Origin of the sequence: Achromobacter sp. ESBL13 (assembly GCF_036668755.1) — a bacterium.
Classification (GTDB): domain Bacteria; phylum Pseudomonadota; class Gammaproteobacteria; order Burkholderiales; family Burkholderiaceae_B; genus Achromobacter.
In genome coordinates this window covers 113898-344583 of sequence record NZ_JAZEVT010000004.1, presented here as the reverse complement: position 1 = coordinate 344583, position 230686 = coordinate 113898, and the positions used below count along the sequence as shown (strand labels likewise).

The 230686-nt window shown below is 66.0% G+C and carries 188 protein-coding genes and 1 pseudogene (2 of these 189 only partly in view); 97 read left to right on the top strand and 92 right to left on the bottom strand.

What is annotated here, in order from left to right:
* Positions 1–241, top strand: partial view of a M4 family metallopeptidase gene (locus V6F88_RS18330; RefSeq protein ID WP_332611252.1) — the 3' portion only. The gene continues 824 nt to the left of window position 1, outside the view; 241 of the gene's 1065 nt are visible here — the last part of the coding sequence; its start codon lies beyond the left edge, outside the window; it ends in the stop codon at positions 239–241.
* Positions 238–570, top strand: a complete 333-nt coding sequence (locus V6F88_RS18325; protein ID WP_332611250.1) for a protealysin inhibitor emfourin — start codon at positions 238–240, stop codon at positions 568–570. The genes V6F88_RS18330 and V6F88_RS18325 overlap by 4 nt, the downstream gene beginning before the upstream one ends.
* Positions 571–589: 19 nt before the next feature.
* Here V6F88_RS18325 and V6F88_RS18320 read toward each other — a convergent pair whose 3' ends face one another.
* A complete protein-coding gene (locus V6F88_RS18320) occupies positions 590–1822 on the bottom strand; it encodes an MFS transporter (protein WP_332611249.1) in 1233 nt (410 codons plus the stop codon).
* 108 nt (positions 1823–1930) lie between these two features.
* Between V6F88_RS18320 and V6F88_RS18315 the strand changes: the two genes are divergently transcribed.
* Positions 1931–2728 (top strand): AraC family transcriptional regulator, encoded by a 798-nt coding sequence (locus V6F88_RS18315; RefSeq protein WP_332611248.1) that lies wholly within the window; start codon positions 1931–1933, stop codon positions 2726–2728.
* Between the two features lie 12 nt (positions 2729–2740).
* Here V6F88_RS18315 and tam read toward each other — a convergent pair whose 3' ends face one another.
* Positions 2741–3520 (bottom strand): trans-aconitate 2-methyltransferase, encoded by a 780-nt coding sequence (tam, locus tag V6F88_RS18310; protein WP_332611246.1) that lies wholly within the window; start codon positions 3518–3520, stop codon positions 2741–2743.
* A 161-nt stretch (positions 3521–3681) separates the two neighbouring features.
* Positions 3682–4668 carry a TerC family protein gene (locus V6F88_RS18305; RefSeq protein ID WP_046806807.1) on the bottom strand — a complete coding sequence of 329 codons (987 nt, stop codon included), beginning with the start codon at positions 4666–4668 and terminating at the stop codon, positions 3682–3684.
* Positions 4669–4774: 106 nt separating this feature from the next.
* Here V6F88_RS18305 and V6F88_RS18300 point away from each other — a divergent pair, with 106 nt between their 5' ends.
* From V6F88_RS18300 to V6F88_RS18290, 3 genes are all read left to right on the top strand, one after another.
* Positions 4775–5668, top strand: a complete 894-nt coding sequence (locus tag V6F88_RS18300; protein ID WP_332611244.1) for a LysR substrate-binding domain-containing protein — start codon at positions 4775–4777, stop codon at positions 5666–5668.
* Positions 5669–5749: 81 nt separating this feature from the next.
* Positions 5750–6151, top strand: a complete 402-nt coding sequence (locus V6F88_RS18295) for a hypothetical protein (RefSeq protein ID WP_332611242.1) — start codon at positions 5750–5752, stop codon at positions 6149–6151.
* A gap of 51 nt (positions 6152–6202) precedes the next feature.
* Entirely contained in the window at positions 6203–6853 is a 651-nt protein-coding gene (locus V6F88_RS18290) for a hypothetical protein (protein WP_332611240.1), read from the top strand.
* Here V6F88_RS18290 and V6F88_RS18285 read toward each other — a convergent pair whose 3' ends face one another.
* A complete protein-coding gene (locus tag V6F88_RS18285) occupies positions 6854–7255 on the bottom strand; it encodes a hypothetical protein (RefSeq protein ID WP_332611442.1) in 402 nt (133 codons plus the stop codon).
* Positions 7256–7408: 153 nt separating this feature from the next.
* On the opposite strand from V6F88_RS18285, the gene V6F88_RS18280 reads away from it, so the two are divergent.
* The 3 genes from V6F88_RS18280 to V6F88_RS18270 all read left to right on the top strand — a co-directional run bounded on the left by V6F88_RS18280 (position 7409) and on the right by V6F88_RS18270 (position 10640).
* A complete protein-coding gene (locus V6F88_RS18280; RefSeq protein ID WP_332611238.1) occupies positions 7409–8716 on the top strand; it encodes an SH3 domain-containing protein in 1308 nt (435 codons plus the stop codon).
* A 227-nt stretch (positions 8717–8943) separates the two neighbouring features.
* Positions 8944–9477 carry a YdcF family protein gene (locus V6F88_RS18275; RefSeq protein WP_332611236.1) on the top strand — a complete coding sequence of 178 codons (534 nt, stop codon included), beginning with the start codon at positions 8944–8946 and terminating at the stop codon, positions 9475–9477.
* Between the two features lie 119 nt (positions 9478–9596).
* Positions 9597–10640, top strand: coding sequence for a histone deacetylase family protein (locus V6F88_RS18270; RefSeq protein ID WP_332611235.1), 1044 nt, complete (start codon positions 9597–9599; stop codon positions 10638–10640).
* A gap of 21 nt (positions 10641–10661) precedes the next feature.
* Here V6F88_RS18270 and V6F88_RS18265 read toward each other — a convergent pair whose 3' ends face one another.
* Positions 10662–11996 carry an MFS transporter gene (locus V6F88_RS18265; protein WP_332611234.1) on the bottom strand — a complete coding sequence of 445 codons (1335 nt, stop codon included), beginning with the start codon at positions 11994–11996 and terminating at the stop codon, positions 10662–10664.
* A gap of 221 nt (positions 11997–12217) precedes the next feature.
* On the opposite strand from V6F88_RS18265, the gene cyoA reads away from it, so the two are divergent.
* From cyoA to V6F88_RS18240, 5 genes are all read left to right on the top strand, one after another.
* Entirely contained in the window at positions 12218–13261 is a 1044-nt protein-coding gene (gene cyoA, locus V6F88_RS18260) for a ubiquinol oxidase subunit II (RefSeq protein ID WP_332611233.1), read from the top strand.
* Between the two features lie 77 nt (positions 13262–13338).
* Positions 13339–15342: a cytochrome o ubiquinol oxidase subunit I gene (gene cyoB / locus V6F88_RS18255; protein WP_332611232.1), complete on the top strand. Its 2004-nt coding sequence runs from the start codon at positions 13339–13341 to the stop codon at positions 15340–15342.
* On the top strand, positions 15335–15976 hold the full coding sequence (gene cyoC / locus V6F88_RS18250; protein WP_332611231.1) for a cytochrome o ubiquinol oxidase subunit III: 642 nt from the start codon (positions 15335–15337) through the stop codon (positions 15974–15976). Before cyoB ends, cyoC begins: the two co-directional genes overlap by 8 nt.
* Positions 15977–15987: 11 nt before the next feature.
* Entirely contained in the window at positions 15988–16416 is a 429-nt protein-coding gene (cyoD, locus tag V6F88_RS18245; RefSeq protein ID WP_332611441.1) for a cytochrome o ubiquinol oxidase subunit IV, read from the top strand.
* Positions 16416–17195 carry an SURF1 family protein gene (locus tag V6F88_RS18240; RefSeq protein WP_332611230.1) on the top strand — a complete coding sequence of 260 codons (780 nt, stop codon included), beginning with the start codon at positions 16416–16418 and terminating at the stop codon, positions 17193–17195. The genes cyoD and V6F88_RS18240 overlap by 1 nt, the downstream gene beginning before the upstream one ends.
* An 87-nt stretch (positions 17196–17282) precedes the next feature.
* Here the strand turns inward: V6F88_RS18240 and V6F88_RS18235 are convergent, their stop codons facing one another.
* The 3 genes from V6F88_RS18235 to V6F88_RS18225 all read right to left on the bottom strand — a co-directional run bounded on the left by V6F88_RS18235 (position 17283) and on the right by V6F88_RS18225 (position 20668).
* Positions 17283–18977, bottom strand: coding sequence for a nicotinate phosphoribosyltransferase (locus V6F88_RS18235; RefSeq protein ID WP_332611228.1), 1695 nt, complete (start codon positions 18975–18977; stop codon positions 17283–17285).
* Between the two features lie 13 nt (positions 18978–18990).
* Positions 18991–19899, bottom strand: coding sequence for a phosphoribosyltransferase family protein (locus V6F88_RS18230; protein WP_332611226.1), 909 nt, complete (start codon positions 19897–19899; stop codon positions 18991–18993).
* 115 nt (positions 19900–20014) lie between these two features.
* Positions 20015–20668 (bottom strand): NUDIX hydrolase, encoded by a 654-nt coding sequence (locus V6F88_RS18225; protein WP_332611225.1) that lies wholly within the window; start codon positions 20666–20668, stop codon positions 20015–20017.
* Positions 20669–20932: 264 nt separating this feature from the next.
* On the opposite strand from V6F88_RS18225, the gene V6F88_RS18220 reads away from it, so the two are divergent.
* Positions 20933–22039 carry a porin gene (locus V6F88_RS18220; protein ID WP_332611224.1) on the top strand — a complete coding sequence of 369 codons (1107 nt, stop codon included), beginning with the start codon at positions 20933–20935 and terminating at the stop codon, positions 22037–22039.
* Positions 22040–22168: 129 nt separating this feature from the next.
* Here V6F88_RS18220 and V6F88_RS18215 read toward each other — a convergent pair whose 3' ends face one another.
* Positions 22169–22867 carry an ankyrin repeat domain-containing protein gene (locus V6F88_RS18215; protein WP_442880337.1) on the bottom strand — a complete coding sequence of 233 codons (699 nt, stop codon included), beginning with the start codon at positions 22865–22867 and terminating at the stop codon, positions 22169–22171.
* Between the two features lie 151 nt (positions 22868–23018).
* Here V6F88_RS18215 and V6F88_RS18210 point away from each other — a divergent pair, with 151 nt between their 5' ends.
* Positions 23019–24341, top strand: a complete 1323-nt coding sequence (locus V6F88_RS18210) for a ParB/Srx family N-terminal domain-containing protein (protein WP_332611222.1) — start codon at positions 23019–23021, stop codon at positions 24339–24341.
* A 60-nt stretch (positions 24342–24401) separates the two neighbouring features.
* On the top strand, positions 24402–24842 hold the full coding sequence (gvpU, locus tag V6F88_RS18205; RefSeq protein ID WP_332611221.1) for a gas vesicle accessory protein GvpU: 441 nt from the start codon (positions 24402–24404) through the stop codon (positions 24840–24842).
* Between the two features lie 13 nt (positions 24843–24855).
* On the opposite strand, the gene V6F88_RS18200 is transcribed toward gvpU, so the two are convergent.
* Positions 24856–25665 carry a hypothetical protein gene (locus V6F88_RS18200; protein WP_332611220.1) on the bottom strand — a complete coding sequence of 270 codons (810 nt, stop codon included), beginning with the start codon at positions 25663–25665 and terminating at the stop codon, positions 24856–24858.
* Positions 25666–25918: 253 nt separating this feature from the next.
* Between V6F88_RS18200 and V6F88_RS18195 the strand changes: the two genes are divergently transcribed.
* Genes V6F88_RS18195 through V6F88_RS18175 form a run of 5 tightly spaced genes read left to right on the top strand, consistent with a single transcriptional unit; the run spans position 25919 to position 34695 of the window.
* Positions 25919–28753 carry an ATP-binding protein gene (locus V6F88_RS18195; protein WP_332611219.1) on the top strand — a complete coding sequence of 945 codons (2835 nt, stop codon included), beginning with the start codon at positions 25919–25921 and terminating at the stop codon, positions 28751–28753.
* Positions 28754–28755: 2 nt separating this feature from the next.
* Complete coding sequence (locus V6F88_RS18190; protein ID WP_332611218.1) at positions 28756–29973, top strand: EAL domain-containing response regulator; 1218 nt, start codon at positions 28756–28758, stop codon at positions 29971–29973.
* Positions 29974–29988: 15 nt separating this feature from the next.
* Positions 29989–33273: a hybrid sensor histidine kinase/response regulator gene (locus V6F88_RS18185; protein WP_332611216.1), complete on the top strand. Its 3285-nt coding sequence runs from the start codon at positions 29989–29991 to the stop codon at positions 33271–33273.
* Positions 33274–33328: 55 nt separating this feature from the next.
* Positions 33329–33979 carry a response regulator gene (locus tag V6F88_RS18180; RefSeq protein ID WP_332611214.1) on the top strand — a complete coding sequence of 217 codons (651 nt, stop codon included), beginning with the start codon at positions 33329–33331 and terminating at the stop codon, positions 33977–33979.
* A gap of 20 nt (positions 33980–33999) precedes the next feature.
* The gene (locus V6F88_RS18175) at positions 34000–34695 is read left to right on the top strand and encodes a pentapeptide repeat-containing protein (protein WP_332611212.1); all 696 of its coding nucleotides are present in this window, start codon (positions 34000–34002) and stop codon (positions 34693–34695) included.
* Between the two features lie 40 nt (positions 34696–34735).
* On the opposite strand, the gene V6F88_RS18170 is transcribed toward V6F88_RS18175, so the two are convergent.
* From V6F88_RS18170 to V6F88_RS18150, 5 genes are all read right to left on the bottom strand, one after another.
* Entirely contained in the window at positions 34736–35713 is a 978-nt protein-coding gene (locus V6F88_RS18170; RefSeq protein WP_332611210.1) for a MarR family winged helix-turn-helix transcriptional regulator, read from the bottom strand.
* Positions 35714–35785: 72 nt separating this feature from the next.
* Positions 35786–36595 (bottom strand): DUF1365 domain-containing protein, encoded by an 810-nt coding sequence (locus tag V6F88_RS18165; protein WP_332611209.1) that lies wholly within the window; start codon positions 36593–36595, stop codon positions 35786–35788.
* A complete protein-coding gene (locus V6F88_RS18160) occupies positions 36592–37866 on the bottom strand; it encodes an NAD(P)/FAD-dependent oxidoreductase (RefSeq protein WP_332611208.1) in 1275 nt (424 codons plus the stop codon). Before V6F88_RS18160 ends, V6F88_RS18165 begins: the two co-directional genes overlap by 4 nt.
* Positions 37867–38010: 144 nt before the next feature.
* Positions 38011–38652 carry a DNA-3-methyladenine glycosylase I gene (locus V6F88_RS18155; RefSeq protein WP_332611207.1) on the bottom strand — a complete coding sequence of 214 codons (642 nt, stop codon included), beginning with the start codon at positions 38650–38652 and terminating at the stop codon, positions 38011–38013.
* The gene (locus tag V6F88_RS18150; RefSeq protein WP_332611206.1) at positions 38649–39068 is read right to left on the bottom strand and encodes a lysozyme inhibitor LprI family protein; all 420 of its coding nucleotides are present in this window, start codon (positions 39066–39068) and stop codon (positions 38649–38651) included. Before V6F88_RS18150 ends, V6F88_RS18155 begins: the two co-directional genes overlap by 4 nt.
* A gap of 104 nt (positions 39069–39172) precedes the next feature.
* Here V6F88_RS18150 and V6F88_RS18145 point away from each other — a divergent pair, with 104 nt between their 5' ends.
* On the top strand, positions 39173–39988 hold the full coding sequence (locus V6F88_RS18145; protein ID WP_332611204.1) for a metallophosphoesterase: 816 nt from the start codon (positions 39173–39175) through the stop codon (positions 39986–39988).
* 130 nt (positions 39989–40118) lie between these two features.
* Here V6F88_RS18145 and V6F88_RS18140 read toward each other — a convergent pair whose 3' ends face one another.
* The gene (locus V6F88_RS18140) at positions 40119–40727 is read right to left on the bottom strand and encodes a hypothetical protein (RefSeq protein ID WP_332611202.1); all 609 of its coding nucleotides are present in this window, start codon (positions 40725–40727) and stop codon (positions 40119–40121) included.
* Positions 40728–40845: 118 nt separating this feature from the next.
* Positions 40846–41895 (bottom strand): NADP(H)-dependent aldo-keto reductase, encoded by a 1050-nt coding sequence (locus tag V6F88_RS18135; protein WP_332611201.1) that lies wholly within the window; start codon positions 41893–41895, stop codon positions 40846–40848.
* A 143-nt stretch (positions 41896–42038) separates the two neighbouring features.
* Between V6F88_RS18135 and V6F88_RS18130 the strand changes: the two genes are divergently transcribed.
* Positions 42039–42815: a bestrophin-like domain gene (locus tag V6F88_RS18130; RefSeq protein ID WP_332611200.1), complete on the top strand. Its 777-nt coding sequence runs from the start codon at positions 42039–42041 to the stop codon at positions 42813–42815.
* Between the two features lie 30 nt (positions 42816–42845).
* On the opposite strand, the gene V6F88_RS18125 is transcribed toward V6F88_RS18130, so the two are convergent.
* The 4 genes from V6F88_RS18125 to V6F88_RS18110 form a co-directional block, all read right to left on the bottom strand.
* On the bottom strand, positions 42846–45482 hold the full coding sequence (locus V6F88_RS18125) for an excinuclease ABC subunit UvrA (protein WP_332611198.1): 2637 nt from the start codon (positions 45480–45482) through the stop codon (positions 42846–42848).
* Between the two features lie 49 nt (positions 45483–45531).
* Complete coding sequence (locus V6F88_RS18120; RefSeq protein WP_332611197.1) at positions 45532–47097, bottom strand: hypothetical protein; 1566 nt, start codon at positions 47095–47097, stop codon at positions 45532–45534.
* 228 nt (positions 47098–47325) lie between these two features.
* Positions 47326–48231 (bottom strand): alpha/beta fold hydrolase, encoded by a 906-nt coding sequence (locus tag V6F88_RS18115; RefSeq protein ID WP_332611196.1) that lies wholly within the window; start codon positions 48229–48231, stop codon positions 47326–47328.
* Positions 48232–48435: 204 nt separating this feature from the next.
* On the bottom strand, positions 48436–50289 hold the full coding sequence (locus V6F88_RS18110; protein WP_332611195.1) for a methyl-accepting chemotaxis protein: 1854 nt from the start codon (positions 50287–50289) through the stop codon (positions 48436–48438).
* Between the two features lie 142 nt (positions 50290–50431).
* Between V6F88_RS18110 and V6F88_RS18105 the strand changes: the two genes are divergently transcribed.
* Positions 50432–52252 (top strand): ATP-binding response regulator, encoded by a 1821-nt coding sequence (locus V6F88_RS18105; protein WP_332611193.1) that lies wholly within the window; start codon positions 50432–50434, stop codon positions 52250–52252.
* Complete coding sequence (locus tag V6F88_RS18100; protein ID WP_332611191.1) at positions 52249–52887, top strand: response regulator transcription factor; 639 nt, start codon at positions 52249–52251, stop codon at positions 52885–52887. The genes V6F88_RS18105 and V6F88_RS18100 overlap by 4 nt, the downstream gene beginning before the upstream one ends.
* Here the strand turns inward: V6F88_RS18100 and V6F88_RS18095 are convergent.
* The 5 genes from V6F88_RS18095 to V6F88_RS18075 form a co-directional block, all read right to left on the bottom strand.
* A complete protein-coding gene (locus V6F88_RS18095) occupies positions 52826–55015 on the bottom strand; it encodes a peptidase domain-containing ABC transporter (protein ID WP_332611190.1) in 2190 nt (729 codons plus the stop codon). The two genes, V6F88_RS18100 and V6F88_RS18095, sit on opposite strands and share 62 nt — an antisense overlap.
* Positions 55012–56295 (bottom strand): HlyD family secretion protein, encoded by a 1284-nt coding sequence (locus tag V6F88_RS18090; RefSeq protein WP_332611189.1) that lies wholly within the window; start codon positions 56293–56295, stop codon positions 55012–55014. Before V6F88_RS18090 ends, V6F88_RS18095 begins: the two co-directional genes overlap by 4 nt.
* A 63-nt stretch (positions 56296–56358) precedes the next feature.
* The gene (locus tag V6F88_RS18085; protein WP_332611188.1) at positions 56359–56556 is read right to left on the bottom strand and encodes a hypothetical protein; all 198 of its coding nucleotides are present in this window, start codon (positions 56554–56556) and stop codon (positions 56359–56361) included.
* Between the two features lie 259 nt (positions 56557–56815).
* Complete coding sequence (locus V6F88_RS18080; protein ID WP_332611186.1) at positions 56816–57862, bottom strand: Dyp-type peroxidase; 1047 nt, start codon at positions 57860–57862, stop codon at positions 56816–56818.
* A gap of 131 nt (positions 57863–57993) precedes the next feature.
* Positions 57994–58752 carry a MipA/OmpV family protein gene (locus tag V6F88_RS18075; protein WP_442880335.1) on the bottom strand — a complete coding sequence of 253 codons (759 nt, stop codon included), beginning with the start codon at positions 58750–58752 and terminating at the stop codon, positions 57994–57996.
* A gap of 142 nt (positions 58753–58894) precedes the next feature.
* Between V6F88_RS18075 and V6F88_RS18070 the strand changes: the two genes are divergently transcribed.
* Together V6F88_RS18070 and V6F88_RS18065 are read left to right on the top strand one after the other, a co-directional pair.
* Positions 58895–59563, top strand: a complete 669-nt coding sequence (locus V6F88_RS18070; protein WP_332611183.1) for a response regulator transcription factor — start codon at positions 58895–58897, stop codon at positions 59561–59563.
* A complete protein-coding gene (locus V6F88_RS18065) occupies positions 59560–60918 on the top strand; it encodes an ATP-binding protein (protein ID WP_332611182.1) in 1359 nt (452 codons plus the stop codon). The genes V6F88_RS18070 and V6F88_RS18065 overlap by 4 nt, the downstream gene beginning before the upstream one ends.
* Before the next feature lie 51 nt (positions 60919–60969).
* Here V6F88_RS18065 and V6F88_RS18060 read toward each other — a convergent pair whose 3' ends face one another.
* Positions 60970–61836, bottom strand: a complete 867-nt coding sequence (locus V6F88_RS18060; RefSeq protein WP_332611181.1) for an alpha/beta hydrolase — start codon at positions 61834–61836, stop codon at positions 60970–60972.
* A 155-nt stretch (positions 61837–61991) separates the two neighbouring features.
* On the opposite strand from V6F88_RS18060, the gene V6F88_RS18055 reads away from it, so the two are divergent.
* The gene (locus V6F88_RS18055; RefSeq protein WP_332611180.1) at positions 61992–62657 is read left to right on the top strand and encodes a GntR family transcriptional regulator; all 666 of its coding nucleotides are present in this window, start codon (positions 61992–61994) and stop codon (positions 62655–62657) included.
* Positions 62658–62675: 18 nt separating this feature from the next.
* Entirely contained in the window at positions 62676–63038 is a 363-nt protein-coding gene (locus V6F88_RS18050) for a hypothetical protein (protein WP_332611178.1), read from the top strand.
* A gap of 12 nt (positions 63039–63050) precedes the next feature.
* Here V6F88_RS18050 and V6F88_RS18045 read toward each other — a convergent pair whose 3' ends face one another.
* The 3 genes from V6F88_RS18045 to V6F88_RS18035 form a co-directional block, all read right to left on the bottom strand.
* Positions 63051–63719: an RraA family protein gene (locus V6F88_RS18045; RefSeq protein ID WP_332611176.1), complete on the bottom strand. Its 669-nt coding sequence runs from the start codon at positions 63717–63719 to the stop codon at positions 63051–63053.
* Between the two features lie 31 nt (positions 63720–63750).
* The gene (locus tag V6F88_RS18040) at positions 63751–64716 is read right to left on the bottom strand and encodes a Bug family tripartite tricarboxylate transporter substrate binding protein (RefSeq protein WP_332611175.1); all 966 of its coding nucleotides are present in this window, start codon (positions 64714–64716) and stop codon (positions 63751–63753) included.
* A 61-nt stretch (positions 64717–64777) separates the two neighbouring features.
* Entirely contained in the window at positions 64778–65653 is an 876-nt protein-coding gene (locus V6F88_RS18035) for an NAD(P)-dependent oxidoreductase (RefSeq protein ID WP_332611174.1), read from the bottom strand.
* Between the two features lie 221 nt (positions 65654–65874).
* Between V6F88_RS18035 and V6F88_RS18030 the strand changes: the two genes are divergently transcribed.
* The 3 genes from V6F88_RS18030 to V6F88_RS18020 all read left to right on the top strand — a co-directional run bounded on the left by V6F88_RS18030 (position 65875) and on the right by V6F88_RS18020 (position 68613).
* Positions 65875–66384, top strand: coding sequence for a DUF1993 domain-containing protein (locus V6F88_RS18030; RefSeq protein ID WP_332611173.1), 510 nt, complete (start codon positions 65875–65877; stop codon positions 66382–66384).
* 130 nt (positions 66385–66514) lie between these two features.
* A complete protein-coding gene (locus tag V6F88_RS18025; protein WP_332611172.1) occupies positions 66515–68092 on the top strand; it encodes an FAD-dependent monooxygenase in 1578 nt (525 codons plus the stop codon).
* 74 nt (positions 68093–68166) lie between these two features.
* Positions 68167–68613 (top strand): SRPBCC family protein, encoded by a 447-nt coding sequence (locus V6F88_RS18020; RefSeq protein ID WP_332611171.1) that lies wholly within the window; start codon positions 68167–68169, stop codon positions 68611–68613.
* A 33-nt stretch (positions 68614–68646) separates the two neighbouring features.
* Here the strand turns inward: V6F88_RS18020 and V6F88_RS18015 are convergent, their stop codons facing one another.
* Positions 68647–69231, bottom strand: a complete 585-nt coding sequence (locus V6F88_RS18015) for a YceI family protein (protein ID WP_332611438.1) — start codon at positions 69229–69231, stop codon at positions 68647–68649.
* An 82-nt stretch (positions 69232–69313) separates the two neighbouring features.
* Positions 69314–70081 carry a class II aldolase/adducin family protein gene (locus tag V6F88_RS18010; protein WP_046807085.1) on the bottom strand — a complete coding sequence of 256 codons (768 nt, stop codon included), beginning with the start codon at positions 70079–70081 and terminating at the stop codon, positions 69314–69316.
* Positions 70082–70305: 224 nt separating this feature from the next.
* Between V6F88_RS18010 and V6F88_RS18005 the strand changes: the two genes are divergently transcribed.
* From V6F88_RS18005 to V6F88_RS17995, 3 genes are all read left to right on the top strand, one after another.
* The gene (locus tag V6F88_RS18005; protein ID WP_332611170.1) at positions 70306–72033 is read left to right on the top strand and encodes an alpha/beta hydrolase; all 1728 of its coding nucleotides are present in this window, start codon (positions 70306–70308) and stop codon (positions 72031–72033) included.
* A gap of 5 nt (positions 72034–72038) precedes the next feature.
* Positions 72039–72749, top strand: coding sequence for a hypothetical protein (locus V6F88_RS18000; protein WP_332611168.1), 711 nt, complete (start codon positions 72039–72041; stop codon positions 72747–72749).
* A gap of 218 nt (positions 72750–72967) precedes the next feature.
* Positions 72968–75112: a PIG-L family deacetylase gene (locus V6F88_RS17995; RefSeq protein WP_332611167.1), complete on the top strand. Its 2145-nt coding sequence runs from the start codon at positions 72968–72970 to the stop codon at positions 75110–75112.
* On the opposite strand, the gene V6F88_RS17990 is transcribed toward V6F88_RS17995, so the two are convergent.
* The 3 genes from V6F88_RS17990 to V6F88_RS17980 form a co-directional block, all read right to left on the bottom strand.
* Complete coding sequence (locus tag V6F88_RS17990) at positions 75102–76154, bottom strand: FUSC family protein (protein WP_332611166.1); 1053 nt, start codon at positions 76152–76154, stop codon at positions 75102–75104. The genes V6F88_RS17995 and V6F88_RS17990 overlap by 11 nt on opposite strands.
* A gap of 169 nt (positions 76155–76323) precedes the next feature.
* Positions 76324–76872, bottom strand: coding sequence for an anti-virulence regulator CigR family protein (locus V6F88_RS17985; protein WP_332611165.1), 549 nt, complete (start codon positions 76870–76872; stop codon positions 76324–76326).
* Between the two features lie 34 nt (positions 76873–76906).
* Positions 76907–77134 carry a hypothetical protein gene (locus V6F88_RS17980; RefSeq protein WP_332611164.1) on the bottom strand — a complete coding sequence of 76 codons (228 nt, stop codon included), beginning with the start codon at positions 77132–77134 and terminating at the stop codon, positions 76907–76909.
* Between the two features lie 73 nt (positions 77135–77207).
* Here V6F88_RS17980 and V6F88_RS17975 point away from each other — a divergent pair, with 73 nt between their 5' ends.
* Positions 77208–78869: an arylsulfatase gene (locus tag V6F88_RS17975; protein ID WP_332611162.1), complete on the top strand. Its 1662-nt coding sequence runs from the start codon at positions 77208–77210 to the stop codon at positions 78867–78869.
* Positions 78870–78879: 10 nt separating this feature from the next.
* On the opposite strand, the gene V6F88_RS17970 is transcribed toward V6F88_RS17975, so the two are convergent.
* Complete coding sequence (locus V6F88_RS17970; RefSeq protein ID WP_332611160.1) at positions 78880–79845, bottom strand: AraC family transcriptional regulator; 966 nt, start codon at positions 79843–79845, stop codon at positions 78880–78882.
* Between the two features lie 164 nt (positions 79846–80009).
* On the opposite strand from V6F88_RS17970, the gene V6F88_RS17965 reads away from it, so the two are divergent.
* Together V6F88_RS17965 and V6F88_RS17960 are read left to right on the top strand one after the other, a co-directional pair.
* Positions 80010–80744: an SDR family oxidoreductase gene (locus V6F88_RS17965; RefSeq protein ID WP_332611159.1), complete on the top strand. Its 735-nt coding sequence runs from the start codon at positions 80010–80012 to the stop codon at positions 80742–80744.
* A gap of 23 nt (positions 80745–80767) precedes the next feature.
* Positions 80768–81529, top strand: coding sequence for an SDR family NAD(P)-dependent oxidoreductase (locus V6F88_RS17960; RefSeq protein WP_332611157.1), 762 nt, complete (start codon positions 80768–80770; stop codon positions 81527–81529).
* Positions 81530–81569: 40 nt separating this feature from the next.
* On the opposite strand, the gene V6F88_RS17955 is transcribed toward V6F88_RS17960, so the two are convergent.
* Positions 81570–83372, bottom strand: a complete 1803-nt coding sequence (locus tag V6F88_RS17955; RefSeq protein ID WP_332611156.1) for a tetratricopeptide repeat protein — start codon at positions 83370–83372, stop codon at positions 81570–81572.
* Between the two features lie 331 nt (positions 83373–83703).
* Here V6F88_RS17955 and V6F88_RS17950 point away from each other — a divergent pair, with 331 nt between their 5' ends.
* The gene (locus V6F88_RS17950; RefSeq protein WP_332611155.1) at positions 83704–89115 is read left to right on the top strand and encodes an autotransporter domain-containing protein; all 5412 of its coding nucleotides are present in this window, start codon (positions 83704–83706) and stop codon (positions 89113–89115) included.
* Between the two features lie 13 nt (positions 89116–89128).
* Here V6F88_RS17950 and V6F88_RS17945 read toward each other — a convergent pair whose 3' ends face one another.
* On the bottom strand, positions 89129–89623 hold the full coding sequence (locus tag V6F88_RS17945) for a response regulator (RefSeq protein ID WP_332611153.1): 495 nt from the start codon (positions 89621–89623) through the stop codon (positions 89129–89131).
* Positions 89624–89977: 354 nt separating this feature from the next.
* Between V6F88_RS17945 and V6F88_RS17940 the strand changes: the two genes are divergently transcribed.
* Entirely contained in the window at positions 89978–91117 is a 1140-nt protein-coding gene (locus V6F88_RS17940) for a GGDEF domain-containing protein (protein ID WP_332611152.1), read from the top strand.
* 116 nt (positions 91118–91233) lie between these two features.
* Positions 91234–91800, top strand: a complete 567-nt coding sequence (locus V6F88_RS17935) for a sugar O-acetyltransferase (RefSeq protein ID WP_332611150.1) — start codon at positions 91234–91236, stop codon at positions 91798–91800.
* Between the two features lie 10 nt (positions 91801–91810).
* Here V6F88_RS17935 and V6F88_RS17930 read toward each other — a convergent pair whose 3' ends face one another.
* The 4 genes from V6F88_RS17930 to V6F88_RS17915 all read right to left on the bottom strand — a co-directional run bounded on the left by V6F88_RS17930 (position 91811) and on the right by V6F88_RS17915 (position 96527).
* The gene (locus V6F88_RS17930; protein ID WP_332611148.1) at positions 91811–93631 is read right to left on the bottom strand and encodes a glycoside hydrolase family 15 protein; all 1821 of its coding nucleotides are present in this window, start codon (positions 93629–93631) and stop codon (positions 91811–91813) included.
* 3 nt (positions 93632–93634) lie between these two features.
* The gene (locus tag V6F88_RS17925; protein ID WP_332611147.1) at positions 93635–94453 is read right to left on the bottom strand and encodes a glucose 1-dehydrogenase; all 819 of its coding nucleotides are present in this window, start codon (positions 94451–94453) and stop codon (positions 93635–93637) included.
* 165 nt (positions 94454–94618) lie between these two features.
* A complete protein-coding gene (locus tag V6F88_RS17920) occupies positions 94619–95341 on the bottom strand; it encodes a ferritin-like domain-containing protein (protein WP_332611145.1) in 723 nt (240 codons plus the stop codon).
* Between the two features lie 10 nt (positions 95342–95351).
* Positions 95352–96527: a hypothetical protein gene (locus tag V6F88_RS17915; protein ID WP_332611143.1), complete on the bottom strand. Its 1176-nt coding sequence runs from the start codon at positions 96525–96527 to the stop codon at positions 95352–95354.
* Between the two features lie 155 nt (positions 96528–96682).
* Between V6F88_RS17915 and V6F88_RS17910 the strand changes: the two genes are divergently transcribed.
* The 5 genes from V6F88_RS17910 to V6F88_RS17890 all read left to right on the top strand — a co-directional run bounded on the left by V6F88_RS17910 (position 96683) and on the right by V6F88_RS17890 (position 101246).
* Entirely contained in the window at positions 96683–97204 is a 522-nt protein-coding gene (locus V6F88_RS17910; protein WP_332611142.1) for a ferritin-like domain-containing protein, read from the top strand.
* A gap of 51 nt (positions 97205–97255) precedes the next feature.
* Positions 97256–98149, top strand: coding sequence for a ZIP family metal transporter (locus tag V6F88_RS17905; protein ID WP_442880334.1), 894 nt, complete (start codon positions 97256–97258; stop codon positions 98147–98149).
* A gap of 63 nt (positions 98150–98212) precedes the next feature.
* A complete protein-coding gene (locus V6F88_RS17900; RefSeq protein WP_332611141.1) occupies positions 98213–98866 on the top strand; it encodes a LysE family translocator in 654 nt (217 codons plus the stop codon).
* Positions 98867–99047: 181 nt separating this feature from the next.
* A complete protein-coding gene (locus V6F88_RS17895) occupies positions 99048–100031 on the top strand; it encodes a Bug family tripartite tricarboxylate transporter substrate binding protein (protein WP_332611139.1) in 984 nt (327 codons plus the stop codon).
* Between the two features lie 24 nt (positions 100032–100055).
* The gene (locus V6F88_RS17890; protein ID WP_332611138.1) at positions 100056–101246 is read left to right on the top strand and encodes a M24 family metallopeptidase; all 1191 of its coding nucleotides are present in this window, start codon (positions 100056–100058) and stop codon (positions 101244–101246) included.
* On the opposite strand, the gene V6F88_RS17885 is transcribed toward V6F88_RS17890, so the two are convergent.
* The gene (locus V6F88_RS17885; RefSeq protein WP_332611137.1) at positions 101239–102204 is read right to left on the bottom strand and encodes a LysR substrate-binding domain-containing protein; all 966 of its coding nucleotides are present in this window, start codon (positions 102202–102204) and stop codon (positions 101239–101241) included. The genes V6F88_RS17890 and V6F88_RS17885 overlap by 8 nt on opposite strands.
* Positions 102205–102298: 94 nt before the next feature.
* On the opposite strand from V6F88_RS17885, the gene V6F88_RS17880 reads away from it, so the two are divergent.
* From V6F88_RS17880 to V6F88_RS17865, 4 genes are all read left to right on the top strand, one after another.
* Positions 102299–102835: a GAF domain-containing protein gene (locus V6F88_RS17880; protein WP_332611136.1), complete on the top strand. Its 537-nt coding sequence runs from the start codon at positions 102299–102301 to the stop codon at positions 102833–102835.
* On the top strand, positions 102832–103800 hold the full coding sequence (locus tag V6F88_RS17875; RefSeq protein WP_332611135.1) for a Bug family tripartite tricarboxylate transporter substrate binding protein: 969 nt from the start codon (positions 102832–102834) through the stop codon (positions 103798–103800). Before V6F88_RS17880 ends, V6F88_RS17875 begins: the two co-directional genes overlap by 4 nt.
* Positions 103801–103946: 146 nt before the next feature.
* Positions 103947–104591, top strand: coding sequence for a hypothetical protein (locus V6F88_RS17870; protein WP_332611134.1), 645 nt, complete (start codon positions 103947–103949; stop codon positions 104589–104591).
* A gap of 128 nt (positions 104592–104719) precedes the next feature.
* Positions 104720–105928, top strand: coding sequence for a benzoate/H(+) symporter BenE family transporter (locus tag V6F88_RS17865; protein WP_332611133.1), 1209 nt, complete (start codon positions 104720–104722; stop codon positions 105926–105928).
* A gap of 62 nt (positions 105929–105990) precedes the next feature.
* Here V6F88_RS17865 and pdxR read toward each other — a convergent pair whose 3' ends face one another.
* From pdxR to V6F88_RS17825, 8 genes and pseudogenes are all read right to left on the bottom strand, one after another.
* Positions 105991–107553, bottom strand: coding sequence for a MocR-like pyridoxine biosynthesis transcription factor PdxR (pdxR, locus tag V6F88_RS17860; protein ID WP_332611132.1), 1563 nt, complete (start codon positions 107551–107553; stop codon positions 105991–105993).
* Positions 107554–107723: 170 nt separating this feature from the next.
* On the bottom strand, positions 107724–110171 hold the full coding sequence (locus tag V6F88_RS17855; protein ID WP_332611131.1) for a TonB-dependent siderophore receptor: 2448 nt from the start codon (positions 110169–110171) through the stop codon (positions 107724–107726).
* A gap of 445 nt (positions 110172–110616) precedes the next feature.
* A pseudogene (locus V6F88_RS27920) lies at positions 110617–111222 on the bottom strand (FecR domain-containing protein); the annotation flags it as partial.
* A gap of 6 nt (positions 111223–111228) precedes the next feature.
* Entirely contained in the window at positions 111229–111756 is a 528-nt protein-coding gene (locus V6F88_RS17845; protein WP_332611127.1) for a sigma-70 family RNA polymerase sigma factor, read from the bottom strand.
* Between the two features lie 208 nt (positions 111757–111964).
* On the bottom strand, positions 111965–113224 hold the full coding sequence (locus tag V6F88_RS17840; protein ID WP_332611125.1) for a putative Na+/H+ antiporter: 1260 nt from the start codon (positions 113222–113224) through the stop codon (positions 111965–111967).
* Positions 113225–113277: 53 nt separating this feature from the next.
* The gene (locus V6F88_RS17835) at positions 113278–113757 is read right to left on the bottom strand and encodes a hypothetical protein (RefSeq protein ID WP_332611123.1); all 480 of its coding nucleotides are present in this window, start codon (positions 113755–113757) and stop codon (positions 113278–113280) included.
* A gap of 69 nt (positions 113758–113826) precedes the next feature.
* A complete protein-coding gene (locus V6F88_RS17830) occupies positions 113827–115347 on the bottom strand; it encodes a tripartite tricarboxylate transporter permease (protein WP_332611121.1) in 1521 nt (506 codons plus the stop codon).
* Positions 115348–115350: 3 nt separating this feature from the next.
* On the bottom strand, positions 115351–115836 hold the full coding sequence (locus tag V6F88_RS17825; protein WP_332611119.1) for a tripartite tricarboxylate transporter TctB family protein: 486 nt from the start codon (positions 115834–115836) through the stop codon (positions 115351–115353).
* Positions 115837–116192: 356 nt separating this feature from the next.
* On the opposite strand from V6F88_RS17825, the gene V6F88_RS17820 reads away from it, so the two are divergent.
* Both V6F88_RS17820 and V6F88_RS17815 read left to right on the top strand, forming a co-directional pair.
* The gene (locus V6F88_RS17820; RefSeq protein ID WP_332611117.1) at positions 116193–117587 is read left to right on the top strand and encodes a sensor histidine kinase; all 1395 of its coding nucleotides are present in this window, start codon (positions 116193–116195) and stop codon (positions 117585–117587) included.
* The gene (locus V6F88_RS17815) at positions 117584–118885 is read left to right on the top strand and encodes a sigma-54-dependent transcriptional regulator (RefSeq protein ID WP_332611115.1); all 1302 of its coding nucleotides are present in this window, start codon (positions 117584–117586) and stop codon (positions 118883–118885) included. Before V6F88_RS17820 ends, V6F88_RS17815 begins: the two co-directional genes overlap by 4 nt.
* A 59-nt stretch (positions 118886–118944) precedes the next feature.
* On the opposite strand, the gene V6F88_RS17810 is transcribed toward V6F88_RS17815, so the two are convergent.
* The 3 genes from V6F88_RS17810 to V6F88_RS17800 all read right to left on the bottom strand — a co-directional run bounded on the left by V6F88_RS17810 (position 118945) and on the right by V6F88_RS17800 (position 122560).
* Positions 118945–121389, bottom strand: coding sequence for a mechanosensitive ion channel domain-containing protein (locus tag V6F88_RS17810; protein ID WP_332611435.1), 2445 nt, complete (start codon positions 121387–121389; stop codon positions 118945–118947).
* Between the two features lie 182 nt (positions 121390–121571).
* The gene (locus V6F88_RS17805; protein ID WP_332611114.1) at positions 121572–122009 is read right to left on the bottom strand and encodes a GNAT family N-acetyltransferase; all 438 of its coding nucleotides are present in this window, start codon (positions 122007–122009) and stop codon (positions 121572–121574) included.
* A gap of 101 nt (positions 122010–122110) precedes the next feature.
* Positions 122111–122560 carry a hypothetical protein gene (locus V6F88_RS17800; RefSeq protein ID WP_332611112.1) on the bottom strand — a complete coding sequence of 150 codons (450 nt, stop codon included), beginning with the start codon at positions 122558–122560 and terminating at the stop codon, positions 122111–122113.
* A gap of 366 nt (positions 122561–122926) precedes the next feature.
* Between V6F88_RS17800 and V6F88_RS17795 the strand changes: the two genes are divergently transcribed.
* From V6F88_RS17795 to V6F88_RS17775, 5 genes are all read left to right on the top strand, one after another.
* Positions 122927–123316 carry a helix-turn-helix transcriptional regulator gene (locus V6F88_RS17795; RefSeq protein WP_104142122.1) on the top strand — a complete coding sequence of 130 codons (390 nt, stop codon included), beginning with the start codon at positions 122927–122929 and terminating at the stop codon, positions 123314–123316.
* 266 nt (positions 123317–123582) lie between these two features.
* On the top strand, positions 123583–124269 hold the full coding sequence (locus V6F88_RS17790; RefSeq protein ID WP_332611110.1) for a hydrolase: 687 nt from the start codon (positions 123583–123585) through the stop codon (positions 124267–124269).
* Positions 124270–124293: 24 nt separating this feature from the next.
* Positions 124294–125157 carry an alpha/beta fold hydrolase gene (locus V6F88_RS17785; RefSeq protein ID WP_332611109.1) on the top strand — a complete coding sequence of 288 codons (864 nt, stop codon included), beginning with the start codon at positions 124294–124296 and terminating at the stop codon, positions 125155–125157.
* A 111-nt stretch (positions 125158–125268) separates the two neighbouring features.
* Complete coding sequence (locus V6F88_RS17780; protein WP_332611108.1) at positions 125269–126351, top strand: porin; 1083 nt, start codon at positions 125269–125271, stop codon at positions 126349–126351.
* Between the two features lie 154 nt (positions 126352–126505).
* Complete coding sequence (locus tag V6F88_RS17775; protein ID WP_332611106.1) at positions 126506–127150, top strand: response regulator transcription factor; 645 nt, start codon at positions 126506–126508, stop codon at positions 127148–127150.
* A 112-nt stretch (positions 127151–127262) separates the two neighbouring features.
* On the opposite strand, the gene V6F88_RS17770 is transcribed toward V6F88_RS17775, so the two are convergent.
* A complete protein-coding gene (locus V6F88_RS17770) occupies positions 127263–127958 on the bottom strand; it encodes a response regulator transcription factor (RefSeq protein WP_332611104.1) in 696 nt (231 codons plus the stop codon).
* Positions 127959–128117: 159 nt separating this feature from the next.
* Between V6F88_RS17770 and V6F88_RS17765 the strand changes: the two genes are divergently transcribed.
* From V6F88_RS17765 to V6F88_RS17755, 3 genes are all read left to right on the top strand, one after another.
* Entirely contained in the window at positions 128118–128501 is a 384-nt protein-coding gene (locus V6F88_RS17765; protein WP_104142114.1) for a response regulator transcription factor, read from the top strand.
* A gap of 1 nt (position 128502) precedes the next feature.
* On the top strand, positions 128503–132765 hold the full coding sequence (locus V6F88_RS17760; RefSeq protein ID WP_332611103.1) for an AAA family ATPase: 4263 nt from the start codon (positions 128503–128505) through the stop codon (positions 132763–132765).
* Between the two features lie 106 nt (positions 132766–132871).
* The gene (locus V6F88_RS17755; RefSeq protein WP_332611102.1) at positions 132872–133957 is read left to right on the top strand and encodes a calcium:proton antiporter; all 1086 of its coding nucleotides are present in this window, start codon (positions 132872–132874) and stop codon (positions 133955–133957) included.
* 26 nt (positions 133958–133983) lie between these two features.
* Here the strand turns inward: V6F88_RS17755 and V6F88_RS17750 are convergent, their stop codons facing one another.
* Complete coding sequence (locus V6F88_RS17750; RefSeq protein ID WP_332611101.1) at positions 133984–134250, bottom strand: hypothetical protein; 267 nt, start codon at positions 134248–134250, stop codon at positions 133984–133986.
* Positions 134251–134374: 124 nt separating this feature from the next.
* Between V6F88_RS17750 and V6F88_RS17745 the strand changes: the two genes are divergently transcribed.
* Positions 134375–134767 (top strand): phage holin family protein, encoded by a 393-nt coding sequence (locus V6F88_RS17745; protein ID WP_332611100.1) that lies wholly within the window; start codon positions 134375–134377, stop codon positions 134765–134767.
* A complete protein-coding gene (locus V6F88_RS17740; protein WP_332611099.1) occupies positions 134742–135233 on the top strand; it encodes a hypothetical protein in 492 nt (163 codons plus the stop codon). The genes V6F88_RS17745 and V6F88_RS17740 overlap by 26 nt, the downstream gene beginning before the upstream one ends.
* A 7-nt stretch (positions 135234–135240) precedes the next feature.
* Here the strand turns inward: V6F88_RS17740 and V6F88_RS17735 are convergent, their stop codons facing one another.
* On the bottom strand, positions 135241–136020 hold the full coding sequence (locus V6F88_RS17735; protein WP_332611098.1) for an AraC family transcriptional regulator: 780 nt from the start codon (positions 136018–136020) through the stop codon (positions 135241–135243).
* A gap of 98 nt (positions 136021–136118) precedes the next feature.
* On the opposite strand from V6F88_RS17735, the gene V6F88_RS17730 reads away from it, so the two are divergent.
* Together V6F88_RS17730 and V6F88_RS17725 are read left to right on the top strand one after the other, a co-directional pair.
* The gene (locus V6F88_RS17730; RefSeq protein ID WP_332611097.1) at positions 136119–137084 is read left to right on the top strand and encodes a DMT family transporter; all 966 of its coding nucleotides are present in this window, start codon (positions 136119–136121) and stop codon (positions 137082–137084) included.
* 68 nt (positions 137085–137152) lie between these two features.
* On the top strand, positions 137153–138580 hold the full coding sequence (locus V6F88_RS17725; RefSeq protein ID WP_332611096.1) for a hydroxysqualene dehydroxylase: 1428 nt from the start codon (positions 137153–137155) through the stop codon (positions 138578–138580).
* Between the two features lie 16 nt (positions 138581–138596).
* Here V6F88_RS17725 and V6F88_RS17720 read toward each other — a convergent pair whose 3' ends face one another.
* The gene (locus tag V6F88_RS17720) at positions 138597–139256 is read right to left on the bottom strand and encodes an acetoacetate decarboxylase family protein (protein ID WP_332611095.1); all 660 of its coding nucleotides are present in this window, start codon (positions 139254–139256) and stop codon (positions 138597–138599) included.
* Positions 139257–139481: 225 nt separating this feature from the next.
* Between V6F88_RS17720 and V6F88_RS17715 the strand changes: the two genes are divergently transcribed.
* The gene (locus V6F88_RS17715; protein ID WP_332611093.1) at positions 139482–139745 is read left to right on the top strand and encodes a hypothetical protein; all 264 of its coding nucleotides are present in this window, start codon (positions 139482–139484) and stop codon (positions 139743–139745) included.
* A gap of 74 nt (positions 139746–139819) precedes the next feature.
* Here V6F88_RS17715 and V6F88_RS17710 read toward each other — a convergent pair whose 3' ends face one another.
* A complete protein-coding gene (locus tag V6F88_RS17710) occupies positions 139820–139999 on the bottom strand; it encodes a hypothetical protein (protein ID WP_046803852.1) in 180 nt (59 codons plus the stop codon).
* A gap of 113 nt (positions 140000–140112) precedes the next feature.
* Positions 140113–141060, bottom strand: a complete 948-nt coding sequence (locus V6F88_RS17705; RefSeq protein WP_332611090.1) for a LysR family transcriptional regulator — start codon at positions 141058–141060, stop codon at positions 140113–140115.
* Positions 141061–141186: 126 nt separating this feature from the next.
* Between V6F88_RS17705 and V6F88_RS17700 the strand changes: the two genes are divergently transcribed.
* Entirely contained in the window at positions 141187–142176 is a 990-nt protein-coding gene (locus V6F88_RS17700) for a Bug family tripartite tricarboxylate transporter substrate binding protein (protein ID WP_332611088.1), read from the top strand.
* 68 nt (positions 142177–142244) lie between these two features.
* The gene (locus V6F88_RS17695) at positions 142245–143387 is read left to right on the top strand and encodes an amidase (protein ID WP_332611086.1); all 1143 of its coding nucleotides are present in this window, start codon (positions 142245–142247) and stop codon (positions 143385–143387) included.
* Positions 143388–143437: 50 nt separating this feature from the next.
* Here the strand turns inward: V6F88_RS17695 and V6F88_RS17690 are convergent, their stop codons facing one another.
* From V6F88_RS17690 to V6F88_RS17655, 8 genes are all read right to left on the bottom strand, one after another.
* Positions 143438–144844 carry an amidase gene (locus V6F88_RS17690; RefSeq protein ID WP_332611083.1) on the bottom strand — a complete coding sequence of 469 codons (1407 nt, stop codon included), beginning with the start codon at positions 144842–144844 and terminating at the stop codon, positions 143438–143440.
* Positions 144841–145839, bottom strand: a complete 999-nt coding sequence (locus tag V6F88_RS17685) for an ABC transporter ATP-binding protein (RefSeq protein WP_442880350.1) — start codon at positions 145837–145839, stop codon at positions 144841–144843. Before V6F88_RS17685 ends, V6F88_RS17690 begins: the two co-directional genes overlap by 4 nt.
* A gap of 11 nt (positions 145840–145850) precedes the next feature.
* Positions 145851–146924: an ABC transporter ATP-binding protein gene (locus V6F88_RS17680; RefSeq protein ID WP_332611079.1), complete on the bottom strand. Its 1074-nt coding sequence runs from the start codon at positions 146922–146924 to the stop codon at positions 145851–145853.
* 9 nt (positions 146925–146933) lie between these two features.
* Entirely contained in the window at positions 146934–147845 is a 912-nt protein-coding gene (locus V6F88_RS17675) for an ABC transporter permease (protein ID WP_332611077.1), read from the bottom strand.
* A gap of 19 nt (positions 147846–147864) precedes the next feature.
* Positions 147865–148800 carry an ABC transporter permease gene (locus V6F88_RS17670; RefSeq protein WP_332611075.1) on the bottom strand — a complete coding sequence of 312 codons (936 nt, stop codon included), beginning with the start codon at positions 148798–148800 and terminating at the stop codon, positions 147865–147867.
* A 35-nt stretch (positions 148801–148835) separates the two neighbouring features.
* Positions 148836–150419: an ABC transporter substrate-binding protein gene (locus tag V6F88_RS17665; RefSeq protein WP_332611073.1), complete on the bottom strand. Its 1584-nt coding sequence runs from the start codon at positions 150417–150419 to the stop codon at positions 148836–148838.
* A 57-nt stretch (positions 150420–150476) separates the two neighbouring features.
* Positions 150477–151916 carry a M81 family metallopeptidase gene (locus V6F88_RS17660; protein ID WP_332611072.1) on the bottom strand — a complete coding sequence of 480 codons (1440 nt, stop codon included), beginning with the start codon at positions 151914–151916 and terminating at the stop codon, positions 150477–150479.
* 379 nt (positions 151917–152295) lie between these two features.
* Complete coding sequence (locus V6F88_RS17655; protein ID WP_082134407.1) at positions 152296–152961, bottom strand: IclR family transcriptional regulator; 666 nt, start codon at positions 152959–152961, stop codon at positions 152296–152298.
* A gap of 233 nt (positions 152962–153194) precedes the next feature.
* Between V6F88_RS17655 and V6F88_RS17650 the strand changes: the two genes are divergently transcribed.
* The 4 genes from V6F88_RS17650 to V6F88_RS17635 all read left to right on the top strand — a co-directional run bounded on the left by V6F88_RS17650 (position 153195) and on the right by V6F88_RS17635 (position 156696).
* Positions 153195–154163 (top strand): Bug family tripartite tricarboxylate transporter substrate binding protein, encoded by a 969-nt coding sequence (locus tag V6F88_RS17650; RefSeq protein WP_332611070.1) that lies wholly within the window; start codon positions 153195–153197, stop codon positions 154161–154163.
* A 77-nt stretch (positions 154164–154240) separates the two neighbouring features.
* Positions 154241–154924: an RraA family protein gene (locus V6F88_RS17645; protein WP_332611069.1), complete on the top strand. Its 684-nt coding sequence runs from the start codon at positions 154241–154243 to the stop codon at positions 154922–154924.
* Entirely contained in the window at positions 154921–155868 is a 948-nt protein-coding gene (locus V6F88_RS17640; RefSeq protein ID WP_332611066.1) for an NAD(P)-dependent oxidoreductase, read from the top strand. Before V6F88_RS17645 ends, V6F88_RS17640 begins: the two co-directional genes overlap by 4 nt.
* A gap of 81 nt (positions 155869–155949) precedes the next feature.
* Positions 155950–156696 (top strand): hypothetical protein, encoded by a 747-nt coding sequence (locus tag V6F88_RS17635; protein WP_332611064.1) that lies wholly within the window; start codon positions 155950–155952, stop codon positions 156694–156696.
* Positions 156697–156760: 64 nt separating this feature from the next.
* Here V6F88_RS17635 and V6F88_RS17630 read toward each other — a convergent pair whose 3' ends face one another.
* On the bottom strand, positions 156761–157684 hold the full coding sequence (locus V6F88_RS17630; RefSeq protein ID WP_332611063.1) for a LysR family transcriptional regulator: 924 nt from the start codon (positions 157682–157684) through the stop codon (positions 156761–156763).
* 134 nt (positions 157685–157818) lie between these two features.
* Between V6F88_RS17630 and V6F88_RS17625 the strand changes: the two genes are divergently transcribed.
* From V6F88_RS17625 to V6F88_RS17615, 3 genes are read left to right on the top strand one after another with little or no spacing between them, the layout of a single operon-like run.
* Positions 157819–159237, top strand: coding sequence for a D-serine ammonia-lyase (locus tag V6F88_RS17625; RefSeq protein WP_332611062.1), 1419 nt, complete (start codon positions 157819–157821; stop codon positions 159235–159237).
* Positions 159238–159239: 2 nt separating this feature from the next.
* Complete coding sequence (locus tag V6F88_RS17620; protein ID WP_332611061.1) at positions 159240–160226, top strand: Bug family tripartite tricarboxylate transporter substrate binding protein; 987 nt, start codon at positions 159240–159242, stop codon at positions 160224–160226.
* Positions 160227–160237: 11 nt separating this feature from the next.
* A complete protein-coding gene (locus tag V6F88_RS17615) occupies positions 160238–161791 on the top strand; it encodes an amidase (protein ID WP_332611060.1) in 1554 nt (517 codons plus the stop codon).
* A 65-nt stretch (positions 161792–161856) separates the two neighbouring features.
* Here V6F88_RS17615 and V6F88_RS17610 read toward each other — a convergent pair whose 3' ends face one another.
* Positions 161857–164595: a hybrid sensor histidine kinase/response regulator gene (locus tag V6F88_RS17610; protein WP_332611059.1), complete on the bottom strand. Its 2739-nt coding sequence runs from the start codon at positions 164593–164595 to the stop codon at positions 161857–161859.
* Entirely contained in the window at positions 164588–165427 is an 840-nt protein-coding gene (locus V6F88_RS17605; protein WP_332611058.1) for a response regulator transcription factor, read from the bottom strand. The genes V6F88_RS17610 and V6F88_RS17605 overlap by 8 nt, the downstream gene beginning before the upstream one ends.
* 378 nt (positions 165428–165805) lie before the next feature.
* Between V6F88_RS17605 and V6F88_RS17600 the strand changes: the two genes are divergently transcribed.
* Genes V6F88_RS17600 through V6F88_RS17590 form a run of 3 tightly spaced genes read left to right on the top strand, consistent with a single transcriptional unit; the run spans position 165806 to position 183004 of the window.
* Positions 165806–167539, top strand: a complete 1734-nt coding sequence (locus tag V6F88_RS17600) for a ShlB/FhaC/HecB family hemolysin secretion/activation protein (protein ID WP_332611057.1) — start codon at positions 165806–165808, stop codon at positions 167537–167539.
* A 24-nt stretch (positions 167540–167563) separates the two neighbouring features.
* On the top strand, positions 167564–182236 hold the full coding sequence (locus V6F88_RS17595; protein ID WP_332611056.1) for a filamentous hemagglutinin N-terminal domain-containing protein: 14673 nt from the start codon (positions 167564–167566) through the stop codon (positions 182234–182236).
* A gap of 9 nt (positions 182237–182245) precedes the next feature.
* Positions 182246–183004, top strand: coding sequence for a SapC family protein (locus V6F88_RS17590; RefSeq protein ID WP_332611055.1), 759 nt, complete (start codon positions 182246–182248; stop codon positions 183002–183004).
* An 88-nt stretch (positions 183005–183092) separates the two neighbouring features.
* Here the strand turns inward: V6F88_RS17590 and V6F88_RS17585 are convergent, their stop codons facing one another.
* A complete protein-coding gene (locus tag V6F88_RS17585; protein WP_332611053.1) occupies positions 183093–183863 on the bottom strand; it encodes an aldolase in 771 nt (256 codons plus the stop codon).
* A gap of 198 nt (positions 183864–184061) precedes the next feature.
* Here V6F88_RS17585 and V6F88_RS17580 point away from each other — a divergent pair, with 198 nt between their 5' ends.
* The gene (locus V6F88_RS17580) at positions 184062–185078 is read left to right on the top strand and encodes a helix-turn-helix domain-containing protein (protein WP_332611051.1); all 1017 of its coding nucleotides are present in this window, start codon (positions 184062–184064) and stop codon (positions 185076–185078) included.
* Positions 185079–185093: 15 nt separating this feature from the next.
* Here the strand turns inward: V6F88_RS17580 and V6F88_RS17575 are convergent, their stop codons facing one another.
* From V6F88_RS17575 to V6F88_RS17555, 5 genes are all read right to left on the bottom strand, one after another.
* A complete protein-coding gene (locus V6F88_RS17575) occupies positions 185094–186407 on the bottom strand; it encodes an MFS transporter (RefSeq protein ID WP_332611049.1) in 1314 nt (437 codons plus the stop codon).
* The gene (locus V6F88_RS17570) at positions 186385–187053 is read right to left on the bottom strand and encodes a glutathione S-transferase family protein (protein ID WP_332611047.1); all 669 of its coding nucleotides are present in this window, start codon (positions 187051–187053) and stop codon (positions 186385–186387) included. Before V6F88_RS17570 ends, V6F88_RS17575 begins: the two co-directional genes overlap by 23 nt.
* Positions 187054–187248: 195 nt before the next feature.
* Entirely contained in the window at positions 187249–188163 is a 915-nt protein-coding gene (locus V6F88_RS17565) for an NADP-dependent oxidoreductase (protein ID WP_332611045.1), read from the bottom strand.
* A 14-nt stretch (positions 188164–188177) separates the two neighbouring features.
* On the bottom strand, positions 188178–188606 hold the full coding sequence (locus V6F88_RS17560; RefSeq protein ID WP_332611043.1) for a nuclear transport factor 2 family protein: 429 nt from the start codon (positions 188604–188606) through the stop codon (positions 188178–188180).
* A gap of 29 nt (positions 188607–188635) precedes the next feature.
* Complete coding sequence (locus V6F88_RS17555) at positions 188636–189064, bottom strand: DoxX family protein (RefSeq protein WP_442880333.1); 429 nt, start codon at positions 189062–189064, stop codon at positions 188636–188638.
* 93 nt (positions 189065–189157) lie between these two features.
* Between V6F88_RS17555 and V6F88_RS17550 the strand changes: the two genes are divergently transcribed.
* Together V6F88_RS17550 and V6F88_RS17545 are read left to right on the top strand one after the other, a co-directional pair.
* On the top strand, positions 189158–190078 hold the full coding sequence (locus V6F88_RS17550) for a LysR family transcriptional regulator (protein ID WP_332611040.1): 921 nt from the start codon (positions 189158–189160) through the stop codon (positions 190076–190078).
* A 141-nt stretch (positions 190079–190219) separates the two neighbouring features.
* The gene (locus V6F88_RS17545) at positions 190220–191293 is read left to right on the top strand and encodes an alpha/beta fold hydrolase (RefSeq protein WP_332611039.1); all 1074 of its coding nucleotides are present in this window, start codon (positions 190220–190222) and stop codon (positions 191291–191293) included.
* A 139-nt stretch (positions 191294–191432) separates the two neighbouring features.
* Here V6F88_RS17545 and V6F88_RS17540 read toward each other — a convergent pair whose 3' ends face one another.
* From V6F88_RS17540 to V6F88_RS17520, 5 genes are all read right to left on the bottom strand, one after another.
* Complete coding sequence (locus V6F88_RS17540; protein ID WP_332611036.1) at positions 191433–193400, bottom strand: alpha/beta fold hydrolase; 1968 nt, start codon at positions 193398–193400, stop codon at positions 191433–191435.
* Positions 193375–194331 (bottom strand): glycosyltransferase family 9 protein, encoded by a 957-nt coding sequence (locus V6F88_RS17535; protein ID WP_332611033.1) that lies wholly within the window; start codon positions 194329–194331, stop codon positions 193375–193377. The genes V6F88_RS17540 and V6F88_RS17535 overlap by 26 nt, the downstream gene beginning before the upstream one ends.
* Before the next feature lie 177 nt (positions 194332–194508).
* Positions 194509–195681: a serine hydrolase domain-containing protein gene (locus V6F88_RS17530; RefSeq protein WP_332611031.1), complete on the bottom strand. Its 1173-nt coding sequence runs from the start codon at positions 195679–195681 to the stop codon at positions 194509–194511.
* A 178-nt stretch (positions 195682–195859) separates the two neighbouring features.
* Positions 195860–197167, bottom strand: coding sequence for an ATP-binding protein (locus V6F88_RS17525; RefSeq protein ID WP_332611030.1), 1308 nt, complete (start codon positions 197165–197167; stop codon positions 195860–195862).
* Entirely contained in the window at positions 197160–197861 is a 702-nt protein-coding gene (locus V6F88_RS17520; RefSeq protein WP_332611029.1) for a response regulator, read from the bottom strand. The genes V6F88_RS17525 and V6F88_RS17520 overlap by 8 nt, the downstream gene beginning before the upstream one ends.
* Before the next feature lie 308 nt (positions 197862–198169).
* On the opposite strand from V6F88_RS17520, the gene V6F88_RS17515 reads away from it, so the two are divergent.
* A complete protein-coding gene (locus V6F88_RS17515) occupies positions 198170–198988 on the top strand; it encodes a class I SAM-dependent methyltransferase (RefSeq protein ID WP_332611027.1) in 819 nt (272 codons plus the stop codon).
* Positions 198989–199014: 26 nt separating this feature from the next.
* Here V6F88_RS17515 and V6F88_RS17510 read toward each other — a convergent pair whose 3' ends face one another.
* The 6 genes from V6F88_RS17510 to V6F88_RS17485 are packed head-to-tail and all read right to left on the bottom strand — an operon-like array spanning position 199015 to position 204695.
* On the bottom strand, positions 199015–199980 hold the full coding sequence (locus V6F88_RS17510) for a Bug family tripartite tricarboxylate transporter substrate binding protein (RefSeq protein WP_332611026.1): 966 nt from the start codon (positions 199978–199980) through the stop codon (positions 199015–199017).
* A 29-nt stretch (positions 199981–200009) separates the two neighbouring features.
* Positions 200010–200930: an alpha/beta hydrolase gene (locus tag V6F88_RS17505; RefSeq protein ID WP_332611025.1), complete on the bottom strand. Its 921-nt coding sequence runs from the start codon at positions 200928–200930 to the stop codon at positions 200010–200012.
* A gap of 14 nt (positions 200931–200944) precedes the next feature.
* Positions 200945–201397, bottom strand: coding sequence for a RidA family protein (locus V6F88_RS17500; protein ID WP_332611024.1), 453 nt, complete (start codon positions 201395–201397; stop codon positions 200945–200947).
* Complete coding sequence (locus V6F88_RS17495; protein ID WP_332611023.1) at positions 201390–202901, bottom strand: 2-hydroxymuconic semialdehyde dehydrogenase; 1512 nt, start codon at positions 202899–202901, stop codon at positions 201390–201392. The genes V6F88_RS17500 and V6F88_RS17495 overlap by 8 nt, the downstream gene beginning before the upstream one ends.
* A 23-nt stretch (positions 202902–202924) precedes the next feature.
* Positions 202925–203737 (bottom strand): tRNA U-34 5-methylaminomethyl-2-thiouridine biosynthesis protein, encoded by an 813-nt coding sequence (locus V6F88_RS17490; RefSeq protein WP_332611022.1) that lies wholly within the window; start codon positions 203735–203737, stop codon positions 202925–202927.
* 34 nt (positions 203738–203771) lie between these two features.
* Positions 203772–204695, bottom strand: coding sequence for a tRNA U-34 5-methylaminomethyl-2-thiouridine biosynthesis protein (locus V6F88_RS17485; RefSeq protein WP_332611021.1), 924 nt, complete (start codon positions 204693–204695; stop codon positions 203772–203774).
* A gap of 272 nt (positions 204696–204967) precedes the next feature.
* Here V6F88_RS17485 and V6F88_RS17480 point away from each other — a divergent pair, with 272 nt between their 5' ends.
* Positions 204968–205525 (top strand): MarR family winged helix-turn-helix transcriptional regulator, encoded by a 558-nt coding sequence (locus V6F88_RS17480; protein ID WP_332611020.1) that lies wholly within the window; start codon positions 204968–204970, stop codon positions 205523–205525.
* Positions 205526–205761: 236 nt separating this feature from the next.
* Positions 205762–206943, top strand: coding sequence for an MFS transporter (locus V6F88_RS17475; protein WP_332611019.1), 1182 nt, complete (start codon positions 205762–205764; stop codon positions 206941–206943).
* A gap of 49 nt (positions 206944–206992) precedes the next feature.
* Here V6F88_RS17475 and V6F88_RS17470 read toward each other — a convergent pair whose 3' ends face one another.
* Positions 206993–208018 carry a LysR family transcriptional regulator gene (locus tag V6F88_RS17470; RefSeq protein ID WP_332611018.1) on the bottom strand — a complete coding sequence of 342 codons (1026 nt, stop codon included), beginning with the start codon at positions 208016–208018 and terminating at the stop codon, positions 206993–206995.
* Positions 208019–208161: 143 nt separating this feature from the next.
* On the opposite strand from V6F88_RS17470, the gene V6F88_RS17465 reads away from it, so the two are divergent.
* The 9 genes from V6F88_RS17465 to V6F88_RS17425 all read left to right on the top strand — a co-directional run bounded on the left by V6F88_RS17465 (position 208162) and on the right by V6F88_RS17425 (position 217402).
* Entirely contained in the window at positions 208162–208563 is a 402-nt protein-coding gene (locus V6F88_RS17465) for a RidA family protein (RefSeq protein WP_332611017.1), read from the top strand.
* A gap of 140 nt (positions 208564–208703) precedes the next feature.
* Entirely contained in the window at positions 208704–209603 is a 900-nt protein-coding gene (locus V6F88_RS17460; protein ID WP_332611016.1) for a helix-turn-helix domain-containing protein, read from the top strand.
* 127 nt (positions 209604–209730) lie between these two features.
* Positions 209731–211416: a thiamine pyrophosphate-binding protein gene (locus tag V6F88_RS17455; protein WP_332611015.1), complete on the top strand. Its 1686-nt coding sequence runs from the start codon at positions 209731–209733 to the stop codon at positions 211414–211416.
* Between the two features lie 86 nt (positions 211417–211502).
* Positions 211503–212504: a Bug family tripartite tricarboxylate transporter substrate binding protein gene (locus tag V6F88_RS17450; RefSeq protein WP_332611014.1), complete on the top strand. Its 1002-nt coding sequence runs from the start codon at positions 211503–211505 to the stop codon at positions 212502–212504.
* A gap of 116 nt (positions 212505–212620) precedes the next feature.
* Positions 212621–212938 carry an NIPSNAP family protein gene (locus tag V6F88_RS17445; protein ID WP_332611013.1) on the top strand — a complete coding sequence of 106 codons (318 nt, stop codon included), beginning with the start codon at positions 212621–212623 and terminating at the stop codon, positions 212936–212938.
* Between the two features lie 167 nt (positions 212939–213105).
* Positions 213106–214002: a LysR substrate-binding domain-containing protein gene (locus tag V6F88_RS17440; RefSeq protein ID WP_332611012.1), complete on the top strand. Its 897-nt coding sequence runs from the start codon at positions 213106–213108 to the stop codon at positions 214000–214002.
* 141 nt (positions 214003–214143) lie between these two features.
* Positions 214144–215337 (top strand): CaiB/BaiF CoA transferase family protein, encoded by a 1194-nt coding sequence (locus tag V6F88_RS17435; protein WP_332611011.1) that lies wholly within the window; start codon positions 214144–214146, stop codon positions 215335–215337.
* Complete coding sequence (locus V6F88_RS17430; RefSeq protein ID WP_332611010.1) at positions 215334–216281, top strand: hydroxymethylglutaryl-CoA lyase; 948 nt, start codon at positions 215334–215336, stop codon at positions 216279–216281. The genes V6F88_RS17435 and V6F88_RS17430 overlap by 4 nt, the downstream gene beginning before the upstream one ends.
* 134 nt (positions 216282–216415) lie before the next feature.
* Positions 216416–217402 carry a Bug family tripartite tricarboxylate transporter substrate binding protein gene (locus V6F88_RS17425; protein ID WP_332611009.1) on the top strand — a complete coding sequence of 329 codons (987 nt, stop codon included), beginning with the start codon at positions 216416–216418 and terminating at the stop codon, positions 217400–217402.
* Positions 217403–217464: 62 nt separating this feature from the next.
* Here the strand turns inward: V6F88_RS17425 and V6F88_RS17420 are convergent, their stop codons facing one another.
* The gene (locus V6F88_RS17420; RefSeq protein WP_332611008.1) at positions 217465–219579 is read right to left on the bottom strand and encodes a sensor histidine kinase; all 2115 of its coding nucleotides are present in this window, start codon (positions 219577–219579) and stop codon (positions 217465–217467) included.
* A complete protein-coding gene (locus tag V6F88_RS17415; protein WP_332611432.1) occupies positions 219569–220231 on the bottom strand; it encodes a response regulator transcription factor in 663 nt (220 codons plus the stop codon). Before V6F88_RS17415 ends, V6F88_RS17420 begins: the two co-directional genes overlap by 11 nt.
* Positions 220232–220541: 310 nt before the next feature.
* Here V6F88_RS17415 and V6F88_RS17410 point away from each other — a divergent pair, with 310 nt between their 5' ends.
* The 3 genes from V6F88_RS17410 (at position 220542) to V6F88_RS17400 (ending at position 228570) form a co-directional block, all read left to right on the top strand.
* Positions 220542–227600, top strand: a complete 7059-nt coding sequence (locus tag V6F88_RS17410; protein ID WP_332611007.1) for an autotransporter outer membrane beta-barrel domain-containing protein — start codon at positions 220542–220544, stop codon at positions 227598–227600.
* A 79-nt stretch (positions 227601–227679) separates the two neighbouring features.
* Complete coding sequence (locus V6F88_RS17405) at positions 227680–228066, top strand: DUF6152 family protein (protein WP_332611006.1); 387 nt, start codon at positions 227680–227682, stop codon at positions 228064–228066.
* An 18-nt stretch (positions 228067–228084) separates the two neighbouring features.
* Complete coding sequence (locus tag V6F88_RS17400) at positions 228085–228570, top strand: DUF6644 family protein (protein ID WP_332611005.1); 486 nt, start codon at positions 228085–228087, stop codon at positions 228568–228570.
* Between the two features lie 87 nt (positions 228571–228657).
* Here V6F88_RS17400 and V6F88_RS17395 read toward each other — a convergent pair whose 3' ends face one another.
* Entirely contained in the window at positions 228658–229740 is a 1083-nt protein-coding gene (locus V6F88_RS17395; RefSeq protein WP_332611004.1) for a LacI family DNA-binding transcriptional regulator, read from the bottom strand.
* A gap of 226 nt (positions 229741–229966) precedes the next feature.
* On the opposite strand from V6F88_RS17395, the gene V6F88_RS17390 reads away from it, so the two are divergent.
* A protein-coding gene (locus tag V6F88_RS17390; protein ID WP_332611003.1) for a Gfo/Idh/MocA family protein crosses the window boundary here: on the top strand, positions 229967–230686 show its 5' portion. The gene runs 372 nt beyond the window's last position; only the first 720 of its 1092 coding nucleotides appear in the window; the start codon lies at positions 229967–229969; the stop codon falls past the right edge of the window.

Sequence of the window (230686 nt, the reverse complement as noted above, 5' to 3'; positions counted from 1 at the left end):
CCACATCAATTCCGGCATACCCAACCGCGCGTTCTTCCTGGCGGCCACCGCGCTGGATGGCCCCGCGTGGAAAGGCGCGGGCCGCGTCTGGTACGACACCTTGTGCGACAAGCGGCTGCGCCACGACGCCGACTTCAAAACCTTCGCCGCGTTGACCGTGACGGTGGCGGCCGAACGCTTTGACGCCGCCGTGCAACGCGCCGTGGCGCAGGCCTGGGCGACCGTAGGAGTGCTGACATGATCGAACTGCCTTCTTTGGATCTGGCGCTGCTGGTGCGGCTGACGCGCGAAGGCGGCGTGGCCTACCTGCCCGCGCTGACGCAGCCGCGCAGCATCAACCTGGCCACCTGCCCGGCCGGCGTGCGCCAGGAAGTCTGCGACGCGCTGGAACGCGCGGCCCCGCTGGCCGTGCCCGAATATGGGCAGGCGGGCGGCGACCAGCGCTACTTTCATATCGAAATCGTGATGGACCGCGACGAAGACACGGCGGTGACGTTCGATGTGCCGGAAGCCCAGGCGCCCGACACGCTGGTGCAATTGTGGAAGACGCACGCCCAGCCGCTTGACTGACGCGCCACGCCATCACCCATCACGGCGCCGGCTGCGACCGGGGCATGGCGGCGCGGTAGCCACCGATCTGAATGGCGCGGCCCGCATATGTGCCGATGATGGCCATGGCCACGCACAGCGCCGCGCAAACGCCCAGCGCCACGCCCCACCCGCCCAGGCGGTCATGCGTGGCGCCGACCAGCGCGGGGCCGGTTGCGGCGAACAGATAGCCCACGCATTGCGCCATGCCCGACAAGGCCGCCGCCTGCTGTGCATGGCTGGCGCGCAGGCCCACGAAGGCCAGGCCCAGGATGATGCCGCCGCCCGTGCCCAGGCCCAGCAATACGATCCATAACGTGGCCCAGCCCGGCGCGGCGATCAGTCCGGCAAACGCAACGAACGACGCGGCCGCCGAGCAGAACGCGGCCGCGCGCTGATCCTTCATGCGGCGCACGACGGGCGCCAGGAACAAGGCCGGGCCCGCCGACATCAGTTGCAGCAGCCCGTGCAGGGACCCTGCGCGCTCGGCGGAATAGCCGGCATCGCGCAAGATGGCGGGCAGCCAGCTTACGCCCACATAGAAGACGAAAGAATTGATGCCCAGATACAGCGTGACCTGCCACGCCAGCGGCGAATGCCACAGACGGCCACCGTGCGGGGCGTGCGCGGTGGTGGACGCGGGCGCGGTATGCCCGCCCAATTGCGGCAACCACAACAGCAAGCCCAACAGCGGCACCCCCAACAGGCACAGCGTTGAAAAGCGCCAGCTATCGGCCGACAGATTGGCCAGGGGAATCGCGGCGGCCGACGCCGCGCCGGCCGCGATGCTCATCGTCAACACATAGGCCGAGGTCAGGCCCGCCACGCGTTGCGGGAAGTCGCGCTTGACCAGGCTGGGCAGCAGTACATTGCCGATGGCGATGCCCGCGCCGATGACGGCCGTGCCCGCATACAGGCCCCAGGCCGCGCCATACGGACGCACCAGGATGCCGGCGCAAATCAGCAACAGCGCGCCGAACAGCGTGCGTTCCAGTCCAAAGCGGCGGGCCAGCGCCGCCGAGAACAGCGACACCACCGCGAAGGCAAGCAGCGGCAAGGTGATCAACATGCCGGCGGCTGTGGATGACAGGCCCAGCTGTTCGCGGATCATGCCGATCAGCGGCGGCACACCGGTAATAGGCGCGCGCAGCGCCATGGCAATGCAGAGGATGCCCAGGATGAGCCACGCCGCGCGACTGCCGGCGGGGGGGAATGCAGAGGGAATTTTCGTCATGCCGACAGCTTATCCACACGCAAGCCTGCCGAATTTCGAGACAATGACAAGCTATCCTTCATTTCTGCCAAACCGGTCCGGGCAGTCCGGCGCCTGGGGCGGCCTGCCATGCGACTGAACCTGCCCGCCCCCTTCGACGTCGATTCCCCCACCCAACGCGTGTTCGCCATGCCGGTGGACGCGGCGGACCAGGACAACGAATCCCCGACCCATCGCCACCCCATGGGCCAGTTGGTGCTGGCGCTGCGAGGCGGCGTCACCTGCTCGGTACCGCAGGGGCTGTGGATGGTGCCTCCACAGTGCGGCGTGTGGATCCCGGGCGGCATGTCGCACAGCAATCGCGTTACGGCCAACGGGCTTGTGTACTTTCTGTTTGTGCCGGCAGACGTGGCCGGCCTGCCGACAAACTGCTGCACCCTGACGATCACGCCGCTGGTGCGCGAGCTGATCGTGCACCTGTCGGCGCAGCCCGCCGCCGATCTGGACGCGCCCGTCAACCGCCAGCTGTCCGACGTGCTGATCGAGCAATTGCGGCGCATGCCGGCCGAGCATCTGCACCTGCCGCTATCCGACCACCCCCGCCTGCGCGACATCGCCAGCGCGCTGAACGCCGACCCGGCTGACCGCAGTACCGTCGCGCAGTGGGGCAAGCGCGTCGCCATGAGCGAACGCACGCTGGCGCGGCTGGTGCAGCAGGAAGTCGGCATGAGCTTTGGGCGCTGGCGTCGGCAGCTGCACATCATCCTGGCGCTGCAACGCCTGTCGGCGGGCGTGTCGGTGCAGCGCACCGCCGATGACCTGGGCTACGAATCCGTCAGCGCCTTCATCACAATGTTCAAGAAGACGCTGGGCAAGACGCCCGCGCGCTACTTCGCGGACAAGTCGGCGGGGCCGGCGGCGGCGTGACGATGCCGGCTCTTACCGCGGCTTGGGCCCAGCCACGATGAACAGGCGCGGAAACGGCAGCAGCACGGTGCCATCGGCCAGCGCGGGGTAAGCCTCGGCGATCAAGGCCTGATAGCGCGCCAGGAAGCTGGCTTGTTCCGCGGCGTCCAGCTTGTCCAGGTACGGACGCAGCGCGGTGCCCTTGAACCATTCCACCACCGCCGCCGCGCCCGCCAGCGGATGGTGATAAGTGGTACGCCACACGTCCAGCACGCCGCAATGCGGTTTCAGCAATTCGTAGTACCAGGCAGCGCTGTGGCGCGGCGGGTGCTTGACGTCGCCCGTCTTGCTCGCCCACGGCGCTTCGCCCGCCACCTGGCGCGCCAGGCGATGCGCGGGTTCTTCCATGTTGTCAGGCGTTTGCACGGCAAGCAGGCCGCCCGGCGCCAGCTTGCCCACCAGACGCGGATACAGCGTGGCGTGGTCGGGCACCCATTGCAGCGCGGCATTCGCCAGGATGACGTCGTACTGCTCGGGCGGATTCCAGGTGGCGATGTCGGCCAGCTCGAATTGCAGGGCGGGCAGGCGCTTGCGTGCGGCGTCCACCATGTCCTGCGAGCTGTCCATGCCGGTGACCACGGCGTCGGGGTAGCGCTGGGCCAGCACCTCGGTGGAATTGCCCGGGCCGCAACCCAGGTCCACCGCCCGCCCGACTGCCGGGTTCGGCAAGGCGGCGACCAGGTCGCGCACGGGGCGGGTGCGTTCGTTTTCAAACGCGGAGTATTGCTTGGCGGACCAACTGTTGTGGCTCATGGCGGCTCCTGATATCGGGCATCACTGCCCATACGGCTGGACTCTACGCCCTGCTTCGCCATATTACAAATAGGTGAATTTGCAGTTTTTCATATCGGCGATGTATCGCAATGGCGAAAAAAACCCGCCGGGATAAGCCGGCGGGCTGATGGAAAGCTAGATTACTGCGTCGACATGGTGTCCGAGCGGGTTTTCCACAAGGAGAACAGCACGCCACCCAGGATCAGGCTGAAGGTTACGCCCAGCGACACCGCCGCCGGCACCTTGCCGATGAAGCCGACCAGGAAGATCTTCGTGCCGATAAACACCAGGACCAGGGCCAACGCGTACTTCAGGTAATGGAAGCGATGAATCATGGCGGCCAGGGCAAAGTACAGCGCACGCAAACCCAGGATGGCGAAGATGTTGCTGGTGTAGACGATGAACGGGTCGGTCGTGATGGCGAAGATGGCAGGCACCGAATCCACCGCGAACACCAGGTCAACAAACTCAATCAGCACCAGGGCCAAGAGCAGCGGCGTGGCATAACGCACCTTCTTGGACGTGGCCGGATCCGTCTCGGTCACCATGAACGCATTGCCGCGCAGCCCTTCCGTGACACGCATGTGGCGCTTCAGGAACTTCAGGATCGGGTTGGTCGCGATGTCGGGCGTCTGGTCTGCAATCATCCACATCTTGATGCCGGTGAACACCAGGAACGCGCCGAACAGATACAGCAGCCAGCCAAAATTGCTGACCAGCGCAGCGCCTAGGCCGATCATGATGGCGCGCAACACAATCACGCCCAGGATGCCCCAGAACAACACGCGATGCTGGTACTGGCGCGGAATTGCAAAGAAGCTGAAGATCAACGCAATCACGAACACGTTATCCATGGACAACGATTTTTCGATCATGAAGCCCGTGTAATAGGCCATGCCGCTGGTCGCGCCCATTTGCCACCACACCCAGCCGCCGAACAGCAGCGCCGCGGTGATGTAGCCGGCCGACAACAGCAGACTTTCACGCACGCCGATCTCGCGGTCTTCCTTGTGCAGCACGCCCAGGTCAAAGGCCAGCAGGCTGACGACGATGCCGACGAACAGCAACCAGCTCCAGGTCGGCGTCCCTAAAAAATCGTTGGTGAAGAATGTGATCAAGGTGTCCATGATTGCCCCGCTGTGTTCGAAGGTGCCCATGATCCGGATATGAGGCCAACCGAGAAATCAGCCTGAAAGTGAGTTAAGGTTCGGAAAAACCGAAGAGTCCACGCTCATGCTGAATTACCGTCATCTGTATTACTTCTGGATGGTCGCCAAGGAAGGCGGCTTTTCGCGCGCCGCCGAACGGCTGGACATGGCCATACAGACCATCAGCGCCCAAGTGCGCGAACTGGAAAAGAACCTGGGCCACCAACTGCTCAAGCCGGCCGGCCGGGGCGTGGCGCTGACTGACGCGGGCAAGGCCGCTTTCGCGCGCGCCGAAGAGATCTTCCAGATCGGCCATACCTTGCCTCAGGAAGTGCGCGCGGCCGCCACCAAGCCGGTCATCCGGCTGTCGGTGGGCCTGTCGGACGGCATTTCCAAGCTGGCGGCGCACGCCCTGCTTGGCCCCGTGCTGGACACGCCCGACCTGCGGCTAACTTGCCACGAAGGTGAGGTTCAAGAGCTGCTGGGCGAACTGGCCCAGCACCATCTGGACCTGGTGCTGGCCGGCCAGGGCGCACCCGCCAACCCCAACCTGCGCCTGACCAGCGACCGGCTGGTGTCGTCACCCGTGGACTGGTACGGCCCGGCCCGCCTCGTGCGCAAGGCCGACACGCTGGACTTCCCACGCTGCCTTGCGCGGCTGCCCGTGCTGCTGCCCACCGGCCATTCCGTGCTGCGCCAGACGCTCGACCGCTGGTTCAGCGAACAAGGCGTCTTGCCCAACGTCGTTGGCGAATTCGAGGACAGCGCGCTGATGTCGGTATTTGCCGCGCGCGGCCTGGGCGTATTCCCGCTAAGCCGCCTGGGCGGCGATGACATCGGCCTGCTACGCGGCCTGCGCCCCCTGGCCCGCCGCGACGATGTCCACGAAGAAATCCACGCCATCCGCAACCGGCGTGGCCAGCATCATCCGCTGGTCCAGGCGGTGCTGGCGCACGCCAAGACTTCGGTTTTTTCGTAATGTCTGTCACACGCACTCTGGTTTTTTAGAAATAGAATTCGCTTTATCGTGGACCCTCTTTTGAATCGGAGTACCACTGCAATGAAGAAAATCATCTGGCTCACCTTCGCCGTGCTGGCCGCGCTTTGGACGGGGCTGGTGGCGCTGACCCTGCAATTGACCGACTGGGTGCTGGCCACCATCGCCACGGCCCAGGTGCCGGGCACGGCGCTGGACACGTCCCAATGGGTCGCGCCGGCGTGGGCGGCGGGCTGGCTGGACCCAGCCTGGTTGCAGACGCTGCAAGGCGGTCTGATATGGGCCGCGCAGGGCCTGAACCAGGTCCTGCCCGTGGCGGGCAGCCTGGGCACGCTGATCGCGGTGGTCGGCTGGATCTTCTGGGGCTTCATCATGGCCGGGCTGCTGGTGCTGGCGCTGATCCTGCACTGGCTCGCGGGCAAGCGCGAGCAGGCCAGCGCGGCCCAAAGCCGTCAAGTGGTGTAATAAGCGCGGCAACGCGCCGCCCGGCACGCTGCCTGCCACCAGGAGCGCGCCGTGCCCACCCTATCGGTCCCACCCGTGTCACCCTTGAACAAGCCAGGCCTGCCTGGCTTGTCCGCCTTGCTGGCCGTGATCTGCCTGTTGCCTGCCCTTGCACAGGCTGGCGCGGCCGCGCCGCCCAAGCCGAACCCGTTGGGCGTGGACGTATGCATCACCACGGGCACGTCGGGCCAATACAGCGTGCGGGTGCGCAATGTGGGCGATGCGCCGCTGGCGCGCGTGGACGTCACCGGCGTGCGCCTGGACGCGGCGGGCCACGCGACCGAGCCGCTGAATCTCAGCCTGGCCGACATCCCGCCCGGCAGATATAAAACCGCCATCCTGGCGCGGCACGACGAATCCGCCGCGCTGGACCGCATCGTCACCTACACGCTGGTCGACGGAAAACCCAAGCCGCAACACGAGCTGTTCGCGGGCAAAGTGGCCCATGTATCGCCGGGCTCGGCCATGCAATACACCTTGGCGCCGCTGGCCGTGCGCGGTTGGACGGTGGCGTATGGCTCGCCCGCTTCCACGCGGCTGGAAGCCGGCAGCGCCGTGATCATCGGCTATCCGGTCAGGCAAAGCGGCAAGCCGGCCACGCGCCCAGAAGCGGGCCGCTCGCCATCGTCTGTGGTGGCGCTGGCGCCCTGCAAGGCGTCGTGATCAGGTGCCGCTGAGCAGGTCGCGCTCGTTCAGCAGCGCGTAGACAATTTCGGGTTTGTTATCAAAGCCGCGCCGGATGGCGGCGGGCAGCGCGGTGCGCGTCTTGCGGCATAGCCCGGGCGCCTCTTCCAGCTGGATGGAGATGCCGCGTGACGTACGCACCTCGTTATCGCTGGGCGTGATGACGATCACGATGCCCAGCTGCGCCTGGATGCGTCCCTGCATGGCGCGCAGGTCTTCCAGGCTGGTGATGTTTTCCAGGCGCGCGACCAGGCGTTTTTCTTCTTCCTTGGTCAGTCGCAGGATGCGGATATCCGCCGCCGGGTCCGCCAACAGCGCGTCGCGGTCGCACATGCAGGCGCCCGGCGGACATTCTTGGCGGATGGGAAAGGCAACGTTCATGGCGGACAGGCACGCGTGGGCCGATAAAACCGGCAGCAACTCCAGACGGTCAATTCTACTCAAGATGGCCAGCCGGCTTGCGCCGCGCGCTGATCGTTTTCCCGCACGGCGCTGGGGTATATTCCCCCCCTTGTTCCAGTTGGGGAGAGGCGCGTGAAACGGATTTTGCTGGCGGCCTCACTGGCCGCGATGGCGGTGCAGCCGCAGATTCTTGCGCAGGCCGCCCCCGCGGCTTCTTCCCCGGCCGCCCAGCGGGACTTTCCCATTGTCATCAAGCCCGGCCTGCCGGCCGTGGTCACCGTCAGCAATGGCGACACACAGCAAGCCCGCGTGCGCGTGGGCGATGGCCCCCTCCAGCCGCTGGCCACCTTCGATGACGACACGGTGGATCAGGTGCAGGCCGTGGACATCGACCACGACGGCTACCGCGATCTGATCCTGGGGCAAAGCGGCGGCAGCACGCAGCTGTTTGCCCGCCTGTTCCTGTACCAGCCGGATAGCCGTGGCTACCAGGAAATTGCCCACCCCGACAGCGCCAGCCCCTGCAAAGGCTTCGTCAACCCGGTCATCGACGACAAGCAGGCCGTGATCCACGTGGCGTGCCGCTACGGCGCCGCCAGCAACGGCTTTGAAGACTACGTGCTGCGCGCCGACGGCACCGTGCGCGCCACCGCATGGGGCACCCAGGCACTGTTCGGCCTGGAAAGCGAGGCCGCCGAACTGACCTACCGTTTCCGCGACGACGGCGCCATCGACCGCATCGACATCGACGGCGAAGGATCGCCGTTGGAAGGCGGCACCGTGCCCGTCAGCCGCCTGGACCTGTACGACACCCCGGACGTCAACGCCACGCCCACGATGACCGCCGCCGAAGGCGAACACCTGGATGTCGTCGCCCTGCGCCCGCGCGACTGGCTGCAAGTGCGCTACGTCAGCAAGACAGCGGGCCAGGTACTGAAATGGGCGCGCTACGGCGATCTGCGCGTCGACAAGCATCGGCTGGCCCCCCCGGCGCCCACCGACAAGCTGACGCTTGAGCTTGCCGATACGCTGGCCGATTGGAATGGCGAAGACGGCGGGCAGTTCATACTCAGCGTGGCCAACCATGGCGACGCGCCTGTAGCCCTGAACGCGCCGCGCGTGTGGCTGCTGTTGACCAACGCGCAAGGCGACCGCATCGTCCACCCGCTGTACCCGCGCGAAGGCGACACCCTGCATCCCGCCAACCCGCTGGGCCTGGCTCGCGACCCCGTCGTGTGGGCCGCCGGTGAAGACGGCAAGCCGGCTTACCTGTTGAACGACAACGGCTACAGCAGCGTGCCCTTCCTGCCCGCGCTTGCACCCGGAAAATACCGCGCCGCCGCCGTCCTGACCGACCCGGGCAATCTTGGCGCGCCCATCGTGTCCAACGACGTCCGCTTTGATTACCCGCTGCCGCAACGGCCGCCCGCCCCGCAGTAGGGGCGCGCCCGTCATCCACCACAGCGTCCGAACCCGTGACCATTCCTCGCGTTGATCGCGCCCATGTGGCCGATAAGCCGGCCCCGGCTTCGGACCGGACTTCGGAGCCGGCAATGCGCCGCCGCGCCGGCCGCGTGGCCGCTCCTTTACTTACCGCCCCCGCCCCTTTACTTGCCGCCCCTTTACTTGCCGCCCCTTTACTTGCCGCCCCTTTACTTGCCGGCCTTTTGCTTGCCGCCGTTCTGCTGGCCGCCGCCGCCCTGGCCACAACCGGCCTGCTAACCCATGCCCGCCCCGCCGACGTGGCGATCGTGCTGGGCAACACCGTGCTGCCCGGCGGCCAGCCCTCGCCACGCCTTGCGGCGCGCCTGGATCGCGCCCATGACTGCTACGCGGCCAAGCAATGCCGCATCCTGTTCGTCAGCGGCGGCGTGGACCCGGCCGGCGCCGACGAGGCCACCGTGATGCGCGGCTACCTGTTGGCGCGCGGCGTGCCCAACGACCGCATCGTGACGGATAGCGCGGGCAACAATTCCTGGGCCACCGCGCGCCATGCCAGCGACTACATGCGCGAACACGGCTATACCCGCGCGCTGGTCGTGACCCAGTATTTCCACGTCCCCCGCACCATGCTGGCCTTGCGCCGCCATGGCGTGGCGGACGTCAGCGGCGGCTATCCGCGCTTCTTTGAATGGCGCGATATCTATTCCACTTTTCGAGAACTGCCGGCCATGGCGTGGTACGCGCTGCGACCGCTATAGTGACGACCGCCACCGCCGTATTCAAAGCTCATCGTTCATTGTTCACAGTTCATTGCCGCCGCATTGGCTGACGTGACTCGCGTCGGCGTTCATTGCGCGGCCATTCAAGGACCGACCCCGTGCTGATCTTTCACAACCCCGTCCATGACCAACACGCCGGCCGCCACGAAATGTTTCGCGGCAAGCTGGTGCCTTGCCACGAGACGCCGGCGCGGCTTGCCTTCGTGCTGGACGCGTTGCGCCAGCGCGGTATCGGCGAACTGCGCGTGCCGTCGGCGCCAGACATGGAACTGGTCAAGCGCGTGCACACGCCGCGCTACGTGGATTTTCTGGCCAGTGCCTGGCACGACTGGGTGGCGCTGGACGCGGCCAATGCAGACATCGACATCCTGCCGTCCGTGTGGCCGGTACGCGGCTTTCGCCACGACATCGAACCCACCAATTTCGCCGCCCGCGTGGGCCTGTTTTCGTTTGACAGCGGATGCCCGTTGACGGCGGGAACCTGGGTGGCGGCTACTGCCGGCGCGGCCTGCGCCATCGACGCCGCGCGCGCGGTCACCACCGCAGGCGGGCCACGCGCCGCCATGGCGTTGACGCGCCCGCCCGGCCACCATGCCGGCGCTGATTTTTTCGGCGGCTACTGCTTTCTGAACAACGCGGCGCTGGCGGCGCAAGCCTTGCGTGACGCCGGCGCCGCGCGCGTGGCGGTGCTGGATGTGGACTACCACCACGGCAACGGCACGCAAAGCATTTTCTACGAACGCGGCGACGTGTTGACGGTGTCGATCCATGGCGACCCGACCACCGAATACCCGTTCTTTCTTGGCTATGCCGACGAAGAGGGCGAAGGCGCGGGCTTTGGAGCCAACCTGAATTTGCCCCTGCCCGCCGGCACCGACTTCACCACGTGGACGCAAGCGCTGCAACAAGGGCTGGCCGCCGTGCAAGCGTTCAAGGCCGACGCGGTCGTGGTTGCGCTAGGCGTGGACACCTACGAAGGTGATCCGATCTCGAAGTTCAAGCTGAAAAGCGCGGACTATCTGGCGGTCGGCCAGGCGCTGGCCAGCCCGGGCCTGCCGACCGTGTTCACGATGGAAGGCGGCTATGCCGTGGCCGACGTGGGGACCAACGTGGCAAATGTGCTGGAAGGATACCGGGGCTGAAAAAACGGCCCCGTTGAAGGTTCAATCCCGCGTTTCCAGCACCTTGTTGATGCGCAATGCCAGCAAGGTGCATGCCGCGCCCGACAGCAGGTAGACGCTGACGGCCACCAACCCAAACCGGGCCGACAGCCCCAGCGCAACCACCGGCGCGAATGCCGCGCCGACCAGCCACGCCATGTCCGAGGTAAGCGCCGCGCCCGTGTAGCGGAAGCGGCGCGTGAAGTTTGCCGTGACGGTGCCGGATGCTTGTCCATACGACAAGCCCAGCAACGCGAACCCGATCAGGATGAAGGCGTCCTGCCCCACCGGCCCGCCGCCCAGCAGCCACGGCGCGAACAGCGCAAAGATGCCGATCGCCACCGCCAGCATGCCCAGCGTGGTGCGGCGGCCGATGCGGTCGGCAAGCCAACCGGAAGCCACCGTACCCAGGATGCCCAGCACCGCGCCGAAGATCTGCACGATCAGCACGTCGGTAATCTGTTGCGTGGCGCTGATCGCAATCCACGACAACGGGAACACGGTCACCAGGTGGAACAGCGCATAGCTGGCCAGCGCGGCAAACGCGCCGATGAACAGGTTGTAGCCCTGCGAGCGCAGCATCTCGGTGATGGCGATGGGTTCCAGCTCGCCTTCTTCAAGCAGCTGCGTGTATTCCTCGGTGACGACCAGGCGCAGCCGTGCGAACAGCGCCACCACGTTGATGGCGAACGCCACGAAGAACGGATAGCGCCAGCCCCATTCGATGAAGTCGGCCTGCGTCAGCGTAACGTGCAAGTACAGGAACAGCGCGCTGGCGACCAGGAAGCCGACCGGTGCGCCCAGCTGCCCCATCATCGAATACCAGCCACGCCGATTGGGCGGCGCGTTCAGCGCCAGCAGCGACGGCAGCCCATCCCACGAGCCACCGAACGCCAACCCTTGCAGGCAGCGAAATACGGCCAGCAGGGTGATGGCGTGCGCGCCGATGGTTTCGTAGCTGGGCAGGAACGCCATGCCCACCGTGGCCGTGCCCAACACAAACAGCGCAACCGTCAATTTTGTGGCGCGGCCCCAACGCCGCTGCACCGCCATCGAAAGCGCCGTGCCGATGGGCCGCATGATGAACGCAAACGAGAAGATCACGAAGGACCACAGCGTGCCTTCAAGCGGTGCTTCAAAGGGGAAGAAGACGCGGGGAAAGACCAGCACGCAGGCGATGCCGAACACAAAGAAATCGAAGTATTCGGATGCGCGCCCCACCACCACGCCGACGGCGATTTCGCCAGGAGCCACCTTGGCATGGCTGGCCCCGCCGGACGGTGCCCCTGGGCCGGGAACGGAGGGGGCATGACCGGGATACTGCGTGGAGGTCGACATGGATGTGCTCACTGTAGGAAGTTCGAAACCGCCTTGTCTACGATCTTGCAACATGCCAGTGCAACGCAACGTTGCTGCCCGCCAAACCGCGCCCGCATTGGGATAGCGCCCTGCCGCGCACGCTTTGCCGCGCACACTTTTGTTCTTTTTACCCTAGATTTTTCGCGGCTTCCAGCGTAGTGTTGCGTTTACCTCCCACGGTTACGTTTCGAGGTATGGCTATGTTGTCCATCACCAGGCTCCGCGGATTGATCCTGATTGCCGCCCTGCCATTGCTCGCCGGATGCAATGCGGTGCTGCTGTCGCCATCGGGCGATGTGGCGCTTCAACAGCGCAATCTGATCATCATTTCAACCGGCTTGATGCTGCTGATCATCGTGCCGGTGATCTTCCTGACCTTTCTGTTTGCGTGGCGTTATCGCGCCAGCAACAAAGAGGCTCACTACGATCCGGAATGGAACCACTCCACCATGCTGGAGCTTCTGATCTGGGCCGCGCCGCTGCTCATCATCATCGCGCTGGGCGCGTTGACCTGGGTCAGCACCCATCAGCTCGATCCCTACCGTCCGCTGGCGCGCCTGTCCGAGGGCCGCGAAGTGCCCGCCGACACCAAGCCCTTGGTGGTCGAGGTGGTGGCGCTGGATTGGAAGTGGCTGTTCCTGTATCCCGAACAAGGCATCGCCGCCGTCAACGAAATGGCGGCGCCCGTTGACCGCCCCATCCAGTTCAAGATCACCTCGTCGTCGGTGATGAATTCGTTCTTCGTGCCCGCGCTGGCGGGTCAGATCTACGCCATGCCCGGCATGCAGACGACCTTGCACGCGGTCATCAACCACCCCGGCGAATACGAAGGCCTGTCGGCCAACTACAGCGGCTCGGGCTTCTCGGGCATGCGCTTCAAGTTCCACGGGCTGGACCAGCAGGGCTTTGACAAGTGGGTAGCCGACACCCGCGCCTCTACCCAGCGGCTGACGCGCGATGCCTACCTGAAGCTTGAGCAGCCCAGCGAACGCAACCCGATCCAACACTACGCCTCGGTTGCCCCCGGCCTGTTCGACGCCATCGTCAACCGCTGCGTCGAAGGCAACCGCATGTGCATGAAGGACGCCATGGCCATCGATGCGCAAGGCGGCATGGGCATACCGGGCGCGCTCAACGTCACCACGCTGGACGCGCAAACGCGCGAACGGCTGGGCCTGACCGACACCAAGCCGCGCAAGTATGTCGGCGCGATGTGCACGTCGACCGAAGGCTTGGTGTTGTAGCGGCATGCGCGCCGTCAGCGCCGCGCATCGGATGACGCAGGGTTTCATGAAATCGTGGTTTTTACGCTGGAATCAAGATGCCTGATCAACCAGACCTCACCAAGCTGATCTTCGGTCGCCTGACCTGGGACGCCATCCCCTTTCACGAACCCATCCTGATCGCCACGTTCTTCATGGTGGCCATCGGCGGCATCGTGGTGCTGGGCTCCATCACCTACTACAAGAAGTGGGGCTATCTGTGGCATGAATGGTTCACCAGCATCGACCACAAGAAAATCGGGATCATGTATGTGATTCTGGGCATCGTCATGCTGCTGCGCGGCTTTGCCGACGCCATCATGATGCGCTTGCAGCAGGCCGTGGCGTTTGGCGATTCCACCGGTTATCTGCCGCCGCACCATTACGACCAGATCTTTACCGCGCACGGCGTGATCATGATTTTCTTCGTGGCCATGCCGCTGGTCACGGGCTTGATGAACTACATCGTGCCGCTACAGATCGGCGCGCGCGACGTGGCCTTTCCGTTCTTGAACAACTTCAGTTTCTGGATGACGACGGGCGGCGTGATCCTGGTAATGATGTCGCTGTTCGTGGGCGAATTCGCGCGCACGGGATGGCTGGCGTATCCGCCACTGTCCGGCATATTGCACAGCCCCGACGTGGGGGTTGATTACTACATATGGGCGTTGCAGATTGCCGGGGTGGGAACCCTGCTATCCGGCGTGAACCTGCTGGTCACCATCGTGAAAATGCGCGCGCCCGGCATGAAGATGATGCGCATGCCCATCTTCACGTGGACCGCGCTGTGCACCAACGTGCTGATCGTGGCGGCCTTCCCCGTGCTGACGGCGGTGCTGGCGCTGCTGTCCATGGACCGCTACGTAGGCACCAACTTCTTCACGGCGGATTTCGGCGGCAACGCCATGATGTACGTGAACCTGATCTGGATCTGGGGGCACCCCGAGGTCTACATCCTGATCCTGCCGGCCTTCGGCATCTTCTCGGAAGTGGTGGCCACCTTCTGCCGCAAGCGCCTGTTCGGCTACGCGTCCATGGTGTACGCCACCGTCGTAATCACGGTGCTGTCGTACCTGGTGTGGCTGCACCACTTCTTCACCATGGGGTCCGGGGCCAGCGTGAACTCGTTCTTCGGGATCACCACCATGATCATCTCGATCCCGACCGGGGCCAAGATCTTCAACTGGCTGTTCACCATGTATCGCGGCCGCATCCGCTTCGAAGTCCCGATGCTGTGGACGCTGGGCTTCATGGTCACGTTCGTGATCGGCGGCATGACGGGGGTGCTGCTGGCCGTGCCGCCCGCCGACTTCGCGTTGCACAACAGCCTGTTCCTGATCGCGCACTTTCATAACGTGATCATCGGCGGCGTGCTGTTCGGCTTGATGGCCGGCATCACCTACTGGTTTCCCAAGGCCTTCGGCTACAAGCTGGACCCGTTCTGGGGCAAGTGCTCGTTCTGGTTCTGGCTGGTGGGCTTCTACGTGGCGTTCATGCCGCTGTACGTGCTGGGCCTGATGGGCGTGACGCGCCGCGTGAACCACTTTGAAGACATGTCACTGCAAATCTGGTTCCAGATCGCGGCCTTTGGCGCGTTGCTGATCGCCTGCGGCATCGCCAGCTTCATCATCCAACTGGTCGTCAGCTATCGCCGCCGCGACCAGCTGCGCGACTTTACCGGCGATCCCTGGGACGGCCGCACGCTGGAATGGTCCACGTCGTCGCCGCCGCCCCAATACAACTTTGCCTTCACGCCGCGCGTGCATGACCTGGACGCCTGGTGGCAGATGAAACAGCACGGCTACGAACGGCCGCAGCAGGGCTTCATTCCCATCCACATGCCCAAGAACACCTGGGCCGGCATCGTGCTGGCGGGCATCAGCGTGGTGATGGGCTTTGCGCTGATCTGGCACATGTGGCCGCTGGCCGTGCTGTCTTTCGTGGCGCTGATCCTGGTGTCCATCATTCATACCTTCAACTACAAGCGCGACTACTACGTGCCGGCCGACGAGGTTGTGCGCGAAGAGGCCGCCCGCACGAGGTTGTTAGCGAATCATGTCTGATACCTTGGCCCCCACCCTGCAAGGCGGCGCCGCGCCGCCGCAAGAGCCCGTGTTCTACGTGCCGGGCGAACACCACCCCAAGAACGGCACGCTGCTTGGGTTCTGGGTCTACCTGATGAGCGATTGCCTCATCTTCGCCTGCCTGTTCGCCACCTACGGCGTATTAGGGCGCAGCTATGCGGCCGGGCCATCCGGCGCCGACCTGTTCGACCTGCCGCTGGTGGCGGTAAACACGTCGCTGCTGCTGTTCTCGTCCATCACCTACGGCTTCGCCATGCTGGAGATGCGGCGCAACCGCATCGGCGCCACGCAGCTGTGGCTGGCGGTGACGGGCCTGCTCGGGCTGGGCTTTCTGTCGCTGGAAATCTACGAATTCGCGCACCTGATCCACCAGGGCGCGGGGCCGCAGCGCAGCGCCTTCCTGTCGGCCTTCTTCACGCTGGTGGGCACGCACGGGCTGCACGTCACGTTCGGCATCGTGTGGCTGGTGACGATGATGATCCAGGTGCGGATGCATGGCCTGATCCCCGAGAACCGCCGCCGCCTGATGTGCCTGTCGATGTTCTGGCACTTCCTGGACCTGATCTGGGTGGGCGTGTTCACCTTCGTGTATCTGATGGGAGTGCTGCCATGACGACGTCGCACATGGACAACCTGGCTGACCGTGGGCCGCATGGCCATGGCCACGGGCATGATCATGGCCACGGCGGTGGCCATGATCACCACGACGACGATGACGGCGCCGGTCACGGCACGCTGAAAAGCTATGTCACCGGCTTCATCCTGGCGGCCGTCCTGACCGCCATTCCGTTCTGGCTGGTCATGAACCGCGTGTTCCCCAGTTCGCGCACGACGGCGCTGGTGATCCTGGCGTTTGCCGTGGTGCAGATCGTCGTCCACATCATCTACTTCCTGCACATGGACACCAAGTCCGAAAGCGGCTGGAACATGTTGGCGTTAATATTCACGCTGGTGCTGGTCGTAATCACGCTCAGCGGATCAATCTGGATCATGTATCACTTGAACTCCAATATGATGCCCATGTCCACACACGACATGCGGAATATGCCCTGATGGCAGCAGTAAAAGACTCCACTATCCGCGACACCCCCCGTAAACCGCGCAGCAAAACCACCCTGGTCATCCTGGGCGTGGTTGCTGCCGGCCTGTTCGCCGGCCTTTGCGCGCTGGGCACGTGGCAAGTGCACCGGCTGGCCTGGAAACAAGAGCTGATCTCGCAGGTGAAGCAGCGCGCGCACGCGCCCACCGCCCCCGCGCCGGGCAAGCAGGAATGGCGCGGCCTGACGTCCAGCAATGCCGAATACCGGCACGTCACCGCCACCGGCACGTATCAATACGACCGCCAGACGCTGGTGCAGGCCGCCACCGAACTGGGCAGCGGCTACTGGGTCATGACGCCGTTGCGGATGGCCGATGGCGGCACGGTGCTGGTCAATCGCGGTTTCGTGCTGCCGCAGTGGCGCAAGACCGAAGGCGCCAACCCGCCGCCGCCCGCCGAAGGCCGCGTGACGGGCCTGCTGCGCATGGGCGAGCCGGGCAGCGGCTTTTTGCGCAACAACGATCCGGCCGCCAACCTCTGGTATTCGCGTGACCTGCCCGCCATTGCCACCGCGCGCGGCCTGACGGACGTGGCGCCCTACTTCATCGATGCCGATGCCGCGTCCAGCCCGGGGCGCGATCCGGCCAAGGCGCCCGTCGGCGGGCTGACGGTGCTGGAATTTCCGAACAACCATCTGGTCTATGCCATTACCTGGTACGCGTTGGCGCTGATGATCATCGTGGGCGTGGTGATCTTCGTGCGGGAAGACAAGCGCGCGCGGGCCAAAGCCTGACGAACGGATCTTCAGGCAATCAAAAAAGCCGCACTACCCGAATCGGGCGTGCGGCTTTTTCATGGGGAACCTTGGCGGGTAGTCGGGTCAGCGCGAGGCCCACGCAATGCTGCCGGCTTCCGGGCATACCCACGACGTTTGCAGCCGCTGCCGGATCTGGGCCAGGTCCTGCTCCACCAGCAACTGGCCGTCGCGAAACACCGGCACCAGCGCGCCGCCCGCCGCTTGTTCAGGCGTCTGCCGGTCGTGCAGTTCATAGCCCGTGGCGGTCTCGTCCACGCGCAGCAGGCCCTTGGCGGAACGCTTCACGCCGGAGTCCGTGACCGGGTCCTTGACCAGTTCCTCGGGCTCGCCGTTGACCTCGGCGTAGGTGGCCTTCAGCGCCCAGCCGAAGGTGTCGCGCGTCAGGTACTGGTAGGTGTAGGACCCGATGCCCAGCACCACGTTGCCGGAGGCGTAGCCCTTCCTTTCCAGGCGCACAAGAATGTCGCGGCCGCGCGCCAGCGTGATCGAATCGCCGTAGATCAGGCCAACGTGCGGGTCCAGCAGCTTGTAGCCACGGTCCGTCACCACGCCACCGAAAATGTCCCACAGGCATTGCACCGCGCCCTTGACCTCGGCTTCGCGCAGTGGCTGAACGGCACGCGCGTCGTCATCCAGCAACCAGTACTTGCCGGTGGCGGCGTCGCGCACCGCCTCGAAGCCTGCGCGGCCCGCGCCGGCCAACGCCGTCGCATCCTCGACGGCCGGCACGTCGGTGCAGAAATAGCCCGTCAGGATCTTCACCGGGTCGCCGGAATCGGGGCGGAACACCACCTTGGCGTTGCCGTACGGGTCTGGCGTACGCGCCAAAATTTCCGGCTTGAGCGCGGCGGCGAAGTCGGTGACCACCTGCCAGAAGTCCCAGGTGTCCGACACCACCGACACGATGCCGCCGGGGTACACCTGGGTGACCAGGCGGCGAATGGTTTCGATCTCGCCTTCCTTGCTGCCCAGGCACATCACCGAGTGTTCCGTCGCCGGCACCGACCCGCCGACCAGTTCGCGATCGGAATCCGCGCCGTAGATGTCTTCCAGGTAGTCGATGGCGGGAATCGTGTCCGTGCCGGTGAACGACAGCAAGTGGCCCGCGCCGCTCTTGCGTGCGTCGTACAGGCCCGACATGCCGCGCATGGAAAAGTCGTGCCCCTGCCAGTTCACGAAGTCCATGGGGCTGCCCGTGGTGCGCGCGAAATAAGTCAGCAGCTTGCGGTATTCAAAGGCGATGGTGGCCACCGTGGACGGCTTCCACGATTCGCAGCTGAACAGGGTTTCGATGTAGGTGACCAGCCACGCAAAGTCCGGATGCGTGTTGATGAAGGTGACGGGCGGCACGCGGATGTCGACGCGGGCGCCTTCGGGCACCGAGCGGATTTCCAGCGGCAGGTAGCCCAGTTCATACAGCGCTTGCAGGTGGTCAACGGTGACCGCGCCCTTGCCCAACGCATTGTCCACGCGGCGCTGGTATTGGCGCACCGCGCTACCGGCCGGCTTGCCGAAGAATTCGCGGTTGAACAGGTCGATCAGGATTTCCTTGATGAAGCCTTGCAGGCCGAACCAGACGATCTTGTCGTCGAACAATTCGGGCAGCACCGGCGCCAGCCGCGCCGAGCGCGGCGTGAAGTTGGCCAGGATCTTGTTGGTGCCCCTGGGGTACTGGAACGGGTGGCCGGTCTTATAGAAGTCCGCTTGCAGGAAGGGGTTGATGCCGTTCTTGGCGATCACGGTGTCGGGGGCATTCATGGCAGTTTCCTTCTTAGTTCGCAAGGGCGGGGATGGCGGTCGCCAAGGGGCTGGGCGCCATTGACGATGATGCGGGCGTTGCGGTGTCAGGGCCTACGCAAACCGGGGCGCCCTGGCCGTCGGCCTGCGTCCAGTCGTAGGCGGTGAACACGCCGGCATAGCGTTCATTCAGGGCCGTCAGGCCATGGCTGAAGATGCCATGCGTGACGTACAGGTAAAGCGGCTGGCGGGTTTTGTCGGCAAGCGCCAGCGCCAGTTCCAGAAACGTGCGGCCGCCGTCGCAGATGTCGTCCACCACCAGGATGGGCTGATCCGGGATGTCGTCGGGCACGCGGGTTTCGGTGATGCGGCCCGTTTGCGGGTCGCGCACTTTCTCGGCGTAGCGCACGTCGGCCACGCCCAGCTTCTTGGCCAAGGCCTGCACCCGCTTGCGGGCGCCGGCGTCGGGCGCCATCAACGTCACACCATGGGCGAAGACCGGAGCCGCCAGCGCCCGGGCCACGAACGCGGCGGCGTCCACCACGCGCAGGCGCTGCAACAGCGCGGGGGTGACGTCGCTGTGCGGTTCGGTGATGGTGACGGTGGTGTATTGCTGGTCGTTGATCAGCTTGCAGAAGACGGCCGCGCCCAGGGCCTCGCCCGGGTTGCACACCCGGTCTTGCCGCGCGTAGGGCACGTACGGCATGTCCAGGTGCACGGGCACGGCGGGATTCAGGCGGCGCAATGCGTCGGTCAGCATCAGCAGCTGCATGACGTCATTGGCGGACTTGAGCAGCGCGTGGATGCGAAATTCGGTGGCGGCATCGGCCGCCAAGCGCAAGCCGGCCGGCACCGTGACCTGGCTTTCGCCGCCAGGAAACACGAACGCGGTCGGCGTTTCGGTTTGGCGTTGTCCTTCTACTACCGCAGTGATGGTGAACATGATCAGCCCTTAGTGGCATTTCAAAACTAAGTGGAGCCAGTATATGCCGACTTATTGTTAATGTGCAACTATCTTGCTGGAAATCGGCGTCGCGGGTGGGTGCGGCAGGGAAAAGTCATCCAACGCTGCGGTCGAACAAGGCGAAGTCCTTCAAGCGGTACAGCCGCGCGGGGCGCTGCGCCCCGGTGACGAAATCGCCCGTGGCTTCCAGCACGCCCCAGGCGTCCATCTTCCTGCGGAAGTTCGATTTTTCCAGCCGCGTCTGCAAGATGGCTTCGTAGGTGTGCTGGAGCTCGGTCAAGGTGAAGCGTTCCGGCAGCAGGAAGAAAGGCAAGGTCGAGTAGCTGGATTTTCCGCGCAGGCGGGCGACGGCGGCGGCCACGATGGCGGCGTGGTCGAACGCCAGCGTGGGCAAGGCATCCACGCTGACAAAGCGCAGGCCCTGCCCCGCCGCCGCTTCCAGTTCGGCCACCGGCACCAAGGCGACGTACGACACCGACAAGGACCACTGGCGGGGGTCGCGCCGGGTGCCCGAGAACACCTGTAGCTGTTCCAGGTAACGCGGTTCAAAGCCGGTTTTTTCGCGCAGGACCCGGCGGATGCTGGCTTCGGTGCTGTCGTCTTCGTCCACATGCACCACGCCGCCCGGCAGCGCCATAACGCCCTTGAAGGGCGCGCGGTCGCGCTGGTGCAGGGCAATTTCCAGGCCGCCGGCCCGCAAGGTAAGCAGGACGGCGTCAACGGTCACAAGGGGCTGTGGATAGTCCACGGGGGTTCCAGAAAAAGGTCAAGACTCGGGCTTCGGGGCAAGATGCCACTATGACGGCACGCGGTCAATCCGCATGCCCGAAAAGCGTCCATGCCGCACATTGACCCACGGGGCCCGATTAGACGAAATAGCCGGAACATCCCAGGCAATCAAAGGTAAATAGCGTAAATGTTCTACACTTGCGCCCGGGAACACCGCTGGGCTTGATGCCTGGCGTGGTGTTCCCTTTGTTTTTTCCCCCCAACAATCCCAGGAGATCCCCGGATGAAAAAGACGCTGCTCGCCGCTGCGATGCTGACCGCTTTCACAGGCATTGCACAGGCAGAACCGTCAGTCACCCTCTATGGTGTCATCGACACCGGCATCGGCTACAACAAGATCAAGGGCGACGGCTACAGCGGTAGCAAGCTTGGCATGATCAACGGCATCCAGGCCGGCTCCCGCTGGGGCCTGCGCGGATCCGAAGATCTGGGCGACGGCCTGCGCGCCGTCTTCAAGCTGGAAAGCGGCTTTGATTCCGCCAATGGCCAACGCGGCCAATCCGGCCGTTTGTTCGGCCGCCAAGCCACCATCGGCCTGGCCAACGACGCCTGGGGCCAACTGGACTTCGGCCGCCAAGCCACGATCGGCTCGAACTATCTGGCCGACATCGACCCCTTCTACACCAGCTACACCCAGTCGAACCTGGGCCTGGGTTTCAGCGCCGCCAACACCATGCGCTGGGACAACATGGTCATGTACCGCACCCCCTCGGTGAACGGTTTTGAATTCGGCATCGGCTATTCGTTCAACGCCGACGACACCACCGCCGACCAGACCGGTTTCCGCACCGCCGACAACACGCGCGGCATCACGGCCGGCCTGCGCTACGTGCAGGGCCCGCTGAACGTGGCGCTGACGTACGACCAGTTGAACGGCTCGAACCGCGGCAACATCGACAGCAACGCCACCCCGCGCCAGTACGCGCTGGGCGTGTCCTACGACCTGGAAGTGGTGAAGCTGGCCGCCGCCTATGGCCGCACCACCGACGGCTGGTTCGTCGGGCAGGACCTGCCGGCCGACACGCCGTTCAGCGACGAATTCGGCACCAACCGCTTCGTCAACGGCTTCAAGGCCAACGCCTACATGCTGGGCGCGACCGTGCCGGTGGGCGGCGCCAGCAGCGTGTTCGCCTCGTGGCAGCACGTGGCCCCGTCCAACGACAAGCTGACGGGCGGCGACGCCAACATGAACGTCTACAGCGTGGGCTACACCTACGATTTGTCCAAGCGCACCAACTTGTACGCCTACGGTTCGTACGGCACGGACTACGCGTTCATCGACGGCCTGAAGAGCACCGCCGCCGGCGTGGGCGTGCGCCATCAGTTCTAAGCTGCGCACGGCGCGATAGGCGATAGCGCGAAAGCGCGCCAGTTCGTCGGCACGATAAAAAGCGGGGCGCGTCCGATTGGACGCGTCCCGCTTTTGCTTGGGGCCCGGCGGGCGCTGCCTGCGTTTGGCCTATCGCGCCCCCGCGCGTTCCAGTTGCGCAACGATTTCCGCCTGCCCTTTCTGGCGCGCGTGCCGCAGCGGCGTCACGCCTTCACGATCCGCCAGGTTCACGTCGGCGCCCGCCCCAATCAGCAAGGCCACGATTGCCTGATGCCGGGGGCCGCCGTCGCCCAGAATGATGGCTTCCAGCAAGCCCGTCCATCCCAGCCGATTGACGTGATCGGGCTTGGCGCCCGCTAGCAGCAGCGTTCGGACGACTTCCACGTGCCCGCGCTCGCAGGCAGGAATCAGCGCGGTGCCGCCGTAACGGTTGGTGCTTTGCAGGTTCGCGCCGTGGCGCAGCGTCAGCTCGAGAATCTCGCGATAGCCTTGCGCGCCCGCCAGCAGGTAGGCGCTGTCCTGCATGCCGTTTTGCGCGTTCACGTCGGCACCGGCTTCGATCAGCACGCGCGCCGCCTCCACGTGGTTGCCCTGCGTGGCACGCAGCAATGCCGTGTTGCCTTGCGCATCGCGCCCGTCCGGCGGCACGCCTTGGTCCAGCAATTCGCGCACGCGCGCGGCCTGGCCCTGGCCGGCGGCCTCGCGCAATTGCGCCACAGGGTCCACAGCGGCGCGCGCCTCGCCCGCCGGCACGCCCATCGCCCCCGCCGCGCCCAATGCGCTCAGCGCCAAAACAAAACAGGCCCGCCAGTGTTTGATCGTTGCCATTGCCGGTATCCTCCCGTCTGAATCGAGGACCGATTATGGACAAGCCCCTGGCGAATGGGAAATCGATGGCGTGCCATGGACGGTGCAATACGGGGGAAACACGCCGCTGTCATGATTGGATACCTTTAGATCGCCGCAATACGGCCCGCCCATGACCCTCGACTTTGCTTCCCGCCTGACCCTGAAACCCCTCGCGCGCCTGCTGGCCGTGGCATTGCTGCCGCTGGCCCTGGCCGCCTGCAACGGCAGCGACGACAACGACGACGCGCCCGCCTCACCCATCGTCAGCGCGCCTCCCGCCGTCGATCCCACGCCGGACCCGACCCCGGCCCCCGACGTCCCCGCCCGCAACACCGCCTACCTGAATGCCAAGGCCGGCGACGTCATCCAGGTCACCATCGACGCCCTGCACCCCACGCAGGCCGCCATCGGCTACGACCAGATCTACTACAAGCTGGGGCGTTGGCAAGGCGACTTCAACCGCTTGTGGGCCGGCGATGCCGCCCGCCAGCTGGACTACCTGGATCGCACCGTCGGAAAGAAGTTTGACGACTACTGCGAGGACATGGGCGGTGTGGAACGCGCCGAGAAATTTGCCGACCTGGCCGTCGCCCGCGCCGCGCGGCTGGACCAACCCGCCACTTTCGCGTGCAAGGACGCGCCGGGCACACACGCGGAAAACCTGAAAACCGTGGTGGTGGGCTGGGACGGCAATCTGTACCTGACCGACGGCCATCACACGTTTTCGTCACTGCGCGAGATCTTCGATGGCGGCCCCAAGCTGCCGGTCTGGGTCAAGGTGGACGCCAACTACAGCAGCCTGCCGACGGCCGCCGCGTTCTGGCAACGCATGGTCGACGAACGCCGGGCCTGGCTGCGCGATGGCCAGAACCAAGCCATCACCGTCGACCAATTGCCCAGCCGCCTGGGTCTGGCCAGCGCCGACGAAGCCGGCGGCATGCAGGAAGACCGCTATCGCTCGCTGGTTTACTTCACCCGCGACATCGCCTACCAGAACGGCAACCTGCCCGAGTTCGCGGAATTTCTGTGGGGCGACTGGCTGCGCCGCCAGGTGGCGGCCGGGCAACTGCCGGCGCTGGACCAATACAAGACGGCCGCGCCCGCCACGCCCGCGCAAATTCTGGCGGCCAGCACGCTAAGTTCCACGCTGGTTCCCGGTGGCGCCAACGACAGCTATGCCGCTGCCGTGCGCGATGCCTCGCTGAAAATGGGCGCGCTGGCCGACACCGATATCGTGTTCGACGACCGGCAGGCGCAAACGCTGGGACGCATCCCCTTGGCGGCCAACGTGGCGGCAGGCGTATCCATCAAGAGCCAACGCGACACGCTGGAAGAATTGCCGCGCGTCGATGTCAAAGCCGACGGCTCGCCGCGCAACGCCGGGAAACTGTGGTTTGCGGTGAATTACCGCAACTGCGGCAAACCGGCGGCCGGCACGTGCTGGGGCTGGTAGGTTTTTTTTGCACGATTCGAGTATCTTGTGCGTCTTCTACGACCCTTCCGAGACTCCGTTATGTCCATCGAGCCCACCGTCAGCCCCAACACCGCTCCCCACGCCGACGCCTTCCTGCAATTTTTGGTCAACCTGGTCAACAACGGCGGCCAGCTTGAGAGCATTGGAGTAACGCTGCAAATGGGCGGCATGCTGGTATCGGGGTCTATCGTGTCGGGCGCGGAATATTTCGACCGGTTCGCCGCCAGCTTCACGGGTTCGCTCGACATGCTGGACGCCGACGCCCGTGACGCGGTGCACCGCTCGCTGGCTGAACTGGGGGATGTGTTTCGCGTGCCGCAGCCGGCCGACCCGCTGCCCAACTACATCCACTTGACCGACGCACTGTTCTTTACGGCCGATGGCACGCCCATTGCCGGGCAGCCCACGCTGTGGCGCGGCCGGACGAGTTCGGTGGATGGCTTCATCCTGGGCCGGCTGCAATCCGAAACGGGCAACTAAGCCAGCAACTAAGCTAGCTTTCCGCCACGCCTGCGAAGCGCGTGGTGGACGCATTGAACGAGCGCCACGCGTTGCTGTCGGCGTCTAGCCAGATGCCAAGGCATTCGGCGCTGAGCGGGGCGGATAAGGCCGCCCCGCGAAACAGAAGGTCGCTGTGCAGGCGCATCCACGCAAAATCGCGGATGTCTTCCACGCCCCCTGCCACGACTTGCAGGTTGGCGCACCAGGCGCGCTCCATCAAGGTGAAGAAGCGGCCCTGCAAGGTACGGTTTTCGGACAAGCCCAGCGGCACCTGCACATGCAGGCCGTCGGCGCGCAAAGCGCCATTGCCGGTGTCCTTGCCGCGCAAGACTGAGGGAAGCAGTCGCGCGCGCAGCCGCGCCTGGAATTCCGGATACCGCGACAGCACATCGGCGTGGTCCGACAGGCGGTCGGTCAAGGGCAGGGTGAAGGTGATGCGCTTTGCCGGCATCAACAGGGGCGCGGCATCGTCGTAGCGCGCGTACTTGTTGACCCAGATGGCGTTTTCCAGCACGCCGATGCCCAGCTCGGAGCACAAGCGTTCGGCCAGGTCGCCATGGCCACGCACATCCAGCGCATGTTCGAATGACAATTCGATCGGGGTTTTGAATTGCTTGAAGAACGCCACGCCGGCCATCAGGCTGGCGCCCAGGCCCACGGGGTTCAGGCTGCTCCATGGTGACGGCCGGCAGCGCCCCATCACCGCGTATTCGTGGACTTGCCCCTGTGCCGTGAACACGGGCTGGAAGCGCAGCACGACGGACTCTTCGGACAGAGCCCAGGAACGGGCGTCGTCTTTCATGGCAAGACCCGATCGATGGGGTGCGCGGGGGGGCAGAGCCGGGTCAATATCATGCTGTTCTCGATTAACGTCTAAGCGCCGTGTTGAGGCATGCCGTCGGTGTAAAAATGCGCCGGGGGCAGCTTCTTGGCGAAGTCGGAATCCCACAGATAGTGCCCAACGCTTCCCAGCAAAAGAACAAGAAATTTCTCAAACGCCGGGACTTCGCACTTTGAGATTCTTCTTATTCACTGGGTAAGCAGGTGTTTCTACCATGCGTCAAATGCTGGTAGAAGACCATGGCGCTCCCGCCCTAGAACCCCTTGCCGCGCCGCGCGCCGCCTCGCTGTTACTGCACTTTCTTGCAGTGGCGCTGCTCGTCTGTATCGCGGCGGGTGCCGCCCTGTACCTGTACTGGGCGTTCAGCAACGTAGTGTCCAACTACCGGCGCCACATGAACGCCGCCGCCTACGAAGCCCAGCATTTTTTCGACCAACGCGAATCCCTGCTGCGCTCGATATCCGCGTCGGCGGTGCGCAACACCAATCAGGAACCCATCAGCAAGACCCCGTCGCATTTCGGCAAGACGGGGCAGATCGAAGTGCTGCCGCTTCAGGAAGGCCCCGACGCCTACGATTGGGCGCTGGTGCTGACCCCGCGCGACCTGCGCCGCGTGGCGCAAGCCAACACGCGCATCGTGTACAGCGCGGTGCGCCACGCAAGCACGGTGCCCGTGGCCTCGCACGACCAGCCGGGCACACCCGCCATTCCCGCGTCCATCCAGCAGTGGCTGGCGCTGACGCTGGCCGATGTGCAGACCCGTGCGCCCACCAACGGCCTGCCGCCCATCGTCTGGCTGCATCCGCCGCAGGACACGGTCAAGCGCCTGTTCCTTTTCACGCCGCTTGATGCCGTACACCCCGAGGCGGCATGGATCGGGCTTGAGGTCCAGGGTGTGGATTCCGCCGTGAACGCGCCGCGCACGGGCGCGGGCGACTACGTGCTGTTTGATGAGTTGAGCCGGCCGGTGCTGCGCAGCGCCGGCGCGGGCGCCACCAGCCAGGCCTTGCCACACACCACGCGCGAAGATGCGTTCGGCCTGCAAGGACAGGGCTGGTTGCCTGAATACCTGGTGCTGAGCAAGTCGGTGGGCGATGACGGGTGGCGCCTGGTCTACTACGCGCCCATGCGCCACGTGCTGCGCGACAACGCCATTGCCTTTCAGACGGCGGCCATTGCCTCGCTGCTGCTGATCATCACCGTGATTCTGCGCGTCCGTTATATCCGCCGGCGTCTGGTGCTGCCCGCGCTGCGCCAATACGAGGCCCTGGCCGACAGCGTGTCGCTCAACCGCAAGCTGATCGAAGTCGCGCCGGTGGGGCTCTGCCTGCTGCGGCGCTCGGATCGCGCGGTGGTGTTGTCCAACGACATGGCGCGCCGCTGGTTCCAGGGCACGCCGGGCTGGCGTACCGAAATCCTGTCCGCGCAGGGCGATGAAGCCGGCCGCGAACACCGGCTGAACGATGGCCGCACCGCCTACCTCAGCTTCGCGCCCACCACGTATCGGGGCGAAGCGGTGGTGCTGTGCGGCATCAGCGACATTTCGGCGTTAAAGCGCATTGAACATTCATTGCTGCAAGCCAAGCGCGACGCCGAGGCCGCCAACCAGGCCAAGACAGTCTTCCTGACCACGATGAGCCACGAAATCCGCACCCCGCTCTACGGCATTCTTGGCACGCTGGAACTGTTTTCATTGACCCGCGTCAGCGGCCAGCAGGCGCAGTATCTGGAGACCATCCAGCAATCGTCCGCCACGCTGCTGCGTACCATCAACGACACGCTGGACCTTTCCCGAATCGAGGCTGGGCATACTGTGCTGGAACGCGCGCCTTTTTCACCCGTTGAGCTCCTGAACAATGTCGTGGCCAGCTTCGCCGCGCGCGCGCATGCCAAGGGCGTGCGCAGCTATGCCGTGGCCGACCCGGACACCCCCGCCGCCGTCATCGGCGATGCCACGCGCATCCGCCAGATTCTCGACAATCTTGCCAATAATGCGATCAAGTTCACGGATTCCGGGCAAATCGTCTTGCGCCTGAAGGTCAACAGCCGCACCCGCGACAGCGTCGACCTGTGCTTTCAGATTGCCGACACCGGCGCGGGCATCGCGCCCGAACATCAGGCGCGACTGTTCGAACCCTACTACCAGGTGGACGCCGACAACTGCGTCACGTTGCCGGGCACGGGGCTGGGCCTGTCCATCTGCCGCAGCTTGTCGGACATGATGAACGGCCGTCTCAACGCCGTCAGCGAGCCCGGCCTGGGCACCAGCATCACCTTTGAAATCCGGCTGCCGCTTGCGCCCGAGGCGCTGGACGCGGTGTCGCCCGAGCTCTCGGGCACGCTGGTCTACGTCCAGGGCGCCGTCCCTGAAATCGTTCATAACCTGTGCGACTGGCTGCGCCGCTGGGGCGCGGTGGGCCTGCCCTACCCCGCCGGCGGCGTCACGTCGGGCGAGCCCGCCGTGCTGGTGCAGGCGTGGCCGCACGCGCAGAAAATCGGCAACTGGATCGGGCCGCAAGTCATTCTGCATCCGCCCGGCCTGCGCCCCCGCGTGGAAGACAGCCACCGCAACTGGTTCGCCAGCGCCTACAGCCTGGGCAGCATCAACCACGGGGTGCGTCTGGCGCAGGGCGGCGCGGCGCGCAGCACCGCCTTCGATCCCAAGGCGCCGCTTGAAGTCCTGGGCCTGCGGATACTGGTCACGGAAGACAACCCCATCAGCCAATTGATCCTGCGCGAACAACTTGAGCACATGGGCTGCACGGTGGTGCTGGCCGGCAACGGCCAGGAAGCGCTGAACCTGCCCGACCTGATGTCGTTTGACGCCGTGCTGACCGACCTGAACATGCCGCTGGTCGACGGCTACGAGCTCACCCGCATTCTGCGCAAGCGCGGCTTCGACAAGCCCGTGCTTGGGGTCACGGCCAACGCGTTTCCCGACGAGCAGCGCCGCGGCATCAATGCCGGCATGACCAGCCTTCTGGTCAAGCCATTGCCGCTGACGGTCCTGCGCCAAACGCTGCAATCGGTTAAAGAACTCCGGAGTTGACGATGTTATCCGTGTACAAGGTCTTGGTCCTGGACGACCATGCTTTCCAATGCGCGCAAATGCGCGGCCTGTTCCTGGAGGCCGGCTTCGACCATGTGGACATGGCGAATTCGGCGCAGGAAGCCCTGGAAAAATTTCGGACGCATTCTTACCAGTTGGTGTTGATGGACCTGAACATGCCCGGCATGGACGGCGTGCAGTTCATCCATGAACTGGCCCGCCTGCAATGCAACCCCATGCTGGCCATCACCACCGCCTGTTCGCGCCGCATCATGAACAGCGTCAGCCTGATGGCCAAGGAAAAGGGCTTGTCCGTGATTGCCGCCTACACCAAGCCTGTCACGCGCGAACACGCGCTGGCCCTGGCCAAGCGGTTGCGCAATCAGCAGCAGGACGGCGCAAAATCGCCCACGCTGCCCGCGCCGCCCACCCCGCTGTTCGAGCGGCGTACCCTGGAAAAAGCCCTGGCGGCCGGCCAGATTCAGGCGTGGTTCCAGCCCAAGAAGGCGCTGGCCACCGGCAACATCGTAGGCGCCGAGGCCCTTGCCCGATGGCATCACCAGGAAATCGGGTTCATGCTGCCGGCGTCGTTCCTGGGCGCAGTGCGGCATCACGGCCTGGACCACGCCCTGCTTATCCGCATGCTGGACGACGCCTTGACCGCCTATATCGGGTGGCGAGGCCTGGGCTTCCGGATGCCGGTTTCCGTCAATTTGCCTACCCGGCTGCTGGACGAACCGGACTTGCCTGACCAGCTTTACAATCTGGTCGCGGATCGCGGTGTGCCGTTCGAAGACGTGACGTTCGAACTGCTGGAAGACGAAACCACCTCGATTCCCGGCCACTACTATATGGGCGCCAGCCGGTTGCGCCTGAAAGGTTTCGGGCTGGCTCAGGATGACTTCGGCAAAGGCTACAACTCGATGTACACCCTGATTTCCACGCCGTTCACCGAACTGAAGATTGACCGCGCCTTTGTCAACGGCGCCGCCCAAGACCATGTGCGGGCCGCCGCCTTGCTCTCATCGGTGCAATTGGGTCGCCAATTAGGGCTGCAAGTGACAGCCGAAGGCGTCGAAAGCACGAAAGACCTGGAGTTTTTACGCGAAATCGGCTGTGATTTCGCCCAAGGCTTCCTGATATCCGCCGCCGTCAACGCCCACGACTTCACGGATCTGCTGGCCGACGAGCCCCGGCCGTATGCCACTCACCCGCTTTAGGACTCTTACCCGCGTATGCAGGAAACGCCGTTTAGCAGGATTGCACGCACTTCACGACGGCTGAATATCGCGCTGTTCGGCATCCTGCCCATTGCTCTTATCTTGATCGGCGCGCTGCTGTGGGGCGCCCAGCGCATCATCAAGCAGGAAGAAGACCGCCTGTTGATGGACTTCGCCGTGTTGGTGGGGTACATCCACGAACAAGAGCTTTTCCTGAAGCAGTTCAGCAAAGAAAGCCAGCGCCTGGATGGCCGGCCGCCGGTCGACCACACCGAGTTGTCCACGCCCCTGGATTCCACCCGACCGGGCATGCGCGTCTATCGCGGCCAGCACGCGCTGGTCGCCATGCCCTTTTCGCTTTTCTGCGCCTATCCGGCCGAATGCCCGGTCGCCGACAGCCCTGTGCCCGCGGCCGCGGGCTACTTCGCGGACTTCTACAGCACCTTCTGGGCCAATTCGTACTTTCCCGCCGCCGCGGCCTTCCTGGTCAACCGCAGCGACAGCGTGGGCGTCGCCGTACCCGCCATCAACGTCAAGCCGGGCTACGGCGAACCGCTGGTGGAAGACACCCTGCTGCTGGTCAACGATGCCGTCCGGACGCAGCTTGCCAAGGGCGGTGACGACAAGGCATCCGCAACCTTGAACGCGCCGGCCTCTGGCGTGGGCACGGCACACGCCGAAATTCGCTGGTTTCCGCCCGCCGGGCTACCCGACCGCATGGTGGGCATGATGCCGGCGGGCCTGACCGGGTCCGCCTGGGCCAACCGCGCGGGCGGGCAGCCCGATTTGTATGTGGCCACTTTGTTCAGCCGGCGCCGCATCAACATTTACGATCGCGCGCTGCCGTCTATCCAGTACGACGGGTTCTGGCTGTCGCATCGCGACATCGGCCTGATGATCGGCGACGGCCCCGTGCCCAACGTTGACCACAGCGGCCTGCGCGCCACGGCGGGAGGGCTGATCCTGCAAGTGTCGGACCCCACCGGCATCTGGACGGCGCGCTACCGCGTCACCTACCGCAATTTCTTCGAAGACAACCTGTGGCTTCCCATCAGCGCCGCGCTGATGTTGCTGTTGAGCCTGGCGGGCGGCATCGGCTATCAGCGCTGGTACACCCGGCGCGTGATCGAGCCGGCGCAAAGCGCCCACCGCGATATCGCCGAAAGCGAGGAATTCAACCGCACGCTGATCCAGACGGCTCCCATCGCGCTATGCGTGCTGGCGCGCGCCAATGGCGACGTGCTGTTCGCCAACAGCCTGGCGCTGGAATGGCTGGGCGCGGCCACCGGCCAGGGCCTGCGCGATTCGCCCGCTGCCCGCCCCTTGCTGGACCAGGTGCTGAACGCGTCCCAGCCCGGCAATATCGAAACCTTTCACGCCGACGACGGCCGGCCGCTGTACGTGGCCTATTCGCCCACGCGCTACAAAAAGCAGGACGTGGTGCTGTGCGCCTTTGCCGACATCAGCGCGCGCGCCGAAATCGAGCGCGCGCTGGCGCAGGCCAAACGCGACGCCGATAAGGCCAGCGAAGCGAAATCCACCTTCCTCGCCACCATGAGCCACGAAATCCGCACGCCGTTGTATGGCGTGCTGGGTACGTTGGAACTGATGGGCATGACCGAACTGAACGCCGAACAGCGCCAGCACCTTGAACGCATCCAGAATTCGTCCGTGATCCTGTTGCAGTTGATCAGCGACATCCTGGATATCACCAAGATCGAATCCGGCCAGCTGGCGCTGGAATCCACCTTGTTCCGACCGCGCGAACTAGTGGAAAGCTGCACGCGGTCATTCGCCGCGCTGGCCCGGCAAAAAGGGCTGCTGCTGTTTGCCAGCGTGGACGATTCGGTGGCGCCCTGGGTCACCGGCGACCCCGTGCGCATCCGGCAGATCCTCAGCAATTTGCTCAGCAACGCCATCAAGTTCACCGAATCGGGCCATGTCATCGTGCGGCTGCGCGGCGCCGAGCGCGCCGATGGCGCACAGGTGCTGACGCTGCAAGTGGTGGACACCGGCATCGGCATCGACAAGGAAGACCAGGCCCAGCTTTTCAGCCCCTTCTACCAGATCGACAGCGCCAGCCACACCGTGCGCGGCGCGGGCATCGGGCTGTCGATCTGCGCGCGCCTGGCCAAGCTGATGGACAGCGATATCCGGCTGACCAGCGAACTGGGCCTGGGCAGCAGCTTCTCGCTGGACCTGGCGCTACAGCCCGCCGACGGCCCGCCCATCGACGAGCCCGACCTGCGCGGCATCCGCATCGTGGTCCGCAGCCCGCACCGCGAACTGACCGACAACGTCTGCCAGTGGCTGGCCCGCTGGGGCGCGGTCGCCCAGCCCGCGCCCACGCCCCTGGGCCCCGGCGAGGCCGACGACGTGCTGCTGGACATCTTGGGCGATTCCGAAGCGCCGCCCGCCAACTGGATCGGCCATTTCCTGTCGGCCGGCGACCCGCGCGAATCCGCCACGGGCATGCCGGTGCAGGTCGACGGGCACGACCTGGACAGCATCGGCTTCGGCATTTCGCGCCTGTTGCGTGGCGACCCGCCGGTGCCGGCCGAACCCGCCGCCAACGCCCCCCTGGAACCCCTGAACCTGCGCGTGCTGGTCGCCGAGGACAACCCCATCAACCAAGCCACCTTGCGCCATCAGCTGGAGCAGCTGGGTTGCACCGTGACGGTAGCGGGCAACGGCGCCGAAGCGCTGTCGATGTGGAACATGGCGTACTACGACGTACTGCTGACCGACGTCAACATGCCCAAGATGAACGGATACGAACTGACGGGCGAGCTGCGCACGCGCGGCTTTGCGCAGCCCATCATCGGCGTGACCGCCAACGCGATGCGCGATGAAGAAGCGCGTTGCATGGCCGCGGGCATGAATTCGTGGCTGGTCAAACCCATCGAATTGAGCGCGCTGCGCCGCCACTTGGGCGGCATCACGCCGGCGCAACCCGATACCGCCGAGCCCTCGCCCCCCGAAGAACCCGAGGTGCCCGCCCCCGCCGACGCCTTGCCGCCCGAACCGCTGGTGCCCGCCAAGTACCGCCGGCTGTTCCTGGACACGATGGACAGCGACCTGAACAATCTGGATCAGGCAATCGCCCGCCGCGACGTTCCCGCCGCGTTGCAGACGATGCATCGGATGCGTGGCGCGCTGGTGATGGTCAAAATGACAACACTGTCATCTGATTTTCAAGCGATCGAGGTCAAGCTCAGGCGCGACGGCGGTGACGATGCCGTGTTCCAGGAAACGGTCAGGCTGATGCAAGCCCTGAGGAACCTGCTGGCTCAAGTCTGAGTCTTGGTACAGAATGAGCCCGATCACCCCCACGTTCACCCCACGGCGCCCCAGAATGGAACGACTTAGAATTGTCCTCGCCGACGATCACCCGCTGGTGCTCGCAGGCATGCGGGATCTGCTGGAAAAGGATCTTAGCGTTGAAGTCACCGGCCTGCTCGACAGCCCGACGGCGCTGGTCGACCACCTGACCCACGACCTTCCCCATGTCGTCATCACCGACTATTCCATGCCCGGCGACGAAACCTATGGCGACGGCATCCGCCTGGTCAAGTTCCTGACGCGGCGGTTTCCCAAGACCCAAGTGGTGGTGCTGACCATGGTGTCCAACCCCATGATCATCTCGGCCATGTACGACGCGGGGGTTGCCGCCGTCGTGCTCAAGCGCGACAACCTGGCTGAAATTGTCACGGCGCTGCGCACGCTGCAAGCGGGGCGCAAGTACTATCCTCCTGGATTCCAGCGCGATGGCACGGTGGATTCGCGCAGCAAATTCATCGGCGAACGCATCAACAGCCTGTCGCCCAAAGAGTTCGAAGTGCTGCGCCATTTCATTCGTGGTGAATCCATGATGCAGGTGGCCGAGACACTCAAGCGCAGCGTCAAGACCGTCAGCGGACAAAAAATATCCGCCATGCGCAAGCTGAACGTGCAAACCGACCAGGAACTGGTCGCCTTCTGCGTGGAAAGCGAAATATTCCAGTAGGCAAACCCGAGACAACACGCATGACGCAAGACCTGATTCACACCGCGGCCGGCCAGGACGTGGACCGCAACACCATGCAGGCACTGATCGAACAAGCGGCGGGCCAGCCGCTGTCATTCGAAGACTGCGACTTTCAACACGCTGATTTTTCCCGGCTGGACATGCGCGGCGCGCGCTTCACGGGTTGCGCCATCGCGGGTGCGTCGTTTCAGGGCGCCACGCTGGCCGACACCACCTGGCTACGCTGCCGGGGCGGCCAGGCCAACTTTGCGTCGGCGGACGCAAGCGACGCGGTTTTCCAACACTGCGACCTGAACAACGCCAACTGGCGCCGCGCGCGCCTGGCCGCCGCCCGCTTCCAAGGCTGCAAGCTGACCGGGTCCGACTTCGACGGCATCGCCTGCCTGGGCTGGAGCCTGGAAGAATGCCTGCTGGTCGGCGCGCTGCTGCGCGCTGTGTCGTTTCGCAAATCGAACATCATGCAGCTGGACTTTTCCGACGCGGATCTGGCCGGCAGTGATTTTCGCGACACCGTTTTTCACGGCGGCAGCCTGCGCAATGCCAACCTGAAAAATGTGCGCTTCGAAGGCGCGGACCTGCGCGAAGTGGATCTGAACGGCATCGACCTGACCGCCGCCGCCAGGTTGGCCGGCGCCACCATTTCCAAGACGCAAGCGGCGGCGTTGCTGGCGGAATTGCGCATCAGCGTGATCTAAGCGGTGATCCAAGCGCAACGCAGCGCGCTGCCTACCCGCATCATGGCCGGCGGCGCGCAAAGCGCTGTTCCACCACCACGCTGCCCCACTGCCGGCCTTCGGATTCATCCGTCAGCACAAAGCCCGCGTCGTCGTACAAATGACGCGCGGCGTCCAGCCCCTTGAAGGTCCACAAATAAGTTTCGCGGTAGTGCGCGTCGGCAAACGCCAGCGCGCGCGCCAGCAGCGCCCGCCCCACGCCCATGCCGCGCAGCGCATCGTCCACGATGAACCAACGCAGATGCGCCTGCCCTGCCGCGACGTCGCCGTCGATGACGATGGACGCCAGCGTGCGCCCGCCCGGCCCGGCTTCGGCGTATCGCCACATACCCTTGCCGCGATCGGGCAGGGTTTCGGCAAACGCCGCCAGCTCCGTTGCCACCTTGCGTTCAAAGTAGACGCCAAAGCCCGATGCCCGTGCGTAGTAGCGCGCGTGCAGGCTGGCAATGTCGCCGATGCAACCCGGCCCGTAGCCTTCGACGATCAGCTCGTCGATGGCCAAGGCGGCCGGCGCCACGTTCGGGTTTTCGCGCGATAACGCATCCGCATACAGCGACATGAAGCGGATCAGCGATTGCTGGTCGTCAGGCGTCATCCGGCGCAGCGCGTGCGATACCTGATCGGTGGCGAATTGGTCGATGCGCACGCGCAGCGCCAGCCCGGCATCCGTCAGTGTCAGCTTTGAGGATCGCGCATCGGCGCTATCGACCTCGCGTGCCACCAGCCCGGCGGATTCCAGCTTGGCCAGTTGCCGGCTGGTGTTGGACTTGTCCAGCCGCAGAATGACCGCAAGGTCGCGCGCCTGGATGCCCGGCTGCAAGCCGATTTCGATGATGGCGTGCACGGCCGACGGGGCCAGTTCGCTGCCCGCCAGCGACGTGCGCATGAAGCCGAGTTCGCGTACCAGTTTGCGGGAAAACTCCCGCAGGTCGCGGATGGTCTCCTCGCGGGATTGAGGGGGAAAGTCGGTCAGGTCCATGGCACGCCCCACTTAACAGTTGCGGTTCGCAACCAATATAATTGCGGATCGCAACCAAATCAATGGGGAATGTCAGGGATGCTTGCGCGGCGGCGCAGCCGTCACTTCGGTGGCGGGCGCGGGCGGTTTGCGATGAAACGGCACCTTCAACAGAAACAAGCGCAATGCCTGCCAATGGATGCGCAGCACCACGCCCAGCGTCATGAACGGCATCGCCCCCACCGCGCGCAGCAACGACGCCGTGGTCAACGGCGCGCTGGGTCCCCGAATCGCGGTGTGCAGCAGCGGCTGGGGTTCGGCGGGGTCGTCGTGGTAATCAATGATGGCAGCGTGCGTGCCGTTGCGGTGTTCAACGCGAAACCGGTAGACGCCGGTCACTACGCAAAACGGCGACACGTGAAACGCCTTGTCGCTTTGCAGCACCTGGCCATCCTGAATGACGCCGCCGTCGGGCGCGCGCAGCACGTATTGATGGCGCTCGCCAAAGGTGTTGTTGACCTCGGCCACCAGCGCCCGCAGATCCCCGTGGGTGTCGTGCACGTGCCAGAAGCTGACGGGGTTGAAGACGTGGCCGAACAGGCGCGGAAAGCACTGCAACCACACCGCGCCGACGTCGATATCCGCGCCCGCGATGTCCAGCCGCGATTGCAACCACGCCATCGGGTCGCCACCGTCGCGCGCGCCATGGTCGGCAAAATGAAACGCCACCGGGCGTCGACGATTCACGCCGAACAACCACGACGCGCGGCCGTCATAACGCGGGGCTTGATCGATGCGCAGGCGCAGACAGAACACCCGGTAGGTAAAACGGTGCGACACCGGCCGCGTGCGCGCGTGCAGCACGCGGGCGCGCATCAGTTCGATCAAGCCGTCCGCGTTCATGGCGCGACGTCCCACGGCGGCATCACGCCCAAGTCCGCCGCCACGCGGATGGCGGACGCCAGCCCGTCCTCATGAAAGCCGTAGCCCGTCCAGGCGCCGCAGAACCATACGCGCGCACGGCCCTGGATGTCGGGCAGGCGCGCCTGCGCCAGCACCGCGTCGGCGTCCAGAATGGGATGTTCGTAATCGTAGCGACCCAGCACGGTGCCGGGCGCCGGTTCCTGCCGTGGGTTCAGCGTGACGATCACGGGTTGCTTGAACGGCAGCGGCTGCAAGTGATTGAGCAGGTAGCTGACCGACATGGGCGCATCGGGCGACGGGCCAGCCAGATAATTCCAGGCCGACCACACCGCCCGGCGACGCGGCAGCAGCGCGGTGTCGGTATGCAGCACGGCCAGATTGGGCTGATAGCGCACGCGCGACAGCACATCGCGCTCGGCCTCGGTGGCATCCAGCATCGCCAGCGACGTGGGCGCGTGGCACGCCAGCACCACCGCGTCGAAGTCATCAACGTGGCCCGCGGTGCGCACCTGCACACCGTCGGCCACGCGCTTGACGGTGTGCACCGGGCTGGCCACGCGCACCTGCGCGATGCGCGGCAGCATCGCTTGCACGTAACGCTGCGCGCCACCTTCAACCGTTTTCCATTGCGGCCGCCCCGCCACCTGCAACAAGCGGTGGTTCAGGCAGAACGACAGGAACGTGCGGGCCGGCTGCGCCAGCACCATGCTGGGCGGCGTGGACCAGATGGCGCCCGCCATGGGCAGCAGATACCAGTCGCGCATCGCCTGGCCATAGCCCTCGGCGTCCAGCAGATCGCCCAGCAGCGCATGCGGCCCGCTGCGCGCCAGATAGGCAGCGGCGTGGCGGTTGAAACGCAGAATGTCTCGCAGCATGCCCAGAAAGGCCGGCCGCAACAGGTTGCGGCGCTGCGCGAAGACGGTGTTCAGGTTGGTGCCGGCCCATTCCAGGTCGGGCTGGGTCAGCGACACACTGAACGTCATGTCGCTGGCATGCACCGGAATCGACAGATGCTTGAACAAGCGGATCAGGTGCGGGTATGTCAGGTCGTTGTGCACCAGAAAGCCGGTGTCCACCGGATGGGTGATGTCGCCCACCCGGGCGTCAACGGTATTGGTGTGGCCGCCGACGCGTTCCCGCGCTTCGAACAAGGTCACCGAAAATTTCTCGGACAGCAGCCATGCCGCGCTCAGCCCCGCCACGCCGCCGCCGATCACGGCGATGCGGCTGCCCGCGGCAAGCAGAGCCATGGTGCGTGGCGCCGGCTGGGCATCCGGGGCCGTCGACGTAAGGGTCACCATGGCGCCGCCTTGTTGGGATCCGTTGAGGCCCGATTAAACCATCAAGACAGCCGATTGGGAGGATGCCCGCAAAGGAAAAACCGGCCTGTCCGATCAGGCCGGCCGGTGAAATTGCGCACGCGCGGCCTGCACGGCGGCATGGCACACGCAGCCGCTCATGTGGTCGTTGACCATGCCCACCGCCTGCATGAAGGCGTACATCGTGGTCGGCCCCACGAACGTCCAGCCGCGCTTTTTCAGGGCCTTCGATAGCGTGGCCGATGCGGCGGACGTGGGGTTGCCGTTCCAGTAGGCCAGGTCCACCGTCCTCGGACGCTCGGTGGCGGGCGGCTCATGCCGCCACAGCCAACCCGCCAGGGACCCGGTTTCAAGCGCAAGGTCCACGGCGCGGCGCGCGTTGTTGATGGTGGAAACGATCTTGGCCCGGTTGCGCACGATGCCCGGGTTGGCCATCAGCCGTTCCACATCCCGGTCGGTGTAGCGCGCGACGCGTTCGAAGTCGAAATCGTCGAACGCCTCGCGAAAGGCCTCGCGCTTGCGCAGAATGGTGATCCAGGCCATGCCCGCCTGAAAGCCTTCCAGGCAGATCTTTTCGTACAGCCGGCGGTCGCTGCCCACGGGGCGGCCCCATTCGTGGTCGTGATAGTCGGGCATGGACGGCTGCCAGAAACAGCGCGGCGCGCCGTGGGCATCCAGAATCAGGCCCGCCGGTTCCAGCGCGCACACCTCGGTCATTGCTTGCCGGGCACCGGGCAACTGGTGTCGCCCTCTTCGCACTTGAGGTAGCCGCGCAGTTCTTTGGTGCGCGCCTGCGTCAGCTTGTCCAGGCACTGGCTCAAGACCATGGGGTAGATGCTTCCCCCCGTGGCGCCGCCCGACGAAAACGCACATTCCGCATCGCGAAAAAACAGCCACGCCTTTTGCGCGGCCTGCAATTGAGTGGTCTTGGTGCTGTCGTCTTTCAGACGGTCGATGACGCTGCGGTAGGCTTCATTCAAATGTTTGTCGGACTGGCGATAAGCCTGGTCGGCGCACAAGTTCATGTCAGTCTGCGTAGAGCCCTTGCCGCATTTAAGCGGAATGGGTTGCGGCTGCGCGTGGGCGCTGGCGGCCAGCAGCAGCGCGGCGGCCGTGGCGATCGCGATACGCATGGGCGTTCTCCTGTTTGTCTGTAGCGAGTCGGATGGGAAAGTGTCGCACGGATGGGCCCTTGCGCGCATGTCAGGCGCCGGCCAGGTGGCCTAAGATATTGCTCATGAAAATTCAATTGCTCTCTGACCTGCACCTGGAAACCGACCCGACTTTTGTCGCAAGTCCCATACCCGGGGCCGACCTGCTGGTCCTGGCCGGCGACATCGGTTCGTACCGCCAGGGTTCCAAGCTGGCCAGCAACGATTTCGGCCTGGGCAGCTACTCCCCGCGCAACGGGTGGCCCACGCCCGTGGTGTTCGTGCCCGGCAACCACGAATACGACAACCTGGATTTCGACGAGGCCCACGAACGCCTGCGCGAACTTTGCCACGCGCTGGACATCCGGTGGCTGGAACGCGAAACCTGCGTGATCGATGGCGTGCGCCTGGTGGGCACCACGCTGTGGACGGACTTTGACGCGCTGGCCGCCGACACCGACACCCTGGGCGTCGCGCTGGCCAAGCGCGCCAAGGCGTTTCGCGCCGCTGACTTCTATCTGGAAAAGGCGCAGATGCGCCGCAACGGCGGCCCCTTCATGGCCGAGCAAATGCGTGAACAAGGCCTGGCCTGCCAGCAATGGCTGAGCGACACGCTGCGCACGCCGTTCAACGGCGCCACCCTGGCCATCACGCACTTCGCCCCCACGCTGGCCAGCGCCGACCCGCGCTATGGCGTCACGCCCGGCACCGCCGGGTTCTGCAATGCGCTTGATGCGCTGCTGCCGTTGGCCGACTGCTGGATGCACGGCCACCTGCATTGCGCGCACGACTACGTCAAAGACGGCTGCCGCGTCGTGGCCAACCCGCTGGGCTACGCCAAGAAAGGCGAACAAGCCGACTTCCAGCCTGACCGCCTGTGGCAAGTGCCCGCTGAAACTTGAAGCTGGCGGCAACTACCGGGTCCTGTTCGATGCAGATGTCATCAGGCGGATGCCTGAGCCGGGTGGCGGCCAGAGAACCCGTAAGTCGGCGCAACGTGGGGGCAGTTCGTCCCCCATTAGCCGTGGCCCCCTACGGCTCCAGCCCTGCCACCGGCAATGCGAACAACACCACGGCCGGATTCGCCAACACAAAGCCCGTGCCCGCCACGAACGCCACGGGTGACAGCAGCCGCATGGCGTCGGCGCTGGCTTGCGAGTCCTGCACCGTCACGCGATAGGTCTGGTCCAGCGCGGTGGACGTGGCCCCGCCGGCCTGCGCCGCGCCGGGCGTGCCCGGGCGCGCCACGTAGCGCTTGCCCTTCAAGTGGTGCGTGAAATAGACCAGCCCCTCTTTGGTGGTGCCAAAGTGCATGGCCAGCGCCTGCTCGCGGTCACGCGGGGTGGCCGCGGCCGTCAGCTGCAAGCGCACGTATCCCCAGGTAAGGCCATCGGCGCCCACGTGGAAGTCGCGCAGCACCACGGCCGTCAGCCGCGACCGGAAGTCGGACGTCAGCGCCTGCGCCATCGGCGGCGGCATGTCGAACAAGTAGTGGTATTGCGGCCCCAGCACCGCAAAGGTCTTGGTGTCGGACGACACCATCAACGTGGAGACGTTTTCGGTATAGGTCTTGGTGGACGCGCAGCCCGCCGCCAGGATGGCAAGCGCGGACAGAAGCAAGGTCGTCAGGATGCGTTGCATGGCGGTCAGGGCTGCGTGATGCAGGTCAGGGGCGCGGAATGCCGGTCAGGATGCATGACGCGGGCTTACCAGCATGCAGGTAAGCCGCCGGCGCAACACGCCCCGGCGGCCGTCACAATCAGGGTGCCGGGTTCGGGTAGCGCACGTGAATGGCGTCAATCGCCTTCAACACTTCAGGCGACAGCGTCACATCGACGCTGTCGATGTTTTCCTTAAGCTGTTCCAGCGTTGTTGCCCCGATCAAATTGCTGGTCACGAACGGGCGCTGATTCACAAAAGCCAGGGCCAGGTGCGTGGGCGACACGCCGTGCTCGCGCGCCACCGCCACGTACTCGGCGGTGGCCGCTTCGGCCTGCGGATTGCTGTAGCGCGTGAAACGCGTGTAGCGCGTCAGACGCGCGCCCTCGGGCCGGGCGCCGTTCAGGTACTTGCCGCAAAGCATGCCCATCGCCAAGGGCGAATACGCCAGCAGGCCCACGTCTTCGTGATGCGTGAATTCCGACAGGCCGATTTCAAACACCCGGTTCAAGAGGCTGTACGCGTTCTGGATCGACACCACGCGCGGCAGGTTCCGGGTGTCTGCATGCCGCAGGAACTGCGACAGGCCCCACGGCGTTTCGTTGGACACGCCCACGTGGCGCACCTTGCCCGCGCGCACGAAGTCCTGAAGCACGGACAGGGTTTCCTCGATCGGCACGGTGTGCTCGTCCTGGACCCACGGGTAGTTCAGCTGGCCGAAGGTGGCGGTTGTGCGGTCGGGCCAATGCAGCTGATACAGGTCCAGATAGTCCGTCTGCAAGCGCTTCAGGCTGGCGTCCAGCGCTTCGGTCAGGTTCTTGCGGTCCAGAAAAGTCTTGCCGTCGCGGATGTGGCCGGGGCGCTTGGGGTCACGCACCGGGCCCGCCACCTTGCTGGCCAGCACGATGTCCTGACGGCGCTTGGTGCGCGCCAGCCACGTGCCGATATAGGTTTCGGTCAGCCCTTGCGTTTCGGGCTTGGGCGGCACCGGGTACATCTCGGCCACGTCCACCAGGTTCACGCCGCGCGACAGCGCGTAATCCAGTTGTTGATGGGCGTCGGCCTCGGTATTTTGTTCGCCCCAGGTCATGGTGCCCAATCCAATCAGGCTGACATCCAGGTCGGTACGGCCGAGTTTGCGGGTTTTCAAGTTCTGCTCCGTGCGGGTCTTGATAGGGGAAAGTCGACACCTTACCGCAAGATGTTGGCGTTTCGCTGACAGGCCGGGGCATATCAGATCTTGCCGCGGCCAGGCAATCCGCATACGCTGGCGACTGTCCGTCGGGGAGCGCCATGCTCAGGAATTTCAACGAGTCCTATCTGTTCTTCATTGGCGTCATCGTGCTCCTGGGCGTGATCGAGCTTTGCTTCCTGCTTGGCCGCAAACAGCGCAAGCCGGCGGATGAAGCGCACAAGACGCACATCAGCGCACTGCAAACCGCCCTGCTGGGATTGCTGGCCCTGCTGCTGGGCTTTACGTTCGCCATGTCGGTCACGCGCTTCGAGGCGCGCAAGAACCTGGTACTGGAAGAGGCCAACGCCATCGGCAACGCGTACTGGCGTTCCCAGCTGATCGCGCCCGCCGCCCGCGAAAAGATCCCGCCACTGCTGCTGGAATACATCCGCGCGGCGCTGGAACTGCACGACGCCGAAAACGACAGCCAACGCTTTGACGCCGCCAACGTCACCACCCGCCGCATCGAACGCCAGATCCGCGCCATCACCGCCGCCAGCGCCGACAACCCGCCCGCCATCGCCACCATCATGTTCATCCAGGCCATCAACGAGATGGCCCAGGTCAACGAAAAGCGCCGCGTCGCCCTGGAAAACCATGTGCCCGAACCGGTGTTCTACCTGCTGTTCATCGTCAGCATCGGCGCCGTCGGTTTCATCGCCTACGGCACCGGCCTGCACAACCGAAGACGGCTGGTATCCACCGGCCTGTTCGCCGCGCTGATCGCCCTGGTACTGACCTTCATCGTCGACATCGACCAACCCGGCACAGGGGTGATCCAGGTCAGCCAGGAAAGCATGGAACGCATGCAGAAGACGCTGGAAAGCGAGTTGTAGCGCGGAAGATTTCCGGGGTTCCCCCCGGCATCAACCGCCCGCCAGCACCCGTTTCAGGAACGGCGCCGTGGCGCCCTTGCCTGCCCGGCTGACGTGCGCCGGGGCGCCTTCGGCCACGATGCGGCCGCCTTCCTCGCCCGCGCCGGGGCCCACGTCTATCATCCAGTCGCTGTTGGCGACCACGCGCAGGTCGTGTTCCACGACGACGACCGTGTTGCCCGCATCCACCAAGCCATGCAGTTGCGCCATCAGCTTGTCGACATCGGCCGCGTGCAGCCCGGTGGTGGGTTCGTCCAGCACGTAGAGCGTGTTGCCGCGCTGGCTGCGTTGCAGTTCGGTGGCCAGTTTGATGCGCTGCGCTTCGCCGCCGGACAGCTCGGTGGCGGGTTGCCCCAGGCGTAGATAGCCCAGTCCGATCTCGTGCAACAGGGACAGCGGGCGTTGGACCGCCGGTTCGTCCTTGAAGAACGCCAGCGCTTCGTCCACCGTCATCGCCAGCACCTGGGCGATGTTGCGGCCATTCCATTCGATTTCCAGCGTCTTGGCGTTGTAGCGGCTGCCGTGGCAGACCGGGCATGGCGCGTACACGCTGGGCATGAACAGCAGTTCAACATGCACGAAGCCTTCGCCTTCGCAGGTGTCGCAGCGGCCTTGCGCCACGTTGAACGAAAAGCGGCCCGCCCCATAACGCCGCGACTTGGCGGCGCGGGTGTCCGCGAATAGTTTTCGCACGTGGTCGAACAGGCCGGTGTAGGTTGCCAGGTTGGAACGCGGCGTGCGGCCGATGGGCTTCTGGTCCACGTTGACCAGACGCTTGATGGCGTCGGCGCCCGCGTCGATGCGGCCCGTCGTGCGCGGCGGGCCATCGGCCCGCGGCAGATCGCCCTCGGGCTCTTCCGTGACCGGCTCCTGCCCCAGGTGCTCGCCGATCAGTTCGACCAGCGCCTGGCTGACCAGGCTGGACTTGCCCGAACCCGAAACCCCCGTCACCGCCGTGAACGCGCCCAGCGGAAAACGCGCGTCGATGCCGTGCAGGTTGTTGCGATGGATGCCGCGCAACGACAGCCACCCGGAGGGCTCGCGCACGGCGGCCCTGGCGGCCGGCGCGGCGTTGAACAGATAGCGCGCCGTCAACGACTCGGGCACCTTCTTCAAGCCTGCCGGCGGCCCGCTGTACAGCACCTGGCCGCCATGCTGACCCGCGCCCGGGCCTACGTCCACCAGCCAGTCGGCGCGGCGCAGGGTGTCCAGATCATGCTCGACGACAAACAGGGTATTGCCCGCGTCTTTCAGTTGGTCCAGCGCGCGATGCAGCGCCTGGCCATCGGCGGGGTGCAGACCGGCCGAGGGTTCGTCCAGCACATACACCACGCCGAACAGGTTGGAGCGTATCTGCGTGGCCAGGCGCAGCCGTTGCAGCTCGCCTGGCGACAGCGTCGGCGTGGCGCGGTCCATCGCCAAATATCCCAGGCCCAGCGCCTGCAAGGTGCCAATACGCTCGACCAGGTCATGCGCAATGCGTTGCGCGGCAATGCGCTTTTCCAGTGACAGGTCGGGCGTGCGGCGCACATCGGTGCTGCCCGCGTGCGCCAGGCCGCCCGCCGCGACGCGGCGCGCGTTGTCCTTGCGGGTGGTGGCGCGGCTGCGCGCGCCGGCCGTGGCGGGCGCATCGAACTCGCCGCGCGCGGCGGGCGCAAGCACCTCGGCGATACGGGCCAGCGGCAGGCGCGACAGGCTGCCGATGTCCATGCCGGCAAAGGTCACCGACAGGGCTTCGGGCTTCAGGCGACGGCCATCGCATACGGGGCACGCCGCGCCCGTCATGAAGCGGGCCACGCGCTTTTTCATCATCGCGCTTTGCGTGGTGGCGAACGTGTGCATCACGTAGCGGCGCGCGCCCGTGTAGGTGCCCATGTAGCTGGGTTCCTGCTTGGCGCGCAAGGCGGCGCGGGTTTCGGCCGGCGTGAAGCCCGCGTAGACCGGCACGGTGGGCTGCTCGTCGGTGTACAGGATCCAGTCGCGGTCTTTCTTTTTCAGGTCGCGCCACGGGATGTCGACGTTGTAGCCCAGCGTGACCAGGATGTCGCGCAGGTTCTGGCCGTGCCAGGCCGGCGGCCATGACGCGATCGCGCGCTCTCGGATGGTCAACGACGGGTCGGGCACCATGGACGCTTCGGTCACGTCGTACACGTAGCCCAGGCCATGACAATTGGGGCAGGCGCCCTGCGGCGTGTTGGGCGAGAAGTCCTCGGCGTACAGCATGGGCTGGTCGGCCGGGTAGGTGCCGGCCCGCGAATACAGCATGCGCAACATGCTGGACAGCGTCGTCACGCTGCCCACCGTGGAGCGCACGTTGGGCGTGCCGCGTTGCTGTTGCAGCGCCACCGCCGGCGGCAGCCCCTCGATGGCGTCCACGTCCGGCACGCCCACCTGATCGATCAGGCGCCGCGCATAGGGCGACAACGATTCCAGATAACGCCGCTGCGCTTCGGCGTACAGCGTGCCGAAGGCCAGCGACGATTTGCCCGATCCGGACACCCCGGAAAACACGACCAGCGCGTCTCTCGGGATATCCACATCGACGTTCTTCAGATTGTGTTCACGTGCGCCGCGTACGCGGATGCAGGCGTCGGCGCGGGGTTTGGCGGGTGTCTTTCGTGGGCTCATGCAGCCATAGTAAAGGACACCTTGCGCGCCGATCCAGACGCGGGATCGATCACCCCATCCGCAAGTCCGCCGCCTGATGCGCCAGGTCCAGATACTTGCGGCGCAGGACCTCGTCGGCCTGGTCACGCGGCGTCATCGGGTCGTTCTCTATTTCGTCCAGCTTCGCCGCCCGCACCAGCGACATCAGGTTGCGTGAGTGCGATTGGGACGACGGCACGAACGATTGGTCCAGCAGCTTGCCCTTGACGTACTTGGACACCTGCGTGCTTTGCGTGCTCGAATCGTTCAGCGTTGCGGTAGCCAGCACGCCTTCCTGATAGCTCACGTCCGTCTTGCTGCTGGTCGTGTCATGAATCTGGAAGTAGAGGTAGTTCTGCGTCTTCTCATCGGCGCTCAGCGCCAGCTGCACGTCCGGCGACAACGACCGGTGATAGCTGGCCGTCAACGTGGACTGCTGCGTCTGCGACATCGCCAGGTCCCAAGCGACCTTGCCCGACACCTGGCTGCTTTGCGACGCCTGGAACGAAAACCCGTCGATTTCCTTGGGCTTCGCCGGGTTGATGGCGCCGCGCACCTGCTCGATCGAGGCCGAGAAATCCGCCAGGCCCGACAACAGGCTGCGATGCGCATCACCGGCCGGCAAGCGGCGCGTGGTGGTGTCGGCCGCCGGGACCTGGGCGGCGCCGTAGCTGCCGTGCATGGACGAGAACACGTCTTTGAAAGTGCTCATCAACGCCTCGTCGCCCGAGCCCCGACGCTGGGCGCGATCAAATTGCTGCAAGTACTTGGCAACCGCCGCCGACTGTTGCTGGGCCGAGCCCAGGGCAAGCGGTTTGGTCAGGTCCACATCCACCTTGACCGCGCCCATCACGCTGGACACGGTCAGGCTCTTTTGCTTGGCGTCCGCCCGGAAATCGACGGTTTGCTCCGCGCCGTCCACCATGCGCGTCTGGCGCAGGCTGATCGAGGACAGCAATGGCGAACTGCCGTTGGCCAGCGTCGTCACCGACCAGCGCGGCGGCACTTCGGCCAGGCCGTCCAGCGCATCCTGGAACGCACCGGACAGGGCGGCGATGGCGCGGCGTTCGTCTTCGTTCAATTCGCCCTCGGCCACGTCGATCTGCACCGACATGCCTTCGTTGCCGCTTTGCAAGGTGACCTGCACCTTGACGCCGCTGGCGGTGTCGATGCGCAATGACACCGCGTTGTCAGGCCGCAGATCGGCTTCGGACAACGGGCCGGCGTTGGCGGGCGCCTGTGCCGATGCCACCACGCGCGTGGACGGCATCCACTGGGAATGACCGGCACCGTCAGTGCGAAAGCGGTTCAGCACCGCCGCGCCCACCTCGGCGAACGGGGCGACACGGGTGCGCGCATCCACGGACTTGGTCATGGCAACGGCCAGCGCGTCCGGCACGGTCCCGGTCTCGTCGTAGACCGAGCCGGCGGCGGGGAAGGCGCCTTGGCCCAGCATCACGACAGACGATCGGGAGGACGCCGTGGCGTCAGGCGACGTCGCGACCGGGGCGATGGTCTGCCCCGCGCGGATCACCGTAACGGGGGTACTGAGCGGGGCGACGCCGGTCGCGCCTGCCAACGAGCTGATGAGGGTCATGGGGCGTCCGCAGTGGGCAGTGCCTGCCCGGGTTTTTGTCTGAATTCTTGTTGGAACTGCTAACGCGTTAACGGCAGGCGCCTAGAGAAATTAACCGCGCCAGGGGCTGAAGGGGCTGAAGGGGCCGAAGGGGCGGCGCAAGTCCGGCAAGACGGGCGAAAGGGCCGCGACAAATCCGGCCGAAACGCCTGGAACTATCCCCGCGGCGACCCGCGCCGCTTCAGCCGGTCAGAGCTTGTGCCGAGCCAGGAAGGACTGCACGGCTTCCAGCACCACCGCTTCGTTTTCACGATGCGGCACGTGGCCGCAACCGGCCAGCGCCAGCATCCGCGACGGCCCGCCGGCCAGGGCCACGAATTTTTCAGGATGGCGCATTGACCCGTACTCGTCGTTTTCGCCGTGGATGGCCAAAAACGGTGCGTGTACGCGCGGCAGGGTGTCGTCCAGATTCCAATCGGCGAATTCCGCCGATTGCCAGGTGTGCACCCAGGCGTCCAGCACCCATTGCGCCTTGTCGCCGTGGTAGCGCTTCAGGCGTTCAAGCTGGGCGGGGTCGCGGAACTGTACGCCGGCCTCGCGGATGCCGGCCAGCGTGCGGTCTTCCACGAACTGCTGGGCGGATTCGGTGATGACGCCCACGCAGGCCTGGGGATACGCGGCAGCGATGGCAACCGCCATGCCCCCGCCCACGCTATGGCCGAAGGCGATGAAACGTGACAGGTCAAAGTGCCGGGCCAGCGCGGCGAAGGCGTCCTGCGCTTCGTCGAAAACGAAGTCGGCGTTCAGCGTGCCGGGGTGCGGGTCCGACTCGCCAAAGCCCAGGCGGTCGTAAGCGATGACGGCGCGGCCGGTGGCGGCGGCAAGATTCGCGGGGAAGTCGCGCCACAGGCCGACGCTGCCCAGGGAATCATGCAACAGCACGATCGGCGTGGCGCGGTCCGATTGGGCGGCGCCCGATGCCGCGGCGCCCGACGCAACGGCGCCCGACGCAACGGCGCCCGACGCAGCGGCGCCCGATTGTGCTGCGCCCGATGCCGCGGCGCCGGCGCCCGACCAGTACCTGGCGTGGATGCGGCCATGGGCGGTGGGAATCATCACATCCTGCGGCGTTACGGCGTTGGCGGCGGCCATCATTCATCCATCCCTTGTTCGATCACGGTATGACGGATTCTGCTGCCAACCGCGCCGCCGGGCAACTCCCTCGGCGCAATTCGAACCTGGCTTACCCGGCGCGAACCTGTGGCGATGCCCGCCGGGATGCCTGCCGGGATGCCTGCCGGGACGCTTGCCAAGTGCCAGCCGCCGCAGGCTTGCCGGCGCTGCCCAGCCCTGCCCGCTTTACGCCCCGCGCGGCAGCGCCAGCATCGTGCCCGGCTGGCCGCCGTGCGCGTCGCCGCGCAGCTTGAACAGGCCCACCGTGTCGGCCAGCGCGCGCGCCTGGTCGCTCAACATGGCCGAGGCGGCGGCGGACTCTTCCACCAGCGCCGCGTTCTGCTGCGTCGCCTGGTCCATGTCCGCCACGCTGCGGTCGATCTGGCTGATGCCGACGGCTTGCTCGGTCATCGCGCCGTGAATCTCGTTGACCAGGCGCTGCACGCGGGCAATGCCATCCACGATTTCGCTCATGGTCGAGCCCGCCGCCTGCACGCGTTCCGTGCCGCTCTTGACGTTTTCAACCGACGCCTGGATCAGCGTGCGGATTTCCTGGGCCGACGCGGCGCTGCGTTGCGCCAGCGTGCGCACTTCGCCCGCCACCACCGCAAAGCCCCGGCCCTGCTCGCCCGCGCGTGCCGCTTCCACGGCCGCGTTCAACGCCAGGATGTTCGTCTGGAACGCAATGCTGTCGATCACGCTGATAATTTCGGTGATGCGTTGCGACGACTGCGAAATCGCGCTCATCGTCGTCACCGCGTCCGTCACCACCTTGCCGCCGCGCTCGGCGGCCACGCTGGCTTCCGTGGCCAGGCGCTTGGCGTGTTCGGCGGCCTCTTCGGTCTGGCGCACGCTGGAGGTCATCTGCGTCAACGCCGACGACGTTTCCTGCAACGAGCCGGCCGACGTTTCCGTGCGCTGCGACAGGTCGCGGTTACCCATGTCGATTTCGCGCGTGGCGGCCGACATCGAATGCACGCCCGTGCGCACGTCCAGCATCACATGGCTGATTTTGTCCACAAACGCGTTGAACGACGCCGAGATCTGGGCCACCTCGTCGTGCCCGACCACGTCCAGCCGATGCGTCATGTCGCCGTCGCCCGAGCCGATGGTGTCCATGGCGTCGCGCACGGCCGACAGGCGCTTGAAGGCGCGCGACGTCACCACACTGGCAATGCCCACGGCCACCAGGGTCAGCACCACCAGCGAAATCAGCGTGGCGTTCAGCACCTGCGTCAGGCCCGCCGTGGCTTCGGCGCTGTCCAGCGCAATCACCAGCGACCAGTCGGTGCCGGGAATGCGGCGCGCCTTCAGCAGCTTTTTCTGGCCGTCCAGGCTGACCATGATGGGATCGGCGCCGTCTTGCGCCATGGCGGTGAGCGCCGCCGGGGTCAGTTCCGGGGCCACGTCGGTGGACGGCTTCAACGCCAGCTTGTCGTTCACGTGCGAGATGACCTGGCCATCGGTCGCCACCACGAATGCCAGGCTGGACGGCGTGGGACGGATCGCGCGGATGATGCTTTGGATGCCGTCCAGCGGCACCGCGCCGCTCAGCACGCCCACCGTCTGCCCGCCGCGCACCATCGGCGCGGTGAACGCCACGTACAGCTTGCCGGTGCCCGAGTCGCCGTACGGCTTGGTCACGGTCAGCTTGCCCGCCGCCACCGCGCTCTTGTACCAGGGCCGCGCGGTGGGGTCGTAGTCGGCGGCGGTTTGCGTCGTCGAGAAAAACGTCTTGTCGGACCAGCCTATCGTCGAAATGGGAAAGCCGTTGGTCTCGCCCATCAGCTTGGTCAGACCGCGCGGGTCGCCCTTTTCCACAACGGCGGCGGTGGCGGAAACCGCCTGCGCCTTGTCCGCCGACCAGCGCTCGATGGCGCTGGCATTGCCGGCCGCAATCGCATCCAGGTTGCCCGAGATGGTTGCCATCATGTTGCTGCGCACGATCTGGTAGGTAGTGATGCCCGACAAAACCAGGGCGCCTACGACGGTAAAGCAGGTGATCAATAGAATACGGTTGCGCAACGAGGTGATTTTCATTCTTGCCTTCTTACTGCCACAGCCCATGCCGGACGGCACGGGTACGCGGCCCCCCCCACGAAACAGGGGGCCACGTTTGGGCTTACGGCATGCACGGCGGGGACTTTAGCCGGGCGCCGTGCAATCGGTCTAAAATCCGCCGGTGCAGCCCACCCTCGGCCTAACCCCTTCCGCCACCCTGAGCTACAGCGCCCGCATCAAGCAGGTGCAGATCGACGCCTTGCGTCGTAGCTTTCCCTTCGCGCTGGCGGGCTCGCTGATCACGGCCTGCTTCGCGGCCTACGCCTTGCACAACGTATTACCGCTGCATGAAGTGCTGTGGTGGATAGTTGCCACATTAGTGGTCGGCGTGTTGCGCCTGGCCGCCGTCATCGCCTACGACCACCATCGCACTGAGCCCGACGCCGCCCAGCGCTGGCTGCGTCGCATGCTGGTGGGCAACCTGGCTTCCGGCCTGCTGTGGGGCCTGCCCTTTGCCTACTGGACGCTGTTCGTGCCGCTGGAATACCAGCTGTTCTTCATCGTCATTCTGTTCGGGCTGGGCACCGGCGCCATTTACTCGAACTACATGCTGTTGCCGGTGATGTACGCGTTCGAGGTGCCCGCCTTCGCGCCCATGTTCATCGCCTTGGCCGCGCAGCCCTCGGCCATCCACCTGGCGCTGGTCACGGGCGGCCTGGCTTACCTGGTCGCCACGCTGGCTTTCATTCACCGCATGAACCGCACGCATCTGGACGCCCTGCGGTTGGGGTATGAAAACCTGGCGCTGCTGGAACAGGTGCGCCAGGAAAAGATTGCCGCCGAACGCAGCGACCTGGAAAAATCTCGCTTCCTGGCCGCCGCCAGCCACGACCTGCGCCAACCCGTGCACGCGGTCAACCTGTTCCTGGGTCTGCTGACGAACGAACCGCTGTCACGCCACGGTCACTATCTGGTGGATAACATCGGCAGCGCCATGGCCGCCATGGGGCAATTGTTCGATGCCCTGCTGAACCTGTCGCGGCTGGATGCCGGCGTGATCGAGCCGCGCTGGCAAGGCTTTGCGCTGAACCCCCTGCTGGACCAGTTGCGCGCCGAGTACGCGCCGCAAGCCCGGGAAAAAGGTATGTCGCTACGCGTGCGCGCGTGTTCGGCCTGCATCTGGTCCGACCCGGTGCTGCTGGAACGCATCCTGCGCAACCTGGTCAGCAACGCCATCACCCACACCACCGGCGGGCGCGTGTTGATCGGCTGCCGCCGCGTGGCGGGCCAGCTGCGCATTGAAGTGTGGGACAACGGCGAGGGAATTCCGGCGGCCGAGCAAGAGCGCGTGTTCTGGGAATTCCACCAGTTGGGCAACCCCGAACGTGATCGCAGCAAGGGCCTGGGGCTGGGCCTGGCCATCGTGCGCCGCACCGCCAAGCTGCTGGGGCATCCGCTGGCGCTGCATTCGCAGGCGGGTCGCGGCACCGCGTTCATGTTGACGACTCCCATCGCGGACCCGGCCCAGGCGGGCTTGTCCCACGTCATCGCCGCGCCGTCCGATGCGCGCGCGACGGCCAGCGAATCCGTCTTGCACGAACAGTTGGTGCTGCTGGTGGACGACGACGCGCAAAACCTGGCTGGCCTGACGATGCTGTTTGAAAGCTGGGGCTGCCGCGTCATTGGCGCCACCAGCGGTAATGCCTTGTTTGAACGGGTGCTGCCGCTGGCCGAACGCCCATCGCTTATCGTCAGCGACTATCGCTTGCGCGACCACGAGACGGGCATCCACGTCATCGAGCGGCTGCGCGAGGAATACAACGACCCGGACTTGCCCGCCCTGCTGGTCAGCGGCGACACGGACCCCGCCCGCCTGGCCGAAGCCGCCGACCGTGGCATCCCTTTGCTGCACAAGCCCGTTGCGGTGCAGGCGCTGCGCGAGCGCGTGGCCGCGCTGCTGCAAACGGCGCACGCCAACGCTTCCCCCGGAGACACCGAATGACGGCCGTACTGCTGGTCGACGACCACGCGATGTTTCGTGAAGCCCTGGCGCTGGCCCTGGCCAACGCACTGCCCACGTTGACGCTGCATCCGGCCGCCAATGGCCGCGACGCGCTGGACGTACTGGCCCGCCACGACGACATTACGAATGTAATAATGGACTACTACTTACCGGATATCGCTGGTGCACAACTGCTACGGCGCATGCGCCAGGTGCGTTCGCAATTGCGCGTACTGGTGCTGTCCGCGTCTGAAGATCCCGAAGACCGGCGCCGCGCCATGGAAGCCGGCGCGCAGGCCTTCATGAACAAGTCGGCCAGTTGCCAGGAACTGGTGGCCGCGCTGGATGCCATCAACGACGCGTCCCGGCCCACGTGCCGCTCAACCGCCGGCGGCGACGCCGCCACCACGCAGGACGAAGCGGCGCTGCTGCGCACGCTGACGCCGCGTCAGCAGGAAGTGTTGCGGCTGATGTGCGACGGCTTGCGCAACAAGGAAATCTCCGAGCGTTTGAGCATGACGGAAAAAACCGTGAAGACGCACGTGTCGGCCATCCTGGCCGCGCTCGGCGTGCTTAATCGCACACAGGCGACGCTAGTGGCTCGGCGCGGCGGCGTGTTCGGCCGCCCGGCGTAGGGCCGCGCCGCCCGCTGTCGGCGGCAATCTTTCCATCCACCAGCGATATCTCGCGACCGGCGGCGGCGATGGTGTCCGGCCGATGCGCAACGATCACACGCGTCATGGCCAGCCGCGCAATCGCCGTGTTGACCACGCGCTCACGGTCGATGTCCAGGTGGCTGGTGGCCTCGTCCAGGAACAGCACGGACGGCTGCTTGTACAGCGCCCGCGCCAGCAACACGCGCTGCTTCTGGCCGCCCGACAGCACCGTGCCCATGTCGCCCACCAGCGTGTTGTAGCCCATGGGCATGGCGACGATATCGTCGTGAACGGCGGCGATGCGGGCGCAGCGTTGCGCGCGATCGGCATCGAAACGCGGATCGAAAAAGCTGATGTTCTCGCCGATGGACCCGGCAAACAGCACGTCGTCCTGCAACACGGTGCCGGCCATCTTGCGCAGTGATGCCGCGCCCGGACCGCGCACCGGAGAGCCATCCACCAACACTTCGCCATCGGTCGGCGTCAGAATGCCCAGCAGGATGTTGACCAGCGTGGTCTTGCCGCCGCCGGACGGGCCGGTGATGGCAACGGATTCGCCCGACTCGATGCGCAGGCTGACACCGTCCAGCACATAGGGTTCATGCGGGCTGTAGCGAAACCGCAGGTTGCGCACCTCGATCACGGGCGGGCGCACGTCCGTGCCGGCGTCCGGCGTGTCGCGCGGCGTTTCGTCGATGGCCTCGGGCGCTTCGCGCACGATATCGGCCAGCCGCTCGCCTTGCAGCCGCAGCATCTTCACGTCCACCAGCTTGTCCAGCAGCGCCGCCACGCGCTTGTCGAACAGCGTCTTGTAGACGATGAACGCCAGCAAGGCGCCCACGGTGAACTGGCCGTTCAGCACCAGCCGCGCGCCCGCCCACAGAATGGCGATGGACGACAGCCCGAACAGCAAGCCATTGAACGTGCGAAAAAACAGCGTCCATTTCTGCACGCGCAGGTCGGCGTTGATGTCATTGACCAGCAAGGCCAGCCAGCGTGATCGGCGGTCGTCCTGATGCTGGAACAGCTTGATGGCCTTGACGCCTCGCACCGTTTCCAGAAAGTGCGACTGCTCTTTCGCGGCGTGCACGATGTGTTCTTCGGTGGCGTAGCGCAGCGACGCGTAGCCGGCCCAGCGCGCAAGCCCGTACAGCGCCATTGCCCCCACCGCAATCCACGCCAGCGGCGGGCTGTACAGAAACATCAGCACCAACGTAATCACCATGACCATGCCGTCCAGCAAGGCTTCCAGGAACGACGTGGTGACGGTGCGCTGGATGGCGTCGATGGCGCCAAAGCGCGACACGATGTCACCCAGGTGACGCCGTTCAAAGTAGCCGACCGGCAAGCGCAGCAGATGCGTGAAGACGTTGGTGCGCCATTGCAGGTTTAGCGTCGTGCCCATGTACAGCAGCATCCAGCTGCGCGCCACCGAGGTCAGTTGCAGCATCACCATCAACAGCCCGAAGGCCAGCGCAAGCGTGGTCAACAGGTCGCGGTCGCCGGTGTTCAGCACGTGGTCCACCACCCATTGCAGAAAGAACGGCTGCACCACCGTCAGCACTTCCAGCGCCAGCGCCAGCAGCAGCACTTGCGAAAACGCCGCGCCCAGGCCCGAGATGCGTCCGGTCAGCTCGCGCAGCCGCACGGGCCGCGCCTCTTGCGCGGTCACGAAATCCGGCGTGGGCCAAAGTTCCAGGGCCACGCCGGTGTACGACGCCGACAGCTCGCTGATGGCGACCTTGCGGGTGCCGCGCGCCGGATCGATCAGCGTGGCCCAGCGCCCGTTGATGGCGGTCAGCACCACAAAGTGGTTGAACTCCCAATGCAGGATGCACGGCAGCGACAGTTTGCCCAGCGCGCCCAGCCCCGCCTTGACCGGGCGCGAGGCCAGGCCCAGCTGGCTGGCCACATGGATCAGCGTGGCCAACGTGGAACCCGACAGCGACACCGGAAAGCGGCCCCGCAGGCTGGCCAGGCTTTGGTGATGCCCATGAAAGCCGGCGATCATGCCCACGCAGGCCAGCCCGCATTCGGCCGCCTCGGTCTGCAAGATGCGCGGCACGCGGCGTTTGACGCCCAGCGTCAGGCGTTCAAGCATCGTCATAGTTTTCCCGCCAGCTGGTGGGCGGGGTCGATGGCCCATTGATAAAGCCGCCGCGTCTGCTGCAACAGGTCGGCGTCCAGGCGCATGCCGGGGCGCAGTGCCAGCGGCTTCCCATCGGGACCGCGCGCCGGGGTTTCCAGCGACACGGTGATGCGATACATCGGTTCGCCCGGGCCACCGACGTTGGCGTTGTTGCTGCCCGCGGTGTTGCCGTCGCCGCTTGCCCCATCGTGCAACTGCCATTGCGGCAAGGCGCTATGCGTCACGTTCTGCACCACGCCCGCTTGTTGGCCGTAAGTCTGGTAGGGGTAGGCGGCAAAGCGCATCAGCACCGGGTCGCCCGGCGCCACAAAGCCCACCGCGCGGCTGGGCGCATACAGTTCGGCGACCAGCGTCGCGCCGTCCGGCACGATGGTGGCCAGCGGCCGCGCCGTGTCCACCGCCTGGCCCACGTCGGCCGTCACCGCCGTCAGCATGCCGGCTTGCGGGGCGGTGATCACGGTCTGGCGCCGCGCTTCGCTTTGCGTCAACTCCACTTCCACGCCCGCCAGGTCGCGGTCCAGCTGCGCCAGCTGATTCTGCTGGCGCAAGCCCAGGTCGGCCAACGCGGCCTGCCGTGTGGACAGGTCCAGCCCCAGGCCGATGCGATCGCGCAGCAGCGCCTGCAACTGGTTGCGCTGCTCTAGCAGTTCGGCCCGCTTCGCGTCGGATTCCTCGGGCGACAGATAGCCCTTGTCCATCAGGTTGCGATAGCGCTGGGCGCTGTCTTCGGCCAGTTTGATGCGGGCGCGCTGGCCATCGATCTGGCTGTCGATGGCGGCCAGTTGCGCGCGCAGGCCCGCCACACCCGCCATCAGCAGATCGCGTTCGCCCTGTTGCAGCAACAACGTTTTCTGACGCGCGACGCGCAGGCTTTCCTGCCGCTGACGGATCTGCCCGCTGATGACTTGCTGCGTGTCGCCCATGGCGCTTTGCCGGTCGCCGGACACCACGTACAGCACATCACCCGCGTCCACATGCTGGCCTTCCCGCCCCCGCCTTTCAAGCACCACACCGGCCTCGCGCACGTACAGCTTCAGCAGGCCCGTATCCGGGGCCAGCTGGCCGCTGACCGTGGCGCGCTTGGTGTAGGTGCCAAAGGCCAAGAACAGGCAGACCAGCAGCACAAAGCCGCCCAGCGCCGCCGTAACCAGCGCGAACGACACCGGCCGGATCAGGACGATATCGCCCAGCGGCGCGGTGCGTTGCGCGGCCAGGGCTTGTTTGCGATAGAGCGACACGGCAGGTCGGGCCAGAAGAGAATGCGGAAATGCGCGGCGATGGTATCGCCGCGCACCTCGGCATCAGTGGCTGAACAGGGTCTTGCGGGACGTCGAGAGCACCGAACCCTGACCGGGGACGCTACGCTGCGGCACGGCGACGCCTAACGAGCGGCTTTGACCGTAGCCGCCACTGACCTGCTGGATTTCTTGCGCCGTCAACGCCTGGACCTGGGCGTCTTGCGCCTGGCTGGCCGTATCCGGATGATGGCTTGTCTTCATGCGATTCTCCTGCTGCTTGCCGACGAAGAAAACCGCGTCGGCCTCGGCTGAGCAGCAGCAACCGCACGGCATTCGCCGCGTGACGATGCAATCGGAAAGCGCCGTGGCCGGCAATGCCGATCTGCTCCGGGCGGACAGTAGCAGCGGGGCAAGGCCGGCGCATCGGTCTTTAGTCGTAGAGAATGGCGTTCCTGCGCCCTGCGCGCCTGTGCGGCACCGGGCCAGCGCGCAAGATATTGCCGCCGCCGGCCTTCGCCCCTTACGGCGCGACGGGCGCGACCGGCGCGACCGGCGCGACCGGCGCGCTTGCCACCACCGGCGCGGCGTCGTCCTGCACAACAGCGACGACTGGCGCGCGTTCGGCCAACTGCTCCAGCAATTCCACCGACGGCACGAAGAACAGCCCGCCCGTCACGGCCCGGCTGTAATCGAGCAAGCGGTCGTAGTTGCCCGCCGGACGGCCCACGAACATGTTTTCAAGCATCTGCTCGATGGGCGCGGGCGAACGCGCGTAGCCGATGAAATACGTCCCGAACTCGCCCATGCCGGCGCGCCCGAACGGCATGTTGTCGCGCAGGATCTTGATCTCTTGGCCGTTTTCTTCCAGCGTGGTCAGCGCGCTGTGCGAGGACGCCGGCTTGATGTCATCGTCCAGTTCTACGTTGGACAGCTTGTGGCGCCCGATGACGCCTTCCTGGCTTTCCACCGTCAGCGCGTTCCAGGCCGCCATGTCGTGCAGGTACTTTTGCACCAGCACGTAGCTGCCGCCCGCAAATTCGGCGTCTTCATCGCCGATGACGGTGAAGTTGACGGCTTCGCGGCCTTCGGGGTTTTCGGTGCCGTCCACAAAACCGATGATGGCGCGGCGGTCGAAATAGCGGAAGCCGTGCACCTCGTCGACCACCGTCACGGCGTCGCCCAGGTCTTGCATCAACAACGTTGCCACTTCAAAGCACAGGTCCATGGCGTCGGCGCGGATGTGCAGCAAGATGTCGCCGGGCGTGGCCACCGCCACGCGCGCGCCTTCGCCGAACACCCGGAAGGGATGCAGGTTGGCCGGACGCGGCCGGCCGAACAGCGCGTCCCACGCGTCGGAGCCGAACGCGCACACACAGGACAGGTTTTCCTGCGGCGACCGCGTGTTGACGGTGCGCACGCGCGCGGCCACGTCTTCGCACCACGACCGCACGGTTTGGGCGGCGTCGGCGCCGGGGTTGATCGTGGCCACGATAAAAATCGCGTGCCGCGTCGTCGGGCTGTGCACGGCTTGGGGTTCAGGCGGAAGGTCGGGCGAAGTGGCGGGCATGGCGAGGCTCAAGGGAATGAGGAAACATCCAGGGAATTCTGGCGGAAATTGTATCCGTGCCCCAGTGCGTTTTCTTGAACAAAATAACGCTGCCCCGGCGCCCTGCCGCCGCGCTGCCCCGCCGTCGCGCCTTAGAAGCGATACATGACGCCCACCGACCCGAACATATTCGTCTTGCGCTCGGTCAGCGGGCTGTCGCGCGCATCGCCCAGCAAGGTGCTTACGCCCAGGGTGGACACGGTGCTCCAGCTGGGGTCGATGCGATAGGTCCAGGTGGTGTACAGCGCCGCCGACTTGAAGCCCGAGGACGGCGAATACGTCGACAAGCCTTCGCGGCTGCGCGCCGCTTGCGAGGACGTCACGCCGAACCAGGTCTGCATGGCGTCATGGTTGGCCCATTCGGTCCGGACGCCAACCTGCACCAGGTTCCGCTCGGTCATCAGGGCGGCATACGAGGCGCGCAGTTCCAGCGTGCCGCCATAACCGCGGCGCGCCGCCTGCTTGTAGCCCGCGCCCAGCGAATACCGGCCCGGCCGCCATTCCACATAGGCGCCGTAGGCGCCATGGAACTTGATGTCGTCCAGCCCCTTGGTACGGTCGGCGTCGTCCGCCTTGCGGCCCAGGCCCAGCCCCACGAAGACGCCCGCGTCCAGGTCGGTGGCCAGCGACGTCTTCAGCCCCATCGCCGGCAGGCCCACGCGCGGCGTGATGAAAAAGTTGCCGGAGTGGTAGTTGATCAGCGGCACGGGCAAGGCACGGTATTCGCTGGACCCTTCATAGACCGGAATGGCTCCGACCCCCAAACCGATGCCGTTGGCACCCTGCGCCTGGGCCACGCCGGCCCCGCCAAGCACCGCGCCCGCCATCAGGCCGCTTGCTACTATACCCATCCGCATCAGGGCTTCCTTTTCATTCGTGTCGTTGGCCGTGGGCGTGCGCCCACGGGATCGGGCCGAATTGTCTGCTGCAACTTTTAAAATTTCTTTAAGACCGGCTCGCCGCCTGGCGCGGGGGCCGTCGCGTGGAGTGTGTTTGCGTATCCTGCTTGTTGAAGACGACCCCATGCTGGGCGACGCCCTGCACACGGGCCTGGCCGATGACGGCGCCACCGTCCATTGGGTGCGCAACCTGCCCGACGCGCAGCTGTCGCTGGTGGATCACGGCTATCACGCCGTGCTGCTGGACCTGGGCCTGCCCGACGGCAGCGGGCTGGCGCTGCTGAAGACGCTGCGCGGCCGTTTCGACACGACTCCCGTGCTGATCATCACGGCGCGCGACCGCCTCAGCGAACGCATCCAGGGCCTGGACGCGGGCGCCGACGATTACCTGGTCAAGCCGTTCCAGCTGGACGAGCTGCTGGCGCGTTTGCGCGCGGTGCTTCGCCGCAGCAGCAACAGCGTGGTGTCGGCGCTGCGATGCCGCGACGTGGTGCTGGAACCGGCCGGCCGCGTGGTCAGGCAAGACGGCCGCGAAGTCAGCTTGAGCGCGCATGAATACCAGACGCTGCTGGCGCTGATGCAGCGCATGGGCCACACGGTCAGCCGGGACCAGTTGGAAACGGCGGTGTACGGCAGCAGCGGCACCATCGAAAGCAACACGGTGGCGGTGTACATCCACCAACTGCGGCGCAAGCTGGGCGACGGGCTGATCGAAACCCAGCACGGCCTGGGCTATCGCATCGTGGCGGACACCGCGCCATGATGACGCTGCGCCGGCGGGTGGCCATCACCCTGCTGCTTGCCATGTTGGCCACGTGGCTGATCGTGTTTGCGCTGATCTACGTACAACAGACGCGCGCTGAAACCGGCATGTTCGACCAGGGCCTGCGCTACGGCGCGCAAAAGGCGCTGGTGTCGATTCCCACCAGCCTGCTGGAAGCGCAGCCGTCGCGCGAAGACCGTTTTGAATTGTCCGCGCCCGCCCGGATGGACGGCGAGACCGCCAACTTCCAGGCCTGGTCGCTGGCCGACAAGCGGCTGGTCCTGCAATCGCCCTGGGCGCCCGCGGAGCCCTTGGTGCCGGACTACAAAGAGGGTTATCGCAACATCATCCTGCAAGGCGAGCCGTGGCGCGCATACGCGGTGTCGGACGCCGACGGCCGCGTGCAGGTGCAGTTCGCCAAGTCCGTCAAAGAACTGCGGCAGAAAACCGCCCAGCGCATGTGGAACAGCCTGTGGTTTCTAAGCGTGCTGTTCCTGATGCTGATGGCGCTGACGTGGCTGGTGATCCGGCGCGCGTTTCGTCCCGTGGACGGCGCGCGCGACGCCATCCTGCATCGCACCGGCGTGGACCTGACGCCGGTGCCCACGGCGGGCATGCCGGGAGAATTGCGCCCCTTTGTCGGCGCCATCAACGACCTGCTGCAACGCCTGTCGGCCTCTTTGGATCGCGAGCGGCGTTTCGTGGCCGACGCGGCGCACGAACTGCGCACGCCGCTGGCGGCGTTAAGCGCGTATGCGGAGCTGGCGCTGCGCAGCGATACCGACGCGGCGCGCGCGCAAGCCGTCGGGCAATTGCGCCAGGTCGCCATGCGCACAGCGCGGCTGGCCGAGCAATTGCTGGAACAGGCACGTACGCAGGCGCAGGACGAAAGCGCGATTGAGCCCGTGCCGCTGGACCGGCTGACGGAAATGATCGCGCGCGACAGCGAAATGCAGGCCACATCGCGGCGGCAGCGCATTGCGCTGGACACCGAAGCCGTGTCCGTGCCGGGCAATGTGGACGCCCTGGGCGTGCTGGTGCGCAACCTGCTGGACAATGCGCTGCGCTATACACCGGCCGGCGGCCGCATCCAGATTCGTTGCGGGCCGCGGGTGGCGGGCGGCGCTTGCCTTAGCGTGTCGGACGACGGGCCGGGCATCGCGCCGGGCGAACGCGAACGCGTGTTCGACCGCTTCTACCGCCTGCCCGGCAGCACCGAACACGGCAGCGGCATCGGCTTGTCGTTGGTCGCGCAGATTGCCAAGGCGCACGACGCGCGGATCGAATGGGGGCCGGGGCTGGGGCCGGCTGGACGCGGCGTGAGCTTGACGATCACATTTGCCCGGCGGGTGTAGCGCTGTAGGCGTAGCGCTATAGGCGTAGCGTTGCGGGTGCTGTCGTTGGCGCTACTTGACATACCGTTGCAGCGTCGCCGCCAGCGAAGCCGGCAGCATTGCGCCGTGCCCCAGGCCCGGAAACACCTGCAAGTCCGCACGCACATGCGTGATCCGGGATAGCGCGCGCACGACGCTTTCAGGGCTGTCGGGAAGGGCGTCCTGACCCTTGGCCTCGGCGCCCGCCATCACCGTTATGTCAATGCCGGCCGGCAACACCGGCGAGGGCGACGCCAGCGCTTGCAGAATGAAATTGTTGTTCCACCAGATCGACGGGCTGGCCGCCACATAGCGCTGAAACGCCCGCGGACGCGTCAGCGCCGCGTGCAGCACGAACAGCCCACCATACGAATGGCCGTACAGATTGCGGTTGCCCGGGTCCACGGGATAACGCGCCTGCACCAGCGGCACGATGTGTTGCAGCAGCAAATCCAGGAATTGATCGGCGCCACCGCCACGCTTGGCCCAGCCCACCGCATGCGGATTGTTCGGCGCGCCGCGTGGCGCATCCGCACCGGGCGATGGCGGCGTGTAGTCGTACGAGCGCTCGGCCAAATTGGCCTTCGGGTCGAACGGCTTGGCGTCGGCGTGGTCGCGTGGCTCATGGTCCACCCCCACCACCACCGCTTGCAACGACTGCCCCGCCGGCAACGCGTCGTCCGTGCGTGTCAGGCTGTCGAACACCGCGTTGCCGTCCAGCATGATCACCAGTGGATAGCCGGTGGAAGGGACCGGGCCAAGCGGCGGCGTCCAGACCGACACGCGATAAGCGCGCTTGCCGTCCGGCGCGGTGACAACGTGGTGCTGGATGTCGGCGGCCGGCAAGCCGATGGCAAGCTCGGCGGGCCGCGGCGATGCAGGGATAGCGTTCTTGCCCATGGCGGCACAGTCTTCTTCAAAACAGGACGGTTTCATTCAGCCATAAACGACGGCGCGCGGCAAGTTCGCAAGGCGGCTTGAACCCACTGTTTTCAAGCCGCCTTCGGGTATAGTCTGGAACTCTTCGCGCCCCCCGGAACCCCCCCTTTTTCACCATGACCAGCGCCCGCGATCTTGTCTATGCAGAACTGCGCCGACGCCTGATGTCCGGCGTGTTCCTGCCCGGCGAACGGCTGCGCGAAGAACACATCGCGGCCGAACTTTCCGTCAGCCGCACGCCAGTGCGCGGCGCCATCGAACGGCTGGTCGCCGATGGCCTGGTCAAGCGCGAAGGCCGGCGCGGGGCCGAGGTGCTGGGCTGGGTGGATCGCGACATCAACGAAGCGTTCGAGCTGCGCCTGCTGCTGGAACCCTATGCCGCGCGCAGCGCCGCCGAACGCGCCACGCCCGAACAGATCGACCACCTGGAACAGATCAACCAGCGCATGCTGGATGCCATTTTGTCCGACGACGCCGACAAGGTCGCGCGGGTGCAGCATTGCAATAACCTTTTTCACCACGCGCTGCTGAACGCGGCGCAATCGGCGCGCGTGCGCACGATGGTGGAAAACCTGCTGGACATGCCGATCATCATCGGCTCGTTCTATTTCTATACGCACGACGACATGCTGCGCAGCGTGGAGCACCACCGCCAGATCATCGCCGCCTTGCGCGCGCGCGATGCAGCCTGCGCCGACATCGCCATGCGTTTTCACCTGACCAGCACGCACCTGTTGTTTCGCAGCCAGCGCAAGCCGCCGGCCGATGCAACGGCCGCGTGATGGGATTTACCGATATTTATGAATTCGCCTCAGATCCTGGTTGCCCTTTTCGTGCTGCTGCTGGCAGTCGCCATTCCTCTTGCGACCATCGTGGTGCAGCTGTTTCGTCTGGTGCAATGGATGTCGCGCGGCGCTGACCCCGCGCGCGGCGACCGCCCGCATTTCACGGGGCCGGTGCTGGCGCTGCTGTTCAGCACGCTGGCCGCCAGCGACTTCACGAACTACGAGCCGCTGCGCACCATCGCGCAGATGAACCCCGTGCCGCTGGCCGCGCGCGCGTACTTCACGGTGACCATGCTGGTGCTGGCGGTGCTGTCCTGGGCGTACGCGGGCGGGCTGAAGGACCGGCTGCTGCGCAGCCTGGGTATCAGCCCGCGCTAAGGCGGCTGCCCGCTACGGCTTCCAGCCCTGCGCCTTCATGCGCGCGTCGATCCACGATGTGTCCAGCGTGCCGGCGGCGATCTGGGCCAGCATCTTTTCTTCAACCGCGTGCTTGGCCGAGGCGGCCTCGTACAGCGCGGGCACTTGATCGTAGGGCAGCGCCAGCAGGCCGTCTTCATCGCCCAGGATCAAATCGCCCGGCTCGATCGTCATGCCGTCCAGCGAGATCACCACGTTGATTTCACCCGGCCCGTCCTTGTACGGCCCGCGATGCGTGACGCCCGCCGCGTACACCGGAAAGGAACCGCGCCGGATGGTGCCGCAGTCGCGGATGGCGCCGTTGATCACAATGCCCGCCAGGCCGCGCGTCTGCGCATAGGTGGTCATGATTTCGCCGATGATGGCGTTGGTCAGGTCGCCACCCGCGTCCACCACCACCACGTCGCCCGGCTGCGCCAACTCCAGGGCCTTGTGCACCAGCAGGTTGTCGCCGGGGCGCGTGCGCACCGTCACGGCCGGGCCGGCCAGCAACGTGCCGTCATGCATGGGGCGCAGGCGCGCGCCGCCCGCCGTCATGCGCCACATGCAATCGCTGATGTTGGCCACGGGGATGTGGCGGAATTTCTCGACGAAATCGCTGCTGACCGCGCGTTGGCGCGGGCGGATGTCAAAGCCGATCATGGGGTGCTCCTGTTGGGTTCGATCTTGGGGTTTATTGCTTCGGGATGCCGGCTTCCTGCACGACCTTGCCGAACACGTCGTGGTCGGCGCGATGGCGCTTGGCCAGGTCGGCGGGCGTGCCCGTCATGACGCTGTAGCCGGAGTCTTCCAATTTCTTCACCAGTTCGGGCTTGGCCTGCGATGCGTTCAGCGCCTTGTTCAGCGTGGCAACCACGTCGTCCGGCGTCTTGCCCGGCGCCATCAAGCCCCACCAGATGGTCTGGTTGATGGTCTTGAAACCGCTTTCGGCAAAGGTCGGCACGTCCGGCAAGGCGGGCGAACGCGCGTCCGCCACCACCGCCAGCGCGCGCACCTTGCCGCCTCGGATCTGCGGCAGCAACGAAGCCACCGAGCCGGTGTAGAGGTCGATGCGGCCGCTGGCCAGATCCGGAAACGCCTGCGACCAGCCGCGATACGGCACGTGCATCAGTTCCATGCCCGCCGCCTTGCGCCACAGGTGGCCGATCAAATCGCCGCTGCCGCCAATGCCGGGAATGCCCAGCGACACCTGGCCGGGCCGCGCCTTGGCCGCCTTCACCACGTCGTCCAGCGTTTTGTAGGGCGACTCGGGCACCACCACGAACACGCTGGGCGACGAGGCCACCAGGCCCACGGGCTTGAAATCCTTGAACGTGTCGTAGCTGAGCTTGTTGTACAGCCACGGGTTGAGCACGATGTTGTCCGTCTGCGCCATCACCAATGTATGGCCGTCAGGCTTGGCGCGCGCCGTGGCGTCCAGCGCCAGGTTGCCGCCGGCGCCCGGCTTGTTTTCCACAACGATGTTCCAGCCGGTGTCCTGGGCAATGGCCGACCCGATCATGCGCGTCAGCGTGTCGGTGCCGCCGCCCGGCGGAAAGGGCGAAATCAGCGTGATGGGAGCGGTGCCCATGTCGGCGGCGCCGGCGGCGGCCGACGAGATAAGCAGCGTGGCCGCCAGCAGAGTCTTCAGGGACGTCATTGTCTTCCTCTCTAAGTTTTGTTGATGCAAGCGGCCCTCTGCGGGGCCGCCTTGTCAGAAATCAGGATTGCCGGGCCAGCGGCGTCAGCCATGCCAGCCGCGCGTCCACCGAATCGGGCACGTTGAACGAGCCCGCCTCGCGCGCCGCCTCGATGCCCTTGGCGGTGCGCGCGAACAGGCGTTCCACGCCGTCCAGCACCAGCGGCTGCAAGCCCGCATCCACCAGTTGTTCCCGGGCCTCGCGCACTTCCGCCAGCCGGCGCGGTGCGTGCAGCACGTGCGAACGCACAAACGAATCCACGAACGTGGTGAGCGGCGTGCGGTCCATGTCGGACAGCACTTCGTACAACGACGCACGCAGGCCCATGCTTTCGGCGGCGACCAGACATTCCACAGCCAGGCTTTCCATGCCCTTGGTCAGGATGCTGCGCAGCAGTTTCAAGCGCACGGCATCGCCGGCCTCACCGTCGATGGCTTGCGCCGGCGCGCCGCAACCGGCGGTAAAGGCCGCCACGTTTTCAGCGCCCGTGCCGGCGCACAGCAGCGGCGTGCGCGCGCCCAACAGCGCGATGGCGCCCATGATGGCCACGTCGGTGAACGGCACCCCGTGCTGCGCCGCCACCTGGGCCGCGGCGCGCATATCGCCCGCGCTGGCGGTCGTGAAATCGGCATACGCCGCGTCCGGGCGCAGGTGCGGCAAGGCTGCCGTGGCGACGGCCAGCGCGGCGTGGCCGAACACGGCCGAGGCCACGATGTCGGCCTCTTGCAGCCACGGGCCGGGGGTGGCATGCAATGGGGCGCCATGCGCCTGGGCGCGCTGCTGCATTTCTGCGTCCTGCCTCAGCTCGCAGATCCCCACGATCCGGTGTCCGCCCGCCCGCCACGCCTCGGCGTAGCAATGGCCCACTTCCCCACAACCCAACAATGCGATTTTCATTTGCGCCCAAACCGTAAAAAAATACACAAAAAATACATACGGGGTTATAGCGCAAGGAAAAACGGCAGATATACCCCGTATAAACCCGGGGATTAGTGAATGTTGGATACATTAAAAGTACAAAATACCAGCGGGAACGAACGCCATCAATTGCTGGTAGTCTTGCCGCAGCCGCGTGGGACATTTCCCGCGCCCGCCTACCCTCATTCAAGCGAGCCCCCATGACCCAACCCCTGTACGACGCCTCCGTCCCCGTCATCAAGCAGATGCTGTCCGCCCTGTCGGACGTGCTGAAGAAGGCCGAAGCACACGCCACGGCCAAGAACATTGATGCGGTCGCCTACCTGGGCGCGCGCCTGTACCCGGACATGTTCCCGCTGTCGCGCCAGGTGCAAATCGCCTGCGACTTCGCCAAGGGCATCGCCTCGCGCCTGGCCGGCGCCGACGTGCCGTCCTGGCCCGAAGGCGAAGCCACCTTTGCCGAGCTGCAAGCACTGATCAACAAGACGCTGGCGCACGTCGGCGCCTTCACGCCGGAGCAGTTCGAAAAAGCCGCCTCGCTGGAAATCGTGCTGCGTCCGGGCACGCCCAAGGAAAAGAAGCTGTCGGGCAGCGCCTACCTGCTGCACTACGGCCTGCCGCAGTTCTTCTTCCACGTCACCACGGCCTACGCCATCCTGCGCCACAACGGCATCGAAGTCGGCAAGCGCGACTACATGGGCGCGTACTGATACCGACGTACTGGTAAGGCGGCCCTCGCCCATCTGGCGAGGGCCGCTTTCGTTGACGCTTTCCCTCGGCTTGCTCTAATTTCGCCAGACGCCCACGCAGGGGCGGGGCGGGCCGACTGGAGAAAGCTTGATGATCGCGACGACCGTTCTGATTGTGGGCGCCGGCCCCGCCGGCCTGCTCACCGCCTCGGAGCTTTTCCGGCGCGGCGTCGATTGCCTGCTGATCGACGCGCACGAACGGCCGCTGGACTGGGACCGCGCCACCGTGGTCCACCCTCGCACCATCGAAATCCTGGACGCCCTGGGCATTGCCGCGCCCTTGCTGGATGCCGGTGTCAAGCAGCGCCGCGCGCGCATCCACGCCGCCGGCAACGTGCTGGGCGACATCGACCTGGCGCTGTGCGGCAGCCGCTACCCGTTCAATATCGGCATTTCGGAAGAAGTCACCGAAGCCATCCTGACCGACCACTTGCAAGCCCTGGGCGGCAGCGTCACGCGGGCCACCAAGCTGGTCGGGTTGCAAGAGCGCCCCGACGGCGTGCTGGCCACCATTGAGCAAGGCGGTGTCCGGTCCAAAGTGTTTACCCAATGGGTCGTCGGCTGCGACGGCCACCACAGCACCGTGCGCGCGCTGATGGGTATCGGCCAGGACGGGCACGACATCCACCAGCCCTGGGCGGTATTCGACGCCGCCATCACCGGATGGCCCGATTCGTTCGAGGCCAACTACGCCTACCTGGACCCCACGCCCGTGATCCTGACCGCGCTGCCCCAGCGTCGGTGGCGCGTCTATCTGCGGCCCAGTTCGCCGCAGTCGGACCTGGTCAACGACGCCCTGGAGACCTTGCAGCGCTATCTGCCCGAGGCCCGCTTTGAAGGCGTGTCGCACCCGACTCGGTTTGATTGCCACACCAAGGTCGCGCAGCGCTTTCGCCTGGGCCGCACGCTGTTGGCCGGCGACGCCGCGCACACATGCAGCCCCGCGCAGGGCCACGGCATGAACAGCGGCATGCAAGACGCCTACAACCTGGGCTGGAAGCTGGCGCTGGTTTGCCAGGGACATTGCTCGGACGCTTTGCTGGACAGCTATCACGCCGAACGCCGGCCGGTGGCGGACCAGGTCATGGCGTCGGGCGACGCCGCCGAAAACGCGCAGATGGTCATGGATCCGGAGGCCCGCCGCCAGCGCGACGCCGCTATCCGCGCCGCGTTCTCGGACCCCGCCACGCGCCATCACGAGGCCGTGGCCGAGGCCGAGCTGGACATCGATTACGCGGGCTCGCCCATCGTGATGGGCGATGCGCAACGCAGCGTGTCGCCCGGGCAACGCCTGCCCGACCACCTGCCCATCGAATTCGCGTCAGGCGGCTCGGGCAAGCTGCACGACTACACCAAGCGGCTGGGCCACACGGCGCTGTTGATCGGGGGCAGCGCCACGCCGCAAGACGAGCTGGCGCAGGTCCACCGCGACACCGTGGCGCTGTCGGACGGCCCCATCATCGAGGTGGTTGTCGCGCTGACGGCCAACGCCGAGGTATCCAACGTGGACGCGTACCTGTCGCCCGACACCGCCCGCCAGCTGGGCGTGAACAAGATCGTGCTGCTGGTGGTGCGGGCGGACGGCCACGTCGGGCTCCGCGCGGACGAGCGCCACGCCCAAGCCTTATCGGCGTATGTGGAGCAGCTGCGTTCTCAGGGTTTTTCCTAGGACGAGCCCTGTCGATATGGGCGCGCCCGGTTCGTCGTATCAGTACGACCCACTCTACGCAAGGCGAATCCACCATGACTACCGGCACCGTGAATTTCCACCGCGTCCTGCGCGCCCCGCCCGACCGCATCTACCGCGCCTTCCTGGAGGCCGACGCCGTCGCCAAATGGCTGCCCCCCTACGGCTTTACCTGCCAGGTCCAGCAACTGGACGCGAAGGTGGGCGGCACGTACAGGATGTCGTTCCGAAACTTCGGCACCAACCAGATCCACGCCTTTGGCGGTGAATACCTGGAACTGGTCCCTGGCGAAAAGCTGCGCTATTCCGACCGCTTCGACGACCCCAACATGCCCGGCGAAATGATGACGACCATCCAGCTGCGCAAGGTGTCGTGCGGCACGGAAATCACCATCGAGCAAAGCGGCATCCCCGCCGCCATCCCCACCGAAATGTGCTACCTGGGCTGGCAGGAATCCCTGCTGCAACTGGCCCGGCTGGTCGAGCCTGAAGTGGCGGAATAGGCCGGCTGGGACGTCACGCGCCAGGATCAGCCCCTACCCCCGACGCCCCGCCTCGACCTGGATCTTCAGTTCCACTTCGGGCTTGAAGCCCATGTCCAGGCCGAAATCCAGCCCGAAATCCTTGCGGTTGAATTCGGTGGAGGCGTCCGCGCCGCAGACCTCGCGCTTTTCCATGGGGTGCTGGATGCACTTGAAGTCGTCGATGTCCAGCGTGATGCGGCGGGTGACGCCGCGCAGCGTCAGGTCGCCAGTGGCTTCTTCGGGGCGGTCGCCGTCGAACTTGGTGAACTTGCCCTTGAAGGTGGCCGTGGGGTAGCGCGCGGCGTCGAAGATGTCGGGCGCCAGCGCGTGCTTGTTCATCTCGTCGTGGCCGAAGTCCACCGAGTGGATGTCGACGGTGACCTCGACGGTGCCGGTGCGGGCCTGGCGGTCCAGCACCACCACGCCTTGGGACTTGTTGAATTTGCCGCGCCAGGTGGACAGGCCGCCGAAGTGGTCGGCCTCGAAGCTGGGATAGGTGTGCGAGGGGTCGATGTCGTAGGTGACCGGCTCGGCCACGGCCTGGGCGGACAACGCCAGCGCGCCTGCGCCCAGCATCAGGGTCGGGATCAGCTTCATCGAAGTCAGCTTCATCAAGGCTCCTTATGGTGAATGGGCCGTGCGCGGGCGGACCCGGGCACGGCGGACAAACCAGACAGACCTATTCCGCGTAGCCGGGGTTCCGTCGATCCAGCCGGCGCAACAGACCCGGCCAGGCCAACGAGGCCTTGTAGGCGCGGTCGGCGGGCGATTCAACCGCGGCGCGGGCCAGCACCTCGGGCGGGATGAAGATCAATTCGCCGCCCCCGGCCTGCGCGCGCACCTGCGCCATGCAGGCGGCTTCCAGGCGGTGCATGGCCTGGAACGCTTCGGCCATCGTCTGGCCCACCGTCAACAGGCCGTGATTACGCAGGATCAGGTAATTGTTGCTGCCCAGGTCGCGCACCAGGCGCGGCTGTTCTTCGGGGTTCAGCGCCAGCCCTTCGTAGTCGTGATAGCTCAGCGAGCGCAGGGCGATGAAGGCGAATTGCGACAGAGGCAGCAGGCCGTCTTTTTGCGCCGACACCGCCACGCCGTTGATGGAATGCGTGTGCAGCACGCACATCGCGTCCTTGCGGGCCGCGTGGATGCAGCTGTGGATGGTGAAGCCGGCCGGGTTGATGTCGTATTCCGAATCCATCACCTTGTTGCCGTGCAGGTCGATTTTGACCAGGCTGGACGCCGTGATCTCGTCGAACATCATGCCGTAGGGATTGATCAGGAAATGCTCGGTGCCCGGCACCTTGGCGGTGATGTGCGTAAAGATCAGATCGTCCCAGCCAAATAGCGCCACCAGCCGATACAAGGCCGCAAGGTCTGTGCGGACCTGCCATTCCGTTGCGCTGACTTGTTCGCGCACGCCGGCGCCCTGTTTGCTTACCGTGTCCATCCCGTCTCCAGTGTTATTGATTCGTCTTGGGGTCCATGCCGAAGGCGCTTGCGGCAATGATGCCGCCGGCCCGTGAAACACTGTATTGGTTTTAAACCGATCCGGCACGGCCGTGGGCGCTGCCGTCCGTCAGATGAAAAACAATTTTTGTCCCACCGCCCGCGACGTGGCCCCGGCCCCGGTTCCGCTTGCATAATAAGGGCCGCCCCCACGGAGACCCCACCATGCCGCAAGGCCCCCACCGCCGCCTGCAGGCTTATTTCCAGTCGCACCTGGAATCGCTGTCGGGCGTGGGCTTGCTGCTGGGCACGCTGTTCTTCGCCGCGTCGCTGACGCCCACGCTGGTGCCGCGCACCTATCTGACCCAGGGCGTGCTGGGCGGCACCTGCCTGGCCGCCGGCTATGGGCTGGGGGTGTTGTGGCATTGGCTGTGGGCCTACCTGGAATTGCCCGAGCCACATGGCCGGGCGGCGCGCATCGTCAACGGCACGATCACGCTGCTGTGCGCGGTGGTGCTGCTGGCCTTTCTGTGGCGCGCCGCCGCCTGGCAGAACACGATCCGCGCGCTGATGGAAATGCCGCCCGTGCCCAGCGCGCATCCCTTCAAGGTCAGCCTTACCGCGTTGGCCACCTTCGCCGTGCTGTTGGCGCTGGGCCGCCTGTTCAAGCTGGTGACGCGGTTTGTGGCCGCGCGGGTACGCCGCGTCGTGCCACGCCGAGTGGCCAACGTGACGGGCGCGGCTATCGCCATCCTGATCTTCTGGTCGCTGGCCAACAACGTGTTCTTTCGGGTGGCGCTGCATGTGCTGGACGCCTCGTTTCGCGAATACGATGCGCTGCTTGAACCCGAGCGCCCGCGCCCCACCGCGCCCGGCAAGACGGGCAGCCCCGATTCCCTGATTGCGTGGCAACAGCTGGGCCGCGCGGGCCGCGAGTTCATCGCGTCCGGCGCCAGCGCGCAGGACATCCGCGCGCGCACGGGGCAGGACGCCCTGGAACCGATCCGCGTGTACGTGGGCCTGCCCGGCGCCGACACGCCGGCCGCCCGCGCCCGGCTGGCGCTGGCCGAGATGAAGCGCGTGGGCGCCTTTGAGCGCTCGGCGCTGGTGGTGGTGACGCCCACCGGCACGGGGTGGATCGACCCGGCCGCGATGGACGCGCTGGAATACCTGCTGCATGGCGACGTGGCCAGCGTGGCGTTGCAGTACTCCTACCTGTCCAGCCCGCTGTCCTTGCTGGCCCAGCCCGAGTACGGATCAGAGGCGGCGCGCGCCTTGTTCGCCGAGGTCTACGGCTACTGGACCACGCTGCCAAAAGATAAGCGCCCCAAGCTTTACCTGCACGGCCTGAGCCTGGGCGCGCTGAATTCCGCGCGCTCGGCCGAGCTGTTCGAAATGATCGGCGATCCTATCCAGGGTGCGCTCTGGAGCGGTCCGCCGTTTGAAAGCCGCGTGTGGCGCGCCATTACCGACGCCCGCAACCCGGGTTCCCCCGCGTGGCTGCCGGAACTGCGCGATGGCGCTTTCGTGCGCTTCATGAACCAGCATGGTTCGCCCGTGCCCGCCGACGCACCATGGGGCCCGATGCGCATTGTGTTCTTGCAGTACGCCAGCGACGCCATCACGTTCTTCGACTTTCGCGACCTGTACCGCCGCCCCGCCTGGATGGAACCGCCCTATGGCCCGGACGTATCGCCGCAGCTGCGCTGGGTGCCGGTGGTGACGATGTTGCAGCTGGCCCTGGATATGTCGGTCAGCACCGAGACGCCCATCGGCTACGGCCACGTTTATGCGCCGCGGCACTACGTGGATGCGTGGCTGGCGGTGACGGGCGCGACGGGCTGGACGCCGGACGCGCTGGCGCGGCTGAAGCAGCACCTGATGGAACGCGCCCGCGCCGCCACGGCGAACGGCGACGCCACGCAGACCGCGTACGAGCATCGCGGGGGCTAGCCGATATGACCGATCTGCTGACCGCTTTCTATTTCAGCGGCGATGCCATCCGCAGCCGCAGCGTCAGCCCGACGGTGCTGAGCGCCACCCTGGACATTCCCGCCCCCGCCCCCCACGTGGTCGCCGACTGGCAACGCGAGGTCATCACGCGCCTGATGCTGGAGCCGGGCGATGTGGAACCCCTGCCCCTGGCCCGTGCGCAACGCCGCTGGCCCGACTACAAGCGCTGCGTGCAGGCCATGCACGCCTGGACGCGCGACGTGGGCCTGGGCAACGTGCTCGCCGACAGCGACATGGCGCTGATGGCCTGCCGGGGCGCGCGCTACCACCATGACGGCGGGCAATATGGCGGCGCGGCCTTTTGCAACCTTTTCGTAAGCGAAGACAAGGGGCTGGACGTGCATTTCCCGCATTCCGGTCGCCGCATCCCCCTGACACGCGGCACCGCCATCGTGTTCGACACCTGCCAGCCTCATGCCGTTGTGCCGCGCGGCGGGCAGCGCTTTGACGCCCATGACTATCCCGCCGACGCCGACCTGTCGCAGTGGTTCCTTACCTGGGAACTGCCCATCGAGGCGCCTCGCGTGGCGGGCGCGCTGGGCATCGCGTTCGACGTCGCCCCGCAGGCGGCCGCGGGTCTGGACGACGAGCAGGTGTGGGTGAACGGCGCCCCCGCCCGACTGGATCCTGAATGGGGACAGTGGCGGTGTAATTAGGTGACGGTTCGCCGCCCGACCGGGCCGCGAATTGCAGTTCGACACCCTATCCAACACTCTGTACGGCGCGATGCATGGACGCCCGCACGCGCGCCGGTATACTTTTCCGAGCTGTTTTTGCAGCCCGATTTTTTGCAGCCCGATTTTGCTGCGCCGTTTTTGCAGTCTTTCTTCCAACCTAAGCTTCTTGCCGCGCGGCCCCTTGGCCGCGCCCTTCTATGCCCGCCTTGATGGACATGCTGCGCCCGCTACGCCGGGCGCTTTGCTGCACGGCCGCCGCTTTGGCCGCCACCCTCACTTCCCTTCCCGCATTGGCCGCTCCGCCCACGCTGGCAGAGTGTCACGGCATCAAGGACCTGGCGTTCGTCGCGCATCTGGACGACGACCTGCTGTTCATGAACCCGGACATTGCCTCCAACGTCGAAGCGGGCGGCTGCGTGCGCGTGGTCTACCTGACCGCCAGCGACGCGGGCGAAGGCGACACCTACATGCTGGGCCGCGAGCGCGGCGTGCGTGCCGCCTACGCCTACATGGCCCACAAACCGGACGTCTGGAAAGCCGATACCGGCATCGCGGCAAGCCGCCAGATCGCGCGCTTTACCTTGCAGGACAATCCGCGCGTACAGCTGTGGCACATGCGCTTGAAGGATCCGTGGCTGGGCAAGGGCTGGGGCAGCCTGACCCCGCTTAGCCGCACGGAATCCGAGCCGGGCCACAGCGTCGACACGCTGGGTCCCTATCCCGAAACGTACACGCGCGAACAGCTGATCGACACGCTGGCCGAACTGATCCGCCAATACGGCCCGACCACCGTGCGCCATCTGGACGACACCATCACCGTGCCCTACACGCAGCTGTGCTGGCGCTGCGCGGGCCACGGCCACCCCGACCACATCGCCAGCGCGCGGCTGGCGCGCGAAGCCATGTTGCGCGTGCCCGGCAACTACGCCGAAACCGGCTACATCGACTACCCCAGCCAGGAACGCGCCACCAACCTGACCGAATCCGAAATCGCCAGCAAGTCGGTGATCTTTCAGCACTACGCCTGGAACGACTACCACTACTGCGCGGGCCCCAGCGGCTGCAAGGAACCCGCCGGCCCCGCTGCCGCCTGGGTGCAGCGCGCCTATTACGTGTCACGCCAGGACATCGCGCCGCAGCTGTATCCGGACGGGCGCGGCGGCCTGGTGGTCTTTGCGGCGGGCGAGACCAACGCCGCCGTCAACCGCTGGGATTCCGGCCAGCGCCGCTGGCAAAGCCTGGGCGGCCGCACCACCGGCCCGCTGGTGTCGTTCACCCATGCCGACGGCACCGCCGGCCTGATGGCGCGCGACCCGCTGGGCGGTGTGTGGGCCAACAAGCAACGCCACGACGGCACCTGGCAAGGCTGGCAAGCACTGGGCGGCCTGCGCGTGACGCAAATTCCCGCCGTGGCCCCGCGCGGCGAAGCCGCTGCCGTGGCCTTGGGCTATGACGGCCTGCTGCACTGGATTGCGCCATCGGGCATCGACGGCAGCTGGAGCCCCTGGCAAGACCTGCCCGCCCTGGACGGCGCCACCGGCGCACCGGCCGCCGCGCGCGGCGCCGACGGCCGCTACGTGATCTTTGCCAACACGTCCAACGGCCAGTTGTTCTACACCCGCCAGCAACCGGCCGACAAAGGCAAGCGCCCCGAGTGGCAGGCCTGGCGGCACGTGCCCGCGCCCGTGGCGGCCGGTGGCCTGGCCGCGATCCGCAACCACGAAGACCGCGTCGAACTCTACTTCCGCCAACGCGGCAACAACCACCTGACCAAGCTGATCGAAGCCGGCGACACCACCGACATGGACATGGACTGGAGCGCGCCCGCCGACCTGGGCGTGCCCTTCATCGGCCGCCCGGCCATCCACGCCGACGCGCAGGGCAATGTCATCCTGGCGCTGCTGGAACGATCCGGTGGGCCGCTGTGGCTGGTGGAACACGGCAAGCCCACGCGCCTGGACGCGGACGCCGCCTCGCCGCCCGCGCTCAACGTCATCGACGGCGCCGTGTACATCGTGGCCCGCAGCGCCGGCGGCCCGCAACGCTATCAGGTGCTGTCGCGCCGCGACGGCGTGTGGGCGGACCGGCTGACGCTGGACGGCGTGCCGGGCAATGGCGGCGGCCCCTTCGCCACCATGGCAACCGCCCGCCCGGCCGACCTGCCCAACCTGGGCACGCCCGCCGCCGCCAACACGGTGGTGGTGCGCCCGTCGCCCAGCGATCCCGCTGCGCTGACGGTGGAACGCATGCCCACGCAGGCCTCGCGCACCGCCACGCCCACGACCGCCACGGCGGCCACCGGCGCGCCTGCCGCGCCGCCCTCCAAGACGGTCACGCAGTAGGCGCGCCGGGGCCTGCTGCGTCGGCGTGTCCTTCCAGCAGGTAGCCCGCCAGGGCTTCCACTTCCCGGGCCACTTCCTGCCAGATCCAGCGGACGACGCCTATCGCCTGCTTTTCGGCGGCGTCGCAGTCCGGGCAGCGCAACGCCTGTTCGATGGCCTCGTCCAGCGCCACCAACGCCGCGGCGGGCACGTGGCAGGGTTGCGTGTAGGCCTCGTCGCGCAGCGCGCCGGCCAGGCAGCCGATCTGCTGCTTGAGCGCCGCGGCCACCTCGTGCAACGCCGGCCCCAGCGCGTGGCAGGTCCGTTCGGACAACACAAAGCTACCCGCCCGCTCCATGATGGGAGCGGTGCGCCACAAGCCTTCGATACGTTCATTCAATTGATAGACGGACAAGCGTGAACTCAGCTTGTCCAGCGGAAACGCGCCGGCTTGCGTGACCATGTCGCGCGCGCGCCAACGCGCCCGTTCCATGATGGGCCGGTCATGCAGGCGTGGGCGCTGCCGCGCTTCATTGAACGCCGCCGCCCAATCAACCAGCATGTCGCCATAGGCGTCGATGGACGCGGCCAGGTTCCAGCGCGCGCTGTACCGCGCCGACAAGGGCAACACGGCCAGCGCCGCCAGGATGCCGGAGGCCGAGCCCACGGCAATGGCCAGCGTCTTGTCCAGCGCCCCGCCCAGGATGTCGCCGTCGGGCGTGACGGTCAGGATCGTCACGGTGACCAGGCTGTAGCTCAGCATGGGCCAGCGCATCGACAGATAGGCCGCGCAGGCCACCCCACCCACAATGGCCCAGACCGGGCTGGCGCTGCCCGCGTCCGCCGCCAGCACCATCGACACCCCCAGCACCACGCCGATCAGGGCGCCCAGCACGCGGGCCGACGCCTCGCCGACGGTGCCCTCCACGCTGGCGCGCACGACGAACAGCGCGGAAAACGCGCCCCATGAAATCTCGGGCATCTGCCGCCATCGCATCCACACAAACGCCAGCAGCACCGCGGCCACCGTTTGCACCGGCAGGCGAAAGGCGTCCTCCGCCATCCGGGCTCGGCACAAGGCCGTGGTGTTGCGCAGCCGCATGGCCAGCGTCGGACGCGGGGATTGGGGTTGGGACTGGGACTTGGCTTGGGGTCGTGATTGAGTCGGCACGGATTAATCGCAAAACGGGTGCATCGAATACCGATGCACCAGCAAGCATCATGCCGCCCGATCAATCAAACACGTTGACCAGGATGTCCGCGACGACGGCGGTGGCAATCGCCACCAGGACCAGGTCCGATCCCGCCACGCGCCATTCATAGCCGGGATACACCGGCAGCCGGGCCAGCATGGGGCCGGGCACCATCTTCTTGGCGATCCCGGGCGGCAGCGGTTTGCCGCGCGCCAGGTTCTTGCGGATGCCCGGCGGCAGGGGCGCGTAACCGGTGACGTGATATTCGGTGGCGTAGCCGCGCGCGGTGGACACGGAGATGCCGGCCTGCCGCAACGAGCCATCGCCGCCGTTGCCCTTGCCATTGCCGTTGCCGTTGCCGTTGCCGTTGCCGTTGCCGTTGCCGTTACCGTTGCCGGCGTTCGACTTGCCGTTCTTGTCACCGGCATTGCCCTGGCCTTTGTTCTTACCCTGCCCCTGGCCCTGCCCCTGGCCCTGGCCTTGATCCGATTTATCAGGCTTGCCCTTGCCGTCCGGTGGCGCCGCGAACGCATGCGCCCCCAGGGCCAAACTACAGGCAATGGTCAACAAGCGAACGGTCGTGCGCATGGAAGGCTCCAGGCTGGTCGGTAACAACGCCGTTTTACTCCCGCGCGCGAAAAAGCGGGAATCTATCGTGTATCAGCACCGGTGCGGCTGTAACGATTTGGCGGGTTGGCACCCGGTGTTTGCCCCTGCTGCCCGCACCAGCCAAACGGTAAATAATTCCGCTGACACTTTTTCCGTTGACGTCGCCGAACAGGCGGTGAAATATCGTTTTCTCAATAACGCAGGCGCAACTACTGACGTCGTTGAGATGCTTTAGCTTCATGTAGGCCTATCCGGACCGCGAGGTCGTACACACCCCACGGTCGATTCAACGATCTATTGACGGAGTGTGGAACATGGCGACACAGCAAAGTTACTCAACGGGCCTTGCCGCGTTATTGATCGCGACGGCGGCCATGGGCGCGCCGGCCGTGGCGCAAGAAGCCCGCAAACCCAACATCATTCTTATCGTGTCCGACGACACGGGCTACGGCGACCTGGGTCCCTACGGCGGCGGCGCGGGGCGCGGCATGCCCACGCCCAACATCGACCGGCTGTCCAACGAAGGCATGACCTTCTTTTCGTTCTACGCGCAGCCCAGCTGCACCCCCGGGCGCGCGGCCATGCAGACCGGCCGCATCCCGAATCGCAGCGGCATGACCACCGTTGCGTTCCAGGGCCAGGGCGGCGGTTTGCCCAAGGAAGAATGGACGCTGGCGTCCGTGCTGAAAACGGGCGGATACAAAACGTTCTTCAGCGGCAAATGGCATTTGGGCGAGGCGGACTATTCGCTGCCCAACGCGCAAGGCTATGACGAAATGAAGTACGCCGGCTTGTATCACCTGAACGCCTACACGTACGCCGACCCCACCTGGTTCCCCGACATGGACCCCGAATTGCGCGCCATGTTCCAGAAGGTCACGCGCGGTGCGCTGTCGGGCAATGCTGGCGAAACGGCGCGCGAGGAATTCAAGATCAACGGGCAGTACGTCGACACCCCCGAGGTCAACGGCAAGGAAGGCGTGGTCGGCATTCCGTTCTTTGACCGCTACGTTGAAAAAGCGTCGTTGGACTACCTGGAGCGCAACGCAAAAAGCGACAAGCCTTTCTTCATGAACATCAACTTCATGAAGGTGCACCAACCCAACATGCCGGACCCGGACTACATCGGCAAATCCCTGTCGAAAAGCAAGTACGCCGATTCCGTCGTCGAGCTGGACGCGCGCATCGGACGCATCATGGACAAGGTCCGCGAGCTGGGCTTGGACAAAAACACGCTGGTCTTCTACACCACCGACAACGGCGCCTGGCAGGACGTTTACCCCGACGCGGGCTACACGCCGTTCCGGGGCACCAAGGGCACCGTGCGCGAAGGCGGCAACCGCGTCCCCGCCATTGCGTGGATGCCGGGCAAGATTGCGCCGGCCACCAAAGACCACAGCATCCTGGGCGGGCTGGACCTGATGGCCACCTTTGCCTCCGTGGCGGGCATCAAGCTGCCCGTCAACGACCGGGCCGACAAGCCGATTGTCTTCGACAGCTATGACATGTCGCCGGTGCTGTTCGGCACGGGCAAGTCGGACCGCAAGTCATGGTTCTATTTCACGGAGAACGAACTGTCGCCGGGCGCGATACGCGTGGGCAACTACAAGGCCGTGTTCAACCTGCGGGGCGACAACGGTGTGAAGACGGGCGGCCTGGCGGTTGACACGAATCTGGGCTGGAAGGGTCCGGAATCCTATGTGGCCGCGGTACCCCAGGTGTTCGACCTGTGGGCCGACCCGCAAGAACGCTACGACATCTTCATGAGCAACGTCACCGAAAGAACCTGGACGCTGCCCACCATGAACGCGGCCGCGGCTGACTTGATGAAGACTTATGTGAAATACCCGCCCCGCAGGGCGCAAAGCGAGGTCTACAACGGCCCCATCACGCTGTCGCAGTACGAGCGCTTTCAGTACATCCGTGAAAGCCTGGCCAAGGACGGCTTTACGCTGCCCATGCCGTCCGGCAATTGAAGACGTCCGGTCAGTGCGCGCCGGAATAGTCGTTTAACGACGCGGCGGGAGACAGCGCGAACGAGGCGCGCATGTCTCTTGCCTCGTCCACCGGCGTGCGCCCGAAAAAGCGTTTGAACTCGCGGGAAAACTGCGACGCGCTTTCGTAGCCCACGCGGGCCGATGCCGAGGCGGCCGTCAGCCCGTCGCGAATCATCATCAGCCGCGCCTGATGCAGGCGCGTCGACTTGATGTATTGAATGGGCGAGGTCTGCGTCACGGTGCGAAAGTTGGCGTGAAAGGCGGGGATGCTCATGCCCGCTTCCTGCGCCAGGCTGCCCACGTCCAGCGGTTGCGCAAAGTCGACATGGATCTTGCGCAGCGCCCGCGCCACCCGGCCAAAACGGCCCTGATGCACCAGCGCCGCCTTCATTGCCTCGCCCTGCGTGCCGCTCAACACCCGAAACAGGATCTCGCGCCGCAGCGCCGGGCCCAGCACCCGAGCTTCCACGGGGGAACACAGCGCGCGCAACAGGCGTAGCGTGGCATCGGCCAAATCCGCATCCAGCGGCGTGGACACGATGCCCAGCGGCGCGGTCTGCGAGGGCGGCGTGTCGTCCATCGCCAGGATCAATTCGGTCAGCTCGGTCAGGTCCAGCCGCAGCGACACCGCCAGCATCGGCTCGGCTTCGCTGGCTTCGGTTTCCGTTGAAAAAGGCAAGGGTACGGACAGCACCAGATAGTGCTGCGCGTCGTACACATAGACCTCGTCGCCCAGAAAACCCACCTTGCGGCCCTGGCACACGATCACGATGCCGGGCTCGTACAGCACGGGCGTACGGCCCAGCGGCCGGTTCGACCGCATGAAGCGCACGCCATCCAGCGCCGACTGCGTGTAGCCCTCGTTGGGCGCCAGCCGCTCAAGCAGGCTGGCCATTCTTTGCGAAGCCAATTTCCGATCGGTATCCACGGTGCCGTCCTTTGCCGGGGTCCACATGCACGGAATTCTACAACCGCGTTCGCCCCCCGCTCATCCCGATTCAATAGGAATAGGCAATACCGGCATCGTTACGGGTATTCGCCGCCGGGGCCCCGAAACCTAAGATTCCATCAACGCGTTTCCCTTGCTCACCCCCTTGTTCAACTTCAGGAGATAGGCACATGAATACCCCCCAATCGAAAGTTGTCTTGATCACCGGCGCCAGCAGCGGCATCGGCGAAGCCACGGCGCGCATGCTGGCCGCGCAAGGCCATCGTCTTGTCATCGGCGCGCGCCGCACCGACCGCCTGGCCGCGCTGGCCACCGAGCTGGACGCGGGCGGCAACAACGTTATCTACCAGGCGCTTGATGTGACCTCGGCCGACAGCGTCAACGCCTTCGCCCGCTTTGCCCTGGACCGCTTCGGCAAGATCGATGTCATCGTCAACAACGCGGGCATCATGCCGCTGTCGCCGCTGCGCGCCGTGAAGGTCGATGAGTGGGACCGCATGATCGACGTGAACATCCGTGGCGTCCTGTACGGCATCGCCGCCGTGCTGCCGACGATGGAGGCGCAGGGCTTCGGTCAGGTCATCAATATCTCGTCTATCGGCGGACTGTCGGTGTCGCCCACCGCCGCCGTGTATTGCGCCACGAAGTATGCGGTGCGCGCCATTTCCGACGGGCTGCGCCAGGAATCCGACCGCATCCGCGTGACGGTGATCTGCCCCGGCGTGGTCGAGTCCGATCTGGCGGAGACCATCAGCGATGACACCGCGCGCCAGGCCATGCGCGAGTTCCGCCGCATTGCGATGACGCCCGACGCCATCGCGCGCGCCGTGGCCTACGCCATTGCGCAGCCGGCCGATGTGGACGTCAGCGAAATCGTGCTGCGTCCCACCGCCAGCCCCTACTGATTCTCTTTCAAGGAGTGAATGCCATGACTACCCCTACAACGGAATCCAGGACTTTTTCCGGCAAGGTCGCCATCGTGACAGGCGCCGCCAGCGGCATCGGCCTGGCCACCACCGAACTGCTGCATGCCCAGGGCGCCAGCGTCATCGCCGTGGACCGTGGCGACAACGTGCAGGCGCTGGCGCGCCCGGGCATCGTGCCGCTGGTGGCGGACGTGGCGCGCGAGGCCAGCGCGTCGCAGGCCGTGGCCACCGCCATCGAGCACTTCGGCAAGTTGGACATCCTGGTCAACAACGCCGGCATCATCATCAACAAGCCCGTCGTGGACATGAGCCTGGACGACTGGAACGGCATCCAGGCAGTGAACGCCACCGGCGCGTTCCTGTTCTCGCGCGAGGCCTTGCGCGCCATGATGCCGAACGGGTCGGGCGCCATCGTCAACGTGGGGTCCTACGCCTGCTACCAGGCCTTTCCGACCATCGCGGCCTATGCGGCGTCCAAGGGCGCGTTGGCGCAACTGACCCGCGCGATGTCGCTGGAAGCCATCGACCACGGCATCCGCGTCAACGCGGTCGGGTCCGGTGATGCGGTCACCAACATCACCAACCACATCCACGAGGATGGGCAGGCGTTTCTGGCGGAGCACGGCAAAAGCGCACCGATCAAGCGCGCCGCGCATCCCAGCGAAATCGCCGAGGTCATCGCGTTCCTGGCGTCGGACAAGGCCAGCTACATCGTCGGGGCCGTGGTCATGGCCGATGGCGGCATGAGCGTGGCGTTGAAGTAGGCAGCCCGCCTAAGCCTGTCTTAGCCCCGCCCGAGCCCGCCTAAGACCGCAGCGCGCGCAACGCCGTCGCCACCTCGTCCAGCACCGGCCCCCACGCGCCCGGGCCGGGCTGACGAAACAGCCGCATCGACGGATACCACGGCGTATCGGCGCGTTCCTGCAACCACCGCCAGTCCGGCACGTACGGCAGCATGGTCCACACCGGGCAGCCCAATGCGCCGGCCAGGTGCGCGGGCGACGAGTCCACCGAGACCAGCACATCAAGCAGCGTCATCAGGGCGGCGGTGTCGTCGAAGTCATTGATGTCCTGGCTTGGCGACACCATCGCCATGCCGATGGGCGGCGTGTCCGCCTGCGCTGCCGCCGCGCCTTTTTGCAGGCTGATGAAGCTAATTCCCGGTTGCGCCAGCGGCGCCAGATCGGCCAGTGTCAACGAGCGCTGCGCATCGTTCGGATGGCTGGGCCGCCCCGCCCACACCAGCCCGACCCAGGGCCGTGGCAAGCCCGCCAACCGTGCACGCCATCTCTCCACACGCAACGGGTCGGCGCGCAGGTACGCCGTGCTGGCCGGCAAGTCCGCCAGACGCAGACCCAACGCCAGCGGCAGGCTCATCAATTCGCAATGCAGGTCGAACGCGGGCGGTATCGTGCCGGCGCGGATGATCTGGTCGAAGCCGCCACTGCGTTCGGCCAGGTCGTGGCAGGCATCGTTGATTTCCAGAATGATGCGCGCGCCGCTACGCTGACGCGCCCACGCCACCAGTTGCAAGAACTGGAAGGTGTCGCCATAGCCTTGCTCGTCATGAATCAGCAAGGTCTTGCCCGCAATGGGTTGCCCATCCCAGCGCGGCTTTTGCACAGGGCGGCTGCGCATCGCGGTGTGCGGCATGCGATAGCGGAAGCGGTATTCGCGCCAGCCCGCGTCGTAGTCGCCTTGCAACAGCAGCAGCTCGGCCAGATCAAAGCGCGCGCCCGCATCCGTGGGCGTGGCGCGCACGATGCTTTCAAGTATCGCGCGGGCTTCGTCGGTGTGGCCCAACGGCCGAATGGCCTGCGCCAGCTGGCGCAGCAGCATGATGTTGTCCGCATCGTTCGCCAGCGCGTGTCGCAGCAACGATTCGGCCTCGGCGTAGCGGCCGGCAAGCTCGGCTCGCGCCGCTTCAATGCGCGCCAGATGCCGATGCCATTCGGGCGTCAACGGGTCGATCTCGATGGCGCGCAGAATGGCGGCCAGCGCTTCGTCGTGGCGGGCCTGGTCATGCAAGGCCAACGCCAGGTTCCCCAGCGCCTGCGCGTAATCGGGGTCCAGTTCCAGCGCGCGCGCGTAGTGCTTCAGCGCCTGCGCGTTATCGCCCAGGCGCTTGCACGTGTTGCCCAGATTGTTGTGCGCCTGCGGGCTGTCGGGCATCAACGCGGCTACCCGTTGCAGGCATTCCAGGCTGGCGGCAAGCTGCCCCTGCTCTTGCAAGACTATGCCCAGGTTGTTCCACCCTTCGGCGCCCTGCGGCTCCCGCGCCACCGCGCGCCGCGCCGCGTGTTCGGCTTCGTCCAGCAAGCCTAGCTGGCGGCATATTTCAGCCAGGTTGCTGTGGTAGGCGGCCGGCGCCAGCGGGGACCGGCATGCGGCGCGCAGGTGATCAACCGCCACGTCCGCGCGCCCATAGGCATGGGCGATCAGCCCCAGCAGATGGCGCGCGTCAGGCTGGTCCGGCACCGTGCCCAGCACCCGTAGGGAAAGCTGTTCGGCTTGCATCGCCTGGCCCGCCTGCCAATGCGCATAGGCCTGGCTCAGCGCGGCGGAGACGGTCAGGACGGGGACGGCGGCAGGGGTGGTCTGGTCCACGCGTTCAAGCCCACAGGGACAAGGTTGGGAAAGCAACATTATCTACGCCGACGGCCAAACGTTAAGCATGAATGTCGCCAAGCGCGCCGCGGCGCCGCGCCCGCCTTGGCCGTACACGTCACGCTGCGGAAAAGCGCCGGAAATTCCTTTGTTTTCCCCCGATTGGCGGGCTGGAACATCGAGTATTTATTGACCCGAAATTCCCCTACCCATCCCTGATCATTCCAAAAATCGCACGCATGGCCCGGCGCCGTGCGACGGAATTGCGCGCGTGAACGCGGCGGTCGCGCTTGACGGAATGCACGCCCCAAGAGCCCCGGAGGACCGCATTTTGAATCACATCTACCGATTGGTATGGAACCGAAAATTGCGCGTCTGGCAGGCCGCATCGGAACTGGCGTCGCAATCGCGCGGTGGCAGCTCGTCCGCGACCAGCAGCATCGCGACCAGCGCGCCGCCTTATGCGGCGGCCGCCGCCGTTGCGCTGGCGCTTGGATTGTCCAGCGTCAGCACGGCGGTTCAGGCCGAGTGCATTGAAGACCTCATCATCGTGACTTGCGAAGGCTTGGATCTGCCCAGCGCCCCGGGTTATGCAAGCGCCTCGAACGTGCTGAATGTGCGGGTGGAGGAGAACGCCACCGTAGGCGTAGACCCGGCCCTGGGCGGCACGGCCATGCGGCTGAGCGGCGACAAAATCACGGTCAGCAATAAAGGCCGGATCGACGCCAATCTGTTCGGCCCCGTCGCGACAGCATCGTCGGGCCTGGTGATCGGCAACAGCAGCGGCAGGGGCAACGCGATCAGCGTCAGTAACCTGGCGACCGGGATACTGGGCGGCGTGGTCAGCGCGTCTGTTCCGTTTCCCACCGTGCAAGGCATGGCGCTGGCCGTGCAAAACGGAACCGGTGGGGTAAGCCAACTGAGCAACGCCGGCATGATCCGTAGCGTTCCGAGAAGCGGCCAGATCACGGAAACCTCCAACTTGCCGGTAATCGCGGCGTATGGGGGGGGTCAAGTGCGCTTCGTCAACGAAAGCACGGGCGTCATCATCGGGCGCGTCGGGTTCCAGGCCTCCGGCACGCCGGGCCAAGGTCACCTGTTCGACAACGCGGGAACGATCGTGGGCGGCGTATCGCTGGGTCAGGGCGGCAACAACACCTACACCGCGGTAACGGGATCGCTGGTGCTGCGTGGCCCGAACGCCGCGACCGCCGATCTGGCCGTCGACGACATGCCGGGCCTGAGCTTTGCGCCCCCCGGCAAGATCGACGGCGGCACGGGCGCGGGCGACACGCTGGTGCTGCAAAACGTCTTGCCATCGGCCGGCACCGACAGCGGCAATGGCGGCGTGGGCACCGCATCCGGCGACACCTACATCAACTTCGACAAGCTGCGCATCAATAGCGGCAGCTGGACGTTAAGCGGCGCGTTTCTGCCCAATGGCGGCAACGTAGAACTGAATGGGGGGCTGGCCACCCTTCAAGACGGCGGCGTGTTCGGCTCGGCCTCGATCGTGGCAAACGGCGGCGCACTGGCCGTGGGCACCGCCAACCAGACGATGAGCAACAACGTCCAGCTTGGCAATGCCGGGTTGCGCATCACGGCGGGCCAAGCCCTGACGCTGGCGGGCGACGTCTCGGGCGTGGGCGCGCTGAACGTCCAGGGCACGAGCTCCATCACGCTTGGCGGCACCAGCAGCTACACCGGTGGCACCGCCATCGGCGCAGCCGCCAGCCTGCAAGGCGACACGCGCAACCTGCAAGGCAATATCGCCAACGATGGCGCGCTGACGTTCCAGCAAGCCACCGCCGGCACCTATTCCGGTGTGCTGTCCGGCGCGGGCACATTGACCAAGGCAGGCGCGGGCAAGCTGACGCTGACCGGCGCAAACACCTATACCGGCCCCACCACCGTGGCCGCCGGCACCTTGGCGGTAGGCGCGGGCGGCGGCCTGGGCAGCAGCGCCATCAACCTGGCCTCCGGAACCACGCTGGACCTGAGCAACGGCGGCAATCAGACGTTGACCACGCTTGCGGGCTCCGGCGCCTTCGTGCAGTTGGGATCGGCAACGCTGACGCTGGACAGTCCCAAGGACGCCGACTTTGGCGGCGTGATCGCCGGCGCGGGCGCGCTGGTCAAAGCGGGTTCGGGCAGGCAGACCCTTAGCGGCGCCAGCGCCTTTACCGGCGGCCTGACCGTCAACGGCGGAACGCTGGCCTTGGGCCCCGGGGGCAGCCTGTTTCCGGACTCCGCCGTCACGGTCAACACCGGCGCAACGCTGGATCTGGCATCGGCGGCAAGCCAGCAACTGGCCTCGCTGAACGGCAACGGCGGCAACGTGCTGCTGGGTCTGAGCGCGATGGTGAATTCGGGTTCCTACGCGGGCTCGATCCAGGGCGCCGGCGGACTGGTCAAGGACGGGCCGGCAAGTCTCGACCTGAATGGCGTCAACACCTACACCGGCGACACGCAGGTCAACGGTGGCACGCTGATGGTCGGCTCCAGCGCGGCCAACAGCAGCGCCAGCGTCAACAGCAACATCACCGTGCGCAACGCCGCCACGTTAGGCGGATTCGGGCAGGTCACCGGCAACGTAACGGTGGAATCCGGAGGTCGCCTGGCCCCCGGCGCGCTTGCCGGCGTGTTTACTGTCAACGGCAACCTGTCGATGGCGCAGGGGTCTCAGGCGCAATTCAGCCTGGGTGCGCCGGGCGTCAGCCATAGCGTCAGCGTCAACGGCGACCTGCAATTGAACGGCGCGCAGTTGACCGTGCTGGATGCCGGCGGATTAGGCCTGGGCTTGTACCGCTTGTTCGACTACACCGGCACATTGACCTTGAGTCATGGCGGCCTGGTCACTTCCACAGGCATGACGCTGCAAGCCCTTGCCGGTGCCAAGCAGATCAACCTGATCAACGCCACCGGCTTGTCGCTGAACCTCTGGAACGCCAACGGCTTGGCCAGCCCCACCCAGATGGGCGGCGGGTCGGGCGTCTGGTCGACCACCAGCGCCGTCTGGACGGACGCCACGGGCAGCCTGACCGCCGCGCGCTATCCGGCCGACGCCTTCGCCATCTTTGGCGGGGCTGCCGGCACGGTGACGGTCGATGACACCGGCGGCGCCATCACCGCCCAAGGCATTCAGTTCGCCAGCGACGGTTATCGGCTGACCGGTTCGTCGTTGGCGGTGACCGGCTCCACGCCCAGCGCGCCGGGCGAGATACGCGTGGGTAATGGCAGCGCGGCGTCGGCGGCGTGGACGGCCACCATCGACAACACCTTGACCGGCGTGGGCATCAACAAGACGGGCTTGGGCACCCTGGTGCTGAACGGCGCCAACACCTACACGCAACGCACGCAATTGACGGCCGGCACGCTGGAGGTTTCCACCGATGCCAACCTGGGCGCGCCCGGGGCCGGCCTGGACTTCCAGGGCGGCACGCTGCGCGTGACCGGCACCGCTTTTCAGAACACCGCGCGCCACATCACACTGGGCACGGCGGGCGGCGGATTCGATATCGCCGACGCGGGCAACACGTACACCCTGAGCCAGGCATTGACCGGCAACGGCAGCCTGGCCAAGCTCGGCGCGGGCACGCTGGTGCTGGGCGGCAGCAACACCTATGTCGGCGGCACCTCGGTGCAAGCGGGCACCTTGCAGGTGGGCGACGGCGCGGTAGCGGGCAGTCTCACCGGCAACGTCGCGGTGGCTAGCAGCGCAACGCTTGTGTTCAAGCGCAGCGACCGCCTGGCCTTCAATGGCGACATCACCGGCGCGGGCCAGTTACGCCAAAGCGGCACGGGCACGCTGGTGCTGACCGGACAGACCTCGCTGGCAGGCGGCGCCTACGTTGATGCCGGCACGCTGCAAGTGGGCGACGGCGGCACGACCGGCTGGGTCACCGGCAACATCGCCAACCAGGGCAGCGTGGTGTTCAACCGGTCGGACGACACGGTCTACAGCGGCACGCTGTCCGGTGCGGGCGCCACCAGCAAACTGGGCGCGGGCACGCTGGCCATGGCGGGCGACAGCAGCGCCTACACCGGCGCCCTGCAACTGTCGGGCGGCGCCTTGCAGGTGGACGGCAAGCTGGGCGGCCGCGTGCAGGCTTTGGCAGGCACCACGCTGTCGGGCACCGGCACCTTGAACAACGTCACGATCGGATCAGGCGCCACGCTGTCGCCCGGCAACGCGGCCACCCCGCTGGGCAGCATGAACGTCGCGGGCGACCTTATCTTCAAGCCCGGCGCGACCTACCGCGTGGCGACCGCCGCCAACGGCCAGCGCAGCAGCGTGCGTGTCGCCGGCACGGCCACGTTGAACGGCTCAGTCGTGCAAGTGGGTGAAAACGGCAACTACGCGCCCTCCACCACCTACACCATTCTTGCCGCCAACAATGGCGTGCAGGGGCGCTTTGACACCCTCTCCAGCAACCTGGCCTTTCTGACGCCGTCCTTGTCCTACGACGCGAACCGCGTGGACCTGGTGGTGAGGCTGAAAGAAGTGCCGTCCGAAGGCGGGGGTGGCGACAACGGCAATGGCAACGGCGGCGGCGGTGGTGGCGACAACGGCAATGGCGGCGGCACGCGCCCCATCGAATTCGCCGATGCCGCCGTCACCGGCAATCAGCGTGGCGTGGCGCGTGCGTTGCAAAGCCTGCCGGCCAACAGCGCGCTGTATCAGCACATTCTCAACCTGCCCAACGGCGCGCCGCCCGCGGCGTTCAACGCGCTGTCCGGCGAAGCACATGCCAGCACGGTGTCGGTGCTGCAAAACGTGACGGGCGCGTTCACGCAGATGCCGATGGCGCGGCTGCACGCCAACCTCAATGCCGGGCAGATTCCCGGCGCGCCCACTGCCCAGTTGGGCCTGGGCGACGCCGCCTCGCTGCCGCAGTCGGCCGCGCAACCGCTGTGGGCGCAGGTGTTCGGCAAATGGACCACGCTGGACGGTGACGGCAATGCGGCCAAGACCACGCAATCCGATGCCGGGGTAACCATCGGCGGGGACGCGGCGGTAGGCGGCGGCTGGCGCCTGGGCGGCGCGGTCGGCTACGCGAACAGCAACAGCCGCACCCGCGACCGTGCGTCCAGCGCGGACACCGACAGCTACAGCATCGCGGTCTATGGCGGCAAGGCGTTCGAGGCCGGGGCCGGCAAGATCAATCTGAGTCTGGGCGCCGCCTATACCTGGCACGAGGTGGACACGCGCCGCGGCACCGCCGCCGCCGGACTGAACCAGACGCTAAAGGCCGACTACGGCGCCAGCACCGGCCAGGTCTTCACGGAACTGGGCTACGCCGTGCCTGTGCACGACCGTCTGACGCTGGAGCCTTTCGTGGCCGCCAACTACAGCGACCTGCACACGCGCGGCTTTTCGGAATCGGGCGGGGACGCGGCGCTGCGCGGCCAGAGCAGCCGCAACGACGTCACCACGACCACCGTCGGGCTGCACGCGCTGACTACGTTCGATAGCGCGGGCGCACGCGGCTATGCGCGCGGCACGCTCGGCTGGCGCCATGCGTTCGGCGACTTGAACCCGGCCAGCGTGCTGGCGTTTGCCCAAGGCGGCGACACGTTCACGGCAACCGGCGCGCCCGTGGCGCGCGACGCGGCGGTGGTGGAAGTGGGCGTGGGAATTGACGTCAGCAAGCGCACCACGGTGGGCGTCAGCTACGGCGGTCAATTCGGGGACGGCAACCGGCAGAACACCGGCACGCTGGATGTGCGCTACCGGTTTTAAAGAACGACCGGCGTTACGCGAAGTACGCGGCCGATCCGTGCGAGACGCCTGCCGTGTTTTGGCGCAGCGGGGCGGCCAGATCGTCCGCGTCGCTGCGCAGACGCGCCGGGCGCGCGGGCGCGGCGGCTACCGTGGGCGCGGCGGGCGCGGGCGCGGGCGCCAGGCGGCGCACGGCTGCCAGCACGTCGGTCGGGTCTGCCGGCTTGCGCAGGTAGACCGCATAGCCTTCGCAGGCCTCGTCCACTTCGTATTCCGGCCGGCCGCTCAACACGACCACGGGGGTGTCGCACAGGTAGGCGTTTTCGCGCATGGCGGTCAGGAGCGCGCCGCCGTGCATGCCGGGCATGGAAAAGTCGGTGATGACCAGGTCGGGGCGCACGGCCAGCATCTGTTGCAGCGCGGTCAGTCCATCGGTGTGGCCCGTTACCTCGTAGCCTTCGTCCCCGAGGAATTCGCTTAACAGCTCGATCAGCGTCGGCTGATCATCGACAACAAGAATCTTCGTCATGGTGTTCAATGCCGCCTGGCGCGGCGTTCGTATGTTTGGCCGCCCAGGCTGGTACACCGGCGCCCATTGTTGGGGCGGCATGGCGATAAGGGGCGGGAAAGGCCTCGCGACGTTTCCTGACTTTTGGCGCTTTCAAGCGTACGCAAAAGAGGATGGCGGGCGGTATAAGGCGGAATCCTAGGCCATGCCGGTCGTTCATGTTTGAAGGAATTGTATCGGGACGAAACCACGCCCGGACGGCGCCCCGCCCCCCGGCTTTTCGCAAACGCGGCGTATGGCCGACGCGCACCCTTGGTAGCATTCCACCCTTGGCCGGTGCCTTGCACGCACGTGCGGGTTCTTCAGGATGCTTATATGGTTGGTGCCCAGGTTCGAATCACCCTGTCGTTGATTGCCCCTACCCTGGTGGTGGTTTTCGGCATTACATTTGTTGGCATTTGGTGCGCCTTCCGGCATCGCACCTATCTTCTCTATCTGGCAGCGGGCTGTGGCCTGTTCGCCGTCGGCGCAACGTCACAGATCCTGTACGTGCCGCGCGACTCGGGCGCCAACGCCCTGGTGTCCGGCATGCTGTACACGGCGGCCGTCTGCGCCGCCACGCAAGGCATCCTGAACCGCGTCGGCCGGGGGCTGCCCTGGCGCGTGTACCTGGCCTTTGGCGCCGTCATCCTGACGGCGCTCTGGTACTTCTTTTATATCGACCGAAATCTGCTGGTGCGGGTCTATGTGCTGAACATCGGCATCGGCGCCCTGCTGTCGCTGGCCGCATTGCGCATGCGCCGGGCGTCCGCCGGGCGCCGCATCGACACCGCCCTGTTCGTGGTGCTGCTGGCGTTCGGCCTGCATTTTTTTCCGCGCACGTTGCTCAGCATCGGCACGCACGCACCCAACGGCCCGCTGGCATTTGCCGACTCCCCGTTCTGGCAGTGGTTGCAGTTGTCGTTGGCCGTCTTCAGCGTGGGCCTGGCAATCACGCTGTTGCTGGCGGTGGCCGCCGACACCATCGACGAGGTGCGGCATGAAGGCGAGAAAGACTGGTTGACGGGCCTGCTCAACCGCCGGGGCTTCGAGACGCGCATGCGCCCCTTCGAGCAGGGCGGTCAGGAACCGGCTGCGTTGGTGGTTGGCGATGTCGATCACTTCAAACGCATCAACGACCAATACGGCCACAGCGCCGGGGACGCGGTGTTGAAAGACGTCGCGCGGGCGCTGACGTTGTCCGTACGCAAGCGCGACCTGCTGGGGCGCATCGGCGGCGAAGAGTTCGCCATCTACCTGCCTGCCACCGACTTCCAGGAAGCGGTGCGCTGCGCGGAGCGGCTGCGGGCCTTTGTCGCGGACACGGTGCGCGCGCCCGACGGGGCCTCGCCAGTGACGATGAGCCTGGGTGTGGCGGCGGCGACCGGGGCCGACAACTGGCAATCGCTATTCCAGCGCGCCGACGAAAAGCTGTATGCCGCCAAAAGAGCGGGCCGCAACCAGGTCGCCGCCTGACGCTCGGGCCGCTTGGGGCGCCTGCTTGTATTTCGTCGGCCGCGCCCGCGCCGCCGGCTTGGGCACGACGCTTGCTGAGGGCCAAGCGCGTCATTCCTACCGCACAAGGACCCGCCATGCCCCGCCTACGTCCCGGCGCTGAAATTCAAAAAATGCTGAACGGCGATCTTTACGATCCCACGGACCCCGACATCCAGGCCGAGCAGTCCGCCACCAAAACCTGGATGGTCAAATACAACGCCGCCCTGGCCGCGCCCGCCGCCGAGCGCCACGCGCTGCTATGCGAACGCTTTGGCACCGTGGGGCGCGGCGCGGTGGTGCGGCCGCCGTTTCATTGCGACTACGGCTGCAACATCCACCTGGGCACCAACGTCTTCATGAATTTCAACTGCGTGATCCTGGATGTGGCCGACGTCCACATCGGTGACGGCACACAGATCGGCCCCGCCGTACAGATCATGACGGCGGACCACCCCCGCGATGCGGCCGCGCGCGCGGCAGGTCTTGAATTTGGCCGGCCCATTCGCATCGGCAGCAACGTGTGGATCGGTGCCGGGGCGATCCTGCTGCCCGGCATCACGGTGGGCGACAACGCGATCATCGGCGCGGGCAGCGTCGTCACGCGGGACGTGCCAGCGTCGGCCACGGTCGCGGGCAACCCGGCGCGGCCCATCGGCCGTTAAGCCCCTTTGCTCAGTCCTGCGGCGCGTCGCGGAACGATCGCTGGTGCGCCGGACCGCCCGCCGCGCTCAGGTTGTACGCGGTATTGACCAGCCCGATATGGGAAAACCCCTGTGGGAAGTTGCCCACCAGCCGCTTGCGCGCCACATCGTATTCCTCGGCCAGCAAGCCCAGGTCATTGCGCAACGACAGCAGATGGTCGAACAAACGATGCGCGTCATCCAGGCGGCCCTGCATGATGTAGGCGTCGGCCAGCCAGAAACTGCACGCCAGAAACGCGCCTTCATCGCCCGGCAGGCCGTCGTCGCTGCGCTCGGTGGAATAGCGCAGCAGCAAGCCGCCGCGCAGCAGTTCCTGCTCAATGGCCTGCACGGTGCCCGTCACGCGCGGATCGTCCGCCGGCAGGAACCCCACTTGCGGAATCAGCAGCAGGCTGGCGTCCAACGCCGTGCCGCCGTAGTACTGCACAAACGTATTGCGCTGGGCGTCGTAGCCGTTTGTGCAGATGTCGTCGCGGATCTCGGCGGCCAGCGCGCGCCATCGGTCCACCGGCCCTTCCAGCCCAAAGCGCTCACACGACTTCAACGTGCGGTCCAGCGCCACCCAGCACATCAGCCGCGAATGCGTGAACGCGCGCGGCGGGCCGCGCATTTCCCAGATGCCGTGATCGGGTTTGCGCCACAGTTCTTCCAGCGGTTTGAGCAGCACCTTTTGCATGCGCCATGCTTCGGCCAGCGGCGCCAGTTCCGCGACGCGCGCGGCGTGCAGCGTTTCGATCAGTTCGCCATAGACGTCCAGCTGCATCTGCCCCGCCGCCGCATTGCCCAGCCGCACCGGCGCGCTGTTCTCGTAGCCCGGCAGCCACGGAATATCGTGCTCGGGCAGCCAGCGTTCGCCCGCGATGCCATACATGATCTGTAGCTGGTTGGGGTGCCCCGCCGCCGCGCGCAACAGCCATTGCCGCCACGCCTCGGCTTCTTCGCGATAACCCGCATTCAGCAGCGCATACAGCGTCAGTGCGGAATCGCGCAGCCAGCAATGGCGATAGTCCCAGTTGCGGGTGCCGCCCAATTGCTCGGGCAGCGACGTGGTGGGCGCGGCAACGATGCCGCCCGTGGGCTGAAACGTCAGCAGCTTCAGCGTAATCAGCGATCTGACCACCGCATCGCGCCGCCGCCCGGGCCCGTTCTCCCAGTGGCAGCGCTTGGCCCATTCCTGCCACCAGGCAATCGTGCGGTCCATGCTTTCCATGCGATCCGGCACAAAATGCGGCGTCTTGTGCGAGCGGTGGTAAGACAGGGTGAACGGCACCGTCTCGCCCTGGCGCACCCGGAATTCGGCCACGCTTTTCATGTCGCGCCCTTGCAGCGGCACGGCTGTATGCAGCTCGACGGCATCCGGCCCCGCGATGGCGCTAAGTCCGTAATCGCGCCGCCGCACCCACGGCACCGCCTGCCCGTAGTTAAAGCGCAGCGTCAGCTCCATGCGCATGTCCACCTGCCCGGACTCGCACTGGACAATGCGCACCACGTCCACCCGTTCTTCGTCGTCGCTAAGCGGCATGAAGTCGTACACGCGCACCACCCCGTCCGGGGTTTCGTGGCGCGTTTCCAGTACCGCGGTGTCGGGCAGGTAGCGGCGCGTGCTGGTGTGACCCGCGCCGTCAGGCGCCAGCAACCAGCGCCCGTGGCTGTCGTTGCCCAGCAAGGCCGCGAAGCAGGCGGGGGAATCGAAATGTGGCAAACACAACCAGTCGATCGAGCCGTCGCGCGCCACCAGCGCGGCCGACAGCATATTGCCGATCAGGCCATAGTCCTCGATGCGTTTGGACATGGCCTAGCCCGCCCCGCGAAAGCCGGGGTATAGCGTCATGCCACCATCCACGAACAAGGTCGAGCCCGTGACGTAATCGGAGTCGTCGCTGGCCAGCCACGCCACCGCGCGCGCCACGTCCTTGGGTTCACCGATGCGGCCGTACGGAATCAGCTTCAGCAATGATTCCAGGGCCTCGGGCGTGTTCCATGCCGGCGCGTTGATCGGTGTGCGGATGGCGCCCGGCGCCACGGAATTGACGCGGATCTTCATGGGCGCCAGCTCTTGCGCCAAGGACTGCATCAGTAACGACACGCCCCCCTTGGACGCCGCGTAGTTCACCTGAAACGCCCACGGAATCACTTCATGGACCGAGCTGATGAAGACAATCTTGCCGGCGGCCTCGTCCGGCCCTGGCGGGGGTTGCTGATTCAGGAATACCCGCGCTGCCGCTCGGGCGCACAGGAACTGGCCCGTCAGGTTGGTGTCGATCACCTTCTGCCACTGGGCCAACGTCATGTCTTGAATGGCGGCCGGCTGTTCGATGCCGGCGTTGTTGACCAGGATGTCGACGCGCTGAAAATGTTCCGCCGCGACGCTGAACAAATGGTCAACATCGTCTTCGCGGCTGATGTCGGCGGCCGCCGCCACCGCCAGGCCCCCCGCATCGACGATCTGATGCACGACGTCCAGGCCACGCCGCTCGGAGTCTTCGTTAGGCCGATGGTTGACCACCACCCGCGCCCCCGCCGCCGCCAGTTCCAGCGCAACACCGCGCCCGATCCCTGAGTTGGCGCCGGTGACGATTGCCACGCGCCCGGACAGATCTACCGCATGCCGCATGCTGCTCTCCTTGAGGCGGGCAGGTTCGGTCCGATGCCGGGTGAACCTGCTTGCCGCTGTCGATAGCCAGACGCCAGCTTAGTCCCGGAGCGGCGTGCGCATCAACCGCCCCGGCAGTGCGACGGCTTCTTATGCCCGCCTCAGCCGTCGCCCGATACCTGCCCATCAGGTCGCCTCGCGCGCCACGAACTCCCGCAGCCATTGGCGGATGATCGTCGTGTGCCGCGCCTCGGCCGCTTCGGCTTCGCGCGACTGGGCCGCCAGGTCGTCCTGGCCCTGCTGCTCGGCCAGTTCGGTCAGCAGTTCCCAAGACGCGTGATCCGTCAGTTCAGCGGTCAGCAACGCTTCCAGGCCTTGCGAAATACTGGTGCGCGGGTCGGTCAACACTTGCACCAGTCCCATCGACGCCATCGCGCTGGCATCGGCCCCCGGGGTCTGCGCCGTGGGGTCCGCGCCCAGTTTTTCGATGACGTCGACCAGCATGTGAAAGTGCGCCTCTTCCTCGTCACGGATCTTGATAAGGTCGGTGCGCAGGCCCGTGTTGCGGTCATCGCGGTCGGCCTCGACCTTGATCAGCATGGCTTCGTACAGGCGCACACCCGACCGCTCGTACGCCGCCCGCTGCCCAAGCTTGTCGATCAACACTTCCGGGTTGCGGCCGGTCAGCTTGCCCGCAACCGTGGTCAGCACGCCCTTGCCCGTGGCGGGCACCGGCACCGACCCCAGCCGCCCGGCGGAAACGATGGCCGCCGTGCGCTGCGCGACGGCCGCCTGCATGCCGCCCGGCGAAGGGCCCTGGTCGACCGCGAATTTCACTTGCATCGGCCCCTGCACGGGCGCCATCTGCATGCCGGTGCGATTCATCCCGGTCTTGGTGGCTTTTTCCATGGTTGGCTCCTTATTGCTGCGGGCGTTCGGCGCGCCGGTTCAGTTCAGTGCCCGGCGTCCACACGTAGCCGGCGGACACCATGCTGCTGGGCGACCCGGACGCATTCAGGATGCCGCGCGCTTCGACCGATGCCTGGCTTTCCTGATCGCCCGGCACGTAGGCGGTGCCCTTGGCGCGCAAGCCGGTTTCCTTGGCCAGCACGGCGCGCACAAAATCGCGCTGCGGCGCAAACTTCAGCGGCGACGGAATGACCGACCCCAGCACCTCTTCCGGATCACGCCGTTCGATCTGCTTGAACAGGTTTTTCACCATCGACAGATGGCCCAGCTCGTAGTCCAGGAAGCGTTCCCAGATGGCCTTGATCCTGGGATTCGTTTCCTGCTCCACACAGCTGTAATAGGTGAAGACTTCGGTGGCTTCGTGGATCAGCAATTTTTCCAACAGCGATTCATCCGGGTCCTGCAACGACCCATACTGCGTCACGTGCTGCTCTTCCACCGACGCGATCTCGGCGTACAGCTGGCGTGCCAGCGGGTCGGCAAACAGCGGCCCGATGTTCATGTAGTAGTCATGCGTCTGGTATTCCGCCGCCGTGATCAACGTGGCGTGCATCTTGGTCAACAGCGCCGCCTGCTGGCGCTGATACGAATGCCTGACGTCGTCCTCGGGCGCGCGATGCTCGTCCAGGGTGGGCCGGCCGGGCACGATGTCGGTATAGCCCTGAAGAATATTGTTGGCGTCCTTGCCTTCCAGCCGATCCAGCATCGCGCTGTAGCGGTACAGATGGTCAAAGTCCTCCAGCAGGCCATAGCGATAACTCTGCGCCTGATACGGGTCCGGCTCGGCCTGCGCCACCGCCGCCGTCACTTCAATGGCCACCTGCTCGTACGCGATGGTGGTCTCAAGCGGCGAATGGTCGGCCGATAGCAGCCAATTGATCATCGTGGCTTGATGCTGCTCGACCCGCCGCAGTTGCGCCAACGGCACACGCAGCGGCTCGTTGAAGCGGCTGGCAATGTGCTTGAGCCGCAGCGCGTCCAGCTCCAGCCCGTTCAGCAAGATGATCCGCACGCGCGTGAACGCATCATCGTCCAACTTGCTGATCGGCTTGCCGGCCATTTCCGCCCAGGTGAATCGCTGCTTTTCCAGCGGCACTCCGGCGTTGTCCCATAAGTTGTTGATCATGCCCATATCGGCCTCCACGAAAACCGCAGGGGACAGCAAACTGCGTGCCTGCATCGCCGCATTTTTCATGCAGGGACAGGAATCGGCAGGAACGGTGATTGCTGTAGGTGCAGCCCCAGGCAACGCTCTGCCTGGCACCTTTTTCGGAGAACGACATGGAAACGACCTCCCGGCCATCCAACGATCACTTGAACGACTGGCTTCGCGACGCGCACGCGATGGAAGAACAGGCAGAAACCATGCTGTCCAGCATGCTGTCGCGCATCAAGAACTACCCCGAACTCAGCCAGCGCATCTCGCAGCACATCGAAGAAACGCGCGGCCAGCAAGCCGTGGTCAAGCGTTGCCTGGAACGGCGCGGACAAGACAACTCCACCTTGAAAGACATGGCCGGCAAGGCGATGGCAACGTTTCAGGGGTTTTCGGGCGTGCTGGCCTCCGATGAAATCATCAAGGGCTCGATGTTCAGCTTCGCCTTCGAGAACCTGGAAATCGCCGCCTACAAGAACATCATCGAAGCCGCGCGCTACGTGGGCGACACGGAAACCGCCATTGAATGCGATCGCATCTTGCAGGAAGAGATCGCGATGGCGCAGTGGTTGGAAAAAAATACCGGCGCGGTGGTGCGGCATTTCCTGATGCTGGCCGACGAACCCGACGCCACCGCCAAGCGCTAACGCCGGACCGCCGCCCATGCGCTGCCGCCTTGTTGTTGCGCCCGCCCTGCCATGAGCATGGACGCCCGCCCTGCTTCGCGTATGTCGATGTTCAAGCGCTGCATGTGGACGTTCCTGGCGGTGGCCGGCATTGCCGCCTTTTACCAGGGTTGGATTCTGCTGCATGCCCACCATCCGCTGGTGGGCGATGCCCTGCTGGGCGGCCTGGCCGCCGCCGCCGCCACCGCGCTGGGCACCTTGCCCATCTTGTTCTGCAAGACGCTTTCCGACCGCACGCAAGACACCTTGCTGGGGTTCGGGGCGGGCATCATGCTGGCCGCCAGCGCCTTTTCGCTGGTGATGCCCGCGCTGGACGCGGCGGCCGACCTGGGCCTGGGTCGATGGGCCGCCGGCCTGACGGTGGGCGCCGCGATTTTGCTGGGCGCGGGCGCGCTGATGCTGATGGACCAGCGCATCCCGCACGAACATTTCATCAAGGGCAAGGAAGGCAAGGACGCCCGCGCCATGCGCCGCGCCTGGCTGTTCGCCTTCGCTATCACCCTGCACAACCTGCCGGAAGGGTTGGCGATTGGCGTGGGCTACGCCGGCAACGACGCCATGCGCGCCAGCGCCCTGGCACTTGGCATCGCCATCCAGGACGTGCCCGAAGGCCTGGTCATTGCCATCGCGCTGCGGGCGGCCGGCTATTCGCGCGCGTTTTCGGCCGCGCTGGGTGCGGCATCCGGCCTGGTGGAACCGGTGGGCGCCGTGCTGGGCGCGGCGCTGGTCGGCGGATCGGCGCAGCTGCTGCCGTGGGGCCTGGGCTTCGCGGCCGGTGCAATGCTGTTTGTCATCAGCCACGAGATCATCCCGGAATCCCATCGCAAGGGCCACGAAGCCTGGGCCACGGGCGGGTTGATGCTGGGCTTTGTGCTGATGACGTTGCTGGATACGGCGTTGGGCTAACGCGGTAAAGTAATCCACCCTTACTGTCATCCTCCCCCGACCTTCTCTTTCGGAGCCCCGGCCATGGAATTCGTGATTCCCCGTACCGCCGATTTGATGCTGTTCGTCAGTGCCGCCCTGATCCTGCTGGCCATCCCCGGGCCCGCGGTGCTTTACATCATCACGCAGTCGATCGAGCAAGGCCGCAAGGCCGGGCTGGTGTCCGACCTGGGCATCCACACGGCCACGCTGGTGCACGTACTGGCCGCGGCGCTTGGCCTGTCGGCGCTGCTGGCGTCGTCGGCGCTGGCCTTCGGCATCGTCAAGTACGCGGGCGCCGCGTACCTGATCTGGTTGGGTCTGAAGAAAATCCGCACGCGCCCCGTCCCGGCCACCATGGATGCTCTGCCCACGGCGCGCCGCTACGGCCGCCTGTTTCGCGACGGCTTCATCGTCAACCTGCTTAACCCGAAGACGGCCTTGTTCTTCCTGGCCTTCCTGCCGCAGTTCGTGGACGTCAGCCGTGGGCATGTCGCCTCGCAGGTGGTGTTTCTGGGGCTGGTGTTCGTGTTGCTGGGCCTGATCAGCGACGGCTGCTATGCGCTGGCGGCCAGTGCCGCCGGCCGCTGGCTGCGCCGCAGCCGGGGCTACCTGCAATTTGAACGTTACGTCGGCGGCGCGATGCTGATTGCGCTGGGCGTTACGGCCGCGCTGGCAGGCAACCACCCTAAGAAGTAACCGCGCGACGCGGGCCGGCTTGGCCCCGCGCCGGCCCGCCCGGCGTGCCCAGCCCATGCAGTAACGCTTATGGCGTCCTCAGATTTATTCATTGGGCGCTAATGTCTTCCCTGCCCATAATCGTCAACGAATTACAGGGCGCCGTCTGGCGCTGGTTATCGATGATGCAAAGGGAAATCACATGTTGGAAAAATTGCTGGCGCGCGCCTGGCGCGCCTCCGCGCTTGCATGCCTGACGCTTGCGGGCGCGACCGCCGTCGCGGCGGAGTATCCGGAAAAACCCATCAAGCTTGTCGTGCCGCAAGCGGCGGGTGGCGGCACGGACGTTATCGGCAGGCTGTGGGCTGATTATGTTTCCCGCCAGCTCAAGACGCCCGTGGTCGTTGAAAACCGGCCGGGCGCCAATGGCATCCTGGCATCCAGCTATGTCGCCAAGCAACCCGCCGACGGCTACACCGTGCTGGTCAGCGGCATCTCGTACCTGGCGTTCAATCCGCACATGTACAAGGACATGCCGTATCAGCCGGAGCGCGACTTTGACGGCATCAGCCTGCTGGTCAACACGCCATTCCTGTTGGTGACCAGCAAACAGACGGGCGCGCGCGCGCTGGACGATCTGGTCAAGATGGCACAGGCGCAGCCGCAATCCCTGAATTTTGCGTCGGCGGGCAAAGGCAACTCGACGCATCTGGTCGTCGAGATGCTGTCCAAGCGCCTGAACATGCCGCTGACCCATGTGCCGTACAACGGCGCGGCGGCGGGCCTGACCAGCGTGATGGCGGGCCAGACCGAATTGATGGCCGATGTGCTGAACACCGCCGCCGTGCAAGCCAACGCCGGCAAGGTCGTGCCGCTGGCCGTCGTGGGCAGCAAGCGCGCGACCAGCGTGCCCGATGTGCCGACGCTGGAAGAACTTGGCGTGGCGGATTTCCCCCTGCCTGGCTGGTATGCCCTGGTCGCGCCCAAGGGCACGCCGGCCACGGCGATCGCACGGCTTAACGCGGAAACGCGGCGCTTCTTCGACGACCCGGCTGTCAAGGCTCGCCTGCTGGAATTGCAGCTGGAACCGCTACCGTCGGCCCCGCAGACGGTGGCCGAATGGACGCGGCGCGATAGCGCAACCTGGGGGCCGCTGATCCGCCAGCTTGGCCTTGGCAACGAATAGCGCTTTACCACAAGGAAATACACCATGCCCAAACTCACCAAGGCTGTCTGGCAATACCGGCTGGACAAGATGACCGCGATGATGGACGACCTGGCGGTTGACGCCATCGTCTTCACGTCAGCGGATTTTTTTCAGTTCGCCACCAACTTCCACACCGACGTCCTGCCCTGGGAACGGCCGATCTTTGCCGTCGTGCCCCGTAACGGCACACCGTTTTTGGTGATGAACGAGCTGTCCACGCATCACATGCGGTTTTCGCAGGACCAGGGCAAGGTCTGGATCACCGATATCACTTACTACGCCGAGCACCCGCGCGTGACCAACCGGCTGCCGCTGATCACGCAGCTGCCCGAGGTGCTGGCGGCGCGTCTGAAATCGGCCGGCCTGGCGCGTTCACGCATCGCCGTGGAGGGCGGCAGCCCGGTGCTGGCGGCGGTCGGGCGGCTGCTGCCCGAAATTGTGCTGCGCCCCGCCACGCCGGAGTGCCGGTCGTTGCGCTGGCAAAAGCACGAAGAAGAACTGGCCGTCATGGCGGCGGCCGCGTCCATCTCGGACTGGATTCAGGACCGTTACCGCGAGAACATTCGCCCCGGCCGCCTGGTTCAAGAGCTGGACTTCGCGATGGCGTCGCTGTTCGTGCAGGAAGCGGCCGAACGCTTTCCCGGCGAACATTTCGAGGTGATTCGCTGCTGGACGTTGAGCGGCCCGGCGTCCGCGTCCCCGCATGGCGACGGCGCGTCCTGCGGCGCGCGCATCAAGGAAGGCGACGTGCTGGTCAACATCGTCATCCCGCGCCTGAATGGGCTGACCATCGAGAACGAACGGACCTGGTTCTGCGGTACGCCTTCCGCCGAACAGACCCGGTTGTGGTCGGCGGCCAAGGCGGCCAACGAGGCGGCCATCGACGCCGCCAGGACCGGCAACCCGGTTTGCATGATCGACGCCGCCGCGCAAGCCGAAATCGAAAAAGCCGGCTACGCCGACTTCATCCGCCATCGCACCGGGCATGCCGTGGGCATCATCCACCACGAGTATCCCGAAGACATGGCATTTTGCCAGCGCCCGCTGCTGGACAACGAGGTGTACTCCGCCGAACCGGGCATCTACGCCTATGGCATCGGCGGCTTCCGGCTGGATGACACGGTGGTCGTGGGCGACACCCCACGCGTCTTGACGCATACGCCCAAGACGCTGGAGTACGCCACCGTCAAGTAGCGCTTGCGCCGCCGTTCCCCGTTTCGGCAAGGCTGCCGGCTTCTTCGCGCAAGGTATCGCGCAAGGCCGGCAGCACAATGCTGGGGGAATCCGCCGCCCACAGCATGCCGATGGGGCCGAACTCCAGTCGTGACGGCACGCGGATGATGCGGATCAGGTTCAGCTGTTCATACATGTGCGCCACCGAGCTTGCCAAGGTGGCGATGTAGTCGCGGTCTTGCAGCATGGACAGCAGCGCCACCAGCGAACTGGTCTCGACGGCGGGCCTGGGCGGCGGCATGCCGGCGTCTGCCACCGCCTGGTCCAGCCGCATCCGCGACAAGGTGCCGGGTGGCGGCAGGATCCACGGGTACGCGCCGGTATCTTCCCACCGTGGCGCGTCCATTTCAGCCAGCGGATGGCCGCGTCGCGCCACCACGCTGAAGGAGTCCGTCATCAGCCATTCCGTGCACAGGCCCGAGCGGCTGGCGCGCACGTCCAGCGGGCCGATGATCAAATCGATTTCGCGGCGTTCAACCCGCTCTATCAAGGGTTCCAGCAAGCCCTCCACCAGTTCGATCTGCACCTTGGGAGAACGCTGGTGCAGCGCCGCGATGGCGCGCGGCAGCAACACGGGCGCGGCGGACAGGATCGTGCCGATATGCAGATGCCCCGCCACGCCGCCCTTCACCGCCTCGATTTCTTCGCCCGTGCGCGCCGTGTCTCCCAGCACGCGACATGCATAGCGCCATAGCGCGCGCCCGGCTTCGGTCAATTCCAGCTTGCGGCCCCGCACGAAAAGCGCCGTGCCGACCAGCTCTTCCATATCGCTGAGCCAGTGCGACAGCGCGGGCTGCGTCATGTGCATGGCCTTGGCGGCCGCGGTGACGCTGCCCGCGCTTTCCAATGCCGTCAGCACCTGTAGGTGTCGAAGCTTCAGGCGGCGAGTCCAGGCAAGATCGGTCGAGGCGTTTTCCATGCGGAAATGGTAATGGATATCTCAGCTTTATTCATTAGCTCTACATGGCCTTTGGCGGCCAAAATGGCTTTCCACCACCGATGGAAACCAGGCCGTGACAAGTTCAACAAACCTGCCGCCGCAAGCGGATGCGCTAAGTGCAATGGCGCGCGCGCTGGCCGGCGGTCCGCAGCCGCACGCCGGGCTGCAAGGGCTGGCCGCCGCCTTGGCGGAACGCATCGGCTACCGCTTGTTCACCGTCCTGGTCCTTGACCGGCAGGCGGGCTTGAGCCGCCGCTATTTCTCCAGCCTGCCGGACGCCTACCCGCCCGGCGGCGCCAAGCCGATACGCGAAGACAGCGATTTTTTTGCCCGCGTCGTGCAAGACGGCAAAGCCAGGATATGCGCGGACCGCGCCGCCTGCGAAGCGGCGTTTCCGGATCATGAACTGATCCGCTCACTGGGCTGCGAAAGCGCGGTCAACGTGCCCGTGCGCTGGGACGGCCAGACCATTGCCTCGCTCAACCTTCTGCATCAGGCAGGCTGGTACCGCGCCGACATGCTGGCGGAGCTTGACTGGTATGGCGCGCTTGCCATTCCGGTGGTCCAGAACATTATTCAAACAGTACGACACCAAGGGGAACAACCATGAAACGCCTGTGCACTTACCTTGCCGCGCTGCTGCTGCCTTGCAGCATGGCGCAAGCCGCCTCCGCCGACGCTTATCCGGCCAAGGCCATCACCATCGTCTATCCCTATGCGCCCGGGTCCGCGTCCGACACGATGACCCGGCTGCTGGCCGAGTCGATGTCCAAGCGCCTGGGCCAGCCCGTCATCGTGGACAGCAAGCCGGGCGCGGGCGGTTCCATCGCCACCGAACATGTCGTGCGTGCCGCCCCCGACGGCTATACGCTGCTGCTCAGCGCCAGCGGGACCATTTCGGTCAACCCGCACATCTACAAGCTGCGCTACAGCACGCTGGACGACCTGGCGCACATTTCAATCGCCGTCGAAGTGCCGTTCGTCTTCGTCGTCAACAAGACCTTTCCGGCGCAGACCTATGCGGCCTTCAAGGCGCTGGATGGTTCCAAGCCGGGCGGCCTGACGTCGGCCAATGCGGGCCTGGGCACGCAGGCGCATCTGACGCAGGCAGCCTTCGCCAAGCTGGCGGGGCTGAACCTGAGCATCATCGGCTACAAGGGCGCGGCACCCGCCGTCAATGACATCCTGGGCGGGCACGTGGATTCCATGATGGACAACGCGGCGTCCCAGATCCCGTACGTCACCGCCGGCAAAACGACCGCGCTGTTCGTCACCAGCGACTATCGTTTCAGCGGCTACCCCCAGGTGCCGACCGCCAAGGAAGTCGGCGTGACAGGCTTGGTGCCGGCCGGCTGGTTCGGGCTGGCGGCGCCCAAGGGCACGCCCCCCGCCATCGTCGACAAGCTTCACGACGCGGTCGCCGCCAGCCTGAAAGAACCCGACATGCAGCGCAAGTTGCAGGAACTGGGGTGGGTCGTCGTCGGCAATACGCCGGGCGAAGCACTGGCACGCGCACGCAAGGACTACGACCTGCTGGGGCAGGTGGCCCGGGACATCTCGTTAAAGCCCAATTGACGCCCGGGCGGGCCCCGTCGGCCCGCCCGCCCCGCCCTTTTTTCCTCACACGAAACACGCGGGTTTGTGGCAGGATGCGCGTGCATCCGACTTTTTGCGAGCCCGCCACGGGCTCGCGATGCCACCAACCACGGAGTGTCATTCGAATGAAGTTCAAAGCCTTGGCCCTGGGTATCCTGCTGGTCGGCGCAAACGCCGCACAGGCGGCGACCGTAAAGGAAGTGTTCAACGGCGCCATGTTGGGCGCGAACCAGCGTTATCTTGAATCGGTTGCCGGCGTGCCTCGGGAATCCTTCGGCAATGACCACGTCTTCGTGGTGCAACAGTGTCAGGTCAGGGCCACCATCGGCAACGGCAAGGTGACGGCGCTGCGCCTGGAGCTGGCCCCGGGCTGCGAGGCCGACTTGAAGAGCTTCATCGGCGAAGACGCGCCCAAGGCCGGCCAGCCCATCACCCCGGGCATGTTCGGCCGGGGCCTGCGCTACACCGCGGATTGCCTCTCGCAGTGCGGCAACGCGGCGGACCCGTCCGTCTACGCGCTGTGGACGGCGCCGCGATCGTCGGGCGCCGTGGAAGTGCTGATGGAATTGGTGTTGGTCAGCGGCAAGGCACTGGACGCCGCCGATGCCTGGGAAGCCCAGATCAAGAAGGCGGCCGGCGAGGACTACGTGATGGACACCAAGTTCAATTGCGAAACGCGCTTTGACGACGCGGCCCAGGCCGCCTTCAAGGACGTGCCCGTCACCGCCATCACCGTGGGCTACGGTCTGCCCACGCAGCGTTGCCAATAAGTGGTCTGGTTGAATTCAGGAATGTGGCCTGACTGAACAGGCCGCCACAGCCCTACACTTTTGCTTTCCGTGCCGGCCGGCCATCGTCAAGATGCCGGCCGCATTTCTTGAAAGTGTGGAGTGCTGTCATGAATCCATCGCCGGTCAGGCTACGCGCCGCCGACTTCTTTTCCCCGACCGTTGCGGCGCTGATCTCGGTGCTGGTCAATTACGGCGGCACCTTTGTGCTGGTGTTCCAGGCGGCCGAGCTGGCCGGGCTGACACCGGCGCAGACCGCGTCGTGGGTCTGGGCGGTGTCCGTGGGCGTGGGCATCACGGGGGCAATGCTCAGCTTTCGCTACAAGGCGCCCATCATCACCGCGTGGTCCACGCCCGGCGTCGCGTTCCTGGCCACGGTGATGCCATTCACCCCGTATGGCGAAGTGATCGGCGCGTATGTCATTTCAGCGCTGGGCTTCGTGGTGCTGGGCATGTCGGGCGCCTTTGAGAAGCTGGTGCGTCTGATACCGGGCGGCATCGCGGCGGGCCTGCTGGCAGGCATCCTGCTTCAATTCGGCGTCAATGCCTTTGGCGGCGCCAGCGTCGACCCGCTGCTGGTCATCGTCCTGGTGGTGTCGTACGCGCTGCTCAAGCGATTCACGTCGCGCTTTGCCGTGGTCGGCATCCTGGTCATCGGCCTGGCGATGCTGATCGCGCAGGGCCGCATTGATTTTTCTGTTGTACACCTGAGCCTGGCCACACCGGTATTCGAAATGCCGCGGTTTTCGCTGAACGCCTTGCTGGGCGTGGCGCTGCCCCTGTTCATCATCACACTGACCGGCCAGTACATGCCGGGCATGCTGGTGCTGCGCAACGACGGCTTCAAGACCAGCGCCAACCCGATTCTGGTCACGACGGGTTTGGGCTCGTTGCTGATGGCCCCGTTTGGCGCGCACGCGTTCAACGTCGCGGCGATCACGGCGGCCATCTGCACCGGCCCGGACGCGCATCCCGACCCGCGCAAGCGCTACCTGGCCGGCCTGGCGTGTGGACTGTTCTACGTTTTGGTGGGCACCTTCGGCGTGACGCTGGCCTCGCTGTTCATGGTGCTGCCCAAGGCCTTCATCACCACGCTGGCCGGGCTGGCGCTGCTGGGCGCCATCGGCGGCAGCCTGGCCAACGCGATGGCCGACGCCCGCACCCGCGAAACCGCGCTGATCACCTTCCTGGCCACCGCCGCGAATGTCACGCTGCTGGGCGTGGGCGGCGCGTTCTGGGGGCTGGTCGCCGGGTTGACGGCGCATTTGCTGATCCACGGCGGCCATCGCACGCTGATCGGCGGTGCTGCCAGACCGTAGGGGGGACGGCGGCGGCAGCACGCGCGTCACGGGTTCGACCACCGCAATGCATGCCCCAGGCGCTACCGCAGTGGGGTGCGCGCCAATACGTGGCGCAGCCGCAGCATGGCGGCTTCGATCTCGTGTTCGGCCAAGGACGCGTAGCCCAGCAGCCACCCTTCCAGGCGATCCGCCCCCGCGTACAGGCGGCTGATGCCCGGCAGCACGATACCGGCTTCGGCCGCTTGCCGGATGGTCTGTGATTCGGACCATCCCGGTTGCAGCAGGCAAGGCACCTGCAAACCACCCGGTGGCCGGATGGCGGTGACGATGTCCGCCAGATGCCGCCCGATTGCATCCAGCATGCAGGCCCGACGCGACGCGTACAGCTTGCGCATCGCCCGCACGTGGGCGTTGTAGTGGCCATCTTCCATGAAGCGCGCCAGCGTCAGTTGCAGCACCTGCGGCGTGTGCCCGTCCATGATGCTGCGGGCGCGGGCAAAGGCGTCGACCAGCTCAAGCGGCAAAGCCATGTAGCCCATTCTCAAGCCGGGGAACAGCGTCTTGCTGAAGGTGCCCAGATACAAGGTCCGATCAAACTGGTCCACGCCCTGCACGCACGCGGTAGGCGGGCCGTCGTAATGGAATTCGCTGTCGTAATCGTCTTCGATGATCCAGCGCCGGTTCTCATGCGCCCAGCGCGTCAGCATCAGGCGCCGCTCCAGCGACAGGATGGCGCCCGTGGGGTATTGATGCGACGGCGTCACATAGACGCAGCTGGCGCCGCTGGGGTCCTGCCGCAGCAGGTCCATGCGGATGCCGTCCGCGTCCACATCGATCGGCACGATACGGGCCTGCGCGGCTTCAAACGCCTTGCGCGCGCCGAAGTAGCCCGGGTTCTCCATCAGGAGCGGGCCATCGGCATCCACCAGCAACTGCGCGCACAGGGACAGCGCCTGCCGCGTGCTGGACAAGACCAGGATCTGGTCCGCCGACACCCGGGCGCCGCGCTCCAGGTTCAGGTAGGCCGCAATCGCGCGGCGCAGCGGCTCGGCTCCTTGCGGGTCGCCATGCAGCAGCACACTGTCGCGATGCGCTTTGAGCACCTGGCGTTGCAGGCGCTGCCAGACATCGACGGGAAAGGTGCGCGTTTCGGGCAGCCCGGTGGCGAACGCCTTGACCGCTTGCTGATCGGTCACGCCGCCGCTGTCGAAGATCGTCGTGCCGCGCCGGCTGAGGCCGGGGCTTGCCTTGAGCGGCGCCGCATTGCCGCCTTGCCCGGCCCTTACCGCCTGAATCGCCCTTACTCCCTGCCCCGCCCTGACGCCACGCCGCGACCGGACGCGCGCGCCCGCTCCGCGCAGGACGGCGCCCACGGTATCGGACACATAGCTGCCCGACCCTTCGCGCCGCACGATATAGCCGTCACGATGCAGCTGCACGTAGGCGTTTTCCACGGTGTCTCGCGCCACGCCCAGCGACAAGGCCAGCCCGCGCGTGGCGGGCAGCTTCACGCCCGCGCCCAGCGCACCGTCCAGGATCAGCGCGCGTAGCGCGCGCTGGATGCGCTGGTGCAGATCCAGGCGCGCCAACTGCGCGTCGCCCATCCGCATTTTCAGCGTGTCGAGTTCGAAGGTTTTCACCATGCGGCAGGATGCAGATGCCGATGCAACTGCCGCAACTGCCGCAATTGCCGCAGCCGCCGCGGCGATTTTTCAGGGTCTTGCCGGGTCATGATCAGTCCTTGCGGTGGACCGGCCACGGCTCGCGCGAGGCGAGCCGTGGCGCGTGGACGCCGTAATTTAACGGATCGGCATCAATACCGGTAATTCACGCCCAGCATCGCGCTGAACGGCGCGCCGTAGTAGTTGCTGTAGACGTTGGTGCTGGCGTAGTACTTCTTGTCAAAGACGTTGTTCAGGTTCAAGGTTGCCGACCATTGGCGGTTGACCTGGTAGCGCGCCATCAGGTCAACCAGCGCATAGCCGCTTTGCGACGATTCAAACTGCTGGCCGCCGGGGCCACGGCTGGAATAGTCGCTGCCGCTTTCCCAACGCAGGCCGCCGCCCACGGTCAGCGCGCTCAGGTCGCCCGGCAGGCGATACGTGGTGTAAAGCTTGGCGATGTGGCGCGGCAGCCCGACCTGTGTGATGAAACCTTGCGGCAGGCGGCGGTCCACGTAGGCATACGACAACTGCACCTGCCAGCCCGGGGTCAGCTCACCGCTGAGCTCGGCTTCCACGCCGCGCATCACCGCGCCATCGGCCGCCACATAGGCGCTGTCGCCATTGGGCGCCAGCTTGTCGCCGTCCACCATGGCGTAGTTGTCCTGCCGCGTGCGGAACAACGCCACCGAACCGTTCAGCCGGCCATCCAGCCACGTCGACTTCAGGCCGACTTCATAGGTATTGCCCTTGATGGGTTCCAGCACGCCGCCGGACACATTCTGCGCCTGCTGCGGTTGAAAGATGCTGGTGTAGCTGGCGTACGCGGACAGGGTCGGTGTCAGGTCGTAGACCAGCCCGGCGTAAGGCGTGTAGACGCCCTGCTCGCGCATATTGTCGGGATACGAGGTGCCGTCGTTGTAGTTGTAGGACGCCTGCTGGTCCCACCACGTCACGCGCGATCCCAGCACCACGGACAAGGCATCCGTCGGCCGCAGGCGCAGCGCGCCGTAGATCGACGACTGCTTTTCGGTGTAATCGCGCTTGCCCGTGGTCTGCCAGTCCGGCTCCGGCATGTTGCCGGACCAGCCGCGTATGTCCGGGATCTTGGCGTCGTAGCCCGGCGCGGTCCACAGCGGGTACATGTCGTAGTCGCCATTGGTGTGCGAGGCGCTGGCGCCGATCACCACGTCGTGCTGGCGGCCGAACGCGTTGAAGGCGCCGGTCAGGCTGGCGTCCACGGCGTTCTGGGTTTTGGGAATGGGCCATTTGGCGACCCACAGGGACGCGCCTTTGCCCGTGTTCGGGTCTGCCCAACCATTGCTGCTGAACCAGCCATATGTGCGGTCGTTGTCGTCGCCCGTGTGCGACACGGTCACCGAGCCCTTCCACAGCGGCGCAAATTCGTGGTCCAGCGTGGCGAACACGTTGTAGCGGGTACGCGTCTGGCGGCTCCAGTCGGTGGCCGAGTTGAAGCTCTGGCGGAAATCCGTCTTGGTGCCGTCCGCGTAGGCCGCCGGAAAGCCGAAGTACGAGCATGCCGTGCAGTGCTTGCGCTGATATTCCCCGCCCAAGGTCAGCATGGTGCGTTCGCCAAGATCGGCTTCGATCACGCCGTACAGCAGCTGCGAATCCTGCTTGACGCGGTCGATGAACGAGCCGCCCTCTTGCCACGCGCCCACGACGCGGCCACGCAGCTTGCCGGCTTCGTCCAGCGGGCTGCCCAGGTCGAATTCCGTGCGCTTGTAGTCCCACGACCCCACGGCCGCGCCCACGCTGGCCTGGAATTCCGACGTGGGACGCTTGCGCACCAGGTTGATGGACGCCGCCGGGTTGCCCGCGCCGTTCAACAAACCCGTGGACCCGCGCACCACTTCAATGCGGTCGTACAGCGCGGTGTCCAGCCCCAGCGCATTGAAGTCCTTGTGCGTGGGCACGCCGTCCACCTGCATGTTGGTGACTTCCAGCCCACGTGCGTACAGGCCCTTTTCGTTGTCATCGGCCGAGCCCTTCTTCTTGAAGGTCAGTCCGGGCGTGTTGGCGATGGCGTCTTCCAGCGTATTCAAGCCCTGGTCCGACAAGCGTTGGCGCGTCATCACCGAGACCGACTGCGGCGTTTCGCGCAACGTCATCGGCAGCTTGGTGGCGGTGGTGGACACGCCCACGGTGTACGAGTCGGTGCCTTCGCTGGGGCCTGGTTCACGCGAGCCCAGGACCTCGACGGGCGCCAGCGTCTGCGCCGCCGCACGGCGCACCCCGTAGTTGTTGCCGCCCTGGCTGACCGCTTCCAGCCCCGTGCCCGCCAGCATCGCGGCCAACCCCGAGGCGATGCCGTATTCCCCTTGCAGGCCGGCGCTTTGCTTGCCTTGCGTCAGCGACGCGTCAAAGGACAGCACCACGCCGGCCTGGGCGGCGTAGCGGCTCAGGGACAGGCCCAGCGGTCCGGCAGGCACGTCGTAGCGACGCGTGCTGGCGGCCGTGTCGGCGGCTTGCGCCCAGGCGGGCGGGGCAAACGCCAGCGTCATCAACGCGGTGAAGACGGCGCAGGCAACAGGCGCCAAGGCACCGGGGTGGCAAGGTTTGGTCAGTAGGGAAGGCATGGGATGAAGTTTCCGTGAATCAAATCCGACGTAATCCCTGCTAAGTCGGACGAGCGCGGAAAAAGGACAATGCCCAACGAAAATAATCTCAGCCCCGGGCGCTGATCCGGGTGTAGTAGCGCGTGAAACGGGATATGCGCACGGGCAATGCGCGTTCCACGGCGGCCAGCGCGCGGTCGGTGTCGTCAATGGGAAAGGCCCCTGACACGCGCAGCTGCGCCACCGCATCGTCGCAGCGCAAGTGGCCGGGGCGGTAGCGGTCCAGCTGCGCCACGAAGTCGGCCAGACGCATGCCGTCCACAATCAGCAGTCCACGCGTCCAGGCGTCCGGCTCGCCGAAGATCTGCCCTTCATGGCGGGCGGCGGCGGCTTGCAGCACACCCTGTTCGCCGGCCTTAAGCACCAGCGCCGCGCCACCGTCGGCCGGCAGCAGTTCGACGGCATGGCGCAGCACGGCCACGCGGGTCAGGTCGTTCAGGCGCTGTACGGTAAAGCGCGTGCCCAGGGGCCGCACGGTGCCGTGGGGCGTGGTCACGCGCAGCGGGGGCAGGCCGGGCGCGGCGTGTTCGGTGTCGATCAGGATTTCGCCCGCGTGCACGGTGATGTGGCGGCCGCGCGCGTCCATGGACACGTCCACCGCGCTGGCACTGTCCAGCCACAGCAAGGTGCCGTCCGTCAGCGTCAGTTCGCGCCGCTGGCCCGTGCCCATGCGGTAGTCGGCCAGATAGCCGGCCACCATCTGGTCAACCGGCAAGACACGCCAGGCCAGCATGCCGCCCGCGCCCAGCAGCGCCACCGCGCCCAAGCCGCTGCGCAACACGGCGCGTCGGCGCGCAAAGTGGTGGTCGGCGCGGTTCAGCGTATCGGCCGCCAGCCGGGCAGGCGCCGCGCCCAGGGTGCCGCGCAGCCGTTCCACCTGGCGCCAGATGCGGGCGTGTTCAGGGTCGGCGGCCAGCCAGCGGCCATGCGCCGCCACGTCGGCCGCGCTGACTTCGTCGGCGCACAGGCGCGCGTACCATTGCGCCGCAGCGGTAATCGTCTTGTCGGCCATCGGCTTCTACTGCCTTTCCAAGGCGTACACCAGACAATGCTCGGTGGCGCGCGCCATGTACTTCTTCACCGAACTGACGGTGACGCCCAACTGCACGGCGATGTCCGCATAGCTGGCGCCTTCCACTTGCGACATCAGGAAGGCGCGTCGCACCTTGTGCCCCAGCCCGTGCAGCATGGCGTCGATCTCGCGTATGGTTTCCAGCAGGATGGCCTGAGTCTCGGGGGAAATGGCGTGCGCTTCGGGCTGCTGCGCCAGCGTTTCCAGCCAGGCGCGTTCCAGCACCTGGCGCCGGATGTGATCCACCAGCGTGCGCTGCGCCACCGTCGCCAGAAAGCTGCGCGGCTGCCGCACGCCTTGCAACTGCGCCATCGACGCCGGCGAAGCCAGCAGGCGCATGAAGGTGTCCTGCGTCAGGTCAGCCGCTTCGGCGGGCACGTTCAGCCGCCTCAGCAACCAACCCCGCAACCATCCGTGATGGTCGCGGTAGAGCAAGCCCAGCGCTCGGTGCTCCAGAGATTCCAAGGACGACATGGCCGTGGCGACCGCTACCCCAATTTTTAAGAATGGGAATTGTAATCATTATTGATGGCGGCCGCCAAGCGGTGTGCGGCGCCGGTAGACGGCAACATTCGGGCGCCACCCTGCCCGCCATCCCCCCCGCTTTGGCGTGAAGATCGTTGCGATGCCCGCTGCGGACATCGGTTTTGGAGACGGCGTGGGTTCTTGAGGCGTGGTGCGGTCAAAGAAAAAACAGAAACGACGCCGCCACCAGCGTGGGCACGAGCGCGCCAGCCAGCAAGCCCGGCATGCTGACCGCGCCGTTGGCGAAGCTGCCGCGCAGCAGCGCCACGCCCGCCGGGTTGGGGGCATTGGCGATGACGGTCAGCCCGCCGCCGGCCACCGCGCCGGCCACCAGCATGTATTGCGCCTGGGCGGAGATGCCGTCGATGAGCGACCCCAGGTAAGTCAACGCGGCGTTGTCGGTGATGGCCGTCAGCGCCAGGGCGCCGACGAACAGCACGTTCGGCTCCAGCCCGCTGACGATGGGTTGCAGCCACCACTGCTGCATGCCGCCCAACACCACCAGGCCCGCAAGAAAGAAGCCGACCAACAGGGCCTCTTTGATGATCAACGGGCTTTGATGCGCTTTGTACGCCTGGGTGTAGCCGATGAAGAACAGGAACAGCGCCAGGAACAGGATGGGGTGATGCGCGCTGAGCACGACGGCAGCCAGGAAGAACAGATGCACGATGATGACCACGGGTGACATTGGCACGGCGGAATCCTTCATCGCCATCACGTCGCCCGAGCGCAGGTGCGGCCGCAGCAACACCGTCACCAGCGTGGCGTTCACCAGCACGGCCAGCGCCGCCTTCCAGCCGAAGGTGCTGAACATGAAGGCGCTATCCCAACCCCAGGTGGACGCCACCATCAACACCGGCGGCGCGGCGTACGACGTCAGCGTGCCGCCGATCGAGATGTTGACGAACAAGACGCCCAGCGCCAGGTATTTCAACCGTTCCGGCATCTCGCGATGAAACACCTGCGGCGCCAGCATCATGGCGGCAATCGTCATGGCGGCCGGCTCAGTCACCAATGAGCCGGCCAGGGGCACCAGCGCCAGGCACAGCCAGGCCTTGGCGGTCTGGTCGCGCACCGGCAACAACCGCGCCACGCGTTCGACCAGCCGCATCACCACCGTCAGCACCGGCAAGGACGCCGCGATGACCATCACCACAAAAACAAAGGCGGGCTCGGTGTAGTTGCGCGATTCGGCATACGCCAGCGCCGTTTCGCCCGACGCGGCCAACGCCATCAAGACCAGCAATATCGCCGCCCAGAATCCGAACACCACTTCGACTTCGCCCAGCAGATGCAGCAGCCCGCCATGGCGCTTGCTGCGATGCGCCAGGCGCAAGAAAAGCGGCGCCGAAAAGGTGTGCACCAAGGCAACGGCGAAAACAAGGGCGGCGATGATTTCCAGTGCGGACGCTGTCACGTGTCGGTTCCTGTACGTAAGAGGTGGTCAATCCGAAGTGAAATGCGCGGCGGCTATACCCGCGCGACCTCGACCCAAAGGCGCGTCATGACGACGTGCCTGACCAGTTCAAAAAGATGCGCCGGGGCGCTGGCCGGCACCAGCACCCGCCGTATCAAGGCCTGCAAGTCCACCCGGACGCAGGGCGTGGACGCGGCGCGGTCGCGTTGCTGAAACAGTGTACGCAGGCGCACGCGGCTTTGGCACGGCATGTCGATCTTCAGTTCGGCATCCTCGGGCGCCAGCACCGCGTCATGCAGCGCCTCCAGCGTCGTGCAGACATACACGGATTCCGGCTGCGTGGATTCGCCTTCGATCCGCCTGCGCCATTCCTGCGTGCCCACCAGCGCGGACGTCGCCCCTTGCGCGGGCAGGTCAAAACGCAGATGGCTGAATTCAAGCAGTTCAATGAATTCCACAAAGGGAAGTTCGCGCACCACGGTCAAGTCACCGCACCGCGCGTCGCCCTGCGCGGACCACTCCGATTGCTTCATGACACGCTCCCATCAAGGGAAAAGGGGGCCAGCCCGCAGCCCCCTTTTCAGTGCAACACCCGTACGCGATCAGGCGCCGGCCTGCGCCCGTTCAAGCTCGCGGACACGCTTGCGATTACGCACTGTGGAGAACACCAGCCAGGCGGCCAGCGCCAGGATGGCGTAGACGAAGCCGGCGCTGATCGGGCGATCGACGAACACGCTCATGCTGCCGCGCGACAGCAGCAGCGCACGCCGGAAGTTCTCTTCGACCATCGGCCCCAACACGAAACCCAGCAGCAGCGGCGCGGGCGAAAAACGCAACTTCAGGAACAGGTAACCCACCAGGCCCAGCACCAGCACCATGCCCACATCGAACAGGTTGTTGTTGGTGCTGTAGACGCCGACACACACGAAGAACAGCGCGGACGGGAACAGGTACTTGTACGGCACCTTCAGCAGCCGTGCCCACATGCCGATCAGCGGCAGGTTCATCACCACCAGCATGACGTTGCCGATCCAGAAGCTGGCGATCAGCCCCCAGAACAGGTCGGCGTGTTCGGTCACCATCTGCGGACCCGGCTGAATGCCGTGGATGATCAGCGCGCCCAGCATCAGGGCCATCACCGAGTCGCCGGGAATACCCAGGCTCATGGTGGGGATGAAGCTGGTTTGCGCCGCCGAGTTATTGGCCGATTCCGGACCCGCCACGCCTTCGATGGCGCCGTTGCCGAAGCGCTTGGGCGTTTTGGACACGCGCTTTTCCACCGCATAGGACATGAACGACGCAATGGTCGCGCCCGTGCCCGGCAAGATGCCCAGGATCGCGCCTATGGCGCTGCCGCGCACAATCGGCATGGCCGACTTCTTGATGTCGCCGGGCTCGGGCCGCACCGACATCTTGGGGCCGGCGCCCACCGTCGTGGCCTTGCCGATGCGGTTGACGTTGGCGAAGAAGTCCGCCAGGCCGAACAAGCCCATGGCCAGCGCCACCAAGGGCACGCCGTCGCTCAGTTCAATGACACCGAAGGCGTAACGGATGGTGCCCGTGTTGACGTCGGTGCCCACCACGCCCAGCAGCAAGCCCAGGAACACCATGGCGATGCCCTTGATGGCCGAGCCCTTGGCCAGCGTGGCGCCGGCGAACAGGCCCAGCATCATCATCGAAAAATATTCCGCCGGGCCAAACTGGAAGGCCACTTCCACCAGCATCGGCGAAAACAGAATCATGATGATGATGCCCACGCTGGCGCCCACGAACGACGACATGACCAGCATGAACAGCGCCGACCCCGACTTGCCCTGGCGGGCCAGCGGGTTGCCGTCCAGGCAGGTCACCGCGTGTGACGGCGTGCCCGGCAGGTTCAGCAAAATGCAGGTGATGCCGCCGCCATACTGCGCGCCATAGTAGATGCCGGCCAGCATCATCAGCGCGGCAACCGGCGTCATCGCGTAGGTCAGCGGCAGCAGGATCGAAATGGCGGCCAGCACGCCCATGCCCGGCAGCACGCCGATCATGTTGCCCATGAACACGCCGAACAGCGACCACAGCAGGTTCTCCCACTGCAACGCCACGGAAAAACCATGCAATACGTTGTCGAACAGATCCATTTCCTACCCCCAGCGCAGCATCGGAAACTGCAATTGCAGCGCCCAGGAAAACACCACCGCGCCGAACACCGTCATCGCAATGGCGAGAATGGCGGCGGACTTGACAGAGTTGGACGTATCGCCCAGCGCCGAGACGAACACCAGCGCGAACGTGGCGGGCAAGAATCCCAGGAAACTGCCCAGAATGATGAAGAGCGCGATGCCGGCGGCAATGCACGCCATGCCACGCACGCGATCCCGGCGCGTAGGCTGGGGCAGCTGTTCTTCGATCATTTCTTCCTGCACTTCATCGGGGTCCGGGCTTAACGGAACCAGGATGCCCAGCGCGACCAGAAAGCAACCGATCATCAGCGGAAAATAGCCCGGGCCCATCCGCGCCAGTTCTCCGATGTTGTAGGACGATGCTTCAAGAATAGTGAGCGCGCCGCACAGGGCGATGAACGCCCCGCCCCACAGATCGCGCTTTCTGGAAAATATGGTGCTGCCCACGGCTTGCTCCCCTGATTGTTGTCGACATGCTTCGGCGCGCGTGATGTCGCAAGCCGAAGGAGGGGGCACTTTAAGGACGACGCCTTGCAATCCGCTTTCACGGTTTTGCGCGTGACATCCGGGAAAACCAGCAGGAAGAAAGACGCCTGTTCACGCCGCTGAACAACGGTGAACATCGCGGTACAGGCGATGTTCACAAAAGTGAACATCGCGGCGAACGTTCCCCGCTGAAAGCGGGCTGGCATGGATTTTTCCCGCGCGCCGCGCGCTTGCCATTTCTTGCAAATGCGAGCCCCGATTCCACCCAGGCATAATCCTCGTTTTCGTGGTTTCGACCGCCTCGCCATGCTGCCCCCATGCACCGCTTTCCCCGCCTGCCCCTGACCGCCCGCATTCCGCTTGCGGTCTCGCTGCTGTTTCTTGCGATATCCGCCGCGCTGATTTCGCTGGCGCTGCATGGCGTGTCGCGCCAGTTCGACCGGCAGGTCGCCAATTTGGGCCAGGTGTATCTGGATGGTCTGTCCGCCGCGATCCTGCCGGCAGTGCGCACCGACGACCGTGCACAGATGGTCGATGTGCTGAACCGCGCGCTGGATACGCATCTGGGCGTGGTCGACCGCACACTGGCCGTCGTCGCAGGGGACCACCGCCTGCTGGCGCACGTGGCGCGCTACCCCGAGGTTGAGCCGATTCCGCTGGCATCGATGGCGGACACCGCCGGCACGCTCATCAGCGCAAGATCGGAAGGTGTGTGGACGTGGCGCTTGCTGGACGACGCGCGGCCCGCGCTGGGGACCTTGGTGGCCAACCTGGACGTCAGCGACTTTCACCGGCAACGCCAGGAACTGGCCTGGGAGCTGGGCCTGGTGGGGCTGGCGATCAGCCTGGTCGGCGCGGTGCTGTGCTTCGGCATGGCGCGCCGGCTTCAGCGCCCGATCATTTCGCTGACCGAGGCCCTGCGCGCCGGTCCGGAAGATCGCTTGCGCCCCATGCGGGTGGACACCACAGACCCCGAACTCCAGGAACTGCTGTCCGCCTACAACTGGATGGTTGAAAGCGCGCAACAACGTGAAGCACTGACCGAACGCAATGCGCGCATCGAGCGCGAAGCGGTGTTGGGCCGGATGTCGGCCGCGCTGGCCCACGAAGTGCGCAACCCCTTGGGCGGGCTGCGCACCGCCGTGCAGACGCTACGGCAATTTGGCGACCGGGACGACGTGCGCGACGAGTCCCTGGGTTTTATCGAACGCGGCGTACAAGCGCTGCAAGCGGTGGTGGACGCCAGCCTGCGCACCTTCCGCCCCGGCACCGCCCTGCTGCGCGAAGAAGATATCGCGGACATCCGGCTGATGGTGGGCGCACAGGCCAACCGCGCGGGCGTGCGTGTGGAACTGCATTGCGAAGGCATGCAGGATCGCCGCCTGACGCTGCCCGCGGGCGCCGTGCGGCAGGTGTTGCTGAACCTGGTACTGAACGCCATCCAGGCCTCGCCGCGTGGCGAACTGGTCCAGGTGTTCGCGCGGGCGAGCCGCCACGCGCTGACCTTGCACGTGGCCGACCGGGGCGACGGCCTGCCGCCGGCAGCCAGCCGCGCGCTGAAGGGCGCGCCCCCCGATGGCGACGGCATGGGCCTGGGCATCGTGGCCGACCTGACAACAACCATGCATGGCCGTTTGCGCGCAACCCGCATGGCAACCGGCACGCGCATTTCCGTGCGCCTGCCCTACGGTCCACAGGAAGATACGGCGTGAGCGACATCCAGGTTTTGCTGATCGAAGACGATGAACTGCTGGGCGGCGCGCTGCTTCAGCGCCTGCGGCTGGAAGGCATCGCCACGCAATGGCTGCAAAGCTGCGCCCAGGCGGTCGAAGTGTTTCGCCGGACCCGCATGCGGCCGGCATTCCTGTTGGCCGACATCCGACTGCCCGACGGCTCCGGCGAAGATCTTTATCGGCGCTTGATCCCGCATCTGTCCAACACCACCGTGGTGTTCGCCACCGCCTATGGCGACATTGCCCAGGCCGTGCGCCTGGTGTCGGCGGGCGCGAACGATTACCTGACCAAGCCGTATGACACCGATGCGCTGGTGGCCCGCATCCGATCGGTCATCGCCGCGCAGCCGGCCGGCCAGCAAGACGAAGTCTTGGAAAACCCCTACGCGCTGCACGATGAAACCTACCCCTTGGCGCAAGAGCTTGAACGGCTGGCCGCCAGCGCCCTGCCCGTGTTGCTGGAAGGCGAAACGGGCTCGGGCAAAGACCGCGCCGCCCGCTATGTGCATGCGCGCTCGGCCTATGCGGCCGGCCCCTTCGTTGCCGTCAATTGCGCCACCTTGGCGTCGGACTTGATTGAAAGCCTGTTGTTCGGCCACGTGAAAGGGGCCTTCAGCGGCGCCGGGGCCGCGCGCGACGGGCTGTTTTCCCAGGCGGAGGGCGGCACGCTGTATCTGGACGAAGTGGCCGAGCTGACACCCCGGGCACAAGCCGCGCTGCTGGGCGTGTTGGAAAACGGCCAGTATCGTCCGCTGGGCGACAGCACCGCGCGCCACACGCATTGCCGCATTCTGGCCAGCACCTGCACCGACCTGCCGGCCGCAATGGCGCAGGGCACGTTTCGCGCGGATCTTTTTTATCGGCTGGCGGTGGCCCGGGTCGCGGCGCCGCCGCTGCGCGAGCGGCCCGGCGCGTTGCCCGGCCTGGCACAGACGTTGTTGGCCGCCCAATCGGGCACGGGTGCGACCCTGTCGCCCGATGCCATCCAGGCGCTGCACGACCACCCCTGGCCGGGCAACGTGCGGGAACTAAAAAACCGTATCGCGCGCGCGGTCGTGATGGCGGACGGGGCACAGGTCCATGCCGAAGACCTCTTTCCGGAAAGCAAGCTGGCCGATAAGCAGGACCTGGCCACCACGCGGCTGGACGCCGAACAGCGCGCCATCCAGCAAGCCATTTCAGAATCCGGCGGCCATATGGGCTTGGCGGCAAAGCGCCTGGGCATCTCGCGCACCACGCTATGGAAAAAGCTGCGCGCGGCGCGGGATGCCGTGTAAAGGCGCGCGGGCCGACAGTCCCGTCGGCAACACTTTGCGCGCAGGGGTAGCCCGGTACGCTACACGCGCGGCGTGCCCGGCTCCCGCGATTCCCCCATTGCCTCTGCCTTCTCTCGCCCTTCCTCCAGCCCTTCCTCTCGCGCCTCAAGTTCGTTGCCCAGAACTTCGGCCGAATCGTCCTGACTGGTTTCCGGCTTGAAGCGACGGCGGGTGTGCCCGGCCGCGCGCGCGTCCTGGCCGTCGTCCGGACGCTCGGGTTGCAGCGTGACGTTGGCCGATGGCGCATAGCCGCGCTTGTCCTGCCCGAAGTACACCACCGTGTGCGGGTACGGCAGCTCGATACCGGCCGCGTCGAAGTGCTTTTTCAACAAGCGGTTATAGCCGCGCTGCACGGCCCACTGCATGCCCGGCGTGGTCTTGATCAGGATGCGGATGGTGACGCCCTTGTCGTTGACGGCGGTAACGCCGGCCACCGTCATTTCCTCCAGGATCTCGGGGCCCAGCACCGAGTCGGTCATCAATTCGGCAAACGCGGCGCGCAAATGTTCAATGGCGTCGTCCACGCTTTCACGATGTGCGATGGTGTATTCACCTAAGTGATAAGAGAAGTCACGCATGTGGTTGGCGACCACATCCACCGACGAGAACGGCACCAGGTGATAGCCGCCGTCCAGCGTGCGGATGCCGACGGAACGGATCGTCATCTTCTCCACGGTGCCGAACACGCCGGCGACCTGCACCACGTCGTTTTCGTTCATGCCATTTTCAAGCTGGATGAACACGCCGGTGATGATGTCCTGCACCAGCTTCTGCGCGCCGAAGCCGATGGCCAGGCCCACCACGCCGGCGCCTGCTATCAGCGGGCCCACGTCGATGCCGATCTGCGACAACAGCACCATCAGCGTCATGGTCACGATGACGATCAACGCGGCATTGCGGAACAGCGACAGCAACGTGCGTTCGCGCGCGCTGGGCATGCCTCGCCCTTCGTTTTGGCTCAGGCGGTGTTCGATGATGCTGGCAATGACCGTCCAGGCCAGCGCCGCGATCAGCAGCACGATGACCACGTTGACCACCATCTTGATGGCCGCCCCGCCCGCGTCCGACGCCAGCCAGCGCGACAGGTCGAACGCGTGCCACGCGTCCAGCACCAGCAACACGATAACGATGCGAATGATCCAGCCCACGCCTTTCAGCATGGCGGGCACGTAGGCGTTCACGCGCGCTTCCAGCATGGGCAGCCGCCGACGCAGGTCGTCGGACAGGCGGATGGGTTTGGCCATCACCGTGTTCAGCAACAGGATCAGCAGGCTGCCCACGCCGATGACCAGCAAGGTCTGCGCGGTGGCGCGCGCCATGAAGGGCAGCGCGTTGGTCGGGTCGATCTGGCTGACGATGAGCAGTACGGTGAAGTAGCCGATGCCCAGCACGTGCCAGATGCGCGACAGGAAGTGCAGCCGCGACCCCATGAACGTGGCCGCGTTGGCGGCATGATGGTTCATGCGATCACGCACCGAATGGCGGTTCTGCCAGATGATGCGCACCGCGTACACGTACACCACCAGCATGATGACCATGCTGGCCAGGCGACCCAGGGCGGGCGACAGCGCGGCCGAGATCACCGGGTCCACCAGCAGCGTGCCATAGCCCGCCGCCGCGACAACGCGCACCAGCCACGCGTTCCAGTACCGGGCCAGTTCGTCGGACATGGGCAACAGGCGCAGGTGCGGATGCCGCACCGCGAACACCGTGCGGATCAGTACCTTGACGATTTCCACCGCCACGAAGGCGCGCAGGAATACGGCCGCCAGGGTGTCCAGCGTGCCGCGCTCGGGCGTGCCCCACAGGGCCGCCGCCCCACCCGCCATCGCGGCCAGCAGCACAACGCCGGCATCGATGGCAACCGCGCCCACGATGGCGCCCAGGCGCCGGTACAAGGCCCGCATCGAGGCAGGCGCGCGGCGCGGCGTGCCGGGGCCGTGAACGGTCGCCGCCTCGGAAGGGCTGGCATGTTCAGCCACCCAACGGTCGATGCGAGTGTAGATGCGCATGGCGATCATCCGCAGCAGCAGATAGGCAATGATGGTCGCCAAGCCGGCCAGCAGCAACGGCAGCAGCGCATTGCCGGCGGTGGCACCGTCCATCCGCAGGCTGCGCCCGGAGGCCAGCGCGCGCATATCGTCCACGCCCTGTCCCATGTCGCCGGCAACGCCGGTCAGGAACTGTTGCACGCCGTCTGCCATGCGTTCTTGTAAACCAGGCCCGGTCGCCGCCTTGGTGGAAGCGGCCGTGCCCGGGGCGGCGGATGCCGCGGGCGGCTTTCCCGCCGCCTGCGCCCGTAACGCATCGACCAGCGCCTTGCGTGCCTCGGGATTGTCCAGCAGGTCGGCCAACGCATCGGGCGTCAGCGCGGATGCCGATGCGGCGGGCGACTGCGACTGAGCTTGCAGCGGCGACGCCGCGAACGCCTGGGCCGGCCAGTTCAACAACACGCAACTCAGCATCACCACCAGCAGCCACACCGCCTGCCATGGCCTCGCGCGTCGGTGCCGCCAAAGGCGGGCGGAATCTTCGCGGGGCGGATAAGAAAGGGATGCTGTCGTTGCGAATCGAACCACTAATAAAACTCCTCTACGATCAAGGCCAGGAACGCGGCGCGCGATCGCAGGGACAACGCCGCCATGGGCTAAATGATAAAGCCCAGCCGCTTCATCAGATATTTAGGCGATTCTTCATACCCGTGGCGGTAGTAGAAGCGGTGCGCATCCACGCGGCGTTCATGGCAATGCACTTCGATGCGGTCGCAGCCGCGCGCGCGGGCTTCTGCTTCGGCCGCCGCTTCGAGTTGACGGCCGACGCCCGCGCTGCGGGCCTGGTCGTCAACGCAGAAATACGCGATGCGGCAGAAGTCGCCGGGCAGGGCCAGCTGCATCATGAAATGCAGGTTGATAAAGCCCAGCAATTGTCCGGCATCGTCGTGAGCCACCCGCAACAGGGCATCGGGATGCGCCGATAGCAGGGCGATTTTTTCCGCCATGAAGGCGGTGGTGCCGGGATAGCCCAGTTGCGCCAGCAAGGTGGCGATGGCGGGGCCGTCCTGGACGGTGGCGGGGCGTAGGTGCATGTCGGTTTCCGGGCGGCGTGTGCAAGGCTTCGCGGAAATTTATGACGGCATCGTGTCCGCCTCATGACAAGCGCGCGGCCCCGCGCCCCCGGCACCTTCAATCAGGGCGTGACCTGATAGCCGCGCTGCTGCATGCAACTGGTGTACGCGGACGACGCCGCACTGTTGGTCTTGGCTTGCTCGCGCCGATCCTGCCGCTGGCGCGACCCGCCCACGACGGCGCCGGCCACCGCCGCGTCCTTGGCCTGGTTCTGTCGGTATTCCTGCTTGACGTCGTCGTCTACGCGGTCATAGGCCTCTTCGTGCTGCCGGCCGCGCGCGCCGGCCACTGCCGCGCCCGCCACGGCGCCCGTTGCGGCGCCGCGCGCGCGACCGCCGGATTGCGTGGTGTCGGTGGTGCCGGTGCCCCCCGCCTGGGACTGGCAGGCGGCGACGTCTTGTTGTGTGGTTTCAGGAGACTGCCCTTTCATCGGCGTAATGGTCTGTGCCGTGGCGGTCAGGCCGATGGTCGAGAGCAGCAAGGCAACGCAGGGAATGATGGACTTTTTCATAGAAAACTCCACGTGCGGTTAAGAACCCTGGACCTTGCAATGTAGTCCCGCATGCCGTGCTTCGGCCCATGTCCGGAATACCCAATATTGGGTATGGCGATATGGGGACAAAGAGATGGGGCCAACGAGATGGAGACAACGCCCCACACAACCCGTATCCGGCGCGTGCTGACGTCCTGCCGCTAACACCAATGGCTGATTGATGGCGATGGGGCCGACTCCTATTCTGCGCTTGCCTGCCAGACGAGCCAGAAGCCAGGGCCAGAAGCCAGGGCCAGCCCGCCCACGCGCTTGCCGCGCAGGCGTCGCGCGTCGATTCACCCATCAAGAGGGCGCGGTCCCTCGCTTTCTGCCCCGGAGGTTTACATGCGCCCATCCCACGTCCGCGCCGACAACAGCGGCCCGCCGCCGCTTGGCCCCGAGCCGGCAAAACGCAGCTTGCCGGTGTCGCTGGAGCAGCAGGCAAAGACCATGCTGTTAAGCGGCCAGAGCTCGGTGGCCGACGTCGCGCGCGCCTGCCGCTTGTCGCGCACGCATTTCACAGCCGTGTTTCGCGATGCCGCCGGCACGACGCCCCACCGTTGGGCGCTGCTGCAACGCATCGCCCAAGCCCGCGAACAGCTGCGGATACCGGACAAGACGCTGGCCGATATCGCACTGGATTGCGGGTTTGCCGACCAGGCGCACTTCACGCGCGTGTTCCACAACGTGGTCGGCCTGACGCCCGGCGCGTGGCGTCGCGCGGCCGATGCCTGACCAATTTCCTGACCAATTTCCTGACCAATTTCCTGACCGTTTTCCTGATCGATTCCTGACCGAGGCGCGGCGATCACAGGCGTGTTGCCCTCTTCGCCTTCGCGCCTATACGAAGGCGTTATTGTGCCGCCGATAGCACCCCCATAAGCTTCGTTCCGTCCGCTGCCGGACAGGTTTTCATGCCACGGGATGCGCGCGCATCCCTTTCACAATCCGTCTGCTTGCGCCTTGCAATCACGCATCGACAGACCCTTCGAACATTCGCCATGACCCAATCCAAACTTGAAGTGCTGACCCCGCAAAACAGCCAACTGATCTTCATTGACCACCAGCCGCAGATGGCCTTTGGCGTGCAGTCCATTGACCGTCAGGTTCTGAAGAACAACACCGTCGGTCTGGCCAAGGCCGGCAAGATCTTCAACATCCCGACGACGATCACCACCGTGGAATCCGAGAGCTTCTCGGGCTACACCTACCCCGAATTGCTGGATGTGTTTCCGGACCAGAAGGTGCTGGAACGCACCTCGATGAATTCGTGGGACGACCAGAAGGTGCGCGATGCGCTGGCCGCCAACGGCCGCAAGAAGGTCGTTGTGGCCGGCCTGTGGACCGAAGTCTGCAACACCACGTTCTCGCTGTGCGCCATGCTTGAAGGCCAGTACGAAATCTACATGGTGTCGGACGCCTCGGGCGGCACCAGCAAGGAAGCGCACGACCAGGCCATGCAGCGCATGATCCAGGCGGGCGTCGTGCCGGTGACGTGGCAACAGGTGCTGCTGGAATGGCAGCGCGATTGGGCCCGCCGCGAAACCTATGACGCCGTGATGGCGCTGGTGAAAGAGCATTCGGGCGCCTACGGCATGGGCGTGGACTACGCCTACACGATGGTGCACAAGGCCCCGCAGCGCACGCGTACCGCGCACGAAGCGCTTGCCCCCATTGCCGCCCGTTGATCCGACGCTTACAGGACCCGCAACATGAATGTGCAATCGCAAAGTGCTTCCCCGGCCGGCCCCGCCGGCCAGACCATCGTGACCGCCGACGGCACCCGCATCTACTACAAGGATTGGGGCGCCGGCCAGCCGGTCGTCTTCTCGCACGGATGGCCGTTGCACGCCGACGCCTGGGACGCGCAGATGCTGTTCCTGTCCGAGCGCGGCTTTCGTGTGATCGCCCATGACCGTCGCGGCCACGGCCGTTCGGGCCAGCCGTCGCAAGGCAACGACATGGACACCTATGCCGATGACCTGGCCGCGCTGCTGGACGCGCTGGACATCCAGGGCGCAACGCTGGTGGGCCATTCCACCGGAGGCGGGGAAGTTGCCCGCTACATCGGACGCCATGGCAGCAAGCGCGTGGCCCGTGTGGTGCTGATCGGCGCGGTGCCGCCCGTGATGGCCAAGACCGCGGCCTACCCTGACGGTTTGCCGATGGAAGTGTTTGATGGCATTCGCCAGGGCGTCATGCGGAACCGCTCGCAGTTCTACAAAGACCTGACCCAGCCGTTCTTTGGCTTTAACCGGCCGGGCGCCAAGATCGAACAAGGCACCATCGACGCCTTCTGGTTGCAGGGCATGGCAGGCGGCATCCGTGGCCAGTACGCGTGCATCAAGCAGTTTTCCGAGGTGGACTTCACCGAAGACCTGAAGAAGATCGACGTGCCCACCCTGATCCTGCATGGTTCGGACGACCAGATGGTGCCGATCGCCAACTCGGCGGAAAAGGCCGTGAAGCTGGTCAAGAACGCCACGCTGAAGGTCTACCCGGGCGCCTCGCACGGCATGTGCGTGCTGGACGCCGAAGACGTCAACGCCGACCTGCTGGCCTTCATCCGGGGCTGACCGCCCGGCCCCAGGGCCACCTGCATAAAGGCGCCTTCCGGAGCGCCTTTTCCGGGGCGCCGGGCAAGCAAGCCCGGCGCCCCGCCTTTCTTTTTTTACCGGAAGTCTCTAGTGAAATGCTATGCAAAACCGCTAGCCGCGTGCCTGTTGGCCGTGGCGGCGCCGGTCTGCGCTCAATCGTCGGTAACGCTATACGGCAGGCTGAACACCGCGCTGGAAAGCAGCCGGATCAGCGGCGGACCCGAGCCGGGCAGCGCCGCCCGGATGACCAATAACCGCTCGGTGTTCGGGCTACGCGGCACGGAATGGCTGGGCGACGGCACCAGCGCCATCTTCCAGATTGAAAGCGGCATTGCGCTTAACACCGGCCAGGGGCAGATCGCCAGCCGCAACACGCGCGTGGGGTTCGACGGCCCCTATGGCACGCTGTTCCTGGGCAACTGGCACACGCCCTATACCGAAGCCACGCTGGCCTACGACCCCTACTACGCGACCACGGCGGGCTACATGGCCTTGCTGGGCAACGGCTCGGCCGCCAGCACCGGCAACGTCGAGAACACCAGTTCGTTCGACCGCAGGCAAAACAATTCCCTGCAATACCGCACGCCGTCCTGGCAGGGGTTAAGCGGTGGATTCGCGTGGGGGTTGCCCCAGGAAAAAATGACAACGCCGCGCAATCCGCAGCTGTTTTCGTGGTCGGGCAGCTATGACCGGGGCGGTTTGAACCTGGCGCTGGCTTACGAACTGCACCGCAATTACCAGGCGGCGAACACGCACGATGACGCCTTCAAGATGGGCCTGTCGTATCAGTTTCCGACGACGCGAGTCGCAGTGGTGTACGAACGGCTGCGCTATCGGACGGCCAGCGGATCGTTGACCCGGGACGGCTATTACGTGTCGATCGTGCAGGCGCTGGGCCGGGGCAGCCTGCGCGCCGCGCTAGGCGTGGCAAGCAACGGCCGCGGGGCGTCGACGCAGACGGTGGGCTTTGTACGCAGCGGATCGGACACCGGCGCGGTGCAGTGGACGGTCGGGTACGACTACCCCTTGTCGCCCCGCACCGCCCTGTACGGCTATTACTCGCGGATCAGCAACCGGGCGCGCGCCGACTACGACTTTGCCATCAACAGCCTGGGCGTAACGCAGGGCACCAGCCCGCAAACGCTGGCCATCGGCCTGCGCCACAACTTCTAGCGGGGATCTGCCGCGCGCCGCAACCGGCTACGACTATGGTGGTAGTGGATGCGTCCCCGGCGCGGGGCCGTGCCAGAATTCCGGACATGCAAGTTGCCCCAGCAGCGCAAGCCCCGCGCGCCGACTTATGCGCACGCCCCCTCAGGAGTTCATCGTGAAGCCATGCGCCAGCCCCGGCATTTCCCACCCCGTGGACCCCTTGGTCTATATCGTCGATGACGAGCCCGCGATCACGCAGTCGTTGGTCGCGCTGTTTGCCTCCGTGGGCCTGGCCGCCAAGGCCTTTCACAGCGTGCGGGAATTTCGCGAGTTCGACAGGGGCGATCGCCCGGCATGCCTGCTGCTGGACGTGCGGCTGCGCGATGGCAACGGCCTGGCGCTACAACAATTGCTGCAAAGCGACGGCGATGCCCTGCCCGTCATCATCATGACGGGTCACGGCGATATCCCCATGACCGTGCGGGCCATGAAGGCCGGCGCACTGGACTTCCTGACCAAGCCCTTCAACGAACAGGACCTGCTGGATTGCGTGCGGCTGGCCTTGCAGCGCGACGGCGAGCGCCGCGCCGGCGAGCAGGCCATGCACGGCCTGGTGCAGCGCTATCAGAGCCTGAGCCCGCGCGAACGGCAGGTCATGGAACACGCCACGGCGGGCTTGATGAACAAGCAGATTGCCGACCGGCTGGGCATCAGCGACATCACCGTGAAGATCCACCGGGGCAACGCCATGCGCAAGATGCAGGCGCGCAGCTTTGCGCAACTGGTGACGATGGCCGGGCAGATAGGCGCGGTCGCTTAGCCCGTGGCTAGTCGCCCACGGCTAGTCGCCCACGGCTAGTCGCCCACGGCTAGTTGCCCACGGCTGGCCGCCCGCCGCTGGCAGCTCGCCGCCCGCAGCTGGCCGCCCGCCGCTAATCCCCCGCTTCGAGAAGCCCCATGGACTGTGCCAGCAACACCAAATCCGCGAACGTGCGGGCCTGCATCTTGCGCATGGCGTTGCCACGATGAATTTTTACCGTGGCTTCGCTGATGTCGGCCTTGGCGGCGATCTGCTTGTTCAGCAGGCCGGCTGCCGCCAGCCGCATCACTTGCTGTTCACGCGGCGACAGCGTGGCGTAGCGTTCGCGCAGCGTCCGCGCGTGGCGGGTGGTTTCATGCCGCGCGCGCGCCTTGTCCAGCGCGGCGTGGACCGCGCCCAGCAGGTCTTCGTCAGTGAATGGCTTGGCAATGAAATCCACCGCGCCGGCCTTCATGGCGGTGGCCGTCATGCGCACGTCGGCGTGGCCCGAAATAAAGACGATGGAAAACGGCGCATCGCCCGGCGACAGCCGCGCCTGCAAGTCCAGCCCGCTCAGGCCGCGCAACCGCACGTCCAGGATGATGCAGGTGGGCACGGTGGGCAAGCCGCCTGCCAGCATCTCTTCGGCGGACCCGAAGGTGCGCGCATCCAGCCCCTCGGACCGCAGCAGATTGCTCAGCGCCTGGCGTATCGACGCGTCATCGTCCACCACCCAGACCACGGCCCTGGCCGCTGCGGTGGCGGCTGCGGTGGCGGCTGCGCCTGCGGTGGCGCAAGCGCCGGACGGGATGGCGGATTGATCTTGCATGGTGAAATCGGCGCGCGGAAACGGCAAGGAGCGGGGCGGGAAGAAAGGCAAAAAATTATACCTTTGTATGGCTTTTTTCCCGGGGCTTTCTGCGGGTATGCTTGGGAACTCGCGACGCGGCCATCCAGCCGCTCGTCGCCCTTGATACAGGAATGCACAGTGAATGCCGCCCCCCTCATTGCGGTCGTCGACGACGACGCTTCAGTGCGTAAGGCGCTTGGCAGCTTGCTGCGCTCCCTGGACCTGAACGTGGTGTTGTACGACGGCGCGGCGGGTTTGCTGGATGCCGAAGACCTGACGCGGCTGTCCTGCGTGGTCACCGATATCCAGATGCCCGGCATGACCGGCCTGGCCATGTGCGCGGCCCTGCGCGAACGTGGCCTTGGCGTGCCCGTCATCCTGATGACGGCATTCCCCGAAGAACGGTATCGCGAACAGGCACGGCAGCTGGGCGCATTCTGCTTTCTGTGCAAGCCCTTCGAAGACGCCGAAATCCTGCGCTGCATCGACCGCGCCATCCACCCGGAAGCGCCGGCTCCCTGACATGTCCGCCTTCGACCCAAGCGCCGGCCTGGCCGCCTCCCCCTTTGTCGGACGCGGCGCGGAACTGCGCATGCTGGACGACGCCCTGGCCCGCGTGACGGTGCAGGGCAACGCCGAACTCGTGCTGCTGGCCGGCCCCGCCGGTTCGGGCAAGTCAACCTTGGTGGACCGGCTGGCGCAACGGGCGGAACTGGCCGGTGCGAGCTTTGCCGGCGGGAAAAGCGACCAGCAACTGCGCGACATTCCCTACGCCCCCATCACCGATGCCTTGCGCACCCTGACCATGGCCGCGCTGGGCCGCGATGAAGACGCGCTGGCGCCGCTGCGCGCGCGGCTCGTCGAACGCCTGGCGGGCCAGGGCCGGACCGTTGCCGAGATCTTTCCCGAGATAGAACACCTGATCGGCCGCACCGCGCCTTTGTCCAGCGTGCCGGCCAAGCAGGCCCAGCAACGCGTGCACAACGCCTTGCTGCAAACGTTTTCCGCCTTTGCACAGGCCGGCTATCCGCTGGTGCTTTTCATCGACGACCTGCAATGGGCCGACGCCGATACGCTGGCCTGGTTGAAGGCGTACACCGTCAATCCCCCTGCGCACGTGCTGCTGCTGGGCGCGTATCGCGACCAGGACCGCCAAACAAGCCAGGCGTTTGAATGGCTGATTCACGCCGACCGCTGGAACCCCATCCAGGTCACCCGCATGACGGTGGCGCCGCTGTCCACACACGACGTCTGCGAACTGACCGCCGCCGTGCTGGGCGGCGACGTCGATGCGGTCAAGCCGCTGGGGCAGGCGTTGCACCAGGTCACGGCGGGCAACCCTTTCTTTGCCCGGCAGCTGTTGTTGACCTTGATGGACGACGGCGTCCTGTCGTTCGACGCAGCATCGAAAACCTGGCTGTGGAACCCGGCCGACGTGATGAATCCGCGCTATGCGGCCAGCGTCGTGGACCTGATGGTGACCCGGCTTGAACGCTTTCCCGAAGACGGAAGGCGCTTGTTGAGCCAGATGGCCTGCGTGGGCCTGCGCAGCGGCGACGCGCTGCTGGCCCGCATTGCCGATCTGCCCGTGGCCGATGTGGCGGCCCGGCTGCAACCACTGGTCGATGCGGGCCTGCTACGCCACGACGACGGCGTCTATGTGTTCGCGCATGATCGTGTGTTGGAATCCGCGTACGCCATGACGCCGCCCGCGCAGCGCCCGCAAGCGCATGCGCGCATCGCCACGCTGATGGCGCAGCTATGGGCCGCCCAGCTTGGCGACTACGCCTTCGAAATCGCCAACCAGATCGAGCTTGCCGAGGGCGTTGACCCCACGCTGGCGCAACGCGTGGCGTTCGTGCGCGTGCTGACGCTTGCCGGGCGCCGCGCCAAGGAGGCGGCGGCGGTGCAGCAGGCGGCCCGCTACGTGGGCGCGGCCTGCCGGCTGATGCAGCCGGACTGGTGGACGACGCAGTACGCGTTGGCCTACGACGCCAGCCTGCTGCGATGCGAATGCCTGTTGGCGCAAGCCGAATTCGCCACGGCGGCGCAAGAGATCAGCGCCCTGCTGGCGCGCGAACTGCCGCCGATGGACAAGGCCGCGGTGCACCGGCTGAAGGCCGTGCTTCAAACGCTGCGGTCCGACTACGAAGGCGCAATCGGCGCGGCGCTGTCCGGTTTGGCGCTGCTGGACGTGCCCCTGACCCGCGCACCGTCCGCCGCCGCGCAGCGCGATGCGTATGACGTTGTCCGGCACAAGCTGGCCGGCCGCCCCATCGCCTCGCTGGGGCGCACGGCGATGACTCGCGACCGCCGCGTCCAGACCGTGATGGGGCTGCTGTCCACGCTGATCTCGTCTTTTTTCGTTGACGACGGCATCCGTTTCACGCATCTGGCCAAAATGGTGGAACTGACGCTGGACCACGGCGCCACGCCGGAATCCGCCTATGGGCTGTCGTGGTACGGCGTTTTCATCGCGGCGCAGTATGAGGACTATGAGGACGGCTTGGCCTACGGACTGGCGGGCATGGCGCTGGCCGAGCATCACGGCTTCGAGGCCGAGCGCATCGCCACGCTGGTGGCGGTGGACCAGGTCAGCCCCTGGACGCAACCGCTGAGCGTCGCGCTGGGGCACGTCCACACCGCCGTGTCGCTGGGCCGCGCGTCGGGCGACCTGGGCATGGCGTGCTACGCCAGCAACCACATCGTGTCCGACCTGCTGTTCATGGGCGAGCAGCTGCGCCTGGTCGAAGAGGAAATCGAACGCGGCCTGGCGCTCACGCGGTTGATCCAGTACGTAGACATCGAGCTGCTGCTCAAGGCGCAGCACGGGTTCACGCGGCGGCTGTTGGGTACGCCCTTGTACGTGGGCGACGAGCCCGCCTCCGAGCAGGCGCGCCGCACGCGGTCGGAATCCACCCGGTTCTGGATCTGGCTGTACGACGGCATGGGAGCCTTTTACTTCCATGACTACGCGGCAGCGGTCGACAGCCTGTCGCGCGCTGCCGCGCTGAAGTCGTCCGTGATCAGCCACATCAATACGGCGGATTGTCACCTGTACCTGGCGCTGGCCATGGCGCGTGCACCGGGCGCGGCGGCCGACCCCGCAGCCACCATCGCGGCGTTGCAGCCGCATCGCGCGCGCTTTGTGACCTGGAGCCAACTGAACCCGGCAACCTTTCTCAGCAAGCTGCAACTGATTGACGCCGAACTGGCCCGCCTGCGCCGGCAGCCGCTGGTGGCGCTGCAAAGCCTGGAGGCATCGTCCGACGGCGCGGGCGCGGCGGGCTTCGTGCACGAGCAAGCCCTGGCCCACGAGATGGCGGCCGGCCTGTGCCAGGCCAACGGCCTGATGTCGGCGGCCCGCCAGCATGTGCGGCTGGCCCACGCCAGCTATCGCCGTTGGGGCGCCAGCAAAAAAGCCGACCAGGTGTTTGCCACGCACGCGGCCTTGTTGGCGTTGCGCGCGGACGCCCCTGAACCGATCGAGCGCGACGGTGCGGCCAATGCGGCGGACTGGACCATCGGCGTGCGCGCATCGCAGCTGATTTCCAGCGAGGTGGTGCTTGACCGCCTGGTTGAAACGCTGATGACCAACATGATGGATTATGCCGACGCGCAATACGGCCTGTTGCTGCTGGTGCGCGGCGGAGCGCCGCTGATCGAGGCGTCGGCGCGCCGCGTGGGCGATACCTGCGCGGTCACGCTGGGCAGCGCCACCCCCACGGCGGACACGCTGCCGCTGACGGTGCTGCACAGCGTGCTGCGCTCGCACCAGACGCTGGTGCTGGCCGACGCGGTGGTGGATGCGCCGTCGATCCACGCGGCAATGGCCGCGACGCGGCCGCTGCGCTCGGTACTGTGCCTGCCGCTGATCCGGGGCGGCATGTTGCTGGGCGTGCTGTACCTGGAAAACAACGACGCGCCAAATGTGTTTGACGCCGGCCGCACGGCGGCGCTGGAACTGCTGGCGCCGCACGCGGCGATCTCGCTGGAAATGGCCGGGCTGTACGCACAATTGGTTGACGAGAACCAGCGGCGCGCGCAAGCGGAAATGAATTTACGCATGGCGCGCGCCGACCTCGCGCGCACGTCGCACCTGACGGTAATGGGGGGGCTGGCCGCCTCGATCGCGCACGAAGTCAATCAACCGCTGACGGCAATCGTGACGTCGGTCGGAGCCAGCCTGCGTTGGCTGAACCGGCCGGTGCCCGACATCGATGAAGCTCGCGAAAGCCTGAACCACATCAAGAGCAACGGCCTGCGCGCGGCCGAAATCATTCGTGCCCTGCGCTCGCTGGCCAAGCAGGCGCCCGCCGTGCTGGCGCCGGTGCGCGTGGACGATACCCTGGGCGACGTGCTGACGCTGACGCAGATGGAAATGGACGCGCAACAAGTGCGCCTGCTGACGCGCCTGGAATCCGACGCCGCGCTGGTCGAGGCAGACCGCACGCAACTACAGCAGGTGGTGCTTAACCTGGTCACCAACGCCATCGACGCCATGCACGCCACGCCGCAAGGACAGCGCCAGTTGATCGTGTCGTCGCGGCTGGAAGGCGACATGGTCGAGGTCAGCGTTGAAGACCGCGGCCCCGGCATCGCGGCAGAGGATCTGGGTCGCATCTTCGACCCCTTCTTCACCACCAAGGCGCAAGGCATGGGCATGGGCCTGGCGATCTGCCGATCAATCATCGAAGCGCATGGCGGCACCCTGCACGCGCAGCCGCTGACGCCGTGCGGCACCCGCTTCTCGTTCCAGCTGGCGCGCCTGCGCACGGCAAACTGACGTCCGCGGAAAGGACGTGGGCCAGCAAGGCCCATGCCCAAAAGCGCGCACACGGGCGGGTCCGGCACATGCTAGGCTGGCACTATTTCCCGCCCGTCCCACCCAGATGAAATCCTTTCTCCAGTCCGAGAAGTTTCTACTCCTGGCGTGCGTCATCGCCGTTGCCGGATACGCCGCCGATTCACCGCTGCGCGACGTTGGCCGAATGGCCAGCCTGGCGGAAACGACCATCCTGATCGGGGCCATCCTGTGTGCGTCGTTAAGCGTGGCGCGCCATGCCGAGCGCATCGCGCAAAAGCTGGGCGACCCTTACGGCAGCATGATCCTGACGCTGTCGGCGGTGCTGGTGGAAGTGATCGTGCTGGCCATCGTGTCGTCCAAGGGCGGCTCGCCCACGCTGGTGCGCGACAGCATCTATTCAGCGGTGATGCTGGACATCAACGGCATCCTGGGTGTGGCCGCGTTGATCGGCGGATTCAAGCATGGCGAGCAGGCCTACAACGATGATTCCGCGCGCACTTACAGCGTAATGATCCTTACCGCCGTGACGGTGTCGATGATCGTTCCGGAATTCGTGCCGCAAGCCAGCTGGCGTGCGTACAGCGCCTTTACCATCGTGGCGATGTTGCTGCTGTACGGCGTATTCCTGCGCATGCAGACCGGCCCGCACAGCTACTTTTTCAGCTACAGCTATCCCGAAAAGAAAACGCGCCGCAACCAGCCCGCGGCATCGCGGACCAGTTGGCGTCCGTCGGCCGCGATCATGGCGGCCGGCATCGTGGCCGTGGGTTTCCTGGCCGAACTGATGTCGCATTCGCTGGACCGCGGCCTGGAAGGCGTCGATGTGCCGATCGGCCTGATTGCCTTGATCGTGGCAGGCATTTCCGCCGCGCCCGAGATGCTGACCGCGCTGCGCGCCGCCCTGGCCAACCGCATGCAATCCGTGGTGAACATCGCCTTGGGGGCATCGCTGTCCACGGTGATCCTGACCGTGCCCGCCATGGAGGCCATGGCGTTGATCTCGGGCCAGCGCATCGTCATGGCAATGACGCCGCTACAGACGCTGATGATGCTGGTGACGCTGCTGGTCGCCGCCATCAACCTGAACGATGGCCAGACCAACGCCATTGAAGGCATGACGCACTTTGTGCTGTTCGGCGCCTTCCTGATGCTGCTGAGCCTGGGGCTGTAGCCGCCGGGGACCGGCGCCGGCGGGCATCAAAACCGCTGATGCTGATCGAAGGGCACCTCGGCGTCGGTCGGTTTTTCAAAAGTGGGCGCTTCGCCATTCAAATCCGCCACGTGGATGCGCGCCAGGCGCGTTGCTTCGTCGATCGCCGTCTGGGCCGACCGGTACGTGGTCTCGATGGCGATGCGTTCGCCCGGCTGCGGTGCGCCGGCCAGGGTCAGCGTATAGCCGATGCGCCACGCCCCGCCGTCTTCAACGGGCCGCTCGATCTGAAAATCCCACTTAGGCTTTTCCATGATTCCCTCCTGTTGAAACGCCCCATGCTACCGCGATTGCACGCGGCAAAAAATGGTCCCGGCAGCAGGCGCGACGGGCATGGCAATTGCTGCACAGCGGCTTTCACGGCCCACAGGAGACGCCATGATTTCCGAACGATTGCGCAGGTTGCGGCACATCGCGAAATTCGCTGCGGAACGTTCCGGCGATTACGTGGAGTTGGTGGGCATCGAGTTATCGCTGTATCGGGGGGCCTTGATTTCCACGCTGATCAGCGGGGTGGCGCTGGTGTTCTGCGCGCTGGGCACCCTGGGGTTCATCTCGGTTGCCGCCATCGTCACCTTCTGGGACACCGAATACCGCATGCTTACCGCGTGGCTGGTTGCCGCCGCCTGGCTGGTGGTGACCCTGATTTCGCTTGCCATCGCCCGCTACAACGCACCCAAGGGCTCGCCCTTTGCCGAACTGAGCCACCAGGTCCGACTGGATACCGCCGCCGCACGGAGCCACTATGCCCAAGACCACCACCCAGGCTGATAAAGACGCGCTGCTAGCCAAGATGGAGCATGACCGCCAAGTGCTGCGCCGGGCGGGCATCGCAAGCGCGCGTTCACCCTCGTTTGGCCAGGCGGGCGCGGCGTGGGCCAAGACCACCGCGCTGGCCGCCGGGGCGGCGCTGGGCTGGCCGCCCTTCCTGAAGCAACCGCTGCGCGCCATGACGGTGGTGGCGTTGCGGGCGCGCGTCGCCGAACTGCTGGACCGCCGCAATACCCGGCGCGTCAGCGGCATCCTGCCCGCGCCCGAGGTTGAACGATTGACGCGGTTGATCGCGGACCTGCGCGCGTCGATGGCGCGGTTGCAAGCGCTGGGGCCGGACGTGACGACGGGCGCGGACGCCATAGAAGCCGAGCGCCTGCGCATGCAGCTGGACGGGCACGTGCAGCGGCTGCGCGCTTTGCAGGGCGGGATGTCGGCGGATGCCAGCAAGCCCTTGCCGCCTTGAAAGGCTTTCACCCCTGCCGGTAAAACGCCGCGGGCGACACGCCGAAGTGCTTCTTGAACATGGCCGCGAACGCGCTTTGGCTGGTGTAGCCGTGTTCCAGCGCCACATCCACCACGCGCGCGCCGCCCGCCAGATGCTCCAGCGCCAACAGCAGCCGCGCCTGCCGGCGCCACTGGCCCAAGCGCATTCCCGTCTGTTGCAGGAACTGCCGATGCAAGGTGCGGGTGGACACGTGCAGCCGCGCCGCCCATTCGTCCAGCGTCAGCGCCGCGTCCGGCTGGCGCATCAGGGCATCGCAGAATTTTCGTAGCCGCGCATCCGCGGGCATGGGCAGATACAGCGGCAACACCGGCAGGCTGCGCAATTCCTGCAACAGCAGGTGCAGCAAATGCCAATCGCGAGAGCCACTGCGCTTGGGCTGGGTCACGTCCATTTCGACCGCCGCCACGATCAGTTCCCGCAGCAAGGGCGAAATATCCAGCACGCAGCTGCGGGCGGGCAGCTGCTTGTTGGCGCGGCTGTCGACAAACACGGTGCGCATGCGCACGGCCCCGCTCATGCGCACCGAATGCGCCACGTCGGCCTCCAGCCACACGCCGCGCGTGGGCGGCACCACCCATCTGCCGCCTTGCGCTTCGATGGTCATCACGCCCTGAATGGCGTAGAGCAACTGCGCGCGATCGTGGTGGTGGGGCCGGATCACGTGCCCATCGGCGTAATCCACCGCCAACGCGGCGGCGGGCGCGCCCGAGGCCACGAATGCGCTGTAGAAAGGGGAATATTCCATACCTTCAGATTGGCAGTTTTGCGATAACTTGCGACATAGTAGCGCCAGACGGACGCCACGCCCCCCGGCAACATGCAAGGCTTGTTTCGGAGACCTTCATGTCCATCACTTCCCTGCTCTTTCCCTTCATGGCCATCGTGCTGTGGGCGGGCAACGTCATCGTGTCCAAGCTGGCCGCGTCGGCCATTTCGCCCACGGCCATCACCTTCTATCGACTGATCCTGGCGCTGGCGCTGATGTCGCCGTTCGTGCTGCGGCCGCTGCGGCGCAACTGGGCATCGGTGCGGCCGCACCTGGGCAAGATGGCCATCAGCGGCCTGCTGGCCATGGCGCTGTTCCAAAGCCTGTCGTACCGCGCCGCCGAAAGCACCACGGCCACCAACATGGCCATCGTGACCGCGCTGGTGCCCTTGCTCACGGCCATCCTCAGCGTGATCGTGCTGGGCGAAGCGCTGACCGTCGGCATGGCCGTGGGCGGCGTGCTGTCTTTCGCGGGCCTGTTGTACCTGGTGGGCCAGGGCGACATCGCCGCCATCGCGCACAACGGCGTCCACGCGGGCGACCTGCTGATGCTGCTGGCTTCGTTGTCCTACGCGCTGTACGGCGTGCTGCTGCGCCGCTGGCGCTTGACGATACCGGCGTGGCAGGCGGTGTACCTGCAAGCCATCGCGGCCCTGGTTTTCATGCTGCCGTTCTTTTTGGTGCTGCCCGCGGGCAGCGCGTCGCTGGACGCGCGCACCCTGCCGTTGATCGCCTACGCCGGCATCGGCTCGTCCATCCTGCTGTCTTTCTGCTGGATCCAGGGCGTCAAGCACCTGGGACCCAACCGTTGCAGCATCTTCATCAACCTGCTGCCGGTGCTGACCGCCGTGCTGGCCGTGGCCATGCTGGGTGAGCAGATGCACGCGTATCACGTCATCGGCGGCAGCATGAGCCTGGCGGGCGTGCTGATTGCGCAGACGGTGCATCGGCCTCTGCATGCGGGCGCGGCGCCCAGCAGGCTTGCCGCGCAAGGCCTTGCGACGACGCCGGCTGCGCCCAGCCGGGCACGGCGCGCACGCTAACGCTATTCATTGCATGGCAGGTACGACGCTTGCGTGGGCCGCACATATCGCAAGAACCAAGGAAGCCCATGACGCCCAACCCCGACGGCTCGGCCCCATGCGCGGACGTGCTTATCGTGGGCGCGGGCATTGCCGGGCTTTCCTGCGCGACGTGGCTGGCGACGGCGGGCCTGCGCGTGGTGGTGCTGGAAGGCAGCCGCGTCGCGGGAGGCCGTGCGCGCAGCTGGGCGGACCCCACCACGGGGGACACCGTCGACATCGGCCCGCACGTATTGCTAAGCCGCTATGACAACTTCCTGGCCTTGCTCAAGCGTCTGGACACCGCCAACCACGTGGCGTGGCTGCCGCGCAAGCTGCTGACCGTGCAGGATGGCAGCCGCGCGTTTCCCGTCGTGACGGCGCCCTTGCCGGCACCGCTGCATTGGCTGCCCACCCTGCCCGCCGTGCTGCCCAGCGCAGGGTGGGCCGACCTGCTGTCCAACACCAAGGTGGCGTGGCAGGCCATGCACGGCACCGAAGCAGATTTCCTGAAGCTGGACACGCTGCCCGCCCGCCGCTACCTGCTGTCGATGGGCGTGCGCCCCGCGTTTGTGCGCTGGTTCTGGGAATCGGCCGCGCTGGCGCTGCTTAACGTGCCCTTGGCGCATTGCTCGGCCGCATCGATCCTTCGACTTGCCGCGCATATGCTGGGCCACCGCGACGTGCGCTTCGGCATTGCCAAAGTAGGTTTAAGCGACTTGTACATCCCCGCCGGCAAACAGGTGATCGAAGCCGCCGGCGGGTCGCTGCGGCTGAACCACAACGTCCGCACGGTGACGCGCCATGACAGCGGCTGGATGCTGGCTCTGGACAACGGCCAGGCGTTAAGCGCGCGGCATTGCGTACTGGCCGTGCCGCCCGACGCCTTGCGCGCCATGCTGGCCGCCGCGCCCCCTGCCGCAGCGCCGCAATGGCACGAGCCCAGCCCCTACATCAGCTGCTATCTGTGGTTTGACCGCCCGCTGACGAATGACGTGTTCTGGGCGCAGCCCTGGCCGCGCACGCAGTTGAATACTGACTTCTACGACTTGAGCAAAGTCAGGGACTTCAGCTTTTGCCGTGGCTCGGTCATCGCCAGCAACATTATCTGGAGCCACCGCGCGGCCGGCATGTCCGATGACGCCATCGTGGCGATCACGATGCAGGAACTGGCCGCCCGATGCCACACCCCGCCGCGCGGCCACCTGCTGGCACAGGCCGTCCACCGTATCCCGATGTCGGTGCCTGCGCCCCGGCCTGGCGGCGAAGCGCGGCGGCCGGGCGCGGTGCTGGACGACGGCTTATATCTGGCCGGCGACTGGACCCGCACGGAACTTCCCGCCTGCATGGAAAGCGCCGCGCGATCGGGCGCACTGGCGGCCGAAGCCGTGCTGGCGCACATGGGCAAGCCGCGTTCTGTCGCGCGCCCCCCACCCAAGATGGACGGTCTGGCGGGCTGGCTAAGGCGACGCCCCTAGCACGGCAACGGGCGCGCTAGACGCCGAACCGGGCCGACAAGTGTTGCAGGCGCGCGCTGGCCAGCGGTTCACGACCCGCCAGGAATGACAGCGGACCGTCCGGCTCGAAAAACCATCGCGCGGCGCCGCGACTCATTCGGCCGCGCAACATGCACCGCGTGCGGATGGGGCCGGAGTCGCCGTCCTGTACTGTCCAGATCGGCAAGCGCACCGGCACCTGCAAGCGCGACGGCGGCTCATATTGCAGCGTGGCCACTCGTCGGCCATCCACCGTGATCGACGCCGTGGCGCCGTCAGCAAACCCGGACGACGGGCCGTCAGACGACCCGGCCTGGAACACCCCCATGCGTTTCGGAATTCCCCATAGCGTTCGGCCACCGGCCGCTGCCGCTTCGTCGTCCACCCAGATAGGCCCGACGGTACATGCCGGGGCCACGATGCCGGACGATTGCACCGCCACGGCAAAAAGCAACTCGTTATAGGCCAGCGTGCCACCCGGTTCATAGCGAGCCCACACCGTCGCGCACAAGGCCTGACGGCCCAGAGACACGAGCCGCGCGCCGTTGGCCGCCGCCACGGGCAGCGCATCCAGCGGCACGCGCCAGACGCTGATCAGTGCCGAGCCCTGCAAGGACCACGGCGCGCGGGGAAACGGTGTTGCGGCTGGTGTAGACATGGGCGTTGCTCTCGGGTGTAACGGACGCAGCCCTGGGCCGGGCAGCGGCACGTTACCTGGCAGGGATTTGCCGGTGCAAGGCGCTTGCAGCAAGCCGTGTGCCGGGCAATGCGCGGCGCGGGCGTCGGCCGGCCACGGCCCCGGCTACGGCTACCGTGGTGCGTCCCCGCAGTGCTGTCCAGCGCGCTGGCGTTGTTGACGGCCGCACCAGAACGGGCAGCATCAGTGGGGGCACCATCAGTGGGGGCAGCGGCCCAGCGCCTGGTCGCGGGCGACGTCGCAGGCGCGATGACGCTACTGCCGTCAACGCCGCAGGCTGCGCTGATCCTGGCATCGGGGCAAGCGTTTGCCGCATTGCTATACGTGCTGCGCGCCGTCACCGTTGTAACGGCGGTGGCGCTTTACGGATTCATCGACCGGGAAGATCGCAGCGGTGTCGCACCGATACCCGCGCGTGGCCAACGTTCTGCGGGCGCGGTGGGTGATTGAAGGGAGGGTGTTGACGATCAAGGTGCCAGAGGGCGATCACCACGGCATCGCAGTCGCCCCTCCATTGCACGCCGTCACGACGGCGCATCCACCTCATTCTTTTCCTTCTCCTTCTTCTCCTTTTTTTCTCCATCGTAGTGAGACTTGATGGCGAGAAACATGCCCGTGCCCAACACCAGCAGCTTGAACGTACCGAAGACTACAGGGACCCAAAAGTTCATCATTTCCTCAAAACGCTGCTTCAGCAGCCTCATGTACTACTCGTGCCAGGCAAGTCGATCGGCAAAGCGTGCGACATCCGCGACGCGGATCATGATACGTGCGCCGGACGACCCATGCACTTTCAGAATTATCCCGTGATCCTGATCTACCGATCTGCACCGCATGAAAACGCTGCCAACTGCACCGTTTTTCGCGGCCTGCCCCGCTTGGCGGGCGTCTCGCGCATGATCGCGACGAACGCGTCGATGGATGGGTTGGGATTGTCGGGGTGCCGGGCGGCGGCTAGCTCTGCCCGGAAGGCGCCCGGCCCGCGTATGCCCAAATACGTCAACACATCCATGCGCATGCGCCCCAGCGAGGCCGGCACCACCGCCGCGCCAAAGCCGGCTTCGACCAAGGTCAGGATGGTGGGGATCATGCTTTCCTGGACGATGTCCGCGGGTTTGCCCGCGGCCTCGATCATCTGGCGCAGTACCTGGCTAAAGTACCGCGAGCGGTCGCGCGCATAACCGACCAGCGGCAAATCCAGCACCTGCGCCATCGTCACCCAGCGCTTGGACGCCATCGGGTGATCGGCCCGTAGCGCCAACACCATGGGCTCGGAATACAGCGGCACGGGCGCCAGGTCGGCATCCGCAAAAGGTGGCCGCAACAAGGCGAGATCCAGGCGGCGCTGGTGCAGCGCATCCGGCATCTCGCTGGAGTTCATTTCCTGCAAGTCCAGCATGACGCCGGGAAAACGCTGACGAAACGCGAACAGCGCTTGTGGCACATTCGAATAGGCCGCGCTGGGCGTCAGGCCAATCGTCAAGTGGCCGGCATCGCCGCTGGCCGCGCGCCGCACATGACGGATGGTGGCGTCGTGTTCGGCGGCCATCTGACGGATGCGGCGTTGCAGTTCCGCCCCTGCCGACGTCAGCCGCACCGAACGCGTGGTGCGTTCCAGCAACTGCACGCCCAGCTCCTCTTCCAGCTTGCGCACGCTTTGGCTCAATGGCGGCTGGCTCAGATGCAGGCGCTGGGCGGCGCGGCCGAAATGCAGTTCCTCGGCCACCACCGCAAACACGTGTAGCAGACGGCTGTCGATCAACATTTATTTTCCTGGCGAATTAATAACAAGAGAATAAGGTATTAGACAACCTAATCGCAGCTTTCCTACTATGCGTCGACAACTCAACGCCCGGGACAGAACCCGGCAATACAGCGGAGCGCCATGCGCATGACGACCTTGACCACCATGAAACTTCTGGCCGGCGCCCTTGCCGCCGGCCTGTCGCTGGCTTCTGCCGGCGCCGTTGCGCAAGCCGCCTACCCCACGCAGGCAATCAAGTTCATCGTGCCCTACGCCGCCGGCGGGAGCTCTGACACACGTTCGCGGCAGTTGGCACAAAAGCTCAGTGATTCACTGGGCGTGCCGGTGGTGGTGGACAACAAGCCGGGCGCCAGCGGAAATATCGGCACGGGCCAGATCGCCACGGCCAAGCCCGACGGCTACACGATCGGCTTGGGCAACTTTGCGCCATTGGCCGTGAACAAGGCCCTGTACAGCATGCCTTTCGATCCGGCGCGAGACCTGGCACCCATTGCGCTGATTGAACGCGGCCCCATGGCACTGGGCGTGAACGACAAATCCCCCTACGCCGACCCTGCCGCATTGATCGAAGATGCCAAGCGCAATCCCGAAAAACTGAATTACGCCTCCACAGGCGCGGGCAGCGCCTCGCACTTGAGCACCGAGTTGTTCAAGGAACAAGCCGGTATGAACGCCACCCATGTGCCGTACCGGGGCGGCGCGCCCGCCGTCAACGACCTGATCGCCGGCAACGTGGACTTCTATATCGAACTGCCCAGCCTGTTCCTGCCTCACGCCACGGGCACGGCGCCCCGCATCAAGATGCTGGCGGTGGCCGCCGACAAGCGCGTGCCCGGCTTGCCCAACGTGCCCACTTTCAAGGAACTGGGTCTGGCGCAGATGGTGGTGTCGAACTGGTTCGGCGTCATTGCGCCGGCCGGCACACCGCCCGAGGTAATCAAGACCTTGAACGAACACATCAATCGCGCATTGCAAGACAAGCCGTACCGCGACATCGTCGAGTCTCAAGGCGGAGAAGTTGCCGGGGGCACGCCCGAAGAATTCAGCGCCTTCATCGCCGGCGAAAGCGAGCGGTGGACGCAGCTGATCCGCCAAAAGCAGATCAAGGTTCAATGATGCGGCAAGCGCATTCAGCATGGTCACGCAGCAAGGATGGCGACGAGGCGATCAAGGCGTGGGTCTGGTTGACTGAGCCAGATCCCCTCCCGACCGGCGCGGCGGCGCCGCTGGCGGGCGTGGGGTTTGGCGTGAAGGACGTGATCGATGTCGCCGGCATGCCCACGCGATCCGGCTCTCCGGCGACTTCGCCCGCGCCGGCAAGCTGGGATGCCAGCTGCGTTGCGCAGTTGCGCGCGGCGGGCGCGGTGCCGATCGGCAAGACCGTGACGGCAGAGTTTGCCTACGCTTCGCCCGGCCCCACTCGCAACCCGCGCCTTCTCACCCACACGCCGGGCGGCTCGTCCAGTGGCTCGGCAGCCGCCGTCGCGGCGGGAATGGTCGACATGGCGCTGGGCACGCAGACCGGCGGGTCGATGATTCGCCCGGCGGCGTTTTGCGGCGTGGTCGGGTTCAAGCCCACCTTCGGCCGCGTCCATCGGCAGGGCATGAGCGTGTTGTGCGATTCGTTGGACACGATCGGCTGGTTCAGTCGCAGCGTAGAACAATCGCGCGCCATTGCATCGGTGCTGCTGCCGCAGAAAATTGCAGCGCAGCCGCCGACCAGACCGCCACGCGTTGCCCTGCTGGCCTGCGAAGCCATCGGCACGCTGGCACCCGCCGCGCGGCAGGCGCTGGAGGATTGCGCGGCACGGCTGCGTGATCAAGGCGCAAGCGTCATCACGCCCGAACTCGACAGCGACCTGAAGACACTGTTGCCGCTGCACACGCAGACCATGTACGCCGAGCTGGCGCGCGGACTACTGCCGGTGTTGCAAAGCCCTCAGGGTGATCTGATCTCGCCGGTATTGCGCGATGCCGTGATGCAGGGCCTGAAAATTTCCTACGCCGACTACGTGCAATGCCAGCACACGCGCGGCGAGCTGGCGCGGCAATGGCTGGAGCGCTTCGGTGATATCGACATTCTCATCACGCCCAGCGCACCTGGCCCGGCGCCGGCCGGGTTGCAGTCCACCGGGTCGTCGGCCTTCAACCGCGTCTGGTCGCTGTTGGGCTGGCCCGCTCTGCACCTGCCCACGGGGCTGACCGATAACGGTTTGCCCGTGGGTGTGCAATGCGTGGCGCGGCCGGACCAGGATCATGCCCTGTTGGCTTGGGCTGCCGACTGGCACGAGCGCATCGCGCCGACGGTCAACGCCGGGCAACGCTGATCAACACGTGTAGGCACGGGTGACCGCCGCTGACCACCGCCGAACACGAGTCACCCGCAGCGGCCCTGGTCAAAATCCCGCGCCGCGCGCAGCAACCGCGCTTCGCTGCCCGCCGCGCCCAGCAGTTCCAGGCCAACCGGTATGCCGCTCGGCGTGAAGCCGATGGGCAGGCTCAATGCGGGCAAGCCGGTAACCGAAGCCAGCAGGCCGTTGCCGCCGGTCTGTGCTTCGCCTAGTTGCACCGGGCCACCCCGTACGCTGGGATACACCAGCATATCCAGGTTGCCGGACGCCATGGCTGCGAGGACCTCGGCGCGAATTGCCCCGGCGCGGACCCGCGTTGCCTGACGGGCGCTGCCGTCCACATCCCGCATCGCATTGCGTTCGCGCAACACCGTCATGACTTCCGGATGCGGGTAGGCGCCGTCCAGGATGTCGCCCAGGCTGCGCACCGGCAAGCCGGCGTCACGCAGGCACTGCGCCAGCGCGTCACGAAATTCGTAGCCCGTGACGTTGGCGGCGGAAAGGCGTGCGTCGTCGATGGGCAGCGCCGCCTGCCGCACCGTCGCACCGGCCCCCTGCCAGCGCGCCAATGCGGCCAGCACGTGCGCGGATACTTCCCGCTGCGCCGCGGCGCCGCCGAACAAGGCATTGACGGTGCCGACCCGCCAGTCGCTACGCTTCGGTTGCGACGCCGCATCCCCGTCGTCGCGGCCCGCCATGACCGACCACAGAATTTCCAGATCATCCACACAGCGCGCCATGGGGCCTACCGTGTCCAGCGTGGGCGACAGGGGCACCACGCCGGACGTGTCGCATCGCCCCGCCGTGGGCCGCAACCCCAGCACCTGGTTGAACGCCGCCGGGATGCGGATGGAGCCGCTGGTGTCGCTGCCGATGGCGGCCGCCGCAAAGCTGGATGCCACGGCCACCGCGCTGCCGCCGCTGGACCCGCCCGGGACGCGCGTGGGGTCATAGGCGTTGCGCGTGCGGCCGGACATCGACGACACATTGGTGATGCCGCAGGCCAGCTCGTGCATGGTCGTTTTGCCCAGCACGATTGCGCCTGCTTCGCGCAAGCGCCGCACCACGTCGGCGTCCTGCCTGGGCAGGCGCTGCGCCAAGGCGCGCGAGCCTGCGGTGGCCGGCATGCCAACCGCGTCGATGTTGTCCTTGAACAGCAGCGGCACGCCGTGCAGCGGCCCCCGCACCACACCCGCGCGGCGCTCGGCATCGCTCAAGGCGGCCTGGCGGGCCGCCTCCGGGTTCAAGCAGATAAGCGCGTTTAGCGCCGGCCCCGCCTGGTCGTACGCCGCAATGCGCGCTTGATACGCGCGCAACAGATCGACGGCCGTCAAGCGCCCCGCCGCCATCGCCGCCTGCAACGCGGCGATAGGTTGCCCGAACACCGCGTCATCGCCAGGCAGCGGCCCGGCCAGCAACCGCGGCGTGCTCATCGGAAATGGCACGCCACCCATTGCTGGCCGGTGGCCGACGCCACGGGCCGTTCCGTCAGCGCGGGTTGCGTCTCGCGGCAGATCGGTTGCGCCAGCGGGCAGCGCGTATGAAAGCGACAGCCGCTGGGCGGGTTCGCGGGGCTGGGCGGGTCGCCTTGCAACAGCTTGCGCTGCGCGGGCTTGTGCGGATTGGGCACCGGCACGGCCGACAGCAGGATCTCGGTGTACGGATGCCGAGGCTGCGAGAACAAGGTGTCGCGGTCGGCCACTTCGACGATGCGGCCCAGGTACATCACCGCCACGCGATGGCTGATGTGACGCACCACGGCAAGGTCATGCGCCACGAACAGATAGGCGATGCCCATCTCTTGTTGCAGGTCCATCAGCAGGTTGATGACCTGCGCCTGCACCGATACGTCCAGCGCGGACACGGGCTCGTCGCAGACGATCAGCTTGGGCCGCAGCGCCAACGCGCGCGCAATGCCCAGGCGCTGGCGTTGCCCGCCCGAGAATTCATGCGGGAATTTCTTCATGGCTTCGGGGCGCAGGCCGACCTTGTCGAACAGCCACGCCAGCTCGTCCACGCGTGCGCGGCCGCCCGACATCGGGTAGTTGCGCAGCGGCTCGCCCACGATATCGCCCGCCGTCATGCGCGGGTTCAAGGACGCATAGGGGTCCTGAAAGATGATCTGCATGTCGCGACGCCGGTTGCGCATCTGCTGCGGCGTCAGCGCCAGGATTTCTTCGCCTTCCAGCTTGACGGAACCCGACGTGGGCTGAATCAGCCGCAACACCGACTTGCCGGTAGTGGTCTTGCCGCAGCCTGACTCGCCGACTAGCGCCAGCGTCTCGCCACGGGCCACGCTGAACGACACGCCGTCTACCGCCTGGACGACTTTACGGCGCGGCTTGAACCAGCCGCCCGCGCCGGGGTAGTGCATTTTCAGGTCGCGCACGTCCAGCAACGGTGCCGTCGATGCAACAACAGGCGGCATGGGATGGGCGCTCATGCTTGAACTCCGTTCAGCGTGGCGCCGGGCGCCACGGCAGTTGCGGCCAGGAGGCCGGGTTGCGCCGCCACGCGCGCCACTTCATGGCAAGCCACCACATGATCGGCGCCATGCGTAGATAGCTCGGGCGCCTCAACGTGGCAGCGCGGCGTGGCGTAGGTGCAGCGCGGCGCAAAGCTACAGCCTTTGCCCAGTTCGCTGGGCGCGGGCACCATGCCGGGAATTTCGGCCAGGCGTTGCGTGGCGGCGTTCATGGACGGCATCGACCCCATCAGCGCGCGGGTGTACGGATGCAAGGGACGGTCGAACAGTTCCGTTACCGGCGCCTCTTCCACCTTGCGGCCGGCGTACATCACCGCCACGCGGTCGCAGCATTCCGCCACCACGCCCAGGTCGTGCGTGATCAACACAATGCCCATGCCCAGCGTCTTTTGCAGGTTGCGCAGCAGATCCACGATCTGCGCCTGGATGGTCACATCCAGCGCGGTAGTGGGCTCGTCGGCAATCAGCACTTCGGGGTTGCAGGCCAGCGCCAGCGCGATCATCACGCGCTGACGCATGCCGCCGGACAGTTGATACGGGTATTCGTGCACGCGGCGTTCGGGCTCGGCAATCTGCACCAGGCGCAGCATCTCTTCGGCACGACGGTAGGCGTCGCGGCGGTTCAGCTTCTGATGCACCATGACCGTCTCGGCAATCTGCCTGCCCACGGTCAGCACCGGGTTCAGCGACGTCATCGGTTCTTGAAAAATCATCGAGATCCGGTTGCCTCGGATCTGGCGCATCTGCTTTTCCGTGAGGCTGAGCAGGTCAGTGCCGCGATAGCGAATCTGCCCGCCCGCAAAGCGTCCGGGCGGCGTCGGCACCAGCCGCAGAATGGACAGCGCCGTCACGCTCTTGCCGCAGCCGGACTCACCGACCACGCCCAGCGTGCGGCCCGCACGCACCTGATACGACACGCCGTCCACCGACCGGACGGTGCCCGAGACGGTATCGAAATAGGTGCGCAGGTTGTCGACTTCAAGCAGCACGTCGCCAGGGGCAACGGCGTTGGCGGGGGATAGGGCCATGGCGTCCTCCTAGCGTTGATTGGTCAGGCGCGGGTCCAGCGCATCGCGCAGGCCATCGCCCATCAGGTTGATGGCCAGCACGGTGATGGCCAGCAGAATGCCGGGGTAAAGAATGGTGTAGAAGGCCACCGCCACGTAGTTGCGTGCGTCGGCCATCATGTTGCCCCAGCTGGGCACCTGGGCCGGCACGCCCACGCCCAGGAACGACAGCACGGCTTCCGTCAACACGGCGGTGGCGGCGATGAAGGTGGCCTGCACTACCAGCGGCGTCACCATGTTGGGCAGCACATGCCGGCGCAGAATCACCGGCAGGCGCGTGCCGATGGCATGCGCCGCCTCGACGTACAGCTGCTCGCGCAGCGTCAACGCCAGCGAGCGCACCAGCCGCACCACGCGCGGCACCTGCGGAATCGCGATGGCGATGATGACCGTTGTCAGGCTGGCGCGAATGACGGCCATCAACGCAATGGCCAGCAGGATGTCGGGAATGGCCATCATGCCGTCCATGATGCGCATGATGATGGCGTCGGCCCAGCGGACAAAGCCCGCCAGCAGCCCCAGCACCACGCCGACCAGGCTGGCCACCAACGCCACCACGATGGCCACGACCAGCGACACGCGCCCGCCCCACACCACGCGGCTGAACACGTCGCGGCCCATCGCGTCCGTGCCGAAGTAATGCTGGGCCGAAGGCGGTTTCAGGCGCTGCAAGGGGTTGATGGTGACGGGGTTGTGCGTGGCGATCCACGGCGCGGCGATCGACAGGCCCGCCACGATCAGCAGCAGCACCAGGCCGATGATCAATGTGGGGTGCTTGCGCACCCAACGCCAGCGCCGGCCGCTGGTCGTCAGGGCCTCGTGCAGCAGGATGGGGGCAGCGGGCACGGCGGGCGCGTTGGAAGAAATCAAATTTTCTGACATGGCTCTATCCCGCGACGGCTCAATAACGGATACGCGGATCGAACAGCCGGTAGCTGAGGTCGATCAACAGATTGATCAGCACGTAGGCGCCCGCCGAAATCAGCAGCACGCTTTGGATGACGGGGTAGTCGTGGTGCTGGACAGCGTCGATCACCAGCCGCCCGATGCCTGGGATGGCGAACACGGTTTCGGTGACGACGACGCCGCCGATCAGCAAGGCAATGCCCACCCCCACGGTGGTGGCGATGGGAATGGCGGCGTTGCGCAACGCATGCTCCAGCACGGGTAGCACCGCCAGGCCCTTGGCGCGCGCCGTGCGGATGTAGTCTTCGTGCAGCACTTCGACAACGGTGGCCCGCGTCATGCGCGTGATCAGCGCGATGTACACCAGCGCCAGGTTGATGCACGGCAGCGTCAGGTTGCGCAGCCACGGCCCCACACCGTTGGACAGGCTGACATAGCCCTGCACCGGCAGCCATTGCAGCTTGACCGCAAAACCGTAGATCAGCAGATAGCCCACGAGGAATACCGGCAGCGAAAACGCCAGCACCGAAAACAGCATGACCAGGCGATCGATCCAGGTGCCGGCGCGATAGGCGGCCAACACGCCCAGCGGCACCGCCACCAGGATCGACACCAGCATGGTGATGGCAGCGATGGACAACGTGGGCTCGACCCGCTGCGACAGCAGTTGCGTCACGGGCACTTGCGTGAAGATCGACGTGCCCAGGTCGCCTTGCATCAGCTTGGCGGCCCACAGGCCGAACTGCCGCCACAAGGGCTCGTCCAGACCCAGCGCGGTGTGCAGCTTGGCGATGTCCTCGGCGGTGGCGAAGTCCCCGGCGATCAGCGCCGCCGGGTCGCCGGGCGACAGGTGGATCAGCAGAAACACGATCACTGCCACCACCGCCATGACGGGCACGATGGCAAGCACGCGCCGAATGATGTAGCCCATAGTTGTCTCGCGTATCGGTAACGGCGGCCGCTGGATTACTTGTCCAGCACCCAGAGGTTCGGCAGGCTCCAGATCTTGTCCGCGTTCTTCAGGCTGTTATGCGCGGCGAATGCCCGCGAATACTGGCCGATGGAAATGACGGGGAAGACCTCATACGCCCGTTCCTGGAACAGATCCAGCACACGCTTGCGCTCGTCTGAACTGGTGGCGGCAATCCACTGTTCGCGCAGTTCGTCCAGCTTCTTGTCGCACGGCCAGCCCGGCAGGCTGTTGCCGCACACGGCGCCCAGATAGGTGTTGCTGATGGGCGAGTCCACGTTGAACTCGGACGCGGCCGACAGAAAGATGTTCCAGCCGCCCTTGTCCGGCGTTTCCTTGCGGGCACGGCGTGCGGTCAGCGTGGCCCAGTCCATCGATTGGATGTCCAGGTTGACGCCGATGTCCTGCAAGGCCTGGATGGCGACCAGCGTCGCGGAATTTAAATAGGCCTGGTCGGTCGGCAACAGGATGGCAAGTTTTTCGCCCTTGTAGCCGGCTTCGGCCAATAGCTTCTTGGCCAGCGCCGGGTCCGGCTTGGCGTAAGGCGCCGCGCCCGCCGTGCTGTCGTTGGGGCCGCCGCAGATGAAGACCGTGGCGCAGTACTTCATGCGCAGGTCGTCCGGGTAACCCATGGCCGCCGTGAACTTGTCCTGATCCACCAGATGCGCCACCGCCTGACGCGCCTTCGGGTTATCAAACGGCGGCATGGACTGGTTCAGAATGATGTAGCCCTGCGCGCGCTCCATCACCCCGATCTTGACGTTCTTGTTGGCCCTCAGCGCGTCGATGTAGTCGGCGGGCGCTTGCTCGATCATGTCCACTTCGCCGTTGGTCAGTGCGGCGGTGGCGCTGTTGGAGTCCGGCAGCACGCGCCATTCCACGCGCGGGATATGCGGCGTCTTGTCGCCGGCCAGCCCGTCGGCCGCCATCTTCGGACCGATGTAGTGCGGGTTCTTTTCGAACACGATCTTGCTGCCCGGCACCCATTCATCGCGCTTGAACACATAGGGGCCAGAGCCCACCACTTCGGTCAGCGGCTTGGTTGCCGGCTGCGACGCCAGGCGCTTGGGCAGGATGAAGGCGGGGTAGCTGGACACCTTGGCCAGGCCGTCCAGCACCAGGTCAAAGGGCTGGTTCAGCGTCAGCTTGAAGCGGCTGGCGTCCAGCGCTTCCCACTTGCCGCCCGCGCGCGTGATGGCTTGCCCGATGTTGTCGCGCGCGGACCAGCGTTGCAGCGATGCAATCACATCTTCCGTCGTGACGGGCTGGCCGTCGCTGAATTTCAAGCCGGGCAGAAGCGTGAAGGTCCACGTCTTCTTGTCGTCGCTGGCCTCGTACTTTTCGACCATCTGCGGTTGCGGCTTGCTGTGCGTGTCCATTGCGAACAGCGTGTCGTACACCATGTAGCCAAAATTGCGCGTGATGTAGGCGGTGGTGAAGGTGGGGTCCAGCACCTTCAAATCGGCGTGCGGCACGATGCGCAGGGTCTTGGCCGGTTGCGCGCTTGCCGGCGCGGCGCCCAAGGTGCAGGCCAGGCCCAGCGTGGCGGTGGAGATCAGGCAAAGCAGGCGGTTTTTCATCGCACTAGGTTCCCGTCATAAAAGTGGATTTGCCGACGGCCATGCGCCGGCAGGATCTTAAAGCGGCCACTTCGGCAGCCGGATGTTGCGATACGTCAGCGTCTTCCAATCCGGCGTCGCTACGCCCTTGCCGCCCACATAGATGATGTGGCGGGCCACCTTCGAGAACGAGGCATGGAAATGCTGCGCGGACTTGACCACCACGATCTTGAAGGCTGATAAATCGCAGCCCAGCTGTGTGAACAAATCCATGTTGATGGCTTGGTTGCGCACGGAGGTCAGCACGATCTGTACGCCCTGGGCCTGCACCAATACGCAGTCGCCCATCGGCGCCGGCGCGCCTGACAGGCCCGTCATCACCAGTTCTGCCTTCACGGCAAGAACGGTGCAACGCAGGTCGACCGGATCACCGGACAAGGGGCCGACCTTGCCGCCAATGCGCAGGGCCAGCTCGGCGCCCACGCCCGCGTCGAACGCGATGCGCGCGGCCACCGGGTCCCACATCGGTCCCAGCGCCACATTCGTCACGCCTCGTTCAAGCACGCGTTGCAGCACGAAGGTGGCGTCGCCGGGCGCGCCACTGCCCGGGTTGTCGGGGCGGTCGGCCAACACCACCGGGCCGCCGTCAAACGCCAAGGCCTCATCCAGCGCTTCGTCCACGCTGCGGTACGGCACCATCAGATCCTCGCGCATGCCGATTAATTCATCGGCCAGCTTGCGCGCCAGTGCTTGAGCGGCGGCGGCATCGCCATCGGCGTAGACCAGCACCTTGGTGCCCATCTCGGGCACGTCGCCCGTGGCGAAGCCTTGCGCGGCCGATATCGACAGGATGCCGTCGCGCCCTTCCCGCGCCTTGATCCGGCTGACAAAGCCACGCGCCGGTTCGCGCGTGGTGTGCATGGGCACGATCATCTGGCAATCGACCAGCGCCGCGACCGGACGCGTGCGGCCCGCATGCGCGTCCAGGCACAGGGCCAGCAGGTCTTCGGCGCGTTCGCGGATGTCGGTGTGCGGATATTCCTTGAACAGCGCCAGCACCGTGGCCTGTTCGACCATCAGTGGCGTCAGGTGCGCATGTGGGTCCAGTTCGGCGCCCACCGTGACGCTGGGGCCGACCAGTTCACGGACGCGGCGCAGGATGTCGCCTTCGCAATCGTCATAGCCGTCGGCCACCATCGCGCCGTGCAGGCCCAACAACACCATATCCACCGGCATCGCGGCGCGCAGGTCGGCCAGGATCTGGTCGCGCAAGCTCTCGTAGGCGGCCCGCGTGGTGATGCCGCCGGGCTGCGCGGACGCCACCAGGCCGTCCACCAGGGTCCAACCCGCTTCGCGGCCTTGCAAGCGCGCCACGAAAAGCGGCGCACCGGCGAAGGTGACGGAATCGGGATGCGTGCCGGCCGGGTAGTAGTCGCGTTCCTGAAAGGCCGCAAGGCTGGTGGGCATGGGTGCGAAGGTGTTGGTCTCGGTGCCCAGACCGGCGCAGAAGACCTTCATGGCTGCGCTCCCGGACAGGCTGGCGCAAGCGCCACGGCAGCCGTGGCGTTCCGGTAAGACGTCATCATTTCCCCTTGTATAGGCCGGCTATATCGTCAGCACCCGTGTGTTCGGCATGGCGCTGCGTTCCGTAAGCGGATGATCGGCGGCACACCGGCGCGGCACAAATAGCTAACGTGGGCCTATGGATAACCCAAGGTTATGGTGTGCGGGTCTTTGCCGTGATAACGCAGGGAAAGCGCCGTTCACGCGCACTGCCGCTAGGGAAAACGATAGGGCAGCAAAGCCGGGCCGGGCCGGGCCGCACACATATCGCAAGGTTATGCACGGCGCGCGAATTGCCTCGCGAAAAGCCGCGCGCGCCGCCGTGCCGCGCGCCCTAACCCGCGCCGCCTTGCCGCGCGCCCATCATCGAACGTGACAGCCGGCTGGCCGTGGAAAGAATGGCTTCTTTGTGGCCCAGCAATACCGCTTCGTTCAAGCGCGAGATCGGGCCCGAGATGCAGATCGCGCCCAGCAAGGTCCAGTTGATGCCGTAGACCGGCGCTGAAATGCTGGAGACTTCGGCGTCGCGCTCGCCCAGCGAAATCATGTAGCCGGCGCGTCGCACGGCCTCGTATTCGTCGCCCGCTTCGCCTGAAAACGCCAGCAGCACGCGGCCGGGGCTGCCCAGGTTCAGCGGCAATGCCGCGCCCACCCGCACGTGGTGGCGGATGGACTTGGGGCCTTCGACACGCGCCATGCAGATGCGCTGATTGCCCTCGCGCACATAGAACGTGGCGCTTTCTCCCGTAGCGCCAGACAGCTCGCGCAGCACGGGCTGCACCAATTCCTGCACGTTGAAGGTTGCCTGGTAGCACGCGCCCAGCCAACCGGCCGCGCGCGCCAGCCGCCACGTGCCGTCCGGCCGCTGGGCCAGGTAGTCATCCATGGCCAGCGTGCGCGCCAGGCGCAGCACGGTGGATCGATGGCAGCCCGTGCGGCGGCTCAGTTCCGCCAGTGTCAGATGGGCGTCGTCCACGCCGAAGGCTTCGAGGATGCGCATGGCGCGCCGGACGGCAACCACCCCTTCCTCGGCGCCGCCGGCGTCGTTTTCTGCTTGCAGGCTTTCGTTGCCGTCATTGCGATTGCCGTCATTGCCGTCGTCGTTCACGCCTCGCCCCTTTGTCCGTTCCGTTGACCGCTATACGAAACGTGTTTCGTACTGCGAACCTGGATTGTATTGTGCGGAACACACTCGCACAATGCGCGGATCAAAACAACGACTGGAGACAAATCATGAAAGTCATTGCGCGCGTGTTGTCGGGCCTGGCGCTCGTCTGCGTGGCGGGTATCAGCGCCGCCCAGGGCTACCCCGACAAACCCATCCGCCTGATCGTCCCCTTCCCGCCCGGAGGGGGCACCGACGTGCTGGCCCGCGAGGCGGCACTGAAGGTGGCCAAAAACACCGGCTGGAACATCGTCACGGAAAACCGCCCGGGGTCCGGCGGCAATATCGGCGTGGACGCGGTGGCGAAGTCGGCGGCAGACGGCTATTCGCTGGTGCTGGGCCAGACCAGCAACCTGGCCATCAACCCCACGCTGTACGCCAAGCTGCCCTACGACCCCGAGAAAGACCTGTCCGCCATCGGCCTGATCGCCGACGCGCCGCTCGTCTTGGTGGTGCCGGCCAACTCGCCGTTGACATCGTTCAAGGACATGATCGCCGCCGCGCGCGCCAAGCCAGAAGCACTGAACTACGCCAGCTCGGGCAATGGCACCGTGGCTCACCTGGCCGCCGTGCAGTTGCAGAACGCCGCCGGCATCAAGCTGACGCACGTGCCGTACAAGGGCGCCGCCCAGGCGTCCAACGATTTGATCGGCGGGCAGATCGATATGTACCTGTCGTCGGTGCCCACGCTGATCGGCCACGTGCGCAACGGCAAGATGCGCGCGCTGGCGGTGACCTCGGCGCAACGCGTGCCCGACATGCCTGACGTGCCCACCATCGCCGAAAGCGGCTACCCCGGCTTCGAGGCCGTGACGTGGTTCGGCCTGGCCGCGCCGGCCGGCGTGCCCCAGGACATCGTGCAGCGCCTGAATGCGGAATTCAACAAGGCGCTGCAAGCCCAAGACCTGACCGTGAAATACCAGGAACAAGGCGCGCGCGTGCTGACCAGCACGCCGGAACAGTTCGCCAAGCTGATCCATGACGACCGCATCCGCTGGGGAAAGATCGTGAAGGACTCCGGCGCCCGCGTCGAGTAAGCCCCGGGGGGCCCCAGGGCGCCCCGTCCGGCAAGAAAACCCGCATTCAACATCGTCTGCTTTAGACAGGAATTCCCATGGCAAACCCCGACATCATCAAAGACTTTCCCCGCGTTCCGGCCGACATCGTGCGCCGCGCCGCGTCGTTGCAGCCCGCCATCCTGGCCGATGTGGCGGGACGCCGTGGTGCGCTCAGTGGCCGCATCCGGCCGCTGGAGGCCGGCATGAAGCTGGCCGGCACCGCGTTCACCGTCGAGGTCCGGCCCGGCGACAACCTGATGATTCACGCGGCCATCTCGCTGGCCAAGCCCGGCGACGTGCTGGTGATCGACGGCAAGGGCGACCTGAGCGCGGCGCTGATGGGCACCATCATGATGACCGCCTGCCGCCAGTTGGGCATTGCCGGCGTGGTCATCGACGGCGCGGCGCGCGACACCACTGAAATCATCGAGATGGGCTATCCAGTGTTCGCGGCAGGCGCCAACCCCAACGGCCCGACCAAGAACGTGCCCGGCCGCATCGGCCACCCCGTATCGGTGGGCGGCGTAACCGTCAACGCGGGCGACTTCATCATTGGCGACGCTGACGGCGTGGTGGTCGTGGAACGCGAAAAAATCGAAGCCCTGCTGCCCGCCGCCGAAAAGAAGGTGCGCGACGAAGCGGCCCGCATCGCCGCCATCCAGGCCGGCGACACCGAAGCCAAGTGGTTGACGGCCGCGCTGCGCAGCGCCGGCGTGCTGAAGGAAGGAGAGGCGCTGTGACTTCACCTGCTTCGCACAAACCGGCGCTTGTCGTTACCGCCGCCGACCTGGCCCCCGACGCCCTGACGCTGCTGGACGGGTTCAACATCGTTTACGCGGGCAAGACGCCGTCGGAAGATGACATCGTGGCGCTGTGCCGCCAGCATGATCCGGTGGCCATCATCGTGCGCTACAGCAAGGTCGGCGCCGCCGCGATGGACGCCGCGCCGTCCTTGCGCGTGATCTCCAAGCACGGCAGCGGCACCGACACCATCGACAAAACCGCCGCCGCGCAACGCGGCATCGAGGTGGTGGCGGCGGCAGGCGCGAACGCGGCCGCCGTGGCCGAGCAGGCCTTGGCGCTGCTGCTGGCCTGCGCCAAGTCGGTGGTGGCGCTGGATGCACGCATGCGCGCCGGCCATTGGGACAAGGCCACGCACAAGAGCGTGGAGCTGGAGGGCAAGACGATCGGCCTGATCGGGTTGGGCGCCATCGGCCGGCGCTTTGCGGCGATGGCGCACGGCATGAACATGCGCGTCATCGGCCACGACCCGTATGCGCAAGACCTGCCGCCCTATATCGAGGCCGTGCCGCTGTCACGCATCTGGCAGGAGTCCGATGCCGTGTCCTTGCACTGCCCGCTGACGAACGACAACCATCAACTGGTCAACGCCGACACGCTGGCGCAATGCCGCCCCGGCGTGATCCTGGTGAACACCGCGCGGGGCGGCCTGGTGGACGAAGCCGCGCTGCTGGCCGCCGTGCGTAGCGGTCAAGTGATGGCCGCCGGCCTGGACAGCTTTGCCGTCGAGCCCATGACGGCGGCACACCCGTTTCAACAGGAACCCCGCATCCTGCTCAGCCCGCACATCGGCGGCGTGACCAGCGCGGCCTACGTGAACATGGGCGTGGCGGCGGCGCGCAACGTACTGGCGGTATTGGCCCGCAGCGCGGCGGCGGTTTAAGCCACGGCGCCGCGCGCGGACGAAGCCACGGCGCCGCGTGCGGTATAAACGAAGCCCATTTGTTTTCAAGCAGGCGCCGCCTTGTCGCAAACATTCAGTGCACGTCGATACTTCTCGGCCACGGCCGGCGCCATCCGTCATCAGGGGCGCGCCATGCTGGCCGCCGCGCCGTGGTCGTTGGCGGCGTTCCTGGTGTCGCTGCCCTTCGCCATCCTGGCCGCGTCGCTGGCCTGGACCGGTAGTGGGCTGTATTTGCTGCTGGCGCTGGTCAGCTTGATCGCGTTCGCGCGCGTGACGTTCGCCTGGCATCGCGTTGTGGTGCTGGGCGGCGGCGCCAACCCCGATGCGGCGCGCGGCGGCTCGGCCGAGGCGCGGCACTTGGTGGTGTTCGGCGTGCTGGTGCTGATCGTCGCGATACTCGCACGCGCTACGGGCGACCTGCCCTATGTGCTTTACATGATGATGAACGGGCCGGACACCAACGCGTTCCTTGCGGCATTGGCCGCGGCCGTGCTGGTGGTGTGGCTGCCGGTGCTGTATTGCGTGGCGGTGTTGGCCTTGAGCCTGCCGCGCACCGCCGTCACGGGCGACGCAGGCTTGCGCGGAATCCGCGCCGCCATGCCGTATCCGCGCTGGCCGCTGGTGTTGGCCCTGGCCGTGCTGGTCAGCCTGGGCGGCTTTGCCCACAGCGCGCTGACGGAGTATCTGCACTACGCCACGAATGAAGGGCTGTTGTGGACCGCCGTATATGTCGTGCTGTTCGCGGTGATGACGTTCGTGGCGGCGGCGATGGTGGCGGTGGCATATCGGGATGGTGTGGCGCGCTGATCCACGCATCGATCACCGCGCATCGATCACCACGCATCGATCACCACGCATCGATCACCACGCATCAGTCCACCACCCCGCCCTCGGATTCCAGCTGCGCGCGCAGGCTGGCGATGAACGCCTTGGCGGCCTCGGGCAGCACGCGCCCGGCCAGCGTCTGGACTTCAAAGTGGCGTTCGTTCATTTCGCGGTCGCGTAGCGGCACGGCCACCACCTGTTTGCCGCGCAGCCGATAGCGGATCGCCAGTTCCCCGCAGAACGCCACGCCGCCGCCCGCCCCCGCGAACGCCACCAGCGCATCGACGCTGCGGCTGGAGAACACGGGTTCGCACTGCAACTGCTGGCGGCTGCAACTGATGTCGATCAATTGCCGCAGCGTGGAATCGGCGTCGGGCAACGCCAGCGGATACGCCATCAATTGCGCCAGCGACACTTCGGATTGCACGGCCAAGGGATGGCCCGCCGCCACCACCGCGCGCACGGGCGCGGGCATGCGCAGTTCCACGCGCACGTCGCGGTGCGAGGTCAGGCTGAGCGTGATGCCGATATCGGCCGCGCCGTCGCGCACGCGAACCGGCACTTCGCGCTGTGAACACACGTCCAGCGTGAAGCGGATGCCCGCGTATTGCTTGCGAAATTCCGCGATGGCGGCGGGCACCACGTCATGCACGAACCCCTCGGTGCACACGACGCGCACCAGCCCCTGGCGCAGGCCGCGCAGGCTCATGATTTCGCCGGTCACACGGTCCACATCCTGCTGCGCGCGCTTGGCGTGCGCGGCCAGCAATTCGCCGGCGGCGTTCAGCGCCATGCCGCGCGAGCGGCGCTCGAACAGCAAGGTGCCCAGCTCGCGTTCCAGCCGGGCGATCTGGCGGCTGACGGCCGACGGCGCCACTTCCAGCCGCTCGGCCGCGACACTGACGGAGCCGCAACGCGCCACTTCCAGGAAGTAGCGCATGGCCATTTCTTGCAGGATCTGGGGGTTCATCGGGTTTGCCCTCGGTTTGCGCAAAACGCAACGGACAATTCTATCAATTCATATTGCAGCAACGCTAAGCACCAGCCTAGGATGTGACCGTTCGATGACGTCTTCTTGACGTCCCCCCTTAGGCAAGCGCAGTCATGATCCCGTCCCCCGCTTCTGTTTCGTCCCTTTCCTTGCAGGCGTTGCGCGCGGCGCGGCCCGTGCTGTGGACGCGTCCGGCCGTGGGGGTTGCCCCCGTTGCCGCGTCCGTTGCCGCGTCCGTGGCCGCGCCCGCCGTTGCGCCGTTCAGCCTGGCCGATGTGCAAGCCGCGCAGGACCGCTTCACGCGCTTCGCGCCGTTGCTGGCGCACCTATTTCCAGAGCTGCAAGCCACGGCCGGTGTCATCGAATCACCGTTGCTGCAAGCCGCCGCCATGCAGGGCGCGTTGGGCTTGCCCCACGCATCGGGGCGCTTGTGGATCAAGGCCGATCACGCGTTGCCCGTGGCGGGGTCGATCAAGGCGCGCGGCGGCATCCATGAAGTGCTGGAATTCGCTGAAAACCTGGCACTGGAACGCGGCCTGATCGCCCCCGGCGATAACTTCGTCAAGCTGGCCTCGCGCGAGGCCCGTGCCTGTTTCTCGGAATACCAGGTGGCCGTGGGCTCAACCGGCAACCTGGGTTTGTCCATCGGCGTGATTGCGTCGGCGTTGGGGTTTCGCGCTGCCGTGCACATGTCGGCCGATGCCAAGGAATGGAAAAAAACCCGGCTGCGTTCGCGCGGGGTCGAGGTGGTCGAACATCCTGGCGATTATGAAAAAGCCGTGGCGGCCGGACGCCGTCAGGTCGAAGCCGACCCCAAGGGTTACTTCGTGGACGACGAACGTTCGGCCTCGCTGTTCCTGGGCTATGCGGCCGCCGCGCTGGCGCTGCGCAACCAGATGGCGCAAGCCGGCATCGTGGTGGACGCCCAGCATCCGCTCTTCGTCTACCTGCCTTGCGGCGTGGGCGGCGCGCCCGGCGGCATCGCCTTTGGCTTGTCGTTGCTGTTCGGCGCGCACGTGCACTGCTTCTTTGCCGAGCCGGTCCAGTCGCCGTGCTTTCTGCTGCGCATGATGGCCGGCAATGGCCAACTGCCCGGCATGCCGGTGCCGCCGTCGGTTTATGACATTGGCCTGACGAATCAGACCGAGGCCGATGGCCTGGCCGTGCCGCGCGCGTCGGACCTGGCGTACGCCGCCGTGGGTGACCTGCTGGCCGGCGTCTACACGGTGGCTGACGACACCCTTTACGGTGACCTGGCGCGCTTGCATGACAGCGAAGGCCTACACATCGAGCCCTCGGCGGCAGCGGGCTTTTCCGGCCCGCGCCATCTGCTGGGCAGCGTCGCGGGCCAACAGTGGCTGCGCCGACGCGGCTTGCTGCCGCACCTGCCGCGCGCCACGCACCTGGCCTGGACCACGGGCGGGCTGTTTGTGCCGGCCGAAGAATATGAGCAATTCCTGAGCCGCGGGCAACGACTCGCGGCCGACCCTCAGGCGCCGACACAAGCGCCTTCTCTCCACCACTCTCGTTGAGCATGACCATGAAGACTGCCTTGATTGCCCTTGGTGTCACCCTGGCGGGCGCCCTTGCCGCCTCGGCCCCGGCCGCCGCCCAGACCGGCTATCCCACCCGCCCCGTCACCCTGGTGGTGCCCTTTCCGCCCGGTGGCGCCACCGACGTGCTTGGCCGCGTCATCGCGCAAAAGCTGGGCCAGGAACTGGGCCAGACCGTGGTGGTGGAAAACCGCGCGGGCGCGGGCACCGCGATCGGCGCCGGTTATGTGGCCAAGGCCGCGCCCGATGGCTACACACTGCTGGTCAGTTCGGGCACCACCTTCACGGTCAACCCCGCCATCCAGAACAAGCTTCCGTACGACCCGGTCAAGAGCTTCGAACCGCTGGGCATCGTCGGCCGCACCGGCCTGGCGCTGCTGGCCAACCCACAGGTGCCGGTCAAGGACCTGAAGGAACTGGTCGCCTACGCGAAGGCGCGCGACAAGGAACCGCCGGCTTACGGTTCGTTCGGCGCGGGCACCACCGCGCATTTCGTGGGCGAGGCCTTCCTGTCGGCGGCCGGCATCAAGATGATTCACGTGCCCTACAAGGGCAGCGCCCCCGCCATGACCGACCTGATCGGCGGCCAGATCCCGTTCTCGGTCGACACCGTGGCGGCCGCGCTGCCGCAAAGCAAGCAGGGCAAGGTGCGCGTGCTGGCGATCTCGGCCCCCACGCGTTCGGCCTTCCTGCCCGATGTACCGACCTTTGCCGAACAGGGCTACCCGTCGGTCGCCATGGATACGTGGTTGATGTTCACGGCGCCGCGCGGTTTGCCCGCCGACGTGAAGACCAAGCTTGAGACGGCCCTGCGCGCCACGGTGGCGTCGCCCGACGTGCGCAAGAGCCTGGAAGCGCAGGGCTTCGAAGCCGCGTTCTCCAGCGCGGCCGAAGGCGAAGCGCTGATCCAGAAGGAACTGCCGCAGATGCGCGACGTTGCGCAGCGCGCCAATATCAAAATCGATTGAAGGAAGTATTCATGACCCTGGACGATTCCCTCGTCTCGCTGTCGGCCGTTGAGCTGCGGCGCCTGATCGGCGCGCGCCAGCTTTCGCCGGTGGAATTGCTGGACGCGTGCATTGCGCGTATCGAAGCGGTCAACCCGTACATCAACGCCGTCACCGCCACCGCGTTCGAGCGCGCCCGCGTGGAAGCCCGCGCCGCCGAACAGGCGGTGATGGCGGGCGACGCGCTGGGCTTGCTGCACGGCCTGCCGCTGGGCGTGAAGGACCTGGAGCCCACCGCCGGGCTGTTGACCACTTTTGGCTCGCAGATCTATCGCGACCACGTTCCCACCGAAGACGTGACGCTGGTGGCGCGCCTGCGCCGCGCCGGCGCCATCGTCACCGCCAAGACCAACGTGCCGGAAATGGGCGCGGGCGCCAACTCGCGCAACACCGTGTGGGGCGCGACCGGCAACCCGTTCAACCCCAATTTGAATGCCGGCGGATCGTCGGGCGGTTCGGCCGCCGCGCTGGCCAGCGACATGTTCCCGGTCTGCACGGGGTCGGACACCGGTGGCTCGCTGCGCATCCCGGCATCCAAGTGCGGCGTGGTGGGCTTTCGGCCATCGCCCGGCGTGGTGCCCAGCGTGCGCAAGCTGCTGGGCTGGACGCCGATTTCCGTCGTCGGCCCGATGGGCCGCACGGTGGCGGACGCGTGTTTGCAAATGGCGGCCAGCGCCGGGCCCGACGCCGGTGACCCGCTGAGCTACCCGCTGGACCCGTTGCAATTCTTGACGCCGGGCACGGCCGACCTGGGCCGCCTGCGCGTGGCCTACACCGAAGACTTCGGCCAGTGCGATGTGGATGACGGCATCCGCGCCACCTTCCGCGCGAAGATCGCCGCCATGCGCCATTTGTTCGCGGCCTGCGATCCCATCGACCTGGACTTCGGCGAGGCCCACCGCTGCTTTGACGTGCTGCGCGCCGAGGCCTTCGTGGCGGGCATGCGCGACGCCTACGAAAAAGACCCAGACAGCCTGGGCCCCAACAGCCGCGCCAACTTCGAAATGGGCGCCGCGATGAGCCTGAAGGACTGCGCCTGGGCGCAAGCCGAACAGACGCGCCTGATCAAGCGTTTCCAGCGAGCCTTTGACGACTACGACCTGATCCTGTCGCCCACCACGCCGGTGTCGCCGTTTCCGTGGACGCAGCTATACGCCGAGTCCATCAACGGCCGTCGCCAGGAAAACTACTATCGCTGGCTGGCGCTGACGTATGTGGTGACGTTGACCACGCACCCGGCCCTGACGCTGCCTTGTGGCCGCGACCATCTGGGCATGCCGTTCGGCATGCAGATCATCGGACGCTTTCGCGGCGACCGCGAGGTGCTGGCGGCGGCGCAAGGCATGGAACAAGCCTTTGCCGGGAACGCGGACTTGCAACGCCCGCGTCCGGACCTGGCGGCGTTGACGCCCGCCAACCCGTCGCTGACATCGATCGTGACCGTGCCGCCGGATGTGGCGACAGCCACCACCGCGGCCACCGCTACAACAGCGGGCAAACCAACGGGCAGCGTGTCGGCGGTGTAAGCCGACGCGTCACGCAGGGGCCGGGCAACCGGCCCCTTTGCCTTTTGCGCGCCGTCCTCTGTGGTTCAGCCGGCGCGCAGGGTGTCGCACAGCTTGCGAATCGCGCCGATGTCGCCCTGTTTCGCCATCCGTTGCAGCGCCGCGCAAAAGTCCTTGAACGCCGCATCGCGCGCCTGCAACGCGCGCGACCAGTCGATCAGGTCAGAGATGGCGCCGCTATCCAGCAGCACTTGCAGCTGCGTCAGCTCGGCGCCGGACAAACGCGGGGCAAGCGTGGGCGTCGATGCGGGTTCGCCTTCGTCGCCGACGGCTTTGATCGCCAGGTTCAACAGCCGGCCCAGCACATGCCGCAGCTCGACCAGGCTGATGGGCTTGAGCAGGCTGGCGTCATAACGCGCGCCGCCCAAGGCCAAGGTGTCGTGCGGCGTGGCCGACACCGCCACCACCGGCAGGTCCGGCCAGCGCGCGCGGGCCGCCGCCAGCACCACCGAGCCATCCACGCCTTCCATCCGGTGGTCGGTCAGGATCAAGTCGGGGCGCCGTGCGTCCTGCGCCTGGATGCGCGCCACCATGCCCCGGCCATCGGCTTCGCTGTCCACCTGAAAACCCATGCTGGCCAGTTCCTCGACCAGGAATTCGCGGATCTCGGGCGTATCCTCGGCCAGCCAAAGATGCTTGCCCGATCCGTCCAGCGTCGGCAGCACATGCGGGGCGGCGGCGATGTAGTGATGCGAGATGCGGGACTCGTCCATCTTCCTGACCGGCAAGGTCACGCTGATCAAGGTCCCCAGCCCCACGTGGCTTTCCACGCGGATATCGCCATCCATGCGCTGCACCCATTGCTGGACGATGGCCAGGCCCAGCCCCACCCCGGGCTGGTTATCCGCGGCCGCCAACCGGTGGAACGGTTCGAAGATGCGGTCGCGATCGGCCGGCGCGATACCGCAACCCGTATCGCGCACCGACAGCACCAACTGCCCCGCTGCGTCGATAGCGGCAGGGCCAGCCACGGTGTAGTCGGCCGTCAGCGTCAGGACGCCGCCCCGGGTGAACTTGGCCGCATTGTCGATCAGGTTGGACAACACCTGCCGCACGCGCTTGCCGTCCATTTCCAACACGGCGGGTACCGAGTCCGACACGCGCAATACAAACTGGTTGTTATGGCGGGCGGCAATGGGCGCCGATTCCTTGGCCACGGCATCCAGCAAGGCGTGCACGTATTCCGGCGATACGCGCAGCGCCTGGCCGCCGACGCCGGCCGCGTAATCGATCAGGTCGTTCACCATGCCCAGCATGTGGTCGGCACTGCGGCGAATGATGGCGCCGCGCGGCGCATCGTCACGCCCGCCCGCCTGGATCAGATCGGCGAAACCGATGATCGAGGTCAGCGGCGTGCGCAGGTCGTGGCTGATGCGCGCCAGAAAGTCCTGGCGCACACGTCCGGCCTCGTCGGCCTGAATCAACGCTTCCTGCAAGGCCTGCGTGCGTTCCCGCACGGCGTAATCCAGCCGCTGGTGCTCGCGTTCACGCGCCTGCGTCAGCTCCGCTTCAATGGCCAGCTTTTCTTGCCGATGCTGGCGCGTTCGGCCGTGCACCAACACGGCCAGCATCAGCGATACCGACAACAAATCCCACGCCACCTCGGGCCCGCCTTCCCACCGGCCGGGCAGCAGCCCGTTGATGAAAGCCAGCCGCAGGAACAGGCAGGCGCAGTACACCGCGAACGACAGCAGGAAGATGCGCGCGTTGGCATGCCCGCGCCGCCAGCCATCGGCCATGGAAATGGGCCAGACCAGCCCCCACAGGAAGACCAGCCCGACCAGCGCCTGCGCGCTGGCGCGATACTCGCCAAACGCCGCCCAGACCGAGCCCGCGAGCCCGACGGCGATCAGCACGCCGTACACCCAGCGCCACAGCCGCACCCGGTGCAGATCGGCGAACAGCATGACCGAGAACCCGAACACCGTGGCCGCCAGCGTGCCCAGCACACTGGGCGCGCGCAGCACCACTTCGCCGCCGCCTGTCACCACGTAGCGGTACAGCAGGCCCTGGTACGAAATGCTGTACAGGATTTCAGTAATGATGGCGGCGGACAGCAGCATGAACACCAGGTCGCGCTGGGCCACGCCCAGCACGCCCGTGTAGATCACCACCATCAACAGCGCGCCGATCAGCAGCGCCAGCACCAGCGTGCCGCGCTGCGCCGCGCCCACGAATGCGCCCGGCGTCCACAAGGTGGGTTCCATGCTGATGGCCGAGCGGCTTTGCACCCGCACCAGCACCGTCACGCGTTCACCCGGATTGAGCAGCAGCGGGGCCACGGACACCGACGACGGCACTTGTCGCGACGCAAGCGGCTCGCGATTGCCCGCCAGGATGACTTGGGAAGGCTCCCGCTGCCCGGCGGGATACAGATAGAACCGCACGTCTTCCAGACGGGGCACGCCGAACGACAACCAGCGCTCAACAAAGCCCTGCGTGGGGTTGCGCACGTCCAGCTTCAGCCAGTACACCGATTTGGAAAAGCCCCGGTTCAGCCAGGCGGGCGCCACGGGCTGCCAGGGCCCGTCCAGGATCTGGCTGACGTCCTTGGACGCCGTTGTATCTTCCAGGCCCAGCATTTCGTGGTTCAGCGGCAGCTTGCCGGTCACGGCGTTCAGGTCGACGACGGGCGTTGCAGGCGGTAGGGGCTGCGCGTGCACGGGCGGCGCCACGCAGGACAGGATCCATAGCAACAGCAACATCAACGGCAACATCCACTTCAACGGCAGCCTGCCCGGCAAGCCCAGGCGGCGATCATGCATAGGGATCAAGCTCCTGGCGCAAGGCCGTGGGCGGCATGCCGAAGCGCTCGCGAAAAGCCGTAGAGAAATTGCCCCGATTGCCATAGCCCACCGCCTGCGAAATGGCCTGGATATCCAGGCTGGTTTCGCACAGCAAGCGGCGCGCCTCGCGCATGCGCTCTTCGCGCAGGAACTCGAACACGGTCGTGCCGGCGCAGCGCCGGAAAGCCTGATTCAACCGGCGCGCGTTCGTGTTCAGCGCCTGCGCCAGCGCCATCAATTCCGGCGTGTGATCCAGCCGTTCGCGCAGTAGCTTGCGGGCGGCGCGAAACAGCACACCGTCCAGCGTCGCGCCGGCCGCGGCGGCGGACGTGCCGTCGTCCGCATGGGTTTCGGTCACGGCGGGCACGGGCGTCGGCGGGGCCGCGGGCGTGGTCCCTACCCGCAGATGAATCAGCAGGCGCAGGCGTACTTCCTCGAAGTCGAAGGGCTTGGCCACGTAATCGACCGCACCGGCCGACAGACCCGCCACGCGTTCGCCGGGCAGGCTAGCCGCCGTCAGGAAGATGACGGGGATGCCGCGCGTGGCCTGGTCGGCTTTCAGCAGGCGGCAGGCGGCCAGGCCGTCGCACACCGGCATGGTCACGTCCATCAGGATGATGTCCGGCTGCACCAGCTGCGCCTTGCGGTAGCCGTCATTGCCGTCCTCGGCCACATAGACGCGGCAGTCCTGGCTGGTCAGGAAATCCACCAGCAGCATGCGGTCTTCGGGGCGGTCCTCCACGACCAGTACGCGTAAGCCCGCGAGCTGGCCCGGAGCCATCGAAAAGAAGGCGTCGTTCATGCCGCGCATTCTTTCATGTTGGCCCGCGCTCGCGTTGGTAACACGAGACAAATTCGAGGCTATGACTCGAATAATTTTCCTTGCGGCAAACCTGCCTGACATTCCAGCAAACCTCGGTAATGGAATATTTGCGTACTTACGATAATGTTTGTTACAGCGCGAACCTGGTCGAAGGGGATGTTCTTTTTGTGTCGTTGTGGCGTCGCCGCCACAGGCTTGCGACACCCGAATTCCCCTGTATTTGCCAGTCTCCACCAGTGATGGCGCCACGAGCGTAGGCATATCTCAAGGCTTGGAAGTTGCAAAAATGTTGTGTACCCAAGCGTGACTTATATGTCAAATAGCATCTATTAAATCCAAATGTAACAAGTCGCCGTCCGAGTACTCATGCGCCGCCTCTCCCGATTTTGCCGCCCCGTTGTCCTCTGCCTGTCCCCCCTTTCCCTGCATGTCGGTCTGGCCTTAACGGCCCTGGCGTTGGCGACCAGCCCCGCCGCGGCGCAAAGCGTGCGCCCGCAGTTGCCGTCCGCCGCCGAGCCCGGCCGCGCCCTGCCCCAGCCGGCCATGCCGGAAAGCATGACCACCGCCCCGGAAGTGACGGTGCAGCAGGGCAGCGCGTCCGAGGCCCCGGTGGGCGCCGACAAGCTGAGCTTCACGCTGGCCAACATGCGCGTGGAAGGCGTGACGCACTACGCGCCCGAGACCCTCAGCGCGTTCTACCAGGGAATGGTCGGCAAGACGATCACGGTGGCCGACGCCTTCAAGGTGGCCAACGACATCGAACTGCTCTACCGCAATGACGGCTACGTGACCACGCGCGTGATCGTGCCCGCGCAGACCGTCGATGGCGGCGTGTTCCGCATCGTGGTGGTGGAGGGCTATGTGTCGGACGTGAAGTACGACGGCGACATCGGCCCCGCGCAGGCGGCGGTCGAAAAGCTGGTGCAGCGCCTGCGTGGCGTGCGCCCGATCAACGTGGCCGAAGTCGAACGCCAGCTGCTGTTGGCCAATGATTTGAACGGCCTGGTGGTGCGCGCGTCACTGGAGGCCTCGCCCAAGGAAGTGGGCGGCTCGGTGCTGGTGGTGCACAGCGAACGCAAGCCCGTCGATGCGCGCCTGGGCATTGATAACCGTGGCTCGCCCTACCTGGGCTGGAGCGAAATGACCGGCCAGGTCACGCTGAATTCGTTCGGCGCCCGCGCCGACACCTTCACGCTGAGCGGCCGCCTGGGTTTTCCGGCCTACCGCAGCCAGGCCGTTGCCGCCAACTACGACATGCTGGTCAGCGACAGCGGCATGACGTTCGGCCTGGCCGCCAGCTACGCCAAGAGCGAGCCGGGCCGCGACCTGGCCCCGCTGAACGTTGCCAGCGACGTGCAGGCCTACACGGCCACCGTCACCTATCCGCTGATCCGCTCGCGCCTGGAGAACTTGCGCGCCTTCGGCATGTTCGACGTGCGCAACGTGGCCACCGACATTACCGAGACGCCCTTCACGCGCGACCGGCTGCGCGTGCTGCGCGCGGGCCTGAGCTATGACCGTACCGACAGCTGGAACGGCATCACTGCCATCCGTGGCACGGTGCACCAGGGCCTGGACGCGATGGGCGCCACGCAAGAAGGGGCCGAGCTGGCCTCGCGCGCCAAGGGCCGTTCGGACTTCCTGAAGCTGACCGCCGAACTGACGCGCCTGCAACAGCTGACCGATCGCCTGTCGCTGGTGGCCACCTTTGCCGGCCAATACAGCGCCAGCCCGCTTCTGGCCAGCGAGGAATTCGCGCTGGGCGGACCCAACTTCGGCCGCGGTTATGACGACGGCGAAATGTCCGCCGATTCCGGCCTGGCCGGCTCGCTGGAACTGCGCTACGCCGTGTCCACCGACAACTTCCTGCCGCACGGCGCGCACGTTTATTCGTTTGTCGACGGCGGCCGCATCTGGTCGCGCAGCGAAAGCGCGCCGCTGACGCGCGCCAACGTGTCGTCCATTGGCGCGGGCATGCGCGCCAACCTCAGCAAGACCCTGTACGCCACGCTTGAAGTGGCCAAGCCCACAAGCGGCGACGTCCTGACCCAGGGCAACAAGAATCCCCGCGTATTTTTCAGCATCTCGGCGCAGTACTAAGCAGCGAACGACAAGAGACCGACCATGAATCGCAAATCCCGCAGCCTCGCCCCATCCGCTCGCCGCATGCGCCTGAAGAAAGACACCGCCCTGCCCGCGCTCAGCACGCTGGCCGTGCTGATTGGCTCGCTGGCCTCTGGCGGCGCGCACGCCAACCCCACCGGCGGCACCGTCGTGGGTGGCGCCGCCACCATCAATGACCGCGGCAACGGCACGCTGGACATCAACCAGTCCAGCGGCAAGGCGATCATCAACTGGAAAGACTTCAGCATCGGCGCCAACGAGACGGTCAATTTCCGCCAGCCCGGCGGCAAGAGCGTCACGCTGAACCGCGTGGTCGGCAACGACCCGTCGGCCATCTTCGGCAAGTTGAACGCCAACGGCACGGTGATGCTGGTCAACCCGAACGGCGTCGTGTTCGGCAAGGGCGCGCGCATCGACGTGGGCGGCCTGGTCGCCACCACGGCGAACATCAGCGACAAGGATTTCCTGGCCGGCAACTACAAGTTCAACCAGGCCTCCACCAAGGCCAACGCCCGGATCGTCAACGAAGGCACGATCACCATCAAGGACAGCGGCCTGGCCGCGCTAGTGGCGCCGTCGGTCAGCAACTCGGGCGTGATCCAGGCCAAGCTGGGCCGCGTGGCCCTGGCCGGCGCGAACACCGTCACGGTGGACTTCCAGGGCGACGGCCTGCTTTCCTTTGACGCCACTTCCACCGTTGGCGATCTGCCCAAGGACGCCAGCGGCAAGCCGGTATCGGCACTGGTGACCAACACCGGCGTCATCCGCGCGGACGGCGGTACGGTGCTGATGACGGCGCGCGCCGTCAAGGGCGTGATCGACAACGTCGTCAACACCGACGGCATCATCAGCGCCCAGTCGGTGGGCACGCAGAACGGCAAGATCGTGCTGTCCGGCGGCGACGCCGGCACCGTCAAGATCGCGGGCACGGTCGACGCCACGGGCGCCGGCGCCGGCCAGCAAGGCGGCAAGGTCGTCGTCACCGGCGAACACGTGGACGTGGCGCGCGGCGCCGCCATCGACGTGTCCGGCGCGGCGGGCGGCGGCGAGATCGCCCTGGGCAGCCTGGGCGTTGCCCCGGACGACGGCTCGGCGGCATTCAGCGGCAAGTCGTCCACCGTCAAGGTGGCGGCGGGCGCCACGCTCAAGGCCGATGCGCGCGTCAACGGCAACGGCGGCAGCGTCACGATGTGGTCCAACGAGGCCACCGCCTTTGCCGGCAGCCTGTCGGCACGCGGCGGTGAGCAAGGCGGCGACGGTGGCTTTGCCGAAGTCTCCAGCAAGAAGAACATCGGCCTGACCGGCTCGGTGGACATGCGCGCGCCCAAGGGCAAGACCGGCCTGTTGCTGATCGACCCGACCGACCTGCGCATCGTCGATTCCGGCAACGGCTCGGGCGCGCTGGACGGCAGCGCGGGCGACGGCACGCTCAATAGCGGCGACGCCAACGCGGCCAACAACACCGTGTCGCGCGGCCTCTTGGAAAGCCTGGCCGGCACCACCAACATCAAGCTGGAAGCCACTGGCCAGATCACGATCGCGGACATGGCCGCGATCAATCTGAAGACGACCTCGGGCAACAGCTTCACGCTGCGCTCGACGCAGACGGGCGGCATCCGCTTCGAGAATTCGAACACCGAAATCAGCACCCAAGGCGGCGCCATCACGCTGGAAGCGCTGGGCGTGGGCAGCACGCTGAACAACATCGGCAAGCTGACCAGCCGGGGCGGCGCGATCACGCTGAACGCCACCGGCGACATCAACCTGGCCAACGTCATTGACGCCGGCAGCGGCGCGGCGCTGGTCCGCACCAGCGCGGGCAGCATCCGCAACGTGGGCGGCGCCAACCAGGTCGTGGCGGGCAACACCGTCACGCTGGACGCCAGCGGCGGCAACATCGGCGAGGCCGGCAACGCGGTCAACACCCAGACATCGCGGCTGGCGCTTGCCACCGGCGGCAACCTGTTCGCGGCCAACCGCTCGGTACTGAGCACGCTGGACATCACCAGCCGCCACGCCCAGCCCGGCGTCAACAACACGTACCAGCTCACCTCGGCCGGCGGGCTGGATTTCTCGTTGGCGGACAACGGCAGCTATTACCTGAACCGGGCCGTCCAGAATGGCCTGAACTTCTCGTTCACCGGCGACCGCACGATCCGCGTGGGCTCCGTCTCGTTGGGCGCGGGCGCGCTGGCCCTGACGTCCACGGCCGGCGACATCCTGGCCGGCAGCATCCCGGGCAGCATGAGCGCGGGCAGCATCGTGCTGAAGGCCAGCGGCAGCAACGGCAACAACGGCGCCATCGGCAGCGCCGACCTGGCGTTGAACACCCAGACCGCCACGCTGACGGCCGCCAGCGGCGCGGGCGGCGTGTATCTCTACAACTTCGGCGCGCTGAACCTGCGTTCCGTCGAAACCACCGGCCCGCTGTCCGTGTGGAGCAGCGGCAACCTGACCCTGGGCGCCATCAAGGCCGGCGCATCGACGTCGCTGACGTCGACCATGGGCAACATCGTGGACGACGGCGATGACGCCACCACGATCTCGACCAACACGCTGGCGTTGTCGGCGCAGAACGGCATCATCGGCGCCGCGTCCCGCAGCCTGAAGACCAACGCCGGTAACGTGTCCGCCACGGCGGGCACGGGCGGCGTGTACCTGGACAGCAGCAGCTCCAACCTGAACATCACGCAGGCCCAGGCCGATAACGCCGCCATCGTGATCACTGGCGCGGGCTCGCTGACGGCCAACAACGTCAGTTCCGGCGGCGGCGCCGTCAACCTGACGGGCAACAGCATTTCCGCCGGCCAGATCAACGCGGGTTCGGGCAACGTCACGCTGACCGCGCGCGCCGGCAGCATCACGGGCACGTCGGCATCGCTGGTCACCGGTAACGTCGTGACCTTGCTGGCGCCCGCATCGAACAGCAGCTACACCGTGGGCACGGCGGGCACCTACCTGCGCACGGCGGCGGGTGAACTGCACGCCACGGGCGGCAGCATCTATCTGAACCAGGCGCAGGGTTCCGTGCTGCTGGATGACCTGAAGGCCTTCAACGGCATTTCCGTCATCGGCGTGGCCGACCTGACCGCCAACAAGCTGGACGCCGGCACCGGCACGCTGTCGTTGAACGCCCAGGGTGGCAACATCCTGCGCGCCAATGCCAACAGCGAACTGGTGGGCAACGCCATCAATCTGCAAGCGCGTCAGCACATCGGCACCTCGGGCGACCACATCAAGACGTCCTCGGCCAGCCTGACACTGGGTAGCGGCGGCGACATCTACGTCGACAACCCCGGCAAGACGCTGACCTACCTGTCCGTCAGCAACTCGCACGCCGATCCGCTGCGAAAGAACTTCCTGCAAGTCTCCGCGCCCTTCCTGGCGTTCGACGTCAACGACGATCTGGGCAATGCGTATGAATTGAAGCAGGTCTATAGCTCGTTGCTGAATCAGTTTGTGTTCAGCGGCGACCAGACCCTGAAGCTGGGCAACATCCGCGCCGGCAGCGGCGTCACGCTGACGTCCACGCAGGGCAGCATCCTGGATGACGGCATTGCGGATACGCGCGTCACCGCGGGCGCGGTCAGCCTGGCCGCCGCCCAGGACATCGGCACCCACGCCAATTTCGTCTCGGTCAACGCGCCGAACCTGTCGCTGGACACGCGCGGCAACCTCTACGCGACCAACATCGCCGACCTCAACACCCTGACGGTGACTGCTCGCCACAAGGGCGAGGACGATCACTACGTGCTGGACGTGCGCGCGCCGTCGCTGCTGTTCAACATCACCGACGATGTGACCGGCCACACCATACACGAGGTGCGCGACAGCAACTCGGTGTATTTCAACTTCATCAGCGACCGCGACGTCACGGTCGGCAGCATCGACGCCGGTTATGGCGGTTCCATCACGCTGAACACCTCGGGCGCGATCAGCGACGACGGCAACAAGAACACCCTGCTACTGGCCAATTCGGTGAACCTGTCCGCCGGCCGCGCCATCGGCGCCACCGGCAACGGCTATCTGGACATCCTGACCAGCAACCTGTCGGGCTCGGCCAGCAATGGCGGCTTCTATGTGCAGCTGCCCAAGCCCACCGGCTCCAGCAACACCACCGGCGTCATCACGCTGAACAACATCACGGCCACCGACGCCGTACAGATCGACGCACGCCAGGGCGACCTGCTGGTATCGGGCACGATACGCAGCTGGAACGACGATGTGACGCTGAACGCGGCCAACGGCTCCATCCTGGGTAACGGCTCGGGCAATGTGTACGCGGGCGGTGGCGACATCTCGTTGACCGCAACCGGCTCGATCGGCGGCAACTACGGCGGCAGCGTGCGCTATGTGGGCGTGGGCGGCCCCAGCCAGGTCAACGTCCTGGCCAACGCGGGCGGCGACCTCTATCTGAACGGCACCTACGGCAACATCAAGCTGGCGTCGGTAACGGCAGGCGGGCAGCTTGGCTACACGCAAGGGAACGGCACGACTCTGGTCGGCAACGTGCAGGCCGCCGGCCCCGCGTCGCTGGCCAACAGCGCGGGTTCCATTCTTGACGATGGCGACGCCGCCACGAAGATCCAGGCCAGCAGCATCGCGCTGTCGGCCGCCGGTTCGCTGGGCGCGGCCGGCGCCGCGCTGACCTTGCAGGCGCCGGACGTCAGCCTGACCAGCGGTGGCGACATCACCGTCAACAACGAGACCGGCCTGACGCGCCTGGCCGTCACGCGCAATGGCTACGTCTATGGCTCGTACGCGATCACCGCACCGAACCTGTCGGCCTTCACGCTGACGGACGACGCCAACGGCATCCACCTGAAGGACATCGCCAGTTCCACCGACCTGGATTTCGGGTTCTCGGCCAACGGCAAGAACCTGTGGGTCGGCAACATCGATGCTGGCGCGGGCGGCAAGGTCAGCCTGATCGCGGGCGGCAACATCGCCAACGACGACCTGGCCAACCCCGGCACGATCCGCGCGGCGAATGTCGCGTTAACGGCGGGCTCCAGCAGCTCGATCGGCTCGTCGGCCACGGGCGGCACGCTGGCCCTGGCCGGCACGTCCGCGTTGAGCCTGTCGGCGGGTATCAACTTCTTTGTCGCCAGCGACACCGTGCTGCGCAGCCTGGCGATCAACAGCCAGCGCGCGGCCGGCGCCACCAGCACCATCGCCATCGGCGGCGGCGCGGGCCAGACCATCCGCATCACCGACGACGGCACCACGCAGTACCTGGAACAGATCACGGGCGGGCTGACGGACTTCAGCTTCAGCGGCCGCAAGAACATCCAGGTGGGCGCCATTACCGCCAGCAACTCGGTCAGCCTGACCACGGCCAACGGCGGCGTCAATTCCAGCATCACCAGTGATGCCGGCACCGGCCGCATCACGGCCGGCACGGTCAAGCTGTCGGCCACCGGCAGCGACAGCTACACCGCGCGCGATGCAAACACCGGGGCCATCGGCGCCGCCGGCCGCGCGCTGCGCACCGCGACCGCCAACCTGGCAATCGCCAACAACGGCGACATCTTCCTGAACAACGGGAATCAGGCGCTAAGCAGCATCGACCTGAACCTGAGCCGCCGCGACGCGGGCAGCACCACCAACTTCGACACCAACGCCTATGCCTTCAGCGGGCTGGGCGGCCAGACGCTGTCGATCGCGGGTGGCACCAGCCTGACGATCGCGGCAGACATGAACGGCGCCGCACTGGCCGTCAACGCCGATTCCGCCATTGCCACCGGCGCGATCAATACCGGCGCCGCGGGTTCCGTGACGCTGACCTCGCGCTACGCCAACACGTCGTTCCTGCCGACCATCAGCCGCAGCTCGGGCGTCATTACCGGCAATAACGTCAGCCTGAACGCGCTGGGCACGAACGGCAGCGTCGCCGCTTCGACCAGCACGAACAATCTGTCGATCGCGTCGGCGGGCAACGTGTCCGTCTCCAACGACAAGCAGCTGACGTCGCTGTCGCTGACCGCGAACCACGCCAGCTCGAGCGGCTTGCAGAACAATTCGTACAGCGTCTCGGCCACCGGCCTGACGTTCTCGCTGAGCGATTCGACCGGCACTTCGGGGCTGACGCTTAACAACGTTTCCACCGCGGGCAACCTGGCGCTGTCGATCTCGTCCGACCGCGCGCTGACCGTCAACAACGTGGCCACCGGCGCGGGCGGCTCGGTCACGCTGGGCAGCAACAGCAACATCTACGGCAACAGCAGCAGCGCCAGCAGCCCCAACATCACCACGGGCGCGCTGACGCTCAATGCCGGCTCGGTCACGGGTACGTACAACACCAACCAGCCGCTGTACGTCAGCGTGGACAAGCTGTCCTCGAACCTGCGCGGCAGCCTGTGGATCTCGAACAACAAGACCCTGACCCTGGGCAACAACAACGTCGCCAGCTCCGCGCAGGTGAACGTCACCAACGGGTCGATTCTTCAAGGCGCGGGCAGCAGCTTCGTCGCCCCCTCGCTGATCCTGACCGCCACGCAGTCCATTGGCGCGGCCGGCAATGCCGTGCAAACCGACACGCGGCAACTGACCACGCAGACTGGCAACAATCTTTACCTGAACAACGCGTCGAACCTGTTCAGCCTGAACGTCACCGCCAACCACGCCAACCAATCCGTGGACAACGTGGTGCAGGTGGCGGCGCAGGGCCTGACGTTCAACGTCACGGACACCGGCGGCTACAACCTGTTCGATGTGCAAGACACCACCGGCCTGAACTTCTCGTTCTCCGGCGACCGCACGGTACGCATCGGCAACATCGACACCGGCCCCGCGCATGCCGTCAGCCTGGCCGCCAACGGCGCGGGCAGCAACTTGCTCAACCTGTCGCCCGCCTCGCACGTGACGGGCGATTCGGTGTCGCTCTTCGCCACCGGCCAGATCGGCTCGGGTTCGGCCGACAAGATCAACACCACCACCAGCGAGCTCTACCTGACGAGCGGCAGCCACGTCTACGTGAACAACGACGTCGACCTGGCCAGCCTGTCGTTGTATGCAACGGGTGTCGCGCCTTCGACCTACGACGTCACGTCGAACGAATTGCTGTTCGATGTGGTGCATGACGGCCGCCTGCAAGTCAACAATGTCCGCGACGACACCGGCCTGAACCTGATGTTGTCCAGCAACGTTGGCCAGGACATCGGCATCATCGACACGCAGTCCACCGGCACCGTACGCCTATCCAGCAACAACAGCATCCTGGGCAGCGCCGATGACAGCCAGCGCATCACGGCCGCCCAGGTTTCGCTGACCACGCAGGGATCGGGCGCCATCGGCGGCACGGGCCGCGAGATCAATCTGTCGGCCCCGCTGCTGAACATCCAGAACGCCGGCGACGTCTATATCGATTCCAACAAGCACATCGATACGTTGTCGCTGTATTCGACGGGTAACGGCGCGCGCTCGTACAGCATCAATTCGCCGACGCGCGACGGCGGCAACATCGGCTTTACCGCCACCGACGGCGGCAGCGGCAGCACGGCTGGCCTGGTGCTGGGCAACATCACGGATGCGGGCGGCCTGAACCTTAGCGTCACCAGCGACCGCAGCATCACCGTGGGCACCATCAACGTCGGCTACGACAACGTGTCGCTGACCTCGCGCTATGCCTCGCTGCTGGGCGATGGCGATGCCAACACCAAGATCGACGCGGCGTCGTTGAACCTGAACGCCAACACCGCCATCGGCGCAAGCGGCATCGGCAACGCCATCGACACGCGCGTCAGCACGCTGACCGGCCGCGCGGCCGGCGGCGGCGCGTTCATTACGGTGGAAGGCAACACCAGCCTGCCCAGCCTGACCTCGACTGGCGCCAGCTCGGTCAGCAACACCGTCGGCGACATCGAACTGGGTTCGGTCAACACCAACGGCAACAGCTTCACCGTCAACAACACGGGCGGCTCCATCCTGAGCGGCACGATCAGCAACGCCACCACCGTCAACCTGACGGCCAATGGCTCGATCGGCAACAAGAGCGCCATCCGCACCACCAACCTGAGCTCGGGCGGCACGACGATCGTCACCCTTAGCGCCACCAAGACGGCCACGGCGGACGGCAGCATCGCGCTGATCGAAACCTACGGCTTGCAGGCCGCCTCGGTCACCGGCGACGGCAACATCACGCTGACCGCCGATACCGGCCGCGCCGGCCGCGACCTGGTAGTGGGCACCATCAGCACCACCAACGGCGCGGTCGCGTTGTCGACCAGCACGGGCAACATCGTCGGCGCAAATAACAGCAACCGCATCACCGGCAACAGCGTCACGCTGACGGCCGACTACGGGTCCTCGCGCAGCATCGGCTCGGGCAACAGCAACCGCATCCATCTGGACACGCCGTCGCTGACGCTGAACACCCCGGGCAGCATCTACGTCGACAACCTGGCCGACCTGACCGACCTGACCATCAACCGCGCCAACGCGCAGGGCAACCAGAACGGCAGCTACGGCTTCCTGACCATCGACGCGCAGAACCTGACGTTCAGCGGCGCCGACACCAGCAACAACACCGCGCTGACCATCGTTCGTGACACCACCGGCCTGAACTTCACGTACCAGGCAATCGGCTCGATCACGCTGAACGACATCGACGTCACGGCCAATGGGTCGGTCAACCTGTCGACCAACCCCTACTACTACACCGGCGGCTCGATCCAGGGCATGACGGGCACGTCGAAGATCACGGCGGGCAACCTGACGTTGTCCACCGGGTCGAGTGAAACCCCCAACGCGATTGGCTCGTCCACCCGCGCCCTGAACACGCAGGTCAAGAACATCGCGGCCACGGCCTCGGGCGGCATCTGGTTGAACCAGGCCGGCTCGATCAACCTGGGCAACCTCAACGCAGGCGAAGACCTGTCCGTCACGACGACGACGGGCGACATCCTGGTCGGCTCCGTCCGCTACGGCACCAACAAGACGCTGACGCTGAATGCGCAGAACGGCAGCATCCTGGACGGCGGCGGCGCCATCTCGGGTTCGGGCACGGGCGCCATCACACTGACCGCGAAGAACGGCATCGGCACGAACGACGCGGCCATCAAGATCGCGGCGCCGAACAACCCGGTGTCCGCCAGCGTGACCGGCACGGGCTCGCTGTACCTGGACAGCACCAACAACCTGCTGGGCGGCCTGACCACCTCGGTCGCCAACGGCGAAACGCGCGTCACATCGTCGGGCAACCTGGTACTGAACAGCATGACGTCGGCCACCGACGCCGCCGGCAACGGCATCTCGGTCAAGGCCACCCAGGGCAACATCACCGTCAAGAACGTGCAGGCGGGCGCCACCCAGGGTCAGATCACGCTGAACGCCGAGAACGGCACCATCCTGGCCGACGCGGCCGGCGCCACCATCAAGGCGTACGGTGTTGCCCTGAACGCTCGCAACGGCATCGGCTCCAACACCGCCACCGGCCGCATCAACGCCAGCGGCCAACGCGTCGAGGCGACCACGCTGGGCGGCATGTATCTGGCGGCGGACAACAACGCCGTCTACTCGTACCTGTCCGGCGGCACGATCGACATCGCGGCGGCCGGCAACCTGCAAATCGCCAACGCCGTCGCCAGCAACGGCAACGGCACGATCAAGATCGTGGGCAACGGCGCCAACAGCCAACTGGTGGCAGGCAACATCGACGCCGGCACGGGCACCGTCAACATCGACTACAGCAAGGCCGGCAGCACCATCGTTGACGATCGCGAGGAATCCACGCGCATCATCGGCAATTCGGTCACGCTGAAGGCCGGCGCGGGCATCGGCGGCGCCGAAGGGTCGGCCGACAACGTGCAGACGACCGCCGCCGTCATCAACGCGGAAGTCACCGGCAACGGCTCGATCTTCCTGGACGACAACCGCGCGGCCGGCACCACGCTGAACGCCATCGCCACGCAGAACGGCGCCATCGGCATCACCACCGCCGGCCCCACGCTGGTGAACAGCGCCGTCACCAAGACGAACTCGGCAACCAACGACATCTCGATCGCCACGTCCAATGGCGACCTGTCGATCAACACGATCGACGCCCTGGCCTTGGGCGACGTCACCCTGAAGGCGGCCGGATCCATCCTGGGCGCGATTCCGGGCAACCTGGTCTTCGGCAACAGCCTGACGGCCACGGCGGGCGGCAGCATCGGCACGGTGGGCAACCTGGCCACCGGGCTGGGCGGCATCGCCCTGCGCACCAACGTTGCCTCGCTGGGCGACCTGACCACCGGCGCCTATGGCGCGGTCATCGCCCTGAACAACGTGGGCACGCGTGCCCTGACGCTGACCGGCGACGTGACGCAAACGGGCGACAACGGCTCGGTCTACATCCGTTCGTCGGGCGACCTGGACGCGCGTTCGGGCCTGTCCAATACCGCCGACAACGTGCTGCTGTCCTCGAACGGCACGCTGACGGTAGCCGGCACGGGCGTGCAGGCCAACGACACCATCACCCTGGTGGGCCTGCAAGACGTGGTGGCGGCGGGCGCCACGCCGCGCAACATCATTGCACGCGGCGATACGCTGAACGTCACCAGCGGCGCGGCGGGCGGCAACACGGTATTGACCACTGAAGTGGCCAACGCCAACGTCAACCTGACCGGCGTCACCACGCCGGCCAACCTGACGCTGAACAATACCGGCGCACTGACCGCCGGGCTGTCCACCGCCAACGGCAACATCACGGCCAACGCCACCGGCACGCTGGACGTGTCGGCCCTTGCCGCCGGCAACAACCGCGGCATCGACCTGAGCTCGCAGCACGGCGACGTGGTGGTCGGCACCATCAACGCCGGCGCCGCGAACGGCACGGTCGTGCTGGCCGCCGCCGAAGGCTCGTTGGTGGCCCTGGGCAGCGACGTCACGACCAACAGCCTGGACCTGACCAGCAAGAACGGCATCGGCGACGGCAACGCCGCCTTCATCACGTCGGCGCGTTACCTGAAGGCCAACGTGCTGGGCGCCGGCGACATCGTCGTCGAGGCCACCGGCCCGCTGACGCTGGGCGCCGTTGCGACGGCGGACGGCAGCATCCAGATCGCCGCCGTCGGCGACCTGATCAGCAGCGTTGGCCTGACCGCCGGCAATCACGGCGACGTGTTGCTGGGATCGTCATCGGGCAACGTCGGTATCAACCACGCCATCACCAACAGCCAGGTCAACAACCTGACGGTGTTTGGCGCGCAGATCGGCACGGCAGCCATCGACACCGCCGGCGCGCAGACCTACAACGGCAGCGTCACGCTTGGCGGCGACCTGACCGGCGCGTCCATCGACATCTCCGGCAACGCCACGCTGACGGGCGGCAAGCGCACGCTGACCGCCAACGGCGACGGTGGCAATGTCAAGCTCTCGGGCGTGCTGAACGGCGGCAACCAGCAAGCAGTGATCGTCGCCAACGACGGCGACGTCACGCTGGGCGGCAATGCCATCAACCTGGCCGGCCTGAGCATCGACGGCGCCAACATCAGCGTGCAAAACGTCGCGACCAGCGGTGCCCAGCAGTACAACGGCGACACGACGCTGCGCGGCCTGTACACCACCGGCAACGGCGCTTTCGGCGTCGATGGCGACACCGTGTTGGCTGGCGGCGTCAACGTGTACACGGGCAACGGCGCCGTCACGTTCACGGGCGACGTCTCGGGCGCGAACGCGCTGACCGTTCTGACGGCCGGCGCCACCACCTACGGCGGCGCGGTCAACACCGCATCGCTGAACCAGGTCGGCACCGGCATCACCGCGCTTAACGGCGGCAGCGTCACAACGACCGGCATGCAGTCCTACAGCGCCGCTGTGGTGCTGGGCGCCGACACAACGTTGAGCGGCAGCGGCGTCACGCTGGCCGATGGCGTGGACGGCGCGTACGCGTTGACCGTCGATGGCCCGGCCGCGCTGGCCGGCGCCATCGGCGCCAACACCAAGCTGGCCAGCCTGACCGTCAACGGCCCCGCCACGCTGACCACCCGCGGCATCGCCACCACGGGCAACCAGCACTACCAGAACGACGTCACGCTGGGCAGTGACCAGTCGTTGTCCACCACCACCGGCAACGTCACGTTCGACGGCGCGCTGATCGGCACCCGCAACGTCGTCATTGACTCCACGGCAGGCGGCGATATTCGCCTGAACGCCGTGGGCAGCGCGGGACAACGCCTGGGCGACCTGACGGCCAACACCGCCGGCGCGACCACGTTCAACGGCGCGGTCTACGCCGCGTCGGCGCAGACGGACGCCCCGGGCACGGTAGCCATCAACGGCGGCCTGGTCGACACAACGGGCACGCAAACCTTCCGCGAACTGGTCACGCTGGGCGCGGATACGGTGTTGAAGGGCAGCACCGTCAGCCTGTTGGGTGGCGGCAACGGCAAGCATGGCCTGACCATCGACGGCGACGCCGTGCTGAAGGGCGCGTTCGGTGCGCAGGACGTGCTGGCGAGCCTGACGGTCAACGGCACGTCCAGCCTGGACGGCAGCATCGGCACAAGCGGCAAGCAGTCGTACAACGGCGCGGTCACTCTTGACGGCGACGTGGCGTTGACGACCCAAGGCGGCAGCATCACGTTCAATGACAAAGTCGCCAGCAGCCAGGGCGACGGGCACGACCTGTCGCTGTCGGCCGGTGCGGGCAACGTCACGTTCACGGACGCCGTGGGCGACGACGCGGGTGGCCGGCTGGGCAACATCGCCATCGCCAGCCAGGGCTCGACCACGCTGAACGACGTTGTCTACGCGGCATCGATCACGTCGGACGTGGGCGGCACGATTGCCATCAACGGCGGGCGGGTCGACACGACCGGCGCGCAGTCCTACGGCGAACGCGTGGTGCTGGGCGGCGACACCGTCCTGAAGGGCAGCACGGTGGGCCTGTTGGGCGGCGCCGACGGCTCGCATGAGCTGACCATTGACGGCGACGCCGTGTTGAAGGGTCCGATTGGCGCGCAGGATGCGCTGGCCGGCCTGACGGTAAACGGCAAGTCCACGCTGGGCCAAGGCAGCATCGCGACCACGGGCGACCAGTCGTACCTGGGCGCGGTCACGCTGGGCGGCGACGTTACCGTGACCAGCCGCGACGGCGACATTCGCTTCGATGGCGCCGTTGACGGCGGGCACGACATGACTGTGTCGGCGGACAAGGGCGACGTGGAATTTGCCGGCCCGGTCGGCCAAGGTTCGCGCCTGGGCAACCTGACAATCAACGCCGCCGGCGACACCGTCCTGGACGGCCCGGTTCGCACCGCGTCGCTGCAAACCAGCGGCAACGGCGACGTGCTGATCAACGGCGGTTCGGTCGACACCACGGGTTCGCAGCAGTATGGCCAGCATGTGATCCTGTCCGGCGCGGACACCACGCTGACCGGCACCAACGTGCAACTGAAGGCCGGCGTGGACGGTACCGAGTCGGGCCAGCAAGGCCTGATCATCGCCGGCAACGCCGACATCCAGGGCGACATCGGCGCGACCACGCCGCTGCGCGGCCTGGCGATCGAAGGCACCACCACGATGGGCCCGGGCAAGGTCGTCACGACCGGCGACCAGGTCTACACCGGCGCGGTAACGCTGACCGGCGACCGCGACCTGACCAGCACCACGGGTTCGGTCGTGCTGGGCAGCAAGCTGGACGGCAACGGCAACAACCTGGCCATCAACGCAGGCAAGAACGTGCTGGTGGCGGGCGACGCCACCGACTTGGGCTCGCTGACGCTGCGCGCCGTGGACACCATCGTGTTCAACGGCGACGTCAGCGCCTACCGCGTGCAGCAGCTGGAAGCCAAGTCCGCCAGCTACAACGGCAACGTCCGCGCCTCGGGTCCCGACAGCATCGACATCACGGGCGGCAAGGTCGCGTTCGGCAAGGACGTTACCGCCGACACGGGTCCGATCCGCATCACCAACACCGACCCGGCCGGCACGACGACGTTCGCCGCCGGCTCGACGGTGAAGGCCGCCACGGGCTTCACGCAGACCGGCGGCGCCGGCCTGACGCTGCCCGCGCAATTGCTGGTGAGCCAAGGCCCCATCAACCTGGGCGCACCCGCCACGCTGCAAGGCGCGAATGCCACCATCAGCACCAACGGCGACATCACCGCGGTTGGCCTGGTGGGCCCGCAAACGGCGTTGACGCTGGCCGCCGGCCCGCTGGGCGCGCTGCGCATCGGCCTGAACGACGCCAACCTCAGCCACAAGCTGGACGTGGGCTCGTTGACCGTTCTCACCGCCGGCTCGGCCGACGTGTGGGGCACGGTGGGTGGCAAGACGGGCGCCGTGGCGGCCGCTTCCATCAAGAGCTCGCTGGTGGGCTCGCCGTACTACCTGAACGGCGTCACGTGGGGTCCGACGGGCGTCATCGACCGCCTGTCCGCCATCACCGCGCCGCAGCCGGTCATCCCGACCACGCCTACCGCCTCGTCTTTGTTCCGTGGTACGGTCCCGTCTGATAGTTTCGGCCCGGATCCGCTGGGCGCATACGCCGATCCGCAGGTGCTGAAAGTGGCCTCCGCCACCTTCAACTGGCAGCTGCCTTCCGGCGACAACGCCATGCTGAACGTTCCGAACGGCCAGACCTCGGTCCTGCAAACGCCGGCCGGCAAACCGCAACAACCCGTCGCCGAAGGCAGCCCGTCTTCCGACGACGAGCGTCGCGACAACGACGCGCAATCCCGCACTCTTTGATTCGACACCATGACTACGCAGACTTCGCTTCCCCTGTTCTACGAACAACCCCGCCCCCTGGCTGCCGGCGTGCATGCCAACCTGTCGCTGGCCGGCAACACGGGCTTTGCCTATGCCGCCACCACCAACGCCGTGCCGCTGGTGGCCACCGAGCTGCCGACCGCCTGTCGCCACTTCCCCATCGTCTTCACCGACGGCGATCAGCCCACGCCCGTGGCGGTGTTGGGCGTGCGTGGCCAGGAAAACCTGTTCGTCGACGCCGACGGCCAGTGGCGCGCCGGCACCTACATCCCGGCTTACGTGCGCCGCTATCCCTTCATCTTCATGGAGAACGAAGACCGCAGCCAGTTCACGCTGTGCGTTGACGAGAAGGCCGCCTCGGTGGTCGAAGGCCGCGACAATCCGTTCTTCGACGAAGCCGGTGAACCCACCGACCTGGCACGCAGCGCGCTGGAATTCTGCCGCGACTACCAGAACCAGCACGCCTACACGATGGAGTTCGCGCAGGCCCTGGCCGCCGCCGATCTGCTGATCGAGAACCGCGCCGACATCACCCTGCCCGACGGCCAGCGCCTGGCCATGTCCGGCTTCAAGGTGATCGACGAAGCCAAGTTCAACAAGCTGCCGGACGACGAGTTCCTGCGCTGGCGCGCCAACGGCTGGCTGCCGCTGGTGTACTGCCATCTGTTGTCGATCAACACCTGGCCGGCCCTGATCAACCAGGTGCAGCCGACGGCTGCGGCGGAGGAAGGTGCCGCCGACGCGTAAGTGTCGTGGTGGATCAAAAAGGCCGGCCGCTCTTCGCGGCCGGCCTTTTTGTTTTGGGGCGGCTCGTTGTTTCGCGCCGAGGCTTGGCTTATGCCTGCGCAATGCCCTGCCGTTCGATACGGCGCGCGAACATGGCGAAGCTGGCTCGCACGATGCTGGGCTTGAGCAGAAAGTCGTGCGACTCGGCTGCCAGCGCATCGTCCACCGGCTTCACGTCACCGTAAGCGGCGGCGGCCAGCAATTGATTGCGCGCGGCGCGCTCGATCAGCACCGACAGGTACAGGGTTTCTTCCACAGTACCGGTCGCGGCCAGAAACCCGTGGTTGGCCAACAGCACACAGCGCTTTTTCCCCAAGGCGGCGGAAATGATTTCGCCCTCCTGGTCGGCGATCGGCAAGCCCGGCCATTCCTTCAAGTGCGCACAGTCGTTGTGAAACGGCGTCGCGTCCATGTGCGACACCACCAGCGGGCGCCCGGTCATGGTCAGGGTCGATACGTAAGGGGGATGGGTGTGCACGATGCAGCGCACATCGGGCCGGTTGCGATAAACCCAGAAGTGAAACCGCACGGCGGGGTTGGGCGTGCCCTCTCCTTCCAGCACGTCCATGTCGTCGTTGATGCGGATCACCGTGTCCGGCCGGATCTCGTCGAAGGCCTGGGCCAGCGCCGTCGTGTAGAAGGAACCGTCGTCGTTCTTCACGGTGATCTGCCCCGCCAGGGTCTCAGAGTGCCCTTCGCTTGCCAGGATGCGGCAGCTTAGGGCGATTTTTTCCCGCACGTTCCAATTACCGAAATCCAGCTTGTCGGCCGAGCGCTTGAAAAACGCGTCGGACTGCATTGCCTTGTCATCCACATTCATCTCCTGATGCCTTTGCCGGGTGGCATACCGTTGCCATTACATCCGGCAGGCGCTTTTCAGGCATTGCTTCCAACCGCACAGGGCTTGTCCGACAGTGACAAGGGCCTAGGGTAAACGGCAGGTGCGTGCGCGATCAGCGTCGATACAATGATTTCGCGGGCGCTTGGCCCGCACGGAAAGTCGGGTTCATCCATCGACATGCAAGCCGCCCCATCGCTTCCGCCTGCCGCTTCCCAGCAGGAACCGGACCTGAATTTCGCGCCCCGTTTTCGTCCCTTCTACGAGGCCGAACTGTCCGGCTATCAGGCGCGACTGAACAAGCTGGTGCTGCCGGGGGACTTCCTGCCGCTGACCCTGCAACCGCGCCTGCATCTACAGGCATGCCGCCTGCGCGCGGGCGGCCTGGCCGTGAACCTGGAATCCACGCCCATGACGGTGCAGCACCGGGCCGAACATGCGGCCGATGCGCTACGGGCGGAATTCCTGGCCAGCTTCATCATCGAAGGGCACGGCACCATCAGCCAGAACGGCGCGAGCCTGCCCGTGGAAACGGGCGACATCATTTTTCGTACCACCGCCCTGCCTTCCGAAGTGCGCATGCTGACGGACTCCAGGCTGGTCGTGATCAAGGGATCCTTGCTGAATCTGCTAGGCATGCACTTGCAGGATATCTCGCAGTTCACGGCGCAACGCGCGGCGTCGACGCTGCCGATGGTGCGCACGGCCCACCACTGCCTGGGGCATGTTTTTTTTGAGCCGCCCGACGCCGTCAGCCCCACGTCCAGCATGTTTGCGGAACAGGCGTTGATCTCTTTGCTGGCGGCCATCTACACCAGCCAGGCGCTGGAGCAATTGCCGACCACCGAGCGCGGCCCCATCGAAAGCTGGCAGGCGATTACCAGCTACGTGGATACGCACATCACCGACAACGACTTGTCCGTGGCGGCGGTGGCGCGCGCGCTGCGCGCTTCCAGCCGCTGGGTGCATCGCTTGTTTCAGATGCGCGGCATCCAGTATGGCCAGTACGTGCGCGAGCGCCGGTTGCAGCTGGCCCGCAGCGCACTGGAAGATCAGTGCAGGGCACATGTCCCCGTCAAGGACATTGCGCTGAGCTGTGGATTCCAGGATGCAAGCCACTTCAGCCGATGCTTCCAGCAACGGTTCGGCAGCCCGCCGAACAAATACCGTGCGGCGGTGCTGGCGCTGGATCGATAAACGGCTTGCTGAAGATCAGGGCGCGGAGCGTGCCCGGGTGGTGGGCTTCATCAAGAACGCCGACGTGCCCGCAACGACGCCCAGCACCGCCAGGTACGCGCCCACGGGCACGATGCTGTCGAACCGAGCCACCAACATTGCCGACACCATCGGCGCCAAGCCCCCCCCGATTGCGGCGGAAAACTGCACGCCGATCGACAGGCCCGAGTACCGCAGCTCTGGCGGAAACTGGGCCGCATATAAGCTGGACTGGGGCGCAATCATCATCGCGTAGTTCAAGGCCATGGCGATGAACGCCGCCACGCTATAGGCAAGCAGCGAGCCGCTGCCCACGGCCATGAAGATCGGAACCGCCATCACGGCCAGCAACAGCCCACCCCAGCCGCAGACGCGCCTTGCGCCGAAGCGGTCGCCCAACATGCCGAACACGGGTATGGTGAACGTCATCACGGCCGCGCCGTATAGCAGCGCTTGCAGCGCGTCGGACCGGCTGAAGCCCAGCATCGATACCGCATACGACACCGAGAAAACAAGGAAGGTGTAGATCAACGTGACTTCGGCCAGCTTGCATCCCACGCACAGCAACAACGCCTTGCCATGCTTGCCCAGCAATTCGGCCACGGGCAGCTTGACCTGCGTTTGCTCGGCCTTGACGCGGGCGAAATCCGGCGACTCGTCGATGCCACGGCGTATCAATATCCCGACCACGATCAACACCGCGCTGGCCAAAAAAGGCAGCCGCCAGCCCCACGACAGAAAGTCTTCTTCAGGCAACCGCGTGACCAGGGCGAAGGCGCCCACGGACAGCAGGATGCCCAGCGGCGACCCCACCAAAGGCAGGCTGCCAAACAGGCCCTTCCATCGGGGTGGCGCGTGTTCCACGGCCATCAGCATGGCACCGCCAAGTTCGCCACCAAACGACAAGCCTTGCCCGATGCGCAGCGCCACCAACAAGATCGGCGCCCACACGCCAATTTGCTCGTAGGTGGGCAACAGCCCGATCAGCACCGTACAGATGCCCATCATGAGCAGGCTAAGCGTCAACATGGACTTGCGACCGATGCGGTCCCCAAAGTGCCCGAACAGGATCCCGCCGATGGGCCGCGCCAGCATGCCGCTGGCAAAGGCGGCAAACGCCGCCAGCGTGCCGGTCAAGGGGTCGAACTGCGGGAAGAAGAGCTTATTGAAGACCAGTGCGGCGGCCGTGCCGTACGCCAGGAAATCAAACGCTTCAACGGCTGTGCCCACTACCGTGGCCACAGAGATTCGAAGCAGGTTCGGCTTTTTTCCAGCCCCTACGTTCACGTCAGGTCGAGAGATCGCTTCCATGTTTTTCCCCAGTGTGTTTTGTGTTGGTGTGTTGTGGCGCGACGTAACCCGGCAGTTCTTCGATGCGCCGGCGCCAAGCCGACAGGGCGGGATAGCCGTCCAGATCGATGCCGGCCTCTTCTGCCAATGCCAGATAGCCATAACAGGCGATGTCCGCGACGCTGCGTACGGTCGCCAGCCAGGGGCTGACGCCAAGGCGCTTTTCCAGTTGTTTCAACAGCCGATCCGTCCGCAGCTTCAGGCCCTGCACATCAAGCAGCGCTTCACTGACGCCCAGGTGATGCGCGGCCTCGGCGTGGCTGACCACCTTGGTCAGCCGCAACGGCTGCAAGCTGTTGGCAATTTCGTTGGCCGACACCGACAGCCACGCGTGCATCTGCGCGCTATGAGGAAGCGGCGCCAGCCACTGCGGGGCGTGCTTCTGCGCCAGGTACATCAGGATGGCGTGGCTGTCCCAAACGGCCAGACCCCCGTCATCGATCGCCGGGACTTGCCTCCACGCGCTGATGCGTTCGAACGCCTCGGTCTGGTTCTTGCGCGCCAGCACATCCATGAACTCGCGCCGATAGGGCAATGCGATCAACGCCAGGAAGAGGCGCACCTTGTAGCAATTGCCGGATCGGGGATGGTCGTAGAGCGTAATCATGGGGAGCGGGGCCGGATGCCTGTCAGATAGCCTGCACGGGGAGATGCAGGGAATCTTAGGGGCGCCCGCTCGGGGGGAATTGACAAGACGCGCACGGCGATTGACCGGAAGCGACAGGCGGTTGGCGGTCGGAAGCCGGCAACGGGGCGCTTGCCGACCTGCCGCTGCCGACAAGCGCCTTCACGCCCCGTCGCGTCAAGCCGACATATCAAGAATGACCTTCCCGCGCACGTGGCCGCCCATGCTGCGTTCAAGGGCACGGTTTGCCTGCGCCAGGGGAAAGGCCGAATCCAGATGGGTGCGCAGACCACCGGATGCGTATAGCGCCGCCAAATCCGTCAACAGCTGCCCGTCGGCGCGGGTTGCGAAGTGCTTTCCGGTTGCCCCCGCCGGGATGTCGGCATGGTCGGTGTCCGGCCGGCTGACCGTCGACACCAGGGTGCCTCCCGGCTTCAGTACCGACCATGAACGCGCCTGCGTGCTTGCGCCGACCAGATCAATCACAAGATCAACCTTGGGCACCTGCTGGGAAAAGTCGCCTGCCCGATAGTCGATGAATTGCGCGGCGCCAAGTTCAAGAACATAGTCGCGGTTACCGGCCGACGCGGTGCCGATCACCTGCGCGCCCGCCAGGTTGGCCAACTGGACCGCTGCGCTTCCCACCCCTCCGGCCGCCGCATGAATCAAGACCGACTGGCCCGATTGCAGCGCGCCGTGTTCGTGTAGCGCCTGCCAGGCGGTAAGCGTTGCCGCGGGCATGGCGGCCGCCTGGGCAAAACTCAGCCCCGCCGGCTTTCGCGCGAGCCGGGCCGCATCGACGACCACCCTGCTTGCGTAGGCGCCAACGATGCCGATGAAGCCCATTACCTCATCCCCCGGCGCCAACGTCGTGACATTACGTCCGACGGCGACGACGGTACCGGCGGCATCGACGCCCGGGGTGAACGGCAGCGCCAGCTTGATGAACGCCTGCATCGAGCCGCTGACGATTTTCCAGTCAATCGGGTTTACCGCCGCCGTGGCGACGTCGATCAGGACTTCGTTTTCGCCGGGGACGGGATCGTCCACTTCGGCCAGGGTCAGCACGTCGGGGGTGCCGTAGGCAAACACACGGATGGCTTTCATCAGATGCTCCTTGAAGGAACGCCCACAATCGGGGCATCGAAGGCCAACGCGGCCTTCACCGGATCGAAGTACTCGCGCAGCCGGGCAATACGCCCGTCGCGCACGGTCAGAAACACCACGTACTCTTGTTGATAGTGCCGTCCCGTCGCCGCAACCTTGCCTTCCGCCTGCACTCGGGCGACGGCATGGTGCGCGTCGTCGGTGGCGACGATCTGGGCATCGAAGAAGCGGAAGTCGCTCACCGCGTCCACGAACCAACCCGCGTGGCGCAGGACGGCATCGCGGCCCTCAAGTTGCAACGGGTGGCCCAGGCTGGGCGCGTAGGGCAGGTCCCACACGATGTCGTCATGAATCAATGTCTGCCACGTCGGGTTGTCGTCAACCAGCAATTGCAGGTGTTGCCGTAGCAGTTCTGTCGCGATGGTCATGATGGTTTCCTTTGTTCCGGTGGATGCGATCAGGCCAGCGCGCGCTTGGCTTGCGCACGGCGGTTGTCCACGCTGAAGCTGCCTGCGCCGAATGCCACGACCTGTAGCAGGCCGCCTGCCATGGCCAGGTTCTTCAGGAAATGAAACATCTGGTTCTGGTCGGCCAACGCATGGTGGAAGATCAGCGCGGTCACCAGGGCGTAAAGGGCCAACAGCAGGGCGGTCGGCCGCGTGCGGTAACCGACTATCAGCAACAGAGAGCCACCTAATTCCAGCGCCGCGGCGGCCACCAGGCCCAGCTCCGGACTGGGCAGCCCCAGCGACCCGATATAGGCCAGGGCGGCGCCGGGGTCCATCAGCTTGCCGATACCGCTAAGCAGGAAGATTGCCGCGATGAAAGCGCGGCCGATAGCCGGGATGGCGGGGTGGGCATTCAGGTTCGAAGTCATGTGAATCATCCTTTCCAAAGAGTTGATGTCCGCAGAATAGAGACTTGACACGTATCCAGATAGCCTATATTTCTAGATGCAATCCATCTACTTCATCGATATATGCTCGACGCCGTTTCGTTAGACCAGCTGCGCACTTTCATTGCCGCCGCTGACGAAGGAAGCTTCTCGGCCGCGGGCCGCAAACTCAGGCGTGCCCAGTCGGTGGTCAGCCACACGCTGGCGAATCTTGAAAACCAGCTTGGCGTGCGTCTCTTTGACCGCAATGGCCGCTATCCCCGCCTGACCGAAGAAGGCGCCGCGCTGTTGGCGCAAGCGCGCCTGGTGGTCGGCGGCATGGACGGGTTCAAGTCCAAAGCCCGCGCGATTGCCGAGGGGCTGGAAGCTGAACTGTCGGTGGTGGTGGACGTCATGTACCCCATGGCATCGTTGACGGACACCGTTGGCGCATTCCGACAAGCGTTTCCGCACACGCCGCTGCGGCTGTATGTCGAAGCCCTGGGCGCCGTCGTGCAGCCGGTGCTGGAACAGGCTTGCCGGCTTGGCATCAGCGGCTCGATGCCGGCGGTGCCGGATCTGCTAGACGCAGAAAAGCTGTTGGACGTGCCCATGTTGACGGTGGCCGCACCGTCACACCCGCTGGCGTCGCATCAGGGTCTTATCCGCACGCGCGACCTGGAGGAACACGTGCAACTGGTGCTGACAGACCGCACCACGCTGACCGAAGGCGCGACATTCGGCGTGCTTTCGCCCCAGATCTGGCGGCTTGCCGATCTTGGCGCCAAGCACGCATTCTTGCGTGCCGGCTTCGGATGGGGCCACATGCCCACGGAAATGGTGCAGTCGGACCTGGAGGCCGGCGCGCTGGTCAAGTTGCGCATCGAGGCTTTTCAACCGCGCACCCCGCCCATCGCCATGTTCGCGATCTACCGGAAAGACACGCCGCCGGGGCCGGCGGGCAGATGGTTCCTGAAGCGGCTGAAGGGGCCACCGGGAAAGACGGAGCACGCGCTGGGTCGGTAGATAAGGCAAATACCGCCTGTATTGCATCGCACTGTATCCGTCTGCCGGGACGGTACATTGCGACACCCAAGACCATCGCGCAGCCCCTATAAATCGTTCGCAGCCCGTCCAAACCCGCGAACTTTTCCAGGAGCTTTCACGATGACCCACCCCACTGACCCGCAGCGCCGCCGCCTGCTCGCCACCACATCGACACTGGCCGCCGCCAGCCTGCTGAACCTTGCCGCAAGCGGCAGCGCATGGGCCAAGGCCGAGGTGTCCTCCGGCGTGTCAAAAAGCACGGCAACCGCTGGCGTCGCCGCCCGTGGCGGCGCTACACCCTTTGGCGACATCCGCCAGATTCGCGCCGGTACGCTGGATGTGGGCTACGTGGACGCGGGCCCGGCCAACGGCCCCGTCGCCATCCTGCTGCACGGCTGGCCCTACGACATCCACGCCTTCGCGGACGTGGCGCCCCGGCTTACCGGCGCGGGTTACCGCGTGATCATTCCCTACCTGCGCGGCTACGGTTCGACGCGGTTTCTGTCGGCGGACACGCCGCGCAATGGTCAACAGGCGGTTGTCGCGGTCGACATCATTGCGTTGATGGACGCGCTGAAGATTGAACGCGCGGTGATCGCCGGATTCGACTGGGGCGCGCGCACCGCCGATATCCTGGCCGCGCTGTGGCCCGAACGCTGCCTGGCATTGGTCTCGGTCAGCGGCTACCTGATCGGCAGCCAGGCGGCCAATCGCAAGCCCCTGCCCCCAGAGGCGGAGTTCCAGTGGTGGTATCAGTTCTACTTCGCCACCGAACGCGGCGCAGCGGGCTACGCCGCGAATCGGGATGGCTTCAACAAGCTGATCTGGCAACTGGCGTCGCCGCAGTGGAAGTTCGACGACGCCACCTACCAGCGTTCGGCGCGTGCGTTCGACAACCCGGATCATGTGGCGGTGGTGGTGCACAACTACCGCTGGCGCCTGGCGCTGGCCGACGGCGAAGCGCAATACGACGCGCTGGAAAAGCGCCTGGCCGCCGCTCCGAAGATCACCGTACCCACGATCACGCTGGAAGGGGACGCCAACGGTGCCCCGCACCCGCCACCCGCCGCCTACGCCAAGCAGTTCACGGGCAAATACCAGCACCGCGAGATCACCGGCGGTATCGGTCACAACCTGCCGCAAGAGGCGCCGCGGGCGTTCGCCGACGCGGTGCTACAGGTGGCGGGGCGTTGACGGAAATCGGCGCCGACGGGCTTGCCGAACCTGCACACGTTTGCAGAGCGTCACACCGCGATTCATCGTCTGGGCTTTGCAGTATCGAGGACGCAAAGTGATCGGCCGGCGCCCCGCAATGCACTTGCCATCACGCCCGTCACGCCACATTGACGACCGCCTGGCCCGCAGGCGCTTCCACGATGTCGTTGACGAACGCCGCTACCCGCGCGGTCACGTCGTTGCGTTCGCGGTCCAGCAGGGTCAACGGGTGGCTGCCGTCCAGCAAGTGCAAGGACACGTTTGCGTGGCATGCGCGGTTCACAATGTCGAAGGCGTTCGAGACGGACGCGATGTCATTGTCCCGGGCATGCATGACCAGGCACGGGGCGCGCAGTATGTGCAGCCGTCGCCATACCGACGCCGAGAGTTTTTGCGCCTGGGCCACCGACCACCAGGGGGTGCCCGGCGACGACGCCCCCCGGCTTGCAACAACGCGATGGCGGCCGATGCCCAGGCCCTGCAAGAGCGGCAACAGGAAGCCCAGCCTGGCGTAGCGCGGCAAGCCTCGGCCGTCGTGACGGAACACGGGGGACAACGCCAGCACACCGGCAACATGCAGCGGGCGTTCCTGCGCCAGGGCCAGTGCCAGCACGGCGCCAACCGACTGCCCGCCCAGCACCACGTGATCGACCCGGTTTGCCAGCAGGTCGGCACCGCGCCGCACGCTTGCAAGCCAATCCAGCCAGCGTGTGCCCACCAGTTCATCCAGCGTGCCGCAATGACCGGCCAGCTTGACCGCCAGCACGGTGTAGCCGCGACGGTGCAGCCCCAGCGCCAGCACCCGCATGTCTTCGGGCGTGCCCGCCAGACCATGAACCAGCAGGATGCCCGTGCGGCCGCGCGCGCCTGTGCCGGTCAACAGATATTCGTGGGCCTGTACCTCCAACGGATCGACGTAGGCGGGGACGGCGCGCGTGGCTGACGGCGAACGGTCAGCCGCCGCGCGCAGGCCCGGCTCCATGGCGCGGCGGTACGCATCCAGCGTGTGGAACATCTTTTCGCTAAGGCGGAAATGCGTCTCGGCGTACGTTCTGGCGCGGGTCACGACCGCTTGCGCATCGCTGGGGTCGTTTCGGATTTGCAGGATGCGCTGGACATAGCCCGCGATGTCGCCCGGCGCGGCCAGCCATCCGGTCTGGCCGGGCACGACGATCTCGGGCAGGCCGCCCACCTCGCTGGCGACAACGGGCCGGCCCATGGCGTAGGCCTCGGGCACCACGCGCGACCAGGCTTCCGTGGCCGAGGGCACCAGCACCACGTCCGCCGCCCGCATCATGTCGGGCACATCGCTGCGATGTCCGGCGAAAACGACATGGTCGGAGATGCCCAGTTCGATCGCCATACGGTAAAGCTCGTACGCATAGGCGCGGGTGGCCGCGGTGGGCATGCCCACGACGAGCGCCACGGCAGGCACGCCCAGCGCGCGCAAACGCTGCACCACACGCAGCAGATCGGCCTGGCCCTTTTCCGGGCGCAGCATGCCCACGGTGGCGATGACGTATGCATCGTCCGGGGCCGGCATCTCCAGGCCGCGGCGGATGCGCAAACGCGCGTCTGGGTCTTCGGCCTGGCGGAAGAACTCGTCGCCCGCCCATTCCCCCACCACGCTGATGCGATCTTCACGAAACAGCCGCGCCGCCAGCAGTTCTTGCTTGCCCACGTTGCTGGTGGCGATGACGTGATCGCAGCCGACGCGCCATTCCAGCCGCCGGCGGGGCGACGTGCGCATGGGTTTGGCGAAATGCCGGGTTCGAACCACCGCGCACAGGTCGCGGCACAGCGCGGCGGTTTTACCGTCGGCGCGACTGTGGCTATCGATTACCTCGATGCGCAGGGACTTCACCGCGCGGCGCAACGCCAGGACGGTTGCGGGCGCGTAGGCCGGTTTGAAATCGATGTCTACCGTTGTCAGGTTGCGCTCGCGCGCCGCGCCGCTGACGCCGCTGCCCGAGGGCGATGCGATGGCCACGTCGTAGCCATGCCTTTGCAACCAACTTGCCTGCTCCAACGTACGAAATTCCAGCCCGCCAAGACTCGATTCAGCCAGCGTATGCAGGATGCGCATGATGCTCCAGTACATTGCGGCAGGCGGTCAGCACTTCGTCGGAAGTGATGGCGTTGATGCCATCCTGCGGGCGGCGCGGCACCACAGCGGCCGAGCCGGGCCGCTGCCAGAACCATTCAGGGTTCGTCTCGTTGAACACGCCCACATAGGGCACACAGGCGCCTTGCGCGATATGCGAAGGCCCGCAGTCGTTGGCCACCACCAGGCGCGCGCGCAGCATGATGGCGCTTAGCTCTGGAATCGTGCGGCAATACGCAACCGCAAAGTCCGGCCGCTGCATCGCCTGCAAGGCGTCTCGTTCAGCGGCCTCTTGCTGGCCCAACACGAAGAGAAAGCGGGCGCCCTCGCCCATTACGCGCTTCAGGCCGTCTGCCAGCTGCACATAGTTCGCCAGGCTCCACCGCTTGAACGCGCCCGAGCCGCCGCCAGGAACCATCACCACATCGGCACTTTGCGCGGTGCGCAAGTGCGGACCCGCCAGTGCTTCAAAACACGCGCGCGGCACGCGTTCAACATCAAAAGGACGATAGGAGGCCAGCATGTTCAGATTGGCCTGCCCGATATATTCCGCGATGTTCTTGCGGTGCCAATGCGTCCAGACGATGTCGGTCAACCGTCCATGACGAAAGCCCAGGCGGGTGGGCGGCAAGCGCAGCAGATTGACCAGGCCGAAGCGTTCGCTGCTGTGATGCAGGCTGACGGACACCTGCGTCTCTTTTTTCAGGCAGCGCAGGTAGCCGCCCAGCGTCGAGGCGCGCACGAACTCATCAACCCATGGCAGCGCCTGGTAGAACGCGCCCACATCGTCACGCGCAACCACGCTGATTCGTCGAGACGGCCACCATTCTTTCAGTTGATACAGCGTTGGCATGGCAACGATCTGGTCGCCCAGCTTCTGCTGGCTTCTAACATACACAACGATTTCCGACATCGGCGTCCTCCATGCTTGTCAACGCGGCCACTTGGCCGCTGGCGGGCAATGTATCGAGACAAGAGCGGAAAAGTTCTCAAATCTCATTAACCTTTGTAAAGAAAGGTACGAGGGCACCTGAAACAACGCCACAATTCATCAGACGCGACACGTGCCCCCCGGCCCCCCGCGCGTCTTTCAGGCCGGTCCGCCGCCCTGCCTGGCTTGGCGCATCATGCGCATCGCCAGCGTGGAAACGGCCGCGACCAGCGCCTCGCTGGAATCCGAGTTGCCCATGACCAGCACGGCCAGCTTGTCCTGCGGCGCCAACACCCAGCGCGAATGGAAAGCTTCCGTGGCCCCGCTGTGTTCGCGTACTGACGTCGCGCTGACCACGTTGTCGTCACAGGGCGCGGCCAACCACGACAAGGCGAATCGGCAATCCAGGTCCAGCCCGTCGCCCGCCACGGTTTGCAGCCCCAGCAGCGTTTGCGCCGATTGCACCGTCAGCACGCGCCGGACGTTGGCGTTGCCCTCGGCGTTGTCCTTCGCATTTCCCTCAGCGTTGCCCTCGGCTTTGCCCTCGGCTTTGCCACCGTACGCGCCTTTGGCGAACAACATGCTGCTAAAGCGCGCCATCTCAGATGCACTGACCCACAAGCCGTCTGCCGCCTCGTTGGGCTGTGGCGCCTCTGCCCAGGGCTGGCCACGCCGATAGCCCACCGCGCGCTGCTCCAGCATGCGTTCATGCGGCCGAAATCCCGCGCGCGGCATGTTCAAGGGGTGAAGAATCGTGCGGCGCACATAGGTGTCAAACGGTTCTTGGGCCACGTGCGCCACCATGTCGCCCAACAAGGCATAAGCCATGTCGGCGCGGGCGCGGCCCATCGTGTCTTCCAACGTGCCGGGATGCAGGTTCAGCAAGTTTCGTGCCGTGTAAGGCGCGGCGCCCAGCCACTGCAGGGCGTTGCGGCGGGGCTCGACGTGCCAATCGGGCAAGGCGTCCGTGGCGGGTGCGTCCAGGGGCAGTCGGCCGTCATCGGCGGCGCGCAACACACTGGCCGCCGTGACAATCTTGCTGATGGCACCCACGCGATACAGCGTGTCGCCGGTAGCGCGGCGATGCCGCGACGCATCCGCCACCCCAAAGCCCGTGCTCCAGACGATGCGCTGATCCTCGACAATGGCGATTGACAGGCCGGGCACCTTGGACGCGGCCATGTCGTAGGGAATGCGCTCGGTCAGGTAGGTCATGACCGCCGCGTAGTCGCCTTTGGCGATTGTGGCGGGCGCGGCGGGCGGCAGGGTCTGGCAACCGCCGCCGGCAAGCAACAGCGATCCGATGGCGGCCAGGCGGCTTAGCGAGAACATGGAGGACGCATACCCTGTGAAAGAGGAATGCCGTGATGCTATCCATGCCGCGTCGCGGGATCTTTCCCGCTTTGTAGGGAGTTTGTGAAGATCTTTGTCGTGACGCGCGCGTCCTCGTCGGCGGCGCGTTCGGTCGGGCCGCGCTCGGTCGGGCCGCGCTCGGCCAGACAGCGCCAGGTCAGCCGACGTTCCAGCTGATTACGAACCGGGCGCCGCCCAAGGGGCTGTCGGAAACCTGCGCCGTGCCGTTGTGCCAGCGCGCCACGCGGCTGACGATGGCCAGCCCCAGCCCCGTGCCGCCCGTATCGCGCGCCCGGCTTTCGTCCAACCGGATGAACGGTTCGAAGACCCGTTCGCGATCGGCGGGCGGCACGCCGGGCCCGTCGTCATCCACCGTCAGCACATAGTGCCGCGGCGCCGGGCTGGTCAGGCCGACCTGTACCCGTTCGCCGGCGTGGCGGATCGCGTTTTGCAGCAGGTTGAGCAAGGCGCGCGTCATGTATCGCGGGTGCAGATGCACCTTGTCGGATTCGCACTGCGTCACCTTGCAATGCACGCCCAGCAGTTCGGCCTCGAACGCGGCATGCTGCACCACGGCATCCAGCCAGCCGCGCGCGTCCTGGGCTTGTAGCGGCACGTCGGCGCTCTTGTGCTGCAAGCGCGCATACATCAGCAGCTCCGAGGCCATGCTGTCCAGCTCGGCCACATCGCTTTTCATGTCCTCGACCAAGCGCTTGCGCGCCTCCGGGTCGGCCTCGCGGTCGATCATGTCCAGCTCGAACGACAGCCGCGCAATCGGCGTGCGCAGTTCATGCGACACCGCGTTGGTCAGTTCGCGCTGATTGCTGATCAGCGCGGCAATGCGATCCGACATCTGGTTGAAGGTGTCGCCCAGCCCGCGGATGCTGGAATACCGCGACAAGCGGGCGCGCGCCTGCAAGTCGCCCTGCCCCATGCGGTGCGCGGCCGTCTTCAGCGCTTCCAGGTCGCGCCAGATCGGCAGCGCCCACACCAGCATGAAGCCGCACAGCAGCAAGCCCAGCGCGGTGTAGATGGCCACGATGACCCAGGTGCCCACGAGCGGCTCGGGCGGCATCTTGACCAGCAACCATTGCGCGCCCGGCCCGGGCAGCGCGGACACAAAGCTCATCTGCTTGTCACGCAGGAAGAAGCCGCCCGCTTCGATGGTGCGCCGCTCGTCGTCAGTCAGCGCGAAGTCGGGCGAGTTGTAGTCGGCGGGGTCCAGCACCTGCAAGGCCAGGCCGTAATGCGGGGCCAGCGTATCGCGCACATAGTCGCGGCGCGCCTCGGGCGGCACACTGGCCAATTCCAGCTTCAGGCTGTGCAATTGCCCGCGCACCGCTTCGCGCGTGTAGTTCGCGGTCTCGGGCTCGAAGACGTAGTTCGCAACCCGCTCGACCACTTCATTCGACAGCACAAAACCGATCGCCAGCACCACGAAGATGCGCAGAACGAACTTAAGCATCGCCGAGCTCGTGCGCCTTGGGAGAAAACAGGTAACCCTTGCCCCAGACGGTCTTGATGCGCGCCGGGTCGCGCGGATCATCGTCCAGCTTGCGGCGCAGTTTGCTGACGCACACGTCCACACTGCGGTCCAGGCCGTTGAATTCAATGCCGCGCACCGCATTCAGCAGATCGTCGCGCGTCAGCACCTGACCGGCCTGGCTGGCCAACGCCCACAGCATCTCGAATTCCATGGTCGTCAGATCGACGTCCGCGCCGGCAAGCGTGACCGAGCGCGTCGGGCGGTCAATCGATAACGGGCCGAACACCAGCTGATCCGGCTGCGCGTCCGTCTGATTGTGGCGGCGCATCACGGCACGAATCCGCGCAAGCAACACGCGCGGCTCCACCGGCTTGATAACGTAATCGTCCGCGCCGGACTCCAGCCCAAGAATCTGGTCCAGATCATCTTCACGCGCGGTCAGCATCAGGATGGGCGCCGAAGAAAAGGCGCGCAGGTCGCGGCACACCTGCAAGCCGTCGCGGCCCGGCAGCATCAGGTCCAGGATGGTGATGGCCGGCTCATGGCGCCGAAACGCCTCCACCGCCTGGTCACCGCGATAGGCCTGGGCGACCTTGAAACCATGTTGCTCCAGAAATTGCGCAATCAGGCGCGAGAGCTTCGGATCGTCTTCAACTAACAAGGCCTTGGTCATGGTGTCCGGACAAGAGGAGATCGGAAGATAACGGACCGGATGGCAATGGCTACCGGGCATTTTTTGCCCGGCAAGCATACACCGAATAAATCTGCGCTTTCGGGGCACCCTCCCTGAGGGTTGCGAGGCCATGAAAACGCCCCGCGCCGCATCGAAAACGGCGTTTTCAGGCGTACTATCGTTGATGTTCATGCTTGCGCGCAAAGCCATGACTCGATGACGGGCGGCATGACGTCGTCGCGCACAGCGGCAACCGCGCCGCCCTCAACGTCGGGCGGCCTTATCGACCTATTGTGGAGTCGATCACCATGAACACATCCAGCGGCCAACGCGCCTTTGCCGGACCCATCCCGCAGCTATACGAGCGGTACCTGGTCCCGATGATTTTCGACGGATATGCGCAGGACATGACGCGGCGGGTCGCGTCCCTGGCCCCGTCATCCGTGCTGGAAATCGCCGCGGGCACCGGGGTGGTCACACGCCATCTGGCGGCCGGGCTGCCCGCCGGCACCTCCATCGTATCGACCGATCTTAGCCAGCCAATGCTGGAACATGCCGTGAGCCTGGGCACGAGCCGCCCCGTCACGTGGCGCCAGGCCGACGCCATGAACCTGCCCTTTCCCGACGGCGCTTTCGATGCAGTGGTATGCCAGTTCGGCGCCATGTTCTTTCCGGACAAGGCGGTGGCTTTTGCCGAAGCGCACCGCGTGCTGCGGCCGGGCGGCACGTTCTTGTTCAACGTCTGGGACCGCATAGAAGAAAACGAATTCGCCGACTGCGTCACGCAGGCAATGGCAACGCTGTTCCCGGCAGACCCGCCCCGGTTCATGGTGAAAGTGCCGCACGGCTACTACGACCAGACGCAGATCCGCGGCGCGCTGGCGGCGGGCGGGTTCACCGGGGCCATCACCTTCGATACGATGGCCATGCAAAGCCTGGGCGAGTCACCCCGCAGCGTCGCCGTCGCCTATTGCCAAGGCACGCCGATGCGCGCCGAACTGGAAGCGCGCGACGCCGGCATTCTGGAGAAGGCAACGGACGTTGCCGCTTCGGCGATTGAAGACCGCTTTGGCCCGGGCGGCATCACGGGCAAGATTCAGGCGCACGTTGTTGTGGCGACGCGATAGGCAGGCCCACGGCGCGTCCGCCCCCCTTATTCCGCCCTGGCCCCCGACACTTTGACCGTCTCGGCCCATCGTTTGGTCTCGGCCGCGATGAATGCCGTAAATGCTTCCGGCGTTGAGCTGATCGGGTTCAGCGACATCGCGGCGTTGGCTTGCACGACTTCGGGCGTCTTCAACGCCTGGCCGATTGCCTCGTTCATGCGATTGATGATGGCCTGCGGCGTGCCCCTGGGCGCCACGATGCCGCCCCAGGCCACCGCTTCAAAGTTGGGAAACCCGGATTCGGCCATCGTCGGCACGTTGGGCATGGTGGGCAGGCGCTTGGGGCTGGTGACGGCAAACGCTTTCAACGTTCCGTTGTTGATGAACTGCTGGACGCCGTTCACGTTATCGAACATCACGTCGACCCGGCCGCTGACCACGTCGGACAGCGCCATCGACCCGCTTTTGTACGGCACGTGCGTGATATCCAGGGCGCCGACCGCTTTCATCATTTCGCCGGTCAGGTGGCTGCCCGAGCCCACCCCGGTTCCCGAGGCGAAGTTGACCTTGCCGGGGTTCTGCTTCACATAGGCCATGAACTCTTGAATTGAGTTCGGCTTGAAGTCCTTTCCGGCGACAAGAATATAAGGATTGTCGAACAGCAAGCCGACGGGTGCAAAGTCCTTGATCGGGTCATAGGGCAGGCTGCGATAGAAACTGGCATTGACGGCCAAGGTGATGTTGTTGCCAAAGCCGAACGTGTACCCGTCCGGTGCGGCCTTGGCCACCGTGCGGGTGCCCACGATGCCGCCCGCGCTGGCCAGGTTTTCCACGATCACCGGCTGCTTGAGTATTCGCCCGATCTGCTCGGCGACGGGACGCGTCGCCACGTCGGGGCCGGACCCCGCGGCATAGGGAATGATGAGCTTGATGGGTTTGTTCGGCCAGGACTGCGCCTGCACGGCCGCAGACAAGGTAAGGGCCAACAGCGCCAAGCATTGGGCAATTTTCATCGGATTCTCCGGATCTTCTTAAACAGGGCTCATCCCTGCATGATTTGAATCAGGCGCTTCATCCAGGGCGAGTCCGCCTGCCCCGCCGCAATCGCCGGCGCGAAATGATCCCCCGGTAGCACCATGGTTTCGACGGGGCGACCCAGCTTGCGCAGCTCGGCCTCCATCGTTTGATTGCCCTTGATGATGCGAGGCAGGTCTTCCCGGGCGTACGCCAGCAACATCGGCGGCGTGTCCTGATTCACCCGACACACGGGGCTTGCCGATTCGGCATCCGATACGTCATCCAGCAGGTTCTGATGCGTGCGTTCTTCGCCGCTGCCCGGCGCACGTTCGGGATACCGGATATCAAGCGGCGCGCACAGCGGAAAGCACGCGAGAATCGACGACGCCAAAATGCCGTGGCGGTGCAGGCCTTGCGCGCTTAATGCGGCAAGCGTCATCAGATGCCCCCCCGCGGAATGGCCTCCCACTGCAATGCGAGCGGGGTCTGCGCCATATTCGTGAATGTTCCGAACCACCCACGACAGCGCGGCATGGCAGTCATCCAATAGCGCCTGCCATTTGAAGGCTGGCGCGAGTCGATACGATATCGAGACAAACGTAATGCCCGCGGCGACCAAGGCGGGAGCCATCAACGCCACCCATTCCTTGTAGCCATTCGTCCACGCGCCGCCATGCGCAAAAACGAGTACCGGGCTGGTTTGTCCCGCTGGTTTTCGGCTGGGGTACACGTCGAGTTTGTGCGCCGCCGTGTCGCCGTATTGAAGGTCGGCAATGCGTTCGCAGCGCTGCACAGCCGCAGCAGAAAGCGCCAACGCCGCGCGTGCGTAGTCCTCGGCTTCGGCGGGATACAGCGGGGGCTGTGGGGCAAGATTGGTAAAGCTGATGTCTGTTGCCGACGCTTGGTGAGCGATCTTGGCCGGCTCTTCGGGGTGTTCGGGGATCACGATACGACCTTTCTCTAAGCGTTGGAATCAATCGGCTTGTACGCCACTGCCTTGATTTCGATGCGCAGCAGCGGATGCGGCAGCTGGTGCACGGCGACGGTGGTCCGGGCGGGGCCGTCGTAGTCGAAGTACTCGGCGTAGACCTCGTTGTAGCCCTTGAAGTCGCCCATATCGACCAGATACGTGGAGACTTCAACCAGGTCTTGCAGGCTGGCGCCCGCACTTTCCAGAATCGCCTTGATGTTCTCGATGACGGCGCGCGTCTGCGCCCGGATATCGGCGTCCAGCACCCCCATGGCGTCGGCGTCGGCGCCTACAAAGCTGTTATCGGGGCGGCGTGAACTGGTGCCCGACACGAAGAGAAAGTCTCCGGCACGCTTGACGTGCGGGAATTTGCCGCGTGGCTGCGCGCGCCCTTCGACGACGGCGGATGACAGCTTGCTTGGGGCCATGGGTTTCTCAGTCATTGACGGCGTCCGGTGCGTCCACGTGAATGCAAACGTTGGTGAGTTCAGAGTAGAAATTCAAGGAATGCAGCCCCCCTTCGCGGCCGATTCCGGACAAGCCGCTGCCACCGAACGGCGTGCGCAGGTCTCGCAGGAACCAGGCGTTGACCCAGGCAATGCCCACATTCATCGACTGCGCGACGCGGTGCGCCTTGTTGACGTTGCTGGTCCAGATGGTGGCGGCCAGGCCATACGGCGTGGCGTTGGCACGGCGTATGACTTCCGCTTCGGAATCAAACGGCGTGACGTGGCCGATGGGGCCGAATATTTCTTCCGAGACGCACCGCGCGTCATCGGCCAGGCCGGCTATCAGTGTGGGTTCGACCCAGAAACCGCCGTCCAGCGCGTTGCCGAAGCTGGGCGTGCCGCCGCCCACGATGAACTGCGCGCCCTCTTGCCGCGCCAACGCGTAGTAGCTAAGTACCTTGTCCCGATGGGCGGCCGAAATCACCGGGCCCATGTCGGTTGACGCATCGGTGGGGTCGCCCAGCTTGATGCGCTTGGCGCGTTCGGCAAGCGCAGCCACAAAGCGCTCGTAAATGGGCCGCTCAACGAAGATGCGCTCTGAGCACAGGCAGACCTGGCCGCTGTTCAGGAACGCCGCGCGGGTCATGCCTTCCACGGTTTTCTCAAAGTCGCAGTCGGCGAAAATGATGGCCGCGTTCTTGCCGCCCAGCTCGAACGACACCGGCTTCACGCCGGCGGCGGCGGCATGCATGATGGCCGTGCCGGTCTTTGATTCACCGGTAAAGGTGATGGCGCTGATGTCCGGATGCCGGGTGATGAATTCCCCCGCCGAGTTCGGGCCGAAGCCGTGCACCAGGTTGAATACGCCATCGGGCAAGCCCACCGACTGCATCACCTCGGCAAGCAGTGTCGCGGTGCCCGGCGTTTCTTCCGAGGGCTTGGCCACCACCGCATTGCCGCACGCCAGCGCGGGCGCGACTTTCCAGCTGAACAAAAGCAAGGGCAGGTTCCACGGAGAAATGATGCCCACCACGCCCAGCGGTTTTCTGACGGCATAGTTGATGGCGTGGGCGCCACCCACCAGCTCGGTCCGAAACGTCTCCAGCGGAGCCGTCTTCAGAATGTCCGCAAAGATACGGAAATTGGCCGCGCCACGCGGGATATCAAGCTTGGACGCCAGGGACACCGGCTTGCCCGTATCGCTGACCTCGGCGTCCAGGAAGTCGTCCGCGCGGCGATCGATCTCGTCGGCGATGCGGTAGAGCATGTCGGCCCGGTCGGCCACCGACGTCGCGCCCCAACTGCGTACCGCCCGGTGGCCCGCCGCGACGGCCTGGTCGACCATCGCTTGGGTGGCTTCGTGCACGTCGGCAAAGCGTACGCCCGTTGCCGGGTTGATGCCGGCAAAGCGCTTCTGGCTGTCGACAAACCGGCCATCAATGAAATTTCTGTACTGCTTGAACACGACTGCTCCTTGGCAAATAAAGGCCGCTTCCATTTGGCCGACCCTTCGGCCACGCGCTACTGAAGCTTGAATTCCACGACAGCGCCGCCGCTGCCATATAGCGGTGCATACCCATGCACGATTGCCTGCTTGAAATTTCCGCCCATCGCGCCCAGCAGCCAATGGAACTGCTTGAGGCCCATGTCCGGATGCGCTTCCTTGGCATAGTCGGGCAGGCTGGCGCGCAGGGTTTCCACGTCGCCGCTTTCCATCAGCGCCAGCAGGCGCCGGTTCCACGTGTCATCGGCGTCGGAAAGAATGTGGTCTTCCTGAAGGTCGATGGTTTCGCGGAACATGCTGTTGGACAGTCCCCCGATTCCCACCACCGCCACACGCTTGTCCTGCAAGGCCGACGCGGCGATGGCGCCCAGCTGCTCGGTCTGCTCGGGGCCGTGATAAAGATTGTTGGCGGCGATGACGACGGGAAGCGCGGGCGTACCGAAGTGCATCAGTGTGGTCACGGTGATCGTGCCCGTGTCGATCGGGAACTGGTCGTAGTCGACGCCGCGTGTCTTGATGCCGGCGTCATTGCAAGCCCGCACGCAGCGGTGCGCCAGGGCGGCATCCGAATAGATGTCAAACGCCTGCTCGCCGAACTCGTGCCAGTTTTCATCGACATGCAGGCCGGTACTGCGTGCCCGGGTGATCCAAAGCTGGTCCAGCACGGCGAACCATTGCGTGGAATAGACCAGCACGCAATCGGGTTTGGATTCAGCCAGCGATTTGCCCGCCTGCGCCAAGGCGTCTCGAAGGCGGCCCCACGGCGCTACGTCGGGGCGCAACTGCGGCAGCGGGCTGCCGGGTACAAGAAACGCGGATACGATGCTCATGTCATTCCCCTTTTTCTTTTGCAAGACGGTGCGATCAGGCGGCCCGGGCAGCCGGCGTCAGGCTTGAAAGACCCGCGTCCTGAAGGTTCCATTCGATCACCGCGTTGCCGGTGCCGATGACGGTGCCGTAGCCATGCAGCCTGCCGGCAAGTTCGGGATAGCCCATCGCGGCATGCATCCATGTGAAGGCGCCGGACTTCACTTCGGCAAAGGCTTCATCGATGAACTGCGGCAACAGCTGGAAGGTCTCTTGCATGCGGCCCTGCCGCATCAGGTTGATCATGCGCACGTCCCACTTGTAGCCGTCATAGCGCTCGGGGTGCTCTTTGGTCATGTCCTCGGGCAGCGCGGGCTCTTCATGAAAATGCCAGTGGGACAAGGTGTTGCTGGCCAGCAGCACGGCGCGGCGCCCGGTTTTGCGGATGGCCTCGCGCGTGGCCCGGCCCAGCAAGTCCATCTCGCCCTGCCCCTCCCTTGTATTCAGGAAATACGGCGTGTTGTTGGCGGATATCCCCACCACGGGAATGTCCCATTGCGGCCGGACCATGTGCAGCGTGGTGATCGTGCCGTAGTCCGGCCGGAACTTCGGGTTGCGCATCATCTTGCTGACCAGCCCCAGGTTGGCGGCCTCTGCACAGCAGGCCTCGGCCAGTTCGACATCCACGTCCATGCCGAAGTCATAGCGGAAGATGTTGGGAAAGATGGGGTCAACGGATCGTCCCGCCAGTCTGGGCACGCCAAGAAAGTGGTGCCCCACCTGCGTGATCCAGTGCGGGGAATGGACCAGCAGCACGTCCGGCTTCAGGCGTTCGATGCTTTCGCGCGCGTGCTCATACGCCCAGCGCAGCGGCTCCCAGCCGCCTTCAGAGCGCGGCTCGTTCTGAGGCGGGTTTTCGCCGTAGACCAGATGAGGCGGATGGGGAGCCAGGAAGCCGGAAAGAATTTGACCTTCGCTCATGGTGAAGCTCCTTACCTTGACAGTTCAAGCTCACCTCGGTCGCGGCATCCGGCGGGGCGGCTTTACAAGACACATAAGACGTATGCGTACTATCGTAGGGCGGAGCCACATGCCAAGAAACGCGTAATTACCCTATATCTGTCGTCGGATTTATTGATTTTCAGTGATGAGCCAAACCATCGAATAGTGCTTATCTTGTACGTGTACGTGTTATTGTAACTACGCAGGGACCCATCCTAATCGCGACAACGACCGCAGAAAATTCGACCACAATGGCCCGATCACCTACCTCCAAGCCCGCCCCCCCAACGTCCGCCCGCACGTCCGCCCCGGCGGGCGTGTCGCTTGCGCCCGCCAAGGCGCAAGTCGACTCCCTGCTGCGAAATTTCCGTCTTGAAGAGGTGCCGTCGCATCTGCTGCGGCGCGCGCACTTCAAGGCCGAGGAGATCTTCGCGGCTACGTTCGCGGGCGAAGGGGTTACGCCCCGACAAAAGGCCGCCTTGGTGCTGCTTTACCAAGAGCCCGGCCTTAGCCAGAATTCCTTGGCGGAACGCTTGGCCATGGACCGCAACACCGTTGCTGAAATGGTCAGGCGCATGCATGGCGGCGGGCTGATAGAACGCCGGCCGTCACCCACGGATGCCCGCGCTTACCAGCTGTATGTCGCGCCGGCCGGCTTGGAGCTGCTGAGCAGGGTGATGCCGCGCGACGTGGTGGTGGAAGACCAATTGCTGGCTCGGCTGCCCGAGGAATACCGAGCCCTGTTCGTCAAATGCCTGCGCATGATTGCCGAGTCCGGTACCGAGACAGAAGCGTCAAAGCCCGATTGATGGGAGCGCGCCGGGCGTGACCGGCGCGCGTCAGCGTCTGCCCGGTCGTCAGCACGATTTTCAGCCCGTTTTTCAGCCGATTTTTCAGCCCGTTTTTCAGCCCCACTGTCAGCCGCCTGACAGGCAGCCGCGCGGGGCTACCGCTACACTCTCGGAATCCCGCACCCATGGTCGCCGGGCCGCCCCGCGCCACTGGCAAGGCGGTCGGCAGACGGCCGAGTTCCCACCGTTCCTTCATGTCGCAATCTGATTCGTTCAATCTGAAGCGCATCGCCGTTCCGGCGTTCGGCCCGTCGCTGCTCTATGGCATCAGCAACGGCGCCATCCTTCCCGTGATCGCACTGACCGCGCGTGACCACGGCGCGTCCGTGGCCACCGCCGGCCTGATCGCCGCCCTGATCGGGGTGGGCTCGCTGCTGTCCAACATCCCATCGGCCCTGATCACCGAGCGCTTTGGCGAGAAGCGCGCCATGGCCGGCGCGGCGCTGTTAAGCGTGCTTGGCCTGGCGCTGGTGATCGGGGTGCCGCACCTGTGGGTGCTGGCGGTGGCCATGCTGATGCAGGGCTGTGCGCAGTCGGTGTTTCAACTGGCGCGCCAGAGCTACATGATCGAAGTCGTGCCATTGGCGTATCGCGCGCGGGCGCTGTCCACGCTGGGCGGCACCACGCGCATCGGCACTTTCATCGGCCCCTTCGCGGGCGCGGCGCTTATCCATTTCGTGGGGCTGGACGGCGCCTATTGGATTGCGATCTGCGCCATGCTGGGCGCGGGGCTTATCGCGATCAAGGCGCCCGACATCGAACCCTCGGGCGGCTCGCACGCGGGTGCGCCGCGCGCCCGCATCGGCGAGGTGGCGCGCGACCATCGCGGCGTGTACGCCACGCTGGGCGTGGGCGTGATGCTGATCAGCGCACTGCGCGCGTCGCGCCAGGTGGTGATCCCGCTGTGGGCGGATCACCTGGGCCTGGACGCCGCCACCACGTCGCTCGTCTACGGCCTGGTCGCCGCCGTGGACATGTCGGTGTTCTATCCGGCCGGCAAGGTGATGGACCAGCGCGGCCGCCTGTGGGTGGCGCTGCCCTGCACCTTGCTGATGGGGTTGAGCCTGATGGCAATCCCGCTGACCGGCGGCGTGGCCAGCTTCATCCTGGTGTCGGCGCTGCTGGGTTTTGGCAACGGCATCGGTTCCGGCATTGTGATGACGCTGGGCGCCGACGCCGCGCCGCCCGGCGCGCGCACGCAGTTCCTGGGCATCTGGCGCTTCATGGCGGACCTGGGCGCCAGCGGCGGGCCCGTGGCACTGTCGGTGCTGACCGCCTTGGTGTCGCTGGGCGGCGCATCGTTTGGCGTGGGCACGCTGGGGCTGGTGGCGGCCGGGGTGTTCTGGCGCTGGCTGCCCCGGCGCGCGCAGGGCTGAGCTTTTTCGCGCCCTGAAGCGGGGATACAGGCTTGTGATGCCGGGGCGATCAAGTCGGCGGATCGGCCCTATTCTGCGTCTCTGCTCCCGTCGCTGCCTTCGTTGCTGCCTTCGTTGCTGCCTTCGCTGCGTCCTGCGCTGTCGCCTTCGTTGCCGCCTGTGCCCCTGCCGCCGGTGCGTACTGCCCCATCAGCGCCACCACCCAATCGATGAACACCCGTAGCTTGGCGCTGACGTGCCGATTGGGCGGAAATGCAATGGTCAACGGCATCGGGTCCAGCCGCCAGTCCTGAAACAGCGGCGTCAATTCGCCCGTCGCCACATGCGGCTCGGCCATGTATTGGGGCAGCCACAATACCCCCATCCCCGCCAGCCCCGCCGCCAGGTACGCGTTGCCGTCATCCACCGCCAACACATAGCGCCCATGCACCCGCACATGCTCGTCGCCGCGATGCATGGCGTACGGAAACGCCTTGCCCAGCCGCTGCCACAGGTAGCCGACGACGCGGTGATGCGTGTTTTCCAGGTCGTGCGGATGCGTGGGGAGGCCGGCCCGTTCCAGGTAAGCGGGCGCGGCGTACACTGCCAATTGCAAATCGCCGACGCGGCGCGCCGTCAACGACAGATCGGTCAGTTCGCCGCCCCGGACCACGCAGTCCACGTTGTCGGCAATGACGTCAACGATGCGGTCGCTGACGCCCATGTCCAGTTGAATGTCGGGATATTGCGCGTGAAACGACGGGAGCGCGGGGATCAGCACCATGCGGGCCAGCGGGCTGGGCACATCGACCCGCAAGCGTCCCCGAGGCAAGGCCGAGGCCACCGACAGGCTGGTCTCGGCATCGTCCATGTCGGCCAGCAGCTTGATGACGCGCTCGTAATAGGCCGCGCCATCGGCGGTGACGTTGACCTGCCGCGTGGTGCGGTTGAACAGCCGCACGCGCAAGCGCGCCTCAAGCTGTTGCACCAGCTGTGTCACGGTGGTTTTGCTGATGTGCAGCGTTTCGGCCGCCTTGGTGAAGCTACCCGCCTCCACCACGCGCGCAAACGCCTGCATTGCATCGAAACGGTCCATCGTAGGCCCCCGCCCGTTTGAAGAATGTTTGGATTCTACAAACAGTGATGGACAAGCTTGCGCGTTTATCGACCGCTGGCGCGTCGTTACAGTGAACCCATCGCTAACGACGGGCCATGTCGGCCCGCTTGAAGGAGCACTCCATGACGACGCGAAACCCCGTTTTCCCCCCTGACCGCCACGCGCTGTACGAGCGCCACCGGTATTCCCCCGCCATCCGGTCCGACGGCTTTCTGTTCGTATCCGGGCAGGTCGGCAGCCGCGAGGACGGCACACCGGAGCCCGAGCTGGATGCGCAGGTGCGGCTGGCGTTCGACAACCTGAACGCCATTCTGAAGGCGGCAGGCTGCACGTTCGACGATGTGGTGGATGTGACCGTCTTCATGACCGACCCGCAATCGCACTTCGAGCGGATCTGGACTGAGGTGGTGCCGCAATACTGGGGTCGGGCACCGTATCCCACCGCGACTGCCGTGGGCGTGACCTGGTTAAGCGGTTTTGACTTCGAGATCAAGGTGATCGCGAAACTGCCTCAAGGGTCATAAGGCTGCCGGGCGGCGCAGGCAGGTCATGAAAACGTCAAGGCGGGCAACACCGGGTTTACGGCAGCCGCGGCTTGGTGAGTTTGGCGATATCATGGCAAAAAAATCGAGCCGCCTCGCGCGCCGCCCAGGAGACTTCCCGCTTGTCCGCAGGCCCGCACACGCCCAACGCGCCCCCCTTTCCCACCTTTGAGACTTCCGATTTCTCGGGCGAGGGCTCGTTCTATTTCGATCTTGTGCGCTTGCAGGACCGCGACGATATCCCGCGCGGCTTCCTGCATCGGCACAACTACTACCACCTGCTCTGGATGAGCCAGGCCAGCGGCACCCACATGCTGGACTTCGAACAGCACGAGGTGCGCGACCACTCGGTATTTTTCCTGTCGCCCGGGCAGATCCACGCCTGGACCTCGTCCGTCAAGCCGCGCGGCTACGTGTTGAATATCAGCACGGACTTCTTCGCCCACATGTTCCCGCGCGCGGACGACATCGCCAAGTTTCCGTTCTTTCATCTGGCGGGCGGCTCGCCCGCCATTTATCTGTCGCGTGAACAGCACGACGGCATGCTGCCGCTGCTCAATGAAATTGAACGCGAAACGCGTGACCGTCAGACCGGGCGCTTTGACGTCGTGCGTTCCTACCTGCTGATCCTGCTGACGCAGCTGCGCCGCCTTTACCCGGCCGATGAGCGCGAGTCCGCCGCCGGCCCCAGCTATTCGCTAGCCAAGCGGTTCACCATGCTGATCGAAGAACACTATCTGGACTTCGACGCCATCCGCCAATACGCCGACGCGCTGTGCGTCAGCGAACGCCAGCTGAACGATGCCGTCAAGCGCAGCGTGGGGCGCACCGCCAGCCAGCTGGTGCAAGAGCGCGTCGCGCTGGAGGCCAAGCGCCTGCTAAGCAATACGGGCCTGAGCATCGCAGAAATTGCGTTCCAGCTGAACTTCGAAGACCCCTCTTACTTTGCCCGCTTCTTCAAGAAGCACACCGGCAGCACCGCCGGCGATTTCCGCAAGAAGTACGACCGCCCCATCAGCTGATGGCCGCGCGGGCAGACGCGCGAAAAAGTGCAATACAAGCTCTGATCTGTCCTAACGCGCCCAAGGCCGGGCTGCGTACAGTTCATCCAGACCCAACCCGCCGCCTTGCGGCTTGATTGAAACTGCGATGAACGACACCCCAACATTGATGACAGGCGGCCAGCATGTGGTGCGCGCGCTGCTGCAACACGGCGTGGACACGGTATTTGGCGTGCCCGGCGAAAGCTATCTGGACGTGCTGGACGCGCTTTACACGGAACGCGAGCGCATCCGCCTGGTGTCCTGCCGCCACGAAGGCGCGGCCTCGTTCATGGCCGAGGCGCACGGCAAGCTGACCGGCCGGCCCGGCATCTGCATGGTCACGCGCGGCCCCGGCGCCACCAACGCCAGCATCGGCGTGCAGACGGCGTTTCAGGATTCCACGCCGCTTATCGTGCTGGTGGGCCAGGTGGGCAACGACATGGTCGAGCGCGAGGCGTTCCAGGAAATCGATTACCGGCGCATGTTCGGCCAGTTCACCAAATGGGTGGCGCAGATCGACAGCGCCGCGCGCGTCACCGAATACCTGAACCGCGCCTTCTCGGTCGCGATGTCGGGCCGGCCCGGTCCCGTGGTGTTGGCGCTGCCCGAGGACATGCTGACCGAACTGGCCCCGCCGCGGGACTGCGGCACGATTCAGTTTCCGCAGGCGCATCCGGCGCCCGACGCGCTGGCCGACATGCGCGCCCTGCTGGCCCGCGCGCGGCGGCCGTTGATGATGGTGGGCGGGTCGGGCTGGACCGACGCGGGCCTGGATGCCCTGGCCCGCTACGCCAGCCGCAACAGCCTGCCGGTGGCGTGCTCGTTTCGCCGGCAGGATCTGTACGACAACCACCACCCGCAATACGTGGGCGAAGTGGGCATTGGCGTGAATCCTGAACTGGCTGACGCCGTGCGCAACGCCGACGTGATCCTGGCGGTGGGTGCGCGCCTGGGCGAAATGGTCACGGGCGGCTATACGCTGCTGCAATCGCCCGTGTCCGAGCAGACGCTGATCCATGTGCTGGCCAGCCCCGAAGAGCTGGGCCGCGTGTATCAGCCCGCGTTGAAGATACCGTCGGGGCTGGACGCCTTCGCGCACGCAGCCGCCGCACTGGAGCCGGTGGACGGCACCCCGTGGCGCGGCTGGCTGGACGGGCTGCGGCAAAGCTACGTGCGTTACACGGAGCCGCCGGCCACCGATCTGCCCATGGACCCGGCGCGCATCATCGTTGCCCTGCGCGAAGGGCTGGACCCGCGCGCCATCCTGACCAACGGCGCGGGCAACTACAGCGCCTGGGCGCATCGCTACTACCGCTTCAGCCACCCGCGCACCCAGCTTGCGCCCACCAGCGGCGCCATGGGCTACGGCGTGCCCGCCGCCATCGCGGCCAAGCTGCGCCACCCTGAACGGCAGGTGGTCTGCCTGGCGGGCGACGGCTGCTTTCTGATGACCTCGCAAGAGCTTGCCACCGTGAAGCAGCACCGCCTGGCCATCATCTTCATCGTGTTCAACAACGGCATGTACGGCACGATCCGCATGCATCAGGAAAAGAACTATCCGGGCCGGACCCTCGGCACGGACCTGTGCAACCCCGACTTCGTGGCCTACGCGGAATCGTTCGGCGTGCCGGCCGAACGCGTGGACAGCCATGAAGGCTTCGCGCCCGCCTTGACGCGGGCGCTGGACAGCGGGTCACCCTATCTGATCGAACTTTGTCTGGACCCCGAGGTGATTACGCCCCGGGCCACCCTGACCAGCCTGCGCAAACAAGCGCAGCTTGCCGCTTCCTGACGTTCAGGATTGGATTGCCGCGCAGCAGTCGCAAGAACGGCGCGCGGCGATCCCATAAAAAAAATGACCACACCTGGAGAGAGACTATGAATACCCCCCTGCCCGCCCTGCGGCGGTTGGCCGTGGCCGCCTTGCTGGGCACCGCGACCCTTGGCGCTGCATCGTTCGCGGCATCCTCCGACGCAGCCTCGGCCTACCCCGAGCGCCCGCTGCGCATCATCGTGCCCTTTGCCGCCGGCGGCGCCACCGACGTGATCGCGCGCACCGTGGCGCAGTCCATGTCCGCCCGCCTGGGCCAGCCGGTAGTGGTGGAAAACAAAGCCGGCGCCAACGGCAACATCGGCGCCGTCATGGCCGCGCGCGCCGAGCCCGACGGCTATACGCTGCTGATGGCCACGTCCAGCCATGCCATCAATTCCACGCTTTATCACAAGCTGGACTACAGCCTGACGGGCGACTTCGCGGGCCTGTCGAACCTGGCGTCGGTGCCTTTGCTGCTGGTGGTGAACCCGTCGGTGCCCGCCAAGACCCCCGAAGAACTGGCCGCCTACGCCAAGGCCAGCGGCAACCGCGTGAACTACGCCTCGGGCGGCACCGGCACGGCGTCGCACCTGGCGGGCGCGCAGTTCAATTCACTGGCCGGCGCGCAGATGACGCACGTGCCCTACAAGGGGGGCTCGCAGGCGCTTAATGACCTGATGGGCGGCCAGGTCCAGATCATGTTCGCGAATCTGCCTGAAGTGCTGTCGCAGGTGCAGGCCGGCCGCTTGCGGCCCATCGCCGTCACGGGCAAGCAGCGCCATGCGGCCCTGCCGGACGTGCCGGCGTTTTCCGAAACGTCTTATCCCGCCATGAACGCCCGGTCCTGGTTCGGCCTGTTCGTGCCCGCGGCCACGCCCGCGCCCGTGGTGGAAAAGTTGTCGCAGGCCATCACCCAGGGCGTGGCCGACCCCGCCGTGCAGGACAAGCTGAAGGGGCTGGGCGCCGACCCCGTCGGCGACGGCCATGCCGCGTTCCAGCAATACGTGAACCAGGAAGTCGATCGCTGGAGCGTGCTGGTGAAACAGTCCGGCGCCACGGCGGACTGACGATCGATCAGATCCTGCAATGCGCGTTGCAACCCGCGTTGCAGCCCGCGTTGCAGCCCGCTTTGGCACCGCTCCCCCCTACGCAATCCCCATCGCAACACCTCAAAGGAAACACCATGCTTTACGACGTACGGACTTACACCTGCCGCGCCGGCACCATCAAAAAGCACCTGGCGCTTTATGCAGAGCACGGCTATGAGGTGCAAAGCCGCCACCTGGGCAAGCCGCTGGCCTACATGCAGACCGAGACGGGCGACGTCAACAGCTACATGCACATCTGGGTCTATGACAGCGCCGCCGACCGCGAGGCCAAGCGCCTGGCGCTGCAAAAAGACCCCGCCTGGGCCGGCTACCTGACCAAGAGCGCCGAGGCCGGCTATCTGATCCGCCAGGAAAACCGGCTGATGACGCCCACGGCGTTCTTCCAGCCTTGACGACCAAGGGCCAAGGGCCAAGGGCCAAGGACCGTCCTCGGCTGCGCGACGCGCGGTTGAGCCGCAACGGGCGGGAAGAAAAAATTCGGACATAATTATTGCCCTGGCACCCCGGCAGAGGCCTTGCGCCCGCCGCCCGCCCTGGCCTGTCCGCGCCGGATTTTTCCATGAACCTTGCCCGTATCGATCTCGTCACCCTCACCTTGTTCGTTGCCGTCGCGCGCCAGGGCAGCATCTCGGCCGGCGCGCGCCAGTCGCATCTGGCGGTAGGGGCGGCCAGCAAACGCATTTCTGACCTGGAGGCTGCCCTGGGCACCGCGCTGCTGTACCGCAACGCGGCCGGGGTGGAACTGACCGACGCCGGCCAGGCCTGCCTGGTGCACGCGCTTCGTGTGTTGCAGGAAGTCGAGCAGATGACGGGCGCGCTGTCCGACTTTGCCCAAGGGGTGCGCGGGCAGGTTCGCATTGCCGCCAACACCTCGTCGCTGACCCAGTTTCTGCCCGAGGATCTGGCCGCCTTCATGGACGGACACCCGGCCGTGCGCATCGACCTGGAAGAACAGAACAGCAGCGACATCGTGACCGCCGTGCTGGAGAACCGCGCCGATATCGGCGTGTTCGCCGACCGGACGGCGGCCGAGGGGCTGACGACCTTTCCGTATCGGCTGGATGAACTGGTGCTGATCGTGCCGCAGCGCCATCCCTTGGCCTCCGAGGCGCAGGTGGCGTTTGCCGACACCTTGGCCTACGACTACGTGGGCTTGCCGCCCGCCACGTCGCTGGCCACCCGCCTGTCCGAGGAAAGCGGCCGTCTGGGCCGGGCAATGCGTTTGCGCATTCAGGTACGCAGCTTTGACGCCATCTGCCGCATGGTCACGGCCACCGGTGGCGTGGGCATCCTGCCGCGCATCGCGGCCGAGCCGCATGCGCGGTCGATGCCGCTCAAGCTTATTGCCCTGACCGACGAATGGGCGCGCCGCTGGCTGCTGCTGGGCGTGCGCGATGCCGACACGCTGACCGTGGGCGCCCGCCTGTTGCTGGCGCATCTGCGCGGCGACCACTAAGGCTGCCACCGCTGCGGGTTTGCCCGGGGTTTCTCGTTCCGGGAATACCCCTTTCCCCGATTGTCCATTCCGCCCCGCGTCGCTTCGCGGGCACACTGCCGCCTATCCATCATCAATATCAAGCGTTGCCAAGGAGGCGAAATGGCTGGGCAGATTCTTGCTGGCATCCGCGTGCTGGAGCTGGGTCAACTGATAGCCGGGCCGTTCGCCGCCAAGACCCTGGCGGATTTTGGCGCGCAGGTCATCAAGATCGAACCTCCCGGGCAGGGCGACCCGCTGCGCAAATGGCGCTTGCTGCACGAAGGCACGTCGGTGTGGTGGGAAGCGCAGTCGCGCAACAAGCAGTCGGTGTGTGTGGATCTGCGCCAACAGGAAGGCCAGGACATCGTGCGCCTGTTGGCGCAACAGGCCGACGTGCTGATCGAGAACTTCCGCCCCGGCACCCTGGAAAAATGGGGTTTGTCGTGGGACGCCCTGCATGCGCTGAACCCGCGCCTGATCATGCTGCGCATCTCGGGCTACGGCCAGACCGGCCCCAAGGCGCGCGAACCGGGCTTTGCCGCCATCGGCGAAGCCATGGCCGGGTTGCGCTACCTGAACGGCGAACCGGGCCGCGCGCCGGTGCGGGCCGGCTTGTCGCTGGGCGACACCATCGCGGGCCTGCATGGCGCGCTGGGCGTGATGATGGCGCTGTACCAGCGCGATGCGCGCGGCGGCGTCGGGCAAGTCATTGACGCGGCGCTGTACGAAAGCCTGTTCAACCTTAGCGAAAGCCTGTTGCCCGAATATTCCGTGTTCGGCGCCGTACGCGAGCCGGCCGGCGCCGCGCTGCCGGGCATCGCGCCGTCCAACGCCTACCCTTGCCAGGATGGCTACGTGTTGATCGCGGGCAACGGCGACGCCATCTACACCCGCCTGATGGCGCGCATCGGCCGCGACGACCTGGGCCAGGACCCGGCCTTGGCGCACAACGACGGCCGCGCCCGCCGCGTTGCCGAAATCGACGCCGCCATCGGGGCATGGACGCAGACCCGGCTGATCGACGACGTGTTGGCCGCCATGCGCGAAGCCGACGTGCCGGCGGGCCGCATCTATTCGGTGGCGGATATTGCCGCCGACCCGCACTACCGCGCCCGCAATGCCATCACCACCGTGCAATCGGCCGCCGGCGTGCAGGTGGAAATGCCGGCCGTCTTTCCGTATCTGTCCACCAACCCCGGCGCGGTGCGCGAACGCGCACCCACGCTGGGCGAACACACCGATGCCGTGCTGGCGCAGGCGGGCTTGTCGAACGAACAACGCGACGCGCTGCGCGCCAAGGGAGTGATTGCATGAACGCCGGCCCCGCCAAGATCGAGATCAACGAAGTGGGCCCGCGCGACGGCCTGCAAATTGAAAAAGCCCTGGTCGCCACCGACGACAAGGTCGCCTTCGTGGACGCCTTGTCCGACTGCGGCTTTGCGCGCATCGAAGTCACCAGCTTCACTTCGCCCAAGGCCATCCCCGCGCTGGCCGACGCCACGGACGTGATGCGCCGCATCCGCCGCCGCCCGGGCGTGATTTACACCGCGCTGGTGCCCAACATCCGCGGGCTGGAACGCGCGCTGGAAGCGGGCACCGACGAGATGAACCTGGTCATGTCGTGCAGCGAAACACACAACCGCGCCAACCTGCGCATGACGCGCGAGCAGTCGTACGCGGAACTGTCGCAGGTGCTGGCCGCCGCCGCCCGCAGCGGCACGCCGTGCAACGTGTCGCTGTCCACCGCCTTCGGTTGCCCGTTCGACGGGGACGTGGCCGTGGACCAGGTGCTGGACCTGGCTGCACGGCTGGCTGACGCTGGCGCCACCGGCATCACGCTGTGCGACACCACCGGCATGGCATTCCCGACGCAAGTGGCCGCCTTGTGCGAACAGGCGTCCGCGCGCCTGCCGGGCGTGGCGCTGACGGTGCACCTGCACAACACGCGCGGCATGGCGCTGGCCAACGCGATGGCCGCCTGGCAGACCGGCATCACCCGCTTTGACGCGGCGGCCGGTGGCCTGGGCGGATGCCCGTACGCGCCCGGCGCCAGCGGCAACGTCAACACCGAAGAACTCGTGCACATGTTTGCCTGCATGGGCGTGGACACAGGGGTGTCGCTGGAGCCATTGCTGGCCATCGTGCGCGGCTTGCCGGCGCTGGTGCAGCGCGATCTGAGCAACGCCTTGCTGCAAGCGGGACCACGCTTGGCAACGCATGCCGCGCCCGAGTGGCTGGCCGAGAGATTTCCGCAGTAGCAGTGATGCAGTGAAGTACCGACGCAGTGAAGTACCGACGCAGTGAAGCACCGATGCAGCGCGGCCCTTGCCCCGCGCAGCCGTTTCATCCGTTTTGTTTTGACCACACCTATAAAAAACCAAGGAGACATCCCATGGCATTGCCCAGCCTGCCCACCATCCTGCGCGCCGGTATCGTCGCCGCGCTCACCGTCGGCGCCAGCGCCGCCAGCGCACAAGCGGACTTTCCCAACCGCCCTGTCACGCTGATCGTGTCCGCCGCGCCCGGCGGCACCACCGACATTGCCGCCCGCCTGATCGCCCAGCCCCTGGGCGCGGCGCTGGGCCAAAGCGTCGTCGTCGAGAACAAGCCGGGCGCATCCGGCGGCATCGCCGCGCAGGCAGTCGCCCGCGCCAAGCCCGACGGCTATACGCTGCTGCTGCAATACTCCGGCTTCCAGGTCATCACGCCCCACGTAACGCCCGCCGCCGGCTGGGACCCCATCAAGGACTTTGCCCCCGTTGCCAACGTGCTGTCCGCGCCGCAAGTGGTGGTGGTGCGCCCGGACCTGCCCATCAACTCGCTCAAGGAACTGGTGTCGTACGCCAAAGCCAACCCGGGCAAGCTGAACTACGCGTCGTCCGGCAACGGCTCGCTGCAACAGGTGGCCACCGAACTCCTGAACCAGATGGCTGGCACGCAGATCACGCACATTCCCTACAAGGGCACCGGCCCCGCGCTGAACGACCTGCTGGGCGGCGCCGTGGACATGACCATCACCACGCCCCCCCCGCTGTTGGGCCAGATTGCCGCCGGCAAGCTGCGCGCACTGGCCGTCACCGGCAAGACCCGCCTGCCGTCCCTGCCCAACGTGCCCACCGCCGCCGAAGCGGGCTACCCCGACCTGATCGTGTCGTCGTGGTTCGCCATGTACGCGCCCAAGGACACGCCCGCGCCGGTCGTGGACAAGATCGCCGGTGAAATCCAGAAGATCATGAAGACGGACGCCTTCCGCCAGAAGGCAGCCGAACAAGGCGCCGAAGCCATCTTCATGGGGCCGAAGGAACTGGGCGCTTACACGCAGTCGGAACTGGACCGCTGGGGCAAGGTCGTCAAGGCCGCGAACATCACGGCGAATTGATTCGAGGTGGCGGCGTCAGGGTGGAAGGTCCGGCTGCGCAGAGGCAGCCGGCATCGTGGCGATCAACGCAGGTTTTCCAAGCACGCGCTTGGCACCGAACGGCTGGACACGCGGGTCTTTGCAACCTCACCGTAGTTCTGGGACAAAGGCAGCCACAGTTTGAACAGCGTGCCGCCCGATAGCGGCTGCCAAGCGCAACGCGCCCCTAATACCGCTACGCGATTGCGTATATTGGCCACGCCGCGCCGCCCCGGCAATGGCACCTCCGGCGGCGGCGGCATGAAGGGTCGGCCGTTGTCCTGCACGCACACCCACACGCCGACATCCCCGGCGTCGCCGGTGCCACCCGCGGCCGTCGTCGCTTCGGCGGTGGTGACGGTGATATCCGTGGCGTCGCTGTGCTTGACGATATTGGTCAGCACCTCTTGCAGGATACGCAGCACATGCAGGGCGCTTTGCGCGTCGAGCCACTGCAACGGCGGCAGGTCGCTCATCCGCCAACGCAGCGTGATTCCGGCCCCGGTCAACCGGGGGCCCATACGAAACCGCAAGGCCCCCAGCAAGGCCAACAGGTCGGCATCGGTGATTTCCAGGGAATCGATGGCGATCTTCAGGTCGTCGATGCATTCGCGCAGAACCTGAGCGATGTCCAGCGGCGCGCGCCCCAGCTCCACCTGGCGCAGCGCGCTCATCAGGGAAGACCCCACGCCGTCATGCATCTCGCTCATCAGGCGTTGGCGCTCGTTCAATAGTGTCTGCTCGCGCTCGGCGACGCGCAGGCGCTCGTGCGCCTGGACCAGTTCGCGCTCTTGGGCGGCCAGTTGCTCGGCCAGCACCGCGCGGGCGCGCGCGGCCACCGCCAGCGCACGGGTGTAGCGCGTGAACGCGACATACACGAACAGGGTGAGCAGGCCCAGATTCACATAGGGCGTCAGGTAGATGCCTTCCATGTCCATCTTGAAGCTCTGCATGCGCAGGTCATGCCAGGCCATCAGCAAGGACACGGGCCCCCATGCGGCCAGCAGCACATTGGCGCGGCTGCGTTCATGCCAGGCGTTGGCGATGGCTGCATAGATCTGCGCCAGGGCCGGCGGCAGAATTGCCAGGCGTTGCACGGCCAGAATCCCGGGACGATCCGCCCACCAATAGGGCAACGTCGCGACGACGACGATGGCCCAGTACACCAGCAGGACGCGGCCCAGGCGCGGGCGGGGACGATGCTGCACCATGCCAAGAAAATAAAAGCCGCAGACGGGTACGGTGACCATGCCCACCAACGTCATCCACGAGAACCAGGCGAAACTCATGGCCAGGCCCGCGTCGTCCACCAGGAACAGCAAGGCTGCCAGCGCCTGTGCGACCGCCATGCAGAAGAACAGCGCGAACGGCCACGCCCCGCCGGCCGGCGCCAGGCTGGTATCGCGACGGCGGTTCGTGCGCAGCCAGATGGCGATGCCCAAGGCAAAGAATCCCAGCAACAGGAAAGAGCCACGCCAATAGGTCGGCAGCGCCGTCTGTAGAAACGTGCGCCAGCGCCAGGACGGCAACAAGTCGGCGGTCGGTCCGACCCACATCGAGGACAGCGCGCCGCCCGTATTCGGCTGGTTGGCCACGCGCACGTACACCCATGCATCCTTGTCCGGGTGCAACAGGCCAGCCACATCCACCCATAAAGGATGATTGAAATTGTTCCAGGCGCGGTCGCCGCGCGATTGCCAGGCGCGCTGTCCGTTCACGTATACCGCCAGCGTGCCGGTTGCCTGCCAGCGTGGGGCGTATAGCCGCAACTGCGGCGTCGGGAAGGCCGTGGCGGGAATATGAATCCGGTACCACTGCACCTCGGCACGGTCCGCCGATCCCGGCGCGGCTCGGGGCCACGGCGTTCGCGGCCGCGCATGCGGCAGGCGTACCGGCTGCCAGTCGGCGTCGGCGGCATTGATGGCGCTGTCCCCGGCGTCCAGTTCAGCCATCGACACCGGCTGCGTCCACGCCGTGCTTGATGACGACCACATCTGCGCTTCGGTGAGATGGAGCACGGGCGACTGGGCGTGCGCCAATCCGCAAACAGCCAGCAGAAAAAACCCCAGCATCGACTTGAGCACCGCGTCCCAATGACCGATGGCCACCCACGGCCACGTCAGCCGGGGCCACGTCGCGCTTGGCAGTTCAGTCTTCACTGAGCCACCCGTGTCGCGCGCCCTCGCGCACCGCTTCGGCCCGCGAATTCACTTGCAGCTTGGTATAGATACGCCGCACAAAGGTCTGCACGGTGTGCGGTGAGACGCCCAAAGCGCTGGCGACTTCGTCCACCGTGTAGCCCCGCGAGACCAGGCGCAGCGTCTCGGCTTCGCGCGCCGAAGGCGATACAAGGGGCGCGCATGCGGGGGCCGCGACAGCTTCAACGGGCGCCGTTTGCGCGGTGTGTCGCAATAGAAGCTTCCTGGCCACCATGGGGTTGATCGGGCTGCCTCCGGCATGCAGGCTGCGGATTTCGGCGACCAGTTCCTGCGCGCTCAGGTCCTTCAGCACATAGCCCATCGCGCCCGCTTCGATGGCGCGCAGGACGTGCGTCTCATCGCCAAAAATGGTGCTTACCATCACCGCGCAATCGGGCCAGGCTTGCCGCGCCGCGGCAATCACATCCAGGCCGGAGCCGTCGGGCAAGCCCAGGTCCACCAGAAGCACGTCAAGCGGCTGGCGTGGTAGCAGGGACAAGGCTTCGCGCCGGTTGGCGGCCATCCACACCATGCTTAATCCCTGCGCGGTCTGGACGGCGTGCGCCAAGGCCTGTGAGCAAACCGCGTCGTCTTCGACCGTCGCTACACGTATGAGACTTTGGCCGGCTGCCGATGCGCTGCCCGCGCGCGGCGGCGCTGCGTTCGTGTGGGGAGGTTGCGCCGCCTGTTCAGACCTTTGTTCAGTGTCTTTTTTTCGCATCAAGTGATCATCGGACGGCTTCGATTCATATCGAACATCGCGCACGGGGTCTCTAGAATGAGCCCCGCTGCAAGCATGAGCGGGAAGTCTGCCTTCATCGGCTGGTTCCGTCATGTCCTTAGTTCTAGGGACATACAGTGTTGCACAAGTTTTTTATGCTGCGCCAGCCACCTTAACGCTCTCTTGATAACCGGAAGACTGCATGACCAACCGCCGGGCTTACCTTCGCGTGACCACGCTTTCAGCCGCGATTGCCGGCGCCTTTCTGGGCGCCACGGCGTCCGCCCAGACGTACAACTGCGGCGGTAGCAGCGGCGGGCTGTCGTGCAACACGTCAGGCACTTCCGGGCAACCCGTCATATTCCAAGCCGGCAACTACAACCCCGTTCCGCCCATGAACGCAAGTGCCAGCGCGGACATCACGGTGACGGTCGGCGCTTCAACCAAGGCCGCGCTGGAGGTCTTGTCGATAGGCGGCAACGGCAATCCGGGCGGCACGCTGACCGGTACCGACACACAGGGCCTGACCGTGATCAACACAGGCAACCTGACGTTGCAGTCCGCGGGCGGGTCGATCGTCAGCGACGGCAACCTCTACGGGCTTTTCGCGCAGATGCAGGGCGGCAATGCCGCCAGCAGCAGCAACGGCGACTATGGCGGTAATGGCGGCGTAGCCGGCCGGTCGCAGACCGAGATCCTGTCGGTGACCAATCACGGCGACGTCAGCATCAACCTGCCCAACGTCACGGTGGCGGGTGGCGCGGCCGTGGGCGCGCTGAGCCAGGGCGGCGCCGGTAGCGGCACGACGGACGACCATAACCCCAGCGGGGCCGGCGGCCAGTCGGCGGGGGCGTCCATCGTCAATACGGGAAGCATCAAGGTCAACCTCGCGGGCACGGGCCGGTACGCAGGCATCCTGGCCTCCAGCAGCGGCGGAAATGGCGCCGACCAATACGACGGCGGCGCCAACATGGGCGGCGGCGGCGGCAGTGCCGCGGTCACCAATTCCGGCAATGTGGCATTGAACTGGGTCTGGGCCAACAACTCGGCGGCCTCGTCCGCGCTGTATGGCGTGCTGGCTCAATCCACGTCGGGCAATGGCGGCGATTCGACCGACAAGGGCCTGGGTAATGGCGGTGCGGCCGGCATCGGTGCCGCCAGCGACCTTAGCGCCAAGGTCACGCTGCTAAGCGGCGGCAACGTCAGCGTCACCCAGGGCGGCACGCCGCCGGCCCCTGGGGCGGGCGTGGCAGCCATCATCCTGGCGGGCAACGGCGGCAATGGCCTGGCCGACGAAGACGACACCTTGGGCGGCAATGGCGGCAACGCGGGCAGCATCAACGGCTCGCAGGTTCCCTTGCAGATCAACGTGACCGACGCCAGCGTTTCAACAACGGGCAGCCAGTTGCCGGCGTTGCTGGTTTCAGCGCGCGGCGGCGCCGGCGGCGGCAACTTCAACAGCGGCAGTTATCACGATCGTAATGGCGGCCTGGGGGGTCAGGCCGGGGACGCGGGGGTATGGGTGACCACGGCCGGCACCGCCATCGCCCTGTCCACCACAGGCGACCATGCCTCGGGCATTCAGACGTCGCAAGTGGGCGGTGCGGGCGGCGCGGGCGGGTACTACGGCGGCGACGCGTTGGGGTTTGGCAGCAGCAACGCGGGCAATGGCGGCAGCGGCGGCAATGTCGGCAGCCTGACGGTCAAGTTGGCGGGCAGCAAGGCCCTGCCCATTACCATCACCACCGCAGGGGAGGACTCCCATGGCATCTACGCGGTATTGCAGGGCGGCCAAGGCGCTGACGGCGGCACGCTTACCGGAACGATCGGCGGCGGTTCAGGCGGCGATGGCGGCGCCGGCGGCTCGACGGGTTCGATGAACGTGACCCTTACCGGCACATCGATCTCGACGCGGGGCGCGAACGCCTTCGGCATTCTTGTGCAGAACCTGGGCAATGACGGCGGCACCGCCGCGTCCGCGACAGGGACTGACGTCCAGGGGGGCAACGGCGGTAACGGTGGCTCGACGGGCTCGGTGACGATATCGACGGATGCAAACACGGCCATATCGACGCAGGGGCAAGGCGCGCCCGGCATCCTGGCGCAAACCGCCAGCGGCGCCGGCGCCAACGGCGGCAATGGCAACGGCCAGTTGAGCGGCGTGGACGGCAGCGGTGGCAACGGTGGCTCGGCGGGCGCGATAACCGTGGCCAACGCCGGCGCGATAACGACCGCCGGCACGGACTCGGTCGGCCTCATGGCGCAGTCGCTGGCGGGCGCGGGCGGCGCCGGGTCGGTGGACTACGGCATTTTCTACAGCAAGGGCGGCACGGGCGGCGCAGCCGGTTCAGCCGGCGTCATTACCGTGACGAACACCGGCGCCATCAACACCAGCGGCACCATGGCGATGGGCGTCCTGGCACAGTCCATCGGCGGCAGCGGCGGCGCGGCGGGAAGCGCCGGCGGCCTGGGTGTTTCGCTGGGTGGCGATGCCACCACCAATCCGTTCGAGTCCAATGCCAACACGGTGACCGTCAATGCGTCCGGAACCATCACCACGACGGGGCTGTCCGCGATAGGTGTCCTGGCGCAATCCATCGGCGGCGGCGGCGGCGCGGGCGGTGCTACGCAGGGGCTGATCAGCGTTGGCGGCACCGGCGGCAAAGGCGGCTCGGGCGGCACAGTGATCGGCACGCCCACCAACCTGACACTCGGCACCAGCGGCGACAACGCACATGGCTTGGTCGCCCAATCCATCGGCGGTGGCGGCGGCAACGGGGGCAATGCCAGCAGTTTTGGCATTTTCCATTCGGTGGCCGTTGGCGCATCGGGCGGCGACGGCGGCACGGGCGGGTCCGTCGTGCTGAACTTGAACAATTCCAATATCGTCACCCAGGGAACCAAGGCGGCAGGCCTGATCGGCCAGTCCATCGGCGGTGGCGGCGGCACGGGCGGGCAGGCGTTCGCTTATAGCGTCGGCCCGCTGGCCACGGTAGCCGTGGCGGTGGGCGGACAAGGCGGCACCGGCGGCGACAGCGGCGTCGTCAGTTCGCAGATGGTGGGCGGCAGCATCAAGACGGGCCAGACCTCGCGGCTGGTCAACGGCACCTGCGCCGACCCGTGCCTGACGGCGAACGCGCAGCCCATCGATTCGTTTGGCGCCGTCATCCAGAGCATAGGTGGCGGCGGCGGCCTGGGCGGTAATGCCACGGCGAAGGCGGCGGCAATCGGGATCCCGGTGACTGAAGCCGGCACACAGGTTTCGATTCCTGTTTCGGTGGCGGTCGGCGGCACTGGCGGTATCGCCGGTGATGGCAACTACGTGACCTTTGCCGCAGCGCAAGGCGCACAGATCGAAACCAGGGGCCAGGGCTCGCACGGTGTGTTGATCCAGAGCATCGGCGGCGGCGGCGGCGCGGGCGGCGACTCGTCGTCGCTGGCCGCTGCGCTGGATTACGGCGGTACGGTGCCCGAAGGCGCGTTCTCTTTATCCTTGAATGTGGCCGTGGCCGTGGGTGCGGACGGCGGCGCTGGCGGCAACGGCAATTCGGTGTGGAGCGCCCTGGGGGGCCTGGTCAACGTATCGGGCGGGCAAGCGACGTTCACGGCCGATCCGGCCGGCACCGCAAGCAGCTCAATCGCAACCTACGGCGATTATGCCAACGGCATCACCGCGCAATCGATCGGGGGCGGGGGCGGCAACGCCGGCTTCGGCAGTGCAAACACGCAAGATTTCGGCACCGGGTCCGTCCTGACGGCCAGCATCGGCTTGGGCGGTTCCGGCGCCGGCGGCGGCAATGGGGGCCTGGTCCAGGTGGAGGTCTTGCCCACGGGGCAGATCCAGACGGCGGGATCCGGCGCCATGGGCGTACTGGCGCAGAGCATTGGCGGCGGCGGAGGTGCGTCACAAGGCGGTTCCTATAACTTCGTTGGCCTGGCCCTGCACGTATCACCGTCGTTCGACGTCAAAGTGGGCAAGACGGGCGGGGCCGGCGGCGCGGGAGGCGCCGTTGGGGTGACGGTCGGCGGCAACATCGCCACCTACGGCGGTGACGCCGCGGGCGTGCAGGCGCAGTCCATCGGCGGTGGTGGCGGCCAAGGGGGATCGGCGGGGTCGGATGGTTCCGCGGACAATCCCATCGTGTCCATTCTTGATGGGCGCGTCGATGCCAAGGACGTGCTTCAGGATGCGTACCAGAAGCTCTTGAAAGAGAAGCCGCCCAACTATCAGCTCAACCTTAATCACGATGTATCGATTGGCGGCGCGGGCGGCGCAGGCAATACCGGTGGCACGGTCACGGTGAATCTGGATCCCACGGGCACGATCACCACCGCGGGCGATTGGTCTGCGGGGATATTTGCCCAGAGCATCGGCGGCGGCGGTGGTAAAGGGGGCGGCGCGCTTGCAACGGGCTCGGGCTGGGTGGATCCGACGAAAGTCGACGTGAACTCCAACTTCAGCGTGGGCGGCGATGGTGGCAAGGGCTCAACCGGCGGCAGTGTGACGACGGCGCTCAATGGCGGATCGATTGCCACCAGCGGCTATGGCGCGGCCGGCATCTACGCGCAGAGCGTGGGCGGTGGCGGCGGCCATGCCGCGGACGGCTCGGACGGCTTTTTCGGCACCCTCGCCGTCGGGGTCGGCTACGGCGGTTCGGGCGGTGGCGCGGGCAATGGCGGGGCCGTCACCCTTTCCACCGCTGCGGGCGCCCCGGCCAACATCACGAGCATCGGCACGCAAGGCGAAGCGGCGTTCGGCACGGTGCTGCAATCGGTGGGCGGTGGCGGCGGCTTCGCGGGTGCGGGTACCAGTGTGCGGGTTGCCGTGGCCGACGATCCCATACCGGCCATCAAACTGTCGACCGGCCAAGCCCAGAATACAAGCGAAGGCAACGGCGGCGCCGTGACGCTGCAAGACAACGGCGCCCTGCGCATCACGACGCAGGGCAACAACGCGTTTGGGGTGCTGGCGCAAAGCGTGGGCGGCGGCGGCGGGATCGTCATCAACTCGCAAAATCAACAAGCGACCGCCGGCATCAACACCAGCATTTTCGGTAGCGCACCCGAGACCGGCGCGCAGGCTGACGGCGGCACGGTGACTGCCAGTCTTGGCGCACAAAGCTGGATCAAGACTTTCGGGGCCGGATCGCATGGCCTGGTCGCCCAATCAGTGGGTGGAGGCGGTGGTTTGGTCGGTCTGCCGGGCACCGCGCCCACCCTCACTGTGGATGCAAGCCAAGCCGGTTCCATATCCCCGGGCAACGGGCAAGGCGGCAACGTCTCGGTGACCAACAACGGCATCATCGCCGTGACGGGCGCCGGCGCCATCGGGATCCTGGCGCAAAGCGTCAGCGGGGCCGGTGGCCTGAAGCTGGCGGCGGATGGGAATACCGTCTATGCAGGATCGGGCACTTCGGGAATGCTCAGCAACGCCACCGTCAACGTCACGGTCGGCGCCAATGCAAGCGTCTCGTCAACGGCGGTCAACGGCATCGGCATCTTCGCGCAGAACGCCAATGGAAACGGCGTGACCCTCACCATTGACGGCAGCGTTACCGGCGGCTCCGCCTCCCAGGAAGCAACCGCCATATGGACGGACAGCGCGGCCGACAGCATGATGAACATCGCCGGCACGGGCTCGGTGGTCGGCGCCACCGCGGTCTGGGCCACCACCGGCCTGATCAATATCAACAACGCCGGCCTGTTGATGGGCAACGTCTACCAGAACGGCGGCGGGATGACGAATACCGGCACCTTCTCGTCCGGCGCGCAATACGTCGGGACATCGCTGCAAAACAACGGCCTGGTTGCGCTGGGCGGACGCGAAGGCACTTACTGGGGTTACGACCGGACCCGTTTCATCGCCACGAGCTTCAACACCACTTACACGCAGTCCGCGCAGGGCACCCTCAAGGTGGGGGCCGACTTCGACAAGATGGCATCCGACTTCGTGACCATCAACGGGCCCGCCACCCTGGACGGCAAATTGCTCGTGGCGCCGCTTGCGCTGTTGCCGAATCGGGAACTGGCCGTACTGAACGTCAATGGCGTGCAGAGCGGCGCCCTGACCGCATCGGATTCCCCGGTGGTTGACTACGAAGCGCGCCAGGATGGCGGCACGACCCACGTGCGCTCTGTCGGCGCGAACTTCAACGCGGATTCGATGCAGTTAAAGCGCAACGCGACGGGTCTGGCCAGCCATCTGCAACGTGATTGGGATCAAGGCGGGTCCGCCGAACTTGCCAAGCTGTACGCGGTGCTGGACGCGGCCTCGCGCCAAGGCGCCGGCTCGTACCAGAATCGCCTGTCGGACCTGTCGCCCGGCGTTGCGCTGGCGCCCGCCGCGCAGATGCAGTTGGGCATGGCGCGCTTTACCGGCGCGATGATGTCCTGCCCGACGTTCGTGGGAGACGGCCCGATGACCAAGGAGCAGGATTGCGTCTGGGGGCAGGTCACCGGGCGCAATACCAACCAGGACGGCGGCAACGGCTCGTCGGGATTCTCGCTGGACAGCGTCACGTACCAGCTGGGCGGCCAGCGGCGGATTGCGCCGGACTGGTATCTGGGCGGCTCGTTCGCCTACCAGAACTCGCATCTTCGTGGCGACGATCGACGCGTCACCGGTTCCGGCGACACGGGGTATGCCGGCCTGGTGCTCAAGCGCGAAGCCGGGCCTTGGACCATTTCGGGCGCGCTGGGCGCAGGCTATGGGTCGTATGACCTGAACCGCAATCTGGCGATTCCCAACTTCAAGTCGCAAGCCACGGCCAAGCCCGACGTGTACAGCTTCGGCGCGCGCATACGCGTGGCCAGGACCTTTACCGACGGCAACGTCTACGTGAAACCCTATGTGGATCTGGACGCGACCTACTCGCGCATGTCCGGCTACGAAGAGTCGGGTGACGCCCTGCATCTGAAGGTTGCCGGGAGCGATCAGATGGTCTTCGGCCTTGCCCCCACTTTGGAAGTTGGCGGACGCAGCGAGCTACCGCAGGGCGCCGTGTTGCGGCCGTTTGCCTACGCAGGCGTGTCCCTGCTGTCGGAGGATGGCTGGAAGACCAAGTCCAGGCTCGCCGGCGCCCCTGACAGCGCGGGCAGCTTCACCACCACGATGCCCACCGACAATGTGGTCGGGCGCATCGGCGCGGGCTTCCAGGTCACGCACGCCACCAAGCTGGACTTCAGGCTGCAATACGATGGCGAGTTCGCGTCCCGGGGCAACAGCCATTCGGGATCGCTGAAGATGGCTTACCGGTTCTAGAGTTATGCTTGGCTCACTGGCCGCCACCCCGCATTGCCGGGCCATGGCGACGGCCCAACCGCAACCCAGGAGCATCGACATGAAGCTATCGAAGCGCGCGTTATTGGCAGGGCTGGCGCTATCCGCGCTGTGGGCGGTGGCCCCCGCGGCCATGGCGCATCACGGCTGGTCATGGGCGGAATCCGAACAGATGACCTTGCAAGGCACGGTCGAGCAGGTGCAGGTCGCGCCGCCCCATCCCACGTTGAAGGTGCGGGCCGATGACGGTATCTGGGTGGTCGAACTGGGCAATCCCACCCAGACGAAGGAGGCAGGATTCGTCGAGAATTCCGCCAAACCCGGCGACGCCATCACCGCCATCGGCAACCGCGACCAGGACGCCGGCAACAAGCGCATGAAGGCCGTCCAGATCATGGTGGGCGGCAAGACTTACGACATCTATCCCAGCCGCATCAAGAAGCCTTGAACGCCACGGCTTTCAGCCATGCCTGAACTGCTTCGGCTGGCGCTGGAACAGCTTTCGGCCTTGCCCCCGGCGCTGTGGCTGCGACGGTCAGGAACGCTTTATCTACTGGTCAACGCCGCCCATATCGGGGCTATTGGCGTGCTGATCGGTTCTATCATTCCGCTGGACCTGCGGCTGCTGGGCGTTCTCAAGCCCACTTCCTTGGCGCTTCTGGCGCCTGTGCTGGCGCGCACCGCCGCGTTCGGCCTTGCGCTGGCCGTGCTGACCGGCGCCACGCTGTTCACCGTGCGGGCGCAGGAATACCTGGAAAACCCGGCATTCGTGGTGAAGATGGGCCTGTTGGGCGCGGGGGCGATCAACGCCTGGCTGGTGCGCCGGAGCGCGGCATGGGGAAAGGTTTTACAAGGCGGCCGCCCGTCCGGCGCGCTGCGCTGCCAGGCCGCCGTCTCGCTGCTGCTATGGACGGGCTGCCTGGTAGCGGGCAGATGGATAGGGTTTCTGTAGACCGGCGTTCGTCTGGTGTCGAAGATCATTGAAGGAAAATCGCCGGCCCCGGCCCCGGCCCCTGCCTTGCGCGCCGCTGCGCAGCCATCACGGCTCTGGAATATTTTCCCGAAAGATGACCTGAAGCCGCGGCAGGTAGCTGGGTTCGGGCGCGCCCTTCACGGCCGCCACCAGCAGCTTGACGATCTCGCGCGCCTCGACGCGCGGGTTCTGGTCGATCACGGCGTCCATGGTGCGATCCAGCAACAGGCGGCGCGTGGCTTCCGTGAGGTCGTGGCCCACGAAGACAATGCGCTGGGCGGAGGCTGCCTGACTCGAACGGGCCTCGCTTGCCCACCCCTCGGCCGGCCGCGCCTCAGCCGGCCGCGCCTTAGCCGGCCGCGCCTCTTTCAGTGCCCGCGCGATGCCTTGATTGCCGGCGCCGATGTTGTAAATCGCGTGCGGCGGCTCTTTGCGCAGCAGGTCCTGCGTGACGGCAAAGGCGCGGTCGCGGTCGTCACCGATTTCCAGAATGTGGGCGATGCGCAGGTGCGGGAACTCTTCGCTCAGCAGCGAGCGAAAGCCCATCTCGCGTTCTTCGTGGCCGCGATACGCCAGTGACCCCACGAACACCGCGACCCTACGCTCCGTGTGCTGTGGCAGAAACCGGCCCAGCAACAGCGCGGCCAGACGGCCCGCGGCGCGGTTGTCGATACCCACATAGCCCAGGCGCGCCGAGATCGGAATGTCCGACACCAGGGTGCTCACATGCACGCCGCTGTCGCGCAGCGCCATGATGGCGTCGCGCACTTGTGGGTGGTCCAGCCCGACCAGGCCCACGGCCTGCGTCTGCTCGCGCAGCTCGTACAGCTTTTGCGCAAGCTTATTGGCGTCGAATCCCTCGATCAGATGCAGGCGGGCCCGCACATCGGGGCGGGTGGCGGCTTCTTCCAGCAGGTGCCGGCCCAACGCGGTCATGAAGCTGTTGGTGCCGGCGGGCAACACGAAATCGACCCGCACATCCTGGCTGGCGGCATCGGCGCCCTGGACGAAGTAGCCGAGGCGATTGGCGATTGCCAGCACGCGGTCGCGGGTCTTGCCGCGCACGCCGTCGCGGTCGTTCAGCACCCGGTCCACGGTGGCGGTGGACATGCCGGCTTCACGGGCAATGAGGGAAATGGTGGGGCGCATGCGGGATCAGGCTCTCAAGACACCATCAGGACGATGGTAGCGGGGCGATCATAACCCATCATTTGCAATCATTCTGGATCAAAAAGGTAATGTTGCTGCCCAGGAAGCGCCATCCACCTTTACCCCTGATTGTTTTGATGTGATTATCGCGGCTCAATAACATCAAACACCGCACGGCAGGATGCCAGGCAGTCGACAGTGCATACCAAGCCGGCAGGAGGAGCACATGTCGCACCCTACCCTGGTGCCCGACCCGCCCATTCGGGAACGGCGCTTTCGCATCGGCTGCATCGGCGCCGGCATGATCATGGCCGAGTGCCATCTGGCGGCGTACCAGCAGGCCGGCTTCACGGTGGCGGCGATTGCATCGCGTACCCGCGGCAAAGCGGCCGCGGTCGCCGAACGCTACGGCATCCCGCTAGTGCATGAGAATCCGCTGTCCCTGATCGCCGATCCGCGGATCGATATCGTGGACATCGCGTATCCGCCCGACCAGCAGCCCGCTCTGATTCGCGCCGCCTTGCGCGCCCCGCACGTGCGCGGCGTGCTGGCGCAAAAGCCGCTTGCCCTTTCGCTGGACGAAGCGCGCGCCTTGCGCGACGAGGCGCGGGCCGCCGGCAAGATCCTGTCGGTCAACCAGAACATGCGCTACGACCAATCGATGCGCACGCTCAAACAACTGCTTGACCAGGGCGTGCTGGGCACCCCGGTGTTCGCGCAGATCGACATGCACGCCATCCCGCACTGGCAGGATTTCTTGCGCGGCTATGAGCGGCTGACGCTCTCGAACATGAGCGTGCATCACCTCGATGCCCTGCGTTATCTGTTTGGCGAGCCCACCGAGATCACCAGCATCACCCGCCCCGATCCGCGCACCGAGTTCGCGCATCAGGATGGGCTGGTCAGCACGACGCTACGCTTTGACAACGGCCTGCTTGCGCTGTCG

Bases quoted from the DNA above. Each gene is read 5' to 3' on its own strand.
- V6F88_RS18325 (WP_332611250.1), top strand. From the start codon at position 238: ATGATCGAACTGCCTTCTTTGGATCTGGCGCTGCTGGTGCGGCTGACG.
- V6F88_RS18320 (WP_332611249.1), bottom strand. From the start codon at position 1,822: ATGACGAAAATTCCCTCTGCATTCCCCCCCGCCGGCAGTCGCGCGGCG.
- V6F88_RS18315 (WP_332611248.1), top strand. From the start codon at position 1,931: ATGCGACTGAACCTGCCCGCCCCCTTCGACGTCGATTCCCCCACCCAA.
- tam (WP_332611246.1), bottom strand. From the start codon at position 3,520: ATGAGCCACAACAGTTGGTCCGCCAAGCAATACTCCGCGTTTGAAAAC.
- V6F88_RS18305 (WP_046806807.1), bottom strand. From the start codon at position 4,668: ATGGACACCTTGATCACATTCTTCACCAACGATTTTTTAGGGACGCCG.
- V6F88_RS18300 (WP_332611244.1), top strand. From the start codon at position 4,775: ATGCTGAATTACCGTCATCTGTATTACTTCTGGATGGTCGCCAAGGAA.
- V6F88_RS18295 (WP_332611242.1), top strand. From the start codon at position 5,750: ATGAAGAAAATCATCTGGCTCACCTTCGCCGTGCTGGCCGCGCTTTGG.
- V6F88_RS18285 (WP_332611442.1), bottom strand. From the start codon at position 7,255: ATGAACGTTGCCTTTCCCATCCGCCAAGAATGTCCGCCGGGCGCCTGC.
- V6F88_RS18265 (WP_332611234.1), bottom strand. From the start codon at position 11,996: ATGTCGACCTCCACGCAGTATCCCGGTCATGCCCCCTCCGTTCCCGGC.
- cyoA (WP_332611233.1), top strand. From the start codon at position 12,218: ATGTTGTCCATCACCAGGCTCCGCGGATTGATCCTGATTGCCGCCCTG.
- cyoB (WP_332611232.1), top strand. From the start codon at position 13,339: ATGCCTGATCAACCAGACCTCACCAAGCTGATCTTCGGTCGCCTGACC.
- cyoC (WP_332611231.1), top strand. From the start codon at position 15,335: ATGTCTGATACCTTGGCCCCCACCCTGCAAGGCGGCGCCGCGCCGCCG.
- cyoD (WP_332611441.1), top strand. From the start codon at position 15,988: ATGGACAACCTGGCTGACCGTGGGCCGCATGGCCATGGCCACGGGCAT.
- V6F88_RS18240 (WP_332611230.1), top strand. From the start codon at position 16,416: ATGGCAGCAGTAAAAGACTCCACTATCCGCGACACCCCCCGTAAACCG.
- V6F88_RS18235 (WP_332611228.1), bottom strand. From the start codon at position 18,977: ATGAATGCCCCCGACACCGTGATCGCCAAGAACGGCATCAACCCCTTC.
- V6F88_RS18230 (WP_332611226.1), bottom strand. From the start codon at position 19,899: ATGTTCACCATCACTGCGGTAGTAGAAGGACAACGCCAAACCGAAACG.
- V6F88_RS18220 (WP_332611224.1), top strand. From the start codon at position 20,933: ATGAAAAAGACGCTGCTCGCCGCTGCGATGCTGACCGCTTTCACAGGC.
- V6F88_RS18215 (WP_442880337.1), bottom strand. From the start codon at position 22,867: ATGGCAACGATCAAACACTGGCGGGCCTGTTTTGTTTTGGCGCTGAGC.
- V6F88_RS18210 (WP_332611222.1), top strand. From the start codon at position 23,019: ATGACCCTCGACTTTGCTTCCCGCCTGACCCTGAAACCCCTCGCGCGC.
- gvpU (WP_332611221.1), top strand. From the start codon at position 24,402: ATGTCCATCGAGCCCACCGTCAGCCCCAACACCGCTCCCCACGCCGAC.
- V6F88_RS18200 (WP_332611220.1), bottom strand. From the start codon at position 25,665: ATGAAAGACGACGCCCGTTCCTGGGCTCTGTCCGAAGAGTCCGTCGTG.
- V6F88_RS18195 (WP_332611219.1), top strand. From the start codon at position 25,919: ATGCGTCAAATGCTGGTAGAAGACCATGGCGCTCCCGCCCTAGAACCC.
- V6F88_RS18190 (WP_332611218.1), top strand. From the start codon at position 28,756: ATGTTATCCGTGTACAAGGTCTTGGTCCTGGACGACCATGCTTTCCAA.
- V6F88_RS18185 (WP_332611216.1), top strand. From the start codon at position 29,989: ATGCAGGAAACGCCGTTTAGCAGGATTGCACGCACTTCACGACGGCTG.
- V6F88_RS18180 (WP_332611214.1), top strand. From the start codon at position 33,329: ATGGAACGACTTAGAATTGTCCTCGCCGACGATCACCCGCTGGTGCTC.
- V6F88_RS18175 (WP_332611212.1), top strand. From the start codon at position 34,000: ATGACGCAAGACCTGATTCACACCGCGGCCGGCCAGGACGTGGACCGC.
- V6F88_RS18170 (WP_332611210.1), bottom strand. From the start codon at position 35,713: ATGGACCTGACCGACTTTCCCCCTCAATCCCGCGAGGAGACCATCCGC.
- V6F88_RS18165 (WP_332611209.1), bottom strand. From the start codon at position 36,595: ATGAACGCGGACGGCTTGATCGAACTGATGCGCGCCCGCGTGCTGCAC.
- V6F88_RS18160 (WP_332611208.1), bottom strand. From the start codon at position 37,866: ATGGCTCTGCTTGCCGCGGGCAGCCGCATCGCCGTGATCGGCGGCGGC.
- V6F88_RS18155 (WP_332611207.1), bottom strand. From the start codon at position 38,652: ATGACCGAGGTGTGCGCGCTGGAACCGGCGGGCCTGATTCTGGATGCC.
- V6F88_RS18150 (WP_332611206.1), bottom strand. From the start codon at position 39,068: ATGCGTATCGCGATCGCCACGGCCGCCGCGCTGCTGCTGGCCGCCAGC.
- V6F88_RS18145 (WP_332611204.1), top strand. From the start codon at position 39,173: ATGAAAATTCAATTGCTCTCTGACCTGCACCTGGAAACCGACCCGACT.
- V6F88_RS18140 (WP_332611202.1), bottom strand. From the start codon at position 40,727: ATGCAACGCATCCTGACGACCTTGCTTCTGTCCGCGCTTGCCATCCTG.
- V6F88_RS18130 (WP_332611200.1), top strand. From the start codon at position 42,039: ATGCTCAGGAATTTCAACGAGTCCTATCTGTTCTTCATTGGCGTCATC.
- V6F88_RS18125 (WP_332611198.1), bottom strand. From the start codon at position 45,482: ATGAGCCCACGAAAGACACCCGCCAAACCCCGCGCCGACGCCTGCATC.
- V6F88_RS18120 (WP_332611197.1), bottom strand. From the start codon at position 47,097: ATGACCCTCATCAGCTCGTTGGCAGGCGCGACCGGCGTCGCCCCGCTC.
- V6F88_RS18115 (WP_332611196.1), bottom strand. From the start codon at position 48,231: ATGATGGCCGCCGCCAACGCCGTAACGCCGCAGGATGTGATGATTCCC.
- V6F88_RS18110 (WP_332611195.1), bottom strand. From the start codon at position 50,289: ATGAAAATCACCTCGTTGCGCAACCGTATTCTATTGATCACCTGCTTT.
- V6F88_RS18100 (WP_332611191.1), top strand. From the start codon at position 52,249: ATGACGGCCGTACTGCTGGTCGACGACCACGCGATGTTTCGTGAAGCC.
- V6F88_RS18095 (WP_332611190.1), bottom strand. From the start codon at position 55,015: ATGACGATGCTTGAACGCCTGACGCTGGGCGTCAAACGCCGCGTGCCG.
- V6F88_RS18085 (WP_332611188.1), bottom strand. From the start codon at position 56,556: ATGAAGACAAGCCATCATCCGGATACGGCCAGCCAGGCGCAAGACGCC.
- V6F88_RS18080 (WP_332611186.1), bottom strand. From the start codon at position 57,862: ATGCCCGCCACTTCGCCCGACCTTCCGCCTGAACCCCAAGCCGTGCAC.
- V6F88_RS18075 (WP_442880335.1), bottom strand. From the start codon at position 58,752: ATGGGTATAGTAGCAAGCGGCCTGATGGCGGGCGCGGTGCTTGGCGGG.
- V6F88_RS18065 (WP_332611182.1), top strand. From the start codon at position 59,560: ATGATGACGCTGCGCCGGCGGGTGGCCATCACCCTGCTGCTTGCCATG.
- V6F88_RS18060 (WP_332611181.1), bottom strand. From the start codon at position 61,836: ATGGGCAAGAACGCTATCCCTGCATCGCCGCGGCCCGCCGAGCTTGCC.
- V6F88_RS18055 (WP_332611180.1), top strand. From the start codon at position 61,992: ATGACCAGCGCCCGCGATCTTGTCTATGCAGAACTGCGCCGACGCCTG.
- V6F88_RS18050 (WP_332611178.1), top strand. From the start codon at position 62,676: ATGAATTCGCCTCAGATCCTGGTTGCCCTTTTCGTGCTGCTGCTGGCA.
- V6F88_RS18045 (WP_332611176.1), bottom strand. From the start codon at position 63,719: ATGATCGGCTTTGACATCCGCCCGCGCCAACGCGCGGTCAGCAGCGAT.
- V6F88_RS18040 (WP_332611175.1), bottom strand. From the start codon at position 64,716: ATGACGTCCCTGAAGACTCTGCTGGCGGCCACGCTGCTTATCTCGTCG.
- V6F88_RS18035 (WP_332611174.1), bottom strand. From the start codon at position 65,653: ATGAAAATCGCATTGTTGGGTTGTGGGGAAGTGGGCCATTGCTACGCC.
- V6F88_RS18030 (WP_332611173.1), top strand. From the start codon at position 65,875: ATGACCCAACCCCTGTACGACGCCTCCGTCCCCGTCATCAAGCAGATG.
- V6F88_RS18025 (WP_332611172.1), top strand. From the start codon at position 66,515: ATGATCGCGACGACCGTTCTGATTGTGGGCGCCGGCCCCGCCGGCCTG.
- V6F88_RS18020 (WP_332611171.1), top strand. From the start codon at position 68,167: ATGACTACCGGCACCGTGAATTTCCACCGCGTCCTGCGCGCCCCGCCC.
- V6F88_RS18015 (WP_332611438.1), bottom strand. From the start codon at position 69,231: ATGAAGCTGATCCCGACCCTGATGCTGGGCGCAGGCGCGCTGGCGTTG.
- V6F88_RS18010 (WP_046807085.1), bottom strand. From the start codon at position 70,081: ATGGACACGGTAAGCAAACAGGGCGCCGGCGTGCGCGAACAAGTCAGC.
- V6F88_RS18005 (WP_332611170.1), top strand. From the start codon at position 70,306: ATGCCGCAAGGCCCCCACCGCCGCCTGCAGGCTTATTTCCAGTCGCAC.
- V6F88_RS18000 (WP_332611168.1), top strand. From the start codon at position 72,039: ATGACCGATCTGCTGACCGCTTTCTATTTCAGCGGCGATGCCATCCGC.
- V6F88_RS17995 (WP_332611167.1), top strand. From the start codon at position 72,968: ATGCCCGCCTTGATGGACATGCTGCGCCCGCTACGCCGGGCGCTTTGC.
- V6F88_RS17990 (WP_332611166.1), bottom strand. From the start codon at position 76,154: ATGGCGGAGGACGCCTTTCGCCTGCCGGTGCAAACGGTGGCCGCGGTG.
- V6F88_RS17985 (WP_332611165.1), bottom strand. From the start codon at position 76,872: ATGCGCACGACCGTTCGCTTGTTGACCATTGCCTGTAGTTTGGCCCTG.
- V6F88_RS17980 (WP_332611164.1), bottom strand. From the start codon at position 77,134: ATGAAGCTAAAGCATCTCAACGACGTCAGTAGTTGCGCCTGCGTTATT.
- V6F88_RS17975 (WP_332611162.1), top strand. From the start codon at position 77,208: ATGGCGACACAGCAAAGTTACTCAACGGGCCTTGCCGCGTTATTGATC.
- V6F88_RS17970 (WP_332611160.1), bottom strand. From the start codon at position 79,845: ATGTGGACCCCGGCAAAGGACGGCACCGTGGATACCGATCGGAAATTG.
- V6F88_RS17965 (WP_332611159.1), top strand. From the start codon at position 80,010: ATGAATACCCCCCAATCGAAAGTTGTCTTGATCACCGGCGCCAGCAGC.
- V6F88_RS17960 (WP_332611157.1), top strand. From the start codon at position 80,768: ATGACTACCCCTACAACGGAATCCAGGACTTTTTCCGGCAAGGTCGCC.
- V6F88_RS17945 (WP_332611153.1), bottom strand. From the start codon at position 89,623: ATGACGAAGATTCTTGTTGTCGATGATCAGCCGACGCTGATCGAGCTG.
- V6F88_RS17940 (WP_332611152.1), top strand. From the start codon at position 89,978: ATGGTTGGTGCCCAGGTTCGAATCACCCTGTCGTTGATTGCCCCTACC.
- V6F88_RS17935 (WP_332611150.1), top strand. From the start codon at position 91,234: ATGCCCCGCCTACGTCCCGGCGCTGAAATTCAAAAAATGCTGAACGGC.
- V6F88_RS17930 (WP_332611148.1), bottom strand. From the start codon at position 93,631: ATGTCCAAACGCATCGAGGACTATGGCCTGATCGGCAATATGCTGTCG.
- V6F88_RS17925 (WP_332611147.1), bottom strand. From the start codon at position 94,453: ATGCGGCATGCGGTAGATCTGTCCGGGCGCGTGGCAATCGTCACCGGC.
- V6F88_RS17920 (WP_332611145.1), bottom strand. From the start codon at position 95,341: ATGGAAAAAGCCACCAAGACCGGGATGAATCGCACCGGCATGCAGATG.
- V6F88_RS17915 (WP_332611143.1), bottom strand. From the start codon at position 96,527: ATGATCAACAACTTATGGGACAACGCCGGAGTGCCGCTGGAAAAGCAG.
- V6F88_RS17910 (WP_332611142.1), top strand. From the start codon at position 96,683: ATGGAAACGACCTCCCGGCCATCCAACGATCACTTGAACGACTGGCTT.
- V6F88_RS17905 (WP_442880334.1), top strand. From the start codon at position 97,256: ATGAGCATGGACGCCCGCCCTGCTTCGCGTATGTCGATGTTCAAGCGC.
- V6F88_RS17900 (WP_332611141.1), top strand. From the start codon at position 98,213: ATGGAATTCGTGATTCCCCGTACCGCCGATTTGATGCTGTTCGTCAGT.
- V6F88_RS17895 (WP_332611139.1), top strand. From the start codon at position 99,048: ATGTTGGAAAAATTGCTGGCGCGCGCCTGGCGCGCCTCCGCGCTTGCA.
- V6F88_RS17890 (WP_332611138.1), top strand. From the start codon at position 100,056: ATGCCCAAACTCACCAAGGCTGTCTGGCAATACCGGCTGGACAAGATG.
- V6F88_RS17885 (WP_332611137.1), bottom strand. From the start codon at position 102,204: ATGGAAAACGCCTCGACCGATCTTGCCTGGACTCGCCGCCTGAAGCTT.
- V6F88_RS17875 (WP_332611135.1), top strand. From the start codon at position 102,832: ATGAAACGCCTGTGCACTTACCTTGCCGCGCTGCTGCTGCCTTGCAGC.
- V6F88_RS17870 (WP_332611134.1), top strand. From the start codon at position 103,947: ATGAAGTTCAAAGCCTTGGCCCTGGGTATCCTGCTGGTCGGCGCAAAC.
- V6F88_RS17865 (WP_332611133.1), top strand. From the start codon at position 104,720: ATGAATCCATCGCCGGTCAGGCTACGCGCCGCCGACTTCTTTTCCCCG.
- pdxR (WP_332611132.1), bottom strand. From the start codon at position 107,553: ATGGTGAAAACCTTCGAACTCGACACGCTGAAAATGCGGATGGGCGAC.
- V6F88_RS17855 (WP_332611131.1), bottom strand. From the start codon at position 110,171: ATGCCTTCCCTACTGACCAAACCTTGCCACCCCGGTGCCTTGGCGCCT.
- V6F88_RS17845 (WP_332611127.1), bottom strand. From the start codon at position 111,756: ATGTCGTCCTTGGAATCTCTGGAGCACCGAGCGCTGGGCTTGCTCTAC.
- V6F88_RS17835 (WP_332611123.1), bottom strand. From the start codon at position 113,757: ATGAAGCAATCGGAGTGGTCCGCGCAGGGCGACGCGCGGTGCGGTGAC.
- V6F88_RS17830 (WP_332611121.1), bottom strand. From the start codon at position 115,347: ATGGATCTGTTCGACAACGTATTGCATGGTTTTTCCGTGGCGTTGCAG.
- V6F88_RS17820 (WP_332611117.1), top strand. From the start codon at position 116,193: ATGCACCGCTTTCCCCGCCTGCCCCTGACCGCCCGCATTCCGCTTGCG.
- V6F88_RS17810 (WP_332611435.1), bottom strand. From the start codon at position 121,389: ATGCTGAGTTGCGTGTTGTTGAACTGGCCGGCCCAGGCGTTCGCGGCG.
- V6F88_RS17805 (WP_332611114.1), bottom strand. From the start codon at position 122,009: ATGCACCTACGCCCCGCCACCGTCCAGGACGGCCCCGCCATCGCCACC.
- V6F88_RS17800 (WP_332611112.1), bottom strand. From the start codon at position 122,560: ATGAAAAAGTCCATCATTCCCTGCGTTGCCTTGCTGCTCTCGACCATC.
- V6F88_RS17795 (WP_104142122.1), top strand. From the start codon at position 122,927: ATGCGCCCATCCCACGTCCGCGCCGACAACAGCGGCCCGCCGCCGCTT.
- V6F88_RS17790 (WP_332611110.1), top strand. From the start codon at position 123,583: ATGACCCAATCCAAACTTGAAGTGCTGACCCCGCAAAACAGCCAACTG.
- V6F88_RS17785 (WP_332611109.1), top strand. From the start codon at position 124,294: ATGAATGTGCAATCGCAAAGTGCTTCCCCGGCCGGCCCCGCCGGCCAG.
- V6F88_RS17770 (WP_332611104.1), bottom strand. From the start codon at position 127,958: ATGCAAGATCAATCCGCCATCCCGTCCGGCGCTTGCGCCACCGCAGGC.
- V6F88_RS17760 (WP_332611103.1), top strand. From the start codon at position 128,503: ATGTCCGCCTTCGACCCAAGCGCCGGCCTGGCCGCCTCCCCCTTTGTC.
- V6F88_RS17755 (WP_332611102.1), top strand. From the start codon at position 132,872: ATGAAATCCTTTCTCCAGTCCGAGAAGTTTCTACTCCTGGCGTGCGTC.
- V6F88_RS17750 (WP_332611101.1), bottom strand. From the start codon at position 134,250: ATGGAAAAGCCTAAGTGGGATTTTCAGATCGAGCGGCCCGTTGAAGAC.
- V6F88_RS17745 (WP_332611100.1), top strand. From the start codon at position 134,375: ATGATTTCCGAACGATTGCGCAGGTTGCGGCACATCGCGAAATTCGCT.
- V6F88_RS17740 (WP_332611099.1), top strand. From the start codon at position 134,742: ATGCCCAAGACCACCACCCAGGCTGATAAAGACGCGCTGCTAGCCAAG.
- V6F88_RS17735 (WP_332611098.1), bottom strand. From the start codon at position 136,020: ATGGAATATTCCCCTTTCTACAGCGCATTCGTGGCCTCGGGCGCGCCC.
- V6F88_RS17730 (WP_332611097.1), top strand. From the start codon at position 136,119: ATGTCCATCACTTCCCTGCTCTTTCCCTTCATGGCCATCGTGCTGTGG.
- V6F88_RS17725 (WP_332611096.1), top strand. From the start codon at position 137,153: ATGACGCCCAACCCCGACGGCTCGGCCCCATGCGCGGACGTGCTTATC.
- V6F88_RS17720 (WP_332611095.1), bottom strand. From the start codon at position 139,256: ATGTCTACACCAGCCGCAACACCGTTTCCCCGCGCGCCGTGGTCCTTG.
- V6F88_RS17710 (WP_046803852.1), bottom strand. From the start codon at position 139,999: ATGAGGCTGCTGAAGCAGCGTTTTGAGGAAATGATGAACTTTTGGGTC.
- V6F88_RS17705 (WP_332611090.1), bottom strand. From the start codon at position 141,060: ATGTTGATCGACAGCCGTCTGCTACACGTGTTTGCGGTGGTGGCCGAG.
- V6F88_RS17700 (WP_332611088.1), top strand. From the start codon at position 141,187: ATGACGACCTTGACCACCATGAAACTTCTGGCCGGCGCCCTTGCCGCC.
- V6F88_RS17690 (WP_332611083.1), bottom strand. From the start codon at position 144,844: ATGAGCACGCCGCGGTTGCTGGCCGGGCCGCTGCCTGGCGATGACGCG.
- V6F88_RS17685 (WP_442880350.1), bottom strand. From the start codon at position 145,839: ATGCCGCCTGTTGTTGCATCGACGGCACCGTTGCTGGACGTGCGCGAC.
- V6F88_RS17680 (WP_332611079.1), bottom strand. From the start codon at position 146,924: ATGGCCCTATCCCCCGCCAACGCCGTTGCCCCTGGCGACGTGCTGCTT.
- V6F88_RS17675 (WP_332611077.1), bottom strand. From the start codon at position 147,845: ATGTCAGAAAATTTGATTTCTTCCAACGCGCCCGCCGTGCCCGCTGCC.
- V6F88_RS17670 (WP_332611075.1), bottom strand. From the start codon at position 148,800: ATGGGCTACATCATTCGGCGCGTGCTTGCCATCGTGCCCGTCATGGCG.
- V6F88_RS17665 (WP_332611073.1), bottom strand. From the start codon at position 150,419: ATGAAAAACCGCCTGCTTTGCCTGATCTCCACCGCCACGCTGGGCCTG.
- V6F88_RS17660 (WP_332611072.1), bottom strand. From the start codon at position 151,916: ATGAAGGTCTTCTGCGCCGGTCTGGGCACCGAGACCAACACCTTCGCA.
- V6F88_RS17655 (WP_082134407.1), bottom strand. From the start codon at position 152,961: ATGCGCATCCTCGAAGCCTTCGGCGTGGACGACGCCCATCTGACACTG.
- V6F88_RS17650 (WP_332611070.1), top strand. From the start codon at position 153,195: ATGAAAGTCATTGCGCGCGTGTTGTCGGGCCTGGCGCTCGTCTGCGTG.
- V6F88_RS17645 (WP_332611069.1), top strand. From the start codon at position 154,241: ATGGCAAACCCCGACATCATCAAAGACTTTCCCCGCGTTCCGGCCGAC.
- V6F88_RS17630 (WP_332611063.1), bottom strand. From the start codon at position 157,684: ATGAACCCCCAGATCCTGCAAGAAATGGCCATGCGCTACTTCCTGGAA.
- V6F88_RS17625 (WP_332611062.1), top strand. From the start codon at position 157,819: ATGATCCCGTCCCCCGCTTCTGTTTCGTCCCTTTCCTTGCAGGCGTTG.
- V6F88_RS17620 (WP_332611061.1), top strand. From the start codon at position 159,240: ATGACCATGAAGACTGCCTTGATTGCCCTTGGTGTCACCCTGGCGGGC.
- V6F88_RS17615 (WP_332611060.1), top strand. From the start codon at position 160,238: ATGACCCTGGACGATTCCCTCGTCTCGCTGTCGGCCGTTGAGCTGCGG.
- V6F88_RS17610 (WP_332611059.1), bottom strand. From the start codon at position 164,595: ATGCATGATCGCCGCCTGGGCTTGCCGGGCAGGCTGCCGTTGAAGTGG.
- V6F88_RS17605 (WP_332611058.1), bottom strand. From the start codon at position 165,427: ATGCGCGGCATGAACGACGCCTTCTTTTCGATGGCTCCGGGCCAGCTC.
- V6F88_RS17600 (WP_332611057.1), top strand. From the start codon at position 165,806: ATGCGCCGCCTCTCCCGATTTTGCCGCCCCGTTGTCCTCTGCCTGTCC.
- V6F88_RS17595 (WP_332611056.1), top strand. From the start codon at position 167,564: ATGAATCGCAAATCCCGCAGCCTCGCCCCATCCGCTCGCCGCATGCGC.
- V6F88_RS17590 (WP_332611055.1), top strand. From the start codon at position 182,246: ATGACTACGCAGACTTCGCTTCCCCTGTTCTACGAACAACCCCGCCCC.
- V6F88_RS17585 (WP_332611053.1), bottom strand. From the start codon at position 183,863: ATGAATGTGGATGACAAGGCAATGCAGTCCGACGCGTTTTTCAAGCGC.
- V6F88_RS17580 (WP_332611051.1), top strand. From the start codon at position 184,062: ATGCAAGCCGCCCCATCGCTTCCGCCTGCCGCTTCCCAGCAGGAACCG.
- V6F88_RS17575 (WP_332611049.1), bottom strand. From the start codon at position 186,407: ATGGAAGCGATCTCTCGACCTGACGTGAACGTAGGGGCTGGAAAAAAG.
- V6F88_RS17570 (WP_332611047.1), bottom strand. From the start codon at position 187,053: ATGATTACGCTCTACGACCATCCCCGATCCGGCAATTGCTACAAGGTG.
- V6F88_RS17560 (WP_332611043.1), bottom strand. From the start codon at position 188,606: ATGACCATCGCGACAGAACTGCTACGGCAACACCTGCAATTGCTGGTT.
- V6F88_RS17555 (WP_442880333.1), bottom strand. From the start codon at position 189,064: ATGATTCACATGACTTCGAACCTGAATGCCCACCCCGCCATCCCGGCT.
- V6F88_RS17550 (WP_332611040.1), top strand. From the start codon at position 189,158: ATGCTCGACGCCGTTTCGTTAGACCAGCTGCGCACTTTCATTGCCGCC.
- V6F88_RS17545 (WP_332611039.1), top strand. From the start codon at position 190,220: ATGACCCACCCCACTGACCCGCAGCGCCGCCGCCTGCTCGCCACCACA.
- V6F88_RS17540 (WP_332611036.1), bottom strand. From the start codon at position 193,400: ATGCGCATCCTGCATACGCTGGCTGAATCGAGTCTTGGCGGGCTGGAA.
- V6F88_RS17535 (WP_332611033.1), bottom strand. From the start codon at position 194,331: ATGTCGGAAATCGTTGTGTATGTTAGAAGCCAGCAGAAGCTGGGCGAC.
- V6F88_RS17530 (WP_332611031.1), bottom strand. From the start codon at position 195,681: ATGTTCTCGCTAAGCCGCCTGGCCGCCATCGGATCGCTGTTGCTTGCC.
- V6F88_RS17525 (WP_332611030.1), bottom strand. From the start codon at position 197,167: ATGCTTAAGTTCGTTCTGCGCATCTTCGTGGTGCTGGCGATCGGTTTT.
- V6F88_RS17520 (WP_332611029.1), bottom strand. From the start codon at position 197,861: ATGACCAAGGCCTTGTTAGTTGAAGACGATCCGAAGCTCTCGCGCCTG.
- V6F88_RS17515 (WP_332611027.1), top strand. From the start codon at position 198,170: ATGAACACATCCAGCGGCCAACGCGCCTTTGCCGGACCCATCCCGCAG.
- V6F88_RS17510 (WP_332611026.1), bottom strand. From the start codon at position 199,980: ATGAAAATTGCCCAATGCTTGGCGCTGTTGGCCCTTACCTTGTCTGCG.
- V6F88_RS17500 (WP_332611024.1), bottom strand. From the start codon at position 201,397: ATGACTGAGAAACCCATGGCCCCAAGCAAGCTGTCATCCGCCGTCGTC.
- V6F88_RS17495 (WP_332611023.1), bottom strand. From the start codon at position 202,901: ATGGAAGCGGCCTTTATTTGCCAAGGAGCAGTCGTGTTCAAGCAGTAC.
- V6F88_RS17490 (WP_332611022.1), bottom strand. From the start codon at position 203,737: ATGAGCATCGTATCCGCGTTTCTTGTACCCGGCAGCCCGCTGCCGCAG.
- V6F88_RS17485 (WP_332611021.1), bottom strand. From the start codon at position 204,695: ATGAGCGAAGGTCAAATTCTTTCCGGCTTCCTGGCTCCCCATCCGCCT.
- V6F88_RS17480 (WP_332611020.1), top strand. From the start codon at position 204,968: ATGGCCCGATCACCTACCTCCAAGCCCGCCCCCCCAACGTCCGCCCGC.
- V6F88_RS17475 (WP_332611019.1), top strand. From the start codon at position 205,762: ATGTCGCAATCTGATTCGTTCAATCTGAAGCGCATCGCCGTTCCGGCG.
- V6F88_RS17470 (WP_332611018.1), bottom strand. From the start codon at position 208,018: ATGGACCGTTTCGATGCAATGCAGGCGTTTGCGCGCGTGGTGGAGGCG.
- V6F88_RS17465 (WP_332611017.1), top strand. From the start codon at position 208,162: ATGACGACGCGAAACCCCGTTTTCCCCCCTGACCGCCACGCGCTGTAC.
- V6F88_RS17455 (WP_332611015.1), top strand. From the start codon at position 209,731: ATGAACGACACCCCAACATTGATGACAGGCGGCCAGCATGTGGTGCGC.
- V6F88_RS17450 (WP_332611014.1), top strand. From the start codon at position 211,503: ATGAATACCCCCCTGCCCGCCCTGCGGCGGTTGGCCGTGGCCGCCTTG.
- V6F88_RS17445 (WP_332611013.1), top strand. From the start codon at position 212,621: ATGCTTTACGACGTACGGACTTACACCTGCCGCGCCGGCACCATCAAA.
- V6F88_RS17440 (WP_332611012.1), top strand. From the start codon at position 213,106: ATGAACCTTGCCCGTATCGATCTCGTCACCCTCACCTTGTTCGTTGCC.
- V6F88_RS17435 (WP_332611011.1), top strand. From the start codon at position 214,144: ATGGCTGGGCAGATTCTTGCTGGCATCCGCGTGCTGGAGCTGGGTCAA.
- V6F88_RS17430 (WP_332611010.1), top strand. From the start codon at position 215,334: ATGAACGCCGGCCCCGCCAAGATCGAGATCAACGAAGTGGGCCCGCGC.
- V6F88_RS17425 (WP_332611009.1), top strand. From the start codon at position 216,416: ATGGCATTGCCCAGCCTGCCCACCATCCTGCGCGCCGGTATCGTCGCC.
- V6F88_RS17410 (WP_332611007.1), top strand. From the start codon at position 220,542: ATGACCAACCGCCGGGCTTACCTTCGCGTGACCACGCTTTCAGCCGCG.
- V6F88_RS17405 (WP_332611006.1), top strand. From the start codon at position 227,680: ATGAAGCTATCGAAGCGCGCGTTATTGGCAGGGCTGGCGCTATCCGCG.
- V6F88_RS17400 (WP_332611005.1), top strand. From the start codon at position 228,085: ATGCCTGAACTGCTTCGGCTGGCGCTGGAACAGCTTTCGGCCTTGCCC.
- V6F88_RS17395 (WP_332611004.1), bottom strand. From the start codon at position 229,740: ATGCGCCCCACCATTTCCCTCATTGCCCGTGAAGCCGGCATGTCCACC.